Source organism: Nonomuraea sp. CA-143628 (genome assembly GCF_050942315.1).
Classification (GTDB): domain Bacteria; phylum Actinomycetota; class Actinomycetes; order Streptosporangiales; family Streptosporangiaceae; genus Nonomuraea.
On the sequence record NZ_CP192072.1, the window covers coordinates 1,176,896 to 1,407,581 of the forward strand.

At 67.6% G+C, this 230,686-nt stretch carries 171 protein-coding genes, 1 tRNA gene and 1 pseudogene (1 of these 173 only partly in view); 93 read left to right on the top strand and 80 right to left on the bottom strand.

What is annotated here, in order from left to right:
- Positions 1–54 precede the first annotated feature (54 nt).
- The 3 genes from ACQP2T_RS05665 (at position 55) to ACQP2T_RS05675 (ending at position 2,595) form a co-directional block, all read left to right on the top strand.
- Positions 55–504: a hypothetical protein gene (locus tag ACQP2T_RS05665; protein WP_433515128.1), complete on the top strand. Its 450-nt coding sequence runs from the start codon at positions 55–57 to the stop codon at positions 502–504.
- A 306-nt stretch (positions 505–810) separates the two neighbouring features.
- Positions 811–1,314 (top strand): hypothetical protein, encoded by a 504-nt coding sequence (locus ACQP2T_RS05670; protein WP_433515129.1) that lies wholly within the window; start codon positions 811–813, stop codon positions 1,312–1,314.
- A gap of 132 nt (positions 1,315–1,446) precedes the next feature.
- Positions 1,447–2,595 carry a DUF418 domain-containing protein gene (locus ACQP2T_RS05675; RefSeq protein ID WP_433515130.1) on the top strand — a complete coding sequence of 383 codons (1,149 nt, stop codon included), beginning with the start codon at positions 1,447–1,449 and terminating at the stop codon, positions 2,593–2,595.
- Here ACQP2T_RS05675 and ACQP2T_RS05680 read toward each other — a convergent pair.
- Genes ACQP2T_RS05680 through ACQP2T_RS05695 form a run of 4 tightly spaced genes read right to left on the bottom strand, consistent with a single transcriptional unit; the run spans position 2,570 to position 5,907 of the window.
- Complete coding sequence (locus tag ACQP2T_RS05680; RefSeq protein WP_433515131.1) at positions 2,570–3,493, bottom strand: ABC transporter substrate-binding protein; 924 nt, start codon at positions 3,491–3,493, stop codon at positions 2,570–2,572. The two genes, ACQP2T_RS05675 and ACQP2T_RS05680, sit on opposite strands and share 26 nt — an antisense overlap.
- 22 nt (positions 3,494–3,515) lie before the next feature.
- Positions 3,516–4,178 (bottom strand): ABC transporter permease, encoded by a 663-nt coding sequence (locus ACQP2T_RS05685; RefSeq protein ID WP_433515132.1) that lies wholly within the window; start codon positions 4,176–4,178, stop codon positions 3,516–3,518.
- Positions 4,175–4,822 carry an ABC transporter permease gene (locus ACQP2T_RS05690; protein ID WP_433515133.1) on the bottom strand — a complete coding sequence of 216 codons (648 nt, stop codon included), beginning with the start codon at positions 4,820–4,822 and terminating at the stop codon, positions 4,175–4,177. The genes ACQP2T_RS05685 and ACQP2T_RS05690 overlap by 4 nt, the downstream gene beginning before the upstream one ends.
- A complete protein-coding gene (locus ACQP2T_RS05695; RefSeq protein ID WP_433515134.1) occupies positions 4,819–5,907 on the bottom strand; it encodes an ABC transporter ATP-binding protein in 1,089 nt (362 codons plus the stop codon). The genes ACQP2T_RS05690 and ACQP2T_RS05695 overlap by 4 nt, the downstream gene beginning before the upstream one ends.
- 122 nt (positions 5,908–6,029) lie before the next feature.
- Between ACQP2T_RS05695 and ACQP2T_RS05700 the strand changes: the two genes are divergently transcribed.
- From ACQP2T_RS05700 to hutI, 6 genes are all read left to right on the top strand, one after another.
- Complete coding sequence (locus ACQP2T_RS05700) at positions 6,030–7,490, top strand: aromatic amino acid ammonia-lyase (RefSeq protein ID WP_433515135.1); 1,461 nt, start codon at positions 6,030–6,032, stop codon at positions 7,488–7,490.
- A 13-nt stretch (positions 7,491–7,503) separates the two neighbouring features.
- Complete coding sequence (locus ACQP2T_RS05705) at positions 7,504–8,364, top strand: MurR/RpiR family transcriptional regulator (protein ID WP_433515136.1); 861 nt, start codon at positions 7,504–7,506, stop codon at positions 8,362–8,364.
- Positions 8,365–8,432: 68 nt separating this feature from the next.
- Complete coding sequence (hutU, locus tag ACQP2T_RS05710) at positions 8,433–10,106, top strand: urocanate hydratase (protein ID WP_433515137.1); 1,674 nt, start codon at positions 8,433–8,435, stop codon at positions 10,104–10,106.
- A 35-nt stretch (positions 10,107–10,141) separates the two neighbouring features.
- A complete protein-coding gene (locus ACQP2T_RS05715) occupies positions 10,142–11,344 on the top strand; it encodes an allantoate amidohydrolase (protein ID WP_433519716.1) in 1,203 nt (400 codons plus the stop codon).
- Positions 11,341–12,678: a formimidoylglutamate deiminase gene (locus ACQP2T_RS05720; protein WP_433515138.1), complete on the top strand. Its 1,338-nt coding sequence runs from the start codon at positions 11,341–11,343 to the stop codon at positions 12,676–12,678. The genes ACQP2T_RS05715 and ACQP2T_RS05720 overlap by 4 nt, the downstream gene beginning before the upstream one ends.
- 41 nt (positions 12,679–12,719) lie before the next feature.
- Positions 12,720–13,895, top strand: coding sequence for an imidazolonepropionase (gene hutI / locus ACQP2T_RS05725; RefSeq protein ID WP_433515139.1), 1,176 nt, complete (start codon positions 12,720–12,722; stop codon positions 13,893–13,895).
- A gap of 91 nt (positions 13,896–13,986) precedes the next feature.
- Here the strand turns inward: hutI and ACQP2T_RS05730 are convergent, their stop codons facing one another.
- The 4 genes from ACQP2T_RS05730 to ACQP2T_RS05745 all read right to left on the bottom strand — a co-directional run bounded on the left by ACQP2T_RS05730 (position 13,987) and on the right by ACQP2T_RS05745 (position 15,253).
- Positions 13,987–14,211, bottom strand: a complete 225-nt coding sequence (locus ACQP2T_RS05730; RefSeq protein ID WP_433515140.1) for a hypothetical protein — start codon at positions 14,209–14,211, stop codon at positions 13,987–13,989.
- Between the two features lie 58 nt (positions 14,212–14,269).
- Positions 14,270–14,536, bottom strand: coding sequence for a hypothetical protein (locus tag ACQP2T_RS05735; RefSeq protein WP_433515141.1), 267 nt, complete (start codon positions 14,534–14,536; stop codon positions 14,270–14,272).
- A 247-nt stretch (positions 14,537–14,783) separates the two neighbouring features.
- Positions 14,784–15,074: a hypothetical protein gene (locus ACQP2T_RS05740; protein WP_433515142.1), complete on the bottom strand. Its 291-nt coding sequence runs from the start codon at positions 15,072–15,074 to the stop codon at positions 14,784–14,786.
- A complete protein-coding gene (locus ACQP2T_RS05745; RefSeq protein WP_433515143.1) occupies positions 15,071–15,253 on the bottom strand; it encodes a hypothetical protein in 183 nt (60 codons plus the stop codon). Before ACQP2T_RS05745 ends, ACQP2T_RS05740 begins: the two co-directional genes overlap by 4 nt.
- A gap of 180 nt (positions 15,254–15,433) precedes the next feature.
- On the opposite strand from ACQP2T_RS05745, the gene ACQP2T_RS05750 reads away from it, so the two are divergent.
- Positions 15,434–15,673, top strand: a complete 240-nt coding sequence (locus tag ACQP2T_RS05750; RefSeq protein ID WP_219527888.1) for a GntR family transcriptional regulator — start codon at positions 15,434–15,436, stop codon at positions 15,671–15,673.
- Positions 15,674–16,118: 445 nt separating this feature from the next.
- Here the strand turns inward: ACQP2T_RS05750 and ACQP2T_RS05755 are convergent, their stop codons facing one another.
- Together ACQP2T_RS05755 and ACQP2T_RS05760 are read right to left on the bottom strand one after the other, a co-directional pair.
- Positions 16,119–17,717 carry an ORC-CDC6 family AAA ATPase gene (locus tag ACQP2T_RS05755; protein ID WP_433515144.1) on the bottom strand — a complete coding sequence of 533 codons (1,599 nt, stop codon included), beginning with the start codon at positions 17,715–17,717 and terminating at the stop codon, positions 16,119–16,121.
- Positions 17,714–18,469: a hypothetical protein gene (locus ACQP2T_RS05760; protein WP_433515145.1), complete on the bottom strand. Its 756-nt coding sequence runs from the start codon at positions 18,467–18,469 to the stop codon at positions 17,714–17,716. The genes ACQP2T_RS05755 and ACQP2T_RS05760 overlap by 4 nt, the downstream gene beginning before the upstream one ends.
- A 472-nt stretch (positions 18,470–18,941) precedes the next feature.
- Here ACQP2T_RS05760 and ACQP2T_RS05765 point away from each other — a divergent pair, with 472 nt between their 5' ends.
- On the top strand, positions 18,942–19,739 hold the full coding sequence (locus ACQP2T_RS05765; RefSeq protein WP_433515146.1) for a transposase family protein: 798 nt from the start codon (positions 18,942–18,944) through the stop codon (positions 19,737–19,739).
- Positions 19,739–20,044 carry a hypothetical protein gene (locus ACQP2T_RS05770; RefSeq protein ID WP_433515147.1) on the top strand — a complete coding sequence of 102 codons (306 nt, stop codon included), beginning with the start codon at positions 19,739–19,741 and terminating at the stop codon, positions 20,042–20,044. The genes ACQP2T_RS05765 and ACQP2T_RS05770 overlap by 1 nt, the downstream gene beginning before the upstream one ends.
- A gap of 185 nt (positions 20,045–20,229) precedes the next feature.
- Here ACQP2T_RS05770 and ACQP2T_RS05775 read toward each other — a convergent pair whose 3' ends face one another.
- Positions 20,230–23,295, bottom strand: a complete 3,066-nt coding sequence (locus ACQP2T_RS05775; RefSeq protein WP_433515148.1) for a DUF3427 domain-containing protein — start codon at positions 23,293–23,295, stop codon at positions 20,230–20,232.
- Positions 23,296–23,497: 202 nt separating this feature from the next.
- Positions 23,498–24,361: a YDG/SRA domain-containing protein gene (locus tag ACQP2T_RS05780; protein ID WP_433515149.1), complete on the bottom strand. Its 864-nt coding sequence runs from the start codon at positions 24,359–24,361 to the stop codon at positions 23,498–23,500.
- A 416-nt stretch (positions 24,362–24,777) separates the two neighbouring features.
- Between ACQP2T_RS05780 and ACQP2T_RS05785 the strand changes: the two genes are divergently transcribed.
- Positions 24,778–26,373 (top strand): restriction endonuclease, encoded by a 1,596-nt coding sequence (locus ACQP2T_RS05785; protein ID WP_433515150.1) that lies wholly within the window; start codon positions 24,778–24,780, stop codon positions 26,371–26,373.
- Between the two features lie 42 nt (positions 26,374–26,415).
- Here ACQP2T_RS05785 and ACQP2T_RS05790 read toward each other — a convergent pair whose 3' ends face one another.
- Complete coding sequence (locus ACQP2T_RS05790; protein ID WP_433515151.1) at positions 26,416–27,435, bottom strand: LacI family DNA-binding transcriptional regulator; 1,020 nt, start codon at positions 27,433–27,435, stop codon at positions 26,416–26,418.
- 404 nt (positions 27,436–27,839) lie between these two features.
- On the opposite strand from ACQP2T_RS05790, the gene ACQP2T_RS05795 reads away from it, so the two are divergent.
- Together ACQP2T_RS05795 and ACQP2T_RS05800 are read left to right on the top strand one after the other, a co-directional pair.
- Positions 27,840–30,035, top strand: a complete 2,196-nt coding sequence (locus tag ACQP2T_RS05795) for a glycoside hydrolase family 36 protein (RefSeq protein WP_433519717.1) — start codon at positions 27,840–27,842, stop codon at positions 30,033–30,035.
- 83 nt (positions 30,036–30,118) lie between these two features.
- The gene (locus ACQP2T_RS05800) at positions 30,119–34,273 is read left to right on the top strand and encodes a discoidin domain-containing protein (protein WP_433515152.1); all 4,155 of its coding nucleotides are present in this window, start codon (positions 30,119–30,121) and stop codon (positions 34,271–34,273) included.
- Between the two features lie 1,011 nt (positions 34,274–35,284).
- On the opposite strand, the gene ACQP2T_RS05805 is transcribed toward ACQP2T_RS05800, so the two are convergent.
- A complete protein-coding gene (locus ACQP2T_RS05805) occupies positions 35,285–35,911 on the bottom strand; it encodes a TetR/AcrR family transcriptional regulator (protein ID WP_433515153.1) in 627 nt (208 codons plus the stop codon).
- Positions 35,912–36,016: 105 nt separating this feature from the next.
- Here ACQP2T_RS05805 and ACQP2T_RS05810 point away from each other — a divergent pair, with 105 nt between their 5' ends.
- Both ACQP2T_RS05810 and ACQP2T_RS05815 read left to right on the top strand, forming a co-directional pair.
- Positions 36,017–37,501: an MFS transporter gene (locus ACQP2T_RS05810; protein ID WP_433515154.1), complete on the top strand. Its 1,485-nt coding sequence runs from the start codon at positions 36,017–36,019 to the stop codon at positions 37,499–37,501.
- Entirely contained in the window at positions 37,502–37,888 is a 387-nt protein-coding gene (locus ACQP2T_RS05815) for a VOC family protein (RefSeq protein ID WP_433515155.1), read from the top strand.
- A 147-nt stretch (positions 37,889–38,035) separates the two neighbouring features.
- On the opposite strand, the gene ACQP2T_RS05820 is transcribed toward ACQP2T_RS05815, so the two are convergent.
- From ACQP2T_RS05820 to ACQP2T_RS05830, 3 genes are all read right to left on the bottom strand, one after another.
- Positions 38,036–38,929 carry a methyltransferase domain-containing protein gene (locus ACQP2T_RS05820; protein WP_433515156.1) on the bottom strand — a complete coding sequence of 298 codons (894 nt, stop codon included), beginning with the start codon at positions 38,927–38,929 and terminating at the stop codon, positions 38,036–38,038.
- A 132-nt stretch (positions 38,930–39,061) separates the two neighbouring features.
- Positions 39,062–39,439 (bottom strand): VOC family protein, encoded by a 378-nt coding sequence (locus tag ACQP2T_RS05825; protein ID WP_433515157.1) that lies wholly within the window; start codon positions 39,437–39,439, stop codon positions 39,062–39,064.
- Positions 39,440–39,686: 247 nt separating this feature from the next.
- Positions 39,687–43,616, bottom strand: a complete 3,930-nt coding sequence (locus tag ACQP2T_RS05830) for a hypothetical protein (RefSeq protein WP_433515158.1) — start codon at positions 43,614–43,616, stop codon at positions 39,687–39,689.
- A 188-nt stretch (positions 43,617–43,804) separates the two neighbouring features.
- On the opposite strand from ACQP2T_RS05830, the gene ACQP2T_RS05835 reads away from it, so the two are divergent.
- The 6 genes from ACQP2T_RS05835 (at position 43,805) to ACQP2T_RS05860 (ending at position 48,894) form a co-directional block, all read left to right on the top strand.
- On the top strand, positions 43,805–43,972 hold the full coding sequence (locus ACQP2T_RS05835) for a hypothetical protein (RefSeq protein WP_433515159.1): 168 nt from the start codon (positions 43,805–43,807) through the stop codon (positions 43,970–43,972).
- 360 nt (positions 43,973–44,332) lie between these two features.
- The gene (locus ACQP2T_RS05840; RefSeq protein WP_433515160.1) at positions 44,333–45,400 is read left to right on the top strand and encodes a glycerophosphodiester phosphodiesterase family protein; all 1,068 of its coding nucleotides are present in this window, start codon (positions 44,333–44,335) and stop codon (positions 45,398–45,400) included.
- A 476-nt stretch (positions 45,401–45,876) separates the two neighbouring features.
- Complete coding sequence (locus ACQP2T_RS05845) at positions 45,877–46,050, top strand: hypothetical protein (protein WP_433515161.1); 174 nt, start codon at positions 45,877–45,879, stop codon at positions 46,048–46,050.
- Positions 46,051–46,371: 321 nt separating this feature from the next.
- On the top strand, positions 46,372–46,707 hold the full coding sequence (locus ACQP2T_RS05850; protein ID WP_433515162.1) for a VOC family protein: 336 nt from the start codon (positions 46,372–46,374) through the stop codon (positions 46,705–46,707).
- A 53-nt stretch (positions 46,708–46,760) separates the two neighbouring features.
- Entirely contained in the window at positions 46,761–47,372 is a 612-nt protein-coding gene (locus ACQP2T_RS05855) for a glyoxalase (protein WP_433515163.1), read from the top strand.
- A gap of 292 nt (positions 47,373–47,664) precedes the next feature.
- Entirely contained in the window at positions 47,665–48,894 is a 1,230-nt protein-coding gene (locus tag ACQP2T_RS05860) for a hypothetical protein (RefSeq protein ID WP_433515164.1), read from the top strand.
- A 9-nt stretch (positions 48,895–48,903) separates the two neighbouring features.
- Here ACQP2T_RS05860 and ACQP2T_RS05865 read toward each other — a convergent pair whose 3' ends face one another.
- Both ACQP2T_RS05865 and ACQP2T_RS05870 read right to left on the bottom strand, forming a co-directional pair.
- Positions 48,904–49,080 (bottom strand): hypothetical protein, encoded by a 177-nt coding sequence (locus ACQP2T_RS05865; RefSeq protein WP_433515165.1) that lies wholly within the window; start codon positions 49,078–49,080, stop codon positions 48,904–48,906.
- 139 nt (positions 49,081–49,219) lie between these two features.
- Entirely contained in the window at positions 49,220–50,245 is a 1,026-nt protein-coding gene (locus ACQP2T_RS05870; protein WP_433515166.1) for a hypothetical protein, read from the bottom strand.
- 266 nt (positions 50,246–50,511) lie between these two features.
- Here ACQP2T_RS05870 and ACQP2T_RS05875 point away from each other — a divergent pair, with 266 nt between their 5' ends.
- A complete protein-coding gene (locus tag ACQP2T_RS05875; protein WP_433515167.1) occupies positions 50,512–52,263 on the top strand; it encodes a CocE/NonD family hydrolase in 1,752 nt (583 codons plus the stop codon).
- Positions 52,264–52,359: 96 nt separating this feature from the next.
- Here the strand turns inward: ACQP2T_RS05875 and ACQP2T_RS05880 are convergent, their stop codons facing one another.
- Both ACQP2T_RS05880 and ACQP2T_RS05885 read right to left on the bottom strand, forming a co-directional pair.
- Positions 52,360–52,887 (bottom strand): DinB family protein, encoded by a 528-nt coding sequence (locus tag ACQP2T_RS05880; protein WP_433515168.1) that lies wholly within the window; start codon positions 52,885–52,887, stop codon positions 52,360–52,362.
- 28 nt (positions 52,888–52,915) lie between these two features.
- Positions 52,916–53,740, bottom strand: a complete 825-nt coding sequence (locus ACQP2T_RS05885) for a hypothetical protein (protein ID WP_433515169.1) — start codon at positions 53,738–53,740, stop codon at positions 52,916–52,918.
- Between the two features lie 230 nt (positions 53,741–53,970).
- Between ACQP2T_RS05885 and ACQP2T_RS05890 the strand changes: the two genes are divergently transcribed.
- Positions 53,971–55,431, top strand: a complete 1,461-nt coding sequence (locus ACQP2T_RS05890; RefSeq protein ID WP_433515170.1) for a protein kinase domain-containing protein — start codon at positions 53,971–53,973, stop codon at positions 55,429–55,431.
- 37 nt (positions 55,432–55,468) lie between these two features.
- Here the strand turns inward: ACQP2T_RS05890 and ACQP2T_RS05895 are convergent, their stop codons facing one another.
- Positions 55,469–56,173, bottom strand: coding sequence for a TetR family transcriptional regulator (locus ACQP2T_RS05895; RefSeq protein ID WP_433515171.1), 705 nt, complete (start codon positions 56,171–56,173; stop codon positions 55,469–55,471).
- A 175-nt stretch (positions 56,174–56,348) separates the two neighbouring features.
- On the opposite strand from ACQP2T_RS05895, the gene ACQP2T_RS05900 reads away from it, so the two are divergent.
- The 3 genes from ACQP2T_RS05900 (at position 56,349) to ACQP2T_RS05910 (ending at position 58,217) form a co-directional block, all read left to right on the top strand.
- Entirely contained in the window at positions 56,349–56,810 is a 462-nt protein-coding gene (locus ACQP2T_RS05900) for a hypothetical protein (protein ID WP_433515172.1), read from the top strand.
- A 140-nt stretch (positions 56,811–56,950) separates the two neighbouring features.
- Positions 56,951–57,388, top strand: a complete 438-nt coding sequence (locus tag ACQP2T_RS05905; RefSeq protein WP_433515173.1) for a hypothetical protein — start codon at positions 56,951–56,953, stop codon at positions 57,386–57,388.
- On the top strand, positions 57,375–58,217 hold the full coding sequence (locus ACQP2T_RS05910) for a pentapeptide repeat-containing protein (protein ID WP_433515174.1): 843 nt from the start codon (positions 57,375–57,377) through the stop codon (positions 58,215–58,217). Before ACQP2T_RS05905 ends, ACQP2T_RS05910 begins: the two co-directional genes overlap by 14 nt.
- Before the next feature lie 110 nt (positions 58,218–58,327).
- Here ACQP2T_RS05910 and ACQP2T_RS05915 read toward each other — a convergent pair whose 3' ends face one another.
- On the bottom strand, positions 58,328–58,558 hold the full coding sequence (locus tag ACQP2T_RS05915; protein ID WP_433515175.1) for a BTAD domain-containing putative transcriptional regulator: 231 nt from the start codon (positions 58,556–58,558) through the stop codon (positions 58,328–58,330).
- A gap of 316 nt (positions 58,559–58,874) precedes the next feature.
- On the opposite strand from ACQP2T_RS05915, the gene ACQP2T_RS05920 reads away from it, so the two are divergent.
- A complete protein-coding gene (locus tag ACQP2T_RS05920) occupies positions 58,875–61,118 on the top strand; it encodes a peroxidase family protein (RefSeq protein WP_433515176.1) in 2,244 nt (747 codons plus the stop codon).
- A gap of 5 nt (positions 61,119–61,123) precedes the next feature.
- Here ACQP2T_RS05920 and ACQP2T_RS05925 read toward each other — a convergent pair whose 3' ends face one another.
- Together ACQP2T_RS05925 and ACQP2T_RS05930 are read right to left on the bottom strand one after the other, a co-directional pair.
- Entirely contained in the window at positions 61,124–61,996 is an 873-nt protein-coding gene (locus ACQP2T_RS05925; protein WP_433515177.1) for a LuxR C-terminal-related transcriptional regulator, read from the bottom strand.
- Between the two features lie 102 nt (positions 61,997–62,098).
- Positions 62,099–62,509 carry a DUF4345 domain-containing protein gene (locus tag ACQP2T_RS05930; protein WP_433515178.1) on the bottom strand — a complete coding sequence of 137 codons (411 nt, stop codon included), beginning with the start codon at positions 62,507–62,509 and terminating at the stop codon, positions 62,099–62,101.
- 76 nt (positions 62,510–62,585) lie between these two features.
- On the opposite strand from ACQP2T_RS05930, the gene ACQP2T_RS05935 reads away from it, so the two are divergent.
- The gene (locus ACQP2T_RS05935) at positions 62,586–63,215 is read left to right on the top strand and encodes a TetR/AcrR family transcriptional regulator (RefSeq protein ID WP_433515179.1); all 630 of its coding nucleotides are present in this window, start codon (positions 62,586–62,588) and stop codon (positions 63,213–63,215) included.
- A 122-nt stretch (positions 63,216–63,337) separates the two neighbouring features.
- Positions 63,338–64,861 carry an alpha/beta fold hydrolase gene (locus ACQP2T_RS05940; RefSeq protein ID WP_433515180.1) on the top strand — a complete coding sequence of 508 codons (1,524 nt, stop codon included), beginning with the start codon at positions 63,338–63,340 and terminating at the stop codon, positions 64,859–64,861.
- 73 nt (positions 64,862–64,934) lie between these two features.
- Here ACQP2T_RS05940 and ACQP2T_RS05945 read toward each other — a convergent pair whose 3' ends face one another.
- Both ACQP2T_RS05945 and ACQP2T_RS05950 read right to left on the bottom strand, forming a co-directional pair.
- A complete protein-coding gene (locus tag ACQP2T_RS05945; RefSeq protein WP_433515181.1) occupies positions 64,935–65,462 on the bottom strand; it encodes a hypothetical protein in 528 nt (175 codons plus the stop codon).
- A 393-nt stretch (positions 65,463–65,855) separates the two neighbouring features.
- Positions 65,856–66,782, bottom strand: coding sequence for an alpha/beta fold hydrolase (locus tag ACQP2T_RS05950; RefSeq protein WP_433515182.1), 927 nt, complete (start codon positions 66,780–66,782; stop codon positions 65,856–65,858).
- A gap of 71 nt (positions 66,783–66,853) precedes the next feature.
- Here ACQP2T_RS05950 and ACQP2T_RS05955 point away from each other — a divergent pair, with 71 nt between their 5' ends.
- Positions 66,854–67,543: a TetR/AcrR family transcriptional regulator gene (locus ACQP2T_RS05955; RefSeq protein ID WP_433515183.1), complete on the top strand. Its 690-nt coding sequence runs from the start codon at positions 66,854–66,856 to the stop codon at positions 67,541–67,543.
- A gap of 36 nt (positions 67,544–67,579) precedes the next feature.
- Here the strand turns inward: ACQP2T_RS05955 and ACQP2T_RS05960 are convergent, their stop codons facing one another.
- The 3 genes from ACQP2T_RS05960 to ACQP2T_RS05970 all read right to left on the bottom strand — a co-directional run bounded on the left by ACQP2T_RS05960 (position 67,580) and on the right by ACQP2T_RS05970 (position 70,214).
- A complete protein-coding gene (locus ACQP2T_RS05960; RefSeq protein ID WP_433515184.1) occupies positions 67,580–68,965 on the bottom strand; it encodes an FG-GAP-like repeat-containing protein in 1,386 nt (461 codons plus the stop codon).
- 91 nt (positions 68,966–69,056) lie between these two features.
- On the bottom strand, positions 69,057–69,617 hold the full coding sequence (locus tag ACQP2T_RS05965) for a cysteine hydrolase family protein (RefSeq protein ID WP_433515185.1): 561 nt from the start codon (positions 69,615–69,617) through the stop codon (positions 69,057–69,059).
- Between the two features lie 66 nt (positions 69,618–69,683).
- Positions 69,684–70,214, bottom strand: coding sequence for a hypothetical protein (locus ACQP2T_RS05970; protein ID WP_433515186.1), 531 nt, complete (start codon positions 70,212–70,214; stop codon positions 69,684–69,686).
- Positions 70,215–70,410: 196 nt separating this feature from the next.
- Here ACQP2T_RS05970 and ACQP2T_RS05975 point away from each other — a divergent pair, with 196 nt between their 5' ends.
- The gene (locus ACQP2T_RS05975) at positions 70,411–73,998 is read left to right on the top strand and encodes a WD40 repeat domain-containing serine/threonine protein kinase (protein WP_433515187.1); all 3,588 of its coding nucleotides are present in this window, start codon (positions 70,411–70,413) and stop codon (positions 73,996–73,998) included.
- Positions 73,999–74,058: 60 nt separating this feature from the next.
- Here the strand turns inward: ACQP2T_RS05975 and ACQP2T_RS05980 are convergent, their stop codons facing one another.
- Positions 74,059–75,198: an RICIN domain-containing protein gene (locus tag ACQP2T_RS05980; RefSeq protein WP_433515188.1), complete on the bottom strand. Its 1,140-nt coding sequence runs from the start codon at positions 75,196–75,198 to the stop codon at positions 74,059–74,061.
- Positions 75,199–75,451: 253 nt separating this feature from the next.
- Between ACQP2T_RS05980 and ACQP2T_RS05985 the strand changes: the two genes are divergently transcribed.
- Positions 75,452–76,216 carry an NAD(P)-binding domain-containing protein gene (locus ACQP2T_RS05985; protein ID WP_433515189.1) on the top strand — a complete coding sequence of 255 codons (765 nt, stop codon included), beginning with the start codon at positions 75,452–75,454 and terminating at the stop codon, positions 76,214–76,216.
- Positions 76,217–76,628: 412 nt separating this feature from the next.
- Here ACQP2T_RS05985 and ACQP2T_RS05990 read toward each other — a convergent pair whose 3' ends face one another.
- The 3 genes from ACQP2T_RS05990 to ACQP2T_RS06000 form a co-directional block, all read right to left on the bottom strand.
- Positions 76,629–78,113, bottom strand: coding sequence for a protein kinase domain-containing protein (locus tag ACQP2T_RS05990; RefSeq protein WP_433515190.1), 1,485 nt, complete (start codon positions 78,111–78,113; stop codon positions 76,629–76,631).
- A 212-nt stretch (positions 78,114–78,325) separates the two neighbouring features.
- Entirely contained in the window at positions 78,326–79,039 is a 714-nt protein-coding gene (locus ACQP2T_RS05995; protein ID WP_433515191.1) for an RloB family protein, read from the bottom strand.
- A complete protein-coding gene (locus ACQP2T_RS06000; protein WP_433515192.1) occupies positions 79,039–80,292 on the bottom strand; it encodes an AAA family ATPase in 1,254 nt (417 codons plus the stop codon). The genes ACQP2T_RS05995 and ACQP2T_RS06000 overlap by 1 nt, the downstream gene beginning before the upstream one ends.
- A gap of 147 nt (positions 80,293–80,439) precedes the next feature.
- Here ACQP2T_RS06000 and ACQP2T_RS06005 point away from each other — a divergent pair, with 147 nt between their 5' ends.
- Positions 80,440–83,925 carry a protein kinase domain-containing protein gene (locus ACQP2T_RS06005; RefSeq protein ID WP_433515193.1) on the top strand — a complete coding sequence of 1,162 codons (3,486 nt, stop codon included), beginning with the start codon at positions 80,440–80,442 and terminating at the stop codon, positions 83,923–83,925.
- Here ACQP2T_RS06005 and ACQP2T_RS06010 read toward each other — a convergent pair.
- Together ACQP2T_RS06010 and ACQP2T_RS06015 are read right to left on the bottom strand one after the other, a co-directional pair.
- Positions 83,920–84,279: a hypothetical protein gene (locus tag ACQP2T_RS06010; RefSeq protein ID WP_433515194.1), complete on the bottom strand. Its 360-nt coding sequence runs from the start codon at positions 84,277–84,279 to the stop codon at positions 83,920–83,922. The genes ACQP2T_RS06005 and ACQP2T_RS06010 overlap by 6 nt on opposite strands.
- On the bottom strand, positions 84,279–84,710 hold the full coding sequence (locus ACQP2T_RS06015) for a hypothetical protein (protein ID WP_433515195.1): 432 nt from the start codon (positions 84,708–84,710) through the stop codon (positions 84,279–84,281). Before ACQP2T_RS06015 ends, ACQP2T_RS06010 begins: the two co-directional genes overlap by 1 nt.
- 259 nt (positions 84,711–84,969) lie before the next feature.
- Here ACQP2T_RS06015 and ACQP2T_RS06020 point away from each other — a divergent pair, with 259 nt between their 5' ends.
- Positions 84,970–86,211, top strand: a complete 1,242-nt coding sequence (locus ACQP2T_RS06020) for an MFS transporter (RefSeq protein ID WP_433515196.1) — start codon at positions 84,970–84,972, stop codon at positions 86,209–86,211.
- A 2-nt stretch (positions 86,212–86,213) separates the two neighbouring features.
- Here ACQP2T_RS06020 and ACQP2T_RS06025 read toward each other — a convergent pair whose 3' ends face one another.
- Positions 86,214–88,211 (bottom strand): tetratricopeptide repeat protein, encoded by a 1,998-nt coding sequence (locus ACQP2T_RS06025; protein ID WP_433515197.1) that lies wholly within the window; start codon positions 88,209–88,211, stop codon positions 86,214–86,216.
- 173 nt (positions 88,212–88,384) lie between these two features.
- Complete coding sequence (locus ACQP2T_RS06030; protein ID WP_393481381.1) at positions 88,385–88,543, bottom strand: hypothetical protein; 159 nt, start codon at positions 88,541–88,543, stop codon at positions 88,385–88,387.
- 186 nt (positions 88,544–88,729) lie between these two features.
- On the opposite strand from ACQP2T_RS06030, the gene fxsT reads away from it, so the two are divergent.
- Positions 88,730–91,243, top strand: a complete 2,514-nt coding sequence (fxsT, locus tag ACQP2T_RS06035) for an FxSxx-COOH system tetratricopeptide repeat protein (RefSeq protein ID WP_433515198.1) — start codon at positions 88,730–88,732, stop codon at positions 91,241–91,243.
- A gap of 18 nt (positions 91,244–91,261) precedes the next feature.
- Here fxsT and ACQP2T_RS06040 read toward each other — a convergent pair whose 3' ends face one another.
- The 4 genes from ACQP2T_RS06040 to ACQP2T_RS06055 form a co-directional block, all read right to left on the bottom strand.
- A complete protein-coding gene (locus ACQP2T_RS06040; RefSeq protein ID WP_433515199.1) occupies positions 91,262–92,494 on the bottom strand; it encodes an FxsB family cyclophane-forming radical SAM/SPASM peptide maturase in 1,233 nt (410 codons plus the stop codon).
- A gap of 98 nt (positions 92,495–92,592) precedes the next feature.
- Positions 92,593–95,373 (bottom strand): AAA family ATPase, encoded by a 2,781-nt coding sequence (locus ACQP2T_RS06045; protein WP_433515200.1) that lies wholly within the window; start codon positions 95,371–95,373, stop codon positions 92,593–92,595.
- Complete coding sequence (locus ACQP2T_RS06050; protein ID WP_433515201.1) at positions 95,366–96,361, bottom strand: hypothetical protein; 996 nt, start codon at positions 96,359–96,361, stop codon at positions 95,366–95,368. The genes ACQP2T_RS06045 and ACQP2T_RS06050 overlap by 8 nt, the downstream gene beginning before the upstream one ends.
- Positions 96,362–96,364: 3 nt before the next feature.
- Positions 96,365–97,615: a KAP family P-loop NTPase fold protein gene (locus ACQP2T_RS06055; RefSeq protein ID WP_433515202.1), complete on the bottom strand. Its 1,251-nt coding sequence runs from the start codon at positions 97,613–97,615 to the stop codon at positions 96,365–96,367.
- A gap of 165 nt (positions 97,616–97,780) precedes the next feature.
- Here ACQP2T_RS06055 and ACQP2T_RS06060 point away from each other — a divergent pair, with 165 nt between their 5' ends.
- The 4 genes from ACQP2T_RS06060 to nrfD all read left to right on the top strand — a co-directional run bounded on the left by ACQP2T_RS06060 (position 97,781) and on the right by nrfD (position 104,009).
- A complete protein-coding gene (locus tag ACQP2T_RS06060) occupies positions 97,781–98,959 on the top strand; it encodes a cytochrome P450 (protein ID WP_433515203.1) in 1,179 nt (392 codons plus the stop codon).
- 29 nt (positions 98,960–98,988) lie between these two features.
- A complete protein-coding gene (gene fdh / locus ACQP2T_RS06065) occupies positions 98,989–102,195 on the top strand; it encodes a formate dehydrogenase (RefSeq protein WP_433515204.1) in 3,207 nt (1,068 codons plus the stop codon).
- A complete protein-coding gene (locus ACQP2T_RS06070) occupies positions 102,188–103,012 on the top strand; it encodes a 4Fe-4S dicluster domain-containing protein (RefSeq protein ID WP_433515205.1) in 825 nt (274 codons plus the stop codon). The genes fdh and ACQP2T_RS06070 overlap by 8 nt, the downstream gene beginning before the upstream one ends.
- Positions 103,013–103,097: 85 nt before the next feature.
- Positions 103,098–104,009 carry an NrfD/PsrC family molybdoenzyme membrane anchor subunit gene (gene nrfD / locus ACQP2T_RS06075; RefSeq protein WP_433515206.1) on the top strand — a complete coding sequence of 304 codons (912 nt, stop codon included), beginning with the start codon at positions 103,098–103,100 and terminating at the stop codon, positions 104,007–104,009.
- Here the strand turns inward: nrfD and ACQP2T_RS06080 are convergent.
- Positions 103,998–104,369: a MerR family transcriptional regulator gene (locus ACQP2T_RS06080; RefSeq protein ID WP_433515207.1), complete on the bottom strand. Its 372-nt coding sequence runs from the start codon at positions 104,367–104,369 to the stop codon at positions 103,998–104,000. The two genes, nrfD and ACQP2T_RS06080, sit on opposite strands and share 12 nt — an antisense overlap.
- Positions 104,370–104,440: 71 nt before the next feature.
- Here ACQP2T_RS06080 and ACQP2T_RS06085 point away from each other — a divergent pair, with 71 nt between their 5' ends.
- The 3 genes from ACQP2T_RS06085 to ACQP2T_RS06095 all read left to right on the top strand — a co-directional run bounded on the left by ACQP2T_RS06085 (position 104,441) and on the right by ACQP2T_RS06095 (position 106,795).
- The gene (locus ACQP2T_RS06085) at positions 104,441–105,115 is read left to right on the top strand and encodes an SDR family NAD(P)-dependent oxidoreductase (protein ID WP_433515208.1); all 675 of its coding nucleotides are present in this window, start codon (positions 104,441–104,443) and stop codon (positions 105,113–105,115) included.
- A gap of 157 nt (positions 105,116–105,272) precedes the next feature.
- Positions 105,273–106,148, top strand: a complete 876-nt coding sequence (locus ACQP2T_RS06090; RefSeq protein ID WP_433515209.1) for a CPBP family intramembrane glutamic endopeptidase — start codon at positions 105,273–105,275, stop codon at positions 106,146–106,148.
- 2 nt (positions 106,149–106,150) lie between these two features.
- Positions 106,151–106,795, top strand: a complete 645-nt coding sequence (locus ACQP2T_RS06095; protein ID WP_433515210.1) for a response regulator transcription factor — start codon at positions 106,151–106,153, stop codon at positions 106,793–106,795.
- Here ACQP2T_RS06095 and ACQP2T_RS06100 read toward each other — a convergent pair.
- The 4 genes from ACQP2T_RS06100 to selD all read right to left on the bottom strand — a co-directional run bounded on the left by ACQP2T_RS06100 (position 106,733) and on the right by selD (position 110,557).
- Positions 106,733–108,121, bottom strand: a complete 1,389-nt coding sequence (locus tag ACQP2T_RS06100) for a sensor histidine kinase (protein WP_433515211.1) — start codon at positions 108,119–108,121, stop codon at positions 106,733–106,735. The two genes, ACQP2T_RS06095 and ACQP2T_RS06100, sit on opposite strands and share 63 nt — an antisense overlap.
- 104 nt (positions 108,122–108,225) lie before the next feature.
- Positions 108,226–108,942, bottom strand: a complete 717-nt coding sequence (locus ACQP2T_RS06105; RefSeq protein ID WP_433515212.1) for a GntR family transcriptional regulator — start codon at positions 108,940–108,942, stop codon at positions 108,226–108,228.
- Between the two features lie 14 nt (positions 108,943–108,956).
- Complete coding sequence (locus ACQP2T_RS06110; RefSeq protein WP_433515213.1) at positions 108,957–109,499, bottom strand: GntR family transcriptional regulator; 543 nt, start codon at positions 109,497–109,499, stop codon at positions 108,957–108,959.
- Between the two features lie 53 nt (positions 109,500–109,552).
- Complete coding sequence (gene selD / locus ACQP2T_RS06115; protein WP_433515214.1) at positions 109,553–110,557, bottom strand: selenide, water dikinase SelD; 1,005 nt, start codon at positions 110,555–110,557, stop codon at positions 109,553–109,555.
- 72 nt (positions 110,558–110,629) lie between these two features.
- Between selD and ACQP2T_RS06120 the strand changes: the two genes are divergently transcribed.
- The 5 genes from ACQP2T_RS06120 (at position 110,630) to fdhA (ending at position 116,347) form a co-directional block, all read left to right on the top strand.
- Positions 110,630–110,722 (top strand) — tRNA-Sec (locus ACQP2T_RS06120).
- A 15-nt stretch (positions 110,723–110,737) separates the two neighbouring features.
- A complete protein-coding gene (gene selA, locus ACQP2T_RS06125) occupies positions 110,738–112,027 on the top strand; it encodes an L-seryl-tRNA(Sec) selenium transferase (protein ID WP_433515215.1) in 1,290 nt (429 codons plus the stop codon).
- Entirely contained in the window at positions 112,027–114,000 is a 1,974-nt protein-coding gene (locus tag ACQP2T_RS06130) for a SelB domain-containing protein (protein WP_433515216.1), read from the top strand. The genes selA and ACQP2T_RS06130 overlap by 1 nt, the downstream gene beginning before the upstream one ends.
- Positions 114,001–114,220: 220 nt before the next feature.
- Complete coding sequence (locus ACQP2T_RS06135; RefSeq protein WP_433515217.1) at positions 114,221–115,066, top strand: MIP/aquaporin family protein; 846 nt, start codon at positions 114,221–114,223, stop codon at positions 115,064–115,066.
- A gap of 54 nt (positions 115,067–115,120) precedes the next feature.
- The gene (gene fdhA, locus ACQP2T_RS06140) at positions 115,121–116,347 is read left to right on the top strand and encodes a formaldehyde dehydrogenase, glutathione-independent (RefSeq protein WP_433515218.1); all 1,227 of its coding nucleotides are present in this window, start codon (positions 115,121–115,123) and stop codon (positions 116,345–116,347) included.
- Between the two features lie 79 nt (positions 116,348–116,426).
- On the opposite strand, the gene ACQP2T_RS06145 is transcribed toward fdhA, so the two are convergent.
- Positions 116,427–117,803, bottom strand: coding sequence for a serine hydrolase domain-containing protein (locus tag ACQP2T_RS06145; protein ID WP_433515219.1), 1,377 nt, complete (start codon positions 117,801–117,803; stop codon positions 116,427–116,429).
- 165 nt (positions 117,804–117,968) lie between these two features.
- On the opposite strand from ACQP2T_RS06145, the gene ACQP2T_RS06150 reads away from it, so the two are divergent.
- From ACQP2T_RS06150 to ACQP2T_RS06170, 5 genes are all read left to right on the top strand, one after another.
- Positions 117,969–118,853 carry an N-acyl homoserine lactonase family protein gene (locus ACQP2T_RS06150; RefSeq protein ID WP_433515220.1) on the top strand — a complete coding sequence of 295 codons (885 nt, stop codon included), beginning with the start codon at positions 117,969–117,971 and terminating at the stop codon, positions 118,851–118,853.
- 51 nt (positions 118,854–118,904) lie between these two features.
- Positions 118,905–119,369: a MarR family winged helix-turn-helix transcriptional regulator gene (locus ACQP2T_RS06155; protein ID WP_433515221.1), complete on the top strand. Its 465-nt coding sequence runs from the start codon at positions 118,905–118,907 to the stop codon at positions 119,367–119,369.
- A gap of 136 nt (positions 119,370–119,505) precedes the next feature.
- Complete coding sequence (locus ACQP2T_RS06160; protein ID WP_433515222.1) at positions 119,506–120,210, top strand: ThuA domain-containing protein; 705 nt, start codon at positions 119,506–119,508, stop codon at positions 120,208–120,210.
- Positions 120,195–121,286: a Gfo/Idh/MocA family protein gene (locus ACQP2T_RS06165; RefSeq protein ID WP_433515223.1), complete on the top strand. Its 1,092-nt coding sequence runs from the start codon at positions 120,195–120,197 to the stop codon at positions 121,284–121,286. Before ACQP2T_RS06160 ends, ACQP2T_RS06165 begins: the two co-directional genes overlap by 16 nt.
- A gap of 145 nt (positions 121,287–121,431) precedes the next feature.
- Entirely contained in the window at positions 121,432–121,962 is a 531-nt protein-coding gene (locus ACQP2T_RS06170; RefSeq protein WP_433515224.1) for a phospholipase, read from the top strand.
- Positions 121,963–121,991: 29 nt separating this feature from the next.
- On the opposite strand, the gene ACQP2T_RS06175 is transcribed toward ACQP2T_RS06170, so the two are convergent.
- Together ACQP2T_RS06175 and ACQP2T_RS06180 are read right to left on the bottom strand one after the other, a co-directional pair.
- On the bottom strand, positions 121,992–122,546 hold the full coding sequence (locus ACQP2T_RS06175; protein ID WP_433515225.1) for an isochorismatase family protein: 555 nt from the start codon (positions 122,544–122,546) through the stop codon (positions 121,992–121,994).
- 65 nt (positions 122,547–122,611) lie between these two features.
- Positions 122,612–123,715, bottom strand: a complete 1,104-nt coding sequence (locus tag ACQP2T_RS06180; RefSeq protein ID WP_433515226.1) for a glycosyltransferase family 4 protein — start codon at positions 123,713–123,715, stop codon at positions 122,612–122,614.
- A 406-nt stretch (positions 123,716–124,121) separates the two neighbouring features.
- Here ACQP2T_RS06180 and ACQP2T_RS06185 point away from each other — a divergent pair, with 406 nt between their 5' ends.
- From ACQP2T_RS06185 to ACQP2T_RS06200, 4 genes are all read left to right on the top strand, one after another.
- On the top strand, positions 124,122–125,342 hold the full coding sequence (locus ACQP2T_RS06185; protein WP_433515227.1) for a cytochrome P450 family protein: 1,221 nt from the start codon (positions 124,122–124,124) through the stop codon (positions 125,340–125,342).
- Between the two features lie 128 nt (positions 125,343–125,470).
- Entirely contained in the window at positions 125,471–127,969 is a 2,499-nt protein-coding gene (locus ACQP2T_RS06190; RefSeq protein WP_433515228.1) for a polysaccharide lyase family 8 super-sandwich domain-containing protein, read from the top strand.
- 90 nt (positions 127,970–128,059) lie between these two features.
- Positions 128,060–128,623 carry a TetR/AcrR family transcriptional regulator gene (locus ACQP2T_RS06195; RefSeq protein ID WP_433515229.1) on the top strand — a complete coding sequence of 188 codons (564 nt, stop codon included), beginning with the start codon at positions 128,060–128,062 and terminating at the stop codon, positions 128,621–128,623.
- A 30-nt stretch (positions 128,624–128,653) separates the two neighbouring features.
- Positions 128,654–129,010 (top strand): hypothetical protein, encoded by a 357-nt coding sequence (locus ACQP2T_RS06200; protein WP_433515230.1) that lies wholly within the window; start codon positions 128,654–128,656, stop codon positions 129,008–129,010.
- A 12-nt stretch (positions 129,011–129,022) separates the two neighbouring features.
- Here ACQP2T_RS06200 and ACQP2T_RS06205 read toward each other — a convergent pair whose 3' ends face one another.
- Entirely contained in the window at positions 129,023–132,094 is a 3,072-nt protein-coding gene (locus tag ACQP2T_RS06205) for a BTAD domain-containing putative transcriptional regulator (protein ID WP_433515231.1), read from the bottom strand.
- 293 nt (positions 132,095–132,387) lie between these two features.
- On the opposite strand from ACQP2T_RS06205, the gene ACQP2T_RS06210 reads away from it, so the two are divergent.
- Positions 132,388–133,341 carry a winged helix-turn-helix transcriptional regulator gene (locus tag ACQP2T_RS06210; RefSeq protein ID WP_433515232.1) on the top strand — a complete coding sequence of 318 codons (954 nt, stop codon included), beginning with the start codon at positions 132,388–132,390 and terminating at the stop codon, positions 133,339–133,341.
- Here the strand turns inward: ACQP2T_RS06210 and ACQP2T_RS06215 are convergent.
- Positions 133,319–134,884 carry a class I adenylate-forming enzyme family protein gene (locus ACQP2T_RS06215; RefSeq protein ID WP_433515233.1) on the bottom strand — a complete coding sequence of 522 codons (1,566 nt, stop codon included), beginning with the start codon at positions 134,882–134,884 and terminating at the stop codon, positions 133,319–133,321. The genes ACQP2T_RS06210 and ACQP2T_RS06215 overlap by 23 nt on opposite strands.
- 102 nt (positions 134,885–134,986) lie before the next feature.
- On the opposite strand from ACQP2T_RS06215, the gene ACQP2T_RS06220 reads away from it, so the two are divergent.
- Together ACQP2T_RS06220 and ACQP2T_RS06225 are read left to right on the top strand one after the other, a co-directional pair.
- On the top strand, positions 134,987–136,426 hold the full coding sequence (locus tag ACQP2T_RS06220; RefSeq protein ID WP_433515234.1) for a carotenoid oxygenase family protein: 1,440 nt from the start codon (positions 134,987–134,989) through the stop codon (positions 136,424–136,426).
- Positions 136,423–137,379: an LLM class F420-dependent oxidoreductase gene (locus tag ACQP2T_RS06225; protein WP_433515235.1), complete on the top strand. Its 957-nt coding sequence runs from the start codon at positions 136,423–136,425 to the stop codon at positions 137,377–137,379. The genes ACQP2T_RS06220 and ACQP2T_RS06225 overlap by 4 nt, the downstream gene beginning before the upstream one ends.
- On the opposite strand, the gene ACQP2T_RS06230 is transcribed toward ACQP2T_RS06225, so the two are convergent.
- The 3 genes from ACQP2T_RS06230 to ACQP2T_RS06240 all read right to left on the bottom strand — a co-directional run bounded on the left by ACQP2T_RS06230 (position 137,373) and on the right by ACQP2T_RS06240 (position 139,438).
- The gene (locus tag ACQP2T_RS06230) at positions 137,373–137,873 is read right to left on the bottom strand and encodes a hypothetical protein (protein ID WP_433515236.1); all 501 of its coding nucleotides are present in this window, start codon (positions 137,871–137,873) and stop codon (positions 137,373–137,375) included. The two genes, ACQP2T_RS06225 and ACQP2T_RS06230, sit on opposite strands and share 7 nt — an antisense overlap.
- Before the next feature lie 29 nt (positions 137,874–137,902).
- A complete protein-coding gene (locus ACQP2T_RS06235; protein ID WP_433515237.1) occupies positions 137,903–138,571 on the bottom strand; it encodes an expansin EXLX1 family cellulose-binding protein in 669 nt (222 codons plus the stop codon).
- A gap of 90 nt (positions 138,572–138,661) precedes the next feature.
- Positions 138,662–139,438, bottom strand: coding sequence for an SDR family oxidoreductase (locus ACQP2T_RS06240; protein ID WP_433515238.1), 777 nt, complete (start codon positions 139,436–139,438; stop codon positions 138,662–138,664).
- Between the two features lie 136 nt (positions 139,439–139,574).
- On the opposite strand from ACQP2T_RS06240, the gene ACQP2T_RS06245 reads away from it, so the two are divergent.
- Positions 139,575–141,572, top strand: coding sequence for a GxGYxYP domain-containing protein (locus tag ACQP2T_RS06245; protein ID WP_433515239.1), 1,998 nt, complete (start codon positions 139,575–139,577; stop codon positions 141,570–141,572).
- 44 nt (positions 141,573–141,616) lie between these two features.
- On the opposite strand, the gene ACQP2T_RS06250 is transcribed toward ACQP2T_RS06245, so the two are convergent.
- A complete protein-coding gene (locus tag ACQP2T_RS06250; protein WP_433515240.1) occupies positions 141,617–142,153 on the bottom strand; it encodes a hypothetical protein in 537 nt (178 codons plus the stop codon).
- 199 nt (positions 142,154–142,352) lie between these two features.
- Between ACQP2T_RS06250 and ACQP2T_RS06255 the strand changes: the two genes are divergently transcribed.
- Together ACQP2T_RS06255 and ACQP2T_RS06260 are read left to right on the top strand one after the other, a co-directional pair.
- On the top strand, positions 142,353–143,738 hold the full coding sequence (locus tag ACQP2T_RS06255) for a hypothetical protein (protein WP_433515241.1): 1,386 nt from the start codon (positions 142,353–142,355) through the stop codon (positions 143,736–143,738).
- A 128-nt stretch (positions 143,739–143,866) separates the two neighbouring features.
- Positions 143,867–144,301: a cellulose binding domain-containing protein gene (locus tag ACQP2T_RS06260; RefSeq protein WP_433515242.1), complete on the top strand. Its 435-nt coding sequence runs from the start codon at positions 143,867–143,869 to the stop codon at positions 144,299–144,301.
- A gap of 6 nt (positions 144,302–144,307) precedes the next feature.
- On the opposite strand, the gene ACQP2T_RS06265 is transcribed toward ACQP2T_RS06260, so the two are convergent.
- Positions 144,308–147,082, bottom strand: coding sequence for a hypothetical protein (locus ACQP2T_RS06265; protein WP_433515243.1), 2,775 nt, complete (start codon positions 147,080–147,082; stop codon positions 144,308–144,310).
- 191 nt (positions 147,083–147,273) lie between these two features.
- On the opposite strand from ACQP2T_RS06265, the gene ACQP2T_RS06270 reads away from it, so the two are divergent.
- Positions 147,274–148,707 (top strand): WGR domain-containing protein, encoded by a 1,434-nt coding sequence (locus tag ACQP2T_RS06270; RefSeq protein ID WP_433515244.1) that lies wholly within the window; start codon positions 147,274–147,276, stop codon positions 148,705–148,707.
- A gap of 27 nt (positions 148,708–148,734) precedes the next feature.
- Here ACQP2T_RS06270 and ACQP2T_RS06275 read toward each other — a convergent pair whose 3' ends face one another.
- The gene (locus ACQP2T_RS06275) at positions 148,735–150,201 is read right to left on the bottom strand and encodes an MDR family MFS transporter (RefSeq protein WP_433515245.1); all 1,467 of its coding nucleotides are present in this window, start codon (positions 150,199–150,201) and stop codon (positions 148,735–148,737) included.
- Between the two features lie 238 nt (positions 150,202–150,439).
- Between ACQP2T_RS06275 and ACQP2T_RS06280 the strand changes: the two genes are divergently transcribed.
- Both ACQP2T_RS06280 and ACQP2T_RS06285 read left to right on the top strand, forming a co-directional pair.
- Entirely contained in the window at positions 150,440–152,218 is a 1,779-nt protein-coding gene (locus ACQP2T_RS06280) for a serine/threonine-protein kinase (protein WP_433515246.1), read from the top strand.
- Positions 152,215–153,810: a serine/threonine-protein kinase gene (locus ACQP2T_RS06285; protein ID WP_433515247.1), complete on the top strand. Its 1,596-nt coding sequence runs from the start codon at positions 152,215–152,217 to the stop codon at positions 153,808–153,810. Before ACQP2T_RS06280 ends, ACQP2T_RS06285 begins: the two co-directional genes overlap by 4 nt.
- A gap of 5 nt (positions 153,811–153,815) precedes the next feature.
- Here ACQP2T_RS06285 and ACQP2T_RS06290 read toward each other — a convergent pair whose 3' ends face one another.
- Positions 153,816–154,256, bottom strand: coding sequence for a winged helix-turn-helix transcriptional regulator (locus tag ACQP2T_RS06290; protein ID WP_433515248.1), 441 nt, complete (start codon positions 154,254–154,256; stop codon positions 153,816–153,818).
- A gap of 89 nt (positions 154,257–154,345) precedes the next feature.
- On the opposite strand from ACQP2T_RS06290, the gene ACQP2T_RS06295 reads away from it, so the two are divergent.
- Positions 154,346–155,524, top strand: a complete 1,179-nt coding sequence (locus tag ACQP2T_RS06295; protein WP_433515249.1) for an MFS transporter — start codon at positions 154,346–154,348, stop codon at positions 155,522–155,524.
- Here ACQP2T_RS06295 and ACQP2T_RS06300 read toward each other — a convergent pair.
- Complete coding sequence (locus ACQP2T_RS06300) at positions 155,502–156,059, bottom strand: hypothetical protein (protein ID WP_433515250.1); 558 nt, start codon at positions 156,057–156,059, stop codon at positions 155,502–155,504. The genes ACQP2T_RS06295 and ACQP2T_RS06300 overlap by 23 nt on opposite strands.
- 106 nt (positions 156,060–156,165) lie before the next feature.
- On the opposite strand from ACQP2T_RS06300, the gene ACQP2T_RS06305 reads away from it, so the two are divergent.
- From ACQP2T_RS06305 to ACQP2T_RS06330, 6 genes are all read left to right on the top strand, one after another.
- Positions 156,166–156,951 carry a S1C family serine protease gene (locus ACQP2T_RS06305; protein ID WP_433515251.1) on the top strand — a complete coding sequence of 262 codons (786 nt, stop codon included), beginning with the start codon at positions 156,166–156,168 and terminating at the stop codon, positions 156,949–156,951.
- A gap of 10 nt (positions 156,952–156,961) precedes the next feature.
- Positions 156,962–157,951 carry an AAA family ATPase gene (locus tag ACQP2T_RS06310; protein WP_433515252.1) on the top strand — a complete coding sequence of 330 codons (990 nt, stop codon included), beginning with the start codon at positions 156,962–156,964 and terminating at the stop codon, positions 157,949–157,951.
- Between the two features lie 3 nt (positions 157,952–157,954).
- Positions 157,955–158,875 carry a DUF58 domain-containing protein gene (locus ACQP2T_RS06315; RefSeq protein ID WP_433515253.1) on the top strand — a complete coding sequence of 307 codons (921 nt, stop codon included), beginning with the start codon at positions 157,955–157,957 and terminating at the stop codon, positions 158,873–158,875.
- Positions 158,876–158,990: 115 nt separating this feature from the next.
- Positions 158,991–159,941: a VWA domain-containing protein gene (locus ACQP2T_RS06320; protein WP_433515254.1), complete on the top strand. Its 951-nt coding sequence runs from the start codon at positions 158,991–158,993 to the stop codon at positions 159,939–159,941.
- Entirely contained in the window at positions 159,942–160,997 is a 1,056-nt protein-coding gene (locus tag ACQP2T_RS06325) for a VWA domain-containing protein (protein WP_433515255.1), read from the top strand. It begins immediately after the preceding gene.
- 141 nt (positions 160,998–161,138) lie between these two features.
- Positions 161,139–164,066 (top strand): BTAD domain-containing putative transcriptional regulator, encoded by a 2,928-nt coding sequence (locus tag ACQP2T_RS06330; RefSeq protein ID WP_433515256.1) that lies wholly within the window; start codon positions 161,139–161,141, stop codon positions 164,064–164,066.
- Positions 164,067–164,137: 71 nt separating this feature from the next.
- Here the strand turns inward: ACQP2T_RS06330 and ACQP2T_RS06335 are convergent, their stop codons facing one another.
- The 3 genes from ACQP2T_RS06335 to ACQP2T_RS06345 form a co-directional block, all read right to left on the bottom strand.
- Entirely contained in the window at positions 164,138–168,298 is a 4,161-nt protein-coding gene (locus ACQP2T_RS06335; protein WP_433515257.1) for a hypothetical protein, read from the bottom strand.
- Between the two features lie 177 nt (positions 168,299–168,475).
- The gene (locus tag ACQP2T_RS06340; RefSeq protein ID WP_433515258.1) at positions 168,476–169,522 is read right to left on the bottom strand and encodes a hypothetical protein; all 1,047 of its coding nucleotides are present in this window, start codon (positions 169,520–169,522) and stop codon (positions 168,476–168,478) included.
- Between the two features lie 13 nt (positions 169,523–169,535).
- A complete protein-coding gene (locus tag ACQP2T_RS06345) occupies positions 169,536–170,123 on the bottom strand; it encodes an RICIN domain-containing protein (protein WP_433515259.1) in 588 nt (195 codons plus the stop codon).
- A 247-nt stretch (positions 170,124–170,370) separates the two neighbouring features.
- Between ACQP2T_RS06345 and ACQP2T_RS06350 the strand changes: the two genes are divergently transcribed.
- Entirely contained in the window at positions 170,371–171,321 is a 951-nt protein-coding gene (locus ACQP2T_RS06350) for a WD40 repeat domain-containing protein (RefSeq protein WP_433515260.1), read from the top strand.
- Between the two features lie 169 nt (positions 171,322–171,490).
- On the opposite strand, the gene ACQP2T_RS06355 is transcribed toward ACQP2T_RS06350, so the two are convergent.
- Positions 171,491–172,528 (bottom strand): saccharopine dehydrogenase family protein, encoded by a 1,038-nt coding sequence (locus ACQP2T_RS06355; protein ID WP_433515261.1) that lies wholly within the window; start codon positions 172,526–172,528, stop codon positions 171,491–171,493.
- 101 nt (positions 172,529–172,629) lie between these two features.
- Here ACQP2T_RS06355 and ACQP2T_RS06360 point away from each other — a divergent pair, with 101 nt between their 5' ends.
- Both ACQP2T_RS06360 and ACQP2T_RS06365 read left to right on the top strand, forming a co-directional pair.
- The gene (locus tag ACQP2T_RS06360; RefSeq protein ID WP_433515262.1) at positions 172,630–173,577 is read left to right on the top strand and encodes a helix-turn-helix domain-containing protein; all 948 of its coding nucleotides are present in this window, start codon (positions 172,630–172,632) and stop codon (positions 173,575–173,577) included.
- A 113-nt stretch (positions 173,578–173,690) separates the two neighbouring features.
- Entirely contained in the window at positions 173,691–174,311 is a 621-nt protein-coding gene (locus tag ACQP2T_RS06365) for a TMEM175 family protein (protein WP_433515263.1), read from the top strand.
- A gap of 41 nt (positions 174,312–174,352) precedes the next feature.
- Here ACQP2T_RS06365 and ACQP2T_RS06370 read toward each other — a convergent pair whose 3' ends face one another.
- From ACQP2T_RS06370 to ACQP2T_RS06390, 5 genes are all read right to left on the bottom strand, one after another.
- The gene (locus ACQP2T_RS06370) at positions 174,353–176,416 is read right to left on the bottom strand and encodes an ArnT family glycosyltransferase (RefSeq protein WP_433515264.1); all 2,064 of its coding nucleotides are present in this window, start codon (positions 176,414–176,416) and stop codon (positions 174,353–174,355) included.
- A 15-nt stretch (positions 176,417–176,431) separates the two neighbouring features.
- Positions 176,432–177,679 (bottom strand): glycosyltransferase, encoded by a 1,248-nt coding sequence (locus ACQP2T_RS06375; protein ID WP_433515265.1) that lies wholly within the window; start codon positions 177,677–177,679, stop codon positions 176,432–176,434.
- On the bottom strand, positions 177,676–180,882 hold the full coding sequence (locus ACQP2T_RS06380; protein WP_433515266.1) for an efflux RND transporter permease subunit: 3,207 nt from the start codon (positions 180,880–180,882) through the stop codon (positions 177,676–177,678). Before ACQP2T_RS06380 ends, ACQP2T_RS06375 begins: the two co-directional genes overlap by 4 nt.
- Positions 180,883–181,066: 184 nt before the next feature.
- The gene (locus ACQP2T_RS06385; protein ID WP_433519718.1) at positions 181,067–181,738 is read right to left on the bottom strand and encodes a response regulator transcription factor; all 672 of its coding nucleotides are present in this window, start codon (positions 181,736–181,738) and stop codon (positions 181,067–181,069) included.
- 23 nt (positions 181,739–181,761) lie between these two features.
- Positions 181,762–182,955 carry a sensor histidine kinase gene (locus ACQP2T_RS06390; protein WP_433515267.1) on the bottom strand — a complete coding sequence of 398 codons (1,194 nt, stop codon included), beginning with the start codon at positions 182,953–182,955 and terminating at the stop codon, positions 181,762–181,764.
- Between the two features lie 188 nt (positions 182,956–183,143).
- Between ACQP2T_RS06390 and ACQP2T_RS06395 the strand changes: the two genes are divergently transcribed.
- Positions 183,144–183,365, top strand: a complete 222-nt coding sequence (locus ACQP2T_RS06395; RefSeq protein ID WP_433519719.1) for a LacI family DNA-binding transcriptional regulator — start codon at positions 183,144–183,146, stop codon at positions 183,363–183,365.
- Positions 183,366–183,568: 203 nt separating this feature from the next.
- Here ACQP2T_RS06395 and ACQP2T_RS06400 read toward each other — a convergent pair whose 3' ends face one another.
- Positions 183,569–183,751 carry a hypothetical protein gene (locus ACQP2T_RS06400; protein ID WP_433515268.1) on the bottom strand — a complete coding sequence of 61 codons (183 nt, stop codon included), beginning with the start codon at positions 183,749–183,751 and terminating at the stop codon, positions 183,569–183,571.
- A 162-nt stretch (positions 183,752–183,913) separates the two neighbouring features.
- On the opposite strand from ACQP2T_RS06400, the gene ACQP2T_RS06405 reads away from it, so the two are divergent.
- From ACQP2T_RS06405 to ACQP2T_RS06430, 6 genes are all read left to right on the top strand, one after another.
- Positions 183,914–184,081 carry a hypothetical protein gene (locus tag ACQP2T_RS06405; RefSeq protein WP_433515269.1) on the top strand — a complete coding sequence of 56 codons (168 nt, stop codon included), beginning with the start codon at positions 183,914–183,916 and terminating at the stop codon, positions 184,079–184,081.
- Between the two features lie 490 nt (positions 184,082–184,571).
- On the top strand, positions 184,572–185,240 hold the full coding sequence (locus ACQP2T_RS06410) for a Crp/Fnr family transcriptional regulator (RefSeq protein ID WP_433515270.1): 669 nt from the start codon (positions 184,572–184,574) through the stop codon (positions 185,238–185,240).
- Positions 185,241–185,372: 132 nt separating this feature from the next.
- On the top strand, positions 185,373–186,272 hold the full coding sequence (locus ACQP2T_RS06415; protein WP_433515271.1) for a hypothetical protein: 900 nt from the start codon (positions 185,373–185,375) through the stop codon (positions 186,270–186,272).
- Entirely contained in the window at positions 186,256–188,289 is a 2,034-nt protein-coding gene (locus tag ACQP2T_RS06420; protein WP_433515272.1) for a hypothetical protein, read from the top strand. The genes ACQP2T_RS06415 and ACQP2T_RS06420 overlap by 17 nt, the downstream gene beginning before the upstream one ends.
- The gene (locus ACQP2T_RS06425; RefSeq protein ID WP_433515273.1) at positions 188,286–189,410 is read left to right on the top strand and encodes a hypothetical protein; all 1,125 of its coding nucleotides are present in this window, start codon (positions 188,286–188,288) and stop codon (positions 189,408–189,410) included. Before ACQP2T_RS06420 ends, ACQP2T_RS06425 begins: the two co-directional genes overlap by 4 nt.
- Entirely contained in the window at positions 189,403–190,731 is a 1,329-nt protein-coding gene (locus ACQP2T_RS06430; RefSeq protein WP_433515274.1) for a DUF4407 domain-containing protein, read from the top strand. The genes ACQP2T_RS06425 and ACQP2T_RS06430 overlap by 8 nt, the downstream gene beginning before the upstream one ends.
- A 124-nt stretch (positions 190,732–190,855) precedes the next feature.
- Here ACQP2T_RS06430 and ACQP2T_RS06435 read toward each other — a convergent pair whose 3' ends face one another.
- The 8 genes and pseudogenes from ACQP2T_RS06435 to ACQP2T_RS06470 form a co-directional block, all read right to left on the bottom strand.
- On the bottom strand, positions 190,856–191,440 hold the full coding sequence (locus ACQP2T_RS06435) for a hypothetical protein (RefSeq protein ID WP_433520022.1): 585 nt from the start codon (positions 191,438–191,440) through the stop codon (positions 190,856–190,858).
- A 21-nt stretch (positions 191,441–191,461) separates the two neighbouring features.
- Positions 191,462–191,797 (bottom strand): annotated as a pseudogene (locus tag ACQP2T_RS06440) (hypothetical protein); the annotation flags it as partial.
- 1,724 nt (positions 191,798–193,521) lie between these two features.
- Positions 193,522–195,504, bottom strand: a complete 1,983-nt coding sequence (locus ACQP2T_RS06445) for an Hsp70 family protein (RefSeq protein WP_433515275.1) — start codon at positions 195,502–195,504, stop codon at positions 193,522–193,524.
- 2 nt (positions 195,505–195,506) lie between these two features.
- Positions 195,507–196,169, bottom strand: coding sequence for a hypothetical protein (locus ACQP2T_RS06450; RefSeq protein ID WP_433515276.1), 663 nt, complete (start codon positions 196,167–196,169; stop codon positions 195,507–195,509).
- Between the two features lie 97 nt (positions 196,170–196,266).
- Complete coding sequence (locus ACQP2T_RS06455; RefSeq protein ID WP_433515277.1) at positions 196,267–197,922, bottom strand: hypothetical protein; 1,656 nt, start codon at positions 197,920–197,922, stop codon at positions 196,267–196,269.
- 41 nt (positions 197,923–197,963) lie between these two features.
- A complete protein-coding gene (locus tag ACQP2T_RS06460; protein WP_433515278.1) occupies positions 197,964–202,574 on the bottom strand; it encodes a DEAD/DEAH box helicase in 4,611 nt (1,536 codons plus the stop codon).
- 35 nt (positions 202,575–202,609) lie between these two features.
- The gene (locus ACQP2T_RS06465; protein ID WP_433515279.1) at positions 202,610–205,504 is read right to left on the bottom strand and encodes a hypothetical protein; all 2,895 of its coding nucleotides are present in this window, start codon (positions 205,502–205,504) and stop codon (positions 202,610–202,612) included.
- An 881-nt stretch (positions 205,505–206,385) separates the two neighbouring features.
- A complete protein-coding gene (locus ACQP2T_RS06470; RefSeq protein WP_433515280.1) occupies positions 206,386–206,736 on the bottom strand; it encodes a hypothetical protein in 351 nt (116 codons plus the stop codon).
- Positions 206,737–206,903: 167 nt separating this feature from the next.
- On the opposite strand from ACQP2T_RS06470, the gene drmD reads away from it, so the two are divergent.
- The 6 genes from drmD to ACQP2T_RS06500 are packed head-to-tail and all read left to right on the top strand — an operon-like array spanning position 206,904 to position 222,588.
- A complete protein-coding gene (gene drmD / locus ACQP2T_RS06475; protein WP_433515281.1) occupies positions 206,904–210,053 on the top strand; it encodes a DISARM system SNF2-like helicase DrmD in 3,150 nt (1,049 codons plus the stop codon).
- The gene (locus tag ACQP2T_RS06480; RefSeq protein WP_433515282.1) at positions 210,050–214,174 is read left to right on the top strand and encodes an Eco57I restriction-modification methylase domain-containing protein; all 4,125 of its coding nucleotides are present in this window, start codon (positions 210,050–210,052) and stop codon (positions 214,172–214,174) included. Before drmD ends, ACQP2T_RS06480 begins: the two co-directional genes overlap by 4 nt.
- On the top strand, positions 214,171–218,049 hold the full coding sequence (gene drmA, locus ACQP2T_RS06485; protein ID WP_433515283.1) for a DISARM system helicase DrmA: 3,879 nt from the start codon (positions 214,171–214,173) through the stop codon (positions 218,047–218,049). The genes ACQP2T_RS06480 and drmA overlap by 4 nt, the downstream gene beginning before the upstream one ends.
- Entirely contained in the window at positions 218,050–219,981 is a 1,932-nt protein-coding gene (gene drmB, locus ACQP2T_RS06490) for a DrmB family protein (RefSeq protein WP_433515284.1), read from the top strand.
- On the top strand, positions 219,978–220,730 hold the full coding sequence (gene drmC / locus ACQP2T_RS06495; protein WP_433515285.1) for a DISARM system phospholipase D-like protein DrmC: 753 nt from the start codon (positions 219,978–219,980) through the stop codon (positions 220,728–220,730). Before drmB ends, drmC begins: the two co-directional genes overlap by 4 nt.
- 40 nt (positions 220,731–220,770) lie before the next feature.
- Positions 220,771–222,588, top strand: coding sequence for an N-6 DNA methylase (locus ACQP2T_RS06500; RefSeq protein WP_433515286.1), 1,818 nt, complete (start codon positions 220,771–220,773; stop codon positions 222,586–222,588).
- On the opposite strand, the gene ACQP2T_RS06505 is transcribed toward ACQP2T_RS06500, so the two are convergent.
- The gene (locus ACQP2T_RS06505; protein WP_433515287.1) at positions 222,578–224,167 is read right to left on the bottom strand and encodes a serine/threonine-protein kinase; all 1,590 of its coding nucleotides are present in this window, start codon (positions 224,165–224,167) and stop codon (positions 222,578–222,580) included. The genes ACQP2T_RS06500 and ACQP2T_RS06505 overlap by 11 nt on opposite strands.
- Before the next feature lie 103 nt (positions 224,168–224,270).
- Here ACQP2T_RS06505 and ACQP2T_RS06510 point away from each other — a divergent pair, with 103 nt between their 5' ends.
- Genes ACQP2T_RS06510 through ACQP2T_RS06520 form a run of 3 tightly spaced genes read left to right on the top strand, consistent with a single transcriptional unit; the run spans position 224,271 to position 230,203 of the window.
- Positions 224,271–225,818, top strand: coding sequence for a protein kinase domain-containing protein (locus tag ACQP2T_RS06510; protein ID WP_433515288.1), 1,548 nt, complete (start codon positions 224,271–224,273; stop codon positions 225,816–225,818).
- Positions 225,819–225,878: 60 nt separating this feature from the next.
- Complete coding sequence (locus ACQP2T_RS06515) at positions 225,879–227,972, top strand: UvrD-helicase domain-containing protein (RefSeq protein ID WP_433515289.1); 2,094 nt, start codon at positions 225,879–225,881, stop codon at positions 227,970–227,972.
- Positions 227,972–230,203 (top strand): GmrSD restriction endonuclease domain-containing protein, encoded by a 2,232-nt coding sequence (locus ACQP2T_RS06520; RefSeq protein WP_433519720.1) that lies wholly within the window; start codon positions 227,972–227,974, stop codon positions 230,201–230,203. The genes ACQP2T_RS06515 and ACQP2T_RS06520 overlap by 1 nt, the downstream gene beginning before the upstream one ends.
- A gap of 470 nt (positions 230,204–230,673) precedes the next feature.
- Here ACQP2T_RS06520 and ACQP2T_RS06525 read toward each other — a convergent pair whose 3' ends face one another.
- A protein-coding gene (locus tag ACQP2T_RS06525; protein ID WP_433515290.1) for a GntR family transcriptional regulator crosses the window boundary here: on the bottom strand, positions 230,674–230,686 show its final stretch. Its footprint extends 263 nt past the window's final position; the window shows 13 of its 276 coding nt (coding positions 264–276); its start codon lies beyond the right edge, outside the window; it ends in the stop codon at positions 230,674–230,676.

Here is a 230,686-nt window from a genome sequence, read left to right on the forward strand (position 1 = left end):
TCTGCGTGTCTCGCCCGATGGTCTGGTATGGGCGCGCCTGTGGAGACTGCGGGGATGCTCGAGGCGATCTTGCCGCATCAGGCAGAAGAAGCGGATCTGAAAGCACCCGCGGGTAGCGTCTTGGCTTCCGACGTACTTTTCCAGTCAGGGAGTGCCTTCATGCTCGTAAGAAAGCTCGGACACTTAGCCCTGCTCACCGCGGCCTCGGCCGCCATCGCGATCACGGGCCTTTCCGCTCCGGCGAGCGCCACCGCGGAAAGGCTGGCCTGCCCCATCTTCTTCGTCTGTGTCTACTCGGCGGCCTCGACCAATCCCGAACTCATCCCGGAAGGCGACTCGCACACCTTCCCGGCCGGGTTCGTGATGACGGGAATCGTCAACAGCACCACCGGAACCCGTTACTGCGTCACTGGAAGTCCGAGTTTCGGACTTTCACCACAGCGAGAGGTCGTCCATACCCAGCCGGTCACCAGAGTGGCCCCCGGCGGGGTCTGCGCGCAGTAATCGAACGGTCCATTCAGTGGGGCGGCCGCTCGCCGCCCCACGGGAATCCAGCAGCGCACCAGTCCTCCATGGGCTGGCGATCTCGCCCGATCACTTGTCTCGTTACGCTTCGCGAGCCGCCGGTGAAGCGTCACACTGTGTGTGCGGCCATCGCCTCTCTTCGGTCCAGGTCATGTTCTCGAAGGACGACGCGATGGCCGTCTCCATGAGACATCCCGGCTTGATCCTGGGCAGTCCTGCGCCAAGTCTGTACATCCCGGGCCCGTCGATCGGCTGATCCGATGGGCGTCCGACGACACTGCTGGCATGGACGGGCGTGAGGCGAGTTCGGCGGCGGAGCGGGCCGAGTTCGGGGGTGCCGTGTACGGCTCGCTGCTGGCGGCCTCAGTGGTCGCCGGCTCCGCCGCGGAGGGCGGACCGCCGTCCCCGCCGGAGCTCGTGACGCTCCTGGTGTGTACGGGAGTGGTGTTCTGGATCACCCATGTCTACGTCCAGGTCGTGAGCTCCGGCTATCCCGCAAAGCCCCTCACCTGGGCGAACCTGCGCACGGTCGCCAGGCGCGAATGGCCGCTGGCGCAAGCCTCGTTCCCGCCGTCGATCGCCGCGGCCATGGCCTCCGGGCTGGGCATGTCCAACGCGGTCGCGGCTTGGGCGGCGCTGTGTGTCGCGGTGGCGAGCCAGGTCACCTGGGCGGTGACGGCCGCGGTCAAGATCGGCTCTTCCAGAAGAGTCGTGGTCATCTCCGGAATCGCCAACCTAGCCCTCGGCCTGGCCATCGTCGCGCTCAAGACCGTGGTCGCCGGCCATTGATTCCGCCAGGACAGGATCGCTGGGGAACGCCGGCGCGTGACCAAAGACTGTAGGTCGTACATCGATGGATGTATGACCGTTTTCGCCTGGCGGGACGAGCTCGGCGGGGTTTCGCGCGGCGAGCCTTGAAACATGACGAGACGGATAGACGCACTGGACGTGTTACGCGGTGTGGCGATCATGGGCACGCTCGGGACGAACATCTGGATCTTCACCAATCCCGGCGGCCCGGCGGAGCTGATGGGACTCGGCGGCGACATCGGCGTGGCGGAGTCGTTCCTGCGGTTCCTGTCCAACGGGAAGTTTCTCGGCTTGCTGACCCTGCTGTTCGGCATCGGCCTCGAACTGCAGTACCGCAGTGCGGTGCGCAAGGGGCTGACCTGGCCGGGCAGGTACCTCTGGCGTGCGGCCCTGCTGTTCGCCGAGGGCGTGCTGCACTACATCCTGATCTTCGAGTTCGACGTGCTGATGGGCTACGCGATCACCTCCATGATCGTCGCCTACCTGATCGGCAGGAGCGATCGCACGGTGCGGGTCTGGATGATCAGCGCGGGCACTGTGCTCGTCTCTCTGGTGGGCCTTCTGACGATGGGCTTGCTGGCCTCGGGTGACGATGCCTTCACCAGCACCGCCACCACCCTCTACAGCCAGGGTGGCTGGACCGACCAGGTTGCCTCTCGCCTCCAGCGGTTCGCCTTCTACCGTTCGGAACTGGTCTTCATCATCCCCTTGGGCGTGGTGCTGTTCCTGCTCGGCTCACGGCTGCTGCGCGCCGGCGTTTTCGATGAACGCGGCGCGGGCCTGCGCAGGAAGCTGACCGTCATCGGACTCGGGGTCGCCGCGCCGCTGAACCTGCTCACCTCCTTCGCGGGGCCCGCCTGGTTCGCCGTCGACCGCTACATCCTGGCGCCGCTGGTCGCCCTGGGCCTGCTGGGGCTGATCAGCTCGATCGTCCTCGGCATGAGCGGCTCGCCCGGCGTGGTCCGCAGGGCCGTCTCGAACGTCGGACGTACGGCGCTGTCGTGCTACGTCTTCCAGAACCTGGTCGCCAGCGCGCTCTGCTACGGCTGGGGCCTGGGCCTGGCCGCCGAGCTCGATTGGCTGCGCCCCTGGTGGGTGCCCGTGGCGTGGGCTGGGATCTGCCTGTTGTTCGTCATGCTGACCTCGCTGTGGCTGCGCCGGTTCCAGCGCGGGCCGCTTGAGCTTGCCTGGCAGTGGGCCTACCAGGCGCCTTGGGCGAATGCCGTGGGAGGGGTCAGTTCGACAGGCCGTGGGACTTGACCCACTCGGTGGCGACCTCGTCGGGGTCCTTGTGGTCGTTGTCCACGAGCGAATCGAGCTTGCTCAGCTCCTCGGTGGTCAGCGCGGTGTTCAGCTTGGCCAGAGCGGTTTTGACCGTGTCGGTGGCCTTGTCGGTGCGGATCAGCGGGACGATGCGCTGGGCCGGGATGAGGTGTTTCGGGTCGGCCAGGACGACCCAGCCGTTCTTCGCGATGTCCACGTCCGTGCTGAAGAGGTTCCCCAGCTGGACGTCGCCGCTCTTCAAGGCTCCCTTGACCAGCGGCCCGCTGGCGTCGAGGGACTTGAACTCCTTGAACTCCACACCGTAGACCTCCTTGAGCCCGACCACGCCGACCTGGCGGGTCTTGTCCTCCGGAGGGCCGCCGAAGACCAGCTTGCCGTTGTGCTTGGCCAGGTCGGCGAGGGTGCTGAGGCCGTACTTGGTCGCGGTGTCCTTGGTGACGGTGAAGACGTCCGCGTCCTCGGCGGCCGCGGGCGGCAGGACCGTCAGTCCTTTCGGCAGCTTGGCGGTGAGCGCCTGCTGCAGGGCGTCGGAGTCGCTCGCGGTGGCCTTGGGGTCGAAGTGCAGCAGGAGGTTGCCCTGGTATTCGGGCAGCAGGTCGATGTCGCCGTTCTGCAGCGCGGGCACGACGATCTCCCGCGAGCCGAGGTTGGGCTTGACCGTCGTCTTCACGCCCGCGGCTTCGAGGACGTCGGCGTACAGGTAGCCGAGGATCTGGTTCTCGGAGAAGTTGGCTGTACCGATCACGACCGTGGAGTCCCCGGACGCGGCGGCGGGCGGCGGCGTGTTCAAGCTGGTCGTGCCTCCGCCGCAGGCGGCGAGCACGGGGAGTGCGGCGAGCGCGAGCGCGCCCGCGACGAAGTTCCGGCGATTCATGAAGTCTCCATCAGAGCGATGATCAAGTAAGGCGGTGGCGGAAGAGAACGCGGTGGATTCCGGCGAGGATGAGGTCCACGGCCACGGCGAGGACCGCGACGAGGACGGCGCCGCCCAGGACCTGGGTGAGGTCGCGCTGGGCGAGGCCGTCGAAGATGTACCGGCCGAGGCCGCCGAAGCTGACATAGGCCGCGATGGTCGCGGTGGCGATGACCTGTACGGTCGCCAGCCGCAGCCCTGTCATGATCAGCGGGGCGGCGAGGGGGATCTCCACCCGCCACAACGACTGGAGCCCGGTCATCCCCATGCCGCGGGCGGCGTCCTTGGTGTCCGCCTCGACCGCGGCCATGCCCGCGTAGGTGTTGGTCACGATCGCCGGGATGGCCAGCGCGATCAGGGAGATGTACACCGGGGTCATGCTCAGGCCGCTGACCAGGAAGACCAGGGTGACGATGCCCACGGTCGGCAGGGCGCGACCGAAGCCCGCGAGGTTGATGGCGAGGAACGCGCCCCGCCCGGTGTGGCCGATGAACAACCCGATGGGCAGCGCGATCAGCGCGGCGACGAGCGTGGAGAGCAGGGAGTACTCCACGTGCTCGAACAGCCGCTGGGCGATGCCCTCCGGGCCGGCCCACTGGCCGGCGGAGGTCAGCCAGGCGATCAGCTGGGAGAAGAGATCCATCATGCGCGCGCTCCCTTGCGGATCCAGGGGGTGCAGAGCCATTGCACAGCGACGAGCACCGCGTCGGCGGCCAGCGCGAGCAGCAGTGTGAGGACCACTCCGGCGAGTACGGGAGTGGGGAAACTGCGTTGGAAGCCGTCGGTGAACAGCTGGCCGATGCCGCCGTACCCGATGTAGCTGGCCACGCTGACCAGGGAGATGGTCATGACGCTGGCCACCCTGACCCCAGCCATGATCACCGGTAGGGCCAGCGGGAACTCGACTTTCACCAGCGTGCCGAACCCGCCCCTGCCCATGGCGAGGGAGGCTTCCCGGACCTTGGCGGGCACGCTGTCGAGCCCCTCGACGGTGTTACGAAGCAGGACGACCAGGGTGTAGACGGTCAGTCCGGCGATGGCGGTCGTCCTGGTCAGCCCCGTGATCGGCAGCAGCAGGACGAACAGGGCCAGCGACGGCACCGTGAACATGATGTTGGAGATGCCCAGCAGGAGCCCGCGGAGCGGACGGATGCGGTGGGCGACCACGGCGAGCGGCAGCGCGATCAGCAGGCCGAGCAGTACGGCGGGGACCGCCGTGCCCAGGTGGTCCAGCGTGAGCGCCAGCAGGTCGTCGGTGTGCGTGGTGAGCCAGCCCCATTCGATGGTCATGCGAGGCTCCGCTGATGGGCGTGCACGACGTCGTCTCGGGAAGCCCCGACCAGCACGCCCGCCGCGTCCACCCGTACCGCCATCCCGGTGGGAGAGGAGACGGTCTCGTTGAGCGCCGAGAGCAGCGAGTCGGCATCGGTCAGGCCACGCACCGGGGTGAGGGCCGCCTGCCCGATCGACTCCGACCCGTCGAGCGCGTGGACGTCCAGCCAGCCCGCGGGCTTGCCGTCAGGGGAGACCGCGAGCAGCCAGCGTCCCGTCGCCTCCTTGCGCGCCTGCGCGGCCGTGTCGGTGGTCTTCACCGCCGCGATCGGCTCGTACGGCACCTCCTCCAGGGAGATGAGAGACAGCAGCTTCAGCCCGCGTTCCGCGCCGAGGAATCCGGCGACGAAGTCGTCGGCCGGCCGGGCGAGCAGTTCGGCGGGCGGTGCGCACTGGACCATGTGCCCGCCGGTGCGGAAGATCGCGATGCGGTCGCCGAGCCGTACGGCCTCGTCGATGTCGTGGGTGACGAAGACGATGGTCTTGCGTAGTTCGGCCTGCAGCCGGATCAGCTCGTCCTGGAGCAGGGTCCGTACCACCGGGTCGACCGCCCCGAACGGCTCGTCCATGAGCAGGACGGGCGGGTCGGCGGCCAGCGCGCGGGCGACACCCACGCGCTGTTGCTGACCGCCGGACAGCTGATGGGGATAGCGTTTGCCGGACTCGGCGGCCAGGCCGACGACCTCAAGAAGCTCGGCGGCCCTGGCACGGGCCTTGCGCCGGCCCCAGCCGAGCAGCGTCGGCACGGTGGCGATGTTGTCCAGGACCGTACGGTGCGGGAACAGGCCCGCCTGCTGGATGACGTACCCGATGCCACGCCGCAACTGGGCCGCGGGCAGCTCCCGCACGTCGCGCCCGCCCAGGCTGACCGTGCCGGAGGTGGGATCGACCAGCCGGTTGATCATCCGGAGCGTGGTGGTCTTGCCACAGCCGGAGGATCCGACGAGCACCGTGATGCCTCCTTCGAGGAACTCCACGGAGAGGTCGTCCACAGCTGTCGTGCCGTTGGCGAACCTCTTTGTGACTGACTCGAATCGGATCATGGACACCACCCTTGCCGGTCTGCATGTATTCATGCAGACTCATGCACGAATGAAGATGTGTCAATAGTCGGTTTTGCGCAGGTGAAAGGGAGTTGAACGCCGTGGCGTCTCGAATCGTAGGCGTGACCGTCCCACAGATCGAGCTCGACGGACATGGTCTCGACAGCGAGACGGTCGCGCTGCTCGCCGACGGCATGGCCTGCGTGGAGGTGCCTTTGGCCGCCTACGACAAGGTCGAACAGTCGTGGCGCAGGGCGGGCGAACTCGTCGCCACCGGGCGCGTCTACGGGCGCAGCACCGGCGTCGGCGCCAACCGCACCCTGGACGTCGATCCCGCCGACTTCGACCTGCACGGCCTGCGCCTGCTGCGCAGCCACGCGGGCGGGATAGGGGCGCTGCTGCCCGCCAGGCAGGTCCGGGCGATGATGATCGTCCGGCTCAACCAGCTCCTGGTGGGAAACGCCGGGCTCCGTCCCGAGGTGGTCCGCGGGCTCGCCGTGGCGCTCAAGGCCGGAGTGCACCCGCCGGTGAACGAGTACGGCGCGGTCGGCACCGGCGATCTGGCCGCGCTGTCCCAGCTCGGCCTGGCCCTCGCCGGAGAGCACCCCTGGCACGACGGCCCCACCCCACCACCGCCGATCAGCCTCGAAACCGGCGACGCATTGGCCCTGATCAGCAGCAACGCCCTCACCCTGGGACAGGCGGCGCTGGCCCGCCACAGCCTGGACCGCCTGCTCAGGGCCGCCCATGTGGTGGCCGCGCTCTCCCTGCTGGCCGTCGACGGCTCGCTGGAGGCTTTCGCCGAGCCGGTGCACGCCGCCCGCCCGCATCCGGGCAACATCCGTGCCGCCGCCGAGGTCCGCCGGCTCGTCGGCGCGCCGGAACGGCCCGCGCCACCGACCGGCCGCATCCAGGACCCGTACGCCTTCCGCTGCTTTCCCCAGATCCACGGGCCGGCTCTGGAAGCCTCCGACGCGCTGGAGCGGGTACTGGCCATCGAGCTCAACGCGGGCGCGGAGAACCCCCTGATCAGCGCGGATGGCCCGGACGGCGGGCTGGCCTCGTACCATCACGGGGGTTTCTTCTCGGCTCACGTGGCGCTCGCGCTCGACCAGCTGTCTCTCGCACTCCTGCCGACGGCGCGGCTGTCCGCGGCACGGCTGGCGGCCCTGAACGAGCCGGGCATCACGGGGCTGCGTCCGTTCCTCGCCGGTGGGGCGTCGGCCGGTTCCGGGGTGCTCATCCTCGAATACAGCGCGAACGCCGCCCTCGCCGAGCTGCGGAACGCGGCGGCTCCGGCCTCGTCCGGTCATGCCGTACTGTCGCGGAGCGTGGAGGAGGCCACGAGCTTCGCCTCGCAGGCCGCCCGCCAGGCCCTGCGGGCCGTCGAGACGTACCGGCTGGTGCTCGCCTGCGAGCTCGTCGCCGCCGTCCGCGCTCTGCGTCAGCTCGACCGGTCCTTGCCAGTGGGTCGTGCGTACGCGCTGGTGGACGACAATCTTGACCTATCGATGGAGGACCGGCCGCTCACGGCGGACGTCTCGGCGGCGGCCGGTCTCCTCGACACACTGGCCGATCTGTAACCCCTGGAGAGTCATGAACACGGACGATGTCGCGCCGGAAGCCCGCTTGCTGCGGCTGTTCGAGGGGCATCGGCTGACCCCCGCCCAGCGGCGGATCGCGCACTGCCTGGTGCAGCACGCCGGGCAGGCCGCCTTCCTGTCCAGCGTGGAGATCGCCGAGCTCGCGGGGGTGAGCCAGCCGTCGGTGACCCGGTTCGCGATGACCCTCGGGTACGACGGCTACCCCGCGCTGCGCAAGCAGATCCGCGAGCTCGGCCTGCCCGACTCGGCGGGCCGAGGCGAGACGGGCGAAGGCGCGCCGCTGAGCGAGACCCAGCGGGCGGTACGCACCGAGATCGCCAACCTTCAGCATCTGGCCGACTCGCTGTCGGACATGACGGCGATCGTTCGGGCCGCCAGGCTGCTGGCACCCTCACGGCCCCTGCTCGTGCTCGGGCTGCGCGCGGCGGCGGCGCAGGCCGCGGGTTGGGCCTACTTCGCGGCTAAGGTCCACCCCGATGTGCGCCTGCTCAACGAGGGCGGTTCCATGCTCGCGGACCGCATCGATCAGGCGGCCGACGCCGGGGCGAGCGCCCTGCTCTGCTTCGCCCTGCCCCGCCACCCCGCCGAGCTGACGGAGGGCCTGTCGGCGGCCAAGAAGGTGGGGCTGAGCGTGGTGACCATCGCCGACAACGCCTTCGCGCCCTCTGCCGACCTCTCCGATGTGCTGCTGCCCGTGCCGGTCGGCACGGAACTGGTCTTCGACACGGCCTGCGCGCCCATGATGCTCGGCCGGGTCCTGCTGGAGACCATGGTCGAGGAGATCCCGGGCGCGCAGGCACGCCTGGAGGCGTTCGAGCAGTCAGCGGCCTCGCGCGGCTTGTTCACGGACTAGCTATTGACTGAATGTATTTATTCACGATAAGCATGTATGCATAATTTCCAGTCGGGGAGGTCAGGAACATGGACCAGAGCAGCGGTCCGCGCCCGGTTCGGGCGCCGCGTGGCACGACGCTCAACACCCAGGGGTGGCAGCAGGAAGCCGCCCTGCGGATGCTCATGAACAACCTCGACCCCGAGGTCGCCGAGCATCCCGACAAGCTCGTCGTGTACGGCGGCACCGGCAAGGCGGCCCGTGACTGGCGCTCCTACGACGCGATCGTCCGCACGCTCGGCACCCTGAAGGCCGACGAGACGCTGCTCGTGCAGTCGGGCCGCCCGGTGGGCGTGATGGCCACGCACGAATGGGCGCCGCGGGTCCTCATTGCCAACTCCAACCTGGTCGGCGACTGGGCCACGTGGCCGGAGTTCCGGCGGCTGGAGCAGCTCGGGCTGACCATGTACGGGCAGATGACGGCCGGTTCCTGGATCTACATCGGCACCCAGGGGATCCTCCAGGGCACCTACGAGACGTTCTCGGCCGTGGCCGCCAAGAAGTTCGGCGGCACGCTGGCCGGGACGATCACCCTGACCGCCGGGCTGGGCGGCATGGGCGGCGCCCAGCCGCTGGCCGTCACCATGAACGGCGGGGTGGCCATCTGCGTGGACTGCGATCCGCGTTCCGTGGACCGGCGTATCGAGCATCGTTACCTCGACGTCAAGGCTTCGTCGCTGGATGAGGCGCTGCGGCTGGCCTACGAGGCGCGGGACGCGCGCCGGCCGCTGTCCATCGGGGTGGTCGCGAACGCGGCGGAGGCCGTACCGGAGCTGCTTGCGCGCGGTGCGGAGATCGACATCGTCACGGACCAGACGTCGGCGCACGATCCGCTAATGTACCTGCCGGTCGGGGTGGCGTTCGAGGACATGGCCGCCGAGGCGGACAAGGACCCTGCGGGCTTCACTACCAGGGCTCGTGAGTCGATGGCTCGGCACGTGGAGGCGATGGTCGGCTTCCAGGACGCCGGGGCCGAAGTGTTCGACTACGGCAACTCGATCCGGGGCGAGGCGCAGCTGGCTGGCTATGGGCGGGCCTTCGATTTCCCCGGGTTTGTGCCTGCCTACATCCGGCCGCTGTTCAGCGAGGGCAAGGGGCCGTTCCGCTGGGCGGCGCTGTCTGGCGACCCTAAGGACATCGCCAAGACGGACCAGGCGATCCTGGACCTGTTCCCGGAGAACGAGTCGCTGGCCCGCTGGATCCGGTTGGCGGGGGAGCGGGTGCACTTCCAGGGGCTGCCGGCGCGGATCTGCTGGCTCGGGTACGGCGAGCGGGACAAGGCGGGCGAACGGTTCAACGACATGGTGGCTCGTGGTGAGATCTCCGCTCCGCTGGCCATCGGCCGTGACCATCTGGACTGTGGCAGCGTCGCCTCCCCGTACCGGGAGACCGAGGCCATGCTCGACGGCTCGGACGCTATCGCAGACTGGCCGCTGCTTAATGCCATGGTGAATGTGGCCTCTGGTGCGTCGTGGGTGTCTATCCACCACGGTGGGGGTGTCGGCATCGGCCGGTCCATTCACGCCGGGCAGGTCACCGTTGCCGACGGGACTGCGCTGGCCGGGGAGAAGATCCGCCGGGTGCTCACCAACGATCCGGGTATGGGGGTTATTCGGCACGTCGACGCTGGGTACGACCGGGCCAACGAGGTCGCACAAGAGCGTGGCGTGCGGATCCCGATGCGTGAGGGCGACTCGGCGTGATCGATGCTTCGCAGGTTGAGGGCAATTTCCGGGGGATGTGGCGCGAGCTGCTGCCCGTCGGCCGGTATGACGCGACCGGCGGGTATCGCCGCTATGCGTGGAACGCGGCCGACGACGAATGCCGGGCCTGGTTCAGGGAGCAGGCGCTTGGGCGGGGTTTGACGTACGAGGTCGACAGGAACGGCAACCAGTGGGCCTGGTACGGCGACCCCTCGGCGGGGGACGCCATCGTCACTGGCTCCCATTTGGACTCGGTGCCTGACGGGGGAGCGTACGACGGGCCGCTTGGCGTCGTGTCGGCGTTCGCGGCCCTGGACGCGCTCCGGGATCGGGGCGTGCTCGGGGACCAGGACGTTCTTCGGGACCAGGGCGTTCTCCGGGACCGGCGCACCACGGGTGGTCGTCCGCTCGCGATCGTCAACTTCGGTGACGAGGAGGGGGCCAGGTTCGGCGTGGCCTGCGTCGGGTCCCGGCTGATGGCTGGGGTGCTGGACCCGGGACACGCGCGGTCTCTCAGGGACCAGGACGGCGTCCTGCTCGGCGACGCGATGGAGCGTGCGGGGCACGACCCCGCCGGGATCGGCCGCGATGACGAACGACTCGGGCGCATCGCCGCGTACGTCGAACTCCACGTCGAGCAGGGCCGGAACCTCGGCGACGCGCCGGTCGGCGTCGCGTCGGCGATCTGGCCGCACGGCCGCTGGCGCTTCGACTTCCACGGAGAGGCCAACCACGCGGGCACCACCCGCCTGGAGGACCGCCGCGACCCGATGCTGGCCTACGCCGCCACGGTCCTGAACGCCCGCGAGCAGGCCAGGCTGGCTGGTGCGCTCGCCACCTTCGGGAAGATCTCCGTCGAGCCCAACGGCACCAACGCCATCGCCTCCCGGGTGACCGCCTGGCTGGACTCGCGGGCCGCCGACTCCGCCACGCTCGACATGCTGGTGAAAGAGATCATTCACCAGTCGGGGGCGGAGGTTACTCGCGAGTCGTTCACGCCGGTGGTCGAATTCGACGGGCCGCTCCGGGACCGCCTGGCCGCTCGGCTCGGTGGGGTTCCCGTTCTGCCGACCGGGGCGGGGCATGACGCGGGCATTCTCGCCTCGGCCATCCCCACGGCCATGCTCTTCGTACGGAACCCGACCGGTGTTTCGCACTCGCCGGAGGAATTCGCTGAGGAGGCCGATTGCCTCGCTGGCGTGGCCGCCTTGGTCGCCGTCCTGGAGGATCTGCTGTGAATGGGCGATTCTGGGCGAGGTACGCGTGGACCGGCGCGTCGGAGCCCGGCGGGTTGGAGTCTGGTGTCCTGATCGACGTCTCGGGGGGCCGTATCGTCTCCCTTCAGGCGGGCAGCGCTCCTCCCGGCGACGCCGTCGTCCTGGACGGCCTGGTTATTCCGGGGCTGGCCAACGCCCATTCGCACGCCTTCCACCGGGCGCTGCGCGGGGCCACGCAGCTCGGCGGCGGCACCTTCTGGACCTGGCGCGAGACCATGTACCGGGTCGCGGCGCGCCTCACCCCCGACGAGTACCTGGAGCTGGCGCGGGCGGTTTATGCCGAGATGGCCCTCGCGGGGATCACCTGCGTCGGCGAGTTCCACTACCTCCATCACGCTCCCGGGGGCGTCGCCTACGACGACCCGAACGCGATGGGCGAGGCGCTCATCGAGGCCGCCGCCCAGGCCGGCATCCGGATCACCCTGCTTGACACCTGCTACCTCTCGTCGGGATTCGGCGCCCCACCGGACGAGACCCAGCTCAGATTCAGCGACGGTTCAGCGGAGGCGTGGGCCGAGCGGGTCAGCGGCCTGAAGGAGCGCGATCACGCTCGCATCGGCGCGGCCGTTCATTCGGTCCGTGCCGTTCCCGCCGACCAGCTCGAAGTGGTCGGCGCCTGGGCGGCGCAGCGGAACGCCCCGATCCACGCGCACGTGTCCGAGCAGCCCGCCGAGAACGAGGGCTGCCTGGCGGCGTACGGGGTCACGCCTACGCGCCTGCTCGCCGACCACGGGCTGCTCGGGCCGCGTACCACCGCCGTGCACGCCACACACTTGACCTTGGAGGACATCGAGCTGCTCGGTGGCTCCGGCACCACGGTGTGCATGTGTCCCACGACCGAGCGCGATCTCGCGGACGGCATCGGGCCCGCTCGTGAGGTGCAGGCCGCGGGATCGCCGCTGTCGCTCGGCAGCGACAGCCAGGCCGTCATCGACCTGTTCGAGGAGGCTCGGGGGATGGAGCAGAACGAGCGGTTGCGCACGCGTCGCCGCGGACACTGGACGGCGGACGCGCTCCTGCGGGCTGCCACCGCTGACGGCCACGCGTCCTTGGGCTGGCCGGAGGCGGGCACGCTGAAGGCTGGCGCGCTTGCCGACCTCGTCACAATCTCCCTCGACTCGGTCCGAACCGCAGGCCCGCTCCACGGTGCGGAGACCGCCGTCTTCGCGGCCACCGCCGCCGACGTCAGCGACGTGGTCACGGGTGGCCGGGTGATCGTACGGCGCGGCGTCCACCAGCTTGTTCCCGACGTCGCGGGCGCGCTGCGGCAGGCTCTCGCGCGGGTGGCGTCATGACTCGCGCGGTTGGCAGCACGACTAACGAGGTTGGCGGCACGATGGGAAGCCTCCTGATCACCGGGATCTCTACGCTGGTCACCAACGACCCCTTGCTGGGCGAGGGTCCGCTCGGGCTCATCACGGACGCCGCCATCGTCGTCTCCGGCGATTCCGGTGAGAAGATCGCCTGGGTGGGGCCGGCTTCGCGGGCTCCCTCAGTGGATCGGATGTACGACGCCGGCGGCCGGGCCATGCTGCCCGGTTTCGTCGACTCCCACGCCCACCTGGTCTTCGCGGGGGACCGTACGGCCGAGTTCGACGCGCGGATGCGCGGCCTGCCCTACACCGCAGGCGGGATCCGCACGACGGTGGCGGCCACCCGCGCGGCGAGCGACGAGGAGCTGTCGGCCGGGGTGGCCCGCCTGGTGGGTGAGGCGCTGCGGCAGGGCACCACGGTCATCGAGTGCAAGTCAGGCTACGGCCTCACCGTCGAGGACGAGGCCCGCCTGCTGCGCATCGCTGCGGAGCACACCGACGAGGTGACCTACCTCGGCGCGCACGTCGTACCGGCCGAGCACGACCCCGATGCGTATGTGGAGCTGGTGACCGGGGCGATGCTGGACGCCTGCGCTCCTCACGCCCGATGGGTGGACGTCTTCTGCGAACGAGGGGCGTTCGACGGCGACCAGGCGCGGACCGTACTGGAGAGCGGCATCAAGCGCGGCCTCGTGCCCAGGATCCATGCCAACCAGCTCAGCCATGGACCAGGCGTCCAACTCGCCGTCGAACTGGACGCCGCCTCCGCCGACCACTGCACCCACCTCACCGACGCGGATGTGGACGCATTGGCCTCCGGGACCACGGTCGCGACCCTGCTGCCGGGGGCCGAGTTCTCCACCAGAGCCCCGTACCCGGACGCCCGCCGCCTCCTGGACGCTGGCGTGACGGTGGCACTGTCGACCGACTGCAACCCCGGCTCCAGCTTCACCACCAGCATGCCGTTCTGCGTCGCCCTGGCGGTTCGAGAGATGGGCATGACTCCGGACGAGGCGGTTTGGGCGGCGACACTGGGGGGTGCGCGGGCGCTGCGGCGCGACGACGTGGGCCGGATAGCCGTGGGCGCACGCGCTGACCTGATGCTGCTGGACGCGCCCTCCCACGTCCACCTGGCTTATCGACCTGGGGTCCCGCTCATCTCTGCTGTGTGGCAGCGTGGCCGCCAAGTGGTGTCCTGACCGACTTCAGGCAGGAATCGCACGGCCGCGACGACCAAGGACGTCCTCTTCAGGTGGACACGGCAGGCATGCGTCGGCGACATGTCCTTGATCACACGAAATCCATGCTGAAGACGATAAACACGCACAGGAGTACCGCCAGGCCAAGGACAGCGAAAACCGTCAGCATGACGGCGGTGACCACCAATCTGTCCTTCCACGGCTTCGATATCACTGCCCCATGATCCCATAACGAGTCCGCCTTGATGATCATCTCGTGCGCGGCATCCTCCTCGGCCTGCACCCACGAACCCCAGCCGCGAATGGCCGCTGTCACCGGTCGTGTCGGAATCCATGGGCATCCTCACCCTTGAGGCAATGGTCTGATCACGTACTCAATCTCGTTCATCGGCGCCGTCCGCTCCCAGGACAGCAGGTCGCAGGTCGTTCCAGTGATATCCGCAGTTCTCAGGGGGAAGGCCCTCGAACGTGTGCAGAGGATCAATTTCCAGGTCGCACAATCGCTGCTCTTGTGAGAGCGCGTGGTAGGCCAGGGCCTTGTTCATGGCGCTCATCACGTCGGAGGCCTCCACAACCCAGGTGTAGGGCGCCTCTCCGTCGAATCGTTCATCACCGGCGATGGTCACCGTGAAGGTCTTCATCTCTTGTGGCTCCTTCGGTACTTCGGCGTGCAGCACCATGTGGGCGAGAGCCCAGGTGGATCGGACCCGCGCTTTGGCGAAGACGGGTCAGCGGGCACTCTTGACAGGGGAGTGGGACTCGATCTGCGACCCCGCGAGCCGGGCTGCGCCCCTGAGCACGAATTCCGGATTGGTCCTAATCAAGGACTCGCACTGCGTTTCCGCAGACGCGGCGGACGAGCCCAGGGAGGCGTCCGCCGCGCTGCTCTCACCGGGCCTCGCCTTGGAGGATCTGATCGAAGGTACGTTTGGCGACTGCGTTCAACGTCCACGCGGTTTCGCGGACGGTGCTCTTCTCTCGGTCCGTACGACGGACGAAGCCCTGGCCGGCGGCGGCGCACAATTCGTACGTCATTTGGCGGCACTCGCAGGTGTGTGAGACCACGCGGATACGCTGAGTCCGCTGGGCCGGTTCGTACCAGGTCAGCACGACATGGCCCGGCTGCGGCGACGCGACGTGCGGACCATGGAAGTCGGGGATGTCATCCCGCCATGTCACCAAGTCCGCCCCTCGAAGATCTCGACGAGGTTCTTGAGCGCGACGTCGACGCGAACCATGACGAGTTCGCGGATGTGATCGCCGCCTGGAGGCAGCCGGTAGCCGTGCTTCTCCAGTACGGCTTGGATCTCGGCTGTCAGGCAGGACCCGAATCGTAGGTCTGTGATTGGGTTACCCATGGGTCGGACCTCCCGTGTCCGATCAAGGGCCCGTCTTGGCGTTTGGGTCGCGAGGACGGGCCCGACTCCCTTGAAGGTTTGCAGTCCTCAGGCTAAAGCAAACGTCTGCAAACGTCTGCCCCCGATCGCGAACGTGGGCGGGTGATGGGCCACGGATGCGGACATTTACGGTCTATGTTCATGACGATCGACCATGAGGGGCCGGTACCGCTCTATCGCCAGCTCGCCGACCTGCTGCGGACACAGATCGCAGACGGCACACTCCCGCCCAACCGGCCGATCCCGACCGAGCAGAGGTTGATGCACGAGCACGAAGTGGGCCGCGACACCGTCAGAAAGGCCATCGGCATCTTGCGCGAGGAGGGCTTCGTCATCGCGATCCAGGGCCGCGGAACCTTCGTGGCGCCCCGTGAGAACTGACCTGAGCTATCCGCTTCCTTTCTTCCCCGCTGGCTCCTGCGGGTGACCCGTGCCCGGAGCCCACCGGAATAGGAAGCGCGCCGTGCAAGGGCTCGATGAGCAGGACTTCACGGCTGGTCGGGTGATCAAGAAGGCAGCCCAGCGCTTTACCACCAACATGGACGCGTGCTGTTCGCGCTGGTCGCCAATCGGGTGATCGCGCCGCAGAGTAAGTTGTTGGTCGCTGAATGGGCAAGCGATCACACAGATCGAGGCGGAACTGGAGCAGATCAAGACCTAGCGCGACATTTTGGCTAAACTCGACATCCCAACCCCGAAGAAGATCGTCGAAGCTATCCCCACCGCAGACGCCTGACCAAGAACAACACCCCCGCAAGTGTTTCCCCAGCTCAGACTTCAGATCTGTGTGCTTTCCCACTACACATCTGCGGAACGCGGGTATAACTCATCCGGACAAATACTCCATTACCGCAGCGGTGGCGATATTCATCATCTGACGTGACCGAACGGGGCCAACCCACTTGGCCTGCTGAAAATCACTTTCGGAAGCAGCAAGTATCTTTCCGACAGTGTCAAATCCGAGCGTCTTAAGCCGGCCTTTAGCAAACGCTGTCATATCTAGTTTATCGACCGATCGATCCAGCTGTGACTTGATAAACTCCCGCCGCTCCTCGTCCATTTTATCGACGTCAAGCCGAGCGATACTTTCATATAGTTCGTGGTTCGCTCCGAATTCCACCATGCGCTTGATTGAGATCGCCCGTCGGAGCCATGTTGTCGCGGACACTGGATCCGCCTCTGGGCCTGTCCTTGCTCCAATGTTCAGCATGTACCGCGTGCCCGTTAGGCCTCGGGTAGCGACCAGTCCGCTACCAGCTTCATGCAGAATTCCGCTGTAGCACAGGAGACGAAGCGATTCCTTCACCGGCGCGGGTGCATCTCGATGAATCCAGATGAACACACGTTTATCTGCATCTCCAGCTTCGCCTGATTTTTTCCTCAGCATAGGGATGATGTGTTTCTGAAGAAACTGCCGACCCCAGTCGATTACAGATCGATGCCCTATGTAACGGTCACCGAGTGCCGAGTGCTCACTCCAAATAGCCTCTCGATAGTACTCGCGCATGGTCCGCTGTGCATTGTTCGCGCTCAGCGGAGAGGCCGCCGAAACCGTCTTGAGAAGGGTGCGAGGATTGCCGCTAGCGGCGAAAGCTAGGGCATCAAATATCTCGCCATTTCTTGCAATATTAGATTGCAACTCGGGATCTTGGCGCAGCACTATCTCTCGCATCGCCTCGAGATAACCTTTATCCAGAATATCTCGATTGACATTGACGAGCTCCGCATCATGACTCAGCTGAAAGGAGTCTCCAAAGTATGTTACGCCGGGGTATACTGCAGCCTTAACCGATAGATAGGGACTTCGCAAGTCGCGCATTAGGGTAAAGAATTGGCGCTGCTGCTCTGGGATGAAAACATGAGCGGCTTCATCTACTAGAAGTACTACCCGTCGCACGGAAGTTTGAGAGCAAAGATCCTCAATCGCATCCTTGATAACTTCTGGATCGATGCCGGAGTCGACCCCCTCTGGAAGAGAATCGTTTTTCCAGGAATCTTCTAGCTGGCTTCGCAATTTTTGTAGGCGTAGCTCAGTGACTTCGTCGCTATCGTCGCGCGAAAGCGTAGCAAAAATAGTGCTGTTGTGGCGAAGCGCTCCCTTCTTGCGCGCTTCTCGAATTATTCGCTCGCAGATTTTAGCCAGCATCCAATGCTTGAAACGTTCGGAATCTGCCGTCTGCAGCAATCCTGCCTTATTGAAGGTGATATAAACAGCTAGCGTTTTAGACGTGGAAAAGCTTTCATCCAACTCCTTTTGGGCTACTTTAAGGAGAAAGGATTTTCCTACACCTCGTGCACCTTGCAGAACTACTGTCTTCTTACTTTTCAGTGCGTCGATCGTGCGACGGTCAAATTCAGTCTCTACGAAGTAGTCACTGACTTCTTCGGGTGTTAGGTCTTCCGTGCGGAAGTATAGCTCGCTCACGCCGTTACGTTCCCTTCCTCGAGGGGCAATCCCAACAGCTTTCGTACCGAAGGGAAACTTGACAGGTGATCCTCAAGTGACGCCTCGACGATTCGGCGCTGAGGTTCGCCAAAGTCAACATAATAACGTACCATAAAGCAGTGGATTATCGAGCGCAGTACCGCGTTAGCGATGGATAGCCATTCTTCGACAATATCTGCCCGGTAGGATATGTCATTGGGTAGCATTTGCGATGTTGCAACGTTTCCATGAATGTACTCTGAGCATCTCCGATACGCCCCTTTGAGGGATTTGATCATTTGCTTTTGCTCGGAGATTGCCTCTGGACAGAACTCCATCAAAAATGACGTGGAATAGAGTCCCTCTTCTGGTGAAATGATCGAGGACCAACTGATATCTAGGTTTCCGCTAATCCATTGACGTCGCTTAAATTCCAGCGCACTCAGATAGGTAGCTCCTGCTGCTACTTCAAGAAACGATCTCAAGCTGGAAAATGCTTGACGATACAAGCCGCTCATGATCGCATAAAATGCCAGACCGAAATCCTGGTGGGCAGATCGTAGTTGCTGAGATTCCGGGTAATTGTCAAGGACGCGGAGCCATGACGTAAGATCTGCCTCTAGGTGTAGAACCTTGTTGATTTCCGGCTCGGCCTCACCTGTGGCGCGCTTAATATGATCCATGCATGTTTGGTGTAGCCTAAGCATCATATTTTCGATGCCGTGCGCGCTGGCGGCTGTTGAATCTCCCACACAAGTAAAGTTAGCACCGTCTTCGCGACTTGTCCTCTAATCGTGGAGCGTTCGGTGCGATTCGGTCATTTGAGACCAAATATCAACAAGGCGTCAGATGGCTGGGTGGAAGAGGGCGATCGCGGTACTCGTGTCTGAGTACCCAGGGATCGAGAACAGCCCGTGGGCATGGGAGTGAAGGGTCGCCCAGGGTCTCTTCCCATGATCGCAGCCGGGAACGCTGCTCACTGACGAGCAGCCATGCGCCGGTCGAGATGAGGCGGTGGATGTTGCCCATGTGCACGATCGGTATCTCTCCGGCCTCGTACCGGGACGCGGACTTAGAGGGCTGGCTGGTTGATTACTGAGGGCTTTCCAACCTGAAGCCGCAGGTCGAGGGCATGCCGCGCGGATTGGCCTGATCGACAAGTAGAAGAGCCCCTGGTAGAAGGGTTGTCGACCAAGATCAACCTTCACAACTGGAGGCTCTGAGGTGTTGTTGTACCGTGCTGCGCTGCCATTGTCATCTCGGACGCTGTCCTACCTATCCGGCATCCTGCGCCGGCACCGCAAGACGATCGGCACACCCTGGCGCCGCCTCAACCCCGGCCAGCAGGCCCTGCTCGTATTCGTCCACCTGCGCAAAGGCGAAACCCTGACAGAGATCGCGGCCGGCTTCGGTGTCGGCATCGCGACCACCTGGCGCTACATCCGCGAAGCCGTCACCCTGCTCGCCCACCGCTCGCCCCATCTGGACCAGGTGTTACGCGCGGCTAAGCGCGTCGGCTACCCCTACCTGGTGCTGGACGGCACGCTGGTCCCCATCGACCGGGTAGCCGCCGACCGGCCCTACTACTCCGGCAAACACAAGAAGCACGGCATGAACATCCAGGTCCTGTCCACCCCCGACGGCACCCCCTTGTGGACCTCCGGCTCCCTGCCTGGCTTGGTGCACGACCTCAAGGCGGCCCGGATCTGGGGCATCCTCCGCCGCCTGCAAGCCGCCGCCCCGATCACCCTCGCTGACAAGGGCTACGTCGGCGCTGGTGATCACGTGTGCGTGCCCTACAAGGGGCGCAACAAGCCCGCTTCGCAGAAGGCCGCCAACGCGGCCCACGCCAAGCTCCGCGGGCCTGGCGAACGCGCCAATGCCCAGCTGAAAACCTGGCGGATCCTCCGCAAACTCCGCTGCTGCCCACTCCTCGCAGGCCAGCTAGTCAAGGCAATCCTTGTCCTTCAGCTCCGCGAAGCGGGATCAAAGCCGCTCAATGGTCCAGGAGGGGTGGGCTGATGGGCCTCTACAACCTGCTGCTGGTCGAGCTGGAATGCCCTCGATGCCTTGCGCATGCGATGTGCGAGGTGGAATTCAAGCTCGGGCTTCTGGACCTGCAGAGATACCGGCTCGGGGACGCCTTGCGATGGGCTGGTGGATACCGGAACAAACCGCCGCGACGCCCGGACGAGGGCACAGCCGACGGTGAGGGCTACACTGAGTGCCCTCACTGCGGCAAGGACTTCTGGGTTCACGTGTACGTCCGCGAGGATCAGATCTTGGAGGCGAGGCCCGATCCCGATCGCCCTAGCTACATCGCATGACAACAATCACTAGGTCCGCTGTTGACTGGGCCATTAGGATGAAAAGGCCTCACTGATCTGGCGCGAGGCAATTGAGTCGTGGGATGTGCCTGGCGTTCGCCGCCCAGGCGTGGCGCTACGGCGCACTTGACCTGAGCGTTGCGAGTGCACCAGCCACGATCAGCCAACTCGCTTAGCGGAGATCGTCAACCGGCTGTAGCCTTCGCATAGTGGAACACGTCGGGCGGGAGCGGGTGGTCCAGACGCCAGACGAAACGGATTGGTCGTTCGCCTTCGTGGCTGACGTAGCGCATAGGGCCGGCGTAAGTGTACGGCGGCGCGCCCAACCCTTCGTCACGCTTGGACTGGCGAATCAGCAGGTGAACGGTGGACTCGCCGGATAGGTAGCGGCGAGCGGTTGCGGCGGAGGAGCGCAGGGTGCTCTGCGATTCCCACTGGAACAACTCCTGGCTGATCGCCCGATCGTGGTACAGCGTGGTCGGGGAGTAGCGGCCTTCAGCTTTGTCGATAGCGACGAAAAACAGGTCCGCCTTGTGCTCCTGAACATATTTGATGCCCTCGCGCATGTGGGCAGGCTTGTCGACGCCGAAGGCGGCCAAGACTTCATTCTTGCTGTAGCGGGCATGGACGTGCAACGGCACGATCGGGTCCAATTGCGGGGTGACGTGACGAATCCTTGAGTGCAGCACACCGGCTAGTTCTCGAAGCTCCATAGCCCGAGCGCCGGTCAGCTGCGCGAGTCTGGCCTCCATATTGGAGGCAGGCTGAGTACCGCCCCACAACATGACATCCAGCATGGCCAGGAGACGCAGCTCGCGGGGCGATCGCGGGATTCGGCCGTTCAGCACTTCGGCCAGGAAGGCGAGGCGCTCGACGTCGTCGATATGCAGCATCCGGCCGAAGGCACGGCCCAACTGCTCATCAGGGGTATCTGGTTCAAGGCCCGCGGCGTACCGCAGGGAGGCCCATCCCAGCCGCCGCCGGTAGAGGTCCTCCACATCCAGCCCGGTCTCTTCCAGGAACTGCGACAGAGTGACATCGCCGAGATCGCGCAGCTCGCGAGACAGGTCCTTCCAATTGAGGCTGAGCGCTTGCTGTACGTTCTCAAGGACTAGGCGGCGTACGTCGCGGTCCAGGTCAATAACGCAACCGGCGGGCAAGGTAGGAAAGCCCTGCTCGATCTCGCGCGCGACTCCGGTACGACTGGCGCCGGTGAGCGCCCGGTAGCGCCGATCGAAGCGAAACTGCTTGTGCTGGTTGCCAACGAAGTCGAGCACGGTCAGGCACGGCTTGTCATCGGACAGCCGCAGACCACGGCCGAGCTGCTGCAGGAAGACAGTGGCGCTGTCGGTGGGGCGCAGGAAGAGTACGGTGTCGATCTCTGGAACATCGACGCCCTCGTTGAAGAGGTCAACGGTGAACACTGCGTTGATCCTGCGTGCTCTCAGGTCACGCAACGCTTGGGAACGATCGCTCGGCGAGCTCTGCGCCGTGACTGCAACCGAGGGGAGTCCCGCTCGGGTGAAGCGGTCTGCCATGAAGCGGGCGTGGTCGATGCTCACGCAGAACCCGAGGGCTCGCATCCGCCCGACGTCGCCGATCTTGCGATTGAGCGTCTCCAACACAACGGCCACCCGACGGTCGTTGCCTGTGTAGACGCCGGACAACTGGCCTGTGTCGTACCCCTGTCCGCGACGCCAGTCGACCTGGCGCAGATCGGTGCCGTCGTGGATGCCGAAGTACTGGAACGGCGCGAGTAGGCCTCGCTCGAGCGCCTCCCACAACCGCAGCTCGGACGCGATCCGACCGCCGAACCAGTGCTTGATGTCTTGCCCGTCGGCGCGTTCGGGCGTTGCGGTCAGACCAAGCAGCACCTTCGGGTGAACGGTGGACAGCAAGTGCCGGTAGGTCGAAGCCTCGGAGTGGTGGAATTCATCCACAACTAATACGTCAAACGCATCCGTCTCTGGCACCGGGTTGGCGTGCAGAGATTGGATCGAGGCGAACACGTGCCGCCATTGCTCGGGGTGCGCGCCGCCGACGTACAGTTCGCCAAATGTCTCGTCGCGCAGCACCTGGCGGAAGGTGAGCAGGCTCTGCCGCAAGATCTCCTCACGGTGGGCGACGAACAGGAGCGAGTCAGCCTGGCCGGCGTCACGTAGCCGGCGATAGTCCAGGGCAGCGACCACGGTCTTGCCGGTGCCCGTGGCCATGACCACCAGGTTCTGCCATCGGTCGTGGATCTGGCGTTCGGCGGCGAGCTCGTCAAGGATCTCGCGCTGATAAGGGTAAGGACGGACATCGACGTGGGCGAAGTCGATGACGACCTGCCCGCTGCCGGAGCGCTCGGCCGACAAGGCACGGTCGAGCCGCTCGGCATCCTGCGCCGGGTCATACGGCTCGAACGAGGGGTCGTCCCAGTAGTCGTCGAAGGTGGCCGCGAACGTGTCGATCAGATGTGGCTGCTCTGCCTGGGCGAGCCGTACGTTCCATTCCAGGCCATGACTGAGAGCCGTCTTGGACAGGTTCGAGGAGCCCACGTAGGCCGTGGACAAGCCCGACTTCCGGTGGAATAGCCACGCCTTAGCGTGTAGGCGGGTCATCCGGGTGTCGTAGGAGACGCGGACGTCCGCGCCCATGGCGGCCAGCCGGTCTACCGCGAGGCGGTCGGTGGCGCCGATGTAGGTGGTGGTCAGCAGCCTCAGTCGTCCACCGCGCGCCAAGAATTCTTCGATCGCCTCTGCCAGTACGCGTACGCCGTTCCATTTCACGAAGGCGCACAGCAGGTCCACGCGATCTGCGGAGGCCAGTTCGTGCTTGAGCTCATGGCCGATCTCTGGTTGGCCTCTGCCGTTTACCAGCAGCGCGCTGCCTGTAAGAGGAATTACTGGACGCGCCGGGAACCGCACCTGCCCGGCTGCGTCCCGGCTTCTGGCGAAGCCCAGTAGCTCCTCGGCGGCCTCCACGAGTTCTTCAGGTGCGGCGGCCTCAGGCACCAAGTCGCCGATCAGATCGGCGACACGGTTGACGATTTCGACCTGCCGGGCCAGCCTCGCGGCGTCGGTTTCCCCTCGGACGGCGCGCAGCGCCCGGCGCGTCAGCGCGGCCAGATGCCGTGCCAGCGTTTCGTGGGAGTCGGCGATGTCCAATGATCGTCGGTCGATGAGCTCGCGGTCGGGTACTGCGCGTAGCAGGGCGCCTACTTGGCGGGTAATTAGGTGCTCGTAGACGCCCGGTTGGAGATCGCTCACGCCCGCGACTATAGGGCGCGGCATGGTGATGTGAGGGTATAAGCGTCTTGCTGCTTCAGCTCAGTAGCCGAACACCTCGGGCGACGATAGAAAGATCACCAAAGACCGAGGCTAATCCAACTTTGGGGTTACATGGCACGCAACCGAACGCCATTCGCAGACTAGCTCCGATCTTCAGATACTCGGCATCAAGTAGACAGACCTACTCGCGAGCCGTACCAGTTGTCCATCGAGCACGATGGTGCGCCACATACCGCGGATCGATTCGATGTGGGTGCTTCACGGTGAGGTCCCCCGTGGTCTGACCGGTTCGAGCATCGATCACTTTAAGATCATCAGACAGGTAAATAGCTCCACTGTCGAACCGGACGTGATCGTTTGGGCAGAGGCAGAGGACGTTTTCAACAACGTCGGGGCCGCGGTGAGGACTGCCGAGTGCCTGAATATGAGCTCCCTCGCTGTAGAGGCCGCCGGCCACTTCTATGGCGAGTCCACAGATTTGGCACTCGTGGTTGTACCAGGCTTTAACCTGCTGAACGACCTTGCTGCTGCGGACGATTCGCTGAATTACGGTCTCGATCACCGATGCTGGGCCCGGGGCGTTTGCGGCCATATCGATCGCGCCCTGAAGTGGAGGCGGCGTAGCTGTCGTAGGTGCCTCGTCTGGGATCTTGACCAGGGTGAATTGCCAGATCCGGAATCCGTCGATGCCTACCCTCGCTCCGTGGGACTCCACACGAAACAGCCCCTCGTACCGTAGTCCCGAGGCAGGAGCATGGGGCGAGTCAGGGTTGCGGCCCCGGACCACACGGACGGGCAGCCCCTCGAGCTCGCTGCGGACCAATCCGGCGTTACCCGGATCAGATAACTCTTGATCGCGGACCTGCCGGCGTGTGTCTGCGTCGCGACCGCCGTGGCCCGTGTAGACGATGGTGTCGCCGTAGTCCTTGTCGTCCACGTACCCGCCGGAGACCACGATGGAGTCGGCGCCGTCATTTCCTGTTCCCGAGATGCCTGCCTGGAGCGGAGCATGGACGCCCGCATCGTGCAGCGCCCGCCGATTCACGTACGCCGTCCCTACAGGTTGGCCCTGAATGTGCCCAAAGATCCTCGCCATGCCGACATAACTAACATGAGCGTCAAATAGTTCCAAGCGGACAGGTCGTCTCGTGCTGGTAGCAGGATTGCCCCAAAAGCCCGCGGGCTGACATCGTTGGTGGTCCGCTCACCCTCAGTGATGGGACCTAGTCGAAGAAGGTGGCCTGCTCGTTCGCCGAGACGAATGGCGACCTGGATTCGGTCCGGCGGGCGTCTATTTTTCTCTCTATTCCGCACGCTTCGTACGCTTTGTTCTGTTTGTCGGCCAGCCCATGACGGATACCCGCAGTTGATCTAATCTTGGCTAAACGTCACAGGTGGCGCCGGTCCGCCTACAGATTGACTGGGGCCTGCCCATCTGGCACGAACGGAGGGCCGATCGCGGTGGCTGGTGGTCGAAGCGAGTGGGAAAGGCATCAGGCAGCTCAGCGTAGAGAAGCCGAACGACGGGCCCGCGAGGCTGCAAAACGCGCCAGGGAGAAAGAGCAAGAACGCCAGCGGCAGCATCTGGAAAAGCAGCAGGCGGCGACCGAGCAAAAGAGCGCGAAGGTTGCGAAACGCATCGAGGAACTGGATCAAGTACTGCTCGTCTCCCTCCACCTTCGCCCCCTGGCCTTCGACCAGATGAAAGTCGTCGCCCCCGCGATGCAGTTCGACGCCGGGCGCCTGGGCGTTCCCGAGCCGCCTCCGGACTGGGCGGCGTACGCACCACTTCCACCGTCCGGGCTCAGCAAGTTCTTCAGCAGCCAGTCCCGCTATGATCGCCGACTGCAGGAGGCGCGCGGCCGGTTCGATAGTGCGGTGGCTCAGCAGCAAAAACGTGAGAAGCAGCGCCTTCGTGAGTTGAGTGCGGCTCGGACAGCTCACGATCGTCAGACGGCCGCGGTCACCAGCCAAGTCGCGGCGGACAATGCCAAGTTGGATCGCCTGCGCGAGGAGTTCGATGACGGCCAGCCAGAAGCCGTGGAGTGGTTCACCGCCAGGGTTCTGGAGAGATCGACCTACCCGAAGGGCTTCCCTCGTCTCTACCAGGTTGCGTACCGGCCGGAGAATCATGACCTCGTCGTCGAATTCGAGTTGCCGCCGCAGAGCGTCATCCCCGACGTACGCGCCTACAAGTACGTCAAGGTTCGAGACGCCATAGACCCGGTGCCGCGACCGCAGACAGAGGTCAAGCAGCGATATGCCAAGCTCCTCGCATGCGTGGCCCTGCGTACGCTGCACGAGATCTTCGCCGCGACTCCAGGCCGGATCGTTGAGGCGATCGTGTTCAACGGGCGCCTCCACACCACAGATCAGGCAACCGGCAAGAAGGTACGCCCCCACCTGCTGAGCGTGGAGGCCGAGCGTGCCGCGTTCGAGGAGCTCGTCCTTGCCGACGTCAACCCTGTGGCCTGTTTGAAGCGCCTCAACGCTCTCGTTTCCCCCAACCCTTACGACCTGGAGGCTATTGAGCCGTTCATCACCTTCGATCTCAAGCGGTTTCGGTTCTCCGAGGACATGGATGTCGTCGCCGGGCTGGATTCGCGGCGGAATCTCCTCAAGCTGACACCCACCGAGTTCGAGCACTTGATAAAGGAGCTGTTCGTGGCCATGGGCGCCGAAGCCTGGACCACTGTCCCTTCCAAGGACGGTGGTGTGGACGCCGTGGCTACCAGCAAGAACCTCTTCTTCGGCGGCGTCTGCCTCATCCAGGCCAAGCGATGGAAGGGTCTGGTCGGTCTGGATGCCGTCCACGCACTCACCGGTGTCATGGCCGACCACAACGCCACCACCGGTGTCCTGGTGACTCCTTCGTGGTTCGGGCGTGCCAGCGAGCAGTTCGCTCAGCGGAACAGGATCACGCTGATCAACGGCGCTGAGCTCAAACACCTCATCAAGCAGTATCTGAACATTGATGTGATCCCTGGGACATCGCCTCCACGAAATGCTCGGGCATCAGATAACTCTCAGTCTGGCCGCCCCGGCCCCAGCAGCTGACGGAGCAGCGGGCTCGGGACCCGCGTGCACCGATCCGTCGTGTCACCCTCGTGGCGGAGCGGTCGACTCCCGCACCACGAGCTGGGGTACCACGACGCTCGAGGTCGCGGTCATGTCGCCGTCGACGAGCTGTTCGAGAATGGTGAAGGCCCGCTCTCCGAGGTCCTCGAAGTCCTGATCGACGGTGGTGAGCGACGGCTGCCACATGGCGACCAGCGGCTGGTCGTCGAACCCGACGACAGAGATGTCACGGGGTACGTGTATCCCGCGGTCGGCCAGTGCGCGCATGAGGCCGATGGCGATCTCGTCGTTGCCGCACAGGACGGCGGTCACGTCGTCACGGCCGGCGATCCGCTCGCCCCAGCGGAATCCAGAGGTGGCGTCCCACTCGGCGTTCATCACCGCGGGGACGGGAATCTTGGCGTCGGTCAGTGCGGCGCGCCAGCCGTCGGTGCGCCCGGAGTGCTTTCCCGCGGTTGGGCCCGCGATGTGGTGGACGGTCCGGTGCCCGAGCCGGAGCAGGTACTCGGTGGCCTTCCGTGCGGCCGTGCGCTCGTCGATGAGCGCGGCGGGGACGCCGCCGGTCCGGCGCGAGCCACCGCCTGCCACGATCACGGGGAGCCCGTCGGGGAGCATGTGCCGGGCGTTGATCCCGGCGCGATCGAACTCCAGGACGATCGCTCCGGCGGTCGGCTGGGCGAGCGCGAGATCGATGGCGCGCTTGACGTCGTCGTCCTCGCCTGACTCCACGACGGTGATCGTCACCGACATTCCCGCCTTGCGGGCCGCGGTCTCGATGCCCTGGAGGGTGCGGGCGTAACCGTAGTTGGCCGTCGCTCCGGCGAAGACCGAGACAAGGGTGCGCCGACCGGAGCGCATCGAGCGCGCGGCGCCGTTCGGGCGGTAGCCCAGGCGCTCGATCGCCTCGTGGACGCGGCCGGCGAGCTCGGGAGCGACGTACTTGGTCCCGTTGAGGACACGCGAGACGGTCGGCACGGACACCCGGGCGGCACGGGCGACATCGGCCAGAACCGGTGCGCGGTAGCCCTTCTGCGTGGTCATGCACCGAGGATATGCGCTGCACTCGTCGGATCATCGTTTTCCCACCGGCGTACGGCAGCAGATTTCCTGGAGGTAGCGAATCGGCTACGGGCTCTTGTCAAGATGTTGGGTGTATGTAGGATAACGATATCCCAAGCAGCGGCTCAGAGGTGGGTCGATTGGTGCGGGATGTCAGAACGAGTCCTCGCCGGGCCGACCGGGCGGGGATGTGTCCATGCGCCCTGGGATAACGATTTCCCGTCGAGATGATTCGGGAGCGTGCACAGGCCGTCTCGAAAGAGAGAGCTGATGAGGATCAAGCGCACCCGCTCCGTGACGACAGGGATCGCCGCCGTGGCGACCGCGCTCAAGTGGCGCGACGAGTGGACGATCGACCCGGTCACCGGAGCGGTCGCGTGACCGTCATGCTGCCTGGGCTGCCCGAGGAGGACGAGCAGCACCTCGAGTGGGGCAACGACGTCCTCCGGCTCGTGATCGCCCACGGGCCGGACACCGCCCCCCGGCTCGTGGCCCTCTGGCACGCCGCCGAAGGCGGGCCGGACCTGATGGCGTTGCGCCGTTCGGCACTGCCGGTGCTGGAGACGGCGGTCCTGGGCGAGGGCCGGTCCGGGACGTCCGGCAAGCGGCACGTCGACGGCGCGGCCGCCCAGCGGCTGCGCCTCACCGGCCACCGCGAGCGGCGCGACGGCGACCGCACATGCCTGGAGCTCGACCTCGCCGAGGAGGAGGCCGGGCTGCGCGCCTGCGTCACGTACGAGGTACACGACGGCGTGCCGGTGGTGCGGTCGTCGGCGACGGTCACCGCGGTCCGCCCGGTGGTCCTCGACCACGCGACCACCGGCGTACTCTCGGGCCTCGGCCATGGCGCCCGCTGGGAGGAGGAGCTCGTGCTCTGGGCGGCGGCCAACCCCTGGAGCGGCGAGTTCCGCTGGCACCGCGCCACGCTCGCCGAGCGCGGGCTGATCGACGTCGGCATGGTGCGCCACGGCCAGGTCGGATCCAAGAACCGCGTCAGCCTGACCTCCACCGGCGCCTGGTCCACGTCCGAGTACCTCGCCCAGGGCATCGTCGAGGACACCCGCACAGGACGGATGCTCGCCTGGCAGATCGAGACCAACGGCGCCTGGCACGCCGAGCTCGGCGACCGGTACGACGACGTCTACCTGCTCGCCACCGGACCGACGACCCTGGAGCATCAGTGGGCCGGCGCCGTGGGACCCGGAACGCAGGTGCGGACCGTGCCGGTCAGCCTCGCCGTCGTGCCCGGGCACCCGGACGGGCGCGAGACCACCCTCGGCGCGGTCGCCGCCGCATTGACCACGCACCGCCGTCGCGTCCGCCGCCCGCACCCCGACCACGACCGGTTGCCCGTCGTCTACAACGACTTCCTGAACGGCCTGATGTCCGACCCGACGACCGAGCGGGTCCTTCCCCTGGTCGAGGCCGCCGCCGACCTGGGCGCCGAGTACTACGTCATGGACGCCGGCTGGTACGACGACGAGCTCGGCGGGTGGTGGGACTCCGTCGGCGCCTGGGAGCCCTCCATCAACCGGTTCCCTGGCGGAGGGCTCGGGGCCGTGCTCGACCGGATCCGCGACCTGGGGATGAAGCCGGGGCTGTGGCTCGAGCCCGAGGTCGTCGGCGTGCGCAGCCCGGTCGCCCGGAGCCTGCCCGTCGAGGCCTTCTTCCAGCGGCACGGGCACCGGGTCACCGAGTGGGGCCGCCACCAGCTCGACCTGCGCCACCCGGCGGCCCGCGGCCACCTGGACGCGGTCGTCGACCGCCTCGTGGGAGAGTTCGGCCTGGCCTACGTCAAGCTCGACTACAACGTCGACATCGGCCCGGGGACCGACGCCGGGCGCGGCGAGCCGCTGGGCAACGGGTTGCTCGGCCACGACCGCGCCCTGCTCGACTGGGTCGGCGCGGTCATGGACCGGCACCCGGGCCTGGTCGTCGAGGGCTGTGCCGCCGGAGGCTCACGCACCGACGCCGCGACCGGGGCCGTGTTCCCGATCCAGTCGCTGACCGACCAGCAGGACTTCCGGCTCACACCCCCGATCGCGGCCGCCGCGCCCCTGACGATCCCGCCCGAGCAGGCCGGTGTGTGGGCGTCCCTCGACGGGACGATGACGCTTGAGGAGACGGCGTTCTCCCTGGTGACCGCCCTGCTCTCGCGGGTCCATCTGGCCGGGCGGATCGACACCCTGAGCCCTGGGCAGCAGGCCGCCGTCCGCGAGGCGCTGGCCGTCCACCGCGCCGTCCGCCACGCCGCGGCGAGATCCGTGCCCGTATGGCCCCTCGGCCTGCCCGGCTGGCGCGACCCGTGGGTCGCACTCGGCGCACGCGACGGCGGAGACCTGTACCTGGCGATCTGGCGCCGTGCCGACGACGAGGGCCGCGAGACCCGGGGCGGGGAAAGCGTGCACCTGCGGCTACCCGGGATGGTCGCCACCGGGGGAGTGCAGGTCCTCTACCCGACGTGGGGTGGTGAGTCCGCCGCGATCGTCGACGGCGGCACCGTGGTCGAGGTCAAGCTGCCGGCACCGCTGTCCGCCCGGCTCCTGCGCGTCCAGGTCGCCGACCGGCCGGGCCCTTCGTGATGAAGGCGACCAGAGGCCTTCGTTTTTGAGCAGGGGGACAGCGCGGCCGACGGCCGGCGGCGTCCCACGAGAGGAGACCGACGATGATCACCACGAGACTCGACCGGCTACGACGCTGGCGGCGCAGGGCCGCGGCCAGCGTGGTCGTGGTCGCGCTGAGCACCACCCTCGCCGTGCCGGCCGACGCGGCGGCCGCCGAGGTCACCGGGACGGCGTTACCCAAGATCGTCAAGACGACGAGCGACGCCGGGTTCGTCCACCCAGGCGTCGGACTGACCGCCGGCAACCTGGAGAACATGCGGACCCAGGTGCTCGCGGGCACCCAGCCGTGGGCCGGCTACTACGACGCGATGATCCAGACAGGGTTCGCCTCACGGACTTTCAAGGCGCAGAACGCGGGCACGTCGGACGAGCAGCCGCTCAGCGACGCCTACAACGCCGTCTCGATGCGCTCCCGCGCGCTCAACGACGGCGTGGGCGCGCTGACGCAGGCGCTGCGGTACGTCGTGACCGGCGAGGAGGTGTACCGGGCCAACGCACTGCACGTCATCCGCACGTGGAGCAGCCTGGACCCGGCCAAGTACCGCTACTTCGCCGACGCGCACATCCACACCGGCGAGCCGCTGTACAAGATGCTCGTGGCCGCCGAGATCATCCGGTCCACCACCCCGGTCAACGACACCCTCGACGGGTACGACCTGCGCTGGACCGACCGCGACCAGCAGCGGATCAAGGACAACCTGATCCGCCCCGTCCTGAACACGTTCCTGTACTCCCAGAACCGGCTGTGGAACCAGCACCTGTACGGCGTGGTCGGCATGATCGCGGCCGCCATCTTCCTGGATGACGCCGACCTGTACGCCAAGCGCGTCGAGTGGTACACCGTCAACTCGACCTACACCAGCGAGCACACGATCAACGGCGGCGACGTCAACGGGTCCCTCGCCGCGCTCTTCCGCGTCATCTCCGCCGAGGACAAAATCAACCCGTACGGTCGCGATTTCATCCAGCACATGGAGATGGGGCGCGACCAGGCGCACGCGCAGGGCGACGTCGACATCCTGACGACGCTCGCACGGATCGTGAACAACCAGGGCACCCGGCTCGACCCGGTGGCCGGCACCGTGTCCACCGCCGGGAACGCCGTCAGCCCGTACGAGTTCCTCGGCAACCGGACCCTGGCCGGCGGCGACGTCTTCTACGCGTTCATGCTCGGCGAGGACGTGCCCTACGTCGACACCTCCGGCGGATCCGGCAAGCTCTCCCAGGCCTACCGCGGGCGGCTGATCGACTCGGTCAGCGAGCTGTACTACCAGTACACCTATGTCGCCGGCGTCGACGTCAAGGCCAAGGCGCCGCACGTCGCCGAGGTCTTCGCGCACCGCGACGGCCCGCTCTACTACAACGGCACCGGGGTGGCGAACTTCTGGAACCTGCGCGGCTCGGACTTCAACGCCGCCGAGTACTGGGTGGCGTTCCCGCCTGAGCTCGCCGGTTCCAACGGCTCGGTGCCGCCGGTTCAGGACGGTCCCGAGCTCGATGTCGCCCAGTTCGGCCACGCCGTCGGCGACGGCGCGCAGCCGGGCGCCGACGAGGACGGCACCCGGTACGTGCGCCTCGACGCCGCCGCCGACCAGGGGCGGCTCGCGGTGCGCCGGGCCGTGTGGCCTGGCCGCGCCGGCACCGCGCTCATCGGGTTCAAGGTCCGCACCGATGCGGTCGCGACCCTCGAGGTCCGGCCCACGCCGGGCGCCCAGACGCACGCGACCGTCCAGCTCCCCGACACCGGGGGGAAGTGGCGCTACGTCACGCTCGACATCGACCAGGCCAGGCACCCCATCTCCCCGGTGGGCGACAACATCGTGTTCCTGCGCGCCACCGGTGGCAACGGGCACGTCGACGTCGCAGGAGTGCTCGCTCAGGCGAACGGGACGCTGACCCCGGCCGTCTTCGCCGCCGGCGACTCCTTGGCCGCCGTGGCCGTGGTCGGCGAACCGTTAACCCGCATGCTGTCGGCAACGGGCGGCAGCCCGATCACGTTCCGCATGCAGGGCTCGCCGTCGTCGGCCACCCTGTCCAGCGACGGAAAGCTCACCTGGACCCCTTCCGCCGGCGACACCGGAAACCACAAGTTCCTTGTCGTCGCCTCCGTCGGGGAGACCGACACCGCGCTGCCGATCACCGTCACGGTCGCCAAAGACCGGGCGGCGGCCGTCGAGGCGAGCCTCGACGGGCTCAAAGCGCCCGAGACGTACACGACGGCCACGTGGACCGACGTCGCCGCCGCTCGGGACGCCGCCCTGGCCGCGGTCGCCGACGCCGGCTCCGCCGAGTTCGCGACGCTGCTCGAGAACCTGCGCGTCGCCGTCGACGGCCTCGCGCTGCTCAACCCGCGGCTGGAAGACCGAACGCTCGACTTCTCCAGGATCGTCACCTCCCCGCTGTCCACCCCGACCCTCGTCGCCCTGACCGACGGCGACAACCAGACCACCTGGGGCGACCAGCGCGTGCAGAGCATCGTGCTCGACTTCGGCGTCGGCTACCGGCTCCGCGCCGACGGGTTCGGGTTCCTCGCCCGGGACACCTTCCCCAACCGTGCCGAGGGCACCAACGTCTACGGCTCCGTCGACGGTCAGACCTGGACCCTGCTCACGGAGCGCCCGAACGCCGGCAACGACGTCGGCATCGAGCAGGTCCCCGTCCGCGCCGACCTGCGCGACACCGCCTACCGGTATCTCAAACTGCAGGTTGACAAACCCGGCGTGCCGTCCGACCCCGCCTACCCGGGCATATGGACCCTCGCCGACTTCCGCATCGACGGCGAGCGCTCCGAGGTGGGCCTGGATACCGTCCTGGACCTGGCCGATGCCGTCGACCTCACCCCGTACTCCCGCGCATCCGCGATCCTGTTCACCCGTGAGGCCGCCGCTGTGCGGGCCCTGGCGCTGGAACAGGGCGCGGACACCCGTGCGCTGGCCGTCCGCCTCCTCGATGCCTGGGAGCTGCTGGAACCCGCCCCGGTCGGGGCCGCCGAGGTCCAGCAGCCGTGGGTCACCGCCAGCAGCCCGTCCTGGGACGGGCGCAAGGACGCCGCCGCCAACGGCTGGTCGATGTTCGATGGCGACGCCAAGACCTTCACCGACACGACCCAGTCCTCTGGGTGGGTCAGCGTGGTCCCGGATGACGGCGCCACCTTCACGGTGAAGACCGTGCGATTCCTGCCCAGGGACGGGTTCGCTTCCCGGGCGAGCGGCGTCCAGTTCCAGGGCTCCGGCGACGGCGGGCAGACCTGGCAGACCTTCGCCACCGCCGGCACCGTGACCAGCGCCTCCTGGAACGAGATCACTCTCGACCAGCCGGTGACCTACGGGGCGGTGCGCGTCCTGGCGCCGTCGGGCAACACCAACCTCGCGGAGGTCCAGCTCGTACGGACGATCGTGGACACCACGGCCGTGCGGCTCTACCTGGCCGAGACCGACGGACTCGCGGAGGACGACTGGACGCCGGAGAGCTGGGCGACGCTCACCGACGCACGCACGTCCGCCTCCGCACTGGTCGCCGACGGGGCCGAACCGACCCAGCAGGCCGTCGACGCGGCGGCCGGCGGCCTCGCGAACGCCGTCGCCGCCCTGGAGCCCGCGGTCCCCGCCGGGAGCACCACCGAGCCGCCCGGCCAGGGCGTCCTGTCGAGCGACAGTGGCTGGGCCGACGGGCTCGCGGATGGCAACCACACTGTCACGATGAGTCTGTGGTGGGGCCCGAACGCCACCCGGGTCAAGCTCTACGAGAACGGCGAACTCATCGCGACCCGCGACCTGACCGACGACACCCCGAACGCCCAGCACGTCTCCGTTCCGGTCACCGCGCGCCCGAACGGTGACTACGAGTACGTGGCCGTCCTGATCAACCGGAACGGGCAGAGCACGACCAAGCCGCTGACCGTTCGCGTCACCGACGCCGAACCCGGCGTCGGCGTGCTTTCCCATGACAACTGGGACAAGAACGGCTCGTACACCGTCTCCTTCGACCTGTGGTGGGGGACCAACGGCACGGCCTACCGGTTGTACGAAGACGGCGTGCTCATCGACACCCGGACGCTGACCGCGGCGACCCCCGCCGCCCAGCACGTGGCCACCGCACTGACCGGCCGGGCCGCCGGCGAGCACACCTACCGCGCCGAGCTGGAGAACGCGGCCGGCGTCACCCGGACTCGCGAGATCGTCGTGAAGATCCGCTGACCGGAAGGCCGCCCGCCACTTCGCGGGGCCTGTTCGAGCACGTGGAGGGCTGGAGAGCCGATCGGGCTTCCCAGCCCTCCAGGAAAGCCTTGAAACGACTCGGCCAGCGCGGTCCGGTTCTTCGCCAGGCACCTCCGCCGAGCGGTCACCTCATCGGCCTGACGTGTGCGGCCGCGGCGCCCGGTGGCACCTGCGAGCGTCCCAGACGCCACCACCGCCGGCGGACCCGTCGGTCTCTTCTACAGTCGAAGATTGCCGCCTGGCCAGGTGATCTCCAGAAGTGTCCAGTCTGGGAAAAAACTCCTGCCGACGAGTATGACAAGTGCCCAGAACAGAACTCCGATCAGCGGACCAATGTAGTCGTCGTCATCAGTCCTGCCGAGATGAATGACCAAGGGGACAGCGGCAGCAAGGCCGACTCCAGCGACCGAGATGCCGATCCAGCCGAGCTCGTGACCCCGATTCAGTAAGCTCCCCAACTCTCCAAGTATGATCAACCCGGCCAGGACCCAGGCGCTGACAAACACCCACCGTGGCGGTCGCTTAATGCGTCTGAACGATCGGGGCCTGGGTGACTGCTGAGGCGGATATGCACGTTGGGGCCAAACGATGCCTTGCGTTGGCGGCTGTGCGTGATCGTGCACCGGTGGCTCTGCGGAGTAAGGGGGCGCGGCTTGGTGAGGTTGTTGTGTCGCCGGGCCTTTTCGGTCTTTGCGGTGGTAGGCCAATGCATCGTACACAAAGCTGCCTGCGGCAAATATAAGACCCGCAATGGCAATGAAGGTGGCCACCTATCTAGCTTCCAGCATGCCGCACACGCTTGCCACGACTTCACGTACTGATTTCTTCGGTGATCGTGTTTGGCCTCGACTTCAGAGGCTCGTTGGCGTTCATCGAGGTCGCTATTTTGTCCGTAATATCCCGCATCCGCGCTCGCCACGGCGAATGCGCCGTCGGGGGCGGTTGGAGAGGAGAACAGGGGTGGGAGTCCCTGTCCGGCGACCGGTGACCTCACCGGGTGTCGTGCTGGAATTGTTGCAGGTCGGCCAGCTTCAGGGCGGGGTCGCCGAGGGGTGGTGCGGTCGGGTCGGCGCGTAGACCGGCGAGGAAGAGGTTGGCGTGCCGGTGGGCGAGGGCTTTTTGGGTCTCGTTGGGGATCGGTCCGGGCAGTGGCCGGGACAGTCGGGTGAGTAGCAGTCCGATGTCGCCGAAGACCACGTCTGTGCGGAGCCTGCCGGTTTTGTGGGCTTCCTCCAGCAGTTCCTCGACGAGCCGCGCCGAGGTGGTGCTGGCGGCCTTGAGCTGCGGCTCGTTCAGGTCGAGCGCGACCAGCAGCGTCGGGATCACCGCCGAGGTCCGTAGGTCCAGAACGGCGTGGACGTAGGCGGCCAGCGCGTCGAGTGGGTCTGGATGGTCGTGTCGGGCCTGCTGTACGGCTTCGATGGTGCCGGTCAGCGCGTGGAGGGCGACGGCGTGCATGAGTGTGCCGCGATCTGTGAAGCGCCGGTACAGCGTGGCGATCCCCACCTCGGCGCGTCGGGCGATCTCCTCCAGCGACGCGCCCGGGCCCTGCTCGACGAACACGTCCCGCGCCGCCTCCAGCAGTCGCTCGTGGTTGCGGCGTGCATCGGCTCGCATCCGCCCTCTCTCTCCTGGCTCGGCCTCACCCTACCAGTAGACGGAGGATAGTCCTTCGTTTATGGTTACCGGAGGACACCCCTTCGTTTATGAGAGGCGGATGTGATGACCGACGCACCTCCTACGGGTGAAACCCGGCCGGAGCGTCGCTGGTTCGCGCTGGCCGTGATCGCCTCCGCACAGCTGATGACCGCGCTGGACGCCACGATCGTGAACATCGCGCTGCCCTCAGCCCAGCGGGCGCTCCAATTCAGCGACGCGCAACGGCAGTGGGTGGTGACCGCCTACACCGTGTGCTTCGCCGGCCTGCTCTTGTTCGGTGGGCGGGTGGCCGACGCCGTCGGCCGGCGCCGATCGTTCCAGATCGGGCTCGCCGGATTCGGGCTTGCCTCGCTGCTCGCCGGGCTGGCGCCCACACTGCCGGTCCTGATCGCCGGGCGTGCCTTGCAAGGGGCGTTCGCCGCGTTGATCGCGCCGACCGTACTGTCGCTGCTCGCGGTCACCTTCACCGACCAGCGGGAGCGTACCCGGGCGTTCGCCATCTACGGGGCGGTGGCCAGCAGTGGCGCGGCGGCCGGGCTGCTGGCGGGTGGCGTCCTCACCGCCTATCTGGACTGGCGATGGTGCCTGTTCGTCAACGTGGCCATCAGCGGCGCGGTGCTGGCCGTCGGCCGCATGGTGCTGCCCGATCCACCCCGGTTCGGCGCTGCCGGCCTCGACGTCGCCTCGGCCGTGCTGGCCACCGGCGGGCTCGCCGCCGTAGTGCTCGGATGCAGCCAGGCCGCCGCGGGCGGCTGGGCGCAGCCGACCGCGTTCGGTGCGCTGCTGGGCGGACTGGCCATGGTGGCCGCGTTCGTCCTGCGGCAGGCACGGATCCCAAGCCCCCTGCTCCCGCTGCGCATCCTCGCCGACCGCGGCCGCGCCGGCGCGTATCTCGCCGTCGCCACGGCGGTCGTCGGAGCATTCGGCATGTTCCTCATCCTGACCTTCCACCTGCAGGTGGTTCTGCACTACTCGCCTGTCCGCACCGGGCTGGCCCTGCTGCCGATGACACTGGCGAACGCGCTCAGCGGCTACCAGCTGGGCAACCGGCTGATGCCGCGTCTGTCGCCTCGGATCCTGATCGCCGGCGGGCTGCTGGTCGCCGCATCCGGGCTGGCCTTCATCACCCAGCTCACCCCCGACAGCGGGTACGTTGCGACCATCCTGCCCGCCCAGGTACTGATCGGGGCCGGCATGGGCGCGCTGTTCCCATCGGCCTTCCAACTCGCCATCCACGGCGTCACCCAACAAGACGCGGGTGTCGCCTCCGCCGTGATCAACGCCGCCACCCAGGTCGGCAGCTCCATCGGCACAGCCATCCTGAACACACTCGCGGTCACCGCCACCGCCACCTACCTCGCCACACACCCCACCGCCCCGAGCCTGCATCGAGCGGCGCTCGTCCACGGGTACGCGACCGCGACCGCCTGGGCCACCGGGCTGCTCGCGGCCATAGCCGTGCTCGTCTATCTCCTCATTCCCGCACGACGACAACCCACCGAGCACAAGCAGACGACCCACGCGCAGACAACGAAAGAGGGAAGTTAAATGTCCATCCAGCTCAATCACACCATCGTCCCCGCTCGCGACAGGCATGCTTCCGCCGAGTTCCTGGCCGGCATCTTGGGCATATCAGCCAGCCCTGACGTCGCCCGGTTCACCCCGCTTACCTTGAGCAACGGCGTCACCTTGGATTACATGAACCTCGCCGACAACCCCATGCAGCACTACGCGTTCCTGGTCTCGGAGGGCACCTTCGACGCGACGTTCGAACGGATTCGTGCGGCCGGCCTCACTTTTTGGGCCGATCCCCATCGCCGACAGGAGGGTGAGGTCTACCGTTCCCGCACCGGCGGCCGCGGCGTCTATTTTTCCGACCCCGACGGGCACCTTATGGAAATACTCACCCGCGACCTGACCGGCCGGGCGATCTAAAGGGAAGAACTCCCAGGTCAGGGAGGCAGTGGCGGTCCCTTGCGGTCCGTTCCGAGGCCGGAGACAAGGATGACCTTCTGTCCGGGATCATGGGAGTTCTCCTGCTTCCAGCGTTGTGGGCAGATCGGACAACGCCTGGATTCGCACCTAACCGAGTGCCGGCGGGTGCTCTGCTGGACGGCGTCCCCAGGCCGAGATCAGCGGCGCGAGTGTCAGGTCGAGTTCGCCCGCGTGGATGGCGGCCAAGTGCGCGTCGATCTCGGCGTCGTCGGCCAGGCCGGCCGCGAGCAGCTCGCCGCGCACGTGCCGGATGGTCGCCGCCTCCAGCCGGTCGCAGGCCGGCCCACCGACTGGGAAAGAGCCCGCCGCGGCGACATCTACCAAGCCGGCCTCACGCAATGCCCGCGGCAGTGTCCGGCCGTAGCGCAGGTCCGCGCCGCGGCGCGTCAGCAGCTCCCGGACCGCGTCGCGCAGCCGGTTGGCCCGCCGCTGCGCCGGGCCGCTGTCGTCCAGGCATGCCAGTGGCTGCAGAGCGGTATCGGCGTCCTCGACCAGCAGCCAGCCGCCGGGCCGCAGCGCCGCCGCCATCGTGGCCAACGCCCGAGCCCGGTCGGGTACATGGATCAGCACGAGCCGGGCGTGCACCAGATCGAACGTCCCCGGCTCCGGGGGCGGATCAGCGGCGACGTCGTGCCGGCGCACCTCGTACCCGCCGCCTGCCTCCAGCCACGACGGGTCGATGTCCGTGGCCAGCACGTGCCCGGTCGGACCGACGGCCGCCGCGAGCGCCTCCGGGATACTGCGGCCACCGGCCCCCACCTCCCAGCAGCGCGAGCCAACCCTGACCCCCAGCCGATCGAAGTGCCCCCGCGTCACACCGTCGAACAGCTCGGCCAGCCAAACGAATCGCTCACCCGCCTCGGCGCGCGCGTTGTCCAGCAGGTACCCGCGGGCGAGAGCGGGCTCTCCACCAAGCGCGGTAGTCCTGCCTATCGGATCCGGTCGGCCACCGACGTGCGGCGGGCGGGGCGAGGAGGTCATCACTACATGGTCGCATCGCGCCGGAGGACCGGGACCTGATCCAGCCCTCGCTGATCGTCATCCCGCTCGAGGGATGGCTGTGCCAATCGCGCTGATATCGCGGCGAGGGGAGGCCTCTGCACCCTGTCTGGCTCAGCGAGGATCGGCGACGCAGAATTCATTGCCCTCCGGGTCGCACATCACCGTCCAGGTATCGAACTCGTGCACCACTGATGCGCCGTGGGAGACCAGCCGGTCGATCTCGGCACGTCGGTTGATGGCGATGACATCGAGATGGACGCGGTTGCCGGTGCTCTTCTGATCAGTGACCTCGCTGAAGAAAAGGATCGGTCCAGGGCCATCCAGAGCCACGTTCGGGTCGGTGTCGGGAGTTCGTCCGAGGCCGGCGAGTCGCTCGATCTCGGCGTCGTCGTACGGGCGAACCTGGTAGCCGTCGAGCGCCTCCGCCCAGAACCGTGCCAGCGCGGGCGCTCGCTCGCAGCGAAACACGATTTCCCGCAATACCGCCATGCGCGCCACCTCGTTCCTGGAACCCCACCATGCAGAGGACGATATGTCGGATAGGTGATCTTTGGCCATTCGGTAGCGGCGTGGAGCCTGGGGAGACGGTCACGACGGGCGATCGACCACCGGCCGCCGGTGGTTCTGATGCGAAGGCAGTTCCCGACCAGCACATCAGCGTCCGTGAGCTCGCCGAACTGCTCGGCTTGCCCGCCGCCGACGACCTGGCCGAGTCTGAACTCGCGGGGTCATCACGTCAGATCGTCCGGCAGCTGTTCCGATAGGGGAACTCCGGGATATGGGTTTTCCAGTCCGCCGGGGACAGAGCGCCGAACTGGGCACAGAGCGCATCCTTGATCTTGCCGGGTGCGATGAGGTGGGTGCGGAGACGGCTGTGGTCGTCGACGGCCAGGACGGTCGAGCCGTCCAGGGTGAACGCCAGCGAGCGTAGGGAGCTGACCTTCAAGGTGCTCGCATCCGGCTCGAAGCCGGCGAGCGGCGACCCGAGAGGCCGGTCGGTGGCGATGTCCCATAGCTGGATCTGGTTCGCCGTGTCCGCCACGGCCATGAGACCTCCGTCGGGGGAGAAGGCCGCAGGGGCGCCGCCGATGGACACCTGCTTCTCCGGCTGAAGTGTTCCGCTGTTCCGGAGCGTGAGTTTGCCGCTGTCGTAGTGGTAGTCGGCGAGAACTCCGGTAGGGCTCAGCGCTACCGGACGATCCATGCCGGAGTTGGGCGGGACCACCCGCTCGCCGGTGGAGGCGTCGACAACGCCCTGGTCCGAGGCGGAGATGACGGTCCGGCCGTCCCGGCTGAAGAAGACGCGGTAGTCCCAGATGGAGATGCCAAAAGGACCGTACTGGCCTGCGGTGGGCTGTCCGGCGACCGAGGCGCGCGGGGCTCCCGAGGCGATGTCCCACAGGGTCAAGAGGGAGGCGTTCCCGGAGCTGTCCTTGGTGAGCGCGGCCAAGGTCCTGCCATCGGGTGAGAACGTGACAGAGCCGAAGTCGGCGAGGCCGAACCGGGTTCTCAGGACGGTCTTCCTGCGCGCCGTGGCCACGTCCCAGATGTAGGTGTCCCCATCGTCTTCCACGCTGGCCAGCAGGCGGCCGTCCGACGACAGCCGGTACTCGACCGAGCCGGCCTGCCGCACGGCGGGGATCGTTGCCCGGCGCACCATCTTGACGGGATCCCAGATCGTGACGGGCCCCAGGTCCTTGACCGGACCCAGATCGGCGACCACAAGGGTCGAACCGTCGTCGCTGAGCTCCGCGGCGGCGCCGTACGCGCGGTCGCTGAAGGCGACCGGGTCGACAATGGCGGCAAGGGACACCACGACGGTGGTTGAAGAGGCGTTCGCATGACATCGCAGGGTGCGGTCGCCGGGCCCGAACCTGTAGTTGAAGCACTTGGCGTCGGCGTGCGTGAAGATCGGATGGTCAGACGCGTCCTCGACGGGGGCGGGGTCCAGTATGTCTCTGGTGTCCCACAAGGCGCCGTTGAAGGAGACGTACCTGCTGGTGGTGCTGAAGATGATCCGCTCGTCGGCATTGGGGACGGAGGGTTTGCGGATGGTCCGCCACTTGATCCGGGAGGGGGCGAGTCGCGTGAAGGGGACGAGCCCGAGCCGGCTGTCATCCGCGAGCCGGTTGCCCTGGACCAGGGCGAGGAGCTTGTGATCAGGACTGAACGCGACTTTCAAGATCGGTTTTGCTCCTGTGGACAGCCGCACGGTGCGTGCCTTGCGGCCGGTGCGCAGGTCCCAGAAATCCAGCGACGCCTCGTGCGTGGTGATCAGATATCGCTGGTCCGGGGTCACCACGGCCGAAGGCAGATAGTACGGAATGCGCACCAGGCGCTCGCCGGACGAGGTGTCCCACACGCTCGTGGTGGTGGCGCTCTTGGCGAGCAGCAGGTGCTCGCCTACGGTCTCCAGGATCGGCGGCGCCTGAAGGGTGATCGGCCGGAGCCGGCCGGTCGCCGTATCCAGCAGGACGATGGTGCCGTCCTGAACGGGCAGCGCCAATGTCTTTCCGTCGTCACTGAGCCGTAACCGGGCGAAGCCTTCGGTGTTCAGCGGCTGGCCCGGGAAGGTGAACGACCTGATCACCCGGCGCGCGTCGACGTCGGTGATCTTCACGTCGTTGCCTCGGACATAGACGCGGAGAAGGCCGGTGCGGTCGATGTCGGTGCGCCAGGTCTCGTCGACTCCGGCAGGACGGTAGGTGTACAGCTCGGGCTGAGCGTAAAGCGTCAGCAGGGCATGGCGGGTCTCGTAACCGCCGGGGCCCAGGCTCGCGGCGGCGACGGCGAGTTGTTTGGCGGTGATCGGATCAGTACGGCGCATCGCTATGGCTGTCCCCGCCACACGGCTCCCGACGGCGTAGGCAAGCTGCCGGGAGATGGTCAGGGCCCGCTCGGCCAACCTCCGGCCCTGGACGATGGCCGTGCCCGCCGTACCGGTGGCGATGATGAGCAGGACCGCCAGTGCCGCGCTCAGCACCGTGCGGTTTCGGTTGCGCCGCCGGGTCGCGTCCTGCTCGGCCTGGCCGTACTGGATACCGGCCTCCAGGAAGGCCCGTGCCTCCGGCCCGAGACCGGCAGGGTCGGTCTCGATGGCGTTCCGCGCGATCTGCAGGCGTGTGTCCCGATACAAGAACGCGGAGTCGCGCCCCTTCCTGGCCCACTCCTGGGCGTCCTCATCGAGCTGCTGCCGGACCAGCAGTGAGGCGCGGCGGGCCTCGATCCAGGAGCGGAGCGGCCACCAGGTCCTGATCAGCGCTTCGTGGGTGATCTCGACCGTGTTCTGTTCCACGGTCACCAGCCGGGACTCGACGAACTTGTCGAGGACCTCACGGACCGCACCGTGCTCCGGTGGAAGCAGTTCCGTCAGCGGCAGCCGGCGGCGCGTGTCCTCCGTCCCATCGCCGAGTCGGACCAGCCGCAGCAGCAACTGCCGGGCGGTCTCGCGGCCGGGCAGGTCGAGCTGCTTCATCGTCTCGTCCGCGGTCTTGGCCACGGACCCGCTGATCCCGCCGGTCGCGCGATAGCCGGCCAGGGTGAGCTTCCGTCCCTCCCGAAGCTCCCAGGTGACGAGCAGGGAGTGCGAGAGCAGGGGAAGCGCGCCGCCGCCTGCGGCTCCCAGGTCATCAAGGAGCAGCCCCACCAGCCCCGGCTGAAGGGTGAGTTCCGCGAGTTCGGCGGGTCCCTCGATGGCCTCGCGTAGCTGCGCCGTGGTCATCGGGCCGACGATCAGCGGCTGCTGGAGGGCGGGCAGCAGCTCGGGATAGGCCGCGCAGTGGCCGAAGAAGTCGGCGCGCATCCCGAGGACCACCACTGCGGACGCGCAGGCCGCGTGCAGTGCCCGGATGAAGACCTGGCGCTCATCCTCCGCGACAGCGGCGGTGAAGATCTCCTCGAACTGGTCGACGATGACGATCCTGCCGTGATCGCCCGGCCCGAAGAGGTCGAGTAGACACGAGGGGTCGGTGACCAGGCGCTGTCGTACGTCGGCCGGGCGGTCGGCGCCGCAGAACTGTTCGGCGAGAACTCGTACGGGGTCGTCCCCCGGTGTGAACAGCACGGGGGCGCAGGGCGAGAACCCCTCGGCGGCGGGGAGGAGACCGGCCCGCAGCAGTGACGACTTGCCCGCCCCCGAAGGCCCGGCCACCAGCAGCGGATCATCCAGCGCGGACTGCGCTTTCACCCGGCCCTCGAGCGTGGCGGTGAGCTCCTTGCGCCCGAAGAAGTAATGCGCCTGCTTGGGGCCGAACGCGGCCAGCCCCGGGTAGGGGCACTCGCCCGGAGTGGGGCGGGGGCCGGTCGGGTGCCGCGCACCGGTGGTACGGGCCTGCTCCCAGCGGATTTTCCACAGATCGTGCTCGGATCGCCACCACGTGTGCCTCGGGTGGTAAGGGGCTGGGGCGTCCGTGTGCGTCAGGAGCACGCGGACCAGCGCCCAGAGCAGGGGGAACTCTCTGGCGACGCTGCCCCTGGTGAACCACTCGCTGACCGTCTGCGGGGTCAGTTCCGCGGTGATCTGCTGGGCCTCAAGCAGGTTGTTGGCTTGTTCGATGGCCTTCGCTCGCGAGAACCCGGTCGTCCGCTCGCGGGCTTGCCGTTCCAAGAGGACCAATTCCTGCTTCAGCACCGCTCGCGGGGCGGGCAGATGCTCGGTGCCGGTCATGCGCCGGGCCTTGGGCCCCGGGCGTCCGTCCGGTGCCTCCGGCCGGATCGCCGATCGGCGCCTGCGCCACCTGGGCGTTTCCAGCGCCGATCCGGTGTGTCCGGCAACCCTTCATCTGCCACTGCCCACCGGCTGAACTGGTGGGCGGCGGCACACGAAGGGTTGCCGGACAGGGAAAGGACGCGTCGATGAACCTCGCGATGTGGGCACTGGTGCCGATGGCCGGCGTGGCGTGCGCGGCCCTCGCGGCGGTGCTGATGGTCCTCATAGCCACCCGAGGCTGCGCGGCGGCCGATCGGGCACGGGTGTTGCGTGCTCTCGCCGAAGTGGTCCGCGCGGTGTGGGGCAAACGGTGACCAGCCGACCGGGACCACCATCCACGCGACTGCGATCCACCGTCTCACCCGAGCCTCCAGTCGATCCCGGTCACCCGCAGCGGCCGTCGGCCTCCTGAGTCCAGTCTGCAAGTCCGGCATCGATGCCGTCGGTGATGATGCCGAAGGGGTTGGTGTTCTCGCTGTGCACGGGTGAGATGTGCGATCGCCGTCTATCCACAGCGCCGGCGAGCCGCCGGTTGGGACCGCCGGGGTCCCTGGGTGCCGCCACCTGCGCGTTCCACGAAGGTTCATGCCCCCATCACGCCATGGTCGGTACGGGGGTTGGCCAGCGATCTAGCGTCGTGAGGCCCGATAGACCTCATGCTGCGGAGCCCTCTCATGCACCTTCGTCATGTCCTGGTGAGCCTTGCCTTTGTGCCCGCGCTCGCCACGCCAGTAGCTGCCCACGCGTCAACGGCCGACGATCCCGGCGTGCTGCCCCAGAAGACTCACTTCGACCTTCAGGCCCACCGCGGTGGCATCGGTATGACGACCGAGGAGTCGTTGGAGGGGTTCGGTAAGGCTATGCGCCTCGGGGTCAGCACCCTGGAGTTGGACACCCACGTCACCAAGGATGAGAAGGTCGTCGTCAACCACGACCGGCAGATCAGCGCCCAGAAGTGCCGTGACACCGCACCGGTCACGCCCGGCGATCCGCTGTATCCGTACGTCGGAAAGTACATCAAGGACCTGACCCTGGCCCAGATCAAGACCATGGACTGCGGGTATCAGCAGTTGCCCGGTTTCCCCGAGCAGGAGCAGATCAAGGGCTTCCGGATGATCGAGCTCAAGGACGTCTTGAACCTCGTCAAGAGCTACCGCGCCAAGCAGGTCACCCTCAACATCGAGACCAAGGTCGAGGCGGGCGCGCCCGAGCAGACCGCGCCTCGCGAGCTGTTCGTCCGCCGGGTCTTCGAAGAGATCCATGCCTCGGGGATCGAGGACCAGGTCACCATCCAGTCCTTCGACTGGGGCGCATTGCAGGAAATGCACCGGCTTGCGCCGACGTGGCCGCTGGTGGCGCTGACGAACTACGACTTCCTTCAGATCGGCAAGCCCGGCGCCTCCCCGTGGCTCGGTGGCATTGACGTCGACGACTACGAAGGCGATTTCGTGAAGGCGGCCGCCTCCATCCCTGGCGTCACGGCCCTGTCTCCTAACTACGGCTTCCCGCAGAGTGGCAAGGTCGGTGACCCAGGCTTCCGCTTCTACCCCGATCAGGCGATGGTGTCGGAGGCGCACGCTCGGGGCCTGAAGGTCATCCCGTGGACCTGCGACGACCCCGCCACCATAGAGGCCCTCATGGACATGGGCGTTGACGGCATCATCACGAACTACCCGAACCACGTCCGGCAGATCATGGCCGGCCGCGGTATGCGACTGCCGAAGGCTTACGCGCCGCGCTGACTCCCTCTCGGGCTGGCAGGGTCGGCGTAGTGGTGGTCGTCAGCAGGAGTCATCAACGTCGATAACGCCTACCTGTTCGGGACCCACCAGAACCAGTTGGCCATGTTCGGCTCCTTCTGGCCGAGGGAGTCAGTGCGGGTCGGTTTCGGGATCCCGGCGGGCGTCTGTGGCATTTCGCCAGGGAGATTCTGGTTCGGTGCCTGCGGTGTGACGGGCGTGCGTTGGGGGCCGCTATCCGGGCGTTGCGTGACGGAGCGTAGGCGCGGTCAGCTCGTTCCCCCTTCGTGATCAAGATGCGCCATGCTGCTGACCTTGCCAGTGGCGGTGATGAGCAGTTGGGGTGATGAGGCGTGAAGAGGCGGAGCATAGCCGTCCTCCTGACGGTGGCGTTGGCAGCCGTGCCGACACTCAGCACCTCCGCTCCACCAAGCTGCCGGGTGCGGCCACTCCCAGATGCCGAGGCCGAGGACCTTGCCATGCAGAAGTGGCTCCTTGAGGAAATGACGAAAGAGGAAGAGCTGCCGCCCAGCGCGGATCCGTCAGCAGCGGCGTACGGCGGCTACATGTCTGATGTGAAGGCAGGGACTGAGGCACCCTTCGGCGTTGAGATCGTGGAGCCGCCAGGCTGTCCCGAGATCAGCGGTCAATGATCCCCATGCTTGCTTCCTGACCGAGTTCATCACCACCCCAGAACGCCTCCTGGTTGGGTCCCGTTGTCGAGGCGCTGGCCTTTGCGTCGCTATTACCTAGCGTGACGACGCATGTGGTTCCGGCATCTAGGCCTCCCGAGGCGAGATGTCCACTCCTAACCATTGCCCTGGTTTGCCGCATCCTCTCCGCGCTCCCATCCGTAATAGCCACCGCGTGATCCGTGCCATCGATCCGTGGTTGGTTCCGTGGTCGCCACGGATGCGGACCGGCCAGGCCGGGAGAAAAGCTGTGAATACCAACACGCGACTACAGGAGCGACCATGATCAAGACCGTGCTGCACCCCGTGTCCGACCTGGCCAAGGCCAAGGCGGTGTACGCCGCCCTGCTCGGCATCCCGCCGCAGACCGACTCGTCCTACTACGTCGGCTTCGACGCCGAGGGCCAGCACATCGGACTGGTGCCGGGCGGCGGACCGCAGGACATGACCTCGCCGGTGGCCTACTGGCACGTGCCGGACATCGAGGCGAAGCTGGCCGAGGTGGTCGCCGCGGGGGCCACCGTGAAGGAGGCCGCGCACGAGGTCGGTGGCGGCCGCCGGGTGGCCACCGTCATCGACCCCGACGGCAACGTCCTCGGCATCTTGCAGGACCAGTGAGCACCGACCTGCCCCTGCCGCCAATCGGCCCCACCTCGTTCAAAGGACCTGCCATGACCTCGTTCGAATCCGTCACCCTGGAAGTTTCCGACCCCACGGCCGCGGACGCCTTCTATCAAGCCTTCGGTTTGGGGGCCTACGTGAACGTACGCGCCTCCGACGCGCCGACGACCGGCTTCCGTGGCTTCGCGCTGTCCCTCGTGGTGTCCCAGCCGGGCAACGTCGACGCCCTTGTCGGCGCCGCCCTCGATGTCGGCGCCACGATGCTGAAGCCGGCCACGAAGGTGTTCTGGGGCTACGGCGGTGTCGTACGCGCCCCGGACGGGACGATCTGCAAGATCGCGTCCTCGGCGAAGAAGGACACCGGCCCTGCCACTCGGGACATCGATCAGGTCGCGCTCCTGTTGGGCGTGGCGGACGTCAAGGCGAGCAAGCGGTTCTACGTCGATCGCGGCCTGGCGGTGGCCAAGAGCTTCGGCGGCAAGTACGTCGAGTTCGACACCCCGTCGTCGGCCGTCACGCTCGCGCTCTACCCGCGCCGCGCCCTCGCCAAGGACACCGGCGTCTCCCAGGAGGGCGCCGGATCGCACCGGATCGCCATCGGCGGCGACGCCGGGCCCTTCACCGACCCTGACGGGTTCGTCTGGGAGGTCGCGTCCGTCTGAGGCACGCGGTGGGGCCGACCTCTACGGCATCCCGCGGGAAACCGGCGGTGAAACGAGCCTTTCCTCCCTCATCGGTGGGGCCGAAGAAGCAGTTCCACCGCCCGGCTTTCCATCGCGACGCGAGGTGATCGGCTTGCGGAGGCGATCGTGCAGGCGGCGGTCGATGTCGACGCTTTCTACACGCGCGGACACCGGTTCCGTGATCAAAACCAGTTTCTGGAAGGGACTTCACTAAGGAGAAGTAGCTTCATCCAAGCCGATCTGAAAACGTCTCCCTTTATGATGATCAGCTATGTCCGACTCCTCATCCGCTCCCCTGTTCCGCCTCACCGTCGCTGCGCATACCGCCACGTCAGTGTCGCTGCACATCGTCTCGGTGTACGGCGAGCAAGACGTCTCATTCTCCTGGGCGAACGAGAGCTTCGTGATCAAGTTTCTCGGGTTCCTTCTGGACCCGTCCGCGATTGCGGCGATACCAGATGACCCATCCGGCGCCATCGCATCGATCCACACGACTGTGCAGAGAACCGGGAGGTCTCTTTCAGCGAAGCTTCATGTCGAGGTTGCGCAGTCCGCGTGGCTTGGGGGCGTAAGAGCAAGAGCAAGCCGGATCAAAGAGGGAAGCTGGATCAGCGACACCGTCGATATCCTCATGGAAAGTTCCTACTGGGAGCCGATCGCTTCCGGTGCCGCTGCTAAACCGATCGAGGATTCGGGTTACTCGTTTCTCTATCTTCCCCGCGCCGCATGGAGCGACATGGTCGAAACCGATCCGGCACTGTTCGAGGTGCCCGCCTACCCTCCGAGGGAATACACAACGCGTGACGTGATCGTCAAGCCGAAAACAATACCGGTAGATTGGATCGGCCGAGCGGTGCGCATCCTCGGGGGAGCCGGTCAGACCATAGACGGCGGACTCTTCATCGACGGTCGCTTGGTAATGGTGGCACAGGCAGACTCCTCTGGGTTGAAAACCGTCGGCTTCGTCGGGGCCCACGCGATTGCACGTCTCGTTCCAAAGGACGGCCGCCGTAGTAGCAAGTTCACGTACGCGAAGGTCTTCGATCATGTCAAGGCCAGGCCCATCAGTACCAGGCGAGATGGCGAGAAGATCGAATTGGCGTTCCGAATCCCGCCCGGTAATCGCGAGTTACTGATCCGCGACAAAGCCTCGGTGCTTCACTACCTCCACCAAGTTCTTTTCCAGGAGGATGGCTGCCCGATGCTGAAGGGAGTCACGAGTGAGCTGGAGAAGGCGCTTGACGACGACGCAAAACGTCTCGGTATAAAAGAACTGGGGGACGTGATCGCTCGCGTTGCCGACAACTACATCGCGGATTACACCATTACATACGCGCCTGGCAAGAATCTCGACACGCTTTCACCGGCAGAAGTGCGGGCAATCGTCCTGGCCGACTGGCCGATCGCGAAGCTCCTGATAACCGCGACCCACGCGAAGTGGATCACGCATCTCGCGGAGGTGGGACCAAACCCCGTTGGCACGCGAGCGATACGGCAGTGAACTTGCCGTTCAGCTGTAAGCTGCCAAACTCGCAAGAGCGTAGCTACGGATTGGCGGCCAGCCGAACGCCTGATTGCTCATGCCACCCCATTCGATGCCCTGCTCGTCCACGCAGTACTGCGGCCAGGCGGCCCCGCCGAACTTGTCGACCACCAGCCAGCCGGGATCACGTGGTAAAGCGATCACCCCTCGGCCTCGTCTCCATAGTCGAGGGTGCTGAGCTACGCCGTCCTTGCCCGGCTTGGCGTGAAGCAGTGGGGGCACCCGCAGGAGGTGAGGAGTTGGCGTGGGAATTCGCGCTACAGGCCGCTGTCAGGCTGGATAGCTACCGGGTGTCGGTGAGGCGGAGGACGCTCAGCATGTCGGAGTAGCGCGGATCGCTGCCCGAAGGGTAGAAGGACGCCTCGACGCCCACCCAGCCGTGGAAGCCGCCGTCGTCGTCGAGGATCTGCAGCAGCGGCTTGACGTGGGAGTTGCCGGTGTAGCAGAACTCGCCGCGCTCCCTGGCCAGGCACGTGCACCAGTGCCAGAGCGTGTCGCGCCGGTCGTTGTTGGAGACCTTGACCAGGTAGTACTGGATCGAGCTGTCATTGGTGGCCGTGCCGCCGCCGTAGTTGGGGCAGCCGCCGCTCGCCTGGCACGCGCTCGCCGACGACGGCTGGGCGTAGGTCAGGCACCAGGTCGTCGTCGTGCACGTGCGATAGGCCGTGTTGGTGAACACCTGCCCGGTCGAGGTGGTCACGTTCTCCTTCGTCCAGGACGCGAGATCCTGCTTGAGCGTCCCGGGGAAGGCTTGCACGGTGCTCATCGCCCGGCGCGTGGACAGCGCCGCGTTGCTGCCGTAGCCGTAGGCGTGGGTGGCCAAGGTGTTGTACTTGCTTTCCAGCCGGACGAGCGTGCCGTCGCTGTTGGGTCGCAGGTACCACTGTTCGGACCAGGTCTGGGCGATGTTCCACGTGATGTTCAGGACGTCGCCGGCGACGCTGAAGGTCCCGGTGCGCGATTCGGGCGGGGAGTCCATGAACCCGCCCGCCGTCAGCACCTCGCAGTGGCGGGCACGGGTGTGGCCGACCGCGCCGCTGACGGTCGAGCAGCTGTCGAGGTCGGGTGTGGTGCCAGTGCCCTCGCGGGCGGTGGGTGCGGTCTGCCACCACAGGTACGTGCGCGCCGTGACGGTGCCGTCGGTCGCGAACTGGTACGTGCCCAGACGCACCCAGTTGTCCCGTACGTCGGCGCGCATCCGACCCCGGGTGACGACGTAGTTGGCCTTGCCGCCGGGGAGGTCGACGGCAAAGGCGGGGGCCGGGAGCAGCGGTAACAGCAGTAGGACGATGGCAAGGAATCGCATCATAGGCTCCATATTTCGGCCAGGTCCGGAATGCTCTCTGCTGCCAAAGAATAGCCTCTTCTCCACTTCCGGTCATGACCCTTATTGGGCTGTCTCGTAGAGCTCGATGACAAAGTCATGCGGCTTGCCCGCTCCTCTTGGTTCATGCCTCACCTTGAGACGACCAGCTGACATTGAGCCGACGTCGAGCCAACATCGAGATGACCCACTTAGCTTTGCCGCCCATGAAAGCTCATTCCAAGAGCCGGAAAAGGCTGGTAGGTGTCGCCATGGTGGCGTTCAACCTGGCCTTTGTCCTACCGGCGGCATCGGCCTCGGCCACGCCGTCCCTCGTTGTACGAGACGGACAGACCCAGCCCGCCTTCTCCTACGCGGAGGCGGTGCGCGAGACGGTGTACGTCGAGGCGCCGATGGACAGCGATCATGACGGCCGCCGCGACCGCATCGCGGTGGCGGTCATGCGGCCTGCGGAGACCCGGAACGGGATGAGGGTCGCCACGATCATGAAGGCGACGCCTTACACGGGCCGAGTGACACAGGCGGCGGTGCCCGACCCGGGGGTCTTCTCCGACTGGTACGACGAGTACTTCGTGCCACGGGGTTACGCGGTGGTGGAGGTCGAGGTGCAGGGGACGGGCGCATCAGAGGGATGCCCGATGACTGGCGGCCGCGCGGACGTCCTCAGCACGACCGCGGCCATCGACTGGCTCAACGGTCGATCACATGCCACCTATGCGGACGGGCGAGCGGCGGTTGCCGACTGGAGCGCCGGCGCCGTGGGCATGGTCGGCCTCTCTTACGACGGCACCCTCGCGGAAGCGGCCGCCGCCCAGGGGGTGGCGGGTCTCAAGACCATCGTGCCGGAAGGGGCGATCTCCAGCTGGTACGACTACGCGCGAGACCAGGGGATCGCCTATGCCGGCTCGCTGGGCAACCGCTATCCGGAGTACCAAGCGAACCGGGTCATCAGCGAAAGCGCCAAGGCCAAGTGCGGGGACGTCCTGACAGAGCTGGGAGACCGCGCAGCCGATGACAGCGGCGACTACACGCCCTTCTGGGCCGAACGGAACTACCGGCGGCACGTCTCTCGCGTGCGGGCGTCCGTCCTTCTCGTGCAGGGACTGAACGACACGAAGGTTCGTGGTCGCCAGTTCGCCGAATGGTGGCAGGCCCTCAAGGACAACAACGTGCCGCGCAAGCTATGGCTGCACAACGGTGGACACGAAGACCCGCTTGTCACAGGCGCTGGCGCCTGGCAGGAGACCCTGCACCGCTGGATGGACTACTGGCTTTACCGCCTCGACAACGGAATCATGCGGGAGCCGCGAGTCACCGTCCAGCAATCGGACAACTCCTGGCAGACCTCCGCCGATTGGCCTCATCCCAGCTCCCGACCGGTCCGAATGTGGTTCGGTCCGGCCAGTTCATCGGCTGCGGGCACTCTCAAAGCGACGCCCACCACCGGTGTCACCCAGGACTTCACTGACGACGCCGCGCAGGCTGAGACAGACATGATTGCCAACCCATCGGTCAGCGCACCTCACAGGCTTGCCTATCTCACCCCTCCTCTGACCCGGCCCATGCGTCTCTCAGGTACGCCGGAGGTGCGCGTACGGATGACAAGCACCACAACGAGCACCCCGCTCACGGCACTTCTGGTCGACTACGGCCCGGCGGCTCCTGGCGCGGCGGTGTCAAAGCCAGAAACCGCCGACCTGTCCGACGTCACCCCGAAAGGCAAGCCGACCAAACTCCCGGTCATCAGCCGCGGTTCCATTGACATCAAGAACCGCGACTCCTTGATCCATCCAAGCCCTGTCCGCCCTGGCCGGGCCTACACCGTCAGTTGGCGTTTGCAGGCCACAGACCACATTTTCCCAGCGGGCCACCGTATCGGCATCGTGATCGTCGCGAACGACAAGGACTACGTCACTACCGACCCCTCCGCCAAGTCCGTCACCATCGACCTCGGCCCGAGCAACGTGTTGCTCCCCCTGGAGAACTGGCCACCGACTGGCTGACGATCTTCGGCCCAACCGGCGTGCTGATCGCCCTGTCCGCCAAAGGCCGATCCCGGTGGTCGTAGTGAGTCGGAAAGGCAGCAGGTGGCGGCGCGGTCAGAGCCCTACTGCTCCATCGATCTGTTCCCGAAGCAGGTCCGCGTGGCCATTGTGTCGCGCGTACTCCTCCACCATGTGCATCAGCACCCAGCGCAGTGACACGGGTCCTTCTCCGGGTTCATCCCCGGTGAGTTCGAGGTCCGGGGCCGCGTCGACGAAACGATCCGCGAACGCGATCTCCGCCTGCCACGCTTGCCACGCCTCGGTAACCATCTGCGCGTCCGCGTTCGCCACGGTGAATGCACCGTGGGGCGCGAACAGGGGCGGGAGCTCCTGTCCGGCCATCACCCGACGGAACCAGAAGCGCTCGGAGTCGGCCGCGTGCCGCACGAGGCCCAGGAGCGACAACGCCGATCGACCTACCGCCCGCTCCGCGAGCTGCTTCGGCTCCAGACCGGCGCACTTGTGTGCCAGGGTTTCCCGATGCCAGCGCAGGAATGCCACCAACGTCGTACGCTCATCCGCTTGCGATGGCCGTTTGGCGCGGGATTTGCCGTCACTCTGGACGAACGGAGGGCTCGACATCCCATCATCATTCACGACCGCAGAGCGATCAGGGGTGAGCTTCCCGCCATTTCGTGTACTGCTTGGCGGTGATCACTTGGTCGGCGGGTGGCGGGCTGATGTGCAGCTTCATACCCCACCTGGATAGACGGATGTCGGCGACGGCGGAGATGTATTTGTCCGGGGAGGTCTCGCCCTTGATGTTGTTCGGTTCGCGCCATGCGCTCCACGCCCTGCGGACGAGCTGGTCCTTGCCTATCCACAACTTCCAGGAGACTGTCCAGTCCGGGTAGTCTTCAGGCTTGGCGCCATAGCCGATGACCATCTTGGGATACGCCTTACGCAACTCAGCGAAGGTGATCACGCCTTCATAGAGCGTGGTGCGGGTGCCGTCATAAACCGGGCCGGGCTGCGTGCGGGCGGTAGTGGAGAGTACGGCCTTGAGCGTGACGGGGTCGGTGACACGGATGTGCCCTACCTCGATGAGGACGGGCGGCTGCCAACCTATTAAGATCCACTTCTTCTTGGGCGGCCGCAGGGCTGGATTCTTGTCGTACTCGTAGTAGCGCTTGCGCGTTTGTATATAGCGGGTCCCAAGCGATGGATGGGTCAGGTCGGTCGCCATGACCCCGCCCGTGCCGAACTCGACGACCCCGGCAGACCACTTGGTCGGCTTGCGGACGTCGTCTGATGCGATGGCGGTTGAGGCGGAATAGACGGTGATCCGCACGCCACGTCCCTTGACGAACTGCCGTTTCAGCGCGGCGACCGGGTCGAGCGCGACAGCGGTTTGGCCCGCTGTGACGTGCTGGTCGACAGCGGCGTGCGCGCTCCCCGGGGTGCCAGTGGCCAGCACCGCGACGGTCAGTGCCACGGCCGGGGCCACCCTCCATCGGCTCATCGCGGCTCGTCTCCTCCTGCTCCATGCCCGAGCCGTACGGCGTGGGGCGTTCCGGGAGTGATCGTCACAGAAGGAGATCACGCCTCCATCACGACCGCTCGGTGCTGCGAGCAGAATTCCGCTGCCTGGTACGGCGCCAGTAGCCTCCTCCAACACCTAGAACGACCTTCGGTCTGACAAAGCCTGTAATAAGGTCCTGGATCATGCCCGAGCCTCTTCATCCGGATGATCCCCCAGTAATCGGCCCATATCGGCTGAATGGCCGCCTGGGAGTCGGCGGGCAGGGTGTCGTTTACCTGGGCCAGGCCAGGGACGGGCGGTACGTGGCGGTCAAGGTGCTGCATGCTGCGGTCTCCGACCAGGTGCTCGAGCGGTTCGCCAAGGAGGTGGCCGCCGCCCGGCGGGTCGAGCCGTTCTGCGTCGCCCAGGTGCTCGACGCCTCCTTCGAGGGCCGGCGGCCGTACATCGTCACCGAGTTCGTCGAAGGGCTCTCGCTGCAGCAGGCCGGTGTACACCACGGCCCTGCGCTCCACCGCATGGCGGTGTCCACCGCGACGGCGCTCGCCGCCGTCCACCGGGCCGGAATCGTGCACCGCGACTTCAAGCCGGCCAACGTGCTGCTCGCCAAGGACGGGCCCCGCGTCATCGACTTCGGCATCGCGCGCGACACCGAGGCATCCCTCACCGTCACCAGCAGCATCGTCGGCACCCCCTCCTACATGGCGCCGGAACAACTCGGCGGCCACTACACCGGACCCGCCGCCGACGTGTTCGCCTGGGGTTCGGTGATGGTCTACGCCGCCACCGGCCGCCCGCCCTTCGGCGTCGACCACCTGCCCGCCGTCATCTCGCGCATCCTGTACGCCGCCCCCGACCTCGGTGACATGGCCGAACCCCTGCGCTCCATCGTCACCAACTGCCTGGCGAAGGAACCGTCCCGCCGCCCCACTATGCAGGACGTGCTGCTCCAGTTGCTGGGACAGCAGCGCGTACGGCCGACCGCCCCCTCCGAACTGGTCGCGGACACCAGGCCCACAGCCCGTTCCACGCCTCTGCGCACCGGCCTGCTCGTCGGCGGCACCGCCATCGTCGTCACCTCCGTCACCGTCACGGTGACCCTGCTGCTCGGTCTTCCGGGGCAAGGCCCGAACCGAGCCGCGGACGGTGCCACGAGCTCACCGGTCACCGAAGCCTCCGAGTCCCAGGGGAAACAGGCGCGGGATCCCTCGAGGAGCACCCCCAAGAGTTCCCCCAAGAGGACTTCCAAGAAGACTCCTACGAGTTCCCCCACAAGGCCTTCTCCCACGAAGTCTTCTCCCACAGAGCCCGCCACCGAGTCCACGCCGTCCCCGGCCGATTCGGCGCCGGAGGCTTTCGTGTTCGGCAGCTTGGCCGCGCAGGGCAGCAAGAACGGAACCTGCTACGAGAGCGGCGTCCGCGTCCGGTTCCGAGGGAGGATCCTCGACGACGCCGAACCGATAGTGCACCGCTGGGTGATCGACGGCCGTCAGCGCGGCGGCACCACCACCAGCTACAGCCCCACGGGGCCATGGGAGGCCGTTACCCAGGAAGGTATCTCCGAACCCGGCACCCACACAGCCACCTTCTGGGTTCTCAAGCCGGGCGCGCGTCGCTCCAAGACCATACAGATCAAGGTCTGCTGACGGACGCGCCCACTTTTGCCGGAAACGAACGGCAGGTTCATGGGGGACTTGTCGCGTTGCCCAACCCGGCCAGTCCGGTGTCGATGAGCCGGGCCGCGCTGTGCACGTCGGCGATGACGGCGTGGCGGACCTGTTCGGGCGTGCGTTCGCCGTTGAGGCTCCGGCGCAACGCCATGAACTGGACACGCCAGAGCCCGAGCAGAGCGGCGGCCGCGATCTGACACAGCGGATCGTCGCTGCCGTGCCCGGTTCGGGCGGCCAGCGCCTCTGCCGCGACCGTGACGAGTTGCTCGGTCATGTCCCGGTGATACGCGCGCAGTGAAGGCGTGGAAAGGATCAGCGCGTTGAAGTCCTGAATCCTTGCGCTGGCCTGAGCCAGGTCTGCTTGCGCGCCCAGCCAGGACACCAGAGCGTCCAGTTCGCCGGCCAGGATGTCCAGCGCCGCGTCGGTGGGGGTTCGGTCGGCTCGTGCCAACCCGGTGCGCAGCGCGGCCATCGTCGCTTCGGGGAGGTCGAGGATCAACGCCTCCTTGCTGGGGAAGTAGTTGAAGACGGTCTTCTCGGACACCCCGCACGCCGCGGCGATCTCGGTGACGCGCACCGCGTCGAATCCGCGCTCCAGGAACATCGCGGTGGCGGTGTCGGTCAACTGCTGGCGCATGAGCCGCTTCTTACGCTCCCGCAGCCCCTCCACCACGCCGGACCTGTCGGGAGCCTGCCAGTCCACGGTGGGTGAGCTCATGCGCGAACTTTAGTTACTGCGACTGCAATCTTCCAGTCGCCGAAAGTAGTGTTGGCCGCGCTCTTGCGGCTATAAATTCAGTCGCTGTAATCTTTCGGCGCCAGTAGATATTGCGGCCAAGGCATTGGGAGTGGTCTCGTGAGTGAACCTCTCGTCCTGACGACAGCCTCCTCGCATGAGCGGTGACGTGGTGCAGTACATCGGCCTGTTCCTGCTCGGCGTTCTCGCGGGTGAGGAGCTGATCGTCCGCTACGGCATCCATCCCGTACTGTCCGGTCTGGACGACCGTGCGCACCTGCTTGCGCGGCAAGCCCTCATCCGCCGCCTGCGGGTGGTGGTGCCGATTGTGATGCTCCCGGCGGCAGCGTTCGCCCTGGTCGGGCTGGTCACCGTCACCGGTCCCGGTCTGACCCTGCGGTGGGCGACACTGATCGCGATGGTGGTGTTCATGCTGTTGTCGTTCCTGGGTACGGTGCCGATCAACATCAAGGTCAACGACTGGCGGGCGGATGCTCCACCGGCTGACTGGAAGGCCGTGGTCCGCCGCTGGGCGCGGATCGACGTGCTTCGATCGACCGCGGCGACCGCCGCGTTCCTGTTCGCGGTGCTCGCCGTCGCGTACGGTACGGCGAGCTGACCCGCCGGGGTGCCGATCGCAGGCCATGCCTGGCCGTATCCGTGAAACGCCGCCCGCGGGCACCCCCGACCGCCCCCAGCAACGCCTGTTTATGGGCGCTTAGGTAGGCGAATGCGGAGTCGTAGGTCTACGGTCGGTGCATGGGCGGCTGGGTGTTTGCGCTGTGGGGGCTCGGCGGCGGGCTGGCCATTGAAGTGCTGGACTTCATCAAGGGCGTGCGGCGGGTGCACACCTGGCCGTGGCGTTACCCCTACGGCCCTGGTGGCGGCCCCTATCTGGTGTCGGTCCTGGGCCGGGCGGCGGCCAGCGCGCTGATAGCCGGCGCTGCGGGCGCCTCCGTCAACGGCATGACCCCGTTGATCGCCGTGGCCCTGGGCGCGGCCGCGCCGCTCATTCTGGAAAAGCTGAGCCAGCAGATCCCCGTGCAGGCGGACCTGCCCGCCACCATCTCTATGACGGAGACCCCACCCGCCGCCGACACTCCGACACTCCCTCAAGACCCGCCCGCTCGCTCAGAACGTTCATCCGGGCAGGCTGAGGTAACCGGCCTGGGAGGAGAGCGTGATGTTGCGCGCTGACTCTCTGGCAGGCCGCATCGTCACGGCCTTTGCCCGCACCTCCCCCGCCTTCCGTCCGTCCGGGGACAACCGGGCCGGAAGATGGTGGCGGGCCTGGACACGGACCTCTCCTGCCTTGGCGCACTCGCCCCTCGGCGCCGTACGTCGGTCCCTCGATCTGGTCGGCGCGCACTTGGCCGACGCGGACTTGATGCGAGCGAACCTGGCCGGCGCGGACTTGGCTCGCGCGGACTTGGCCGGCGCGCACTTGGCCGACGCGAACCTGATGCGAGCGGACCTGGCTGGCGCGAACCTGCGTGTTGCGTACCTGACTGGCGCGGACCTGGCTGGCGCGAACCTGATCGGCGCGGACCTGACCGGCGCGTATCTGAGGGATGCGCACCTGGAACACGCGCACCTGGCCCACGCGAACCTGGCCGGAGCGAAACTGCCCAACGCGGACTTGACCGGCGCGGACCTGAGGGACGCGAACCTGACCGGCGCGGACTTGGTGCGCGCGAACTTGACCGGCACAGATCTGAGGGGAGCGCACCTGACCGGTACGGATCTGAGGGACGCGAACCTGACTGGCGCGTACCTGATGCGCGCGGACATGACCCGCACGGACCTGATGCGAGCCAACCTGAGGAGCGCGTACCTGGCCGGCGCGGACCTGACTGGCGCGAACCTGGACGACGCGCGGCTGGGCAACGCGGTGTGGGATGAGAGGACCAGGTGGCCCACGGCCGTATGGCAGGAGCGCATGCGAACGGCTTCCGACAGGCTGCCGGGCGGCCGATGGCGGGTTCGGACCCAGGGGGTCTCGGAGGACGCTTCGTTGCTCGTTTGACCGGCCGGAATGGGACCCAAACCCGGTGTCCCGCACGTCGCGGGGCCGTTGTCCGCGCTCGCCTTTCCATCGCGACGCGAGCAGCCCGGTGCGTGCCGAGGGCTCGCTCCTCAGGCCGCGGGATCGAGGGCGGGATCGGTCGTGAGGATCCGCTGGTGGAGTTCCCGGATGGTCGTCCCCGGCTCCAGTCCCTGTTCGGAGATCAGCGTCGCGCGCAACCCGGTGTACACCGACAGGACCTCGGCCTGCCGTCCCGACCGGTACAGGGCGAGCAGGAGCAGCGCGTGCAGCGGTTCGTGCAGCGGGTGGGTGGCGGTGAGTTCGCGTAGTTCGGGGATCACCGTCGCCTGATGTCCGAGTTCGACGTCGGCCCTCAGCCTGCGGCAATTCCACGGGCCAGAAGCGGGCGGTGTCGAATTCGTCTCCGGGAATGTAATCACCCTTGGGGGTTAATCACCCCCAAGGGTTACTCGTCAATGGATCTCCATTGACGAGTCCCGGGCGGAAGAACAACATTGCCGCAGCCTTCCCGTCATTCCACTCAATGTTTCAACGCGCCGAAAAGGAAGACGGTTCACCTCGCGAAGAAACCATTCGCGAAAAAGACTGCGTGGAGACCAGATGCATCATCATGCCCATTCTGTCACTCGACGAGCGTTGTTATCCGTCGCCTGCGCCACGCTGCTCGTCCTCAGCGGAGTCGTCAACGCCACGGAAGCCGACGCGGCCGTCCCCTTCGAGGTCCAGAAGCTCGACGGCACCGGCAACAACGTCACGAATCCCGCATGGGGAAAGGCGGGCACCGCCTATTCACGGGTGGGTCCGACCCGCTACGCCGACGGGGTGAGCACCCCTCGTACGGGGCCCAATACCCGTTACATCAGCAACCGCGTCTTCAACGACGTCAACCAGAACATCTTCTCCGAGCGGCGAATCACCCAGTGGGCCTTCACCTGGGGCCAGTTCGTCGATCACACGATCGGCCTGCGCGACGCCGCCGGCCCGACCGCGACCGTGGCGAACATCCCGTTCAACAGCGGCGATCCGCTTGAGACCTTCACCAACACCCTCGGCAACATCCCGTTCAGCCGATCCGCGGCCACCTCGGGCACGGGCACCAGTACCGGCAACTCGCGCCAGCAGACCAACACGGTGAGCTCCTACCTCGACGCGTGGGCCGTCTACGGGGGCACCGACCAGCGGCTCGAATGGCTGCGCGAGGGTCCGGTGGACGGCAACCTGGCCAACAACAGCGCCCGGCTGCTGATGCCCGGCGCGTACCTGCCCCGGCGTACCAGCCGGGGGAACGCGGCCACCGCGCCCGCCATGGACGCGGATGGCCGGCTGCTGGCCGCCCCGAACAACGCGATGGTGGCGGGGGACGTCCGGGCCAACGAGAACATCGCGCTGACCGCGACCCAGACGCTGTTCGCCCGCGAGCACAACCGGATCGTGTCGCTGCTGCCCGCCTCCCTGTCGGAGGAGGACAAGTTCCAGATCGCCCGGCGGGTGGTGATCGCCGAGCAGCAGTACGTGACCTACAACGAGTTCCTGCCGGCCGTGGGCGTCACCCTGCCCGCCTACACCGGCTACAAGTCCGGCGTGAACGCCAATCTCAGCAACGAGTTCGCCACCGTCGGCTATCGCGCGCACAGCCAGATCCACGGCGAGGTCGAGTTGGAGACCGACGCCGACCGCTACACGGCCGCCCAGCTACAGGCCTTCGAGAATCAGGGCATCGAGGTCGCGATCGACGATGGAGAGGCGGAGATCACGATCCCGCTGAACGTGGCGTTCTTCAACCCCGATCTGGTGCCCTCCCTCCAGCTCGGCCCGCTGCTCCAGGCCATCGGCTTGGAATCCGAGTACCGCAACGACGAGCAGATCGACAACCAGCTCCGCAGCGTGCTGTTCCAGGTCCCCGTCACCGGCAACCCGGGATGCCTGGACGGGCCGACCCTGCCCCAGTGCTTCCGCGGCGTCGTCGACCTCGGCGCGATCGACACCGAGCGGGCCCGTGACCACGGTTTGCCCAGCTACAACGAGCTCCGGCAGGCGTACGGGCTCGCGCCACGCACCAGCTTCACCGCGATCACCGGTGAGGCCACCGACGCCTTCCCCGCCGACCCCGTGCTGACACCCGGCAACGAGATCAACGACCCGGACAGTCTCACCCACACTCAGCTCTTCAACATCGACGGAGCGCCGCTCACGGTCGGCGACGAAGTCGCCGGGACGCGATCGGTCCGCCGGACCACAACGGCGGCGCGACTGCGCGCGATCTACGGGAACGTGAACAACGTGGACGCGTTCGTCGGCATGGTCGCCGAGCGGCACGTGCCCGGCACCGAGTTCGGCGAGCTCCAGCTCGCCATCTGGACGAAGCAGTTCCAGGCGCTGCGTGACGGCGACCGGTTCTTCTACGGCAACATCGCCGGCCTGGACACCATCAAGCAGCAGTACGGGATCGACTTCCGGCGGACGCTGGCGCAGATCATCGCCGCCAACACCGACATCCCGGCCGCGGAGCTGAACGACAACGTCTTCCTCGTCTCCGACGCCAAGCTGCCCCCCACGACCTGCAAGATCGACTACACGGTGACCGAGAGCGTGCCGGGGCTCTTCCAGACCGCCCTGAACATCACCAACCTGGGCACGGCCCCGACACAGGGCTGGACCCTCCGCTGGCGATTCCCGAACGGGCAGAGGGTCGCCCTACTCTGGAACGGCGTCGTCTCTCAGTCGGGCGTGAACACGACGGTGACCAACGCGAGCCGGAACGCCGCCATCCCGCCGGGCGGCACGCTCACCGGGGTCGGGTTCATCGCCAGCTGGGATGGCGCCACCAACGCGGAGCCGCCTGACTTCACGCTCAACAATGCTCGCTGCGCCCGCGGCTAGACATCTCATTCCTGAACACCCAAGCTCACCCCGAGCTGGTACGCGATGACGAGCGTCTCAGGTCTGTTCCGCGCACCTAGCTTCCTGAACAACCGGGCTTGGGTGTTCTCGACCGTCTTGCTGGTGATGCCGAGCGTGCGGGCGGTCTGCCGGATGGTGTGCCCGCTGGCGATGGAGCGAAGGATGTCCCGCTCTCTCGACGTGAGCTCCGGGACGCGCGGGAGGTACTCCGCCTGCCCGGAGAGGTACGGGGAGGTCATGACGAAGCAGTAGCCCCGAGCCACCAGCCTCAGGACCGTTTCCAGCTCCCGGCGGACATCGGTCGCGCAGATGAGGGCACGGGCGCCGTGACGGAGCGCGTCCGTGACCGCGTCCAGGTCCGGCACCGTGGACCGGACGATGACGACCGGAGCGCACAGACGCGCCGGCAACCTCCAATCCTGTGGAAGAGGATCCACAAGCAGGACGGTCAACGGGCCCCGGTGCCGGTGAATCCCGGGGTCGCCGATCACGTCGTTCGTCCGGGTGAAGACGAAGGCCGTTCCACGCTCCAGGAGCGCGATCCACAACTCGGGGCAGACGCCCTCCGGCCGGGCGTGCACGACCACCAGCTCTGAGCATCCGGGTTCCGGACGGCGGCGGTGCGCGTCCTCGGCATTCTTGGGCACGTCGAACAGGCCGAGGGAGATCCCGCGAGACACCGCATGAATCTGCGAGCTCACGCCAAGTTTCCGGTAGATGTGCCGTTTGTGGCTCTCGACGCATCGCGGGCCGATCCTGAGCAGCCCGGCGATCTCCGAGACACGGTGCCCACTGCCGATCAGCGAGAGGACGGAGATTTCGGTGCTGGTGAGCGCATCGATGGGAGCAGCTTTCACACGGACCTCCCGACGGAAGTTCCGTATATAGATTGAATTAATGTGACATGCATCGTCAATAAAGTGGGCGAGGCTGTTTGATTGGTGTGCGTGCGGTCGCGGTCAGCTGGTGAGCACGGACGCCCCACTGCCGCGCAGGGCCCGCTCCTCCGCGTCGGCCAGCCAGAAGAAGACCGGCGGCAGGCCGAGCTCGATCACCGCCAGCGCGATCTGGAACCACTGCGGCCAGCCGTACACGGCGAGCGAGAGCAGCCGGCCCACGCCGCCCAGCAGGAAAACGCCGGCCAGCCACCGCACCACCCGAGCCGGGATCGGACGCTGCCGCGCCGCCCAGAGCCAGGCCAGCCCGTAGCCGGCGAAGCTGGCCCCCATGAACCGGCCCCAGCTGTCGACCGTCGCGCCGGCGGAACCGGCGCCGGGGATCGCCGTGTTGCCGAGTGCCACGTGGAACAGGCCGATCGCGACGCAGGACCAGCCCATCAACTGCGTGAGTATGCGGAGAACCTTGGCCATGATCCCTCCAAGCTAAGTTGACATGCGTCTACTAGATTGAGCGCGTTAGTAGACCCATGTCAACTAAGCTTCCTGTGTGCCGACCCGCCAGCGACTCACGCCCGCCGACCGCCGCGCCCAACTCCTCGCCGTCGGCGCCCGGCTCTTCGCCGCACACCCGTACGCCGACGTGCTGATGGAGGAGGTCGCCGAAGAGGCCGGTGTCTCCCGGGCCCTGCTCTACCGTCACTTCCCCAGCAAGCACGCCCTCTTCGCGGCCATCTACCAGCAGGCGGCGGATCAATTGCTGGCCGAGACGCGACTCGACCCCGCCGACTCCCTGGTGGAGCAGCTCATCCAGGGCATGGACGTCCATCTCGACTACTTCGTGGCGAACCGTCACGCCGTCCTCGCCGCGAACCGGGTCCTCGCGGGCGACCCGGTGATCCAGACGATCATGGCGAACGAGCTGGACGCGCTCCGTGCGCGGTTGCTGGCCGTACTCCCGCTCGCGGACGAGAGCGCCCGCGAGGCCGTGTCCGGCGTCCTGAAGAGCTGGCTGGTTTTCGTCCAGGTCCTCTGCGTCGACTGGCTCACCCATGAGACCTGTACTCGCACCCAGCTGCGCGATGTCTGCGTCGGCGCGGTTCTCGGCGCCCTGCGGCCGCTGCTCGCCGAGGACCCCGCCCCCGACTGGCCGCGACAAGGGCCCGCTGCGGGCGCCTAGGGGGCCGACTTTGTACCAATTTACGGGTGCAAGTCACATCAAAGTCCCGCGCGGGCCATGATCGAGACTGGCCGCACGCTCGTAAAACGGGGGGCGTGCAGGCTGTCCACGATTGGAGCAACGTGCGAAGAAAGACGACTCTGCTCGCTACGGCGCTTTTAGCACTGGCGGCGCTGCTGCCTGTTCCCGCGGCCGGCGCGACGACCGTAGGACAGAGCAGCATCACCTGGGCGCCCTGTGAGGAGGAACCCAGCGCCGAGTGCGGCAAGCTGACCGTCCCCATCGACTGGTCCAAGCCGAACGGCGAGACCATCGACCTGGCCATCGCCCGGCGCAAGGCCACCGACCCGGCGGCTCGGGTCGGCTCCCTGGTGATCAATCCCGGCGGACCGGGCGGGTCGGGTGTCGAGGCCGTGTACGGCGCTCCCGACTCCTACACCGAGGAGCTGCGGAAGCGCTTCGACATCGTCGGCTTCGACCCCCGGGGCGTGGGCCGCAGTCACCCGGTGATCTGCTCGGCCTCGGTGTACAACCAGATGCCGCACACCGTCATGTCGAGCCAGGCCGACTACAACGCCTGGGACGCCTTCACCAAGAAGCTGCACCAGGACTGCCGGGCACGCACCGGCCCCCTGTACGACCACGTCGACTCGCGCAACGTCGCGCGCGACATGGACGCCCTGCGCGCCGCCCTCGGTGAGGAGAAGCTGACCTACTACGGCATCTCGTACGGGACGCTGATCGGTCAGATGTACGCCGAGATGTACCCGAACCGGATCCGGGCCCTCGCGCTCGACAGCAACATGGACCACAGCCTCGGCGTCGCGGGCTTCCTCAGCACCGAGGCGATCGCCATCGAGGACGCCTTCGACCAGTTCGTGGGCTGGTGCGAGGCCGACACCAGCTGCATCCTGCACGGGCGTGACGTCCGAAAGATGTGGAGTGATCTGCGGGCCAAGGCCCGGCGCGGCGAGCTGTACTACCCGAGCGCCCCGGACCGACCGATGACCGAGCTGCAGGTCATCTACAACGCGGCGCTCGGCACCGAGGGCCCCGACTGGCGCCTGCTGAGCGAGGTCATCAACTGGCTGAGCGGCGGCCCCGAGCCGTCATGGGTGCCGCCGCTGCCCGGCCGGGGGCCCGTGGAGGGCGACACCGCCGAGCTGCCCACGCGGATCCTCTGCCAGGACTACAACCTCCGGGTGCGGAACTACCCCGAGTACGCCTTCTACATGGGCCTTTCCAAGCGGTTGGCACCCGACGTGGGGTATCACCCGTACCCGATCGACGACCTGCCCATCTGCCTCAACTCCACGCCGACCAACCCGCCGCACCGGCTGAAGTACACGGGCGACGCGCCGATCCTGCTGGGGAACTCGCTGCATGATCCGGCCACGCCGTACATGTGGTCCGCCAACGCGGCGCGGCAACTCGGCCCGAAGGCCGTCCTGCTCACGTATGAGGGCTGGGGTCACCGCATCTACGGCAAGGACAAGTGCCAGACGGACATCATCGACCAGTACCTGATCGCTCTGACCGTGCCTCCGCCCGGCACCCGCTGCGCCGTGGGCACGCCTGAGGAGAGCCTGCGCATGCGGCAGCAGTTGCCGCAGAAGACGTGGCCAACGGACAAACAGCACTGGTAGGTGAACATAGAGCCGCCGGACCACGGCACACGCCGCGGTCCGGCGGCCTTCTCATGCGGGGGGTGGGACCTCGTCACCTTCCCTGGCGGGCGGCCTTGCCGCCGGCGCCGAAGAACAAGACGGTCGCGGCCAGGCCCAGCACGACGACGAGCACGTCGGCGACCAGCGTGAGGGTGGGCAGGGTGATGAACAGGCCCACCAGCTTGAACAGGACAGAGACGATGACGATGATGGTGGCGAAGATCCGGACGGCGCCACCGCCGCGCAGCGCCAGCCAGGCGAGCAGTATGAGCACGAGCGACCAGAAGATCGTGCTGTAGGCGAGCCCGGAGTAGATCATCTGGAGCGACTCGAACCGGTCGCTGTGGATGTCGACCTCGTCGAGGCTTACGGGGGCAGAGCCTCCGTCCGAATTCGCGGCGATCTGTTCTTTGATCGCCTCCGCGCCGGAGACGATGAGTCCGATGGCGCTGATCACGTTGAGCGCCGCGGCGCCGATGGCCGCGTACACCGCTCGGGTTAAGTTCGCCGGTCTCTCGGTGGCCTTGGCGGCGCGCCGGCCTTCGAAGTCGGCGGGTGCTTGGCGTTCGTACATGGCCATGCGGACCTCTTTCAGGAACGTTGAGTGTCTTGACGATGCGGTGATTGCCGACCTGCGTCAGGCACTCCGCGATCGTTAACGCCGCGCGTATCTCGAACGGCCCTGAGAGGTATAGCAGATTCGCCCGACATTCGAGGGCGGCGGCGAATTCTGGAACCGCCGAGCGATAGCAATCCGCTCCGTTCGATCGGCGGCGGAAAGCGGCTCCTTAGCTGGCTGCCCCGCCGCTCACCTGCGAAGGAAGGTGGGCGGAAGAAAAGCGGAAGAGCGATGCTTTAATGTCCTGCGACGTCAGCCGGGCTCACATCGCCGACCGCGGTAATCACGTACTGCAAAACAGAACGTGAGGCCCAAGGCCGAATCTCCGCTGAATTGAGCTCGCGGAAGAATGGGTCAATTCGCGGGTTCGCGATGGCTGCCTGAGGCCAGGCGGCGAACCTCTGTGGCGACCTCGTCCCAGACGGGCTCGGGGAGTTCGTGGCCGACGCCCGGCAGGGGGACGAACCGCGCGCCGGGGATGCGGGCCGCGATGCGACGTCCGGCGTTCGGCTTGATGAGTGGGTCGGCGGTGCCGTGCAGGACGAGCGTCGGGGCAGCGATGGAGCTGATCGGTGGGCCGTGCCATTGCGCGCCGATCTGGCGGCTCTGGGATTGCCGGTCATGGACGCCGGCGTCGGCGAGTTGTTCGAGCAGCTCGCGGGTGGCCTGTTCGTCGAAGGGATAGGCGGGTGAGGCGAGGATGCGGGCCACCGCGACGCCCGCCTCGATGTCGCCCTCCGGTGTCTCGGGGAACTTCAGGCGGGCGAACCTGGCGAGCGTCCCGGGCCGGATGTAGCGTAGGGTCCCCAGGCCCGCGGCGTCCCCGGGGACCGCGGAGACCGTTGTCAAAGTCCTGACGCGGCCCGGATGCCGTATCGCGACGCGCTGTGCGACGGCGCCGCCGAGCGACTGTCCGAACAGATGCGCCGACTCCCACCCGAGAGCGTCCAGGACGGCGGCGGCGTCGTCGGTCATCTCCTCGGCGGTGTACGCCTTGCCGCGCTTGCGGAACAGTGCGGTGATGGGGCTGCCCGTGGCTGCCGACTCCAGGTGCGTGGACTCTCCCGCGTCGCGCTGGTCGTAGCGGGCCACCGTGAAGCCGTGCGCCGCCAGCGCCCGGCACAGGCCGTCGGGCCACCGGCGGCGAGCGACGCCGAGCCCCGTGACCAGCAGGAGCGGGTCTCCTTCGTGGCCGTCAGTCAGCCGGTCGTAGGCCAGCCGGATCTGCCCGTTCTCGGCCCAGCGGACCGGGGTCCACAGGTCGGTTGGTGCTGCGCTCATCGTCCCTCCAAAAAACTGCAATCAGTGATCGCAGTATTAGCATAGGCGAAGGATCGCGAGAGAGGACACATATGGCCGACGAAACGACAGTGGTGTGGGAGCGTCCCGAACGCGGCGCACGCGGTCCCGCGCCCGAGCGCAGCCGCGCTCAGATCACCACGGTCGCGGTCGAACTGGCCGACGCGGGTGGGCTGGCCGCTCTGTCGGTCCGGGCGGTCGCCAAACAGCTGGGGACCGGCTCCGCGTCCCTGTACCGTTACGTCTCGAGCCGCGACGACCTTCTTGATCTGATGGCCGACGCCGTCACCGCCGAGGTCGACCTCGGCGCGCCGCTCAGTGGCGATCCAGTCGACGACATGGTCGCGCTCGCTGCCCAGGTCAAGGCCCTGCACCTGCGCCACCCTTGGCTGAACGACATCCCGCCCGAGCCGCTGCGGCTGGGCCCGAACGGGCTCGGCTACCTGGACCGGGCGTTCCAAGCCCTTGCTCCCGCGCCGGTGACCGACCGGGCCAAGCTGGAAGCCATCGCCGTCATGAACGCGCTGGCGACCCTGTTCGCACGGACCGAACTGCGGGCCCGGCGCGCGCCGACAGGAAGGCAGGCCGCCCAGGCCGCCTACCTCGCCAGGGCCGCCGCAGAGGGTACGCACAAATGGGTGATGGCGGCTATCGCCGACGGCACCACCAGCGTCCCCTTCCACGATCCCGAGGCCCTGTTCGCACGGATCGCACGACAGGTCCTCACCAGCCTCATCGGCTGACCACCATGTGACTCATCGGGCGAAAGCGACGGCCATTCAGTTCAATGCGCGGCCGAACCCGGGGTGCCTCCCAGGGGTGGCGGCTTGTTCTGGGTTGATCAGCGTCGGCTTCGCCGTACTCACGCCCTCGGGTGAGCCTGCCAGTACGGCCACCACCGGCTCGGTCAGGACACCGAGCGCGAGGTCGGCCTGCCCGTCCCTGTTGAAGTCGGACAATCGAAGTGTGGCGCCGAACGACTGAACGTCCTGCGTAATGCCCACGTCACCCGGCTTGAGCAGCTGGGCTCCGGCGTCCGGCAGACGGTCCTTTCCCCCGTACAGCAGGAAGACCGCGCGTGATGCGCCGACCGCCACATCCGCGTACCCGTCGCGGTTGACGTCGCCGACCGCGAGACTCCCGCCGAACCCATCGCCGTCCTCGGGATCCTTGGGTACGCCGGGAGAGCTCTGGGAAACCAGCACGCCCTTGGCCTCCGGACCGGTGGCCGAGCCGCGGTAGATGAAGATCTGGCCGCCGGGATCGTCCGCGTCGGCATAGCTGTTGCCCGCGATCACATCGCCGAAGCCGTCTCCATTGACATCGCCGACGGAGAGGGATCCCACTCCCCATGCGTCGAAGGTGGGACCGGCCACGTCCGTCAGCCCGCCGGAGGAGCCTCGGTAGACAGCCCCCGTACCCTCATCAGCCGGATCGTCGTCAGAGTAGGCGACCACGAGATCGTCGACCCCGTCGCCGGTGACGTCGCCCGAGGCCAGCGCATTGATGGCACTGGACTTCTTGAGCAGCCGAGGCCGCGGTGGACTCTGCCGTATTCGGCTGCCTCCATAGACCACCCAAACCGACTCAACCGTCGCCACCCCCAAATCCTGGTAGCCGTCACCGTTGAAGTCGCCCGCCGTCAGCAGCTGCCCGAACGCCGGGTCTCCCTGCTTGAGCTGAACCGTCGACCGGCCGGACAGTCCCTCCTCACCACCGAAGACGATCGTCACAGCGGCGGGCCGGTCGTCGCGTTGGTTGTTCGCGCCAACGGCGAGATCGGCGTATCCGTCGCGATCGAAATCGCCGCCGGCGAGCACCGCGCCGAAACTGTCACCCTTGGTCGAGACGCCCGGCAGACCCCCTCGCCCAGGTTGGAAAAAGCCACGCGTGCTGAGTCCGTCGGCTCCGCCGTACGAGACGACGACATATCCGGAAACCGTGGGGTCTTCTTCGTCCGACCACAACCCAGGAGCACCGATGGCGAGGTCGGCATAGCCGTCACCGTTGTAATCGCGGGCCTTCACCGTGTCGCAGCCCACTCGACATTTTCCGTGTGTGGTGGGCGCCTTCAGCGCCGGCGAATGGGCCGCGGAGGGACTCTTCGCTGGTTCAGGCGCTGGAGGCTCGGCGGAACACGCGGCCAGGCTCACCGCGACACCCATGGCGACCAACCCACGAACGATCGTCAGCATGACCGGCAGGATAAGCCGATCCGTAACGAGCCGCCGAGGGCCCGTCCCTGCTGACGGCTGGTCACAGGCGGGCGGTCCACTCGTGGCTCGTGAGGACGTCAGCACCCCTGGCAGGGAAGACGCGGTTGATCAGGAAGTCGTGCACGTCCGGTTCCCCGTCGGCGCAGGCGTCGCTGAGCACGGTCAGGCGGTAGTCGCGGTCGGCGGCGTCGTAGAGCGTGGCGGCGACCATCGCCCCGGTCGCGACACCGGTCAGCACGATCGAGTCGATGCCCTGGGCGCGCAGGAGCAGGTCGAGGTCGGTCGCCGCGAACGCGCTGGCGCGGCGCTTGAGGACGACCGCCTCGCCCGGCAACGGCTCGATGCGCGGGTGCACGAGCGTTTCGGGGAATTCTTCGTGGAACAGCGTCCCCGACCCGTGCAGGGCGCTGATCAGCGGGTTGCTCGCTGCCACATCAAGGCCCGAGGCCCGGAGCCCGAAACGTATGAAGACCACGGGGATTCCGGAGGCTCTGGCCGCGGAAAGAGCCCTTTCCACGGCGGGAAGCACGTTCGCGGCGAAGGGGTAGTTGTCCACGATGCCCGCCTGCAGGTCGCCGACGATGAGCGCGGTGGTGGTCATACGGTTTCCTTGTCTGTACGGCGCGCCCGTGACGCTGCGAGGGCCTGGGCCACTGTGATCGCGGTGCTAGTTGGTACAGTCCTGGTTCTTGAGTTCCAGGCTAACGCTGTAGATCTTGCTGTGGTCGAGCAGGAACCGGTAGAAGGCCTTCCGGTTGCCGGGAATGTTGGTGACGAGGTGGTCCTTGCTACCGCTCGCGGTCGTCTCCAGCTTCGGGTACGCCTTCCGCAGTTGCGTCCTGGTGGAGCCGATTCCGATGCCCTGGGGGGTCTTCACGCCCTTTGGCGCGCTGATCACCGCCACGCCGAGCTTCTTGGAGATGTAGATGCCCACGGCGTCGCGGCCCGTGGGGTGCTTCTTCAGGTCCCAGCCCGAGCAGTCGCTGTACCCCGTCTTCCGGACGATCTTCCCGGTGGCCTTGGCCTGCCTGGTGCTCATCCCCAGTTTCACGCCCCCGTAGCCGAACGGCCCCAGTGCGTCGCTCCGGTGAGCGGCGGCCGTGCCGGGGGTGGCCGCCTGTGCGGGGGCCGTGCTGAGGGCGGCGAGTGAGAGGGCCCCGGCGGCGATGGCGGTGCCGAGCTTGACCATGGTGTTCATGTCTTCCTCCCCATTGGATTGGTATGAGGGGAAGGTAGGCCGGGCGCGTTGAGGGTCTGTTGAGGATCTGTTCATCCGGCTCATGGTGCGACGGTCACCACCGGCTCGGTTGGGATGGCAGGCGCGAGGACGGCAACCCCAGGGATGGGGACGGCATCTAAACGACGTAGTCGATCAAAGATGACGGGGTGGTGAGATGGCGTCGGCTCTGTTACCTGGTGACCCGCTTCGGCTGGGGGATTTCTGGCTGGCGGGGCGGCTCGGGGCCGGCGGGCAGGGGGTGGTGTACGAGGCGTACGACTCCCAGGGCGACCGGGTGGCGATCAAGGTGTTGCACGGAAACGCCGCCGGTGACCGGGGTCTGCGGGCCCGGTTCGGCAAGGAGGCCGCTGCCGCTCAGCGGGTGGCCTCGTTCTGTACCGCCCGGGTGCTGGCGGTTGATCTGGACGCGCCCAAGCCCTACCTGGTCAGCGAGTACGTCGAGGGGCCCAGCCTGCGCCAGGCGGTCGACGGTGGGCGGCGGTTCAGCGGCGACGAGCTGCACCGTCTGGCGACCGCGGTGGCCACGGCGCTGACCGCCATTCACGACGCCGGGGTCATTCACCGCGATCTCAAACCCGACAACGTGCTGCTGGGGCCCGACGGCCCGCGCGTCATCGACTTCGGCGTGGCGCGGACCCCGGAGATGTCGCTGACCGCGACCGGCCAGGTCACCGGCACCCCCACGTACATGGCTCCGGAGGTGTTCACCGGGCAGCGCGCCGACACTCCCGCCGACGTGTTCGCCTGGGGCGCCATCATGGTCTATGCGGCGACCGGTGACGATCCTTTCCGGGCGGAGAGTCTGGGCGCGGTCATGCACCGCGTCCTGTCGGCCGAGCCGGATCTGACGGTGCTGCCACGGTCGGTGCGGCCGCTGGTCTCGGCGGCCCTGGCCAAGGACCCCCTCGCCAGGCCGGTCGCGCGCGAGCTGCTGCTCGGCCTGGTCAGCGGCGGCCTGGTCAGCGGCGGCCTGGGCAGCGGTGGCCTGGTCAGTGGCGGCCAGGGCAGTCAGGCCGACCTGCTCATCGTCGGCAGTGCCGAGGCAGGGCTGCTCGACCGTGGGGCCCCGGCCGATCCCACTCTCGGCACCCTGGCCGACGACGCCTACGAATTCCTCGACCCCGCCGAGCGTGATCTGGTCCCCGATCTGTTCCTGCGCCTGGTGAACGTCACCGACACCGGCGAGGTGACCGTACGGGCGGCGTCGCGGGAGGAGTTGTCGGAGGCCAGGACGTCGCAGGAGCGGGCCGCGCTGGAGCGGATCCTGGAGGTCTTCGCGTACCTGGTGACCACGCGGGGCGATGACATCACCCTGGCCAGGCCGGCGCTGGTGCGGGCCTGGCCGCGGCTGCGGACCTGGGTCGGCGACGAGCGCGACGGACTGCCCACGCACGACATGATCCACACCGGCGCGCGCCACTGGAACGCGCATGGACGTCGTGACGGCGACGTCTTCCAGGGCAGCCGCCTGGAGACGGCACTGCGCTGGGCCGCCACCGGCCGCCGCCACCTCACCCTGAGCAAGCTCGAACGCGACTTCCTCGACGCCTGCAACGCCGCCACCCGCCACCGGGTCCGGCGCCGCCGCCTCTTCACGGCCGTCCTGGCCGTCCTGCTCGTCCTCGCGCTGGCGGGCGGCGGCCTCGCCCTGCGGCAGAGCCGCCTGGTCTCGGAGCAGAGCAGGATCGTCGCGGCGCAGCGGGACGAGGCGGTCGCGGGCAAGGTCGCGGCGCAGGCCGACACCATGCGCGCGACCGACCCGGTTCGGGCGATGCTGCTCAGCGTCGCCGCCTGGCGGCTGGCCCCCGTCCCCGCGACGCGGGCGACCCTGGAGAACGCGTGGGCACAGCGTGAGCGCGCGGCGTTCACCGACCCAGACACCGGCGCCGAGACCGTACGGCAGATGACCACGGACGGGCGTACGTTCGTCAGCGTGTCCCCGCGGGGCGTGCGGATCTACGACGTGCGTACGGGGAAGAGGGTCGGCGGCTGGAACGACCTGAAGATGGGTACGGACAGGTTCCTCGGAGCCGACCTCAGCCCCAGCGGCCGGCTGCTGGCCGTGGCCGCGGGCCATGCCGTCACCATCTGGGACACGAGCACCGGCAGGCAGACGGGAGCCAGGCGCAAGATCGAGGTGCCGGGATTCTTCGGCGGCGTCCAGTTCCTGACCGGCGACCGGTACGTGAACGTCTTGGGATCCCAAGGCGGCGACCTGTGGGACACACGGACCGGCGCGACCGTCTCCACCAGGGCCGGCATGCTGCGGCCGGCCGTCACCCCGGCCAACGACCTGGTCGTGAACACCGACCTCGAAGGGCGTTTCCAACTGCTCAGACTGCCGAGCGGGAAGCCGGTGGCGAGGTGGCACGACGGCGAGACCTGTGTCAAAGACGGGCAGGTGGCGGCCATCAGCCCCGACGGTCACATGGTCGCGTGCGGCACCGGCTCGGGCATCGAGTTCGTGGACCTGCGCACCGGGCGTACGCTCTCCCAACGGACGTCCACGGGCGGCGGCCGGATCTGGTTCAGCCCCGATGGCCGCTACCTCGTGAGCGACGGCAACGACCGCTTCGAGCTCATCCGCGTCTCCGACGGGACCACCCTGCTCGACTACCGGGCCGCCCCGCAGAACGTGGCCTTCGACGGTACGACCCTGCGGTACCTCGCCGACGAGACCGTCGTGAGCCTCGACATCTCCGATCTGCTCCACCCCGTGCGGCTGCCCGGCCACGCCCCGGAGACCGCGGTGTTCAGCCCCGACGGCCGGTTCCTGGCCACGCAGCCGACGGCCGAGTCGCGGCAACTGGTGCTCTGGGACATGGTGAGGCGCCGCCCACTGGGCTCCCCGCTGAAGGTCACCATCGGAGACAGCCTGATGGCCCTCGCCTTCAGCGCCGACGGGCGGCTGCTGGCGTCCATCGGCGGCCTGGGACAACAGCTGGAGATGCGGGACACCTCCCAGCCGTCGCATGTGTCCACGGCCCGGTTGCCGGACCCCTGGACGGCATCCACGGTGGCGGTGAACGGGAACGGGACGCTCGTCGCGGTCGGCGCCAGCGACACCAACGACGACCTTGAGGGCACGGGGCACAGTCGCGTGTTCGTCTGGGACGTGCCGCACCACACGTGGATGCGGTCCATCGAGACCGGGAACCTGTGGGAGGTCGTGTTCCGGCCGGGTAGCCCGATGATGGTGCCGGTGACCAGCATGGGAAACCATTTGATCGATCTCTCCACCGGCTGGCCGGTGGGCCCCGGCTTCGGCCCGGGGGGCCTCGACGGCGGAGCGCGGACGATGGCCTTCAGCCCTGACGGAGCGATCCTCGCCACCGGCGACGAGACGGGCAGGCTCGCGTTCTGGGACGTGGCCACGGGCGGCAAGCGCGGCCCGACGTTCCGGGCGAACCCCAACGACGGCGTCGGGATCACCCAGATCGTCTTCTCCCCGAAGGGGGACGTGGCGGCGTCCATCGGCGTGGGAGAGATCCAGCTGTGGGACGTCGCCACGCCGCGCAAGCTCGGGCCATCGATGGTGGTGGAGGGGGAGTCCGTGTTAGCCGCGTTCGGAGCAGATGGGGCGGTACTGCACACCCTTGATGACACAGGCGTGCTGCGCGACGTTTCCGTCGGCCCCGAGGCGACGGCCGCCACGATCTGCGCCCGCGCCGGGCGGGGGCTGACGCGGGCCGACTGGCAGCGGTATCTGCCCGGAGTGCCGTACCGGGAGGTCTGCCCGTGATCGTTGGGCCGGCCCGTTCCCGATCGAGCGGGGACGGGCCGGTGGTACGTCTGGCCGAGGTCAGCTCAGGAAGCTGCCGTACGGACCGTTCAAGATGCCATTTTTCTGACTCTGGTTGAAATGCGTGTTCGGGTAGTCGTAGAACGACGCGGACATCGGTGTCCCGTCGGTGGACGACGAGTCGGGCAGGCCGAAGGCATGGCCCAGTTCGTGGACCATACCGCCGTACCAGCGGTTCATCGGGCCGTTCACGCCCGCGGCGCCATCGGCGTCGTGCTGGTTCAGGATCACCCAGCCACCGCCACCACCACCGCCCGCGCCGTTGCCCTCCGCGCTGATCTCACCCACGTTGATCCAGCGCGGGTCTGGCGATCTCAGGTTCAGCTTCCTGAGGAGTTCTTGCTGCATGTTGAAGACGGTCCACCAGTACGGATCGCTCCCGTTGGGGGTGGTCTCGTACCAGTTCTTCACGTGGTCGCCGTTGACGACCTCCACCACGGGGTTGTTGAGGGTGAAGGTCTTGCCCAGCTCCTGCTTGTAGTAGCGCTGCGCCTCCCGCATGACATTGGCGATGCCGTCCGGCCACCGCTGGTCGTAGGCCACGTCGGAGGGCTTCAGCCAGTACACCCGGATCGTCTTTTCCGGGGGTGTGGTGGGGTTGCCGCCACCGCTGGTGTAGTTCGGCAGCCGCCAGGTCCGCGAGGACACCGCGTCGCAGGGCAGTTGTACGAGGCCGGTGTTGGCGGCCGACGAGCCGCCTGCGGGGACGACGCACTTGCTGGAGTGCACGGCCTGGAGCCTGAAGGTCTTGTCGGTGCCGCTGACCGTCACCAGGCGGAACTTCTGGTTGTTGGCGCCTGAGCAGTTCCACTGGATGACCGTGGCGTTGTCGGCGGTGGACGCGCCGTAGACGTCCACGCATCTGCCGCTGGTCGAGGTGCCGACGGTGTACTGGTCGGTGGTGCCACTCACCGGGGTGAAGGTGAAGTTCTGGTTGCCGCCACCGTTACAGGACGCCTGCGTGAGCTGGACGCCGTTGGTGGTGGAGCTGTTGGGGAGGGTCAGGCAGTTGGCGCCGTTCTGGTTGACGGCTGTCGAGGTGAACGTCGTGGCGGCGTTGGCCGGCGAGGTGCCGCCCATCGTGATCACAAAGACCAGGGCGGTGGTCAGCGAGGTAAGGGCGGCGGCTAATCGTTTCATCGATGCGCGTCCTCCGAGTCCTGGGAGCGAGGGCAGACTTGTGGCTTACGATGACGCGCGAAAAGGTTTTCGGCAAGATCTTGTGAACGTTACAGAGAGAGCGGCGAGGACAGCAGGTCATGGGGGTGGCGGCATTGCGTACGATCGATGCGGCTCGCGAAATGCTTTTCGGAAAATACTGCGAGATCGCGCTGGTTGAGGGCGGTAGGACGCATCAGTACGGGCACCGCTGATAGGACGACAAGGAGACATAGTGCAACGCATCGGGATCATCGGTGTCGGCGAGATCGGCCGGGCCATGGTGGACGGCCTGTGCGACGGCATCGAAGAGCCGCCGGAGATCTACCTCTCGCCGCGAGGCGCCCGTACAGCCGCGGAGCTGTCCGAGCGCTACGAGAGCGTACAGGTGTGCGCTGACAACCAGGAGGTGGTGGGCCGTTCCGAGATAGTGATCATCGCCGTACGCCGACCAGACCGGCACGAAGCCCTCGCCGGCTTGAGGGTGGACGACGGCAAGATCGTGGTCAACGTGATGGCCGGCGTCGGCAACGACGACCTGCGCCGGACGCTGGCCACCGACGCCCCGCTGGTACGGGCCATTCCGCTGCCCGCCGTACGCGAACGCCGCTCCGTCACGGTGACATACCCATCGCACCCGGTGGTGGATGGTCTTTTCGAGCATCTGGGCGGCGCGCTCCCGGTCGCGGACGAGGCGGCCTTCAATGTCTTCTCCGCACTGACGGGGACGCTCACCACCCACTACTCCTACCTCGCCACACTCGGGTCGTGGGCCATCAGCCGCGGCATCGCCGCCGACGACGCCGACCGTTACGTTCGCGGCCTCTTCCAGGGGGTCGGTCGTTCCCTCAGCGATGAGACCCGCTCCCTGCACCAGCTCGCGGCCGACCACGAGACCCCGGGCGGAAGCAACGAACGCATCCGCACCAGGTGGTTCGACACGGCCAACTCCGAGGCGCTGACCAGCGCACTTGACGGGCTCCTCGCCGACCTCACATAGCCGCGTCGGCAGATCGCGTGGGCCACATCGGAGATCGTCGCCGCTGGCAGGCTGGTGCTGCATGCGGGTCCACGGTGTAACGGTCGGAAGCAGTTCCGCTCGGTCTGCTCAACGGCTGGAAGAGGTGCGTGCGGCGCAACACGGCCGCACGCACCAGACCGGTCTCGATCCGCCTTAGAGCATGAGCCCGTACTCGATGGCCGTGGCGGCGGAGGCTGCGGCCTGTACGGCTGCGACGGTGACCAGCGCTACGACGATCGTGATCACGAATCTGATGGCAGTACGCATGCGGGTTCCCTTCAGCTGTCGGTTGGCGCATTTCCCTTTCTTCGACCTCTTCGACGCGGGGCGGAGTCGGGATGAACAGGCGGGCCAGAACACGGCGGATCTCGGCGGACAGCCGAAAGCCGGATCAGCGGTGCTTGTTGACGGCCGCCACGATGAGCCTGGCCAGCCGGTCGGCGGTGGCGTACCCGGACTGAGAGATCTCGCAGTCGAGGGTTATCCAGAGGTTCGAGACGCTCAAGGAGATGTGGGTGCGGTGGAGTATGAGACCGCCGATGCGGGTGTATGTGTGGACCGTATACGCCTCGTCGCCTACGTTCGGCCCCTTGCGGAGCTTGGCCCCGGGGGTGCGCTTCGGCTCCTCCTTCATGGACTTGACCGCGTTCTGGTGAGCGGTCCGGGCCATCGCGACACTCTTCGCATGAAACACCACGGCGCTAACCCTCTTGCCGTCCGGTCTGGTCCAGTCGCAGACCTCGGAGGACGAGAACCCGCGCTTTATCGAGCCGCCGATCAGTGAGCGTACCTGGGCATTGGTCAGCAGGTCACATGTGTCGAAGTCGCGGGTGAACAGGGCCTGAACCGTCGGCTTGGCGGACGCCTTGGAGGTGGCGGGGGGAGTGGCCGTATGGCCGGACGGGGTGCCGAGGTTCGGCATGACCTGTACCAGGATCACCACTCCCGCTGCGATGCTCAGCGCCACCGCGAGTGCGGCGCCTATGACGATGGGTGTCCGGCGGCGGCGTGCGGGCGGGGAACTCGGCACCGTTCGCTCGCGGTGCTGGGCCGGATCGGTCGTGGGCGTGCCTTGCGCGATGGCGTTCAGCCAGCCGGCCACCTGGTCCGGGGGACAGCGGCGTACCGGATCCTTTTCCAGGATCGCGGCGAGTACGGGGGTGAGCGGGCCGGCCAGGCGGGCCGGGGCGGGCTCCTGCATGAGGACGGCGGCCATCACGGCGGCCTGGTTGGCGCGGGCGAACGGCGGGCCGCCCTCCACGGCCGTGAAGAGCGTGGCGCCGAGCGCCCACAGGTCGGCGAGGGGGCCGTCGGCCTCGCCGCGCAGGCGCTCGGGGGCGATGTAGCCGGGTGAGCCGGTGAGCAGGCCGGTCTGCGTGAGTGCGGCGTCGCCGGCGACGGTCGCGATGCCGAAGTCGGTCAGCAGCACCCGTCCGTCGTCGGTGAGCATGACGTTGGCCGGCTTGACGTCCCGGTGCAGGATGCCCGACGCGTGCGCGGCGCCGAGGGCGTCGAGCATGCGCAGGCCGATCCCGGCGACCTGGCGCGGCGGCAGCGGGCCGTTGGTGCGTACGGCCTGGTCGAGGGAGCGTCCGCGGACCAGTTCCATGACGATCCACGGCCGTCCGCCGTCGAGAACGACGTCGTGCACGGTGACGATGGACGGGTGCGAACGCAGCCGCGCGGCGGCCCGCGCCTCGCGCAGCGTGCGTTCCAGCAGCTCGGCCCGCGACGCGTCGTCGAGGTCCGGTGGCAGCCGGACCTCTTTGATGGCCACCTCCTGCCGCAGCAGTTCGTCCATCGCTCGCCACACGGTGCCCATGCCGCCCTGGCCGAGCTGCGACAGCAGCCGATAGCGGCCCGCGAGCAGGTTCACCGCGCTGCCACCCAGGGCTCGGGGCGGTCCATCTGTTGCCTCCTGGTGAAATCAGGGTCTATGCGAAAGGTCCTGATTTTAGGGGCGAATCGGTTGGAGCGCCTGATCTTCTCCCTCGGTTCCCGCATCTTGATTCGTCGGCGGGCCACCGTGCCACCAGCCGCCGGGCGCGCGTTGCCCGAAGTGAGCAGCCGTACCAAGAGCGAAGATCGTCAGGGGGCGATCCCGAGGACCTCAAGGATGCGGTAGACGTCGGTAGAGGGATCGCGTAGGAGGATGTCGCAGTTGGGAGCGTGGCCAGGTGCGCCGGGCTCTGGCGCGGGAGCGCAGCGCCCGCTCGGGCAGTCGGCCACGAGGTGCTGGGCCAGTTTGACCGCCGTTGCCTGGCGGCCTTCCTTGATCAGCTCCTCGAAGTGGTGAGGCTCGACCAGCTTTTCGAAGTCTGCGAATTGCTTGGTCCCCCGAAGCTTCGCCGGGATCGTCGTACGGTCTCCGCCGAGTCGGCCAGGCGTGCCCGACGCGAAGTGGAGCCAGAGCCAGAGTTCGAAGTGTGGGTGGGAGAAAGCGACGTTGATCCCGTTATGGCGGGCAAGGCGAAACGCCTCGTAGATGTCCTCGTTCTCATCACGGTCGAAGATCGCCCAGAACACCGTGTTCTTGATCCCCTTCGTGGACTTCTTGAGCCTGATCGCCTCTCGTACCGCTGGAACGGGCTTGTAGCCGTTGAACTGTTGCCCCTCGGTGACCTTGCGCGGGGTGAGCTGGATCTGGAAGTTGTGCTCCGCTCCAAAACGGTGGTTGAGATGGTGGAAGTAGCTCCGCTCGGTCTGGCCCTCGCAGACTACGAAGAGGACATTGTTCTTTCTGCGGCTGCCCAGACCTGGACGCGGAAGCGTGGTTCCACCGGGTGCCCCGCGTTTGGCCATCAGGTAGGTACCTCCGGTGTCGGCTCCGTGAGTGGGCCGGCGAGCGTCTCTGCGATCTCGCCGACGGTCAGCCTCGGTACGCCGCCGTATGTACCGGCCAGGTAGTTGCGATCGAGGGCCTCGGATTTGCGGGGGCGGGCGTCGGTCAGCGGATAGATCTCGGAAGCGCCGTCTCGGTTCTTGACGGTGATGCGTACCTGGTCCCGCTCCAGCGGCTGGAAGAGGTGCGTGCGGCCCAGCAGGGTCGCGTCGTGGACCGTGCATACCAATTGCGCGTTGTTGGGGTTGGCCGCCGGATCCTGGAAGAGCCGGAGGACTTCGGCGGCGAAGAGGGGATGCAGGCTGGTGTCGAGTTCGTCGATGAGGAGGGCCGCCCCGTGGTCCAGGGTGGTGAGGAGGGGGCCGAGGAAGGCGAACCAGGATCGGGTGCCCATCGATTCCTGGCGTTCGTAGCTCAGCGCGACAGGGCTGTGGGGCCCTTGGTGCACGAGTCGGAGCTCGCCGGTCAGGCTGTCGATCTCGGTTCCCACGACCCCCAGGTCCGCGACCTTGAGAAGCGCGATGATGCGATCCCGCTGCCGTGGGTCGTCGAGCATCTTGCGCGTGAAGCTCTGTCGATCTTCAAAGTCGCGGCCTGGGCTGATCCACCAGAGGTTGTGCCGGAACCAGTCGTGGATCGGCTTGAGATGGGGCTGATTGAAGGCCGCGGCGACGGTCAGGAACAGCGCGTCGGGCCGGGTCTGGGAGACAAGGCTCTCCTTCGGCCCCTTCAGCCCTTCGCCGGGAAAGGTGAAGGGATCGTCGGTGTCGGCGTCGCGTTCGAACCAGACCTGCCGGCGGGCCCGTCCGCCGGGGTATGTATGCAGCCATTCGGTCTCGACTCGTTGGTCGGAGACCTCGAAGCCATAGATGTACCGGTCGCCGCCGAGGACGATGTCGACCTCGAAGAGGGAAGCGTCCGTACGGGCCGCCGGGTCGAGTTCGTACGGCTCGCGCGGGATGCCGTCAAGGGTGGACCAGCCGTGGACGGAGTTGAGGACCGCCTGCCGCATCCAGCGGATGGCATGCAGGACGTTCGACTTACCGGACGCGTTCGAGCCGTAGATCGCGGTCGTCGGTAGATAGGCCAAGTCGGGGTCTTCAGCCAGACCGGCAGGGCGGCTTGCCCCCTGGTTGAACTTGCTCGCCGCCAGCCAGACCTCGAACTCGTCACGGAAGGATCTATGGTTGGCCCCTCTGAATCTCAGCAGCACCGCACACCCTACTAATCCATACCCTGGATCGATTCTAGAGGGATCCATGAAGATTATCTACGCAACGCGGCTGCTCGCGCTGTTCGAATGTCTGAGAGAGGCGCCAAGCAGCACAACTCACAGGTGACCATTTGCGTCTAATTCGCCGTGGAATCGCTCAGCGGGGGAGATCCGCAGCACATCGGGGGCTACTGGCTGGCCGGGCGGCTCGGCTCCGGGGGGCAGGGTGTCGTCTACGAGGCCTACGACGCGGACGGGCGCCGCGTGGCGCTCAAGATGCTGCACGCGGCCGGCCACGACGGCAGCCGGGATCGGTTCGCCAAAGAGGCCACCGTCGCGGGCCGGGTGGCGTCGTTCTGTACGGCCAGGGTGCTGACCGCGGATCTGGACGGGCCCAGGCCGTACATCGTCTCCGAGTACGTGCCGGGGCCGAGCCTGCGGCAGGCCGTGCGCGAGGGGCGCAGGTTCACCGGTGACGACCTGCACCGGCTGGCCACGGCGGTCGCGACGGCGCTGACGGCGATCCACGAGGCGGGGGTCATCCACCGCGATCTGAAGCCCGACAACGTGCTGCTCGGTCCCGACGGGCCGCGGGTGATCGACTTCGGCATCGCGCGGACGCTGGACATGTCGCTCACCAAGACCGGAGAGGTGTCGGGCACGCCCAGTTATATGGCGCCCGAGGTGTTCACCGGGCAGCGGGCGGGGGCTCGGGCGGACGTGTTCGCCTGGGGGGCGATCATGGTGTACGCCGCCACCGGGCAGGAACCGTTCGATGCCGACAACCTCGGCGGCGTGATGCATCGGGTGTTGTCGTACCAGCCCGATCTGAGCGCGTTGCCGCCTCGGGTGGCCGCGTTGGTCTCGGCCGCGATGAGCAAGGATCCCGCTGCCAGGCCGACCTCCCACGAGCTGTTGCTCGCGCTGGTCAGCGGCAACGGTTCCGATACCTCAGAGCTGCTGGCGGAGGGGAGCCGGGCCGCCCAGGGGGTGCGGGGCGAGGATGGGGCTGATCCGGCGCTGGGCGCCATCGCGGAGGACGCCTATGGCGCGCTCGGGCCTGAGGAGCGTGAGCTGGCCGCCGAGGTGTTCCTGCGGCTGGTCGCCGTGGACGAGGACGGCCGTGAGAGTGGAAGGACGGTCTCCCAGGACGAGCTGTTCGGTGGGCGTCCCGAGCACGAGGCCGCCGCCATCCGGCGCATCCTGCGGACCTTCTCGTACGTCGTCGCCGCCGACGACGAGTCGGTCGCCCTGTCGCGTCCCGGGCTGCTGCGGGCCTGGCCCAGGCTGCGCATGTGGGTGGACGCCGACCGTGAAGGGCTCGTCGTCCTGAGCCAGATCACCAGCGCGGCGCGGCACTGGACCGGCAACGGCAGGCGCGACGCCGACCTGCTCCAGGGCAGCCGCCTGGAGCAGGCGCTGAGCTGGGCGGCCACCGGGCGCCGCCACGTGACGCTGACTCCTCGCGAGCGCGACTTCCTCCAGGCGGGCACCGCGCTGACCAGGAAGCGCGCCAGACGCAGGACCCTGACCACCACCGGGTTGGCCGGACTGCTGGTGGTCTCGCTCGTGGCGAGCGGGCTGGCGTTGTGGCAGCGTCAGCAGGCGTCCGACCAGCGTGACGTGGTCACGGCCAAGCAGGTGGCGGCCGAGGCGGACCGGCTGCGTACCACCGACCCGGTCCTGGCGATGCTGCTCAGCGTGGCGGCCTGGCGCGTCTCCCCGCAGGTCGAGGCCCACTCCGCGCTGATGGCCTCGGCCCAGCAGCAGGAGACCGCGGTCTTCCACGACCCGCAGGTCACGGGGCTGGCCACGCGGACGCTCAGCGGTGATGGCCGCACGCTGGTCAGCGTCAGCGAGGGCGGGGGTGTGAATGTGTACGACGTCCGCACGCACGAGCGGACGGGTGGTTGGAAGGGGTTGGGGCTGAAGGGCCAAGAGCTCAACGACCCCGTGCTGAGCAGGACCGGGCGGCTGCTGGCGGTGTACACCCATGACGAGCTCGGTGTCTGGAGCCTCGCCGACGGCAAGCGGCTGTTCAAGGAGAGCTTCCCACCGGGCGACATGACGATCCAGATCGACATCGGTGAGGACGAGGCCACCCTCGCCGTCAGTTTCAACAACGACCTCGACCACCTGGTGGACCTGCGTACCGGCAGGAAGTTCGGCAAGGAGGCCGTCTCGCACGGCTGGGGTCCGGTGATCGACCCGACAGGCAGGCACCTGCTGCTCACCGGCGACAGCTTCGCCGAGCGCGCTCTGCCCGGCTGGACCCCCGAGCACCGCTACCCCGGCTGCCGTCGGCCGCACTCGGTCGCCGCGTTCTCACCCGACGGCCTCACCCTGGCCTGCGCGGGCAGCGACGTGGTGCTCCTGGACGCCGCCACCGGGCGCCGCCGCGACAAGCGCGACTGGACCTGCGACGTCTGCGAGGGCTTCTCCCCGCGGCTGCGCTTCAGCCCTGACGGCCGCTACCTCGCCGCGTACAGGGGCCGGAAGCTCCGGGTATGGAAGGTCGCCGACCACGACGTCGAGCTGCTGACGTACCAGGCCGAGGGCAACCTGACCGGCGTCGGTTTCGACGGCTCCACGCTGCGTTACCTGATGGACGACTCGGTGATCAGCGTGGACCTGTCCCCGCGCGCCACCTCGGTCAAGGCGGGGGGCAACGCCGTCCTCAGCCCCGGCAGCCAGTGGGCTGCGGTGCGCGCCGTCGACAGCAAGTACGTCCGGCTCTGGAACGTGCACGAGCGCAAGGAGGTCGCCCGCTTCACCGTCGAACCGGATATGTCGGCTCTGTTGGCGTTCGATCAGCCGGCCAAACGGCTGCTCATCGCCTCGGAAGCCGGGCGGATCGAGCTGGTCGACGTCGGTACCCGCAAACGGATCTGGTCGATCCGCTCCCGGCACGAAGTCGACGGCTTCCCGGCGTCACAGGCCGCCTTCAGCCCGGACGGCAGGACGATCGCGCTCGTCCTCGGCCCGTACGGGCAGACCCCGAAGTCCTGGCTGACCGTGCTCGACGCGGCCACCGGCCGGGTGCTGCACGACAGCTTCACCACCACCAGCGTCGGCGGCCCGTTCCTGCCCGACGGCAAGAGGCTCGCCACCGGCTCCGGCAGGTTCATCGACCTCGCCACCGGCAAACCGGTCGGTGAGGGTTACGACATGGCCTATGGCGGTGAGGCCGGTGTCGCCTTGAGCAGCCGTGGCCTCATGGCCGTCGCCTACGACGAGACGGGACGCATCTCGCTCTGGGACCCGTCCGGGCCGACGGCGTTACGTCCCATGCTGCCGAAAGCGGCGGGCCCCGTGGACGCCCTGACGTTCTCACCGCGCGGGGACGTGCTCGCGACGGCGATCAACGGCGGCCTCGTTCAGCTCTGGGACCCCGTCAACAGGCGGCGGCTCGGGGGCTCCTTCGATGCCCGGACGATCCAGGATGTCAACTCGCTGACCTTCAGCGCCGATGGCCGCACGCTGTACTTCTCGGCCGGCGGCGACATCCTGGAGATTCCCGTGGGGACCGAGCGGGTGGCCGCCCTGGTGTGCGGGCGCGCGGGCCGCCGGCTCACCCAGGCGGAGTGGAGCCAGTACCTGGGTGACGTCGCGTACCGGGAAACCTGCCTATAGCGGGATGAACAGCGCCTCGAACGGTGGTTCGCCGACGCCGGTGGTGATGTGTCCCAGCCCTGTCGTGTCGGCGGCGAGCACCAGGTCGCCCGCGCCGAAGCGGCGTCGGCTGCCGTCCGTGACCGTCACCTCGATCGTGCCGCGCAGCATCATCACCCACTGCTCGCGCGGCGCCGGATGGGCGGCGCTGTCGAAAGCGGCGCTGCGGACGAACTGCACGCCGCCCTTCGACGGCAGCCCGCCGACCGCCATGGCCGGTACCCCTTCGGCGACCTGCCGCTGGGCGAGCGCGATCTCGCCGTCCTCGAACGCCGATCCGCCGTCCTCGGTGCGGGCGATCCTGGTGAAGCGCATCAGCTCGCTCCGATGAACTGGTGGTCGGTACGCAGCCGGCCCTCGCCGTCCACAGCCAGGATGTCCAGGCCGCCGCCGACGGCCTCGCCCGTCCGGGTCGACACCATCGACCACCGGATGGCGAGCACGTTGGGCATGAGGGAGTACGCCTCCTCGGCGGCCTCGAAGACGTGCTCGCCCGGTTCGACGAACATCTCGTAGGCACGGCTCACCCTGGCGTCCAAGGCGTCGTGACCCCGGACCTCCAGGGGCGGCACCGGAAAGGCGAGCGCTGTGGCGGCGTCGCGGATCTCCTGGGGCGGGTCGACCAGTACCTGGATCCCGTCGGGCGCCCACAGCTCGCGGATGAGGGCGCTCCGCGTCGCCGGGTCGGGCTCGTTCCACTGGGCGATATAACGGTCGGCCCACTGCTTCACATCAAGTTGGTTCATGTGAGTAGTGTCCGGCGCGGCCTGCGACTTTGCGATTCCCTGCAGGGAATCGTGCCGCTGTCACGTAGTCGCAAGCCCTGATGGGCCTATCGGAGCCGGGCTATACTCCGACGGGTCTCAAAGCTCCAAGAGTCGGTACAGCGCTTTCCATCCATGCATAAGAGGCAGGCTGTTCGCCGTGGCCATCCCCACTATTGACCCTAAGGTCGGGCTCCAGGAACCACCGGCCAGGGCGGGGGAGTTGACTAGGACAGAAAGCTTGTCGGCCGACAACTCGGGCCCACCGAAGACGACTAGATTTGCCCTTGTATGGGCTGGTTCGACCATTTCCACGGTAGGCACACGGACACTCGGTGTCGCCTATCCGCTCCTCGCTCTCGCGCAGACCAAATCGCCCGCCGCCGCCGGTTGGGCGGGGTTCGCCTGGACCATCCCCATCCTGGTCTTCTATATCCCCGGTGGGCTTCTGGTCGACAGGATGTCCAGCCGTTCGATCATGCTCTGGGCGGAGTTCGGCCGCTGGCTGACCGTGGCGAGTGTGGCGTTCGCGATGCTCTTCGGTGGCCCCTCGCTCTTTCACCTTCTCACGGCGGCCCTGCTTGAGGGCACGTTCTGGGTCATGTGCAACCTGGCGGAGACGGCGTTGCTCCCGTCGCTGGTCAAGCCGGTCATGATGCGGCGTGCGCTGGCCAAAAGCGAGGGGGCCAGCCATCTCGCCTCGCTCGCCGGTCGGCCGCTCGGCGGATATCTGTTTGGAGTGGGAGCGTTTATCCCTTTTGTGGTTAACGCCGTGCTGTTCGCCATTTCCTTGGTGCTGTTCTGGAAGGGGAGTCCGGGCGGCGGGCGGCGGCCCGCCCGCCATTCGTTGCAGCTCAGCGATCTGTCCGTGGGCTTTCACGTGCTCATGAAGCAGGAGTTTCTACGGGGCGCGATCATGCTGGTCACCATCACCAACCTGATGGTCAACACGCTCATCATGATCTTCGTCGCGGGGTCCGACGGTGCGCCGTCGCTGACGATCGGGCTCGTGCTGGCGGCCGGTGGAGTGGGCGGAGCGCTGGGCGCAACTCTGACCTTCTTCCAGCGGCCGCTGCGTTTCACCCTGCTGATCCACACGGGGATCTGGCTGCTGGCCATGCTCCTCGCGATGCTGGGGTCGGTGCTCCGGTCGCAGCCGCTCTTCTTCGCCATGGCCTTCTTCACCACCGGGATCGGCGGTGCGATGAGCAATGTGGCGATCAGGGACGTGGAGGTCGCCAGAATCGACCCGGGGACACTGGCCCGTGTGGTCGGGGTCTCGCGACTGTCGTCCTATGGCGCGCTTTCCCTCGCCGCGCCGCTTGGTGCCTTTCTGGTCACCTGGCACGGCGTGACGGGCGGCACGATGCTGCTTTTCGGCGCGATGCTGGTGCTGGCACTGTCGGTTCTGATCGTGCCGCGACTGCGCAAATGGCTGACTCCGCCGCTACCGGACTTCGTCGGCGAGCCCCACATGGTGTGACGTCACCGGGCGCCGACCAGCCGGTGAGCGTCCTGCTTCATGTGCTCGGGCAGCGCGGGCCGCTGCGCGGAGATCGCCGCCTTGGCCAGGTCCACCGCTGAGGTGGTCTTGCCCGCCAGTTCCTCCACCCGAGCCGCATAAAGCAGCAGCGGACCGTCGTCCACGGCCTCCGCCAGCGCCTCCATCATCTCCTGCTGGGCCTCCTCCAGACTGTCGGTCTCGGCGAGCGCCAGCGCGTGCGCGATCTTGGCGAACGGCCACCGCAGCGGCCGGGCCCGGTCCAGGTCGCGCAGCGCGGCGCGGGCCCGGCCCATGCCGGCCAGCATCTGGCCCCGGCCGAGCAGGGCGTCGGCGTTGTTGCCCTCACGGTCGAGCACGTCGTTGAGCACGCCCACCGCCGCGTCCGGATGCCCGCCGTGCCACAGCGCCCACGCCAGCTCGGTCTGGATCGTGAGATCGGCGGGCGCGCGTACCATCGCCGCCCTCAGGTGGCGTACGGCCTCGTTGGGGGATCCTTGAGTGAGCCGCAGCCGTCCGATGGCCGTGAGCATGGGGCCGACAGAGGCCACCTCGCCGGCCGTCTCGAAGCTCTGGGCGGCCGCGCTGTAGCGGGAGACCGCGTCACTCAGCTCGCCCCGCTTGAGCGCGATGTTGCCCAGAAGCGACTCGATCTGCGCTCGCACCCGGAGGTCGTCCTGGTCGGAACGGGCCAGGCCCTCCTTGCCGTGCTGCTCCGCCAGCACGAGATCGCCCTCGCGCAGGGCGCTCTCGGCGGCGCGGAGATGGTCCTCGGTCGGCAGCCGGTCCGGAAAGGCGCGGGGCTGGTAGTCCTCCTGCGCGGGAGCCTGTAAGAGGCGGTCGTACGCCAGCTCGTACGAGCTCTCGCCCATGTGCTGATCGGCCCGGAGCAGGTGCCGGGTCACCAGCAGGGCGACGGTGGCCCTGCTGATCCCGGCCAGCCGGATCGCGCTCTGACGGACGGGCTGCCGGCTCCCCGACCGGTCGGCGAACGCCAGCCGTAACCACGTCCGCAGCCGGTGCTCGTCACCGTTGAGCCGCTCGGCCGCGATCTCCGCGATCACCCGGTGGTAGTGCTCGGAGAGCGTCTTGTCGGCGTACAGGCTCGCCTCGCCGGCGGTGATCTTCGTGGCCTCGGCGGGCAGCGCGTTCCACAGCGCCTCGCACACCACCTGGAGGTGGACCGGGTCCACGCCCTCCGCCTGCTGCGCGGGGTTCGCGCGCCCCCTGATCTGGATGAGGTCTCGGACGATCTGCTCGGCCACCCCAGGGGCGAACACGTGCCCGGTGCCCTCGATCGGCCTGGTCACCGCCTCCAGCGCGCCCGCCTGGTCCAGCGCCTCCAGCGGGAAGCGTTCCCGGTCGGAGCCGGCCAGCTCCCGCTCGTACGGCAGCAGGTCCCGCAACCGGTCCGCGCGGATCGACAGCAGCAGCCGGAGGCCGGGATCCGCGTGGAGCGCCTCGCCGAGCTGCCCGAAGAACCAGTCCCGGTAGGGATGGCGGCGGCGGCCGGTGGCGAAGAGCTCCTCGACCTGGTCGATGGCCACCATGGTGAGGGTCGGATCGCCGTAGGTGTCGCGTTTGACCGGCCGGGCCCGCAGGAACGCGGGGATCGTCATGCTCGCCAGCCGGGTGGGCGTGGCCATGGGGGACCACGACATCAGCAGGGCGAGGACGTACGGATCATGGGCGGGGAGTGCGGCCTGCGGAAAGCACGACCCGTAGGACACCCGGCCGAGAGGGAGGACGTCGGTCCGGTTCGGGCTGAGGAGCGGGATCACGCCTGCCTGGATGAGGGAGGTCTTCCCGCTACCCGAAGCGCCATACAGAACGGTCAGCCGTTTACTCTGCCAAAGCTGGCAAATAACGCGAGACTCCGCGTCGCGTCCGAAGAATCCATGCCGATCTTCGCCGCGAAAGACGCGTAACCCCCTGTATGGTCCCGGCGCCGCCTGCCGTGCGTCCATACCGGAAGTGCCCATGTCGTTCCTATCCGCAGCCGCGTTTCACCGCACATTTCCTCCGTGACGGTCAAGGTGGGCGAATTCTTCGCATGCGCGCGCGGGCGCGCGCCCATCCTGCTGGATGAGGCACTCATCGGGCGCGCCTTGCACGCCCGATTTCCGCCTTGCTGCTGAGAAATGCGGAGTATGTCTTAAATTGAGTTGGAGAAGCCCGCTCCCGGCTCCTTCTTGTCGCTCTGGCAGGATGCCACCGCTGCTCGCAGGGCGGCGCTCTCCATTTCCGGCACGTGCCGCAGGGAAGCGGTGGTGTCGTCGATCAGGAGGCGAGATCTGTACTGCCCATCACGCATGTGCACTCCCCGTCCATTTCGGGCCATCCGAATGTCAAATGATGTACAGGCGCTTATGAGCGTGAGTGTGTCAGCCCGGCCGAGGCCGGTCTGGCTTCTTCTTATTTCGATTCTGTGATAAACGGATGGACTAATCAAGCTCTAGGATGAGACATATGATTACCGGCGTCTGGGGCGGAGGTTGACGTGACGGAAAATTCACACTCCATGGTGCCGCAGGGGCCGAAGGTCTGGGAAAGGGTCCCCAAACGTAATCCGAACTTCACCGGCCGCGCGGACCTGCTGACCGTGCTCAGGAAGAGCATCAACACCGTCACCGCCGTCGTGGCGCAGCCCCAGGCCCTCCAGGGGCTCGGCGGCGTCGGCAAGACACAGCTGGCCATCGAGTACGCCTGGCAGTACCGCGCCCATTACGACCTGGTCTGGTGGATCTCCGCGGACCAGCCGGTGCTGGTCCCGTCGTCGCTGGCCGCGATGGGCCAGGTGCTCGGACTCCCGCCCGCGACCGGTGCCGAGCAGGCCACCCAGGCGGTGCTGCGTACGCTGCAGAGCGGCGTCCCGTACCGAAGCTGGCTGGTGATCTTCGACAACGCCGAAGAGCCCGACTACATCAAGGACTTCATCCCCAGAGGGCCCGGCCACGTCCTGATCACCTCGCGTAACTCGCGCTGGAGCGACCATGAGCCCACCATTCAGGTGGACGTCTTCAGGCGCGAGGAGAGCGTGGAGTTCCTCCGCAAGCGCCTCGGCGGGGCGGTGAGCGAGGCCGGGGCGGCCCTGCTGGCCGAGAAGCTCGGCGACCTCCCGCTGGCGCTGGAGCAGGCCGCCGCCCTGCTGGCCCGCACCCTGATGCCGGTGGACGAGTACGTCTCGCTGCTGGAGGAGCAGACGGGCCGGCTGCTCAGCCTGGAGAAGGCGCCGACCTACCCGCAGTCCATGACCGCCGCGTGGCAGCTGTCGGTCTCGCAGCTCGAGGACCGGGTCCCCGAGGCGGTCGAGCTCCTGCGCTGCTGCGCCTTCTTCGGCCCCGAGCCCATCCCGCGCGACGTGTTCCGGCGCGGCAACCGGCTGGTCGGTCCGCGGCTGGCGCCCATCCTGTCCGACGCCATCCTGCTGACCAACGCGCTGAGCAATTTGGAACGTTACGCGCTGGTCAAGGTCGAGCCCGCCGCCCGCACCCTTCAGGTCCACCGGCTCAACCAGGCACTGCTGCGCGACGAGACGCCGGAGAAGGACCGCGGCGAGCTCCGCCACGAGGTGCACCTGCTCCTGGCGGGCAGCGCGCCGAGCGACCCGGACGACGAGACCAAATGGCCCAGTTTCGAGGAGCTGGCCGCTCACCTGGAGCCGTCGGGGCTGATCAACTGCGTCGAGCCGAACGTCCGCAAGTTCGCGATCGACCTGGTGCGTTATCTCTACGTACGCGGGAGCTACAAACAGGCGGAGGCACTGCTCGGCGAATACATCGAGAAATGGACAGAGCAGAGCGGCGCGCGGCACCAGGACGTGCTGGTGGCCCAGATCCACCTGGGCAACATCAAGCTGGCGCTGACCCTCTATCCCGAGGCGTACGAGATCGACTCGAGGGCCTTGGAGGTGATGCGGGAGGTCCTGGGCCACGAGCAGCCGGAAACGCTGTGGGCGATGAACGGCTACGCCACCTCGCTCCGTGGCCGTGGCGACTTCCTGAGGGCGCGCGACGTCGACGCGGAGGTCCGTGAGGGGTACGAGCGACTGTACGGCGAGAACGAGCTCCGGACGCTGCGCGCCCGTAACAACCTGGCCCTCGACTACGCCCTGACCAGCGAATACGGCGAGGCGCAGCAGATTCTCCAGGACGCCTACCTCTATATGAGCGGCGCGGAGGGCAGCGGCCGGCGCCTCCTGCTGCAGACCTGGACCAACCTGGCTCGCGCGGTGCGGCTGAACGGCCGGTTCCACGTGGGGACCGACATGGCCGAGGAGTCCTTCAGATACGGCGTGGCGCAGCTGGGCGAAGACCACCCCGCCACCCTGCTCGGGGCCAAGGAGCTCGCCATCAGTCAGCGCCGGACCGGCCGGCTGGGCGAGGCCCTGGAGCTCATGCGGGACACCTACACCCGGCTGCGGCGACTGTACGGAGACGTGCACGCCGACACGATGGCCGCCGCCCTCGGCCTGTCCAACGCCCTGCGCGCCTTCGGTGAGCTCGACGAGGCCCAGGCGATGGTGGATCGCGCGCTGGAGTTCTACCCCCAGGTGTTCGGAGAGGACCACCCGTTCACCCAGGCGAGCAGGATCAATCTGGCGCTGCTGGCCCGCCTGAGCGGCGACGCCGCCAAGGCGCGGGAGATCGATCAGAACGCCCTGAAGGTTCTCACCGAGCGGCTCGGCCGCGATCACGACTACACGGTGACCTGCGGCATCAACCTGCAGAACGACCTGGCCGCGCTCGGCGAGTTCGACCAGGCCCGGCGGCTCGGCGAGGAGAACTACCAGCGGATCCAGACGCACTTCACCCCCGACCACTACCTCAGCCTCGTCTGCGCCGCCAATCTGAGCCTGGACCTGCGGGCGACGGGCGCGGAGGACGAAGCCGCGCGGCTGCACGAGGAGACGATGAGGCGCTTCGACCTGATCGTGGGACGTGACCATCCCGACACGCTCGCGGCGCTCGCCGGTGAGCGGCTCAACTGCGACTTCGACCCGCCACCCATCTGATCCGGCCGGGCTCCGGGCTCAGCTCGCTCCGCGGAGCCGCGCCATGTCGCGGGCGCACCGCGCGGCGATGTAGGTGATCAGCCGGTACAGGTCAGGACAGTAGACGGAGGGAGTCGCGAAGCCGGTGTCCTGGCTGTAGCGGTGCGCGTAGAGCCCGCCCCCGCAGGTGGAGACGATCTCGCAGCTGCGGCAGGCAGGAGACAGCGCCAGCTCGCCGATCTGCCGCGCGACGATCGACGGGTGCAGCAGCGCCCGGTCGAGCGGGTCTCTGAGCACGTGCAGCGGGGTTTGGGGGGCGCCGGGGTAGGCGCTCTTCAGGATGTCCGACTGCTGGATGCGACCGTCGGTCTCGATCACCACCATGCGCACCGGGGACAGCCCCACCGTCTCCGCCCGCGAAGGGCTGCCGAGCAGCAGGCGCAGGATCTCCTGGAACATCCGGATCTCGGTCTGCAGCACCGGGCTCTCGTACCAGCGGTCGAAGATCTGGATCAGCCAGTCGGCGTACGGCGTCGCCGCCGAGCCCGCCTCGCGGAAGGGCGGCGGGGCCGGCCAGTTGCCGTGGGGCAGCAGGAAGTCGATCGCCGGCGGGTCGAACTCCAGCAGCGCCTCATAGGTGCGCACCGGGTCGTTCCGCACGTCCACCGTGCACAGCAGCCCGCCGAACAGGCGGTGGTACGGCCCTTCGGTCAGCCGGCGCAGTGACGCGCTGACCAGGGCGTGGCTGCCCCGGCCGTCGGCGAACCGGCGGTGCCGGTCGTGGCCCTCCTCGTCGCCGTCGACGCTCACTCCGACGCGGATCTCCAGCGAGTCGAACAGACGTAGGAACGATTCGTCGAGCCGTACGCCGTTGGTCTGGATGTTGACGTTGACCCGGGTGCCGGTGCCGACGGCGCCACGGATGCCGCGTACCAGGCGGGAGATGAGCTCGGGGCCGGCCAGCAGCGGCTCGCCGCCGTGCAGGATGATGTCCACCTCGGGCAGGTTGTGGCGGCGGGCATGCTCGGCGATGCGCTCGATCGTGCGGTCGGCGACGGCGTCGGACATCCTGCGGGGCTGATCGCGCCAGCTCTGGTCCGCCATCTCGTACACGTAGCAGTGGCGACAGGAAAGATCACAGCGGCTGTGAATCTTCAGGATGAACTGCTGGAAGGCGAACGGCTTCCATCCGTCGGCCAGCAGCGCGTCGACGTCGAGGAATTCCGGGAACCCCTGGGTGAGCAGCGGTTCCGAATCAGGGCTTCCTAACAACGGCTACCTCTTAAGTGTCGTGTGCCCCAGCACACTCACCGCTCGGGTTTCGCGAAACGCTGCACCCGGTCCCTATTTCTCATGGCTTCGAGGGATAGTCAAGATTTACCCAGATTTGAGCGCATTTCCTCTTGGTGGTGGAGCAGTTTTTCGAAGAACAGATACAGCTCGTCGATTTCCGCGACGAGGGGGAGCCAGTCGTAGGTGCCGAGCCCGTCCTGTTCCAGAGGGGAAAGCAGGCGGGCGGTGGCGCGGAGCTCGTTGGACGGGATCTCGATCGGCACGATCTCGGCCATGCCGTCGCGGTAGGCGCGGGCCAGCGGGTGTCTCGACCCGCGTACCCCGAGGGCCGCCAGGGCCGCTTCGGCGGGATGTTTGGAGATCGCGCCGTCGGCCAGCTCAAGCGAGCCGGGATTGGCGATCGCCACCAGCACCCGCAGCTCGGGCGGCAGGTCCCGGAGCACGCGCGGAGGGCGATCCGACTCGGCGCGCCGCTGCCCGCGCGCCAGGAGCAGCAGCACCTCGGGGATCCGTTCGCGGAGCCCGCGCTGCACCTCCGCCACGCAGTCGGCGGGCGAGCGCTCGGAGACGGCCAGCCGCCGCCCTGTGGCCTGCCGTACGAGCGCCAGCGGCTCCACCAGCATGGCCTCCGTCAGCACCTGGTATCCGCTGTCGGGGTCCTCGCTGAGCGCGTAGGCGTAGCGGCCGACGGGGTCTGTGGAGCGCGGGTCGGCGGATCCACGCAGCTCACGGGCGAGCTGGTCGAGATCGCGCCGGGTTTCGAGCGGCGCGTTCGCCCGGCGTACGTCAGAGGCGGCGAACTTCCGCGACAGGAACCAGGCCACGGTCGCCGCGACGGCGGTGCCCGCGAACAGGGTCACCGTGAGCTGGATCGGCACGAGCGACACGGTGGAGAACGCCACGCCTATCGTCACGACTGCCGCGGTGGCGGCGGCGGCCAGCATCCTGAACCGCGAGGAGCGCTCGCGGACCACCTCCGCCCGGGCCTGGCGGAACTCCGCCCAGTCCGCGGCGGTCCGCGCGGCCCTGGCCTCGGCGATGCGTCCCACCAGCTCCGCACGCTTGGGCGGCCACTCTTTCGGCGCCTGACGGTCGAGCCGTTCGCTTTCGGCGGTGAGGGTCTGGTGCTCCAGCCGGTCGCTCACGGCGGTGAGGTTGCGGTTGAGGATCATCATCTCGGCGCGGCGCTCGGAGTTCAGCTCTTCCAGGTGTTCCACGATCGCGCGCATGGCGTCGTCGAGGGCGCCCGGCTCCTCGTCCTTGAGCGGCATGGCGGCGATGCGCTCGACCAGCTCGTCCAGCTGGCCCGGGAAGCCGGGGGAGCCGTCGGCCACCAGCACGACGTGCACCGCGCCGCGCAGACCGGCCAGCACCGGAGGGCTGACGTAGCCCGTGGCGAGCAACGCGGTGAAGACCGGACGACCGCCGGCCCGCACGTGTCTGGTCTGGGCGACCGTCTGGACGGCGTTGGCGACCTCGTCGTCGAAGAAGACGGCCTCGGACAGCTTGACCAGGGCACGCGGCTCACGCCGGTCAGGCAGGTGGAAGGCGATGCCACCATCACCGGTCTCCGTTCGCTCGATGGTGAGGCCGGCGGCGAGCAGGCGGCTCTCGACGAGCATGGCCAGCTCGGCGAGGCCGGGGGAGTGACTGTGGCGGGCGGACGCGCTTGTGACCAGCTCGGCGTCGATGACCGACAGCGGCCCCGCGACCTCGAAGCTCGCCCAGCTGAGCTGCAGCAGCAGGCGGAGGTTGCCGCCGCTGTGGCGCAGGAGTTCGAGCAACGCGCTCTCGGTGAAGGGCCAGATGGCCGCGTCGTCGTACCCCGGGCGGGCGGCGCCGATGTACGCGCCGAGCACCAGCCGGGCCTCATCAGGGGTGAGCGGCAGCATGTGGCAGGCACCGGTGCCGATGCGCTGGCGCAGATCGGGCGGTACGCGCTCCCATGCCGCGTCGTTGGACACCAGGAGCAGCAGCCCGGCCGCCTGCGGGATCACCTCGACCAGGCTCTGCAGCAACCCGATGTTCGCGGTCAACGAACTGCGGCCCTCCGGCAGGAACTTCTCGCACTGGTCGAGCACCAGCACGAACGGCCGACCGCCCCTGGTCACCAGCCTGGTCAGCAGTTGCAGGCCGTACCGGCAGGTCAGGGGGTCGTCGATCTGGCCGCTGACGCCGAGCGCGCGCGAGGCGTCGGGGCTGATCGGACGGCCGCACAGCCAGTCGTAGGCCACGCCGGAGAACTCGGGGCGCAGCAGGAACGACAGCGCCCGCTGGAACTCCGGCCCGCTGCCCGCCACGGCGGCGATCTCCTTGGCCTGCTCCTCCAGCACCTCGCCGGCCTCGACCTGATGCGTGCCGAACAGGTCGTACACCCGGCCGGGATCGTCCCCGACCGCGGACAGGACCGCGCCCCTGCTGGCCGGGCCGTCGGCGTGTCCGGCCCGATCGCCCGCGAGCGCACCCAGGTAGCGCAGGCTCAGGTCCGTGAGCAGGTCCTGCGGCAGCTGGGAGACCAGGCGGCGGTACTCGGCGACGAAGTCGTCCTCCTGGAAGCGCAGGTAGAGCTGGACCGCCCGAGGATCGGCGTCGTTGACGAAGGCCATCATGTGACGGGCCGCGTGCGTCTTGCCCACTCCGTGGGCGCCGTACAGGCAGGCGAGACCTCCGTCGTGGGTCCGGTCGTCGCCGAACCCGCGCAGGTAGTCGGTGGCCCAGCGCTGGGCCTCGCGCACCCCGGGCAGGATCGCGGTGGGGGTGCGCCGGGCCCAGTCGCGCAGGAACTCGGCGAGGGAGGTCTCCTCGGCGCTGGAGATGCCGCGGGCCGGAAAGGGATTGCGCGCGGGGTATTCAAGCATGGAAGCCTCTCAGCCTGTTCCATCTGTCGCGCTGCCATATCTTGAGCCGCACCCAGCGCTCATGAATGCGCAGGTCTTCGGCCGCCGGCCATGGCTCGTCGCTTTCGTACTCGCTGAGCCGCAGGTCGAGGAGCACTTCGAGGTGCTGGATGGCCTGCCCGATCGTGTACGGGCGCTTGCTGAAGACGTTCTTCACGCCCTGCTCGTCGAAGGGCGCGGGCGGGTTGCCCTTCCACCGGAATTCGGCCAGTGCCGCGATCTGCTCCGGGGTCAGCGTGTCGAGGTCGAAGACGTGCCCGCGCTCCGCGAACGCCTGCCTGTCAGCCTCGGTGATCTGGACGGTGTTCGCGTGCTGGTAGCTGTCGATGACGAAGACCACGACGGTGCTGGTGTTCTCGAACACCTTCTGGGCCTGGGTGATGAGCTCCTTGGCGGGCACGCCCTCGTACCGGATGCCGAAGCCGGCGTTGCGGCCGGCGAACGTCGTCGCGGTGAATTCCGCGATCTCCTGCAGGTCGTACTCGTTCATGGGGTTGGCCGCGCCCCTTTCGCTCAGCGTGCTGAAATGGGCGCGCAGCGCGGGCGGGATGTCGATGCCGCTGGCGTTCATCTTGTTGCGCAACGAGAGCAGGGTCGAGCACAGCACCGCGTAGGCGTCGTGCGTCATGTCACCGCGCTCCGCGCGATGCGTCACGAAGGTGAAGCCGGGCGGCAGGAGCGATGCGGCGGCCTGCTGGTACAGGTACATCGCATGATTGGCCAGCGACGTCCGCCCGCTGTTGCCCACCCCCGTGATCAGGAAGAAGGCCGGTCCCCCCTTGCTGATCGCCTCTTTCACGGCCGTCTCGATGACCGCGAGCCGGATGAAGCCGGCCAGTTCGAGGACGAGTTCGCGGTCGGCGGGCAGCGCGAGGGGGTCCAGCGGGCGGGCGGCGTAGGGGTTTCCGGCGGGCAGTCCGTACAGGTCGTAGCGCAGGTCGTCGGACATGTCTCAGCCGCCGATCATCGTCAGGTAGACCGGCAGGTCGTCCGCCGCGGCCTCGAAAGCGGAGTCGGCGAAGATGGGCGCCAGGAAGTCGTGCCTGCCGCGAAAGGTCAGAGTCAGCTTCTGCAGCGTCTCCGCCCGCGCCTTGAACCGCGTCTGGAAGCCCTGGAGCACGTCGGCCGCCAGCTTGTCCTGGTGGACGAGCTCCAGCGCCACCAGCAACCCCGGCTGCCGGAGCACGCTCGCGAACAGCTCCGGGCTCTGCACCCGCAGCACCACCAGGCGGACCACCAGGTCGGTACGCAGAGCGGCCAGGCCGGGGGTGCCCTCGATGATGGCCTCCGTCACCCGCAGCAGGTTGAGCACGCGTTTGATCTTCCGGGGATTGGGCGTGAGAATCCGCTCCAGCGTGCCGACGTGCTTCCTGGCCAGCTCTCCAGGACGGGATTCGCGGATGAACCGGCCCACCTCCGCGGGGCCCAGCGGGTAGAGGTGCAGCGGGAGCTGGATCATCTTGTCCAGGTAGTCGTCGCCGATGGCCGCCTGGTCGGGGAAGCCGAACGGCTGGTATTTCACCAGGACCCCACGATCGACCACGTCCTTGGCCAGGGCGATCACCACGAAGACGTGCTTCAGGTCGAGGAAGAGCTTGATCGACTCCAGCAGGTCGATGATCTGGTCGGGCTCGCACCGGTCGAGGTCGTCGACGAAGAAGACGATCTTCTTGCCCTGCTCGGCCAGGCGGTCCACCTCCTGCTGCAGCAGCCCGCGCAGGCGGCCGGTCTGGCTGTCGACCTGGCCGCGCATCGCGGCGTACTGCTGGGCCAGCTTGTCGATCTTCTCCACGCTCATGGAGCTCAGGGTGAGCCTTTTCAGCATCTCGTCGGCGGCCAGCTTCGCCATGATCGTGCCCAGCCGGCGGACCGTGCCGGCGAATCGGTGCTCGGGGTCCTGGTCGAGCTCGGCGTGGAGCGCGTTCAGCAGGGGAAGCAGCATCTCCGGCTCGCGGCGGTGCACCCAGGGGTTGAAACGCACCCGGACGATCTCCTCGCCATGCCGATCGAGTAAGCGCCTGTCGACCATTTGGAGCAGGGTCGATTTCCCACTTCCCCACGCGCCGTAAATGCCGATCGTGAAAGGCGTCTCGGTGTCGGGATTGGTGATGATCGAAACGAGGGGATCGACGTAGCGGCGAAACTGGAGTAGATCTCCACGCCAATTGGCCGGGGCATCCGAGAGCATCGCGATATCGGGCATAGTCCCTCCAAGGATGAGGATGCATCCTTGGCGCTGCCTGATACTTCAGGTTATCGAACTGTGACGTGCGTTCTTGTCCCTTGTATCCCTTTGGTCGGTCTTTTGGGCAAACGGTGGCGGCGGGGTCAAATGGCGATTGTGAGGTCTTCTCGGAATGGAGGACAGATGGACACACCGGCCGCGGACATCCTGGCGAACGTCGACTTGTTCGCCGACGACCAGCGCGAACACCTGCTCGACGCGCTGGCCATCGCACGCAGGGAATGCCCGGTCGTGCACACGCGCACCGACGGCGGCTACTACATGGTCACCCGCTACGAGGACGTCCGCACGGTGTGCATGCGACCGGCGATCTTCAGTTCGGCGCAGCCGGGCGTGCGTGGCGTGCCGGTCCGGCTCATCCCGCTGGACGTCGACCCGCCGGACCACCGTCAATACCGCAAGTTCCTCGAGGCGTACTTCTCCCGCTCGTTCCTGCTCCGGTACGCGGAGCAGATGCGGGAGATCGCCCGGGACGCCATAGCGGGGTTCATCGACAAGGGCCGCGTGGAGATGGTCCGTGACTACTCCGTGCCCTTCAGCGCCGGGTCGCTGGCCCGGGTCGTCTTCGCCACCGACAACATGGAGCTGATGCGCCGGGGGGTGGCGGCGGTCAAGCGGTGCGCCATCGAGAGCACGCCCGAGACGTTCGAGGCGGTCGCCCTGCTCGCGATGGAGGCCATAGCCGAGGCCGGCGAGCGGCCGGCCGAGCAGGAGAACGTCCTCAGCGCCCTGGCCAGGGCGAGCGTCGACGGGCGGCCCCTGACGAGAGAGGAGCAGGTGGCGATCGTCACCACGCTGCTGCTCGGCGGCCTGGACACCACGCGCGGCGTGATCGTCAACATCGCCTACCATCTGGCCACCCGCACGGACATCGAGCCGATCCTGCGCAGCCCGGACTGGTGGCGAGGTCCGATGGACGAGTTCCTGCGCTTCGAGACGACCGTGGCGTTCATGGCCCGTACGGTGACTCAGGACACCGAGCTCGCCGGCACCCCGTTGAAGGCGGGAGACCGGGTCGTCCTGCAGTTCTACTCGGCCAACCGCGACGCCGAGCGCTTCGACCGGCCCGACGAGCTGGTCTTCGACCGGCGGATCAACCCGCACCTGGCGTTCGGCGCCGGGGTGCACCGCTGCATCGGCCAGAACTTCGCCCGGATCCAGCTCGTGATCGCCTTCGAGGAGTTGCTCAAGCAGGCGACGAACTTCCGCCTCGAAGCGGGCGCCGACATCCCACGCCAGGCCGGCGAGCCCTTCGGCAGCCCCTCCGAGCTGTACCTGACCTTCGACCGCCGGAGTGGTTAGCGCGGGCCGATTGGGGCAGGGCCTGCATTGTGTCCGGTAAGGGGTGGTTCTCCCGGTGGCCGGTGATCCGGCAGCTCAAGGGAGCGGACGGTCGGAGCGACGCCGTGCGCTCCGCCCGTACGGACGCGCTTGCCCCGCGCACCGAGGAGGCCGACACGGTCGCGCGGTCGATCTGCCCCTACTGCGCGGTCGGCTGCGGCCAGCTCGTCTACGTCAAGGACGGCCGGGTCACGCAGATCGAGGGTGACCCGGACTCGCCCATCTCGCGCGGGCGGCTGTGCCCCAAGGGTTCGGCGAGCAAGCAGCTCGTCACCCATCCCGGCCGACAGACCCAGGTGCTGTACCGGAGACCGCACGGCACCGAATGGGAGCGGCTCGACCTCGGCACCGCGATGGAGATGATCGCCGACCGGGTGATACGGACCCGGCGGGAGACCTGGCAGCAGACCTATGAGGGCAAGGTCGTGCGCCGCACCATGGGCATCGCCGGACTGGGCGGGGCGACGCTCGACGACGAAGAGAACTACCTGATGAAGAAGCTGTACACCGCCCTCGGCGCCATCCAGGTGGAGAACCAGGCCCGTATTTGACACTCCTCCACCGTCCCCGGTCTGGGGACCAGCTTCGGACGCGGCGGCGCGACCACCTTCCAGCAGGACCTGGCGGGTGCGGACTGCATCGTCATTCAGGGCTCCAACATGGCCGAATGCCACCCGGTGGGCTTCCAGTGGGTGGTCGAGGCCAAGGCGCGGGGCGCGAGGGTGTTCCACGTGGATCCGCGCTTCACCCGGACCAGCGCGCTGGCCGACCGGCACCTGCCGATCCGCGCGGGCAGCGACATCGTGCTGCTCGGGGCGCTGATCAACCATGTGCTGGCCAACGAGCTGGACTTCCGTGAGTACGTGCTGGCCTACACCAACGCCGCCGTGATCGTGTCCGAGGACTTCCGGGACACCGAGGACCTTGACGGGCTGTTCTCCGGGTTCGACGCGGAGACGGGTACGTACGATCCGCGGAGCTGGGCGTACGAGGGGCCGGGCGAAGGGCCGGGCGAGGAGACGCCGGGCGCGCAGGCGCCGGGCGCGGACTTGGAGGGTGGTAGGCAGCACGCCGAGGCCGCGGGGGCGGACACCTATGGCTCCGGGGGCGCCGAGGCGCATCCCACCCCGGCGACGGATCCGACGCTGACCCACCCGCGCTGCGTCTACCAGATCCTTCGGCGGCACTTCGCCCGCTACACCCCGGAGCTGGTCGAGCAGCTGTGCGGCATCTCGCGGGCGCACTTCGCCGAGCTCGCCGACGCGATCACCGCCAACTCCGGCCGGGAACGCACCACCGCCTGGGTGTACTCCGTCGGCTGGACCCAGCACACCGTCGGCGCGCAGTACATCCGCACCGCCTCCATCCTCCAACTGCTGCTCGGCAACATGGGCCGGCCCGGCGGCGGCATCCTGGCGCTGCGCGGGCACGCGAGCATCCAGGGCTCCACCGACATCCCGACGCTGTTCAGCCTGCTGCCCGGCTATCTGACCATGCCCCACGCCCACCGGCACGAGGGCCTGGACGACTACCTCGCCCGGGAGGGCGGCGACGTCGGCTTCTGGGGCCACCGGCGCGCCTACCTGGTCAGCCTGCTCAAGGCGTGGTGGGGGAACGCGGCCACCGAGCGGAACGACTTCTGCTTCGACCACCTGCCCCGCCTGACCGGCGACCACAGCCACTACACCACCGTCATGGGCCAGATCGACGGCACGGTGAAGGGCTACTTCGTGATGGGCGAGAATCCGGCGGTCGGCTCCTCCGGCGGCCGGGCGCAGCGCCTCGCCCTGGCCAACCTCGACTGGCTGGTGGTACGCGACCTGACGCTGGTGGAGACGGCCACGTTCTGGAAGGACGGCCCGGAGCTGGAGACCGGGGAGATGCGTACCGAGGACATCGCCACCGAGGTGTTCTTCCTGCCCGCCGCGAGCCACGTGGAGAAGGAAGGCACGTTCACCAACACCCAGCGACTGCTGCAGTGGCGGGAGAAGGCCCTCGACCCGCCGGGCGACTGCCGCAGCGACCTGTGGTTCTACTACCACCTGGGCAAACTGGTCAGGAAGCGGCTGACCGACGACGAGATCGACCGGCCGCTGCGCGAGCTGACCTGGGACTACCCCGAGCTGGGAGAGCACCGGGAGCCCTCGGCGTCGGCCGTGCTCCGCGAGATCAACGGGGTCGGCCCGGACGGGCGGGCGCTGTCGTCCTACACCCAGCTCAAGCCGGACGGATCCACCAGTTGCGGCTGCTGGATCTACTGCGGCGTGTACGCCGACGAGGTCAACCAGGCCGCCCGGCGCAGGCCGGGGCAGGAGCAGTCGCCCGTGGCGCCCGAATGGGGCTGGGCCTGGCCGGCCAACAGACGCATCCTCTACAACCGGGCCTCCGCCGACCCCGAGGGCCGCCCGTGGAGCGAGCGCAAGGCGTACGTCTGGTGGGACGCGGAGCAAGGGAAGTGGACCGGGCAGGACGTGCCCGACTTCGAGCTGCACAAGCCGCCGGACTATGTGCCGCCCGAAAGCGCCCGGGCCGAGGACGCGCTCGCCGGGATCGACCCGTTCATCATGCAGTCCGACGGAAAGGGCTGGCTGTACGTGCCCGCCGGCCTGGCCGACGGTCCGCTGCCCGCGCACTACGAGCCGCATGAGTCGCCGGTCGGCAACCCGTTGTACGCCCAGCAGGCCAACCCCGCCCGCAAGATCTACCCGCGACCGGAGAGCCCCTACAACCCGCCGGAGTCGCCGCGCTACCCGCACGTGCTGACCACGTACCGGCTCACCGAGCACCACACGGCGGGCGGCATGAGCCGGCCGCTGGCCTACCTCGCCGAGCTGCAGCCGGAGCTGTTCTGCGAGGTGTCGCCGCAGCTGGCCGCCGAGGTGGGGCTGGTCAACGGCGGCTGGGCCACGATCGTGACCAGTCGCACCGTGATCGAGGCTCGGGTGCTGGTCACCGGCCGGGTCCGGCCACTGCGGATCCAGGGCAGGGTGATCCACCAGATCGGCCTGCCGTACCACTGGGGGTGGGGCGGCGGCGGCCTGGTGACCGGCGACGTCGCCAACGACCTGCTTCCGCTGGCGCTCGACCCGAATGTCTACATTCAGGAAGGCAAGGCCGCGACCTGCGACGTACGGCCTGGTAGACGGCCGAGGGGGCAGGCGATGCTCGACCTGCTGGAGGTGTACCGCGATGGCTGAGCGGATGGGCTTCTTCACCGACACGAGCGTCTGCATCGGCTGCAAGGCGTGCCAGGTGGCGTGCAAGGAGTGGAACCAGCTGCCCGACGACGGCTTCGTGTTCGAGGCGAACTCCTACGACAACACCGGGGCGCTCGGCGCGAACACGTGGCGGCACGTGGCCTTCATCGAACAGTCCCGCCCGGTGCCTCTGCCTTTGGACGACTCCGCTGACGACGGTGTGGAGCGGTGGCTGATGTCATCGGACGTGTGCAAACACTGCACACACGCCGCCTGCCTGGACGTCTGCCCGACCGGCGCGCTGTTCCGTACCGAGTTCGGCACGGTGGTGATCCAGGAGGACATCTGCAACGGCTGCGGCTACTGCGTATCCGCCTGCCCGTACGGCGTGATCGAGCGGCGCGAGGACGACGGACGGGCATGGAAGTGCACGATGTGCTACGACCGGCAGCGCGGCGGCCTCGAACCGGCGTGCGCCAAGGCGTGCCCGACCGACTCGATCCAGTTCGGCCCGCTGGATGAGCTCCGGGAGCGGGCCGAGGAGCGGGTGGAACGGCTGCACGCCGACGGGCAGGCCGAGGCCCGCCTGTACGGCGAGAGCCCGGACGACGGGGTGGGCGGCGCGGGGGCGTTCTTCCTGCTGCTGGACGAGCCCGAGGTGTACGGGCTGCCGCCGGATCCCGTGGTGACCACTCGCGACCTGCCGTCCATGTGGCGCTGGGCGGGGGCGGCGGCGCTGTCCGTGGCCGGGGCGGTGGTGGCGGCATTTGTCGGGTCAGACGCCTTCACTGGTCCGCGAAAGGGGGCGCGGCGGTGACGGGGGAGCGGCCGACCATGCCGAAGGGGGAGCGGCCGACCATGCCGAAGGGGGCGCGGTCGACGATGCCGAAGGAGGTGGGGCCGTGACGCGGGAGCGGTCGATGGTGCCGGAAGCGGATTTCCGGTCCTACTACGGACGGTCAGTGATCAAGGCCCCCGTCTGGCACGAACCACATATGCCGGTATATCTCTACGCGGGGGGCCTGTCGGGGGCATCGTCGGCGATGGCGGTCATGGCCGGGTTCACCGGGAACGACCGGCTGGAGCGCACCGCCCGGCTCGCGGCGGCGATCGGCGCCGCCGCCGGCACCGGTTTCCTCATCGCCGAACTGGGCAGGCCCGAACGCTTCCTCAATATGTTCCGCGTGTTCAAGCCCACATCGCCGATGAGCATGGGCTCCTGGCTCCTGGCCGCACAGGGCGGGCTGTCGGCGGTCGCCGCCTCGACCGAGCTGACCAGGATCCTGCCCGCCGTGGGAGACGCGGCGGCCCTCGCCACGGTTCTGACCGGCCCGCTGACCGCCACCTACACCGCCGTCGTGGTCGCCGACACCGCCGTACCGGCCTGGCACGAGGCCTACCGCGAGCTGCCGTTCCTGTTCGCCGGGAGCGCGCTGGCCAGCGCCGGGGCGGTGGGCATGCTGGCGACCCCACGGGCACAGGCGGGGCCGGCCCGCGTCGTCGCGATGGTGGGGGCCGCCGTGGAGAGCGTCGCCGGCGCGGTGATGGAACGGCGGCTCGGCCTGGTGGGCGAGCCGTACCGGCTGGGGAAGGCGGGGCGCCTGATGCTCTCGGCCCGTGTACTGACGGTCGGTGGCGGGCTGCTCGCGTCGGTCGCCGGACGCAGCCGTACCCTCACCGCCCTGTCCGGTCTCGCCCTTACGGCGGGCGCCTTGTGCACCCGGTTCGGCGTCCTGGAGGCGGGCAGGGCCTCGGCCGCCGACCCGAAGTACACGATCGTCCCCCAGCGGCAGCGCCAGACGTCAGCCTCTTGAAGCCTCTTGGAGCGCCGCGTCGAGAATCGTGTCCAATACCTCCTGCGAACTCTGGAGCTGAGCGATCATCTCGGCGATATGGGCGCGCTCGCGCCGCAAGTCCTCGATGAAGGTCGGGCAGCCGGAAGACACCATCAGCTCGCCCTCATCGTGCACGCAGTGCAGGACCCGGGCGATCACCGTGGTGGAAAGCCCGGCGGCGAGCAGAGCGCGAATGTGGCGGACCGTCGGGATGTCCGCCTCGGTGTACTCGCGGTAGCCGTTGCCCAGCCGGACCGGCTTGAGGAGACCCTGCTCCTCGTAGTAGCGCAACAGCCGCTTGTTCACGCCGGTCTCGTGAGCCAGATCACCGATCCGCATCTTGACCTTCACATAGATGAGAAGCCTTAGCGTCCCAAGTATTGCCGATCAAGAAGAGCGAGGAGAAGTCGATGTCAGGCGCAGTGATCATCGGTGCGGGTCCGGGGATCGGACAGGCGGTGGCTCGCCGGTTCGCCAGGGAGGGCCTGCCGATCACGCTGATCGCCCGCAGCGAGCAGACGCTACGCGCTGCGGCCGAGGTAGTCGCTCCCAGTGGTGTCCCGATTGTCACGTCGGCAGCCGACAGCACCGACCAGGCCGGATTGAACGCCGCACTCGACCAGGCTGTCAGCGAGCATGGCGTGCCGGACGCCGTCGTGTACAACGCGGCGATCATCCAGGCGGACGCGCCGGGCGAGTTGTCCGTACGCGGCCACATGGAGGCATGGGCGGTGAACGTGGTCGGCGCGCTCAACGCCGCGGCACACGTCGCGCCCGCCATGGCGGCACGCGGCAGCGGAACGTTCCTCATCACGGGCGGCATGCCCGAGCCCAAGCCGCAGTATGTGAGCCTCTCCCTGGGCAAGGCAGGAGTCCGAGCCCTGGTCACGCTGCTCGATGAGGAGTACGGACCTTCCGGAGTACACGTGGCGAGCGTCACCGTGGCCGGCCCGGTCGCCCCCGGCACCGACTTCGACCCGGACGACATCGCCGAGCGCTACTGGCAGCTGCACACGCAGCCGCGGGACCGGTGGCAGCGGGAAGTACTGCACGCGGGCCCAACGCCGCTGGGAGATTCTCTCTAGAACGGTGTGTAGGGCGGCCGCCACGTCCACTACGGCCGTGACGTCGCCCGCGCGGGGAACCCGTCCCCAGGGTTATCCCTCAAGGAAAATACGGATCTTGAACGGTTGGCGGAGCGTGCCGGAGTATCGGGGCGCCCCTACCAACCGGAGTTCCCCCATGCGCAAATTCCTCGGCCATCCGCTGACTCAGGCATTCGGCCTGCTCTTCGTGGTGCTGGCCGTCTTCTTCGTCCTGCAAGCCGTCCTGGCCTCGGTCTTACAGATCGGCCCTGAGAACTTCACCCCGTTCTTGGGGCTGCTGCTGGGCCTGACGGGAGTGGTGGCAGCGCTCGTCACCATTCCGCTGGCCCGGCGCATGGAGGGCGAGTCGCTCGCGGGCCTCGGCCTTCCGGCCAAGAGCGCGGTCCGCCACCTGTTGAGCGGTCTCGCGGTCGGCGGGGGCGTTCAGGTGCTGGTGTTCGGGATCATGGCCTTGGCGGGCTGGTACACCGTCTCGGCGGTCAAGGTGGACGTCGGGTCGCTCGTCACCATGACGTTGCTCGCCCTGTGCGTCGGCTTCTGGGAGGAGTGGGCCTTCCGCGGCGTGCTGCTGCGGCTGCCGGAGAAGGCCATCGGCTCCTGGTGGGCGCTTGTGTTCAGCGCCGTGATCTTCGGGCTCATCCACGCGCCCAACGCCAACTCCACGCCCCTGGCGCTGGTCGGCATCGCCGTGGTGGGCGGGCTCGTGATGGGTGGCGGCTTTCTGCTGACCCGCTCGCTGTGGTTGCCCATCGGCATCCACACCGGCTGGGACCTGTTCCAGAGCTCGGTACTCGGGGCGGGATCGACCGGTGCCGGCGCCATCAGCGAAACCCCTTTGCTGCGCGGGCATGTCAGCGGCCCGGAGCTGTGGACGGGCACCCCCGGCGTTCCGGAGGCCGGGCTCCTCCTCATCCTGGTCGCCATAGTCGTGGGAGTCGTCCTCCTCGTCCTGGCCGCGCGGGCGGGCCACATCCGGGCGCCGCGCAGGAAGACGGCTCTGGCTACCGTGTGACCATGCGGGTGATGATCGCCGACGACTCCGCGTTGTTCCGCGAGGGCCTGGCCGTCCTTCTGGAACGCGCGGGGTTCACCGTCACCGGCCTGGCCGGCGATGGGCAGACACTGGCGCGACTGGTTCTAGCCGATCCGCCCGAGGTAGCGATCTTGGACATCCGCATGCCGCCCACCTATACGGTCGAGGGCCTGGAGCTGGCCATCCGGCTGCGCCGGGAGCATCCGTCCGTCGCGGTGCTGCTCCTGTCCAACCACGTGGAGACCCACCACGCCGGAGAGCTCTTCGGTGGTAACCCGCACCGGACGGGCTACCTGCTGAAAGATCGGGTCGGAGCACCGGCCGAACTGGCCGACGCGCTGCACCGCGTGGCGGCCGGACAGACCGTACTCGACCCCGTCGTGGTCTCGCAGCTGGTGTCCCGGCCCCGTGAGCCCGGCCCGCTCGACCGGCTCAGCCCACGCGAGCGGGAAGTGCTCACCCTCGTCGCGGAGGGCAGATCGAACCAGGGCATCGCTGACCTGCTCGGACTCACGCAGAAGACGGTCGAAGGCTACGTCCGTAGCACTTTCGGCAAGCTCGGCCTAACGGACACGGCCGCCGATAACCGACGGGTCCTGGCCGTCCTCCGATATCTGCGCAGGTAACACGGCTCGTACGGTGGTTCCCACCCCAGGCGGGCTGTGCAGTGAGAGAGTCCCCCCGCACGCCTCCACCCTGTCGGCCAGGCCGCGCAAACCTCCTCCCGGCACGGCACCCCCGCATCCGGCATCGGTCACCTCCACGGTCACCAGGCCCTTCTCCAGCACAGCGGTGATCCCCACGGATGCCGCCCGGGCGTGCCTGCTCGCGTTGGCCAGCGCCTCCGCGGCCACGAAGTATGCGGTGCGCTCGACCTGCGGCGGCAGCCGTACGGGCAGCTCGGTTCGCACCCGGACCGGCAGGGCGGCCCGCTCAGCCAGCGAGCCGAGCGCGGGACCCAGCCCAGCCTCGGCCAGCACGGCGGGGAACGCGCCGCGCGCCAGCTCCCGTAGCTCCTCCAAGGCCCGGCCCAGCTCGGCGACAGCCTGATCGAGGCGAGCCGGTTCGTCGCGTGCCAGTCCCAGCAACAGCCGCACGTTGACCAGCCGCTGCTGGGCGCCGTCATGAAGGTCTCGCTCAATTTGGCGCCTGGCCTCATCGCCGGCGTCGACGAGTTCGGCCATTCGGCGCGCCGCTTCCCTGCGTCCGAGCACGACACGGTAGGCCAGCGGCCAGACAATGAAACCCAGCACGACCAGGCTGTCCACCAACTCGCCGGTGAAGTAGACCGCGAACCCGCCGGCCCGCGCCAGATTTTCCGCCTCAAGCGCCATCAGCAGCAGCATGACCAACAGCCCGGAGAACATGACGGCCGCGTCGCGTTCCTGCCGCGGCAGCCGGGCCCAGCGCAGGAACATCGCCGCCGACAGCCCGACCACGTACGCACCGACGATCACCACACCGAAAAGGGCCAGCGCCGTCCGTCCTGCTTCCCGGCCGAACGCCTGAGCCAGACAGAGACACCCCCCGCCGGGCGGCTCTCTGTACGCCATCGACATCGCGGCGGACAGGAGTGGCACCGCGTAGCCGAGCGCCACGACCCCTCGACGGACCGGTGTGTCCGCGCGGCCGTGCGGGAGCACGACCATCACGTGTCCGAGCAGCCCGTGCTGGAGGGCCGCCGCCACCGCGCCCAGCACGACAGCCACGGGCACGCCCGTGTAGCTGACCCCGGTGGCCAGCCACATCACCCCGCTCCAGGCCAGCAACGATCCCACCGGACTGTCCGGCCACCGTAGCCTCGCCCACAGGCCACCCGTTACTGCGGCGCCTCCTGCCGCATAGCCCATGAGCAGCAGCGGGACCTTCGTCACCACGAAGTCCGCACCGATGATGGCCACTGTTCCCAAGGCGGCGAGCACGACCGCGAGCGGGGTGATCAGCCTGTGCACCCGACCATTGTGAAGCCTGGCCATTCCAGGGCATACCGGTGGACGCGCCGGATCCCGTGGTGAGCATCCGCTTCGCGTACCACGTCCTCCACGGAACGGGTCCGTCAGTCTGCGGTCTGGTGGTACGCCAACTCGTAGAGGTGGCCGCCCTTGATCAGCACCGACACTTCGATCGGCCGCTCACCGTCGCTGTAAACAACCCGGAACTGCCGAAACACCGGCACATCAGGTGGGAGATCCAGTCCCTGCACCTCCGCTTCAGTGGGCTGTCGAACGGAGAGGCGATCTATGAAGTGGCGCTGCGGAAACCCGAGGTCGGCCAGCGCCTGTGGCGCGCCACCGCGGATTCTTCCCCGGCTGGCCAGCGGGCTTCCCGCTGCGATGCTTACCGGGTAGTAAGACCATGACAGTTCCACGGGGGCGCCGTCGTGCAGAAGGAGCCGATGGCGCATGACGACCAGATCTTCGCTGCTGGTAGCAAATGCCGCAGCCACATCGCTGGGCGGCGCTACCTGTCCGACCTTCAGCAGCTCATAGCTATATCCACGGGGATCTGGAGACATATACGTGCTCGCGTTGACGACGAGAGGCTGCCTGTCGCGGACGAACACGCCCTTTCCCGCGTGGCCGCGTACGAATCCTTCGTCCTTCAGTGCCTGAAGAGCACGCTGGATTGTTGCGTTCGCCGCAGCGAAACGCGCCACCAGATGCGGTGTGGAAGGGAGTTGCTCGCCTGCCTTCAAGTCGCCGGACATGATCTCCGCCCGCAGTTCTGCTGCGATCTGCTGATGGCGCGGACGAGAATCCAGCCGCCTACCCACGATTGCAGGTCCCCTCACTTGATGATCACCTGATAGCGCAACTCGCGACCGTAGGCCACCATCGTCATCACGCTGACCTCAATCGGCGTTCCGTCGCCGGTTCGGACGATGCGGGTCAGGACCAGAACCCAGTCCTCTGGTCGAAGTTGGAGAGCGTCTTGCTCCGTCTCGGTCGTGGGGCGAGCTCGGACGGCTTCTTCCGCGCTGTGCGGGTGGTAGCCGAGGCGGGCGAGCAGAGTGGGAGCCCCGCCAGAGATCTTCCGCATCTCGGCAAGCTGGGTGCCACGGGCGATCGTCGCCGGGTAGTAGGAATCGGCGAGCTCTGTTGGCCGGCCGTCCGCGAGCACGAGACGGCGGCGGACGAAGGCGGTTTGATCCGCCGCCAGTCCGAAGGCCCGCACGACTTCCTCCGGCGGATGGACCTCTTCCACTGCCTGAAGGTGATGCGTCCCAACCTTGCCGTGCCGGGAGGCTTCCTCCGCCCATGCATCAGGCTCTCCGGGGCGCCGCGGCCGCACGTAGGGCGCGGAAACGCTGACCCAGCTCGCGTCTTCCATGCGCTCCTCCTTCGGTTGGTTACGAGCTGCTGATCGGCTTCGGGCAAGTACTGTCAGCGGAGTCGCAGATGAGGGCCGGCCAGGGGGACCAGTTCGCCGATGATCGGCGCGCCGGGGATCTCGCCGGCCACCAGCAGGCCGCCGGAGGTCTGGGCGTCGGCGAGCAGTAGCAGGTCGTCCTCGCTGTAGGCGCCGGGATCGAGCCAAGGGCTCACCCAGTCGAGGTTGCGGCGGGTGCCGCCGCTGACGTAGTCGTTGCGGACTGCCTCCCTGGCCCCTTCCAGGTACGGTACGGCCGCCACGTCCACGACGGCCGTGACGCCGCTCGCTCGGGCCAGTTTGTAGAGGTGGCCGAGCAAGCCGAACCCGGTCACGTCTGTGGCGCACTCCGCTCCGGCGGCCAGCGCGGTCCGGGAGGCGTCGCGGTTCAGGGCGGTCATCGCCGCGACCGCCTGCGGGAACACCTCGCCGGTGGCCTTGTGCCGGGTGTTGAGCACGCCGATGCCGAGCGGCTTGGTGAGAGAGATCGGCAGTCCGGGCCGGCCGCCGTCGATGCGCAGCAGCCGGGCGGGGTCTGCCAGGCCGGTGACGGCCATGCCGTACTTCGGCTCCGGGTCGTCGACGCTGTGGCCGCCCGCGACGTGGCAGGCCGCCGCCTTGGCCACGTCGAGGCCGCCGCGTAGGACCTCCTTGGCCAGCTCCATGGGCAGCTTCTCCCTCGGCCAGCCGAGCAGGTTGACCGCCACCAGCGGCTCCCCGCCCACGGCGTAGACGTCTGACAGGGCGTTGGCCGCCGCGATGCGGCCCCAGTCGTAGGGGTCGTCCACCACAGGGGTGAAGAAGTCGGCGGTGGCCACGATCGCCCGGCCGCCGTCGATACGGACCACGGCGGCGTCGTCCCCGTCGTCCAGCCCGATGATCAGCTCCCCCGTGGCTCCGGGGCCATGTGTGTGGAGGTCCGCCACCACGGCCTCCAGCTCGCCTGGCGGGATCTTGCAGGCGCAGCCGCCTCCGTGCGCGTACTGCGTCAGCCGTACCGTCTCGGTGGTGCGTGTCATGGCGCCCTCGGGTGGCTCGCGACGGGTGTGGCGTTTGAGGTCATACCCGCTGTGACGGGTAGGTTCTGCGTTGGAGGCGTCTGGGCGCCTGGTGGCCCCCGCGGTCTTCAAAACCGACGAGGCCGAGGTCCTCGGCCTGGCGGGTTCGATTCCCGTCCGCCTCCGTTCTATTTTCGAAGGGTGGATCCACGCAGGCACGTACCCCGTACTGATGCCGTACTCGCCGATCCGCGGCTGGTCGCGGCGGGTGGGCGGCTGGGCCGGTCGGTCGTCAAGGACGCGGTGGCGCGCGCGCAGCAGCGGGCGCGGAGCGGTGAGATCGGTCCCGAGGAGGTCGCTGACGCGGCGGTGGCGGCGCTTCCGCCGCGGGCCGCGAGTCTGCGTGCGGTGATCAACGCGACCGGCGTGCTGGTCCACACCAACCTGGGCCGGGCACCCCTGTCGTCCGCCGCGATCGAGGCGATGGCCGCCGCGGCCGGTTCCGCCGACGTGGAGTTCGACCTGAAGACCGGCGCCCGGGCCCGGCGCGGGCGGGGGGCGCTGGACGCGCTCGCCCGTGCCGTGCCGGCCGCCGAGGACGTGCACGTCGTCAACAACAACGCCGCCGCGCTCGTCCTGGTGGCGACCGTACTCGCCGCCGGCCGGGAGATCGTGATCAGCCGGGGCGAGCTCGTGGAGATCGGCGACGGGTTCCGCATCCCCGACCTGCTCGTCTCCACCGGGGCACGGCTGCGCGAGGTCGGTACGACCAACCGCACCTCCTACCGCGACTACGCGGCCGCCGTGGGGCCGGAGACCGGATGCGTGCTCAAGGTGCACCCGTCGAACTTCCGGATCGAGGGCTTCACCGGCTCCGTCGAGGTACGCGAGCTGACCGGGCTCGGCGTGCCCGTCGTCGCCGACATCGGCTCGGGGCTGCTGGCGCGCGAGCCACTGTTGCCCGAGGAGCCGGACGCGGCGACCGTACTGGCGGCCGGGGCGGACCTGGTGACGGCCAGCGGTGACAAGCTGCTCGGCGGACCCCAGGCGGGTCTCCTCCTCGGCCGCCGTGACCTGGTCGAGCGCTGCAGGCGGCACCCGCTCGCCCGCGCTCTGCGGGTCGACAAACTGACGCTGGCCGCGCTGGAGGCCACGCTCCGCGGTCCTGTCGTGCCCGTCCGGCTGGCGCTGCACGCCGACCCGGCGGCGCTCGGCGACCGTGCCGCGGCCCTCGCCGGGCGGCTCGCCGAGGCGGGGGCCGACGCGCGGGCGGTGCCGAGCCAGGCCGCCGTCGGGGGCGGCGGTGCGCCCGGGGTGACGCTGCCGAGCGCCGCCGTCAGCCTGCCCGAACGGCTCGCCGCACCGCTGCGCGCCGGTGATCCGCCGGTGGTCGGCCGGATCGAGGGTGGGCGGCTGCTGCTGGACCTGCGCACCGTTCCCGCCGACCGCGATGGCGACGTGGCCCGCGCGATCCTCGGGGCGAGCGGCTGATGTACGTCGTGGCCACGGCGGGTCACGTCGATCACGGTAAGTCCACGCTGGTGCGGGCTCTCACCGGGATGGAGCCCGATCGGCTGGAAGAGGAGCGGCGGCGGGGGCTGACGATCGAGCTGGGGTACGCGTGGACCACGCTGCCTTCTGGGCGGTGCCTCGCCTTTGTGGACGTACCGGGGCATGAGCGGTTTCTCAGCACAATGCTGGCGGGGGTCGGTCCGGTGCCGGCGGTGCTGTTCATGGTGGCGGCGGACGAGGGCTGGATGCCGCAGTCCGAGGAGCACGTGGTGGCGCTGGAAGCGCTCGGCGTACGGCACTGCCTGCTCGCGGTGACCCGAGCCGACCTCGCCGACCCCGCCCCGGCCCTCGAACAGGCACGCACTCGCCTGACCTCGGCCGGGTTGGGTGGGGCGCGTCCGGATGTGGCCCGGTTGGGGTGTGGTGCGGTTGAGGCGGTGGTGGTGAGTGGGCGGACCGGGCAGGGGCTCGATGAGCTGCGGGAGGCGCTGGATCGACTGGTCGCCGCGTTGCCGGCGCCCGATCCGGAGGCGCCGGTTCGGCTGTGGATCGACCGGGCGTTCAGCGTGACGGGCAGCGGGACGGTCCTGACCGGGACCCTGCCCGAGGGCGCCATTTCGGTGGGTGACGAGCTGGCGCTGGACGGCGAGTCTGTACGGGTGCGGGCGCTGGAGTCCCTGAAGGAGCCGCTGTCCTCGGTGACCGGCGTCGCCAGGGTGGCGGTCAACCTGCGCGGTCACGGCCTGCCGGAGCGCGGCCATGGCCTGCCCGAGCGGGGCCGGGCGCTGGTCACACCCGGCAGGTGGACGTACACGGACCTGGTCGACGTCCGGATCACCCCCGTCGGGACCCTCCGGGACACCGGCTCCTGTCCCGGTCTCGAAGCGGCTGACGTTCCGGGAGGAAGCGGCTTTCCGGGCGGAGGCGATGTTCCGGGCGCAGGTGCCGGGCTGGAGGGAGGCCCCGGTCTAGGAGGAGGCGGCGTTCTGGTAAGCGGTCGGGGAAGGGAGGAGGAGTGGCGGCTGCCTCGGCGACTGACCGCGCACATCGGGTCGGCGGCGGTGACGTGCGAGGTGCGGACGCTTGGCGGGCGCGTCGTACGGCTGCGCCTGGCCCGCCCGCTCCCGCTCCACCTCGGAGACGTGCTGCTGCTGCGCGACCCCGGCCGTGACCGGGCCGAGGTGCGGGTGTTGGCGGGGGCGAGCGTGCTCGACGTGCGCCCGCCCGCGCTCGGCCGCCGGGGCGCGGCGCGGGCGCACGCCGCCCGGCTGGAGTCGGCCGCCCCGGACGCCGCCTCGGCCCTGCGCATCCATCGGTTGCTGCGCGCGGCCGACCTGACCGCCATGATCGGCACATCCAGTGACCTGGGCGAGGGATCGGTCTGCGGGGACTGGTACGCCGATCCCCAGTGCTGGGCCGAGCTGGGTGAGCGGCTGGCTGACACGGCGCGGCGGTACATCATCGAGCACCCCTTGGAGCCCGGCATGCCGATCGAGGCGGCCCGCCACGTGCTCGGGTTGCCCGACCGGCAGTTGGTCGCCGCGCTGGTGCGGGCGCCGTTCACGCTGGCCGAGGGGCGGATCGTGACCCGGCCTGCCGGGCTGCCCGAGCCGGTGGCGCGGGCGGTTGAGCGGCTGAGGGGGGAGTTGGCGGCACACCCCTTCCAGGCGCCGGAGGCTGGGCGGTTGGCTGAGCTGGGGCTGGGGTCGCGGGAGGTGGCGGCGGCCGTACGGGCTGGGCGTCTGTTGCGCGTGGCCGAGGGGATCGTGCTACTGCCTGGCGCGGACGTACGAGCGGCGGAGCTGCTGCGTCACCTGTCGCAGCCCTTCACGGTCAGTCAGGCCAGGCGGGCCCTCGACACCAGCCGGCGGGTCGCGGTGCCGCTGCTCGAACACCTCGACCGGAGCGGGCTGACGCAGCGAGTGGACGAGGTTCATCGCCGCTGTTTCTGATCACCCCGAGAGCCACCCCCGCAACCCCCGACAAGCCCGACAAAAGCACTGCAAACACCGTGGCAATCACTCGGACAACCACCCCCCCCGCAACCGCCCTGACCTGGGTTTCTCCCGGAGGGCGGGTATATATTCGAGTTTGGGGATAAACCATCGTCATCGGGGGGTTGCGATGGTTGGAGACCTGCCGCGACGTCTTGTCGCGGAAGCCATCGGAACGATGTTGCTGGTTCTCTTCGGCGCCGGATCCGTGGTGGCCGCGCTGGTCATGCAGAACGGCCGGCTGGACTACGCCGCCCTGGGCATCATCTCGTTCTCGTTCGCCGTGGTGGTCGCGCTGGTCATCTACGCCTTCGGCAGTACGTCCGGCGCGCACATCAACCCGGCGGTCACCATCGCCCTGGCCGCGGGACGCAGGTTCCCATGGGCCGAGGTGCCGTTCTACATCGTTGCCCAGCTCGTCGGCGCGTTCGCCGGCGGGCTGTTGATCGTGGGCGGGTTCGGTCGGCGGGCGGTGGACAACGGCGTCGGCCTCACCGCGCTCGGCCAGGGCGTGAACTATGGGCAGGGCATCCTGCTGGAGGCACTGGGGACGTTCCTGCTGCTGCTCACGATCATGGCGCTGGCGGTCGATCGGCGGGCGCCGAGCGGCTGGGCCGGGTGGATGATCGGATTGGCCGTGGCGTGCGAGATCTTCGTGCTCGGCCCGCTGACGGGTGGTTCCGTCAACCCGGCCCGTACGTTCGGGCCGTATCTGACGACCACGGTGTTCGGCGGTAGCGCGCCATGGTGGCAGTACGGCGTCTACATCGCCGGCCCGATCATCGGCGCGGTGCTGGCCGTCGTGGTGTACGACCTGGTGGCCCGCCCGATGCGCGAGTTGCCCGTGACGGCCGAGCAGGGCACCGCCGGAGAGATCATCGGTGCGCGGGGGGAGGATCTGCCCGAGGCCGCTCATGGCGCCGGGGGTGACATCCCGACGGCCCGGCGCCCGCACGACGACCGGATCCGTGACCGAGTGGGGCACATCGGCCGCCGCCGCTGGCGCCCCGGCCATGGGGGGTGATTCGTGACCAAGTGAGCGAACGAACATCCGCCACCTATCGGGCAAGGGGGAGTCATGCCCGGCAATAGGGGAGTTTCATACGAGGGGCCAGGCAACGTCCAGGTACGCGAGACCGACTATCCCGAATTCGAGCTCAAGGACGGCCCAGGGGTAAACCCGGCCAACGTAGGGCGCAAACTACCGCACGCCGCCATCCTCAAAGCGGTGGCGACGAACATCTGCGGCAGCGACCAGCACATGGTCCGCGGCCGCACCACGGCCCCGCCGGGCCTCATCCTCGGCCACGAGATCACCGGTGAGGTGATCGAAGTCGGTCCCGACGTGGAGTTCACCAAGGTCGGCGACCTCGTGTCCGTACCATTCAACATCGCCTGCGGCCGCTGCCGCAACTGCAAGGAGGGCAAGACAGGCGTCTGCGAGAACGTCAACCCCGACCGGCCCGGCTCGGCGTACGGCTACGTCGACATGGGCGGCTGGGTAGGCGGGCAGGCCGACTACGTCCTGGTGCCGTACGCCGACTGGAACCTGCTCAAGTTCCCCGACAAGGAACGGGCCATGGAGAAGATCCTCGACCTGGCCATGCTCGCGGACATCTTCCCGACCGGATTCCACGGCTGCGTGAGCGCTGGGGTGGGGCCCGGATCGACCGTGTACATCGCCGGTGCCGGCCCGGTCGGCCTGGCCGCGGCGACCTCGGCGTTCCTGCTCGGAGCCGCCGTGGTCATCGTCGCCGACCTGAACAAGGAGCGGCTGGACCAGGCCCACACCTTCGGCTGCGAGACGATCAACGTGGCCTTGGGCGAGCCGAAGGACCAGATCGAGCACATCCTGGGCGAGCCGGTCGTGGACTGCGCCGTCGACGCCGTCGGCTTCGAGGCCCGCGGCCACGGCGGGGAGTCGGACATGGAGCGTCCCGCCACTGTGCTCAACACGCTGATGGACGTCACCCGGGCGGGTGGCGCGCTCGGCATTCCCGGCCTGTACGTCACCGGTGATCCCGGTGCGCAGGACGAGGCGGCCAAGCACGGTTCGCTGTCCATCCGGATCGGCCTCGGCTGGGCGAAGTCGCACTCCTTCGTCACCGGCCAGTGCCCGGTCATGAGGTACAACCGCCAGCTCATGATGGCGATCCTCAACGACCGGGTGCAGATCGCGAAGAACGTCAACGCGACGGCCATCTCGCTGGACGACGCGCCGCGGGGCTACCACGAGTTCGACGAGGGGGCCGCGCGCAAGTACGTGCTCGACCCGCACGGCATGGTCGCCAAGACGGCGTCCTGACGACCCGGTCTCCACTGCGAGCGGCGCGCCGCGCGCCGCTCGCAGCACCTCCAGGGACGGCCCCTGCTCGTCCGGTCGATCACGATGAGGTCGTGGCCCGGCCGAACAGCCGGCCGGCGAGGTCGACGCCCACGACCGTGCCGCTGTCGTCGCGGCTGAAGTAGCCGCGCTGCCCCTTCAGCCCGCCCTCGGTGATGATGTACTCGTCACCGTCTCCGGGCAGGAACCCGAAGGCGGCCGGCGCGTAGTCCGGGGGCATGTCGGCATCCGATGCCTGGCGGATCTCCGGCTTGATCCCGACCTCAAGGGTGAGCTGAAGCCCGTCCGTGGCGATGTCGAGGTTCATGGCGTCGATCTCGTACCGGCCGACGACCTGCCGCGCCCGAGCCCCGTCGTACGGGATCGGCTCGGGGTCCCGGTCGACCACGCCGAGGTGGTTCTCCAGCGCCCAGCGGACGACGGCCTGGTTGAAGGGGTAGCCGTCAGGGCCGCCGTTGGCCAGGGAGACGACGGCGAAGTCGTGTTCGGGCACGATGATCAGCTCGGCGAACTGCCCGTTGCCCGATCCGCCGTGCCCGAAGGTACGGACTCCGTCCACCTCACGCAGGAACCAGCAGATGCCGAAGGCGTCGCCGAGCGTGCTGGCCCGCAGCTCGACCGTCGGCTCCTGCATGCGGCGCAGCGCCTCGGCGGGCAGCACACCATCACCGGTGCCGAGGTGGAACCGGGCCCAGCGCAGCAGGTCGCTCACCGACGACACGCTGCCGCCGCCGGGGTAGTTGGCCTGCGAGCCGGCCCGCCACGACGTCCACGGCCGCGCGGCGCGCATCGTGCCGTCCTCGCCGCGGTTGTAGCCGACGGCGAACCGCCGGATCATGACGTCGTCGTGATCGAAGAAGGTGTTCGACAGCCCCACCGGCTCCAGGACCAGCGCGGCCACGGCCTTCTCGAAAGGCAGGCCGGTGACCTTCTCGATGACCCGCCCGGCCAGGTTGTAGCCGGCCTGGCTGTAGGAGGCCCGAGCTCCGGGCGGCGCGATCAACGTCAGCTCCTCCAGCTTCGCCACGAACGCGGCCAGGGAACCGGCGCCCTCATCGGTGTCGATCAGGTTCCAGTCGAGCCCGGCGGTGTGGTTGAGCAGGTTCAGCACGGTGATCCGCGCGGCGGCGGCCTCGTCGGCGAGCTTGAGCTCGGGTACGTAACGTCGTACCGGTGCGTCCAACTCCACCTTGCCTTCGGCGACCAGCCGCATCAGGGCGGTCGCGGTGAAGGACTTGGTCACCGAGGCCAGGGGGAACAGCGTCTTGTCGTCGACCGGCAGCGGGTTCTCAAGGCTCGTCACCCCGTGAGAGGCGACGAACTCCTGGCCGCCGGCCAGCACCCCCACGGCGACACCGGGAATGCCGAACTCCTTGGCCGTCGCCGCGACGAACTCGGACAGCTTCTCCTGCGACATTGTGTGTCTCCTCTTCTCCCGACCGTTCCCGGCGAGATCTCGTACGTTCTGGCGTGCAGATAGGACGATGGCCGCCGTCGCTGATACGGGCCTGACAGCGCCGTGATACGCGCCCGCAGTCCTGAGATAGTTGACACGACATATATGTCGTGTAATGTAATTTCCATGAGACACGAGATGATCAAGCAGGTATCCGTGGTCAGCACCGGAACGGTGTCGATCCACCCGGAGCACGTGGCCGCCACCCGCAAGCCGATGTACTGGTGGCTGTTCACCTCACGCCGGTGGACGCCTCCGCTGCCGATCAACGTCTATGTGATCGAGCATGAGCGTGGGCTGGTGCTGTTCGACGCGGGCCAGGATCGGGCCTCGGTGACCGACGCCGGCTACTTCCCCGGCGGCATCACGGGAGTGATGTACGACCGGCTGGCCCGGTTCGACATCGGCCCCGGCGACACCCTCACCGCCCAGCTGGCCGCCGCCGGCCACGACATCGCGGACGTGCACACGGTGGTGCTCTCCCACCTGCACCAGGACCACATCGGAGGGCTGCGGGAGCTGACCGGCGCCGAGATCGTGGTCAGCGGTACGGAATGGCGGACGCTCGATGGAGCCCTGCCCGAGCTGCGAGGGCTCCTGCGCTCCCACATCGACATCCCCGGGCTGCGCTGGCGGCACATCGAGTTCGGCGACATCCAGGATCCCGGGCTCGCGCCCTTCACGACCGGCCACGACCTGTTCGGCGACGGCAGCCTCGTGCTGCTGCCCACCCCCGGTCACACTCCCGGATCGCTGTCGCTGCTGGTCCGTGGCGCCGGGCACGCGCCGCTGCTCATGGTCGGCGACCTGACATACGACGCCCATCTGCTGCACGAGGGCCATGTGCCGGGGGTAGGAGAAAGGCGGCAACTGGACGACACCACCAAGGCGATCAACACGCTGCGGGAGAAGAACCCGGGCCTGGTGATCCTGCCGGCCCACGATCCGGGAGCGGCCGCCCGGCTGGAGTCCGTGACGGCAGCCCTGGCCAAGACCGGCGGACGCCCATGATCGCCAAGCTCGTGGCGGCAGCTCTCGCCAAGACACGACAAGCTGGCTCACATGCGACCCGCTGAAGAACTCCGCTACCTGATCCTGGCCGCGCAGCGCGAAGGCAACCGGCTGCTCGGCCAGGCGCTCAAGCCGCTCGGAGTCACGCCCTCCCAGGCCGAGGTGCTCCGCATCCTCGCCGATCGCCGGCCCCTCACGCTCAACGGGCTCGGCGAACTGCTGGTCTGCGAGAGCGGTAACAGCCCCAGCCGCCTGGTCGACCGGCTTACCACGATGGGCCTCATCGACCGTCAGGTGTCAGCGCACGACCGCCGCCACATCGAGCTGTCCCTCACCGAAGAGGGCAGGCGCCTCGCCCGGCAGATCACCACGATCGAGGATGATCTGTACCGATCCATCGACGCCGCCGCCGAGGGGCGCGACCTCGATCAGATCACCGCCTTCCTCCGAGCGTTCGTCGCCGATCTGCCGGCCGGCCGGGCCCTGGCTCGCCGGATCGCCGGATCGCCATCGTGAACTCACCGGATCGCCGTCGTGGAGATCGCCGAATCACCAGCTCACCGGGCAAATCGAGCGGCATCTAACCTTTTGCCCGCTTTGGTGGGCAATGCGATGATCGGAGGCGTCGACTGCCGAGCGGATGGGTGGAAGCATGTCGAGTGATCATCGTCGGAAGGCGCTGGTGGTACGGGGCGGCTGGGAAGGGCACGCCCCGGTCGCGGCCACCGAGCTTTTCATCCCCTACCTGGAGAAGCAGGGGTTCGAGGTGAGCCGGTCGGACTCCCCGGCGCCGTACGCGGACTCCGCGTTCATGGCCGGGATCGATCTCATCGTGCAGTGCTACACGATGGGCACGATCGAACAGGCCGAGCTCAATGGCCTGCGGACCGCCATCGAGTCGGGCACGGGGATGGCGGGCTGGCACGGTGGCATCGCCGACTCCTACCGCAACTCCTCCGATTATCTGCACCTGATCGGCGGGCAGTTCGCCTGCCATCCGGGCAAGGAGCCGGCGGAGCGGCAGGGCACGGCGGCGGACAACTTCGTCCCGTACACCGTGAACATGCTGCCCGAAGCGGCCGATCACCCCATCACGGAGGGCATCGCGGACTTCGGCCTCGTGACCGAGCAGTACTGGGTGCTGACGGACGACTACATCGACGTGCTCGCCACGACGACGCAGCAGGTCCGTCCGTGGGACCCCTGGCATCGGGAGGTCACCTCGCCGGCCATCTGGACCCGGCGGTGGGGGAGCGGGCGGATCTTCGTCGCGACCCCGGGGCACAGCCTCGACGTCCTGGAGGACGAGAACGTACGCACCATCATTGAGAGGGGCATGCTGTGGGCCAGCCGGTGAACGTGGGCGTCGTCGGATGCGGCGCCATCTCGGCGCAGTATTTCCGGACCATCGACCGGCTGCCGGAGCTGCGGCTCGTCGCGGTGGCCGATCTGGACCTTGACCGGGCGCGGGAGGCGGTGCGGCCTTATGCGGGCGTCGACGTGCTGAGCGTGGCGGAGCTGCTGGCCGACTCGCGCATCGACATCGTGCTCAACCTCACCATTCCGGCCGCCCATGCCGAGATCGCGCTCCAGGCCATAGCGGCGGGCAAGGACGTCTATTGCGAGAAGCCCCTTGCCGCGACCGCCGAGCAGGCCGCCGGGATGCTGCGGGCGGCCGGCGCCGCTCAGGTGCGCGTGGGGTGCGCGCCGGACACCGTGCTGGGCACGGGTACGCAGACGGCGCGCAAGGCGATCGACGACGGCCTGATCGGCAGGCCCATCGCGGCGACCGCGACGATGATGACGCCCGGTCACGAACGCTGGCACCCGAACCCCGACTTCTACTACGTCCCCGGCGGCGGCCCGCTTCTGGACATGGGGCCCTACTACGTGACCAGCCTGGTGACGCTGCTCGGCCCGGTGGAGTCGGTCGTCGGCGCGGCCAGCCGTACGCGGGCCAAGCGCACGATCGGCTCCGGACCCCGCCAGGGCGAGGAGATCCCGGTGACGGTGGACACGCACGTCACCGGAGTGCTCGTCCACACCTCGGGAGCGCTGTCCACGCTGGTGATGAGCTTCGACGGGGCGGCGACCAAGTCGCCCAACATCGAGGTGCACGGCGAGGCGGGCTCGCTCGTCGTGCCCGACCCGAACTACTTCGACGGATCCGTCCTGATCTCAGGGGTCGGTGAGGGCGAATGGCGGACGCTTCCCGTGGCGGCCGGCTACGTCGAGGGCGGGCGCGGGGTGGGCCTGGCCGACTTCGCCGCGACCCCGGCGGGCGAGGAGCCTCGTACGAGTGGCTCGCTGGCCTTCCACGTGCTCGACGTCATGGAGTCGCTACTGGCCTCGGCGCACTCCGGCGCGGCGGTGACCATCACGAGCACCTGCGAACGCCCTTCGCCGGTGAATCTGACTCAGCCCACCGACTAGAGGTAAATGTCCGTTTTGCTCGAACTTCTTGACGGAAATTAAGCAAGATCTGCTTCTGCATTGCCCGGGATTTCGCTTCATCGTTAGGACGTCAGGTGAAGCTTGCCATGACCATTCACCCCCCGGGCAAGAGAAGCAGGTCCTCATGGTCAGACGGTCCCTCGCCACGCTAGCCGCCCTCGTCACCTCCCTGATCGCCGTCCTCGCGTTCGCCCTACCGGCCCACGCGGTGACTCTGGAGCAGAAACTCGCCGCGCTCTCCGGATTCAGTCAGCCCACCGCCGCCAGCGCCGCCTCCTGGCGGGCCGCCTGGCAGAACCAGGCGGCGTGGGCCGACTACGCCTTCGACTGGTCCACCGACCTGTGCTCCAGCAGCCCCGACCAGCCCCTCGGTTTCGATTTCCGGATGCCGTGCCGGCGACACGATTTCGGCTACCGAAACTACAAGGCCGTAAGCCAATTCCCGGCCAACAAGGACCGTATCGACAGCGCCTTCTATTTCGATATGAAGCAGGTGTGCGCCGGATACTCGGGAGTCTCCAAGGCCACCTGTGACGGCCTTGCCTGGACGTATTACCAGGCGGTCCGGCAGCTGGGTAGCCTCGTCGTCACCGACGACCAGATCCAGCAGGTCAAGCGGGACGCCGAACGGAACGCCCAGAACGCCGACGCTTAAAACCGGTGGAGACGGAGGATGCCGTCGGCTCAGCCGCCGAACGTCACATCCTTCGTCTCCACCACCGCGGCGGTGCGGCCGGGTGCCGTGTGGTAGCGCCAATAGAGGTTGGTGTGCACGATGACCTTGTCCGGCGGCGGGGCGCCCCACGGGCTCTGGTCCTCCGTCGTGTGCGCGTCACCGACGAGCGTCACGTCGTAGCCACGGACGAAGCCCCCGTGGATCGTGGACCGGATGCATTCGTCCGTCTGCGCCCCGGTCACGACCAGGCGCCCGATTCCGGCCCCGGCCAGCACCTCTTCCAGGTCGGTGTCCTCGAAGGAGTCGGCGAACGTCTTGTGCACCAGCGGCTCCGCCTCCCGGCGGACCAGCTCCGGGACGTACTGCCAGGCGTCGCTCCCCTTCGCCACCTGCTCGCTGGAGTGCTGGACCCAGACGATCGGCACGCCCTCTTCGCGAGCCCGGTCGACGAGCGTGCCGATGTTGGCGACGACCACGTCACGCTGGTGCGTGCCGGCCACGATGCCGATCTGGACGTCGATCACCAGCAACGCGGTGTTGGGTCGATCTGACAGTGTGGTCACGACGATCTCCTCTGTCGGCCGGACATGCCACGCAGGCCACACTAGGCCGCGCCACCGACAAACCTTCAGCGTGGCGACGCTTCCCGGATGGTCAGGAGCCAGGTCTCGAACTCCGAGACCGCGTCGTCCATCGTCCGCTGAACCACCTCTTTGACCCCGGTCCTGGCCAGCCTGTGCCGTAGCGCGGCGTCGTCGAGCAGCCGGACGATGCCCTCGGCCAGCGCCTCCGGATCTCGCGGCGGGCAGAGCAGCGCCGTGCGGTCGTGCTCCGCGTAGCTCTCCATGCCGTGGTTCCGCGTCGTGACCAGCGCGGCCCCACAGGCCATGGCCTCGGCGCCGGGAAAGCCGAATCCCTCGTACTCCGATGGGACGGCGAACACGGCCGACCGGTTGTACAGGCCGCGCAGCCTGGCGTCGCTCGGCCCCGGATGGTGCTCGATCCAGAAGGGCAGCCGGTCGGCGTCGTACGCGCCGAAGCACCACGCCCGCACCACCCCGGGGCGCGCCTCCCGCGCCAGCTCCAACGCGGTGATCGCGTCGCCGGTCCGTTTCGACCATTCGCGGCGCGCCGGAAACCCGACCAGGACCCGTTCCGCCGAGTCGATCGGGGTCCGCAGGAAGAAGGTCGAGCTGTCGACGGCGCATTCCACCAGAGCGCACGGCGCGCCGGAAACGCTCTCGACGATGGACCGCAGCCGCCGCGCGCCCACGGCGATGGGCCAGCCGGTACGCATGGCCGCTTCCATCGCCTCCCGCGCCGCTCCGTCGGGCCGCAAATAGCTTTCGTAGTCCTGCAAGAACAATGCCTTAAGGCCCAGATACGCGGGAAGGGTGGCCACAAGCGGTACGACCTGCCAGGTCGTCGCCAGTACGACGTCGAAGGGATCATGACGCCCGGAAAGCGTATGGAGAAAGTCGGCCGGGTCGGATACCAAAACGCTGCGGGTCCGCGGCCCGGCGGAGAACCATGGGTGCGGATGGGCGTCCGCCGGCATTATCGGCGCGACCGCCCTGGTCGGCGGCCCGAGAGGGTGGCGTACGGGCCGCCGCGGGTGGACGAGCAGAATGTCATGGCCCCTTTCCCCCAGGCGGGAGGCATAGGAGTAGACCGTCTTGAGCGCACCGATAGGCGCGGATGAGGCCCTGGCCATGATGAATGCCACGCGCACGGTCATCGCCTCCCACTAAGCGATTCCATAGCCGAGTTTCTTGCGCGGGCGGGTATTCGGGAACCCCCTGCCGCGAGAGCGCCTTCTTCACTAGATACGAAGCCTGACGGGAAATCAATGACGCCAGTTGGCCTTTTCTGGTGAAATATTCAATGGATCGAGTGGAGACGAGATGCTTGCTCACCGGCGGCTATGAGCCGCTGCGGGGCGTCTTGTCGAGCACCGCCTGCGAACCCGCCCCGAGGGAGTGCTACCGTTCGTAGTCGCCCACATGCGGAGTGCATGGATGGGGCGAACGGAAGGTAACCTTCACGTTACTGCTTGCTGGCTTCGGTTGTTTGGAGATCGCCCGGCATATGTGATGGGATCACTGCGCACTTAACGATCTCCTCACCCAAGGGGTCAAATGGCAACGAACCTCCCCTCCTTCCCTGTCGTGGACGAGAACCCGCTCGACACCTGCATCCGGTTCCGGGAGATCGCTCCCGTGGTGGAGGTGGAATTCCCAGGAGGCGTGCCCGCCTACCTGGCCCTGACCCACAAGGCCGTACGGGAGATCCTCGCCGGGGACAACAAGACCTTCCTGCGAGACCCCAAGCACTGGCCCGCCCTGCACGACGGATCGATCCCCGAGGACTGGCCGCTGCGCGCCATCATCCAGGGCGGGCACCTGTCCACCATGGACGGCGGCGACCACCGGCGGCTGCGCGGGCTGATCATGAGCGCCTTCACGCCGGCCCGGGTGCAGGCCATGGAGGGCCGAATCCAGCAGATGGTCGATGAGTTACTCGATGAGGTGGCGGCCGCCGGCGACGGTGTGGACCTGGTCCCCGCCTTCACCGAGGCGCTGCCGATGTGGGTGATCTGCGAGCTGTTCGGCGTGGCGCCCGAGGACCGGCTGCGACTGCGGAACTGGACCTCCACGCTGCTGGCGCACACCACTCCGCCGGAGGTGGCGTTCGCGACCCAGAACGACCTTTGGGCGTTCCTGCAGGCCCTGGTGGAGCGCAAGCGGCGCGAACCGGGTGACGACCTCACCACCGGACTGGTCCAGACCCACGACGAGGATGACAGGCTCACCACCGACGAACTGGTCGGCGTGCTGTGGATCATGCTCGTCGCCGGCCACGAGACCACCGTGCACCTGCTCGGGTACGCCATCGTGGCGCTGGCCCAGAACCCCGACCAGCTCGCCTTGGCCAAGGCCGAGGGCCGGTGGGCCGACGTGGTCGAGGAGACCGTGCGCTACCGCCACTCGGTGATGATGACCAGCTTCCGCTTCACGGCGGAGGACGTGACCATCGCCGGGGTGCCCATCCCCAAGGGCAACGCGGTGGGCGTGGTCTTCCAGGCCACCGGCATCGACCCGTCGGAGCACGGCCCGAGCGCGAACCAGTTCGACATCACCCGTGAGTCGACCGGGAACCTCGGCTTCGGCCACGGCCCGCGCTACTGCATCGGGGCGGGACTGGCCCGGCTGGAGAGCCGGGTGGCGCTGGAGACGCTGTACCGGAGGTTCCCGGACCTCAGCCTCGCGATCGACGTCGACGACATCCCCTACTCCCCGTCGTTCTTCACGATCGGCCCGCTGTTCCTGCCTGCCAACCTCGGTGTGGCCCAGCCCTGACGTACCGGTGTCCGGCCCGGCAGCCCACGGTTGCCGGACCGGACATTACGGGCCTGGGCCGACAAACGTAGATCATGTAGGGTGAGCCCGGCGTATCCTCCGACGGCCTGGAGCCCGCTGTGCCGCACATGTCTCGTCGCCAGGTTCTCTCCCTGCTTCCCGCCGCCGGCCTGCTCGCCGCCGTACCCTCCCCCTCGTACGCCGCCGCAGGAGTCGATCACGCGCGGCTGCTCGCCAACACCGTGGCGATGTTCGCGGGGACCCCGGAGGTCAATGCCCGGCCCGAGGTGGCCGCCAAGCTCGCGGCGATCCTCAACACCGCCAGGCAGCGGCTTACGGCCATGGACAAGGCGGCCGACGGCGAGTTGTTCGCCGGTCTGAGCCTCGGCACCGACGACGCCAACCTGCGGCTGGCCTTCCAGTACCTGTACGAGATCGCGCTGGCGACCCGCACGCCCGGCGGCGGGCTCAACGAGGACGCCGCCGCCCAGCGGCGGGTCATCGACGGTCTGCGGTGGTTGCACGAGCGCTACTACGGCGACCAGTCGAAGGGCTACTACGGCAACTGGTTCAACTGGGAGATCGGGATCTCCATCCAGGTGAGCAGGACGCTGGCCCTGCTGGCCGACCGGGTGCGGGCGGAGCGGCCCGAGCTGACGGCGACCTACATCGCCTCGATGGACGCCTACCTGCGCAACGGCAAGGACGGCGACGTCGACCTCGACTCCCGCTTCCACACCGGGGCGAACCTGGCCGACATCACCGCCAACCGCATTCTGCAGGGCGCGCTCACCGGCGACGACGCCCGTGTCGGCAAGGCCATCACCGACCTGGCCACCGTCTTCGCCACGGTCGACCCCTACAACCTCCAGCACGGGGTCACCGACGGCTACTACCGCGACGGCTCCTTCATCCAGCACGACTCGGTCGCCTACACCGGCTCCTACGGGCGCAGCCTGCTGACCCGGGTCGTACAGACCCTCAAGACGCTCGAAGGCGCGGGGAGCGCCGGCGTCCCCGACCTGCCCGGCGTGGTGTACCGCTGGGTCAACGACGGCTTCGCCCCGCTGATCTTCGAGGGGTGGCTGATGGAGATCGTCAAGGGGCGGGCGGTCTCGCGCACCGGCACCGGCTACGCCGACGTCGGGGTGATCGTGGAGGCCATCGCCGACCTGGCCGACCACGTCACCGCGGCCGACGCGCTCGCGCTGAAGAAGTACGTCAAGTTCCTGCCGGCCGCCGACACGGCCGCCTTCGCCTCCCCGGTCAGCATCGCCCGTTACGCGGCCATCCGCGCCGACGCCGCCATCCCGGCCGCCGACCTGAACGCGCCCGAGCGCTGCGTGGCGTTCAACGCCATGGACAGGACCGTCCACCGGCGCCCCGGCTACGCCTTCGCCCTGGCCCGCAGCTCTGACCGGATCAGCAAATACGAGTACATGAGCGGCGAGAACCTCATGCCGTGGTTCCAGGGCGACGGCGCGCACTACCTCTACCTCGCGGGCGAGGACCAGCGCGAGGCGTTCGGCGTCGACTACTACACGGCCGTCTCGCCGTACCGGCTGGCCGGGGTCACCGCGCCGGTGGAGGACCGGCGGACGGTGCCCGAGTTGTACGGCCGGCTCTGGTACGAGAACCCGGGCCACCCGCTGAACTTCACCTCCTCCTCGGAGTCCCAGAACACCTACGTGTACTTCCCGCGCGCCGAGAACGCCTTCTCCGGCGGCGCGACGCTCGGCGCGTACGGCGTGGCCGGCATGGTCCAGTCCGACGACGCCGCGTACACCGCCGAACAGGCGGGCATCCTGCCCGACGACTTCGTCGCCTACCAGAACGCCCGCGCGACCAAGTCCTGGTTCCTGCTCGACGACGAGATCGTGGTGCTGGCCGCGAACATCTCCGGCCAGGGCGGCCGCGCGGCGGTGACCACCGTGGACAGCCGCATCGCCGCCCCCGGCGACGCGGTCGCGTTCACCGGCCAGGGCTGGACCGGCACGCCCTGGCAGGCGGGCGACACCACGCCGCCGCGCTGGCTCCGCTACGCCAACGGCACCCGTCGTACGGCGATCGGCTACGCCTTCCTCACCCGGCAGCCCGTCGCGGCCGGGCTGGAGACGGTGACCCGCAGCCGCCGGGTCGTGCGCACGAGCAACCCCGACACCAACATCACCAAGAACGTCTTCACCGCCTCGGTCACCCACCCCGCGACCGGCGGCGTCACCGCCCTCGCCTACGCCCTGGTCCCGAACGCGACCGAGGCCCGCCTGCACGGCTACGCCAACGGCCCGCTGACCGTCCTGGCCAACGACCGGCACGTACAGGCGATCAAGCACAAGACCCTCGGCCTCGTCGCCGCCAACGTCTTCACCGACGAGCCACGGCACGCCGAGCGCCTGCTCATCGACGGCCCCGCCTCGGTCATCGTCCGGTCCGGCAAGCGCACGGTCGTCGCCCTGTCCGACCCGACGATGAAACGAGACCGCGTCACGGTCGTCCTGGCCGGCGCGCCTCTCAGACTGGACACGGCCGACGAAGGGGTGACGGTACGCCGGGTACCGGGCGGCACCCTGATCCAGGCGTCGACCCGCCACGCCCACGGCCGCTCCTTCACCGCCACCCTGCGCTGAGCCTGTTCCCTTCAGTGCTGCTGACCTGCATGAACTAGTTAAGGAACGATTGTTCTTGACCAATCATTCCTTAAACCGTATGTTTGTGGCATGGGACGACCGAGAGGCTTCGACGAAGCCGAGGTGATCGCCGCGGCGGCGGCGCTGTTCGCGAAGCGGGCCTACGACGGAGTCTCCGTCGACGACCTGGTCACCCACCTCGGCGTGCATCGCAACAGCCTGTACAAGACCTTCGGCAGCAAGCGGGGCCTCTACCTGGCGGCCCTGCGATGGCACGTGAAGCACCAGGTCCACCCGCTGATCGCCGAGGTCGGCGCGGCGCGCGACATCGACGAGGCGGTGCGCGGCACGCTGGCCGCGCACAACGACGACGTGGGCGCACTGGACCTGCTGCTGATGGCGGCGACCGAGCGCGCCCCTGTCGACCAGGAAGTCCGCACCGAGGTCAGCGCCGCTCTGCACGCCCTCGACCAGGCCGTGAGCACCGTGCTGACCGGCACCTCACCCGACCACGCCGACCGGCCCGCACCGGCGCTGGCCGAGGCGCTGACCTCGGCGTTGATCGGGCTGCGGCTGCGCGCCAGAGCCACCGCCGCCGCCACGGAATCCGACCTGGCGGGAGCCGCTCTGGCGCGACGTCTCGGCCCCGCGTGACCCGACATCTACCGAAACAAGGAGTACGACATGGCACACCTGCACGCCGACGGCGACACGCTCGTTGTGGAGATCGAAGGACTGGACAAGCTCTGGTCGCTGAAGAGCCGCCTGACGATCCCGCTGGCCAACATCCGTGGCGCCACCGCCGACCCCGGCATGATCAAGACCCCCAAGGGCATCCGCACACCCGGCACGCACGTCCCCGGAGTGATCACCGCGGGCACCTTCCTCCTCGACGGCGAACGCGTCTTCTGGGACGTTCGCGACCCGGCCAAAGCGGTCGTCATCGAACTGGCCGACGAACGCTACGCCCGTCTGGTCATCCAGGTCGACGACCCGCGCAGCACCGTCGACCTGGTGGAGAGCCTCATCACCCGCGCATGACCCCCGCCCCACTCACTTGAGCAACGGCTCCAGCCGGTCGGCGCAGGGCGTGTGGCCGATCGTGCGGCACAGCCGGAGAGCCTGCTCGGCCGCCCGCTCGGCCTCGGCGCGGTCGCCCTGGCCGCTGTAGAGAATGGCGAGTTCGGTCAGGGCCGCGAGCTCGGGCAGGCGGTAGGAGTTGAGGTGCGCGGTGTCGCGAGCGAGCAGGGCGACCCGGATGGCGCCCGCCAAGTCGCCGCGGGCGGCGAGGAGACGAGCGCGGGCGACCGCGGCGTAGCTCTGGTGCCACCGCAGATTCGCGGCGCCGCTGAACTCGTCGGCCAGGTCGAGGTGGTCGCCCGCCTCGTCGAGCAGGCCGAGGGGGATCTCGGTGTCGGCCAGCGCGATCAGGGCCGCCGCCTCGATGAGCCTGTCTCCCTGGTCGCGGGAGAGGCCGAGGGCGCGGCCCGCCGCCGTGCGGCCGGCCGACCACCGCCCGGTCTCCCAGTACAACCGGCTGAGCCAGGTCTGTATGTAGGCCGCGCTGCCCGCGCCCAAGGTGCCGGACAAGGTCGCCGCCTCCGTCAGGGCGGATTCGGCTTCGTCGTAGCGGCCCTGGTCGACCAAGGTGGAGCCGAGATCGCGCAGGTCATTCGCCTCCGCGTAGGCCAGTCCGTGCCTGCGGCTCAGGCTGAGCGCCTCTTGTCGGCAGCGCTCCGCGCTCTTCAGCTGACCCAGGTGGTGATACTGCATGCCGAGCCTGTTGAGGGTGCGGTTGCGTCCGACGACCGAGCCGAGCTCCGTGAAGAGGTCAGCCGCACGGCGGTTGTAGACGATCGCCTGCTCGAGGTGGCCCGTCCATTCCAGGGCCCAACTCAGGCTCGCCCAGGACTCGGCCATACCTTCCCGCCAGCCGCACGCGGTGGCGATATTGGCGGCCCGTTCGAGATGGTGGACGGCCTCCTCGCTGCGAACCGCACGGAACAAGCTCTTGCCCATCGCGTAATGCAACATGGCTTGCATGGCAGGCATATCAGTCTGCTCGGCGGCGGCGAGCAGGGTCGGTGCGATCTCCAGCCATTCGCCGTGGCGGCCGGTGCTGTTGCAGATGATCGACACCTGCTCCGCCAGCCGCCAGGTCCCGGGATCGGGATCGCGGCGGGCCGCCTGCGCCAGCGCGGCCACCAGGTTGGAGATCTCTTCGGCGCTGGGCGGGACCGGCGAACCGGCCACCGGTGAGGCGTGCCCCGGCAGCCGGATCTCGTCAGGGGCGCACCAGGCGGCGATGGCGTCACCAAGGCGGAGATAGTGGTCGAACAACCGGCTCCAGGCGGCGTCGCGATCCGGGTCGCCGCCGACCTCCACGCCGGCGTAGAGCCGTACCAGGTCATGGAGCCTGAACCGGTCGGCGCGATGGTGCTCGACGAGGTGGGCCGCGGCCAGGACCTTGACCGCCGTACGCGCCTCGGCGAGCGGGACGCCGGCGGCCGACGCCACCGCCTCGACGGTGAAGTCCGGCCCCGGTACGAGTCCCAGCACGCGGAAGACCCGCTGGTCGGCCGCCGACAGCGCGCGGTAGGACACGGAGAAGGCGAGGGTGACGGGGTTGTGGTCGGTTCCGTCGACGGTGAGACCGGTCAGCGGGTCTCCGGCGGTCAGCTCGTTCACCACGGCCGCGGTCCCGCTCCATGGGGTGGCGGCGTTGGCCGCGGCGATGCGCAGCGCGAGCGGCAGGCCGCCGCAGAGCCGGACGAGGTCGGCGCGGGCCACCGCTTCCGACTGGCTGTCAGCGGGGCCCAGCATGCCGCTGACCAGGGCTAGGGCGTCTCGTTCCGGAAGAGCGCCGAGTGAGCGCTGCTCGGCTCCCGCCTGCGCCACCAGCTCGCCCAGGTGCTGACGGCTGGTCACCAGCGCCGCTCCCGACGGCGGCAGCAGCGGGTCGATCTGCTCCGCCGAGCGGGCGTTGTCCAGGACCAGCAGGACCGTACGCTCGGCGAGCAGCGAACGGTAGAGGCCGAGCTGCGCGTCGAAGCCGCCAGGGGCCTGCGCGGGATCGACGCCGAGCGAGAGCAGCAGCCGGGCCAGGGCCGCGGCCGTGGTCAGGGGTTCGTGCTCGGCGTCGTAGCCGCGCAGGTCGACATAGAGCTGGCCGGAGGGGAAACGGCTCTTCGCGCGGTGGGCCCAGTGCAGGGCCAGCGCGGTCTTGCCCGTACCGGCCGTTCCCGTGAGCACGCACACCGCGCCGCTGGTGTCCAACGCGTCGTCCAGCCACGCCAGCTCGCGCTCGCGCCCGGCGAAGCCACGGATGTCGCGGGGCAGCTCGGCGGGCCGCGCGGGACGTACGGCCTGGATCGTCTGCCCTGCTTCGTCCTGTCCTGCCTGGTCGGTCAGGAGCTGCTGGTGCAGCTCCCGCAGCGTCTGACCCGGCTCGATGCCCAGCTCGTCGACCAGCCGGTTCCGGGTGTCCCTGAAGACCGCCAGCGCCTCGGATCGGCGTTCGCACCGGTGCAGCGCCAGCATGAGCTGCCCCTGCAGGCGTTCGCGCAGGGGGTGCTCGGCCGCCGCCGTACGGAGTTCGGCCACGATCTCGCTGTGGCGGCCCAGCACCAGCTCGGCCTCGAACAGCTCCTCCAGCGCGCCGACCCGGCGATCTTCCAGCCCGGGGCGTTCCTGCTCGATCAGCAGCTCGCCGGCGCCGCCGAGCGCGGACCCGCGCCACAGCGCCACCGCCGCACGCAACCGCCGCGCCGCGGCCTCGGGGCGCCCGCCGGCCAGATCCTCCCAGGCGGCAGCCCTGAGCTGCTCGAACACCTCTAGGTCGACCTCACCGCCGCCGATGTGGATGCGGTAACCGGTGCCGACGCGGCTGATCAGCCCTCTGCCCAGCAGCGCCCGCAACTCGTGGACATAGACCTGTAATCGGCCGACGGCGGTGCGCGGGGCGTGTTCGCCCCACACCAGGAACATCAGCCGGTCGTCCGACACCGTGCGGTTCGCGTTCAACAACAGCGCGGCCAGCACGGTGCGCTGCTTCGGCGAGCCCAACTCGATCGGACCGCCGGGCCCGTCTACCGAGACGGGCCCCAGTATCCGATAGTGCTGCACTTGTGCCCCCTGTGCGCCCCATGTTACGCCGTGCGATCTCCACAGTCCGTCAGCTTCGGAATCAGAACGGAAGAAAAGCGGAAGAGCTGCCTCGTATGGTCCTCCGACATGCGTCAAGAGCAGCGACCGCTACCTCGACAACGTGCACTGCGGTTGAGCGTCTCGGCGCAGGTCCTGGACCGTCCGGCGGGGGCGCCGGTCAGGGAGTGCCGCGCCGAGACGCTCGGATGGCCTTTTCAGCGAGAGCGGCGGTCACCGAAGTGGCAGGTCGGTGTGGAACGGGGGCAGAGCGGGTGACGGAAGCGGAGCGGCCCAGCGCGATCGGGCAGGCGCTGCTGGCGATCAGCGATCAGTGGAACCTGCTGATCCTTCAGCGGGCCTTCCTCCTGCGCATCCGGCGCTTCGCCGACTGGCGGGACGAACTGGGGATGTCCGAGTCGGTGCTGGCGAGCCGGCTCAAGGAGCTGGTCGCGGGGGAGCTGCTACGACCGGCCCCTTACCGGGAGCAAGGTCGTACCCGCACCGAATACCGGCTGACCGAGCGCGCGATAGAGCTGTGGCCGATGCTGGTGGAGATCTGGTCATGGGAGCGCAGGTGGGTGCCGGACCGCCAGGGGCTGTCGGAGCTGGTGCACGACGTCTGCGGCAACCGTACCGACGTGGAGCTGGGCTGCGCGGGCTGCGGCCAGGCGCCGGTCGCCGCCCATGACACCGAGATCGTGCGGGGCATGGCCACCTTCGCCCAGGTGGCGGTGCCGCGCCATCATCGCAGGACCCTGCGCGGCAAGGCGGCCGCCGACCCGCTGTCGTACTTCCCCGAGACCTTCGACCTGCTGGGCGACCGCTGGAGCACGGTGATCCTCGTGGCCGCCTTCCTCGGCACCCGGCGCTTCGCCGACTTCCGGGCGGAGCTCGACGTGGCCCCGTCGGTGCTGTCCAACCGGCTGCGTCAGTTCAGGCAGCTGGGCGTGCTCGCGGTGGAAGAGCCCGGGTATCAGCTGACCGACAAGGGCCTGGACTTCTTCGGCATCTTCGCCTATGTCGTCGACTGGGCGCAGCGGTGGTACACCGGCCCGCCGGACACCGACCTGCGCGTCATTCATCGCGCGTGCGGTCAGCCGTTCCGCCCGTGCTCGCGGTGCCGGTCGTGCGGGCAGGAGCTCAGCCGTACGGAGGTGCACTTCGCCGTCCCTGAGGGACGGTTTCCGTCGCCCAGGACGCGGATCACAGTTTCAGCTCCCGCTTGAGGATCTTGCCGACGGGGTTGCGCGGCAGCGCCTCGACGATCTCCACCCGCTCGGGGAGCTTGTAGGAGGCGATGCCCTGGTCCCTGAGGAAGCCGACGACCGACGCGAGGTCGATCTCGCCCTTGGGCACCACGACCGCGCAGACCTTCTCGCCGAGCACCTCGTCGGGGTAGCCGGCGACCGCCGCCTCGGCGACCGAAGGGTGTCCGGCGAGCAGGGCTTCCAGCTCGGCGGGGGCGATGTTCATGCCTCCCCGGATGATGATGTCCTTCGCTCGGTCGACATAGCGCAGGTATTGCCCCCGGTCGCCGGCGATCTCGAAGAGGTCTCCCGTCTTGAGGTAGCCGTCCTCGTCGAACGGGTCCACCGAGGCCGTGCCCGGCAGGTAGCCCGCGAAGACCGTGGGCCCGCTCAGGTACAGCTCGCCGGGGACTCCCGGTTCGGTGATCTCCTTCCCGTCCGGCGCGACCAGCTTGGTACGCACGCGATCGAGCAGCTGCGGCGCCCCCGGTGCTCCCGGACGCGGGAAGAAACGGGCGCGGACCTCCGGGTCGGGCATGTGGGCAGGGTCCGACAGCAGGGCGACGCCCTCGTTCGAGCCGAAGAAGTTGATGATCGCGATGCCGTGCTCGTCCTGCCAGCCGCGCACCATCGGCGGCGGCAACGGGGCGGCGCCCGAGCCGATCCGGGTGAGCGAGGAGATGTCGGCCTTGGCGAGGATCGCCTTTTCGCGCAGCAGCAGGGTGAGCAGCGCGGGCGGAGCCAGGGTGTAGGTGACCCGCTCGGCCGCGATCTGGGCCAGGAAAGTGGGCAGGTCGAAGGGGTGGTGCTGGACGAGCACGGCCCCGACCCGCAGCCACGGCAGGAAGACGCCGCCGATGCCGGCCATGTTCACCATCGGGAACGGGTTGAGGATCACGTCCTCGCCGGTGAGCGCGGGCGCGGCCGTACAGATCGCCTCGACCGCGAGCCAGTCGTAGTGGCACCTCGGCACGCCCTTGGGAGTGGCCTCGGTGCCAGAAGTCCAGCAGATCGTCACCCGCTCGGCGGGGTCGGCCGCACGCCGCGGCACCTCGTCGCCGGTCACGCCCTCCAGGTCGTCCGGCCACGACAGCGTGGGCGTGCCCTCGGGTGCTCTGGACTCCCGGCCGGTGATCAGCAGCCCGGCACCGGACATCGGCAGCAGCTGAGCCAGCTCGTACGCGCGGTACTGCACCGGGAACGGCGTGACCGTCGCGCCGAGCCGGACCGTCGCGAGGAAGCTCACCGCCAGCTCGACGCTGTTGGGCAGTTGCACGGCCACCACGTCGCCGGGACCGACCCCTTGCGCGCGCAGTACGCCGGCCACCCGGTCCACCTCCGCGCCGAGCTGTCCCCAGGTCAGCCGTTTCACCGGACCTTCAAGCATCTTGTTGAGCGGGTCCACGATCGCTGTGTCATCGGGCTGGGCCGTCACCCGCGTCCTGAGGAGCTGGTCGATCGTGTCACCGGTCCACCAGCCCTTGGCGGTGTAGCGGGCGATCCGGTCGGCGGAATGCGTCATCGCGACTCCCGTGAGGTGATGACCGCAACGCTAGAAAGCAGAAATGAGACCGTCAACGCCCGGATATTGACGCCTGAATTCGCTTTTCATAGCTTCCAGGGCATGGCCGACATTGTCGTGATGACGGATGAATCGGGCGAGCCAAACCCGTACCTGCTGGGCGTCTACGCCCCGGTCCAGGACGAGGTCACCGCGGACGAGCTCACGGTGATCGGGCGGATCCCCGCGGACCTCAACGGCGTCTACCTCCGCAACGGCCCCAACGCCCGTTTTCCGGTGACGGGCCGATACCACTGGTTCGACGGCGACGGCATGGTGCACGCCGTGCACTTCGAGAACGGCCGGGCCCGCTACCGCAACCGCTGGATACGTACCAGGGCCTTCGAGGCGGAGTCGGCCGCCGGCCGCTCGCTCTGGACCGGCGTGATGGAGAACCCGAAGGACAACCCGTTCGGCAACGCGCGCGGCCTGCCCTTCAAGGACACGGCCAACACCGATGTGATCTTCCACCGGGGCAGGGTGCTGGCCTCGTGGTATCTGTGCGGCGCGCCGTACAGTCTGGATCCGCTCTCGCTGGAGACCCTCGGCGTCGACACCTTCCTCGACACGCTCAACGGTGACTTCATGGCGCATCCCAAGGTGGACGAGCACACCGGAGAGCTGTTCTGGTTCGACTACGGGCCGCGCCCGCCGTACCTGCGCTATGGCGTGGTCGGACCCGGCGGCAGCGTCGAGCACTGCGTCGAACTCGACCTGCCAGGGGCGCGGCTGCCGCACGACATGGCGATCACGCGCAACCACGCGATCCTCATGGACCTGCCGCTCTACCAGGACCTCGACGCCGCCCGGCAGGGCCGCTACAAGCTGACCTTCGACCGGGAGCTGCCCGCGCGTTTCGGCGTGCTCCCGCGACGCGGTCAGGCGGACGAGATCCGCTGGTTCGAGGCGAAGCCGTGCTACATCTACCACGTCGTCAACGCCTGGGAAGAAGTCGATGAGATCATCCTGGACGTCTGCCGGGTCTCACGCCCGGCGCCGTCCAGCACCGGCTCACCGCTGGCGCGGATGATCTCCTATCTGAAGCTCGACGCGCGGATGTACCGCTACCGCTTCGACCTGCGAACCGGCCGTACCTCGGAGGAGTACGTGGACGCCGACCACAACACCGAGTTCCCCTCGATCGACACGCGCTCCACCGGCCACCCCACGCGGTACGCCTACAACGTCACCGTGGCCGACGCCGAGACCAACCTCTTCGACGGCCTGGTCCGCTACGACAATCTCACCGGCGCGAAGGAGACCTACTCCTACGGCCCCGGCCGGTACGGCAGCGAGGCGCCCTTCGCCCCCCGCGACGGCTCGACCGGCGAGGACGACGGCTACCTGGTCAGCTTCGTCACCGACGAGCGGGAGGGCCGCTCCGAGGTGCAGATCCTGCACGCCGCCCGGATCTCCGAGGGCCCGATCGCCCGCGTGCTGCTGCCGCGGCGGGTCCCGCTCGGCTTCCACGCCACCTGGGTACGGGCAGAGCAGCTGGCGTGAATCCTTCGCTGACGGTCTCCCTCGGGTTGTGGCAGGATCGCCCCGCGGCAGAGGCCCTGCTGACGGCCCGCGCCGCTGACGAGCTCGGCTATCCGTCGCTCTGGATCGGCGAGATGGCCACGTATGACGCCTTCGCCCTGGCCACCGCTGTCGGGCTGGCCACCACGCGGATCGGTCTCACCATCGGCCCGCTGGCGGTGTCCGTACGCGATCCGATGATGATCGCCATGGGGGCGGCCTCGGTCGCCGCGCTGACCGGGCGGCAGGTGGACGTCGCCGTGGGCACCTCCAGTCCGCTCGTCGTGGAGGGCTGGCACGGGCGTTCGCGCGCCCGCTCCGCGACCGCGCTGCGGGAATCCGTCGCGGCCCTCCGGCCGCTGCTGGCCGGCGAGCGCTCCGACTTCACCGGAACGTGCGTGTCGAGCAGCGGCTATCGCCTCCGGCTGCCCGCCCCGCGCTCGCGGCTGTCGGTCGCGGCCTTCGGGCCGTCGGCCGTCCGGACCGCCGCCCTGGCCGACCGCATGGTGCTCAACCTGATCACGCCTGGCTCGGCCGGACGGCTGGTCGCCCAGCTGCGCGCCGTCAATCCGGCCACGTCCGTGGTCGCCTGGGTCACCGCCGCCGTGGACCCCGACCGCGAGGCCGTCGATCGCATCCGGCGGGCTGTGGTCGGGTACTTACCCGCTCCCGGGTACGGCGAGATGTTCGCCGAGGCGGGCTTCGCCGACGTCGTCGCCTTCGCCCGTACCCGGCCGCACCCTCGGGAGCTGTTCGCCGCGGTGCCTGACGAGCTGGTCGCCTCGGTTTCGCTGCTCGGCGACGTGGACGCGGTCGGTGCGCGGTTGGCGGCCTACGCGGCGGCCGGGGTGGAGGAGATCGCCCTGGTGCCGGTGAGCACGGACCGCGACCCCGGAGGCGCGGCCACGCTCAAGGCTCTGATGACCGCCTATTGAGGGCAAGGAGGTTGGCCGTCCGGCCGAGCCGTCGAGAGGCTCAGGCCCCATGCGGTGTACAGCCCGAACGGCACCGGGGCTATGCAGCCGGCCTTTTCGAAGTCGCCCCGATAACGCCATGCCTCGCCGCCATGTTTGCTCCAGAAGTGGATCCTGTCGGTCATGGCGATCGCATAGTAATCGTCCTCGGCTTCGCTCTGCCCGTATACGGCGCCGAAATATACGCTCCCACTCAGCGCTGCCCGCGCACCCGCGTTCTGAGTGACGTCGACGAGACTCTGGCGGGTCTCCCCGTCGAGCTGCAGTGACCATGCGGTCCCGGGAGCTACCCGTTCCCCGTCTTCCTCGTCCTCTTCGGCGACCTGCTGGGAGGTTGTGGGTGCCGAGGGGACGGCCCTGCCGGCCGGCGCTGACAGGACGAGCACGACAGCGGAAATCGCGACCGCGACCGCGACAACCACTAATCCCGCGACTGCCATGGCCGAGGTCCGCATGACCATTCACTGTATGCGAGAAAGAATTGTCAGTACATTTTTGTGGTGCTGCGCTGGACGGCGGTGGGGGACAGGCGGACGCCGTTGGCCGTGACCCGGTGGCCGCGGGTGTCGGTGACCCGCACGGAGAAGGGGCCCTGGCCCGCGCCGGACTCGGCGATCCAGTAGTTGAAGTCGGCGCGGGCCAGCTTGCGCCAGGTGCCGCCGGTGGACTTCACCTCGACCGAGGTGAGCGGGTTGCCGTGGTCGATGACCAGCAGCGCCAGCCACCACTGCGACGAGCCCTCCTTGACGCGGAAGGAGAGCGGCTGGCCGACTTTCGGGTTGGCGACCGGGCGGTAGGTGACGCCCACCAGGCCCTTGGCGGGGTCCGCGACGCGGGCGAAGGCCGTACGGCTCAGGTCGATGTGCCCCGCCTGACACTCCGGGCACTGGTCGACGACCTTGACCCGGACGGTCCCCTTCGGCCCGGCGACGTCCAGGTAGCCGCCGCAGGCAGCGGCGGCGGCGTACTCGCCGGGGGAGAGCGCGACATAGAGGTCCCCGGCGGGACGTGACGGATACGAGCAGTTGCCGCCCCCCGACTGGAGCTCATACAAGGTCGCCTGCCCCTTGGTCGCCTGCGCTGATTGCGCGAGGGCGGGGGCGGGGGCGGAAAGAAGCAAGGTCGCGGTGAGAACGGCGGGTAAGCGTCGCATCCGTTTGGTTCCTCTCATAAGGGACGGATGTGACAGTAGCGAAAAGAGTGAATCTCAGTACGATAAAGCGCCATATATCGTCGGAGGCTGTCACGTGAACAGCTGGCCGCCGTTGACGTCGATGGTCGCGCCCGTGACGGCCTTGGCGTGGTCGGAGGCGAGGTAGATGACGGCGCGGGCCACGTCCTCCTCCGTGGCGATGCGGCGCAGCGCCATCGCCGAGACGTCCCGTGCGAGGATCTCCTCGAACGTGACGCCTTCCGCCGCCGCCCGGGTGCGCATCCAGTCGTCGAGCAGCTCGCTGGCGATCCAGCCGGGCGCGACGCAGTTCACCCGTACGCCATGCGGCCCGAGCTCGTCGGCCAGGCAGTGTGACAGCAGGTGCGCGGCGGCCTTGCCCGCGGCGTAGTCGCTGCGCCCCGCGTAGCCCGTACGGGACGACATAGAGGTGATGTTCACGATCGAGCCGGAGCCCTGGGCCACCATGTGCGGCGCGATGAACCGGCAGGCCAGCAGCGTCCCGTAACCGCCGGTCTCGACGGCCCCACGCCAGGTCTCCAGGCCGTCGACGGACATGTCGAGCACGTTCCTGCGGTGCGAGCCGGGGAAGGCGGCGTTGACCAGCACGTCCACTCGGCCGAACCGCTCGATCACCGTATCGGCCAGCCGCCGTACGTCGTCGATCCGGGTCACGTCGGCGGGTACGGCCAGCGCGCCCGGCACCTCGTCGGCTGTCTTCGCCACGGTCGCGGCGGTACGGGCGGCCACCACCACCCTGGCGCCCTCTTCGCTCAACAGCCTCGCCAGCGTCCGCCCTAGCCCGGGACCCGCCCCAGTGACGACCGCGACCTTGCCCTCCAGTAGCACGGGTTGACTCTACCAAGCGTTTGCTCGCTACCCGCCGTATTTACACCATGGACAACATTTCGTCAGCCGGTTAAGTTCGCTGCGAGATGACAACGATGTCAGTCCCGGTCCCTCCAGCAAGGAGCAGCGATCGCTGATGGTGTCACGACGTACTTTCCTGTGGGCGAATGGCGTGGTCCTCGCGGCCGGCGGCCTCGGAATCACACTCCCCAGCCCGGCCGCCGCCGCAACTCGAATCCCCCTTCTGCCGAACTTCGGCCGTCCCACCCGACTCGATTTCGCCGACGTCAGCACGCTTCATGGAAACGACCAGTTGCTGCTGACCACCCTCCAGGGAATCGTCAACCGGCGGCAGCCCCGCCTCTACTTCAACTACGACAGCGCCAATTACGACCAGCGCTGGCTGTCCAGCACCGGCGCCGCCGTCACACGCCATGACCGGCCCCTCGACCTCGTCGCCCGCTACAAGAGCGAGGTACGCGGAGCGATCGTGCACGACCCCGCGGTGCCCGACTCCGTGAATGTCGCCACCACGCTGGCCGGGCTGGAGAACGCCGTCGCCGCCACCGCCGAGCAGGCGAGCCAGTACGGCCTCAGGATCATCACCGACCTGCGCGGCCGTTTCAAAGCCGACGACATTCTGGGGACGTACCGATGGCAGCTCGACCACCTCTTCCCCCGCTGCACGCACGCGCTGCTCACCGGACTCCCGCCGACCAGGACGGTACGCGTGGACGGCGTTCAGTGGCGCGAGATAGCCCGCGAGAGCGAGCGCGTCCGTGACTCCTCCAACAGGGCGGTCCGCACCTTCGACCTGAGCCAGGAGCTCTCCGGCCAGGACGGCGTGTATCTGCGTTTCCAGGATTCCCTCGGAGATGACGGCTGGGGCGCCTCGGTCGGCTCGGTGAAGGTGACGGCCGACGGCAAGGAGATCGTGTCCTTCGTCCCGGGCACAGAGGCCGAGACCCCGTACCTGTTCGACGGCCTCAATTCTTCCATCGGCGGGGACGCCAACCGTTTCTCCGACGGCGGCGGCTACTTCATCTACCGATTGACCGCACCGGCCGGGACCCAGCAACTCCTGGTCGAGGTAGACCTGTGGAACCAATACCTGGTCACCGCCGCCACCACCGCACCCACGCGGGTGGAGCCCTTTCCGTATTTCCGCGACTACGCGGCGGCGATGCGCGCGATGGTGTTCTGGCTGCCGCCCTCGGGAGAGACGGGCAAGTTACTCGACGAGATTCTCAGCAAGGTGAAGCCCACCACTCCTTATGCGGGCTGGTTCTCCAATGACGTGGCGGGTGAATGGGGCGGCGTGGACCGCGCCTCACAGCACGCCGTCGAAGTGGTGCCCGCCGACTACTACATGAACGCCACCGTGCACGCGGGCGTCGCCGCGAAGGTCTCCGATCGCGTACGCCCGAGACCGGCGGCCACGTTACGCGACCGCGTCTATCTCACCCTCACCTTCGGCGAGGGCGACAACATCCAGTACTGCCAGCGCAGAATGCGCGAACTCTGGGACGACCCGAAACGCGGCGCCGTGCCGGTGAACTGGACCGTCAGCCCCCTGCTGGCCGACATCGGCCCCGCGCTCCTGGTGTACTACCAGCGCACGGCCACCGCCAACGACCTGCTGATCTCGGGCCCCTCCGGCGCCGGCTACACCTACCCGGGATCCTGGCCCGCCAAGGACCTGGACGCCTACACCGAACTCAGCGGCCGCTTCCTGCGCGACACCGGCATGGACCTGGTCTACGCCTACAATTATCGCAACCCGGAGAACACCGGCTGGGTGGCGTTCGACGAGCGCATCGCCGGCTCGTACCGAAAGAACACTCCGGTGCGCGGCATCATCCAATCCTGGGAAAGCGGCGACCTGCGGACCCGACCGGCCGGCATCCCGCTGATCGGCAATTACTCCCCTCAGGGAAAGGCCCAGGAATATCGCGACACGCTGCTGAAGCACATCGAGGGCTGGGACGGGAAATCACCGCTGTTCATCGCCGGCGCGATCAACGCCTGGAACTGGACACCGGCCGACGTCGCCGAACTCGGCACCCTGCTCACCGACCCTTTTGAGATCGTCCGCGGCGACACCTTCTTCAAACTGCTGAACGACGACCACTGATCCAGCTGGGTCGGCGACCCCGTCGGCCCAGCCCCGATCTCTGATCAGCCGTTGCCCCTTTTACGCATACGTTGGGTGCCGCAGTTGCCGAAGCTCGTCGAACCGCCGAAGGCCTGGACGCTGGAAGCCGAAGACGCCTCGTTGGCGCGTAGGTTGGTGACAAGCCCGTTGAAGGCGACACAGACGTCCTTGGCCTGCGCTTTCACCGGACCCGCGTAGTACTTGTAGGCACCCTTGTCCTCGAACTTGTTGGCGCCGCTTCCGACGAAGAGGGTCGCCCTGGTCAGGGTGGGTTGCCCCACGAAACTCGACTTGATGGTGACGACGCAGTTCTCCCCGGTATGCGCGTTGTAGAGCAGGTGGACATAACCCCGGACGATGCGCCTCTCATCGGTCACCGTCCGGGTGCCGCCTGCTACCTTCCCGAAGCCGCTGCCGCACACCTGCTCAGGGGTGTACCCGCTCCCGCTCCCCGCGGTGGAGGCGGAGGCTGGTAACGCGCTGAGGGCGGTCGCGAGCAAGGCCGCTGCGGCGAATCGTGCCGTGAGCCTGCTCATCCGCTCGTTGTCGCTGAAGCTCATGCTTAGTACCTCCTTGGGTACGGTCGGTCGAATCTTTGGCAAAGGGCCCGGTATTTCCGAGGTTGGCGGGCGCGGCGGTTGTCCGGAACCGGTTGGGCGTGAAATCGCTGGTGAAGTCCGGACAATGAGTTGTCCGCGGACAATCGTTCTGTTCAACTGATCACCAGAGAGAGAAGGGAGCGGGAAGGAGGCGACCGCGATGAGCGGCCGGGTGGGCAGGCCCCAGGGCAGGCCGAGAGGGAGCACGGAGCAGGCGAACGCGCTGGCGGAGTTCCTGCTGACGCTGACCAGCGGGTTGACCGTCCGCGAGCTCGCCGAGCACTACCACGTGGGCAAGACGCTCTGGGGCGAGTACCGCTCCGGCCAGAAGATCATCCCGCTGGAACTGCTGCGCCGGCTGGTGCAGGACCGCACGCCGGACGAACGCACCCGCCAGGTACGCATGGAGACGGCCGCACGGCTGCACCAGGCGGCCCTTGAGGGACCACTCCAGACACCCGCTCCAGCGGCCTCACCGTCGATCACCGGGCCGTCGGCGGCGCCAGAGCCCGCAAAGGCATCGGCCGGGAGCCGGCGCCCACGCCCCCTGACGCGCAACATGCTCAACAGCGGTGGAGCCGGAATCGTGCTTCTCGCGGTGCTCATGCTGCTGCTCGGATTAGGCCCGGCGAGCAGCATGGACACCGCCGCGAGCGCGCCCGGCACCCCCGAGGTCGGCGATGCCCCGACGGCTGCGCCGCTCACGGGCACCAGCGTGTTCGCCATCGGTCCGGATGGCCGTGGCATCTTCCAATGGGACGGCGAAGACGCGACCCGGTGGACCAGGATCGGCGCCGCCGCGAAGCAGCTCTGGTCCGGCCCTGCGGGCCTGTTCGCGACCGGGATGGACAACCTGCTCTACGCGTACGGAGGGCGTCCCGGCTTCTGGTTCCCCATCGGCGAACCTGGCGGCGACCTCGCCATCAGCGGCACACATGTCTACCGGCTGGCCGCAGACCGTCAGGCCGTACACATCTGGGACGGGCACGGCACATCATGGACCCAGATAGGCGGCCCGGCGGCGCGGTTGTACGGCGGTGAGCCGGGCCTGTTCGCGACCGACCCGAACGACGGCCGGATCTTCACCTACCGGGGCCGCCCCGGCCAATGGGATTTCGTCGGGACGGCGGGCGCCTCGTTCGCACTCACCAACCGGAACCTGTACGGCCTCACCCCGGAACGGACCGCGGTCAACCGCTGGCTCGCGGGAGCGCGACCGCCCTGGGCCTACGCGGCGGGCCCGGCCGACGACCTGTACGGAGGCGCCGCCGGCCTCTTCTCCACCGACCCGTCACGCGAGCGGCTGCGCGTCCTCATGGAGCCGGGGATCGACACCAAGAACCAGAACTGGCAGGACATCGGCCCAGCGGGCGCGGAGGTGCGGGTCGGCCGGCGAGAGGTGTACGTCCTGAGCAAGGATCGCTCGCAGATCCTCCGCTGGTCCCGCGACACCGGCACCTGGCGCCGCATCGGCGGACCCGCCCGAACCATGACGGTGTGGGCAGCCGGGGATGACGCGGGCGCGGGGAGAGCCGGCAATTCGTAACGGTGTGGCGGATCGATCGGCACCCTGTTGACACCTCGTAACACGCGGCTGATGATCGCCATCAGGGCGCCCGCAGGCGCTGTGCGCGTCGGGTCGGGTCGGAGCTCTTCGCTGGAGAGAGGCATACCATGCGCATCGCGAGCCGATTATCAGCCGCCATCATGGCCGGCCTGCTGCTCATCGCCACCCTCGGTGGCCCCGCTAGGGCGACTCCTGCCACCATGTCCAGGCTGCTCATGGGTCCATGTCTGGTGAACTACTCGGTCACCACCTGGCCCGGCGGTTTCAGCGCAGACGTCGCCATTACCAACCACATCATCCCGCCACCCAACGGGACGCTCACCTTTATTCTTCCGAGTAGCCAGCAAATCACCCAGACGTGGGACGCGACCGCGACCCAATCGGGTCAGCAGGCTACGCTCGTTCTTCCTCCCTGGCACCCGAACATCGGGATGGGAGAGACATACAAGCTCGGCTTCAACGCGACCGAGGGCGGGGTGTACACCAACGCGTTCGCCTTCAGGCTCGCCGGCCAGCTCTGTGACGTGATTTACCAGCCCTGATGGTTCCTAACCGCGACCGACCTCCAGCGCGGGGCACCACGGCGACTGTTCGCGGGCGCCGACCCGGCCGCAGAACCCCACCTGCGCCGGTTGACCGAGCCCATCCACGTGCTGGACGGAGATGAGCTTGTCCAGCGGAACCTGACGATCGACATCGCCGCCGAAGTCGATCATGCCGCTCTCCCCGTCGAGCGCCTTGTCGCCGTGCACGCCGCTGATGGCGTGCCAGACCGCCGCCGAGGTCAGGGGCATGCCAGGAGCCTCCTCCCGCAGCTGCTTGACGGCGTTGACGTAGAGCCTGACGGCGTCGAAGGCGAGCGACGCGTGACCGTCCAGCGAGGAGCTCGCCACCTGGCCGCATTCGTCGGGGAAGAGCGTCTCCAGCTCCGCGTAGAGCTCGTTGGTGCCCTCGCAACTCGCCGTGCCCAGCGTGAAGTCGAGGAAGTCGTACGTGATTCCGGGAAAGATCTTGCGTCGGTCCACGTCGGCGGCCATGCGGGCCACGTCGTCGTCGCCGAGAATGGCGGGCGGATCGGACTTGCACACCTCGTTGATGCCACCGAGCATCGTTTCGAAGTCCTCGGGACGTCCGGCGAAGAAGATCAGGCCGGAGTAGCGGCACGCTTTCCTGCCGACCTCGCTCGGCCCGGCGGCGTTACCGTCGGTCTCCATGCCTGAAGGGGAGTACGCGACCGGTTCCGTGGCGAATCCGCGGGCCTTGAAGCTCTTCACGACATCGTCTTTGAGATTGGTGCTGTAGATGTCCGTGGCATCGGCGGAATAGACCACGCGCACCTTGCGCGCCAGGTTGCCAAGGTGGGCGGCGTACGCGGCGGCGATCTCGGCCTCTCGCCTGTTCTGCGGCGCGACCTGGAAGTACATCGGCGACTGGGTGACAAGCCCGTCCGCGGAGGCGGTCGTGGCCACCATGGGCAGCCCGGCCTTGGTCAGGGCGCGGATCGTCCGGTTGGTGGCCTCCCTGCTCTGGTCGAGCCCGGTCACGCCGAGGACCGTGGGATCCTTCTCCTTGAGCCGCGCCAGGATGTCGACGGCCTGGAGGCCGTACGTCATGCCCGATCCCGCCCTCGCCGGGTAGATACGGACGATGGGCTCCGCGGGGCCGGACTTGTGGAGCTGACGCGACTGCGCGCTGGCCGCGCCCTGCAGAGCCTCGCGCACGAAGGCCAGCGCCTGCGGAGATCTGCCCGTGCTGAGCAGCGCCGACAAGTGGACGAGTGTGATCAGGGGACGCTCCGGATCCTGACTGTGCAGCTCGTCGGCCTTACGGTTCAGCTGGTTGATGGTCTGGATGGTGTTTTGCAGCTTCGCGTCGGCCGACGGGATGGCGAATCCGTACGGCGCGACGCCGACGCATTCACCCGTGGGCATCGTCTGAAGCGTGCTGGAGTCGGCCACGGACGAGCCCAGCCCGCAGTGGGCACTCCGGTAGTCCTGGCCTGCGGACCACTGCTGGAAGCCGGCACCGCTCAACCCCGACATCGCGGTGATGACGAGCAGCACGCTGGTCGAGCGACGCGCCCAGCGTGGCGGCTCGGGAATCCGCAGCCGCGCGTCCTGGCTGACCTCCGTGCGCCGGACGACGTTGTATTCCGGGTCGTCCGGCGACATGACGTCCGGCACGGTCACCGGCAGATACCAGGGAGCCCGCGTCCTGAGCCGGGCCCGGCGCAGGAAGGTGTCCCGCCAGCCGTCGTAGAGGCCGTCACTGAGTCCCCAGAAGCGGTCGTCGCCCCAGTCGGAGCGGAGCCGGGAGCCCGGTTCCGGCACTTCCGCGCGGCACGCGATGACGAGCAGGGGATCGAACGCGCCCGTATCAATGCGGACATCGATGATCGTCTCCAGGAGCGTGTCGCCGCCGTTCTCCTCGCTCGTCCCATCGAGCAACGCCACACAGTACGACATGCGCCGCGCCGCTCTGGGACGCCAGAAGCGGCGACGATAGGCGACGCGAAGGTCCTCCAGAAAGGCGTTGACCATGAGCTTGCGGAGCTGCTCGACATTCGCGACATCTTTATGCGGACCGGTCAGTCGTTCGGCGAAACCGGCGAACGTGCCGGGATCCTTCGGCGCGAGATAGGACTGGCGGAGCAGCCACTGGTACTCCCCGCCGAGCCCCAGGCGCATCCGGAACCAGGCGAGCGGAAACACGTGCACGCAGAGCACCCACAACCACCAGGGCACGCGGCCGCCCACCGCGAGTTCCGCCTGTGGCGAGCGGAGGAATCCGAACACCCACCTGCGGCGGACTTCTCGCTCACTGAGCCTGCGCAGGAGCGTCGGCGGATGATCCTCCACGCCATCCGGGTGATCCTCGACGCCGTCCTGCCGCAAGAGCCAGTTCACCAGGCCGAACCTGCGGAAACGCACCTTGCCGTCGCGGCCGTTGACGTTGCTCCCGAGCCCCTGCGCCAGCGTCACCAGCGCGTCGCGGGTGGCCTCGACGGAGGCGCGCTCCGAGGCCAGCGCCTGGTCGCTGAAGGTGCGCAGGCCGTACGGCACTCGGCGGGGATCGGTTTCACGGAGGAAGTGGGCGATGCCCTGGGTGAGCGCTGTGTGGTTTCGTCCGCCGACCAGGTAGATCACCGGCAGGCCCTCCCTGCCCTGCATCACGCCTCTGTGCCGCTCAGGTAGGGGACATTCCCCGCGTCTCGGCCGGCGGACGACCTTGGCGATCAGCCGCAGCAGGGACCCGGCGCCGGGGAAGACCGGGATGTCGGCAGGCGCGGGAACCGTGATGTCGGCAGGTGCGGGAGAGGCCATGACGAATCCAGACGAATCCAGGGGAGGGGAGAGGGGGCGCGACGGCTCCGGCGTTCAGCATCTCACCCGGCGATGTCTCGCTGAGGCCTTTTCCGCAGTCCCAGGCACGAGCTGAAAGGGAGTTTCTGTCGCAGCGGTGCTCTAGTCTCCCGACAATTGATCAAGCCGGAAAAATCGGGAGAAGCGCGGAAATGACCTACCTCGAGCTGTCTGAGGACGGCGCCGGATCGCACAAGTTCTACGAGGTGACGGTGGCGGGCACGCTGGTCACGGTCACCTACGGGCGCATCGGCGAGGCCGGACAGACGAAGGCCACCTCCTTCCCCAGCGTGGCGAAGGCGCAGGCCGCGGCGGCGAAGAAGATCGGCGAGAAGACCCGCAAGGGCTACGCGCCCGCCGTGCGCGGAGTACGCCAGCGCCGGGCCGTCACCCGCAGGGTCATCGCCAGCACCCGTTCGACCGCCCGGCAGGCGCCGGTCCTGTGGCGCTTCGACAGCGGCGCGGCGGCGTTCGGCATCTTCGTGGACGACGAACGCTGCTGGGTCGGCAACCAGAATGGCGACGTCTACACCGTCACTCACACCGGCACGGTGACCGGCCGCTTCCGGCTGCCCGACGGCGTCAAGTGCATCGTGGCCGACGACTTCTGGATCTACGCCGGATGCGACGACGGCCGCGTGTACGACCTGAGCGGCAAGGTGCCGAGGTCCGCCTACGAGATCGCCGCCGACGTGGACATCTACTGGCTGGACATCCACGACGGCGTGCTCGGCGTCTCCGACCGGGCGGGCCGGATCACCACGATCGACTACGAGGACGAGTTCCAGTGGGCGCGGACCGGCACCGGTGAGTCCGCCTGGATGGTCAGATGCGACGAGGACGCCGTCTACCACGGCCACTCGCGCGGCGTCGCCCGCTACGACATCTCCGACGGCACCCTCGTGTGGGAGAACAAAGTGGCCGACAGCGTGCTGTTCGGCTGGCAGGAGGAGCACTCCGTCTACGCGGGCACGGGCCGCAGCACCGTCCGCCGCCTGGCCAAGGGCGACGGCCGGGTGGAGGCGACCTACCAGTGCGACGCCGCCGTCTACTCCTGCGCGACCTCGCCGGGCGGCCGCCACGTCTTCGCGGGCGACAGCCACTCCTCGGTCTACTGCTTCGACGCTTCCGGTGAGCGGCTGTGGAAGCTCGCCACCGGCTGCGGGTCGGCGTTCTCCATGCAGTACTTGGACGACCGCCTCTACATCGTCACGACCGACGGCTCCCTGGTCTGCATCGACGCCAGTGAGGAGGCCATCGCCGCGGCCCGCGCGGGCAACGTGCCGCAGCCGGTGGACGTCAAGGCGGCGGCGTCGCTGCGGATGGTCGAGCCGTCCACCGTACTGGAGACCGTGTTGGAGACGGTCGTGGAGTCCGGTGGCGCGGGCGAGGGCGTGGTGGTGGAGTGCGTCAGGGAGGGCGAGCGGTTGCGGGTCCGCGTGGTCAGCCCCGGTTACGAGTCGTGGAACGTGCAGTTCCCCAAGGACGTCCGGGAGGCAGGCGCCCGTTATCTGGTCGACGGCGTACGCTCGGCCGGGCAGGGCGGCTTCTACCGAGCGTACGGGGAGATCAGGCGCCTGCTCTGACCCCCGTCCTTGAGCTCGCCACCGCCGTCACGCCGCGTGCATCGGCTGGTCCCCGTGCTCGCCGGTGCTGTCCGCGCGGGCCGGGAGAAGCAGAGCGGTGATGATCACGGCCACGGACAGCACCGCGCCGATGATGAAGGCCAGCCGCATGCCGTCGAGGGTGGCGAGCACCTGCGTGACTCCCTCAGACCTCAGGGTTTCGGCTCGCGCGCTCATCACGGTGACTACGAGCGCGGTGCCGATGGCCGCGGAGACCTGCTGCAACGTGCTCAGGATCGAGCTGGCGTGGGAGTAGAGCGACGGGGGAACCGCGCCGAGCCCGATGGTGAACACCGGGGTGAAGGTCGCGGCCAGACCCACCATCAGCAGCGCGTGCAGTCCGAGGAGCTGCCAGAACGGCATGGTCATCGTGATCTGGGTGAAGCCGGCGAGCGCGAGCGTGATGCCGATCGCGCCGGGGACGATCAGCACCCGGCCGCCGAACTTGTCGAACAGGCGGCCGACGATCGGACCGAGCAGCCCCATCGCGAGACCGCCCGGCATCACGAGGAGTCCGGTCTGCAGGGGAGTGAGCAAGCGGATGTTCTGCAGGTACAGCGGCAGCAGGATCATCGAGCCGAGCATCGCCATGAAGGCCACCGACATCATGATCAGCGCGACCGTGTAGGTGCGGTGGCGCAGGGTACGCAGGTCCAGCAGCGGCGTGCCGCGCTTCTGCAACGACAGCTGGCGCACGACGAAGACGGCGATGGCGAGCAGACCGGCCGCCACGATCGCGGCGGCGACGCCGACGTCACCACCTTCGAACCGGCTGAGCCCGTAGACCAGACCGCCGAAGCCGGCCGCCGCGGTCACGACGCTCAACCAGTCGATGGTGCTGGACTTGGTCTCCCCGACGTTCTTGAGCCGCTCCAGGCCGCCCCAAGTGATCAGGGCGGCGATGGGGAGCACCACGGCGAACAGCAGCCGCCAGGACCCGAACTGGAGGATCACTCCCGAGACCGCCGGACCCATCGCCGGCGCGACCGAGATGGCCAGGGTGACGTTGCCCATCACCCGGCCCCGCTCCTCCTCGGGCACGACCTGCATCAGCGTGGTCATCAGCAGCGGCATCATCACCGCCGTCCCGGACGCCTGGATGATGCGGGCGCCGAGCAGCACTTCGAACGACGGCGCGGCGGCGGCCAACGCCGTGCCGAGCAGGAACAAGCCCATCGCGGTGGAGTATGCGCTGCGCGTGGAAACCCGCTGCAGGAACCATCCGGTGATGGGGATCACCGCGGCCATGGTCAGCATGAAGGCGGTCGAGAGCCATTGCGCGGTCTGCTCGGTGATGTGCAGCGCTTCGATCAACCGAGGGATCGCATTGATCATGATCGTTTCGTTGAGGATCACCACGAATGTGGCGAGCACCAGCAGCCGGATCACGGCCGGGGTGCGACCCGAAACGGCGGCCGCGGGTTTGGCGGGTGAGTCGAGCTCTGGGCTGAACACGGTACCTCTATCTGGGTTGTCGGACATGATGTGGTCATCGGGCTCACACGATGTTGTGGTCACGCAAAGACTGACCGGCACCACCGACAAAACTCATCGCCCCCGCCCCAGCATTCCGGTGAGTGAGGCGAAATGTCACCCGGTTTTCACTGGCGGCCGATGACGATCTCCAGGTCGTCCGCCGGAATGACGGCGCCACTCTGGCCGGTAGGTTGACCGACCATTAGCCTGTGCGGTGATGAGCGTTGAAGGGCTGCTCGCAGGCGACCCGAAGCACGTCGGACGCTACGCGTTGACGGGACGGCTCGGCGCCGGCGGCCAAGGCATCGTCTATCTGGCCAACGCGCCGGACGGCGCCCAGGTGGCGTTGAAGGTGATCAACGCCGAGGTGGGTTCCGATGCCCGCCGCCTGTTCGAGCGCGAGTTCGCCATTCTGCGGCGGGTCTCCAGCTTCTGTACGGCGCAGGTCCTCGACGCCGATGTGACGGCCGACCCGCCGTACATCGTCAGCGAGTACGTTGCCGGCCAATCCCTCCACGCCTTCGTCGCCGAACACGGGCCTCTCACAGGACCCGAGCTCGACCGTCTCGCGGTGGCGACGGCCACGGCCCTCATCGCCATTCACCGGGCCGGCATCGTCCATCGCGACTTCAAGCCGCAGAACGTCCTCCTGGGGCGCGACGGCCCACGCGTCATCGACTTCGGCATCGCCCGCGTACTTCAAGACGGCGCCGCCCTAGCCAGCGCCCAAGTGGGCACTCCCCGCTACATGGCCCCCGAGCAGATCCGAGGTGAGGAGTTCGGCCCCGCCGCCGACATCTTCGCCTGGGGCGCCACCATGGTGTACGCCGCCACCGGCCGCTCCCCGTTCGAGGCCGGCTCGCTGCCCGCCGTCCTGTATCGCGTGCTCAACGAGCCGCCCGACCTCGGCTCCCTGCCAGGCCATCTCCGCTCCCTGGTAGGACGCTGCCTCTCCAAGGATCCCGCTGACCGTCCCACGGCAGCCGAGCTCCCGCTGTCCATCATGGATCTCGGCGTCGGCCCCCCAACCGAGCCGCGTCCTGCTGCCGTACGAAAACCAACGAGACGGGCGCGGCGCACGATATTAGCGTCGAGCGCGATCGCCACGGCCCTCATCCTGGCGGGCGGCGCGCTCTGGTGGGCGAGAACGAACGAGACAACAACGACGGTCACAGAGCCCGCGACGACCAACGAGCCTCCGGGATACTCCCAAGCCGCGGCAGGGGCGGCACGGACGGCCTTCGAGGCCTGGTACAGCCTCGACTACACCGACTACGACGCCGGCGAGCGCCGTACGCTGGCACTGCTCTCCGGGACAGCGGCGCAGGACTACCAGCATCTGGTCGCCAATTCCAAGAACGCGGTGGTGGCCGCGAAGGCGAAGCAGACCGCGCGGGCGACCGCCGTGGGCATCGTGTGGGCCTCGCCGCAGCGGGTGTCGGTCATCGTCACCGGACTCAGCGCCATAACCCGCAACGGAACCCCGACGAAGTCGGAGGACCCCCTGCTGTTCGCCGAGATGGTCCCCTCAGGCGCGGGCTGGAAGATGGACTACGCGCGAACCACACCGTCCGGCTCCCCGGCTCCGGCCGACGCCGCGTGGCCCACAGCGCAGGTACGGCAGATGGTCACCGACGCCGCCCACTGCCAGACCGAGGCGTTCATCAACGGGCCGCGCCTGGAAGAGCGGCCGGACTTCTTCGATCGTTGCACCACGGGACGGGCCGAGCAGTGGTGGCGAGAGCTGGCCGCGGTCCCGGATGCTCAGGTTCCCGCCTGGTGGAGCTGGCAGTACCGGGAGATCGGTACGGCCTTCGAACGCTTCGACGGGCCCGACGTAGCCACCTTGATCCACCTCGGCGACTCGGCCAAGGCGCCTGACCACGAGGTGGTGGCGTACCGGCTGTACCTGCGCCGGGTCGACGGGCGTTGGAAGCTGGAGGACGTCACTTCGCCGAAGGACAATCGATCCATGTTCGAGCGGCGTACCAAATGAGCCCGACCGCCCCGATCCGTCCCGGCGACCCGGAACGGATCGGCCGCTACCGGGTGCTCGGCCGACTCGGCGCGGGCGGCCAGGGCGTCGTCTTCCTCGCCACGGGGGCCGACGGACGGCAGGTCGCCGTGAAAGCACTGCCCCGGATCTCTGACGAGGCCGCCCGGCATCGCATGGCGGCCGAGCTGGAGCTGCTGCGCAGGGTCTCCGGTTTCTGTACGGCGCAGGTGCTCGACGCCGATCTGACCGCCGACCTGCCACACATCGTCACCGAGTACGTCCCCGGTCCCTCTCTGGCCGAGCTCGTCCGCCGCGAGGGCCCCCTGCGCGGCGGGGCACTGGAACGGCTGGCCGTCGCCACCGCCACCGCGTTGACCGCGATCCATCGCGCGGGCGTCGCCCACCTGGACTTGTCCCCCCGCAACGTGATCATCGGCCCGGACGGCCCCCGCGTCGTCGACTTCGGCCTCGCCCGCGCCGTCGGCGGCCCCACCACGAACCCCCTCATCACCGGCACGCCCGCCTTCATCGCACCCGAGCAGTTGGCGGGACACCCACCGGCTCCCGGAGCCGACGTCTTCTCCTGGGCCGCGACGCTCGCCTACGCCGCGACAGGCCGTCCTCCGTTCGGTGACGACGCGGTGCCGACCGTCGTCTACCGCGTACTCCATCAGGAACCCGACCTGTGCCCGGACACCGACCTGGACGGTTTCCTGCGCGCGATCCTCCAGACCTGCCTGGCCAAGGACCCAGCCCTCCGCCCATCCGCCCAGGACCTCCTGTATCACCTTGTCGACCGCACCCCACTGAAGCCTGCCGAGGTACCGGCACCGACACCGGCACGCGGCTTGCGGTGGGGATGGATCGCCGCGGTGGCGGCGGTCGTCGTACTGATCGCGGGTGGACTCGGCGTGATGATGTGGAAAGGGTCGCCCGGCCAGCCCGGCGACGGAGGAAGGCCGGCGAGCGCGGGTGTCCTCGCGCCGCCACCGCTCTACGCCTTGGAGGCCGGAGCAACGGCTCGGACCGCCTACGCGATCGTCAACAGCTTCGACTACAAGACGCTCGACAAGGACCTCCGGGCAGTGGATGAGGCGACCACCGGACGTGCGGGCGTGGAGTACACCGGCCGCCTCCAGGACCAGGCGCGACAGATCCGCGACGAGAAGATCGTGCAGCGGGCGGTGTCATCCGAGAGCGGCATCGTCGCCGCACGACCTGACCGGGTCGTCGTACTGGTCTGGGGCCAGATCAACACGACCAAGGGTTCCACCTCCGACTACCACCTCGGCGGCGTGGTCATGGAGATGCGCAGCGTCGGAACGGTGTGGAAACTGGACCACGTCTGGCCGCCGAGTCCGCAGCCGGATTCGGCCGAGATGACGACGGGGGAGTGGCCGTCCGGCCGGACGACGACGCTGCTGTCGGCCGCGTCGGGCAACGGTACACGCGCCATCGCCCTGGAAGCGCTCACCGCGACGGGCGCACGGGTGTTCCGCCTCGGCACGGACGGGACCGTGACCAGGCTCAACCTGGTCCCCGACGGCAGCTCTTTCCGGGTCGAGAGCAGCCGGGAGCTTGGCGCGTCCTGAGCCGTTCAGCGCTTACGAACGTAAGTGGTGTCGCTGCCGAGGAGGATGCCGTCGGCGCTGGTCGGCGCGATTTCCGGCACCGGGGCCCCGTGCTGGTCGACAAGGGTGGAGTGGGTCTCGCCGGGGGCGAAGGCGTGGCGTTCTCCCCACTGCCGCAGGGTGAGGATGACCGGAAAGAGGTCACGGCCGACCTCAGTGAGCACGTATTCCTGGCGGCGCCCCGATGGCGCGGTGCGCTGGGCCAGGAGCCCGTGAGCGATGAGCTTGCGGAGGCGGTCAGTGAGGATATTGCGGGCGATGCCCGTCCGCCGCTGGAACTCGGTGAACGATCGGGCCCCGTCCATCGCGTCGCGGATGACGAGCAGGCTCCACTTGTCGCCGACGAGGTCGAGCGTGCGGGCGACGGGGCACTCGGGGTCGGTCCAGTCGGGGTTCGCGGCGCTCATGTGACACCTCCCGATCGGTTGCAGATTGAAACCATTATGTCGTACGGTCGAATTGGTTGCAATCTGCTACTGATTGAGTTTGGAGTGCGATGGACATGTGGCGGCGGGTGCTGCTCGCGGTGGTGTGCGGTGTCGCGGTGGCGAGCATCTATGCCGCGCAGCCGGTTCTGGAGCCGATGGGACACGATCTCGGTCTGTCGGCCGAACTCACCGGGTGGATCGTCGCGATCGGCCAACTCGGCTATCTGGCCGGGCTGGTCCTGCTGGTGCCACTTGGCGATGTGGTCGACAGACGCCGACTCATCGCCGCGCACCTGGCGCTCACCGCACTGGGCATGATCCTGACGGCCTCGGCGTCAGCCTCATGGGTGGCGTTCGCGGGGCTCGCGGTGGCTGGGGTGTTCGCGGTCGTGGTGCAGACCACGGTGGCCTACGTCGCGTCGGTCTCGCCGCCCGCCGAACGCGGACGGAACATCGGCGTCGTGACCTCGGGCGTTGTGGTCGGCATCCTGGGCGCGCGGGTCGTCACCGGCACGCTCGCCGAGGTGTGGGGCTGGCGGAGCGTCTATGCCGTGCTCGCGGTGCTGTCACTTGGGCTGGCGGCCGTCGTCCTCGTCGTACTGCCGTCAGAGGAGCGCCCCAACCGGCCTACGGGGTACGGGCGGGCTGTCGTCTCACTCGGCCGACTGTTCGGGCAGCGCGTCTTCCTGACGCGGGGGCTCATCGCGTTCTTCCTGTTCGCCTCGTTCGGAACCCTGTGGAGCGGACTGTCCCTGCCGCTGACGAACACGCCATGGCAGCTGAGCGAGAGCCAGATCGGACTGTTCGGCGTCGCCGGACTCGCCGGCGCACTCGGCGCGGCACGCGCGGGACGGTGGGCGGATGCGGGACGGGCGGCCCCGGTCACCGGTCTCGCGCTCACCCTGCTCATCCTGTCGTGGGCAGCCATCGCGCGGCTGCCGTGGTCACTGTGGCTCCTCATCGTCGGAATCGTGGCTCTCGACTTCGCGGTCCAGGCCGTACATGTGAGCAACCAGCACCTGCTCGCCGCCGCGCATCCGGAGCGCACCAGCAGCGTCATCGGCGGCTACATGGTCTTCTACTCGCTCGGCTCCGCCCTCGGCGCGGCCGCGACCACCGCCATCTTCACCGCGTACGGCTGGGCGGGCTCCAGTCTCCTCGGTGCCGGATTCGCGGCCTGTGCGTTGGCCGTCTGGGCGACCGACAGACGGCGAGTAGCCGGTGCTACGACATCAGCCACGTGGTGAGGGCGACGGCGGCCTCGCGTAGGTCGTCGTCGCGGCGCTTCTCACTCAGCTGGTCGACGGTCAGCCGGAACTGCGGGGCCGTGACCACGAACACCTGGTTGTACAGGGACCGACTGCCAAGGGCGATCTCGGTGCCACCGGACTGCGCTTCGACGCCGAGCGTGGTCAGCTCGGGGACCTCGACCTGAGGGAAGTCCTTGTACTTGGGCGGCGCCGACGGAAGGGCGACCGTCACCGAGGCCGTGGGAATCTTCTTTCCCCAGGAGCAGGTCAGCGCGCCGCTGGCGTCGTACCGCTTGCTGAACTTCTTCCCTTTGATCAACGCGCCCATGGCCGCGACCATCCGGGGATCGTCACAGCTCTTCGGCAGCGCGAACGGCCGCGGAAGTGCGGTCGTCGCGGTCAAGGTGGGCGGCGCGCTTGATGTGGCTGGTGTGGAGGTCCCTGAGGAGGCGGCAGGGCTGCCACCACCGCAGCCTGTGAGCAGGCCGCCGAGGACCGTCACCCCTAATAAGACCTTGGAAATCATGGACATGCGCCAAGTATCCAAGATCGCCGGGTGTCCAACCAGGGACCGTTTCTCAGGGAGTTCTAAGGCGGGCTTTATAGCTCTTTCGACTTATTTTTATGAATATGGGGTGATGGAGCGCGGGCCGCAGGAGGCTGATGCGGCCGAGGTTCGGGGAGCCGTGGCCGGTGGCGCCTGGCGGTTCGCCGTCGCGGGCGGCGCGCTTCTCGTCGTGGCGCTGCTGGCGTACTGGCTGGGAAGCAGTGGTGGGAACGGCGAAAAAGCCGCGCCCAAGCCGAGCCCGACGCCCAGTGCGACGCTCACGGCAGCCGAGGTCTTCAAGAGGGTCGGGCCGTCGGTGGCGGTCATCCAGACCGGGAAGTCGCTCGGAACCGGGGTGATCGCGGCCGAGGACGGGACGATTCTGACGGCGTACCACGTCGTCAAAGGCAGTAATAACGACAAAGGCGTCACCGTGACGTTTGCCGACGGCACCAAGACGAAGGCCACTATCGCGTCGTCGAACCCCAAGCGCGACGTCGCGACCCTCAAGCCCGCGAAACTGCCGGAGATCGTCGTCCCGGCGACGCTCGGCGGTGCCGTGGCCGTGGGCGCGCCCGTCACGGCGATCGGCAATCCGCTGGGCCTGACCTACAGCGTCTCCACCGGCGTCGTGTCGGGCCTGAACCGGAGCGCCGAAAAGGGCGACCTGAGTGGGCTCATCCAGTTCGACGCCTCCGTCAACCCGGGCAGCTCCGGCGGCCCCCTCCTGAACGCTCGCGGCCTGGTGATCGGGATCGTCGTCTCGATGGCCGACCCGGGAGGCGACGAGGCGTTCGCCGGGATCGCGTTCGCGGTGCCGATCGGCGTGGCCCTGGGCAGCGAAGGCGACGGCCCGCCGGGCGGGCCGCAGATCTAGAAGGAAGACAATGACCTCGACCACGTCCCCCGAGTCGGCCCATCCGCTCGAACAGGTGCTGTTCGAGGTCAAACGCACGATCGTCGGGCAGGACGTCCTGCTGGAGCGCATGGCCGTCGCGCTGATCGCCGACGGGCACCTGCTCGTCGAGGGCGTGCCGGGCCTGGCCAAGACGCTCGCGGTACGGTCGCTGGCCGCCGCTATCGCCGGGAGTTTCCAGCGCGTCCAGTTCACCCCCGACCTGGTGCCCGCCGACCTCGTGGGCACGCGGGTCTACCACCAGCACTCCGGCGAGTTCCGTACCGAACTCGGCCCGGTGTTCGCGAACCTGTTGCTGGCCGACGAGATCAACCGCGCCCCCGCCAAGGTGCAGAGCGCCCTGCTGGAGGTGATGCAGGAGCATCAGGTGACGATCGGCCGTGAGACGTTCCAGGTGCCGGAGCCGTTCCTGGTCATGGCCACGGAGAACCCGATCGAGTCGGAGGGCACCTACCCGCTGCCCGAAGCGCAGGTCGACCGATTCATGATGAAGGTGGTCGTCGACTATCCGACGCAGGCCGAAGAGCAGGCGATCGTCGCACGGGCGCTGCGCCCGCCGGAGCCGCCACAGCCGATGGTGACGGCCGAGGACCTGGTGGCGATGCGGGTTCGCGCTCGGGAGGTGTACGTCGATCCGGCGATCGTCGACTACGCGGTACGGCTGGTCGCCGTGACACGCTCCCCCGCGACGGCCGGGCTGGGCGAACTGGAACGGTACGTCACCTACGGGGCGAGCCCGCGCGCGTCCATCGCGCTCGTCACGGGCGCTCGGGCGCTGGCGTTCCTGCGCGGTCGCGAGTACGTCCTGCCGCACGACCTGTCCGAGCTCGCGCTCGACGTGCTGCGTCACCGCCTTGTGCTCTCGTACGAGGCCCTCGCGGATGAGGTCGACGCGGACACAGTCATCACCAGGGTGCTCGGGGCCGTCCGGGCGCCCGACGTCGTCCTGCAGAAGCGCTGAGCCATGGCCACCGCCCCCGAGAAGCTCCTGCTCCGCCTGGAGTGGAAGGTCGTCCGCCGACTGGACGGCCGGCTCCAGGGCGACCACCGCACCGCACATCGTGGCTCCGGGATCGACTTCACCGGGTTGCGTGCCTACAGCGACGGCGATGACGCCCGGCACATCGACTGGAACGTGACCGCCCGGCTGGACGAGCCGCACCTGCGGGTGTTCACCGAGGACCGGGAGCTGACGGTGTGGCTGGTGCTCGACCGGTCGGCGTCTATGGCGGCCGGTCGGCCGGGGCGCGGCAAGCACGACGTGCTGGCTGAGCTCGCGCTGGTCCTCGCTCGGCTGTTCGGGCGGGGTGGTAATCGGGTCGGCGCGCTGCTGTACGACACCGGGATGCTGCGCGTCGTGCCGCCCGGTACGTCCCGGCGGCACGCGCTGCGGATCGGGGCCGAGCTGGAACGCACCGCCGAACGTACCTCTAAACGCACGTCTAAACGCACCTCCAAGGCCCGCCCCGGCGTCACCACTGACCTGGCGGAGATGCTCGACGCCGCCGGACGGCTCGCGCGCCGCCGCGCCCTCATCGTCGTCCTGTCGGACTTCATCGGCGACGGCGACTGGGAACGCTCGCTCCAACGCCTGGCCCGGCGGCACGAGGTGGTCGCGCTGCGCATCGTGGACACGGCCGACGACGTGCTGCCCGAAGCCGGGCTGATCGTGGTCGAGGACGCCGAGACCGGCGAGCAACTCGTCGTCGACTCCGCCGACCCGCTGCTGCGGGTCCGCTTCCGCGCCGCCGTCGACGCCCGCGACGCCCAGCTCACGGCGGGCATGCGCCGGGCCGGGGTACCCGTGCACCGCATCGACACCGACCGCGATCTGGCCGAGGCACTCGTCGAGGTCGTCGCCCGAACCCGGGACCGGTCGCGATGACCGAGCTCAACAGTCACCCACACCCGGGACCGGCCGTCATGACCGAGCTCAACAGACATCCGCACCCGGGACCGGCCGTCATGACTGAGCTCAGCAAAGGCGAAGGAGCGGGCGCATGACCCTGTCCTCCCCGCTGCTGCTGGCCGTCGGACTGCTCGTCACGGCGGCCCTCGCCTGGGCGGCCGTCCTCTCGGCGCGCCGGAGGACGGCCGCACTCGCCGCGGCAGGCGTCGCCGTGCCGGGCGCCCGCCGTACGCATCTCGGCATCGGCCTGACGATCGCCGGCATCGCCGTACTCGCGATCGCCACCGCCGGACCGGCGGCCATGGTGCCGGTCCCACGGACTGCGGGCACCCTAATCCTCGCCATAGATGTCTCCAACAGCATGGGCGCCGACGATGTCGCGCCCACCCGCCTGGCGGCAGCGCAGCGGGCGGCCCGCGCGTTCGTGGCGGCGCAGCCCGACAGCGTCGACATCGGAGTGGTCGCGTTCGAGAGTGGCGCGCTCACCACCGCACGTCCCGCCGCCGACCACTCCATCGCGCTCAAGGCCATCGACCGGCTGAAGATCACCGGCGGTACCTCGCTGGCGACGGCCATCACAGCCTCACTTACGGCGATCACCGGCAAGCAGGTGGCCATCGGCCGCGACGGCACCGCGCCAGACATCGGCTACTGGCCGTCGGCGACGATCGTGATGTTCTCGGACGGCCAGAACCAGGGCGCGGACGTCGAACAGGCCGCCGCAGTGGCCCAGAAGGCAGGCGTACACATCCAGACGGTCGGCGTCGGCACCACCGCCGGGGCGACGGTGCAGGTCGACGGCTACCACCTGCAGACCTCGCTCGAAGAGGACACCCTTACCTTGATCGCGCAGACCACCGGCGGCGCCTACCGCCCCGCCTCCGACGCCGCGCGCCTCGACGGCATCGCCGACACGATCGACCTGCGGCTCACCGTCTCCGACGAGCCGCTGCCCCTCGCCGGCGGGCTGATCGGGCTCGCCCTTGCCCTGCTCGCCGCAGGAGCGGCGCTCACCGTGCTCCGGTCTGGACGGGTGATCTGAATGTCGTTCTCATGGCCGTGGGCGCTGCTGTCAGTCCTGGTCATCCCGTTGATCTTCGCCATCCGAGAGTGGGCGCGACGCCGCCGCCGACGGTCCGTCGTGCGCGTCACCTCGATCGCGCTCGTACGGACCGCCCTGCCCGGCCGTACGCGCTGGACACGGAAGATCCCCGCGGCACTGTTCATCGCCGGGCTCGCGCTGCTCGCGGTCGGAGCCGCGCGACCGCAGGCGTCGGTGCCGGTGCCGATGAAGTCGGCGACGATCCTGCTCGCGTTCGACACCTCCGGCTCCATGTGTTCCACGGACGTCGACCCCAACCGCATCACGGCCGCGAAGAAGGCCGCCGTGGACTTCATCGAGTCGCAGCGGGGCGGGCCGCGCATCGGCCTGGTCACCTTCGCGGGCACGGCGGGCCTGCTCGTCCCTCCCACCGACGACACCGACTCGCTGATCAAGGCGCTGGACAACCTCACCGTGTCCAAAGGCACCGCGATCGGCCAGGCCATACTCACCTCGATCGACGCGATCGCGGAGGTCGACCCGTCGGTTGCCGCCACCGGCGCGAAACCCGTGGACGTCGGGGCAGGCTACGCCGGTGCCGCGATCGTCGTGCTCACCGACGGCGCCAACACCCAGGGCGTCGAGCCGCAGATCGCCGCGCAGGAAGCGGCCGCACGCCGCGTCCGCGTCTTCACCATCGGCTTCGGCACCACGAACCCGACCCCGATGGTCTGCGACAACACCCAGTTCGACGGCGGCTTCGGCGGCTGGGGCGGCGGTTTCGGCGGGCGCGGCGGATTCGACAGGGGCCGGAACCCCCGCACCATCGACGAGCCCGCACTCAAGCAGATAGCCAAGACCACCGGCGGCTCCTATCACCGCGCCGAGAACGCCGACCAGCTCCAAAACGCCCTCGCCGCCCTCCCCGGCAGCTTCACCGTCATCCACCAGCGAGTCGACACAGCCGCCGCCTTCGCCGCCGGCGGCGGCATCCTCATCGCCGGGGCCCTGTCCCTCTCCCTCTGGTGGAACCGCTCCCGGACCCCGACCCGCTGACGGTGTCACCGAGCCTGAACATCACCGAGCCCGCGGTCGTCAGAAGATTGGCTGGCAGCAGGAAGGGCCCTCCGGTGAACATCAACCAGAGGCCGTGTTCGGGGAGGAAGGCCATTGTTGAAGTTCCAGGTGCTCGGTCCCATGAGGGTGCTGAGAGGCGACACAGAGATACCCATCAAGGCCCCGAAACAACGTACGGTGCTCGCGCTTCTCCTCAGCAGGGCCAATCAGTTCGTCTCCATCGACCGGCTGATTCAGGAGGTCTGGGACGAGGAACCGCCCGCGTCGGCGAAACAGACCCTTCAATCACTCGTCTCACGGCTCAAACGCTCATTGGAAGCAGGCGCGCCTGGCGCGGTGGTCAGCTACACGAACGGATACGAGCTCGTCTTATCCAACGGCGCCGACTTCGACATGCGGACATTCGACGACGCCGTGACACGGATCCGGGCGCGGGCCGCCGCCGGCTACGGCCAGGACGTCGCCGCGTGGGTCGACCAGGCGCTCGGGCTTTGGCGGGGCTCCGCCTTCGACGACGTTCCGGCGACACCGGTCATCTCGGCGGAGGCCACGAGGCTGGAAGAGGCACGGCTGCAGCTCTGGGAGATGTGGGCCGACATCCGGCTGGCCCGCGACGCCCACGAGGAGGTCATCGTCGGGCACCAAGCGCTGCTCGCCGAGCATCCGGTACGCGAGCGGCTGTGGGGTCAGCTCATGCTCGCCCTGTATCACAGCGGTCGCCGGACCGAGGCGCTCAAGGCGTACATCGAGGTGCGTGAGCTGCTCGTCAGAGAGATCGGCGTCGAGCCCGGAGGAGAACTGCGACGACTCCACGCGCAGATCCTCGACAGCACGGTTCCTCCCGCTGAAACCCCCACGAAGACCGACGTGCGCGCCAACCCGGCCAACCGCGCCGCGGTTCTCCTTCCCCGCCAGTTACCGCCTGACCTGGCGCGTTTCATCGGAAGGCAGGAGGAGCTGGCTGGGGCGCGTGAGCTGTTCCGCCAGGGCAGGGCGCGCAACAGGGGCACCGTGATCGCGATCTCTGGCATGGCCGGGATCGGGAAGACCATGTTCGCGCTCCATCTGGCTCATCAGATGCAGGACAGGTTCCCCGACGGGCAGCTCTTCGTGGATCTGCACTCCTCCGAGGCCCAGCCACTCGACCCGGCCGAGGTGCTGCAGCGTTTTCTGCGGTGGGTCGGAACCTCCGGCCAGGACGTGCCCACTGAGCCAGGGGATCGGATCGCGATGTACCGCAGCGTGCTGGCGAACCGCCGCATGCTGGTGGTGCTCGACAACGCCGCGAGCGAGGCACAGGTGGAACCGCTGCTGCCCGGCGGGCACCAGTGCTCGGTGCTGGTGACCAGTCGCAGGAGGCTGCCCGGGCTCGCCGGAGCGCATCACTTCGAGCTCGACCTGTTCACCGAGGAGCAGGCCGGCGAGCTCCTAGCGGACGTCATCGGGCCGGACCGGACGAGCGGCGGGTCAGAAGAGGTACGGCGGCTGGCCGCGCTGTGCGGACGCCATCCCCTCTCGTTACGGATTTCCGCCACCCGGCTGGCGGCCAAGCCGCACTGGACGATCGACCTGCTGGTGAAGCGACTGGCCGACGAGCGGAACAGACTGGCCGAGCTGGAGTATCGCTCCACCACGGTGCGGGCCGGTTTCAACCTGAGTTATCAGGGGCTTCCTCCCCGGGCGCAGCGGTTGTTCCAGTTACTGGGGCTGCTGCGGGTGCGCACGTTCGCCGCCTGGCTGGCCGCTCCGCTTCTCGACACCTCCCTGCGCGAGGCCGAGGAGCACGTCGAGCTGCTCGTCGAAAACCAGCTTCTGCAAGTGGCGGGCCGTGACCGGGCCGGGCAGTTTCGCTACCGCTTTCACGATCTGATCCATCTCTACAGCCGAGAATTGGGACAAGCCCATCTGACGGCGTACGAGCGGATGGCGGCGATGACACGGCTGCTGGGTGCCTGGCTGACGTTGGCCGATCGTGCCCATGACACCAGCTACGGGGCGAATTTCCTGCTCAATCACGGCGACTTCCCCAGATGGCCGCTGGACCCGTCCCACTGTGACAGCCTGCTGGCCGATCCATGGACGTGGTGGGACACCGAACGTGAGTCATTGGTCGGCTTCATTTTCCAGGCGGCCGACGAGGGCGCGCACGAGGCATGCTGGGACCTGGCGGTCACCTCTACGACCCTTTTCGGTACGTACGGATACCTTGACGACTGGCAGGTCACCCACGACGCGGCGCTCGCCGCCACCCGGCGGCATGCGAACCGGCGGGGCGAGGCCATCGTCCTGAGCCACATGGGTGCGCTTCGGATATACCAGCGCCGCTACCAGGAGGCCCTCGGCTTCCTGTCCCAGGCAGCGGCGAATCTGGCCGAGCTGGGTGACATGCGGGCGCTGGCGCTCTGTGATGTGGGCATGGGGATCGCCAAGCGGGGGCAGGGTGACCTGCGCGGTACACTGCGGCATTTCCGCGAGGCGTACGAGCTGCTGAGTGAGCGGGCGGATCCGTTGGCCGAAGCGCACGTTCTTCTCCAGATGGGGCAGACCCACCTCGCGTTGCTCGATGTGGCGGACGCGGAGGGCGCCCTTGACCAGGCCCGTCTCCTCGCGCGCAGTGTCGACAGCGGGCCGGTCGAGGGCTACATCCACTACTGGCTGGGGATGACCTACCTGAGCAAGCAGGATTACGCCGCGGCGAGTGGTGCGTTCTCCCGGTCGGTCCGCCTGCTTTCGACGACCGGAGACACACGAGCCGAGGTGTCCGCGCTGGAGGGCCTGGCTCGTAGTCACCTTGAGGCCGGAGAGCGCGAGAAGGCCGGTCACCTCCTTCTTCAGGCCGGCGCGATGGCGCATGAGGTGCCCGACCGCGCCCGTGCGGTACGTGCGCTGACCGAGATCGCCACGCTGATGGCGGAGCTGGGTGATCACGGCCACGCCCTCGACATGGTGAACCGGGCGATCGGTCTGTGCGCGAGCGTCGGGGACGCCGAGACGAAGGCGGGACTGCTCGATCGGCTCGCCGAGGTCCGGCACGCAGGTGGGCTGTAGCCGCCGGGCCGACCTCGTCCGGGCCTCCGCCGCAGGGCAAGTGCGGCGGCGGCCCGGACGAGGAGCGCGGGTTACTCACACAGATGGACGCTGCCCGGATCGAAGCCGGCCGCTTCCGGCATGGACAGGTTCCAGGGGTTGCCGGCCTGTCCGGATCCGGTGCAGGCACCGTAGGAGCTGTCCCACGCGCCGCCGTTCCTCGGCGCCCGGGTGAACATCCCGAAGTCCCCCTTGACGGCCGGTGCGGCGCTGCCGGTCGGCTGCCCGGTCAGGTCGATCGCCTGGCCGTTGTGGTAGAGGTACTGGTCGGGCATGTAGCTGGAGCGCAGCACCGGGTTGCCGCCGTTCTGCCGGACCTGCCCGTCGGCACAGACCTTGAAGTCCAGTTGCTGCCAGATCGGCGGCGCGTTGTTGAAGATGGAACCGAGCGCCTCCGTCGCCCCCGAGGTGGCGAAGAACATGTTGTACACCTCGATCGCCACCTGCTGCACCTCGGCCGGCATGCGCTGGTCGGTGGACACGCGCGCCAGCCACGCAGCGGTTTCGTCGCCCACCTTCGACACGCCCAGCATGGGCCGGTAACCGATCAGGCCGCCGGAGACGGACTTGGCCGCCACGCATGTGCTGTTGTCGACGAGCGCGACCGGCTTGCCGGTGGCCAGGTAGGCGCGGCCGGGCAGGATGCCATCCGCGTTCGCCGTCGCGGTCCGGACCCTGCCGTCATGCTCGTTGAGGTCGGCGGTGCTGTAGGTGAGGTCGGGCGGGACGATGCCATAGTCGTCGTAGAAGGCCTGGAACATGTTCATCACGAACGCGGGAAGCACGGTGTCCCCGGTCCGGTCGTCGTAGTCGACGTACTGGCTGCCGTCCACGATGGTGCCGTCGTCCGCCTTGACGAAGGAGACGGTCACCTTCGCCCTGATCTTGTAACTGGTGTCGCGCGAGTCGAACCAGGAGGGCTTGGTCGAGCTGGTGGGCCGGTCGGTGTAGGGATTGGCGAAGTGGATCCAGTTGTCGATCCCCTTGCCGGGCGGATGGTCGACCGGATCGGTTCCGGCCTCGACGACCTGCTGGTGCCAGGCCTGCATGGCTGTTTTGATCTTCGGCATCACGCATGTGCGGCCCGGCCCCGAGTCGCACGTCGGGAACGCGGTCACGTCGCCGGAGGTCTTCAGCCCCCAGTTGTACAGGGCGTTGCGGCTGACCAACGGCGAGTTGATCCAGCTGAAGGTGGAGCTCGCGTCGATGTCCTGGTTCTCGTCGAACAGCGCGACCGCGTCCACGGTGTGCTCGGCGAAGGTGCCCTTGATGGGCCGGACCGCGACGGCGTCGAAGACGATGCTCTCGTCCCCTTCCGCCCCGTCGAGCGCCGTGCTCAACGTCACCTTGGGAACGCCGTCGAACATGAACGCCCCGAGCGACCTCCACTGGTTGGTATTGACCTGCTGGGAGATCGTCCGTTTCCGCACGCCGTTGGCGGTCTCGATCTCGTACGTCGCCTCCTTGGTGTAGCCGTAGTGATCCGGCAGGTGGACGAGGACCTGGGCCGGCTGGCTGAGCGACTTGCCCAGCGTCCAGGTGCCCTTGATCCGCATCGTGCTCCGGCCCGGGTCACGGGTGTGGCCGAAGTAGTAGTGCCCGGCGTAGCCGCCGCCGATCTGGTGCAGGTCGATCTTCGAGGGATAGTGCCCCTGCCCGTCGTCGGCGAAGGTGAAGGCGAAACTCCCGTTATTGGTGCCGGTGGTCCCGCAGCGAGGTGTAGGTGTCCCGCCGGGGATGCTGTCGATGACGAGGGAGCCGGCGGGCAGACCTGTCGCGCTGCACGCGGGCGGATAGGCAGTTCCGTTGTCCTGGTAGGCGTAGCCGGGATCGAAGCGGAGTATCTCGTTGCCGCAACTGTAGGAACAGTCGCTCTTCCAGGTCGCGGGCTGGTGGAACCAGCAGCGCAGGTCGCTCTGGCTGCACGGTCCGTCGGGCTCGTTGAGATTGTTGGGGAACTTCTCGCCCGGATAACAGGCGTTGGAGCTGTTGCAGAACAGCTCACGCGGCGGTTTGACGTTGCGCCTGTTCTGCGGGGCAGTGGTGTCGGTACCGTTCCACCAAGCGGGACGGAAACCCGACACGTAGGTGTTGGGCGACTCCAACGCCTCGATGGGGTGCCCGGCCCAGCCCAGCACCTTCTCCGGGTACGGCCAGTACTGGGGGGTCTTGGCGTCGGTGTATCCGCTTTCCAGGAACGGCGCCCGGTCCGCCGGATAGCGCGGGTTGATCGGGTTGTTCGCCCATCCGACGCCCCAGAAGCCGTCACCCTGGTCGGTGTAGAAGCCGCTGTTGTAGGCCCAGAGCGCGAAGAACCAGTTCTCCATCTTCGACGGATCCCCGTTGTTGATCTTCATGCCGGCACTGGCGGTCTGGTTCCACTTCTGCTCGAGGATCTGTACGCCGGCCGCGATGTTCGTGGCGAAGTCCAGCGCGATCGCCCGCTGCTGGTCGTACGGCTTCGTCGACTGCCCCTTGCCGGGCAGCCGCATCCCGTCGGTCACCTGGGTGACGCCGTAGCCGCAGTCCGCCTTGTCCCAGTGCACATCCCAGTCGTCATCGGGGCTGGAGTTGTAGATCGCCAGACCGTAGTAGTTGCCGATGAGGGGATTTCCGGTCTCGCCGGGGACGACCAGGCGCGTGGCCTGCCACATGTTGGACTCCTGGGCGGTCACACCGAGCATGACCTGCGCTGGGATATAGCCGCCCCCCACCAGACCAGGTCGCGGGAACAGCCCTTGCGGGGTGTACGCGGGCATCCCGAGATTGTTCCAGTTCTGCGGCCGGGTGAAGTTCGCGAGCGCGCCTCGGACGGCCTGGTCCACCGCCCATTCGACCTGCCGCGGCTTCGGCTGCAGTGCCTGGTTGCGGGGATCGTTACGGGGAACCGAGCACGTCCGTTCGCCCTCGACCGGATCACTTGAGGAGCCGCTCTCCGCGGTGACCTTCGAGGACGGCTTCGCAGGCTTCAAGGCTGGACTTGCTTCGCGGCCCGCGGCGGGTTCGGGGGAAGTCGGGTGGGCGGTGTCGATCGTGAAGTCAACGGTCTTGCCCGTGGCCGTCACTCGCATGGCCACGTTGACCGGTCTCGGAGCCGCAGGCGAGGAGACCGCCGCGCGCGGGTCGGTGCTACCGGCCCAGTCGACGGAGGTGAGGGCGGCGCGCCCCTGGGTGGAGACCTGCGCCCCCGCTGAGGCGTCGAGCCTTGCGACGGAGGAGGAAAGTGGCGCGGTGGTGGCGACGTCACCGGTCAGGAACACCCGCCCCTCGGAGCCGGTGGAGATGCCGACCGACCCCCATTTCCCCGTGGCCAGGTCCGTGATCTCGGCAGGCTTCACGGCCCGAGGCTGGGAAGGGACAACGGTACGCCGGACCACCGCGGCGTCCTTGTCGTGGTCCATGAACACCACACCGCCGCCGGCGTCCACATGAAGCCGTAACGGGACGTCCCGGGTACGGAGCAAGGGAACGCGCTTCCCCTTGTCCGTCACCATGACCAGCCGCCTGCCGTCGGCGGCCACCACCCCGCCCTGGACCGGGACTGGAGAGGTCACCTGCCCCGCCAACTCCAGCGGAGCGCCCACCAGGCCCTTGCCGGCGTCGACCCGCATCAGCCGGGTCCTGCCCCGAGTCTTCGTCTGGTCCTGCACGCCTTCCTGGATGAGTACGGCAGACTCCCCGGTTCCGCATCCGGGGTTGAAGTAGGCCAGGGACGTCTGCACCGGCAGCTTCCGTACGCTGCCGCTGACCAGGTCGACCACGGCCGTGAAGCCGCCCTTCGCCGAGAGCTCTTCTTTGTTGGTGAAGGTCCGTGGGGCGTAGACGACGACGATCCGCCGCCCTCCACCCGTCAGACAGGCGTTGCCGATCCACTGATCCGCCTCGAAGCCCGGCTCGGACAGTGTGGCGACGGTGCGCCAGGCATACCCGTCCTTCTCCTCGGCGACCAGGACGTGCAGGCCATCGCCGTCCCCGGAGGTCGCCCAGATCAGATCGCCCGACCGCTGCCACCCGTTGCCCAGCAGGCCATCTCGCTGACGGGCATCCACCACGGCCGGGCCGCCGCCGGGATGGCGGGGCGCGGCGATGTCAGCCTCGGGACCGGGTGGTTCGGCGGCGGAAGCGGGGGCCGCCAGAAGTGAGCAGATGAGACTTGCGATGAAAAGTAAGACCCAGCGCCGATGCGCTCTCATTCGTGACCCCTCTTTGCTTGCGGGGAAGTGGCACTTTCACGCACGCGGGCCTGCCGGCTCGCCGTCGGTTTGACCGGCGAGCCGGCAGGCTGCCATGGAGTACGCCCGATATGTCGCGGCTCGGGTGGCCGGTGGGCTTCTCAGAGGGAGAAGGCGGCTGTCATGCCACTGAGCCGATCAGTGGGCAGCGATGATGGACTTGGCGTTCGAGACCCACGTGTTGAAGATCGACAGGGCGGTGGTGAGCTCGGACCGGTGCGCATCGAGCAGTTGCTTCTGGTAGGCGGTCTCCACGGCCTTGTAGTGGCCGACCAGATTGATCGCCTGCTCGCAGGCCGCGTCCGCCGCGGCGACACTCTTCTCCTCGGTGCCGGCCACGGTCGTGGCAGTGCGCTCACCCCACCGGGAGTCGTTCTGGGCATCGAAGGGAGTGTCGTACTGGAAGCCGCGTCCGGCCATGCAGGCGCTCCAAGAGGCGAACACGGCCTGCATGCGGCTGTCGCGCATCGCCGACGACATCGCCTCTCCCGCGAGCATCCGCGGATCCACCGGCAGGACCGTCGCGCTGCCCTTCAGCTGCGTGTCTCCCACGGCCGCGCAACCGCCCGCGGGCACGGCCGTACCGGCGGCCGTTTGGTCTTCACCACCGAGGTACGCGCGCAACGCGTCCGAGCTCGGGCTCACCGCCTGACTGGCGTTCGTATCGCTAGACCTGTCGATAAAGGTGGAGGGATATCCAGATTGGGCAACGTCCGCCGGCGGCAGGTAGCCGAGCGGGTCCATGTCCTTGTCCTCGGTCAAGGCGCCGAGCGTGGTGGGCGTCCAATCGGTGAACCCCAGCGAGTGCATGCAGTCGGTCGCCTTCAACTCGCCGGCCTTGTCGAGCAGCGCGATGTCGCTGAGCGAGGTCATCACCGGGTCCAGGGGCATCGCCATCGGTGTCCGGCTGGTCACCACAGGGATGGCGCCGAGTGTCGGCTCAGGGAGCGGGTCGGCCGTCGGCGGCCCGTCGGACGGATCGGGCGTCGTGGGGGTGTCCAGCGTCGGCCCGCCGGAGCTCGCGACCGGAGCCGGCGTGTGACCGGCGGCCGGCCCGCCCCCGTCGGCGACTGCCATGGTGGCGCCGCCGCCGACGACGAGAACCGCCGCGCTGAGCGCCGCGACGACCGCGGCCTGCTTCCTCCGCCTGGCTGAAACGACATTCTCGCGGTTGATCGAGTGCATGATGGACGACCCCCTAATGCCAGGTGCAGACGTAGTTGCCGCTGATGAGAATGTAGGTGAGGTTGCACGGCCCGCGATCTTGGTTGTACAGGTAGACGTTGTAGAGGTTCATTTTGGCGGGGTTTACGGCAAGAATGCTTTGGCGGGCGTTCCCGCTGCATCCGGCCCTGTTGATCAGGGCCCATCCGTATCGGCTGTCAAGGTGTCGCTCCTTCCACTCCTGCGTGGTGTAGGCGACGTTTCCCTTCGCGGTAGGCCATTGCGTCAACCCGTTGCCGCAGCTGTTATAAGCGGTCAGCAGTAACCAGCTGTGATAGTTGTACTCGACGTAATACCGGTCGCTGAGTCTCATGTCGTACCAGTACTGCGTGGAGGTACCGTTCCGTGGCCATTGGCCGACCAGGCCTCCTTTCGCTAAAGAGGAGTAGTACACCTCCAAGTAGTTCCCGGTCTGCGCGTTCTTCCAAGAGATCTTTCCGTTCGCGTGCGCCGCGAGCGCGGGGACCGCGCTGAAGGCCAGCGTCGCCCCGGCCGAGACCATTGCCGCCTTACGTATCCATCGCGCGGCCTTTGAGATGGCTGATGGTTCGCCTGGTTTCATATTTCCTCCCGTTTCCTGGTCGCGCCTTCGTGGGAATTCACCCGCTGATCCACTCGGTGGAACGCTATGGCGCTTCTCAGCGCGACGCTTGCGCCGGGATTGCATGCGGCAAGCACCATGATGAACGGCAGGTAGTCGCGGCTGCCTGGTGAAAACGCCCGCAGAGGTGGATCTTGGACGCTAGATTCGCGACATGCATGCGCAATCAGCGATGTTGAGCAGTGAGGTGCCCTCTTCGTCAAGGATCATGGATTTCACGTTGCTCGAGACCGCGGCTGGTCCGCTCGTGGTCTGCGCCGACTCCAGATACGGAGGAGTGTGGACCTGGGATCCCCTGCGAGATGTGTGGCAGGAGCGGCCGCTGACCTTCGCCTGCACGGGGGATCCGCAGGCCGCCCAATATCCCGATGCCGAGAACGACATTCATTCGGTGGCCGCGGTCGTGTCCGGTGGCCGCGTGGTCCTGGCGGCGGGAGGCGACGAACAGGGGTTCGCCTTCTGGGACTTGGAGAGCGGCGAACTGATCCGGGGAGCACATTTCGACGACCCCTACCTTGCGGCCATCACCGAGGTGCGGGGGGAGGGACCGCCGCTGTTCGTGACCGCCACGCAGTACGCGGAGGAGATCCTGCTGTGGGGACCGTCCGCGGAGGAGCCTGTGGAGCTGCCCAACGAGATCGGCCGCATCGCCTGCCTCACGGCGTCCTACGGCCTCGGCTTCTCGCTGGCGGCGGCGGGCGGGATGGACGAGGGGCTGATGGTGTGGGATCTGCCGGCGGGCGGGGAAGTGGGGTCGTTCGACACCGACGAGAAACGCGTACTGGCCGTCTCGCTGGCGAGGCTCGCGGGTGACCCGATCCTGGTGGCGGGGGTCGAGGACGAGATCCATGTGTGGGGTCTGGCCGCCGAGCATGGGGATGATCCCATCCACGACCCGCTGATCGGCCATGAGGACGCCGTCGTCGCCCTGGACACGGCCGTGATCGGCGATCGTGTCCTGGCGGTGAGCGGGGGCGACGACGAGACGGTGCGCCTGTGGGACCTGGCGACCGGCACGCAGCTCGGCGATCCGCTGACCGGCCATGAGGGAAGCGTCGAAACGGTCCAGACCGCCATCCTCAATGGGCGGCACGTCGCCCTGAGCGCGGGTCGGGACAGCAGAATCAATATCTGGGACCTGCAAGCCATAACGAGGTAGAGGGCCCACCTGGATCTGCCGTCAGGCTCGTTCGGCGGCCTGGCGGGTCCGGCATCCGGCGGACCCGGTTGTCCGCCCGCTGCCCTGTCCTTCTCCTTCTGGTGGAACCGCCCCCGAACCCAGACCCGCTGACGGCACCTGCCCGATCACGATCCGGATCCCGGCACGGTCAGCCGCGTGTGTCGACCGGAACGTCCAGCGAGAGGTACGCCGACAGAGCGCGGAGAAAGTCCGGGGCGTCGAACACCGCGCCCGCGGAGACGACGCCGGTGGCCTTGGTCCGGCCGGTGAGGATGCGGTCGACGGCCTCCACCGCGAGCGGCGCGGTGATGGCGTATATGTCCTGACCGGAGGCGACCACACGGCGCTCCATACCGCCGGAGCGAACGAGGACGTCGACGACGAAGGTCTGCGCGGAGCGGCCGCGCTCGTCGACGGCGACCGGTGCCGAGGCGTCAGGAGCGAACAGGTCCGCGGCCGCCTTGGCGGTCATATAGGTACGCACCTCCGGGACGGCCAGGTGGCTGGGAATGGTGACGACGTCGGCCATGGTGAACTCTCCGATGACGTTCTGGGGACCGAGCGGAGCCGGGAAGGTCCACTCCAGGGTCGGCAGAGCGTCATCGTGGTACTCCAGCTGTCCGCCGGTGTAGCGGACACGTCGGCCACCTCGTCGCTGCCCCGAGACCGCGCCCGCGGCAAGTGTTCCGGCGGTGGGGTGCCAACTGCTCAGGCCGTAGGCCACGTGTACCTCGTCCGCCGCCGTCCAGTCGCCCATCGCGGTGGTGACCAACAGGTCGCCGAGGCCGCCGTAGAAGGCCATTGCCGGGACCACCACGGCGCCCGCCTCGCGGGCACGCTCCGCGAAGCGCGCGAACGTGTCGACGTTCGCCTCGATCTCGGCCGCCACATCGACGTACGGGATGCCGGCCCGCAGCGCCGCCTCGACCAGCGGACCGCCGGTCGTGGCGAAGGGCCCGGCGCAGTTGATCACGGCGTCGGCGCCGTGCAGCGCGCGGTCGAGCGAGGCCGGATCGTCGACCGACGCCTGCCGCGCCTCAAGACCCGATTGAGCCATCGCCTGCAGCTTGTCCTGGTCACGGCCGAGAAGCAGGGGTACGTATCCGCGCTCGCGCAACTCTGCGACCACGAACCGCCCGGTGTGTCCGTAGGCACCGAACACCGCCACATTCCGACCCGATCCCATGTCTGCTCCCTCATGCTCGAAGTGATCCACGGGGAAAATCCTGTCCGGATTGCCCCATCGGCACCAGCGTCCGAAACGACACGACCCGTACAATTCCCGACATGAGCCCCTTCCCGCGTTCCGTCGCGGTCGCCGCTACCGACGGGATGCTGCACTTCGAGCTGGCCCTGGCCTACGAGGTCTTCGGCTCCGCCCCTGACGCCGTACCGGGTCCCTGGTACGACGTCCGGATCTGCGGCACGCACGCCGTCCGGGTCGGCCGGTTCTCGGTGGAGCCGGACGGCGGGCTCGACCGGCTGGCGCACGCCGACACCGTGATCGTCCCCGCCTTGGCGGACGTCGACGAGGACCCGCCGGCCGACCTGGTCGAGGCGGTGCGCGCGGCCCATGAGGCGGGCGCGCGGGTGGTCTCCCTGTGTACGGGCGTGTTCGTGCTGGCCGCCGCCGGCCTGTTGGACGGGCTGCGCGCGACCACGCACTGGGCCCATACCGACGTACTGGCCGCGCGCTTTCCCCTGGTGGAGGTCGACCCGGACGTGCTGTACGTCGACAACGGCAGCGTGCTCACGTCCGCGGGCAAGGCCGCGGCGATGGACCTGTGCCTGCATCTGGTCCGCCGCGACCACGGCTCGGTGATCGCCAACGTGGTCGCCCGCCGCCTGGTCGTGCCGCCCCACCGGGCCGGTGGCCAGGCCCAGTTCGTCACCACACCCGTGCCCGACCAGGACGGCCATCCCCTGGCCGAACTGCTCACCTGGGTGATGCGGCGGCTGGACCAGCCCCTCACCGTGGAGGACCTGGCCCGCCAGGCGAACATGAGCTCGCGCCACCTGGCCCGCCACTTCCGCTCAGTAACCGGGACCACCCCGCTGCAATGGCTGCTGACGCAGCGGATCCGTCGCGCGCAGGAGCTGCTGGAGATCACGGACGACAGCGTCGACGTCATCGCCTCGGCGGCGGGCATGGGCACGGCGACGACACTGCGCCGCCACTTCCACCGAGCGATCGGCGTACCGCCGGATGCCTACCGCCGCACGTTCCGGGCGTGAGGCTGGTCGAGGTCATTGATGTCCATGAGAAGCAGTTGCCGGCTCCACGGGGTCTCGGCCAGGAGCCCGGACCTCATCAGCGTGAACCCGGTCCTCTCGCTACTATGCCCGGCGTGAGCGATGACCCTTCTGCGATGAGCACCGGGCGCCTGGAGGCGTTCAGCGACGGCGTGTTCGCCATCGCGATCACCTTGCTGGTGCTCGAGATCCGGCTGCCCGAAGGCTGGGAAGAGGACCTCGGGGGCGCGCTGCTAGGACTGTGGCCGTCCTACCTGGCCTATGTGATCACGTTCCTGCTGGTGGGGTTGATCTGGATGAACCACCATCGGATGTTCCACTTCATCCGCAGGACTGACGGCACACTGCTGACCCTCAATGTGCTCCTCCTGATGGATGTCGCCTTTCTGCCGTTTCCCACGCATGTGCTGGCCGAGGCGTTGCGCGCCGAACACGGCACCCAGATGGCCGCCGTCTTCTATGGAATCGCGCTGGTGATCGGCGGCATTTTCTACAACGCCGTGTGGTGGTACGCCTCGTTAGGACACCGCCATCTCGGCGGGCACATCACCCCAGCGGAGGCTCGCTCGTTGCGATTTCGCTGGGGCATGGGGCCGGTGCTCTATCTCGCCGCTACCGTCATCGGCGCGTTCAGCGCGATAGGCGCGCTCGTGTTCTACGTGGTGCTGCTCATCATCTATATGTTCGACATGCGCCCCAGGCGAAAGGCCGTGTAATACCACGTTCCGCGCCCTTACTGTGCGGGCGGCGCCGTGCGTCAGTGCTTCGCGGCGCAGTCGTAGAGGGTGGTGCCGCCTCCCGTCATTGGACTGCTCGGTGTGGAGGCGGTGGGATTTTCCCCGTACGCGGCGGCGGGGACTTCTCCGCAGTTCTCTTTCAGCCATTGCGAGCGGTGCGTGCTCGCCCCGCCCATCATGGCGCCGAAGCCGCCCCGACCGGAGCCCAGGACGAAGCGTAGCTGCCCCGAACTCGTCCAGTCCTTCAGCTGCTGGACGGTCGGGGCGTCGTCGATGCCGATGAAGCCGCCCATGCCGATGACCGTGGCGTCGCTGTTCAGGATGAAAGTGGAGGCGAACATGGCGCCGCCCTCGGTGGCGAGTTTGATCCGGGCGGAGCCGGAGTTCTTGACGGCATAGTCCAGGATCTTGCGCTGGTCGGGGGTTAGCTCGGCGCCGCTGCCGGGGAATCCGGATGGCATGCCACCGTTCCCGCCGGGAAATCCACCAGGAAATCCTTCGGGGAGCTGCATCCCTTGCGGGAGCTCCATGCCTTCCGGGAGCTTCGTGCCTGGCGGGAGTTGCATTCCTTCTGGGAGTTCGAAGCCGCCCTGGGCCGGGCCCCCTCCGCCTGCCCCTTGGCCGAACGGCATGGTCGGCGGCCCCGCGGTGGGGTTGGCGCCGCCCATCATCGACGTGGAGCCGGGGACACTGACCGCCCAGGCCGCAGGCCCCGAAAGCACCGCCAGGACCGCGACGCCGACGGCGGCGGGCAGAAGCTGTGGCCGCCCGGCGGGCAACAGTCGTCGCCGACCCGCCAGCAGGAGCAGGACGATCCCCGCCACCCCGGCCGCGCCCACCAGCCACGCCACCCAGCCGTTCCAGGACGGCACCCGCCCGATCACGACATAGGCCCAGGCCGTGGTCACCGCCACGGTCCCTGCTCCCAGCGGGAGTGCCCAGCGAGCCCCCGCCCGGTGGGCACGGGCCAGCGTCGTGGCGAACCCGGCGGTGACGGCGGCGACCGCCGGGGCCAGCTGAGTCGTGTAGTACGGGTGAAAGATCCCCTTCTGAGTGGCGAACACCAGACCGCAGACCACCAGCCAGGTACCCCACAGCACCCACCCGGCCGCGGCGAGCGGCTCACCGGGCATCGTGACTCCGCGCCAGCGCAGGACAGCGACGGCCAGGGCCAGCACCAACGCCAGCCCGCACAACGGCAGCAGCCAGCTGATCTGCCCACCGACCTGCTCGTTGAAGAGCCGTCCCAGCCCGGCCGCTCCACCGAAGGAGATGCTGAACCCGCCCTCGCCGCCGAAGATCCGCCCGAGGCCGTTGTAGCCGACGACCAGGTCCCAGGCGCCGCCGTCAGTGCTGCCGCCGATGTACGGCCGATTCCCCGGCCAGAACGCGACCATGGCGACCCACCACAGAGAGGACACCACAAGGACGACGCCACCGATCAGCAGCTTGCCGAGCCGCCCGAGCCAGGGGCCGCGCGCGCCGACCAGCCAGGCCGCCCCAAAAGCGGGGATCACCATCCAGGCGGCCAGCATCTTGGTCATGAAGCCGAGACCGATCAGGAACCCGGCGGCGCACAACCACCTCAGGCCGGAGGTTGCCCGCAAGGCGCGGGTCAAAAAGTATGCCGCCGCCACCAGCGTCAGCACGAGCAGAGTGTCAGGGTTGTTGTCGCGGTTGATCGCCACCGTGATCGGGGTCAGCGTCAGAACCAGCGCGGCCAGCAGCCCCGCCGCCTCGCCCGCCCACAGGCGTACGGTCCGGTGCAGGAGGAACACCGTGGCGATGCCCTCCAATACCTGAGGCAGGATCATCGCCCAGCCGTGCAGGCCGAAGATCTTGGTACTGAGCACCTGCGGCCACAGCGCCGCCGGCGGCTTGTCGACGGTGATCACGCCCGCTGGGTCGTACGCGCCGAACAGGAAGTTCGTCCAGCTCTGCCCCATCGACTTCACGGCGGCGGAGTAGTAGCTGTTGCCCCAACCGAGGGAACCCAGCGCCCAGCCGTACAGACCGGCGGCCAGGAGCAGGATCACCGCGAGCGCGGCCGGAGCCGCCCATCGGGGGGTGGATGGCGGAGTCATCTCGTACGTCACTCTCTAGAGGGGGGTGGTGCGGCGGAAGACGGCCAGCCGCAGCACCACGAAGCGGACGACGGTGACCAGCACGGACGAGGCGGTGAGCACCAGCGTCTCGGCCGCGGCCGACGCCTCGGGCTGGACCTCGCGGAACAGCAGCACGGCGGCGGAGGTGACGACGTACCCGAGCAGGAACAAGGCACCGGCCCCCAGGTGCGCCCGGCCGGCCCCCGTACCGGACCAGCGGAAGGTGAGACGGCGGTTGGCCTCGGTGTTGAGGAGGGTGAGGACGAGCAGCGACACCAGGTTCGCGAGCACGGGCGGCCACCACGCGCGCAGCAGCCAGTACAGCAGGGCCTGACCGGCCGTCGAGAGCACACCGATGGCCACGAAGCAGCCGACCTCCCAGGTGATCCGGGAGCGCGCCCTGCTGGGGGCCAACACGGCGTCAGGGTGCTCGGCGGCGGGGGCGGGGCGGCTCGGCAACGGGGCCCGCGCGGCGCCCGACGCCTTCATCCGGGCCACCCGCCACAGCCCGCGCAGGTCGTCCGTGGCGGTGTTGACGACGTCGACCCGCGTGTCCACGTCCTCGACCCAGTCGACCGGGACCTCGTGGATGCGCAGCCCGTTGTGTTCGGCGAGCAGCAGCAGCTCGGTGTCGAAGAACCAGGCGTCGTCCCGCGTTCTTTCGAGGAGCGGGCCGAGCACGTCCGTACGGGCGGCCTTGAAGCCGCACTGCGCGTCGCTGAACCGGGCTCCGTGCGTGAGCCGGATGATCGCGTTGTAGCAGCGGGAGATCAGCTCGCGGCGCGGTCCGCGCACGGTACGCGCGCCGGGAGCCAGCCGGCTGCCGATGGCGAGATCGGAGTGGCCGCTGGCGAGCGGGGCGAGCAGCGGCATCAGCGCGTCCAGGCGCGTGGACAGGTCGACGTCCATGTAGACGACGATGTCGGCTTCGCTCGCACCCCACGCCGTACGCAGCGCGAGCCCGCGCCCTTTCCTGTCGAGGTGGACCACCTGCGTTCCGGGCAGTTCGGCGGCCAGTTCCCGGGCCACCTCCAGCGTTCGGTCAACGCTCGCGTTGTCCGCCACGGTGATCCGCCAGGGGAACGGCATCCACGCACTGAGGTGCTCGTGGAGGGTACGCAGGCATCCCGGGAGCGCCCGCTCCTCGTTGTAGACGGGGATGACGATCTCGACCGTGGGATTCGGCAGCATCGAGGGCTGGAAGTCGCGGAGGGCGCCCCGGCCGCGGGCAGTGTTGGTCATCGTTGTCCCCGGATGGCGGGCTCCACCGGGGTCTCGGCGATGGGCGGTACGGCGGATCGCGTCGCGCGCTTGGCCCGGATCCTCTCCTTCCGGCTCTCGACCATGGTGTACAGGGTCGGCACCAGGACGAGCGTCAGCAGCGTCGAGCTGATCAGACCGCCGATCACCACGATCGCGAGCGGCTTGGAGATGAACCCGCCACCGCCGGTGATGCCCAGAGCCATCGGCAGCAGGGCGAAGATCGTGGCCAGCGCCGTCATCAGGATGGGACGGAGCCTGTTGCGCCCGCCTTCCACGACGGCCTCATGCAGCGGCATCCCCTGACCTCGGTACTGGTTGATCAGGTCGAGCAGCACGATGGCGTTGGTGACCACGATGCCGACCAGCATCAGCAGGCCGATCATCGCCGCCAGCCCGAGCGAGGTGCCGGTGGTGAGCAGCAGGCCGATCGCGCCCGTGGCGGCGAACGGGATCGACACCAGGAGCAGCAGCGGCTGGATGAGGCTGCGGAAGGTGGCGACCATGACGAAGAACACCAGCGCGATGGCCGCCACCAGGGCCAGGCCGAGGCTGCCGAAGGCTTCGTCCTGGTCGGCGCTGGCACCGCCGACGGAGTAGGTGGCGCCGGCGGGCAGTGTCAGCTTGGCGAGCCGGCTGTCCAGGTCCGCGCTGATGGCGCCGAGGTTGGCGCCGGTGATCTTGCCGGAGACGGTGACGGTACGCTCCCCGTCGATTCGGCTGACCGAGACAGGTCCGTTGACCTGCTTGACCTCGGCCACATCGGCGAGGTCCCCCTTCCCCGGCAGGTCGAGCTTGCGCAGCTCGCCGAGCGAGACGGGCGCGTCGCCGGTGTCCACGACGACGTCGGCGGTGGTGCCGTCGAAGGTGAGCTGGGTGACCGTGCTGCCGCGGAACGCCTGGGACACCAGCTGGCCGACGGCAGCCTCGGACAGGCCGCGCTCGGCGGCTTCCTTGCGATCGACGGTGACCTCGACGCGCGGCGCGGTCTCGGCCAGGCCGCTGGTCACCTCGGTGACGCCGGGGATGGCCGCCATCGCCTGCTGGACGACTCGCGCCGCGTCGCTCAACGTGTCCTGCTCACCGGCGTGGACCTGTACCTCAAGTCCGTCGCCGCCGAATCCGCCGGTCTCGCCGATGCTGATCTCTCCGGCGTCGGACAGCTTGCCCAGCTGATCGCGCAGGGTGTTCTCCACGGCCGCGGTGTCGCTGCCCTCGCGCAGGGTGAGGGAGTAGCTGGCGCGGGCCGTACCGCCACCACCGCCACCCATGGGACCGGCGAACCCGACACCGCTCGCGCCACCCACGGTGACCTGGTACGACTTGACCGCGTCGAGGCCCGTCAGGACCTTCTCGACCTCCTTGGCCTTCGTGTCGGCCGCGGCCAGGGACGTGCCGACGGGCAGGTTCTGGGTGATGTTGACGGTGTTCTGTCCCGCGTTGTCGATGAAGCTGGTCTCCAGCCTGGGGACCAGGGCGAGGGTGCCGATGAGGATCGCCAGAGCGCCGGCGACCGTCGTGAGCCGGTGCCGGGTGGCGAAACGGATCACCGGCACGTAGGCGCGCTGGAGCAGGCTGCGGCGCTCCTTCTCCTCCGCCTTGTGCCGATCACCGCCGTCCTTGGGCGGCTTCAGGAACCAGTAGCTCAGCACCGGTACGACGGTCAGCGACACCAGCAGCGACGCGAGCAGCGCCACCGTGACGGTGATGGAGAACGGGCCGAACAGTTCGCCGACGAATCCGCCGACGAAGGCGATGGGCAGGAACACCGCGACGGTGGTGAGGGTGGAGGCGGTCACCGCGCCCGCGACCTCGCGTACGCCGTTCTCGATCGCCTGCCGTTTCTGCTCGCCGTAGGAGAGATGGCGTTTGATGTTCTCCAGGACCACGATCGAGTCGTCGACGACGCGGCCGATCGCGATGGTGAGGGCGCCGAGGGTGAGCATGTTGAGCGAGTAGTCCCAGGCCCACAGGGCGATCAGGGCGATCAGCACCGACAGGGGGATGGAGACGGCGGTGACCAGCGTGGAGCGCAGTGAGAACAGGAAGACCAGGATGATCAGTACGGCCATGGCCAGGCCCAGCAGGCCCTCGGTGGTCAGGCTCTCGATGGACTTCTCCACCTCCGGCGCCTGGTCGTAGACGATGGTGAGGGCGGCGTCCGTGCCGAGGGCGGTGGCGAGGGTGGGCAGCTTGGCGCGTACGTCCTCGGAGATCGACACCGCGTTGCCGCCGGGCTTCATGGTGATGGAGACGCCCAGGCTGGGCTTGCCGTCTGTTCGGGTGAGCGTGGTCGATTCGGCCAGGCCCAGCTTTACAGTGGCCACGTCGCCCAGGCGTACGGGCTTGGGCTTCTCGGCTTTCGTGGTGGTTGGGGTGGCTTGTGGGGAGCCCAGGCGCTGGTTTTGGTTTTGGGGCTGAGCCTGGGGCTGGGATGCCTGCGCGGCGGGGGCGAGGTAGAGGTCCTTGAGGTCCTTGATCGACTCGAACCTGCCGCCGACCTGGACGCTCAGCGTCGTGTCCGCGTGAGTGAGGGATCCGGCGGGAATCGGCTGGCCCGCGCCCTGGATGGCGGTGGAGATGGCGCTGGTGTCCAGCCCCTTCTTCTTCAGCTCATCGGTGTCGGGGGTGATGGTGATGACCTGATCCCGGGTGCCCGTGACGGAGGCCTCCTTGACCCCCTCGATGCCGGTGAGCGTCGGGACCACGTGGGTCTTCAACTGCTCGGCGAGCCGCTGCTGGGACTTGTCGGAAGCGGCGGCGAGCTGGATGACCGGCAGGTCGTCGGTACTACCCACGACCACCTTCGGCTCAACCCCGTCCGGCAGCCGGTCGGCCAGCCCGCTGACCACCTGCTGGATCTTGCTCTGCGCGTCGTCGATGTCGGTGCCGAAGTCGAAGGCCACCTGGACCGTCGAGCTGGACTCCCGCGAGGTCGAGTTCACCCCGGTGACGCCGGTGACCCCGCGTACCCCCTCCTCCAGCGGCACCGTGACCCGGTCCTCGACGATCTGCGGAGCGGCGCCGGCGTATGTCGCCATGACCGATACCTGGGGGAACGACAGGGAGGGCAGGAGTTGTTGCTGCAGCGCCGGGGTGACGTAAACGCCGAACGCGAGCACCACGACCGTGATGAGCGCGATGAGCCCCCGTTGGGCAAGGCTCAATCTAGCCAGAAACGACATCTTTCCACTTCTCTTCGCATGGGTGCGCGGGAACGGCTTGGGACCACTTCAAGCCTCGGTGCGTCGCTCTGGGCGGACGTCCGCCTGGAGGAGGGTTCTGAACTGCGGCGATCGCAGTAGACGCGGGCGCGGACTACTGCGTCCGCGGTTCCGGGGGATCAGCTTTTCTGCGGTTCTTGGGCGATCAGCGGACTTGGGGACGGACCAGACCGGTCTCGTACGCGATGATCACCAGCTGGGCGCGGTCGTGCGCCTTCAGCTTGGTCATGGCCCGGTTGACGTGCGTCTTGGCGGTCACCCGGCTGATCCCCAGCAGATCGGCGATCTCGTCGTTGGTACGCCCGTGAGCCACGAGCACCATCACCTCACGTTCGCGCTCGGTGAGCACAGCCAGGTCTTCCGGCACATGCTGGGCCGAGACACCGCGCCCGTCCAGGAAGCGGGTGATCAGCCGCCGGGTCGCCAACGGCGACAGCAGCGCGTCACCCCTGGCCACCACCCTGATGGCCTCCTGCAGCTCACCGGCCTCCACACTCTTGCCGAGAAACCCGCTGGCACCCGCCTGCAGCGCGGCGAAGACGTACTCGTCGATCTCGAACGTGGTCAGGACCAGCACCCGTATTCCGGCCGTGGCCGCATCGCCGGTGATCTCCCTCGTCGCGGCCAGACCATCCATTCCGGGCATGCGGATGTCCATCAGCACCACGTCGGCCATGGTCTCCCGCGCCAGCCGTACGGCGTCATGACCGTTGGCAGCCTCGCCGACCACCGTCAGGTCTGGGGCCGAGTCGATCAGCACCCGAAACCCGGCACGGACCAGCGCCTGGTCGTCGGCCAGCAGCACTTTGACGGTCATGACCTGTTCTTCCTTGAGAGGGGTCATCGCCGGCTCTTTCTCGAGACGGGAAGCACGGCGTGCACCCGAAACCCACCACCATCCACGGGCCCGGCGACGAAGGCCCCATCGACCGACAGGGCCCGCTCCCGCATACCGATCAGCCCGTGACCGGTCCCGGAGGCTCCACCCGCATAACTCCGACCGTCATCGGCCACGTCGACGATCACCTCATCGGCGGCGTAGTCGATCCGCACGGTCGCGGTCGCCCGCGGCGCGTGCTTGCTCACATTGGTCAGCGCCTCCTGAACGATCCGGAACGCGGCGAGATCCACCGGAGCGGGCAACGGCCGCGGATCACCGTAGATGAGCCAGCCCAGCTCCAGCCCGGCAGCGGTGAAGGAATCGACCAGCTCAGGCAGCCGATCCAGCCCCGGCGCGGGCTCGGTCAGCAGCTCATCACGGCTCCCCGGCCGGCGCAGCAGCCCCACTGTCGTCCGCAACTCATCCAGCGCCTCTCGGCCGGCTTCACGCACATGGCCCAGCGCCGTACGGGCCTGCTCGGGTTCGGACGCCAGCAAATGCGCGGCGACCTGCGCCTGTACGTTGATCAGCGCGATGTGGTGGGCGAGAACGTCGTGCAACTCCCGCGCGATGTGCAGCCGTTCCTCCATCACCCGGCGTTCGGCCTCCTCCTCACGCGTCTCCTCGGCCCGGCGCGCCCGCTCCTCGATGGCGGCCACATAGGCCCTGCGGCTACGCAGCGAGTCCCCCACGGCGGTGGCCATGCCGATCGACGCGATCGGCGCCAGCATCTCGGGCGTCAGCAACGCGCTGCCGCCGAACACCACCCTGGCCGCGGTGATCACGAGCGCAGCCAGCCCTCCGTAGGCCCAGGCGTGCCGGCGCGGGACTCGCGAGGCCACCGTGTACACCGCGATCGCCGACCCCAGGTTCAGTGCGCTCCGCCCGCCGTCGATCACGGCGGAGGCGATGGACCCGATGACCGTGACGACGAGAACGGCGCGGGGCCACCGCCGCCGGAAGACCAGAGCACCGCAGAAGACCGAGGCCAGCGCGATGTCGTACGCGGTGAGGGACCGCAGTTCGCTGTACCACTCCGCCCCCGGCGGCGGGGGGCCGCCCGGCGACAGCAGGGTCATCGCATACACGCACACGGCCAGGATCGTGTCGGCCACGTAGGGTCGGGAAAGGAGCTCCCGTCGCAGCCAGGTCACCGTACGCACCTCTAAACATTAGGTCTGACCTGGGGGAATTCCCTCATCCCTTGGTACCCATCCGCGCTACTGCGACCGTAGTACGGCCGGATCAGAGGGTTCGACGAAGGCATGCGAGCGGCCCCCAACACTGCGATGAAGGCCGTGATACCGACCCTCGGCATGGCATTGCGCTGATGGCCGTGAGCATGCACGACGTGGCTCGTGCCGCCGGTGTCTCCCAGCGCACGGTCTCCAATGTGGTCAACAACTATGAGTATGTCCGCCCGCAGACGCGCCAGCGCGTGCTCGACGCCATGGCGGAGCTCGGATACGTCCCCAACGCGGCCGCCCGAACCCTTCGATCCGCCCGTACGGGGCTGGGACGATGGTCTTTCCGAGCTCCACGTCGTCGGCGAGCAGCAGGTTGAGACGGGGAGGGTCCACGACTCTGGCGACCGGCTCCAACTGGTAGTCCTCGATGGCCACGCCGGAGCGGAAGGAAGCCTGCAGGTTCTTCACGTCCGCGCTCATGACGGCCGACCATCGGATGGCGTCGAGAAAGGCGGCAAGCCGCTCCGGTGAGTCGAACCCGTCTATGCCGACGTTGGGCAGGGAGTCGCTCAGGAGCACCTTAAGGCCCGGCTACACCTCCCAGATGATCGTGAGCGAGTTCGCCGTAGCGGCCGTTTTCGACGCTCTGCAGGATCACCACCGTGTTGCGGAGCGAGGGGACGACGTCGCCGATCACCCACCTCCTGCCGCGCACCGATACAAGGCTGCCGATCCCCGGCGTCTTCGCTGTCACGCTCGTCATGTCCCACTCCTCGCCGATTGCTTCAGCGACAGTCTCGCGGAAGACGTGGACCGGACTCTAGGACATCAGACCGATTCAGTCCAGTAACGCCAAATCACTTGTGCGCTCGCTTCACAGTGTGTTCTCCTTTTCTCGCCACAACACGTCGAAGAAGGAACTGCGATGACTCATCTCCACGTCCCACGACACGTCTTCTCGGTGCTCGCCGAGGCCGATCGAACCGCATCAGCGCGCAGCGAGCAGGATCTTCCCAAGGCGGAGACGCAGAAGCCGACCCGCGTCACCCTGCCCGACTTCGCAGGGCAGAACGCCGCCGTCGCCAAGCAGTGACTGGCCGACCCGGGGTGGGACGAGCGTAGGGACATCAAGCTCGACTCCCAGGATCCTCATGGCTCGCTTGTGCTACTCGTGGCGGAGGACTGGATTGTGACCGAACAGCCTCATCGTGCCGGCGCCGAGGCCGTACACCGCGTTGGACTCCAATGCCGACGGCATGCCTACTTGAAGCTGCAACCGCATAAGCACAGATGTCTCTCAGAAAGCCAACAAGCTCACCGTAAAGCACATAAGTCGCATATATGCGCATACGGTCCGCTGATTCACGCCAATCACAGGAACATTGTTCCACTCTCCCAGCGTTTTCGGCCTATTTTTCGGGAGAAGTCGGACAAAATACCACATACGTACACTCTGGGGGCTATTTAAATCTCGCTCCCAGATATTTCTGGGTGTAGCTTCTAACGGCTTCGCATCGATGACCCAAGGCGCATTATCTGTGATAAACGATCATTTCCCAGTCAGGTGGCCTATTGGCACCCTCATGGACAGGCTCAGCCCGGAGGAGCGAACGGAACTTCTGACTCTCGCGCCGTCGTCCCTGCGGCAGGCCGGCGAACCACTCATATATCAAGGAGATCGAGAGAGGTCCGAGGTCTATCTACTGAGGTCCATCCCAGATCAGCGGCTCACGGCGTGCGTGAAGGTGACGGCGTACCTCGAATCGGGCGGGGCGGCCATGCTGGGCATCCGTGTCAGCGGCGATGTGGTCGGCGAACTTGCAGCTCTGCGCAGACAGCCGAGATCGGCCATGGTGACCACGTGCAGTCCGATGTTGGTGCACGTCATCCGTGCGCAGGCGTTCACCGACTTCCTCGATCGCCACCCGGCGGCATGGAATGCACTGGCCAGGATGATTGCCGACCGGCTCGACTGGGCCAACCGTAGAAGAACCGACTTCGCTCAGTTCAGCGTGCCGGTAAGGGTCGCGAACGTGCTCGTGGAACTCTCTGGCCGACACGGAGTCGACAGGGTAGACGGAAAACGGGATCTGGGAGTCGTTCTTACCCATGAGGAGATCGCCAATCTCGTCGGCGCGAGGAAAGACGCCGTCTTCAAGGCCATCCGACGTTTCAAGGACCTTGAATTGATCGACCCCAGTCATCGCCGGAAGATGATCATCGACCCGATCGGTCTGGCCAACTTCCGGTAAAACGTACTGGTACGTCTTGAGACGACGTGATCTTCGTCAGACTCTATCCCCGTCGATCTCCCCGACCACTCTGGTCGATCTTTCTCGCAACCACAAGGTGACGTGATGCTTGATTCTGATTTCAGCCGCCGCTTGGTCGTGGCGGTCGATGCGGAGGGATACGGTCGCGGTGACGACCTACGGCACGACTCGATCCAGTCGGGTCTGGCCCAGGTCATGGACCGCGGCGCACGAGAGGCTGGCCTGCGCCGCGAGACCTGGGCTCGCCAGGAAGCCGGCGACGGTGAGGTCATTGTCCTGCCCGAAGGGGAGCCAGAGCTCCGGGTCATCGACGACCTGGTCCGCCGCGTTCGCAAGGCGCTCCACGACCACAACCGCGAGCGCCGCGACGATGCACGCCTGAGGATACGCATCTCGATCGGTCACGGGGTCGTGAAACGTGGCGCGATGGGCTTCGTCGGCCAGGTCGTGGTGACCACCTGCCGGCTGCTCGACGCAAAGGCCGCCCGTACCGCCCTGAAGGTGAACCCGCGCGCCGACCTGGTGCTGATCCTCACCGATCGGCTCTATGAGGACGTCATTCGACAGCTCCACACCTCCTACCAACCAGAGTCCTTCACCCGGCTTGAAGTGCCGACCAAGGAACGCACCGAGATCGCCTGGATGTGGATGCCCCCAGAAGACCTGGATCAGAAAGGAACTCTCGACATGGACAATCTGCCCGAGGTCGCCGACACCCTGTGGGCTCTGATCGCTGGTGGCGCCCTCGAACGTCTCGGCGCCTACGGCACCGAGACCGGGCTCGGTGGCGCTCGGAAACTGCTCACGAAGATCAAGAAGTTTCGCTCCGAGCAGGGCCAACCGGCCGACCCGGAGTCGCGCGACGACCTGCTGGAGTCCCTGGAGAAGCTGGTGCGGGTCGACGCCACCGCGAAGCAATTCGCGCAGCAGTTCAACGCCGAGCAGATGACCGTCAACCTGATCACCGCCCCCATTTCCGGTGAGGAGATCAACTTTGGCATCCGAAACTGACTCGCCGGCCGAGGGGGTCCTGATCGGCGAGGAAGCCACGCCGGTCGATCTAACTGATCAGGCCGAGGCGACGGACGAAATCTTCGCCCAGGTCTCCCAGGTCCAGACCGTCATCAACCACATCCACGGCAACGTCGGTGGAGCCTCTTTCGGTATCTCAGGTTCCCGCCCCAACTCTCGCCGCACGTCCGGCCCCGTCTCCCAGCACGAGATGGAGGAGGCCCGCACTTGCTACGTGCGCCACGCCAGCTACAAGGCCGCCGCCGAACAGCTGGAGAGCGGCAACATGGTGGCCTTGATCGGCAACGTCGGCACGGGCCGCCGGACGGCGGCGCTCAACCTGCTTCATGACTTCGTCGGCGCGCGGCGCGACAGGGTGGTGGAACTCAGCCCGTCCTACACGCTGGAGAAGCTGGCCGCCCGCGAAATTCGGCCAGCTCACGGCTATTTGCTGTGCGACTGGCCCAAGGACGACGTTGACGGGAGCATCGCCGACTTTCACGTGCGGGAGATCAGGCGCCACGTGCGCGATGCCGGAGCATATCTGGTGATCACAGGGACGGCTACCTCGCTGCCCGAAGGAGACCAAATACCTTGGCTACCGCCGCCTGCCTGCGACGTTCTGCGGGCTCACGAGGTGGCGCCCGAGATCGCTGACGAGGCGGCCGCCCAGATCACCACCGACCATGCCATGACCGACGTGGTGACGCTAGCGCGTGATCTGGCCTCAGGGGTTCCGCTGAACAAGGCGCTCGGCAGGCTGGACTCCGCCGGGCGGCGCGACGTGGTCGCCTGGTTCGATGGCCCGCGTACTCGAGGCGAGCTCTTGGAGATGGCAGCCATGGCATTCGCCGCCGGCCTCCCGGAAAGCGACTTCGAATTGCTGCTCGCTCAACTGGAGTCCCTCGCCGGTATCAGCGTGGAAAAAGCAGATGCCATCTCGGCGGATGATCCAATGCCGAGCCGCCGTCTGCTCCGGGTGGCAGAGGGCTCGCTCTTCAATCTGTCGCCGCAACGCAGGCTGGAGTTCAAGGTCGAGGGCCACCGAACACATGTGATGCGGGAGCTGTACCAGAGGCACGGTATGCGGTTGTGGGATCCGGTCACCGAATGGCTACATGAGTGCGCAAATCTACGCGATCCGAGCGTACAGGCGGAGATTGCTAGGGGCGTAGCGGTTCTGGCCTCCGTCGCGGACTACTCATACGTCGAAAGCACCTTTCTCACCCCATGGGCCCGCGGAACGGGCGTCATGCGCAGGCAGGCCACCGCCGCGATGGCCATCTCCTGGTTGTGCATGGACGAGACGACCCGTCCGGAGGTTCTGCGTACGGTCAGCTTGTGGACGAGGGCGTCCGCCGTCAGACCCAAATTCACCGCCACCCTTGCTTGGTCCGGTGAGCTGGGCATCCGGTTCCCGCTGGAGGCGACCCGGATGCTTTGGCTGCAGATCAGAAACAGTGAGAAGCCTGTCCGGCATGCGGAGATTGCGCTGGCCCGTCTGTTCGCAGCGCTGACCGAGGCCACCGGCAACGCCCTCCCGATGCTCGACCGGCTGGCTCATCAGATCAGCAACGACAGGCGGATCGGCCGTACGGTCGACCCGCAGATTCGGGCGATCTTGGGCGTCCTGTCGGCTCGCCCGGACGGTGTCAGGACCCCCACAGTCACTGCCCACCTGCGCAGTTGCCCTGAATCAGCTGCACCCCTCGCCAAACTTTGGTCCGCGGTTCTGGTCAAGCGCCCTCACCGCCAGGATGCACTGGCTGCCCTGTACGACGCCGTCTGCGCCTTCGACGAGCGCGACGACGATGACCGCGACCGTGTCCGTGCCCTGTTCGCAGCGCTCGTGGAGGCACTCCCTGCGAAGGAACGGCCGCTACTGGCCCATGACCTGCGGCGTTACGCCATCTCCCGAAACGCAGACGAGAACCGGCTGGAGCTTCTCCTGTCGCTGCTCCGGATCTTCTTGAACCCGGCTGTACTGTCCCTCGACACCCCTGGAAAGCGTCCATGAGCTACCCCGTGATCAGCCAGATTCCCCTTGATCCTGTCGCCAAGCAAGGGTTCCTGAGCAAACCCCGGCGCCCGATCTCCAGCCTGCCCCGCCAGCTCCCACACCAGCGGCTCGTCTTCGAGTACGACGGCACGTTCGTGCTGGGTGACCGGCGACTGCGCGGCGACGAACCGCACGTACTGCACGGCGACAGTGTCAGCGTCGTGGACGTGGCCAAGGACCACCCGGTGACGATCCACGTGTCGATCAACTCCTCCGGCGCCCACGACTTCACAGTCGCTGCACATTTCCGCTGCACGGTCGATGAACCGATCGAGGTGGTGCGCGCCGGTCTGACTGACGTCGCTGAGCATCTGGTCACCTACATCCGGGCCTACCAAAAGCTCTTCGAACTCGGCCGAAGCTACGGGTTGCACGAGGTCCACGAGTTGTGGACGATCGTGCACGCCCAGGTGAAGGCTTACACGACCGTAGTGCCGTGTGTGCTGTCCGGCATGTCGGCCGAGTTCGCCGGCCTCGACGTATACGCCCCCGACGAGATCGCCCACGGGCGGCGACGCTACGAAACTGGCCTGCACAACATCCAGGGCGAATACGGCCTCCGCGACGCTAAACGCAAGCTCGACCGTGACTTCGAACTCGATGAGCAGGATTACCTGCACGCCAAGGATCGCAGCGCCAACGACTTCACCCGGCAAGAGGCGACCCTCGACCGGGATCAGCAGATCACCGAAGCCACGAAGGTCAGGGACTTCCTGAACAGCGGTCCTGGTGCCGCCGACGGCCTGTACTTCACCGCTCGCGGTCTCGACGACCAGCAGGCCGCCGACCGTTACGCCGCTCTGGGTGACCGGGAATACAGCGCTACCCAGCGCGGGATCCAGCAGGAGCATGAGTTGCGAGTCGTTCAGGCCCGCGCCAGGGCCGATGTCGTCCAGGCAGCGATTGCCCGGGGTCTGTTCGACGAGACAAGAGGCAAGGAGTTGCTTGCCAGCTTCGATGACGTCGAACCTGAAGCGGACGTGAAGGAGCTCGAAGGACCCGCTTACGAGGCCCGTGCCGAGGTTACGGCGGGCGAGACCGACGACGATTTCTTCATGGAGGAGGACGTCCGTGGTTGACATCCTCCACGGACCCAAGGCGGCCGAGCAGCACGGACGGCACCCCCGGCGCCGGGGACGGCTTACTCCTGGTGCGTTCCTGCGCCGGTTCACCGGAGTCGACGAGAAGATCCTCGCAAGTGTCCCGCAGGAACGTTCCCGCTACACCAGCCTCGGCGGAGTCGTGGTCAGCACCGCGCTCATCGCGGGAACCTCCATGCTGGGTGCCCTAACACTGCTGTCGCACGGATCCCTGCAGTACCTAGTGCCAGTGGCGGTGTTGTGGGGCCTGATCATTGCTAACGTCGACCGATTCCTGATCACTAGTCTCCACGGCGACGCTGACGGCTGGTCCCGCTGGGGCAACGTGCTCATACGCCTCGCCCTCGCCGTTGTCATCGGGGTCTTCATCGCCGAACCGCTGACCCTGAAGATATTCCAGGAACGGCTCGACCGGCAGATCATGGTGGAGCGCGACCAGGCGATCAGCCTGACGGAGAGTCGATTTAAGCAGTGCAACCCCCTTAGGGGGCAAGCGCCTTCGAGTGTCGACTGCACCGGTTATCTCCTCGACGGCGGCGACCAAGCGCTCACCGTCGAAGGCAACATGACAGAGAGGCAGCGTACTCTCAAGGCCGCGGAAGTTCGGCTGGCGGCGGACGTAACAGAGCATGCGACTCTGGTGAGACGCCGAGACCAGGAATGTTATGGCAAGGACACGGAGCAGACCACGGGCATACCTGGCGACGGTCCTGAGTGCAGGATGCGGAAGAACGCGCTCAACACTTTCCTCACTAACCATGACATCTCTCAGCAACAGGCGGACGTGGCGCACCTGAGGGAGCAGCTCAGCTCGCTCGCGGTCGATCGCGCAGGTGCCGAAAAGGAACGCGTAACGACTCTCAGCAAGAAGATCGCTGAGCATGCCGAGGAGAAGAAGCGAGCCTACAGCGACATCGGTCTGCTGGACCGATGGGAGGCATTGGGCACGGTCGCCGGCCGGAGCGGCATGGTCAACTTCGCCCACTGGTTGTTGCGCATCATCTTCGTCCTGCTCGACTGCATGCCAATCATCTCGAAGATGCTGAACGGCAAGACCGAGTACGACCGCCTTCTCACGCAGGAGTTGCGCGCGGGTTCGGCCTGCCACGAGGCCGAACTGAACTTCACCACCCGGCAGACGACCGGCGATTACGAGATCAGGCTACGCGAGGAGGAGCGTCGACTGAAAGCCGAGCGCGGCAGGATCGACCGAGATCAGCGCGTCGACGAGGCATCTAGGGACGACGAGATCGACCGTCTCGCCCGCACCCTTATTACCTCGATGCCAACGCAACGATAACGACCCTGTCCCATACGGTAAGTAACGAGCACATGCTGGAGCGCAGATCGTCCTTGATCGCTCCGGGGGGCGCCCCCAACGAAAGCCACCTGATCTTCCGCACCCGTCGGTACGAATGCCGGCTCTACATCTCTCCAAGCAGTTGGACGTCGTCGAGTTCAACGCCGAGATGGCGTTCGAGTTGTCGGACAGCCTCCTCTGAGGTGTCGAACTCGTCCCCCAAAGCGGCTACGCTCCCGTCAGGGTTGATGACCTCAAATCGAACGCGGCCCGCCGCCGTTGGCCGCAGCGCGAACCGAAGCTCTTTCGTAACTGCGCGACGCTGGCGGATCCTTGGCTTGGGTCCGTGGAGGATTGTTGTGACGCGCCTGAGCAGCTCCACGAGGTGAGAGGAGAGCTCTGGTTGAGAGGCCAAGCGGAGGATAGTCGCGAGGTCATCGACTACGTCGACTTCGCCTCGCTCGGCGCCCTTCAGTATTCGGATCAACTCGTATACCAGAGCTCGCTCTTCGGCGAGCCGCTCATTCCAGTAATTGATGAGCGCATCCTTGGACGCCTCGCTCAGAGGTGAGTCTGTGATGCGACGGACGGTCTCAGTGATGGGTGAAGGCGGCTCCGGTAGGTCAGCGTTGGCATCAAAGACGCCGGGTCTCACGTGCCCTGCCAGCGCTAGAAGCCCTTCTAGCCGTACGCCAAGGATGTTGCTCAACCTCGCCAGATGTTCTACCGAGGGTCGGCTGCCGCGCCCCCACCTCAAGATCGTGGAAGGACTGATCTCAAGAGCTTCCGCCAGAGATGCGTCGGTTGGATAGCCCATGGCTCGTGCCATTTGAGTCAGCCATGAGGAGAAGGAAGTCTCTTCGCTAGTGCTGCTGGACCCCACCGATCGACTCCCCTCTCTATCGTCGTGCGCAACTGCACCATAGTCATCGCACATCTTGATACGCAATTGATCAACGTGCGGATCATTCCGCAGGTGCCCGCCAGGTGGACACCGATCCACGCGGGAACTCTTAGAGGCCGTGGCGACAGCCAGCCGAAGAGGCCTTGACGAAAACTTTCGCATACTCCCGTCCACGTGCAGATATGTGCCCGTGGAACCAGATGTCCAGGTGATCACCTAGAGGATTATTCGGCGCAATCCGATCTCCAGGTTCAGTTGCGCATACGGAAGTTGACGCGCGTCTGAGGGGTATGAGGAGGTGTAAGCTAGCCCGAGATCTACCGAATGACCAAGACATGAACATTGGTCATAAGGCGAAGTATGCCCCACAACGGGGGACGGCCCGGCGGGTCGCCCGAGAGCTGCAACTCTCGGACCCGGCCAGGCCGATGTCCCCTCTCCACACCCGCAAGCTGCGGGGCCCGTCTCGAAACGACTCGGAGAAAGGATCTGAGGTGAACTATATCTGCGGTCCGTAGCGACTCGTCCAGCGGATCGGTGACATCTAAGCGTCGATATGCACTTGTTGTGGGCCGTCAACGCCCAGGGTGGTCGACGCGTCGCCGATGCAGCTCCCGATCACATCATCCGTCGCGAGAGGGCGACTTCCAGAGCGAGCTTCTGATGGACGCTGTCTCTCGGCACCTGTCTGGCTGACCGCTGGCACCAGCGGCAGCCAGACCCATCTCCAGGCTCCCGGCTCTTGCCTGGGGTCTTGGCGCGGATGCCTCCTCAACAGGATGATTATGGTCCGGAACCAGCACGACTGGCCGCCCGATCTTGAGGCCGTATCGGCCTGCCTCATCTGCGGGCTCCTCTACGGCGAGTGGAGCGAGAACAACTCCTGTGATACCGAGTGATCCATGGGCAACGAGACCTGCGTCGATGGGTTCTCCAGCGCGCCGGTAAAGACGATCCCGGCCTCTTGGGACTGCCCCTTCGAGGACTCGTTAAGCCCTCCACAAAATAAGAAGTCCGGCAACCGAGCTCGGCCCACCCAGGGTGTTCCCTGGGTGGGGAGCGCAGGTGTCAATGGGTCGAGTACGTGCGGGTCTGGCCCATTTTCCGTGCTCAACGGCCGTGTGGGAGACACTGTTGCACAGAAGGTCGGGTTGGCTCTCGCCCGAACATGATCCGTTTGATCATCCTAAAGGTGCGTGGAATCTGGCCGTGGGGGTGATCATGTCCCTTCGATCCTAACCACAGAGCTGGGGAGATGGCTTGAGCGGCACGATGGTGCTGGAGGGGAAGTGGCCGGCTCTTGGCCGACATGCGCGGGCGGCCGAGTGGCTGCAGATCTGGGCGGATCTGGGAAGGTCGCCGCGGACGATCGATGCCTACGCACGCGGGTTGGCCGAGTACCTGTAGGTATGCGAACGCGAGGGCGTCGATCCGGTGACGGCCAGTCGGGCGCATACCGGCATGTTCGTGTGGGTGTTGACCGAGCGTCCCAACCGTCGGGGCGCGAACGTCGTCGCGCTCGATTCGGGCTCCGGTTTGTGCCTGCACTCAGGGGTGTGGTCCGTCGAGTGCTGGTTTCCTTGGCCCCGATTGCTGCGGAGCACGGCAAGGCCGCTGAGCGGGTCTATGACCACGCCCTTCTTTCACGGCACGTCCTGAGTGATCGTGTGTAAAGGTTCCTTGACGAGCTCTAGGCCGACATCAATCCCCCGCGCGGGAGTTTCTGCTTGACCGCATGCCCGGTAAGGGAAGCGAATTAGGCGCGGTGTCAAGCGCCGCCGCGCATGGTCGCCAAGGCCCGAGCATCGGAAGTAAGTACTCAGTCTTGCGGCATGAAAATCTGTGGCCCTAGTGCTGTCCGCGGCAGGGAAGTCCTACGTACTTAATCAGAAGTTGGGCCGATATCGGACCGGCGACCGTGGTGAGAACAGCCAATGCCCACCGGCGGGCGTAGCGCCGAGAAAGCGCCCATCGTCTAATAGAAACGGAAACTCGTTTTGGAGCTCCTTATAGCTGTCGTTGGTTACGATGATGCTGCCGGTCTCGTCAGCGAACATCGTCACCAGTCGGTCAGCCTTTCCATGGGTTCCGGCGGGGGTCGGCAGGATGATTTCCTGCCGAATGGCGTTGTCGAGCATCATTTGTTCCGCTAAAGTCAACTTATGCCGCAGGGTCGCATCGACAAAGACCGTAACTTTTGCGCCGGGGAATTTCTTCTGAAGTGCCTGAATGCCGTTGAGGAGTAGGCTGAGGCTAGGAATGTCGCCTTTTCTGGCATCTCGCCCGTACCAGGCTAGATTTGAGCCGTCTACAACGAAGGACTTCGCTGTGGTGGACGTCATTTGTGTCAGGGAGGTTCCTGAGGGAGTGAGTCGGTCCAACGCGCTCATTTGACGCTGGATCTCGTCGATCGGTAAGGTATCGCCGCTTGTGAAATCCCGGATTTCCTGATCTAGAAGAACTTCGCCGGTCTTGTCGAGGGTAGCTTTGACATGTAGCAGGCCGTCCACCGTGTAGGTGTAGCGGAGATTGAAGATGGCCTCTTCCCGGCGGAGAGGCCTTGGATACTTGAGCTCGAGCTTGGTCAGCTGGAAATTCTCAGGGTCGTCGAGTGACTTGGCAGGATCCGCCTCCCATACGGGAACAGTGAGTTGGGATCGCCCGTCGTCGATTGGGGTGTACTTTTTCTCTTCAATGGCGGGAAGTGGTGTGTGCTGATCGATTATCGCGCTGAAGACCTTTCTGCCACTTCGTTGGTCAGTGGTGCTGGTGCCAAGGGCGAACATCGACGACACACGCAGGTAGCTGTCGACCTTTCCATCGAGGATGGCCGCGGCGATCGCCGCTCCCCGAGCGACGGCTGTCATGGGATGACAAATGACGTCTGGCACGACCTCATCGTCTATGAGCCTCTCAACGGCGTCTCGTACGCAGGGGAGCTGGCTGGTTCCCCCAATCATAAGGACTCCGTCGATCTCGTCGGGGTGCATGCCGACTTCGTTGAGACATTGCCGGGCTGGTTGGAGCGCCTGTTCCACGAGATCAGCGATCTCCCGCTCGAACTCGTCACGGCCCACCTGCACTAACTTGCCCTTGCCAGGGATACGGGCGACCGCCGTCGGCTCCTTCGACAAACGGATCTTGGTTCGTTCGACAATGAGGTCGAGTTCCCGGCTCTCCAGCTCTGACAGGACTGGATGGCTTGGGAGCTTACGGAGGAGCAGTTTACGGAGTCGCTTATCCAATTCGATGCCACCCAGTTGGGTGATGCCTTTGGACGCAAGTTCCTCGAAATGCCCATCGATGTGTTCGAGGAGCGTCACGTCGATGGTCCCGCCGCCCCAGTCGAAGACCATGATGCGGCCCTCTTGCTGCATGTCGTGCATGTAGGAGAGTGCTGCGGCGGTGGGTTCGTTCAGCAGCGCCTTGACTTGGATGCCTGCCGCTCGCGCCGCCGCACGCGTACGGTAGCGCGCAGCCCCGCGGGCGTTGGCGGGAACAGTGATCACCGCGCTGTCGAAGGGCCGCAGGAGGTTGTCTTCGGCGCGTTCGCGCATGGCGCGGAAGACCCCGGCTGCGGCCACGCTCGCCGGGACGGAGGCGTCGCGCAGCCGGATGCTCTCGTCGTTGCGGAGCATGCGCTTGCATGCCTCGAAGACTCGGTTGGAACGGAGCTTCGCCTCCCAGCCGAAGAGCGCGCCGAGCCGGGTCGAGCTCTCACCAACGATGGTGGGGAAGACGCCCTGGAATTCCTCATAGAGCCAATCGGAGTCGATGTTGTCCGCGTCGAGGGGGAGAACCTCGACCTCGTCCCCGTTCCACTGCGCAACCACGGAGTTCGTCGTGCCGAAGTCGATGCCCGTTGCCATCTTCAGTGCCCTCCAACGGGGGAGTCGTCATGGATCGCGCTTGCCGGGTCGTCAGTGTGGCGCAGTTGCCCACTTCGTACGGTCTTGCGGGTGGCCATATCGACATACGCGGGTCGTACGACAGCCAGGTAGGGGCCATCGGTCGGCAGATTCACCGCGGTGAAGCACTCTGGGCTCTCCGCCGGAGTGGTGACGCGCTTGAGCCTGGTCACCGTGAACCATTCGCCGACGAGCAGTCGGATACTGTCCAAGTCGGTGGCCTCACGCAGATGGGAGTCGAGTTCGGCCAAGTGGGCCAGGTGGAGCCGACGGGCGCGGAAGGCGTCCAGGACGCCTTGCCGCAGCGCCTCCACGAGCTCTTGCTGTGTGAGGGTGTCAGCCGCAGGCTGGGGTGAGCCGGAAAGTAGCTCAGTGACCTGCCGAACGAAGTCCTGCAGGATCGTGGCCGGGTCCAGATGGTGGTGCTCGCTGACCAATCCGGCAAGCCGTGCCGCCATCTCCTGGTGAACGTCGCGCTCGATCTCCGCCCGGACCTCGCGTTCGACCTCCTGGCGTATCTCGGCTCTCAGCGCCTGCCGGACGTGCTTCTTGACGGTCTTCTCCAAGTCCGAGGAGAGCCGGTCAAATCGGGCGTCGAGGGTGGCTTTCAGATCACCGTCCGTCATCTGGGGCGCAGAACGTCGCCCTGGGGACGCTGGGTTTGACCTCCCCGAACTGGATGGCTGGCTGTTGCGACCGCGGCCCTTGCCCTGGGGTCCTCTCTCACTGCTCGGCATTGATGATCTTTTCTGTTGGAGGAGATACATGGAACTCGGCGAGTAGCTCTTCTGCGGCGCACTCGCGCAGCGTCCGGAAGTCCGCACTGGTACTCGCTGGCGTGCGCCGGGGGAGCGGTTCCAAGGGCGGCAGGAGAGCGGCGGAGCGACTGTCGGTCGGCGGAAGGAAAATGTCCTCGCTCAGCGGTATCACGAAGAACGGAGTCTCGCTGGTCGCCCGCCTCAGCCGACGCTCGGCTCGGTTAATGGCGGCTTCCTGCTCGGTGATTCCTCGGACTTGCCGAAGTAACCAACGGTATCGCTCCTTCCAGTCAGGGTCGCCGTGTGCGAGCCCGAGCGCGAGGTAGGGATTCTGCCAGTCTTCACGATCATTGACGAGCGTCTCGCGCCGCTTCCGGACGAGGGCCAGGTTCTTGGCGGCAATCTCATCGCTCGCCACGTCCTTGTTGGAGAGCAGCTTGATGGCCAGCTCCAGCTCGTTGTTCTGCTGGGCCAGGTATGCGCCCATATTGTGGACCTCGGCGAAGGTCTCTTTGTCAAGCAGCCATCTGCCGTTCTCATCGACCGCAGCGGCCGCCTCCAAAAGCTTCTGAGCCTGAACGCTGGCCTTCTTGAAATTGCCCGCGAGAATATGCAGATAGCAGACGCAGAGCCCGCGCCAGGTGTGGAACTCACTCAGCTTGGCCTCGATTGCCTCGGCTGGCGTCCACAGAGCGGCGAGGGCGCCCCACAGGGCGTGATCGTCGATCAACTCCTGCGGCCATCGTCCTAATTGGGCGCCGTGTTGCATCTGATCGAGCCGCGTCTGCTGCTCCAAAGGCAATTGGCCGCGGAGCCGTACGTCGACCTCTCCTCGCCACAGCCTGGTGAGCATGCCATAAATGTCGTCGCCGCCGAGATGCTCCCCGTCCAAAAAGGTGTGCCGGCGTTCCATTTCGCTCCACTGGAGCCGCCCTGCGTCTGCGCGCGTGATGGTTTCCGGCGCCAGCCGGGCTCGTACGTAGACGCCCTCACCGGGGTCGGGCCTCAGCCGCCACGGGTGCTCGTCCGCGCCGATTAGCCCGAGATCGATGAGGTCGTCCACGATGGTCAGGGGAACTCGCGGGACGGTCTGATCGATCTCATCGGCCGTGACTCGGGTGGGGTGTCCCAGCGCCGCGAGATAGCAACGCCATCTAGGACCGCCGTCCAGGAACTCGTTGGACAGTGGCCTTATGGCGCCCATGCTCGGCAGGTCCATGGCCAGCAGCTGGGCGTGCCGTTCCCCTCGGGGGCTGAGCCAGGGCATCCCCGCTTGCACGAGGTTGTTCAAGGCCTCAACGAGCCGGGGGGGCGTCATGACACTCAGGAGACCTCGCACCGCATGGGGAAGATCGGGTCCCGGCGCGGAAAGAATCGCCTCTTCGACGGTCACGCGATACTGCTCCGGGGCGCCCGGTGAACACTCGAGCAGGTCGCGCAAACCTCGCTTCAGGCTCTCGATGGTGTCCCGGCCGTGCAATCCCAGGGTTGCCCAGGCCATAGCGGACTGGTCGGCGATCCTCCCGTCGGGAGACCTGGCCGCCTTGCGTCGCGCGCGGTTCTGGCGCCACGCGGCCACTGCCTCCGCGCGCGTGACGTCATCAGGTAATGAGCTGTTCATATGCGCCAATGTGAAAGGTTTGTCCAGTGCACGTTATCGATCTACTCCGCTCGGAGGCGGCCGTCGCCGCTCAGGATGCGCAGCACGTCCAGTGCGGCTCCACGGGACAGAAGCTCGTGGTTGCGCTCATTGCGCCGGTTACGAAGACAGCCATAACAAGATGTCTCCTCACCGCACTCACAGGTTGACATACGTTGCAGCGCGGTCTCCGCCACGGTGTCTAGCCGTTGGGCAATCCGTAGCACCGATCCGGCGCCGCCTGGCACGTTGTCGTAAACGACCAGGCTCGTGTGGCCGTCCGCTCCTGCGTGAATCGTGCCGTCGATGTCGTCCCGGCTGATCTCCAGGCCATGGGTCGCGCCCTCGAGCAGGGCGTACAGGGTGGACAACCAACCCTCTCGCGGCCGGCTCAGCCCCTCGAAGCGGATCTCCAGAATGTCAGTCTCGTACGTGTGCGCGAGTGTGCGCCATTGCAGGGGGCCAGTGCACTCGCCTTGCCGCAGCGGGCTGGTGTGGCTTTTCGGCAGCCGGCCCAGGTGCGCGCTCGCCCAGCCGCACCATTCGCAGATCACGTAGCCCGATCCGATCGGGCCTTCGGACAGTGCGATCATTTCCCCCCTCGCTCCTGAGCGGCACTGGACGACCACGCCGTTCGCGGTGCGCCAGCGGAAGAGAGCGGGATCGTCGGCGAGTTTGACGACGAGCGTGGCGCCGTTCCAGGACGTCCTCGGCGGCGAGGTGGACGGCTTGCTCGTCCTTGGTTCGGCCACGAAGCCGAATTCGGGGATGCAGTACTGCCGTGCCGGCGAGTCGGAGGGCGTCTTACATGCCGGGCAGATCGGATCTGGGTCGTCTTCGACGTGGCGGAAATGCTGGCAGTTCCGGCAGACGTAGTAGCGCTTGCTGATGAGTTCGCGCCCCGGCAGGCGGTAGACGCCGGCCGAACGCCACAGCACTCCGCCCGCAACGACCTCCGAGCCCGGGGCGTACTCGTAGATGGCGCTGGACAGATCGCGAGCGAGTTCCAGCTTCGAGCCCACGGGGTTGTCACAGTGAATTGTGCGCAGTTCGACTGTGTCGACGGGGAAGCCGTACTTCGGGAGTACATTCCGGTTCGCCAGGAATCCGATGAGATTGCGAGTCGTGAGGGTGTTGATCGTGCGCTGATAGCGGTCTGCCAGGCCGTACCGCTTGGAGGCGATTGCCTCCTGGATCTTCTGCTCGAAGATGGTGATGTCCTGGTCCAGCTCCTGGCGCACCTTCTCCAGATGTTCACACAGATCGATCACCCAGCTTCCAGACTCCACCCCGATCTCGGAGTGCACCTCGGAAGGCGGGACCTGGCGCAGCGTCTCAGCGATCCCGGCGGGTACGGGGCTAAGGAAGTCGAGCACTCGGTTGCAGGGCGCGTCCGAACCGCCGTTCGGGCGGAAGAACTCGCCGGCAGTCCGCCATATTGCGCCGCTCGTGGACTTCGCGTACCGGAAGAACGCCCCCAGAGCCACGGAGTGGGCGTGCCGACGGTCGATGCGCTCATTGCCGAGCGGCACGTACGGCGCGCGTACCTGGCCTGCGATCATCGCTTCAGGCTGTTGATAGCGCGACAAATCGTGAGAACGCCGCTGGGCATAGGACAGGACCAGTGCCGCGGAGTCGGCGCGTCGGCCCGCGCGCCCGGCACGCTGGATGTAGTTGGCCGTCGTGGGCGGCATGTTGCGCAGCATCACCGTCTGCAATTCGCCGACGTCCACGCCCAGTTCGAATGTCGTCGAGCACGACAGCACATTCACTTCGCCGCGCAGGAAGCGCTGCTGGATGTTGGCCGCCTCCTCGCCCGTCCACTGGGCGGTGTGTTCCCGTGCGGTGAGCGGGATGGGCATCATCGACTGATAGAGGACCGTGTAGTGCTCATCAGGATCGGCTTTGGCCTCGACCAGGTGGCCTTCGCAGCCCATCATCGGGCATACGCCACGTACCCTAACGCTGGTGAAACGGCGGCAGAGCTCGCACCGGTAGGACATATCGGCTGCAGAGACGCGGATCCGGCTGTGGTCCACCTGATGGACCACACCGACCCGACGAGGGTTGTCGCTGGGCAGCCAGCCGTTCTTCTGGTTCGTCAGGAACTTCCAGCAGCCCTCGAGCACGGCCTTCGGATCGGCGTTGGAACCCAGGACCGCGAGCAGGCGCGTCAAATAGTCGAGCCGTCGGTTGCGTCCCCGGGTGGGCAGCCAGCTCAGCACCTTGAGCTTGGCCTCCGCCCCGTCCTTGCGTACGTAGATCGGTCCCGTCCGCGGCTTGAACGCCTCGTCTCTGGCGTCCACGTCGGTCGGCATGGTGAGCACGCCCTGGTTGCGTACCGAACGGATGAGCTCTTCCAGCAGGTCCCAGCATTCGGCCTCGGACAGGCCGAGCGAGAGGAGCGGCGCCGGTAGCCTCCACCCAGGGTCGCGGTCCAGCCCGACTCGGATGAGACCGAGGCCTTCCAGGGACTTGCGCTCGTCGAGAGCGAGCAGCTCGCGCATCACCCAGAGCGACACCTCGCGCTGCCGGGTCGGCGCATCGTCCTTCGCAGGGAAGACACCAGCCTGCTCTGCCACCTGACTCACATGGAAGATAAGGGTTTTGAGATTGACGTCCTGGTGTTCCTCGGTCGCCCGGTCCAGACCCTGGAGGATGAGGCGCCGATGCTGCACCTCGCTGTAGCTGACCTCAAGGTAGGGGGAGAAGAAGGCCGCCGCCTGCCGGCTGTCGTTGAAGGTGAGGAGCTTGCGGCCCTCCCCCGGGTGGTCGGCGATCTCAGCGTTCGGCGCTGGCGGGATCTGCTGGTAGAGCGCGGTCGCCAGGACGGCCGTCGCGGCGTCGTTGCCGCTCTCGAACTGCCGGATCATCTCGGCGCCCCGCCCGCCGCAGACGAGACAGCCGCTGGGAGAGGCGGCCTTGGTCTTGAGCTTGCGTACCGGCCGCAGGGCAGTCTCCGCGCAGCCGTTCTTGCCGCAGGAGAGCTGCGGCTGGGCGTGCAGCGCGCCGCAGCGGGGGCAGAGATGGGCCACCTGGCTCTCGGTGGTGGAGGCCTCCTCCAGCGTGACCTCGTCCTCGTCTGTTATCTCCGGAGCGTCATCGAGCAGCAGCCACGTCCGAACGCCGTCGTTGCCCACACGCGGAGTGAAGATCTGGCCGCCGGTTGAGAGCGCTATCGCGCCGATCAGGTGGACCGCGCCGCAGCGCTTGCACCCGGCCATCTCGAACATGGCGCCGGCGCACTCCGGGCAGGATTCGTGCCGATTCAGGGATACGTGTGGCCCGCTGGACGTGAGACACGTGTAGGCGCCCTCGGTTGCCCGGGCGAACAGGTGGTAGCGCGCTGATAGGACGGGGGCACCGGCCGCGTCGTGGATCCGGCTGCCTACCTCGACCAGGGCGGCGAGCCCGCCGGCTGGGTCATCCTGGCCGCCGAAGATGACCTGGGCCAGGTCGTCGAAGGACCGGGGCCCGGCGACCAGAGTGCCGCGGAACCGCGCCATCGCGTGCTCGTGCGCGAGACCTGCGGCGGCGTTGGCGTACTGCTCGCCCGCACGCCAGAAAAGATCGTCCGCTGGATCGTTGCTCCGAGCAAGCTCCTTGTAGTCCTGCGCCGACAGCGGTCCCCAGAACGGCCCCGACGGCATGCTGATGCGGGTGGCGCTGATGAGATCCCTGCGACTCGCGTCATTCTCAGCCCATTCGAAGGGCACATTGAACAGCTTGGTCGCGAAGTCCATCACTGCCTGCGGCTCGTCACCGACCGTGGCGCTGGTGGCGATGCACTGCAGCCGCTGCTGCGGTGCCACCCGGTCGTGCAAGCGGCGCAGCAGCATGCCGAGTTCCTCGGCTTTGGCGCCGTCGTAGACATGGGCTTCGTCCAGGGCAATGAATCTCCAGCGCCCACCGTGCTCACCCTCGAACAACTCCATGTCTGCTGGCCGAAGGAGCAGGTACTCCAGCATCGCGTAGTTGGTGAGGAGGAGGTGCGGCGGTGTGGCACGCATCTCCTCCCGGCTCAGCAGTTCGTTGGGCAGCCGCCTGTGACCATGGTTGAGCTCCTCGAACTGCGCGAGTCCTTCGTGTCTGCGCTCCTTAGTATCGCCGGTGTACCGGCCGAAGGTGATGAACGGCGTCTGGGCCAGCAGCAGGCGCAAACGCTTGAGCTGGTCGTTGGCGAGGGCGTTCATCGGGTAGAGGAGAAGTGCCCGGACCCCGGGGGTGAGCTTCCCCTTCTCGTGTTCGGTGACCAGCGCGTTCAGGATGGGCAGGAGGAAGGATTCCGTCTTGCCGGAACCGGTGCCCGTGGCCACCACCAGGTTCCTGCCGCTCGTGGCCTTGCGGATTGCCTGTTCCTGGTGGAGATAGAGAGGCCGGTCCAGCGGTAGCGCCGGCCCGCCGAGCTTCTCGAACGCGGGCGAGAGCACGTTCTCGTCAAGGAGCTGTCGGAGGGTGGCCCCGGGCTGGTACGGCGGCGTCGCCTCCAGCAACGGTCCCTTCGTCAGCATCGGACTGCCCGTGATCTCGGCCGCCAGCGCCTGCGCGATCTTCGTATCGCGTACGGGGAGGATCGAGCGTAGGTAACGCCGGTACGTGTTCGTGATGAGGGCGCTTGTCTTCAGCGGATCCACGGTCAGCTCCGATGTACAGGGGAGATCAGGAAGATTCAGTCGGCGGGCCGGGCAGCCACGATGAGTTCCGCGCGGACCAGGTCGATGGTCGTCAGGACCGGCGCGATCTTGGCCAGCATCCGCCAGAGGAAGCGGAAGCGTTCCTCCAGGACTCGACAGTCCGCGTGCCCATGCGCGGCCATGCGGGCGATGAGCGCGAGCGCGATCGACATAGCGGGCAGCGACACCCACCCGTGCAGCCGCTTCGGATGGCAGCGGGCGGCCACGTACTTGCCCACAGCCCGGAACTCGTTGTTACGCAGCACTAACCCCTCTCGCACGACCCGCTCGGCCTGATCGGCGAGTTTGCGGCCGTCGCGACAGTTGCGTTGGTCGAACAGCAGGCGCGCGGCCGTCACGCGGGTGTCCTCATCGAGCAGGGCCGAGGGGACGACTTGCGCGGCGCTCCAGAGGCTCTCGAGCATCTCCGGATCCTGACGGGCCATCAGCTCCGCGCCCATGTCGAAGAGGCCGGCTGAGGCATAGGGGTCGTCCTCTCCCCTGAGGATCGCGAGCGCTGACTCGCCGCACTCCGCACGCACCTCGGCCAGCAGGTCGAAGTCCTCTGCGGCGTCGGCAAGCAGGGGCCCCGTCAGCAGGGCGGCCGCCACGGGAGCCTTGCGCCACAGCGCGATGTCGGACGCCACGCAGTGATCCACCTTCGAGGCTGCCAAGCCGGTCGTGATCAGGGCGACCACCGCGCGATCAGGGGGCAGGCAGGCATCCGGGACGGAACGGATCGCCTCGGGATGGTTCCGTAGCAGGGCCGCGGAGTCCTCGATCCAGCGGCCCGCCGTGGAATGGTCGATGCGGTTGGCCAGGTCGACGATTGTCCACAGCCGGTCCAGGCGGCTCACCTTCGCCGGGAACGCGTCCGTCCCCGCCAGGTAGCTGGACAACTGCAGGTCCTCTGCATCGCCTCCCTCATAGTGCCCGGGAGCCTCGCAGACCAGCATCTCCCGGGGGTGGGGCCATCGCGGCCACTCGGACGAGACCCAGGGATCTTCGACGGCCAGCCGTACGTGCATGCGTCCGGCGTTCACCAGGTCATCGGGGAGCGGTATAGAGCCGTCCTTCTCCACAGGGATGATCTCCGGCTCTCGCCAAGGGGCGGTGCACAGGTAGAGGCCCGCGGTCAGGTTCTCCACCCACACGCACTCGTCGAGGAGCAGTGACTTACCGGCCGCAGTCATGCCGGCGGCGAGCCGGGCAGGCCGCACGCTGCCGACGAGCACGGGCACGCTGGCGAGTGGGAGTACCAGATCAATGCTCCGGTACTCCTGCACAGTGTCCTGAGCGCGGCGCAAGTTGTAGCGGCCCCGTCCGGACGGCGCGATCTCCTGGATGACCCGCCGCCCTGCCTGCACCTGGAGCGGCGGGAGCGCGTCGATGCCCGGCACCTCGATCAGGAGCGCATCGGCGTCGCCGAAGCCCTCCGTGTGCAGCCGCACAGGGCCAGCGTTCCACTGGGGGCTGCTGCTCGCCTCCTCCACGAGGACCCGCATGGAGGGCGGGGCGACGATGAGCGGTTCCGTCTCGCCCGAGGTCGTACAAGTGACGACCCGTTCCCGCTCCACGGGGGAGTAGGAGATGGCAGGGCGGTCAATGGTCATGCCAGCCTCGCAGGTCAGCGAGGCCTCTCCTGGGACCAGGCCGTCTCCGTTGAACAGCCGCACCGGTGGGGTGCAGCGCAAGGCTAACCCCTCGCCGATGGAGACGGTCCGGCGGGCGTTGCGGCCAATCGGGCCGCGTACCGTGACTTCGAAGGCTCCAAGGAGCGGCCGCGGCAGGCCCGCCCACAGCTCCTCGGAGATTTCCGTGGGCTCTTCGACCGTGAACCGGCGGGTGAGGAATTTCTCGTCGCCCGTGGCCGACCGGACGTCGATTAGCCAGGTCGTCGGCGTTTCCGCAGGTAGCCACACGACGGGAGGCTCGCAGTAGACCGGCGAGCCGTACGGCGTGGTGACACCGGGAACCGGATCGCCGGTGATCACTCGCGGCTTGCTGTGCCCACGGATCGGCCTACTTCTGACGCCGTCGCCGCTAAGCGCGACCCACGTCGCGCCCTCCAGCGCTACCTGGGCCAGCCGCCACCCGTCCCAGCCCACGGGCAGAGGGCTCTCTGCGACGATGCGGGGCGGAGCGTCGGCGACCACTTCCCTGTCACGGGGGTGAAGGAACCAGACGGCGTCCGGAGGGACACCGAGGTGAGACTGGAGCTGACGGCCGCTTTCAGTGAAGATCAGCAACGGGTCGCCGGAATCGACGATGCCGATCTCCGTCTCGTGTTCCGTCCCCTGGAGGGAGATCTGCGCGACACGGGCGGGCCTGGTCAGGGGGAAGGACGTGGTCGGCGCTCCCTCCGCCGCGCCGACCCACAAGGGTCGGCTCTTGACGAGGTTCGGTACACCGTCGACTGTAACGTTCCAGCGCGCGGTGCCATCAGGAGCCTCCCCAACGGGAGGTAGCACGATCTGAACGCCCTGCCCGAACGGGTCCAGCGCCAGCCGGGGCCGCTCGACTTGCGTGAGCCGGGGGGGCGTGGCCGTGCCGCGCCCGAGGTCCAGTCGGCCCTGCTCGATCAGCTCCTGGGCTCGCTCGATGAAGCGTACGGGCAGGCCGAGACCGCCGAGGTCGGATTCGGGTGACCTCATGCGGTCCAGCAGATCAAGGCAACGGTCGATCACATCCACGGCGAAGTCGGTGCCGTTCCTGATGAACCTGCGCGCGGGCACGTCCAGGGAGTGCAGGCGCGTCTCCCGCGCGGTCGCCCACGCGAGCAGCGCGTCGGCGTCTGTCGCGGGATCTTGCGCGCGCCGGCGCAGGAGCAGAGCGAAGAAGTCGTCCAGGCAGAAGGTCGGTATGCCCGCATGCATGAGAATCGGTCCCACATACTTCTGCTCCCGCTCGGGAAACAGGGGGAGGCGGAACCTTTTCAAAGCGTCGAGATACGCGACACCCCACGCAGTCGAGTCCTGTGGAATGGTGAACGAACGGTAACCCAGCGTCGTCCTCAGATAAGGCCAGAAAGTGCCTTGTCGATAGTGATGAACCGCCACCCCAGTGAGGGTCACGGCGACGCAGGCCGGCCATCGGTCGAAAAGGGAGAGATGCTTCCCTTTCGTCACCTTCAGCTGATACAGGGCGCCGAGCGCCTTGCCGGTGGAATCGAGGGAGTCCTGGTCGACCTCGACCTCCGTGAGCAGGGAGACGGTCGGGAGCAGGGGGCGCCATTCGGATTCGCGTCGGTCGAGAAGCTCGGCCGACTCCATAGCCGATATTTCTGACACGTGGCTTTGGGGAGACATGGAAGCGCACCGCCTGTCATTCAGCAGCCGAGCGGCGCGAGTAGCCCGCGATGCCGACGTACCGCATTCTCCAACGTTTCGCCTTGACGGCTCGGTTGGAAGGGCATGGGTCAGAATTAAAGCAGTTGTTGATGATATTCACAAGCAATCCTCTGCTTTGAGAATGAATGGGAAGAGCGATCCATGGCATGGCATCGCCTCAGGACTCTTCGCGATCCAGCCGGAAGCCGCCGCCGCAGCGCACAGCAGTCGCCTTCCCGGTCGTCGTAGGAGCGGCCCCGCTTGCGGGGGCGCGTGTGCCATGTGGAGCGAACTTGCTTGGAGGCGCGAGCCGTGTCATGCCGTACTTCGAGTGCGTGCTAGCGCACGTCTCGGCCAAAGACTCGTCGGCATTGGGTGCCCAGGCCGGGCTCCGCTCCATGGCGTCGGTGGCCGCGTTGAGGATCGTCTCGGCCGCATTCACGTCACCACGGAGCAGGGCGTCCGACGCGCGTCGTTTCGCCTCCTGCGCATCGAGGAAGAGTTGTAGGCAGCGACGCTCTTGGTGGTGCCGTCGCCGTTATAGAGCACAGTGCCCTGTACAGGCCGATCTCGTTGGCCAAGAGCTGTTCCTGCTTCCCGGACGAGTTGACGGTCGTGGCGATGAAGTTGGTCTCGCTCGTGTGCGTGAGGGCCAGCAGACCTGGGCTCTTGGTGAGGCGGATGCGGAGCACCTGATCGCCTATGTCCGTGTAGCTCTTGTCGGCGTGCGCAGTGGCCGGAACCAACATGGTGGCGAAGGCCGGAACCAGGACGGCCAGCGAACGGAGAATCATCGATGGTCTCCCCGGGGTGAAGGTAGCTACTAGAGAATCACATGTGAACTCAGCGCACAATATATTTCCTGATCTGGACAGTAAGCGAGTGTCGGCCGTAAGATTCCGCACACGTACTAACCTCTGTTCTGCCAGACTGATAGTCCCCCTGGGACGAGGAGCTGACGGTGACGAGCACTGCCGTAGAGCGGCCGGAGATAGGCCGGCTTGTGTCGGTTCGAGGCCAGCGTTGGGTGGTCGGCGAGGTGGAGCCCGGGCCGGGCAGCACGCTGGTGACGCTGCAAAGCGTCGAGGACGGGCGCTACGGCGACACGCTCACCGTCGTCTGGGAGGTCGAGCCCGGCGGCAAGGTGCTGCCCAGCGGGGCGCTTCCTGAGGTGACGTCCGTGGGCTTCGACTCGCCTGGGCGACTGGCCGCCTTCCTCGACGCCATCCGCTGGTCGGCCGTAACGAGCGCTGATGTCAAGACACTGCAAGCGCCGTTCCGCTCGGGCGTCGCTATTGAGGACTACCAGCTCGAGCCGGTGGCCCGCGCCGTCGACGCCCCCAGGGTCAACCTGCTGCTCGCCGACGACGTCGGCCTGGGCAAGACCATCGAGGCCGGGCTCGTTGCCGAGGAACTGCTGCTGCGCCATCGCGGGCGGCGCATCATGATCGTCTGCCCGGCCGGCCTGACCATCAAATGGCAGGAGGAGATGGCCGAGAAGTTCGGCCTCGACTTCACGGTCATCGATACCGATCGGTGCGCCAAGGTCCGCCGCTCGTATGGCAGCGCCGCTAACCCCTTCGAGATTTACCCGCTCAGCATTGTCAGCCTGCCCTGGCTGCGCGGGCAGAAGGCGCAGCGGCTGCTGGCCGAGTTGCTGCCGGCCGACGGCCCGTCCTATCCGCGCACCTTCGACCTGCTGATCCTGGACGAGGCGCATCACGTGGCCCCCGCCGCCCCCAAGCAGGCTTACGCGGTCGACTCACAGCAGACCAAGCTGATCCGAGGGCTGGCACCGCACTTCACGCACCGCCTCTTCCTCTCAGCGACCCCGCACAACGGCTACGAGGCGTCCTTTACGGCGCTGCTGGAGCTCCTCGATGACCAGAGATTCGCTCGGGGGGTCAAGCCGAAGCGGAGCGCCCTGGACGAGAGCGTCGTCCGGCGGCTGAAGAGCCAGATCCGCGAGAACGGCAGGGAGAAGTTCCCGAAGCGGGTCGCTAAGGAGATCCCCGTCCTGTATCCCGAGGACGAGCGCGAGGCCCACGAATTGCTTAAGGAGTTCGCCAAGCTCCGCAGAGCGCGGTTGCGGCAACGGCGCGGGCGCAGGGCGGCGGACCTGGTCACCCTCCTCCTGAAGAAGCGGCTGTTCTCAAGCCCTGACGCGTTCGCGCGTACCATCGACGTCTACCTGGAGTCCGTCCAGAGCCGGGTTGAGACGCTGGCCGACAGCGACGACATGCCGGAGTGGATGGAAGACTACGACGAGGACGTCGCTGGCCTCGGCGATGAGGAACTTGCCGAGGCTGAGGATGACGCGGTGACCCGCGCGTATCCTCTGCAGGGCGGGGCCACGCCCGAGGAGGTCGAGCTGCTGCGCCGCATGCGCACGTGGGCCGGCCAGTACGCGACCCTGCCGGACGCGAAGGCCGCTGAGCTGATTACCTACCTGAAGGCGGTCTGCATGCCGGATGGCAGCAACTGGTCTTCAGAACGTGTCGTGGTCTTCACCGAGTACAAGGACACTCTGGACTGGCTGCAGTTGCTGCTGGCCCAGGAAGGTTTGAGCGGCGACGCCGTGCAGACCATGCACGGGCAGAAGCCGGCAGGGGAGCGTGAGCAGATCCGGCGCGCCTTCCAGAAGGCTCCAGAGGAGCATCCGGTACGCGTCCTGCTCGCGACGGACGCCGCGGGCGAGGGTATCGACCTGCAGAACTACTGTCACCGCCTGGTGAACTACGACATCCCGTTCAACCCCAACAAGCTCGAACAACGGATCGGCCGCATCGACCGGTACGGTCAGAGCCAGACCCCCGAGATCCGCCACTTCGTCGGCGTGGTCAAGGGTGGCGCGACCGACACCTATGAAGCCGACCTCGAGTTCCTGTCCCGCGTGGCACGCAAGGTCGCCCAGCAGACCCAGGACCTCGGCCCGGTGAACGCGGTCATCTCCGAGCGTCTGCAGCGCCGGTTGCTCGGCGAGAACGTCTCCATCGACCACGTCGAGGAGGACGCGCCACCGGACGAGGTTCCTATCGAGCACGACCTGCCCGAGCAGGTGCGCAAGCTGCGCGCCAATCTCGACCGCACCATCGACGAGCTGCGCATCACGCCGGCCAACGTCAAGCGGGTTGTGGACACGGCTCTCCAGTTGACCCGCCAGCAGCCGCTGCGGCCGCACGTGGACGAACGGCATCTCGCGGAGGGCTTCTGGGAGGTCCCGATCCTCACTGGATCCTGGGAACGAGGCAGCGTTGGCCTGCTGGAGAAGCTCTCCGACGAGGACCTGGCCAAGGGCGTCGTGCCCCGGCGCAGGCCCATCACCTTCGACTCCGCCACCACCCGTGATCCCGATGGCCGAGTCCGTGACGACGTGGTGCTCGCCCACCTCAACCATCCTCTGGTGGCCATGTCAACCGGCCTGTTGCGGGCCGCGGTCTCCAACCCGGAGATCGATCTGAACCGCGTGACAGCGGTCGTGAGCGATCACCCCTCCCTCGAAGGGGTCTTCATCGGCGCCTACTCGCGCTTCGTCGTGGCCGGCGGCGACGGCATCCTGCTGCACGAGGAGATCCTCTACAGCGGCGGTTGGCTGCGCGAGCGCCACCCCTGGTTCGCCCGCGCCGCCTCGCTGACCCAGACGCGGGAGATCCTCGACCACGCGCTCGCCGAAGGTGTCCCCGCCCCGGCTCACCTGCGCTCCCGGCTGGCCGAAGCCTGGCCTCGCGCTCGTGAGGGCCTGCTTGACGCCGTCTACTCGCGTTCAGCTGACCGGGAGAAGTCCCTTGCCGGTGTCCTCGCCCGGCGCCAGGAGTCCGAGCAGAATACGATTATCTCCAACCTGAGCGAGTTCGAGGCGACGCTGCGCGGCAAGCTCGCCGAGGACGAGGACGACGCGCTGATCAGCTTGAGCGAGATCACCAAGGACGCCCGCGAGTTGGCCCAGTACCGCCGGGACCGGCAGTCGTGGCAGGACCGCCTAACGCAGCTCGCCGTCGAACGCGACCGCGAGCTGGAAGTGATCGCCGCCCGCTACGCCGACCCCCGTCCCCACACCTTCCCCGTCGCGTTGATCTTTGTCGTTCCCGAGCGTGAGGCAGCCACCCGATGAAGTTCAGCAAGCCCCGTGACCCCAATCGGGAGCACCTCGACTGGCTCGGCCTGGTCGACGTCTCCGGCCCTTTCCTGAGCCTGCCGGTGCTGCGGAAGACCTGGCCCTCGCTGGACGCGCTCACCAAGCAGGACCGCGAACGGCTGCGTTCCCGACACAGCACCTGGCAGAGCTCCGGCGACCGGGCCGCCTGGATCGACTACGTCCTGCACGACCTGCTCGGCTGGGGTGACGCGCTGCGGACCGAGGACCTTGGCAAGTACGAGGTGGCTGTGCCCGAGCACGACATCACCCTCGTGCCGGACTTCACAATGAACGGACGGTTGCTCGGGCTGATCTGCGAGGGCGACCCGGTCAAGCGGATCCCCGGCTCGGAATGGGCGGCCACCCCCGCTGACCGCGTGGCGCATCTGTGCCGGGCGCACGACGTGCCGCTCGGTCTGGCCACGGACGGGCGGCGCTGGGCGCTGGTCTGGGCGCCTCGGCAGAGCGTGACCACCACTGCGGTCTTCGACGCCATGGCCTGGAACGAGGCGGCCGAGCTGGTCGTGGTCCGCGCCTTCGTCTCGCTGCTCGGTCGTGAGCGCTTCCTCGGCGTCACCGAAGACGAGACGCTGCCCGCGCTGCTCGCTGCCAGCAAGGACAACCAGGAAGTCATCACCGAGCGGCTCGGCTCCCAGGTTCGTCAGGCGGTCGAACTCCTCGTCGCCGCCATCGGCCGGGCCGACGCCGCCGATCGCGACCGTGGTGGTCCGGGTCTGGGGAGGGACGTCACACCGCACGATGTCTACCGGGGTGCGGTCACCGTCATGATGCGGGTGGTCTTCCTGCTCTTCGCCGAGGAACGCGGCCTGCTTCCCGCCGACAACGACCTCTACCTGCGGGCGTACTCGGCCGGAAGGCTGTGTGAGGAGCTGGAGCAGCGGGCCAACGCCGGCTCGGAGACCGAGCTGGAGCACACCTACGCCGCCTGGCACCGGCTGCTCGCCCTCTGCAACGCCGTCTATCGAGGCGTTGACCATCCGAAGCTGACCATGCACGCGCACGACGGCTCGCTGTTCGACCCCGACCTGTATGCCTGGCTGCCGCTGTCGGTCGACGACCGCACCGTCTTGCACATGCTCCGCGCCGTGCAGTACGTCTGGATCAGCGCGGGCAAGCAGCGCACCAACCGCAGCATGAACGTGCCCGACTTCGAGAGCCGGGACAAGTCGAAGAAGGGTGAGCGGCGCAAGCTCAGCTTCCGTACCCTCGACGTCGAGCAGATCGGCTACGTCTACGAGGGCCTGCTCTCGTACGAGGGATTGCGCACCACTGACGTGGTAGTCGGCCTCGTCGGCGCAGAGGGCCTGGAGGAAGAGGTACGACTGCGCAACCTCGCTCGGCTCTCGTCTAGTGACCTGGCTGAGAAGTACAAGGAATCGGGCATCGGCAGCGTGTCGGCCGTGGAGAAGGCGCTTGCGCCGATGGGCCCAGTTGAGACTGAGGAGGCCAGGAGCAAGCTGCTCGCGGTCACCAAGGGGGATGCCGAGCTGACCGAGCGGCTGCTGCCGTTCTACGGGGTCATCCGAGCCGACCTGCGCGGCCAGCCCACGGTCATCCTGCCCGGCGCCCTGTACGTCACCGAATCCTCGCTCCGCAAGAACACCGGCACCCATTACACGCCGCGTGACCTCGCCCAGCAGGTCGCCGAGGGCGCGCTTGAGCCGCTGGTCTACCGTGTCGGACCGCTCCAGACCGCCGACCGCAGCCAGTGGGTGCCGAAGACGGCTGAAGAGATCCTCGACCTCAAGGTCGCCGACATCGCGATGGGTTCGGCCGCCTTTCTGGTCGCCGCCGCCCGCTATCTGGGGGATCGTCTGGTGGAGGCGTGGTCGCGCGCCGGTGACGAGCGCGCTGCTGTCTACGTTTCCGGCACGGCGGACCGCGCGCTCGAGGCTGATGAGGATCCCGTCGTGATCGAGGCCCGGCGGCAGGTCATCGAGCACTGCCTGTACGGGGTGGACGTCAACCCGATGGCCGTGGAGATGGCCAAGCTGTCGTTGTGGCTGGTCTCCATGGACCCGCGGCGGCCGTTCACATTCCTCGACGACCGGCTTGTTGCCGGCGACTCACTGCTCGGGATCACCTCGGTGGAGCAGTTGGAGTACATGCATCTCGATCCTCGTCGCGGGCGCAAGCTCTACAAGGACGTCGCGGTCGACTTCACCAAGGACGTGCGGTCGCTGCTGGGAGACGTGGCCGAGCGGCGGCGGGCGCTGACCAGCATTGAGGTCGATGAGGACGATCCGCTTGGGGCGCTGGCCAGGAAGCGGAGCATTCTCGGGCAGATCGAGCTGGACACCGCGCAGGTACGGTCATTCGCGGACCTGCTGGTGGGGGCTTCGCTGGCACACGCGGTCGAGCAAGGGCGGCTGACGGCGGACCATCCGGTGCCGGGGCATGGCGATCGGGCCCGGGGGTTCGACGCGGCGTCGCTGAAGGCGTCGGCGCTGGCGAGTGCCAGCGTGCGGCACGACCCAGAGAGCATGCTGAAGGAGCGGGTTCAGCGAAAGGAATGGCTGGAGACCGATCGGGTCACGGGATATTTCGACAGACATCCAATTCACTGGCCGCTGACCTTTCCAGAGGTGTTCGATGGAAAGCGTCTGAACGGGCCTGGATTTGATGCGATAATTGGCAACCCGCCTTTTCTAGGTGGGTCCAAGATTAGCGGTTCGAGTGGGCCAGCTTATCGTGAGCACCTAGTCACGGCGATCGCCCGGGGGGCGAAGGGTAACGGGGACCTGGTGGCCTATTTCTTGCTGAGGGCGCATGCTCTGCTCAACGGGGCTGGGCAAACTGGGCTTATCGCCACCAATACTCTCGCCCAGGGCGATACCCGCGAGGTGGGATTGGACCGGCTCATTGCGGCTGGGGTGACGATCCGGCAGTCGGTAAAGAGCAAGCCCTGGCCCTCGTCGAGTGCGGTGCTGGAGTATTGCGTGGTGTGGAGCAGTTGTGCCGCACTAGGGGAGGCGGCGACGCGTATGGCGGACGAGGTGGAGGTCTCGGGTATAACACCGTCGCTCGACCCAGAGTCCCGGGTTGTAGGAAACCCGCATCGCCTGGTCGCCAGTTCGGGCATCGCAATCTTCGGTACTTATGTGCTGGGAATGGGCTTCACTATGGAGCCTGAAAAGGTTAGCGCTCTCATCCGGCAGGATGAGCGCAATAGGGGGATCCTATTTCCGTATCTGAACGGACAGGATCTGAATTCGCGGCCTGACTGCTCCGCTAGCCGTTGGATCATCAACTTCAAGGACTGGCCCGAATCTGAGGCGAAGAAATATCCGCACTGTTATGAGCAGGTGGTCAAGCTCGTCAAGCCGGAGCGTGCTCAGAACGCCAATAAACAGGTTCGTGAGCGATGGTGGCAATATAAGCGGCCGACGGTGGACCTGTACCGTGCTATCGCTAGTCTCGAGCGGGTCATTGTGATCACGCTCGTGAGCAAGGTCGTGATGCCGGTGATGGTACCGACCGGGCAGGTCTTCGCGCATAAACTCGGTGTCTTCGCGACCGATGACACGGCCATGCTCGCCATGCTGTCGAGCGCCCCGCATTACTGGTGGACTCGCGCACGCTCGTCCACGATGAAGGCGGACATCAATTATTCGCCCTCCGACGTGTTCGAGACCCTGCCCCTCCCCGAGCTCACCCAGGAGATGCGCGACCTCGGCGCCCGCCTCGATACCTACCGCCGCGACCTAATGCTCTCCCGCCAAGCCGGACTCACCACCACCTACAACATGGTCAACAACCCGGCCAACACCGACGACGACATCGCCGAACTCCGCCGTATCCACGTCGCCATCGACGAAGCGGTCTGCCGTGCCTACGGTTGGACTGATCTGCTGGACAAGCTCGCTCACGGCCACCACCCGGTAGCTCGCGAGACCCGCTTCACCGTAGGCCCGGCAGTCCAGAGGGAGCTCGTGGATCGCCTGCTGGAGCTTAACCGCGCCCGCTACGCCGAAGAGGTCAAGGCAGGCCTGCACGACAAGCCGGGAAAGAAGGCCCCCCGCCCGAAAGCCGCAAACAAGCCGGCGAAGGCTGAACCCGAAGGACGCCTGTTTTGATTGACGACCAGGGCGACCTCTTCCCCGACCTGGGGAACAGGCAGCAAACACTCGACCTCGCCCCCGCGCTGGCCGTGCCGGAGCAGGCCCCCGGCGTGCCCCTTGACGCCCCGCAGCAGTTCGCGGAGGCTGACTCCTTCCAGGTTCGCGAGGAGTTCGAGAAGCTGGTCCGGCTCGACCTGCTCGGCCCATGGGGCGGTGACCTGGAGGCGTTCTCGCATCGGGCGGCGGGTCCCCGGGAGCGGTACCTGCTGGGCATGCTCGGCTCGAAGCACACGCCGAAGTCGGCGCGGGAAGAGGCGGGCGAGGTACCCGACACCGAGACCGGGGTGAGCGGCGACGCCCGCGACGCCGAGCTCAGCGACAAGCTGACCCCGCAGAACCTGGGCCGCATCTGGGCCTCCTCCATGGGTCTGTCCTTTGCGGTCCCAACCGGCGTGGACGCCGTCTCGGTTACCACCTCGTGGGGCCGGTACACCAAGACGGAGATCGAGCTCGAAGGCGGCAAGAAGGTCAGCACCTGGGCGCGCGAACCGATCATCGCGGACAAGGAGATCCGCCTCGACGGGGAGTCGACTTACCACGTGCCGCTGACTGGCGGCGAGCAGGGGGTCTACCTGGCGGTGGCCGTGCGGTCGCAGCTCAACGACCGGCGGATCGTGGAGCTCACGCTGGTCAACGCGCAGCCGGAGCCGGAGAGCAATCCCGACGCAGCCTGGCTGTTCCAGGCGGAGCTGCGGGTCCGTGCACTCGACGGACACGCGGCGATCTTCCTGCCGATCGACGATCCCCTTGACGGCGACAGCCAGTGGGGCAGCGAGGACTTCGAGGAGAAGCACCTGCGGCTGCTCTATCGCAACCACCGCCGTTATGCCTCCGGGCGCAACATAGCGGTGCACGCGAAGGTGCGTGACGACGAGCGTGTCGCGAACGAGCTGGTCACCACTTGGATCCCATACCACGACGTGCCCGCCACGATCGCCGCAAGCGACGGACTCGGCGGCGTCGAGCTCTCTATGGACAAGCTGGCCACGGCAGACCTCGACCGGCTGAAGCAGGGTCTGTCCCCACTGGCGGACGGCTACCTGGCCTGGCTCGACACCCAGGAGCACCGCGACGACGTGCCCGAAGCCCTGCGCAAGACTGCGGAGAAGGCGGTCTTCGAGGCCAGGCTGATCGCCCAGCGCGTTCAGAAGGGCGTCGAGCTGTTGACCGATCCAAGCCATCCCGGCCATGAGCATGCACTCCGTGCTTTCCGCTTCGCCAACTCGGCCATGGCCGATCAGCGCCGCCACAGCACTGCCGCCAAACTCCGGCAGGAGAAAGGCTGGGGGTATGAGCAGGCGCTGGCCGAGGTCGAGAGCCGCGGTCCGGGCGAGGCGTCCTGGCGTCCGTTCCAGCTCGCCTTCGTCCTGCTCAACCTGCCGGCCCTGGCCGATCCAGGACACGCGGAGCGGGCGGCGGACCGTACGGGACTGGTGGACCTGCTGTTCTTCCCCACCGGCGGTGGCAAGACCGAGGCGTACCTGGGGCTGACCGCGTTCACACTCGCCATCAGAAGACTGCAGGGGAAGATCGGTTCGGGTGCGGACACCCGGGACGGGTCGGCAGGTGTGGCCGTGCTCATGCGCTATACCCTGCGGCTCCTGACCGCACAGCAGTTCCAGCGCGCCGCAGCGCTGATCTGCGCGGCCGAGGTGCTGCGCAGGAAGGAATCGGCGGCCTGGGGAGCCGAGCCGTTCCGGATCGGCCTGTGGGTGGGCGCGGGTGTCTCCCCCAACTGGTTCGGCGAGGCGATCGACCAGATCGACGAGGCCAGACAGGCAGGCGACGGTAAACGTACCAACGTCCTGCAGACCCTGACCTGCCCGTGGTGCGGCGAGGAGCTGGCCGGTCATAAGGACCTTCACCCAGACACCGACCGCCGCCGCGTCCTGCTCTACTGCCGTCGCGGAGAGGGCGACGACCCTTGCCCATTCTCCAAGCGGGGCGAGGACGCGATGCTGCGCGAGCTGTTCGCCGGCCGCGAGGGCGACGACCTGAAGGCGGCCCTGGCTGTCCACCGCGAGGGCCTCCCGATCCTCACCATCGACGAGGAGATCTACCGTTACGCGCCCAGCCTCGTCATCGCGACCGTCGACAAGCTCGCACAGTTGCCCTGGAAGGGCTATGCCGGGTTGCTGTTCGGCCGGGTCTCCCGGAGGTGCCCGCGGCACGGTTACCGCCACGACGACCTGGACCTGAAGACCGACTGTGGCGACAGGCACTTCAAGAAGAACGATCTCGCGGCCGTCCCACAAAGCGAGCCCGTGACCCGGCTGCGGCCCCCGGACCTGATCATCCAGGACGAGCTGCACCTTATCTCTGGAGCGCTTGGGACTACGGTGGGCTTGTTCGAGACCGCCATCGCGGGGCTGTGCACCTGGCGACTGCCGGACGGCCAGGAGACCGGCCCCAAGATCGTCGCTTCGACGGCCACCACCAAGCGGGCCAAGGCTCAGGTGCTCGGCGTGTTCGGCAAGGACCTGGCGATCTTCCCGCCGCAGGTCATCGACATCGGCGACACCTTCTTCTCCCGGCAGGTCCCGCTCTCTCGCAAGCACCCCGGCCGCCGCTACCTCGGTCTCTGCGCGCACGGGGTACGGCTCAAGTCTGCCGAGATCCGCCTGGCGGAGATCCTGCTGATCGCGGGGCAGACCCTCTTCGACAAGTACGGGGCTCCCGCCGACCCCTATATGACGCTGGTCGGCTACTTCAACGCCACCAGGGAACTCGCCGGGATGCGGCGTTACGTCGACGACGACGTCACCACGCGCGTACGCCGGCATGGCAGGCTCAAGGGACTGTCGAACCGGATCGCGAGCAAGACGGGGATGCTCGCCGTACAGGAGCTCACGTCGCGCATCTCGTCCGGAGACATCAGTGAGGTGCTGCGCCGCCTGGAGCACCGCTTCAACCCTGACCTCGACACCTCGCGTCGCCGCCTCGAGATCCCCGCGGAATGGTCGGACGTGCTCAAGGAAAAGGACCGCGACAAGCGCCGCAAGCCCCACCCGCTGGCCAGGAAATGGGCGGATCGCAACGATGACGGCAGCCTGCCCGTAGACGTCGCGCTGGCGACCTCCATGCTGCAGGTCGGCGTGGACGTCTCCCGTTTCGGCCTGATGATGGTCATCGGGCAGCCCAAGAACACCGCCGAGTACATCCAGGCCTCCTCGCGGGTCGGACGTGACTCGGACAGGCCGGGTCTGGTGCTCACGTTGTACAACTGGTCCAGGCCCCGCGACCTGGCCCATTTCGAGGACTTCGAGCACTACCACGCCACCTTCTACCGCCAGGTCGAGGCGCTATCGGTGACGCCGTTCACGCGGCGGGCGCTCGACCGTGGCGCCACTGCCGCCTTCGTCGCCGCAGTGCGCCAAGCCGCCGAGGGATACTCGCGTGACCTCGACGCGCACGACGTCCCGCTGGATGGTGAGATCGTCCAGGCCATCACCAGCAGGTTCCTGGCTCGGGCGGAAGCCGTGGGGGAGGGCAGGGCCCGGGAGTATCTGCTGGAACGGCTGAAGGTCATCATCGACCTGTGGACGCTGAAGAAGACCGGCTCCACCCGCCTCGGCTACAGAGAGGGAACCTACAAGAAGCAGCCGCTCGTCGGACTGCTCGAATTGGCCGGTGACGGCAAGTGGGGCGACCTCACCGTCGGCCAGTCGATGCGGGAGACGGAAAACGAGATCAATCTGATCCTCCCCGGAGGCGGGCAGATCTTCGCACCACTCTATGGGGCTCCGGCCTGGTCGTTCACCATGTCAGACACGGAACAGGATCCGACGGACATACCTGAGGGTGACGAGCTGGGAGAGGTGACCAAGTAGATGGCCGGCGACAAATACCGGGTACGCGCTGGAGCGGTGCGCCCCAGCCACCTGATGTTCACCAGCGGTGTCGGCTCCCTCGTCGACCTGCCCAACTTCTCCGTTCTGATCTCGGGGCTGGACGATTGGCGCTACGAGGGCGCGTACGGCTGGCAAGCTCTCGCCGAGCCTCGATTGCTCGCGGCGATTCAGTCCTTTCCTCACCGCAAAGGCGATCCGGAGTGTCTGGATTTCCGCTCGGTTAAGGAACTTCGCCCCGCCCCCTGGACCGCCGGTATCGAACGCGAGCCGTCCGGCCCGGCCTCCAAGGTCGGCGTGCCCACCGTCCCGTTCCCTGGATGGATGCGCTGCACCGCGTGCGAACTCCTCGCACCCATCGACTCCAAGGTTTTCGGCTTCGAGAACGACAAGCCGCGCAAGCCGCATGAGGCCCGCTTTTTCCATGACAACTGCGGCCGCAAGCGGAAGGGACGCAAACCGCTCGCCGTGGCGGCACGTTTCGTGCTTGCCTGCACCGGCGGCCACCTGGACGACTTCCCTTACGTGGAGTTCGTCCATCACGGGCAGCCATGCGCCAAGGTCAGCCACCCGACACTTCAGATGACCGACCGTGGCGGGAATCTCGGCGCCAATGTCGAGGTCAGGTGCACGAACTGCGATGAGAAGCGCAACATCCGCGCTGTCCTGGGGCGCCGCGGGCAGGATCAGCTGCCGCGCTGCCGAGGCAGGCACCCACACCTATCCCGCTTCGACGAAGGCGGCTGCAACCGGCAGTTGCACGTGCTGGTGGTCGGCGCGTCCAACCAGTGGTTTCCGCAAACGCTGGCTGCGCTGGCCGTGCCCCAGACCGGTGCGAAGGCCATCGACACCATGGTCGAGAGGCACTGGGAGGCCATCAAGCCGCTGATCCTGCCGATGTATCCCTGGGCTAGGGAGAACCTGCCCGCCATGCGTGACCACTTCGCTAAGTGGTCGGACCAGGATGTCTGGGAGGCCACCGAACGCCGCCGCGCGATCGAGGCGGGTGGCACGGAGAAGAAGCCTCCGGCCTATCCGGACCTGCGCTCGCCGGAATGGGAGGTGTTCTCCGCCGAGGAACTGCCCGAGCCGAACGACGACTTCACCGTGCGACGGCTCGACGAGGTTCCCGGCAGGCTCAAGGAGGTCTACGCCGACGTGCTCCAGGTCGAGAGGCTGCGTGAGGTCCGCGCGCTGATCGGCTTCACCCGGCTGGACGCCCCTGACCCCGAAGATCCCGAGTTGGTCACCCGCGCACCCCTGAATAGATCCAAACCGCTCTGGGTCCCGGCCAGCCAGGTACGCGGCGAAGGGATCTTCCTGCGCCTGCCAGAGGATCTGCTGCGTGGCTGGGAGGAACGGGTCATCGAGTCCGAGGCCATGACGCAGCACCTGGAGGCGTACACCCGATTCCGCAGTTATCGGTATTCCGATCGCATCAAAGGAAACTTCGACGCCGCACGCGGCTGGCCAGGACCGCGTTTCTACGCGCTCCACACCCTTTCCCACCTGCTCATCCGCACGATTGCGCTGCAGTGCGGCTACAGCTCGGCGAGCTTGTCGGAGCGCATCTACGCGGGCACCGCGGACGATCCTCGCAGCGGCATCCTCATCTACACCGCCGTCCCGGACTCGGAGGGCACGCTCGGTGGCCTCGTCTCCCTCGCCGAGCCCGACAGGCTGGTCGAGCTCACGTTCGGCGCTCTGCGCGACGCACGGCACTGCTCATCCGACCCGCTGTGCGCGGAGCGGACCCCGCAGGCGCCGGCGGACTTCTTGCACGGAGCGGCCTGCCACGTCTGCCTGTTCGTCTCGGAGACGACCTGCGAGCGAGGCAACCGCTACCTGGACCGCCGTTTCGTCGTCCCGCTCGCTGATGAACCTGAGCTGGCTCTCTTCGCCGGATTGCTATGAGGGAGAGAGCGAAGGCGGAGAGCACGATCGCTCGGGCGGCGAGCCGCCTGAGCGCGAGTGACCTGCGCCTGCTCGCCGCCCGAATAGAGGAGAACTGGCATCGCGAAGCCATCCTCGCCGCCGTGCCGCGCACGGGTTTCGCCGAAGTGGCCGCGGAGGTGTTGGACTCCGGTCAGACAGGCGGCGAGCTGGCCGCCTACCTTCGTGGCCTCGCCGCAGGCTTGGAAGCACAAGCCGACCGCGTGCGGGTGGAAGCTGTGTGGACAGGCCCGCGTACGCTACCCGTGCCCGTTCGGGCAACCGGCAATGTGCTGACCGAGGTGGTGTCCGAGGCCAGGTACGAACTGGCCATGATGACGTACTCCGCCAAGCCGTACGAGCTGGTGCTGGCCGCACTCGCGGAGGCGGTCGGTCGCGGGGTGACGGTGACCGTCGTCGTCGAGACATTAGCCGGGGCGGGCTCAGCCATGAGCGGCGGCGAGCCGGCCGCAGCCTTCGCCTCGGTGGCCGGCATAGAGCTGTGGCACTGGCCGCTGAGCAAGCGCGATGAGGCGGGAGCCAAGATGCATGCCAAGCTCGCCGTGGCCGATCGGCGGACACTGCTGGTCTCCAGCGCGAACCTGACGCAGTCAGGAGTCGCCAAGAACATTGAGGCCGGGCTGCTCGTACGAGGTGGCACCGCTCCGCTCCGCGCCGCCGAACACATTGCTGAGCTACGCGCGAAGGGAATCCTCGAGCGATTACGGTAAGCCACTACCTGGAGTTTCGGATCGTAGAAAGAGGTATGTCATGCGGGACGATGCCACGGTGACAGCGGGTGACATCGCCCGATTGGCAGGTGTGGGCCGTGCGGCCGTCAGCAATTGGCGCCGCAGGTTCCAGGACTTCCCCGAACCTGTTGGCGGGACGTCGTCGAACCCGCTCTTCTCGCTCAACGAGGTTGAGTCCTGGCTCCGCACCCAGGGCAAGCTCGATGAGCTTCCTTTTGATGAGCGGGTTTGGCAGCAGATTCGTAACTCCACTGATGACCTCCAACTGCTGTCCGTCGTGAGTTCCGTGGCCTGCTCACTCGTTGGAGGGGACGCCGATCCACCTGCAGAACTGGCCGATGCCGCGAGTCGGCTTGCGGCAGAGCTCGGGACGCGCGAAACGGTCGAATTTCTCTATCGCCGCTATATCGAGACCAACTCTCGGCGAGTCCAGGTGCCATCAGCAGAAGTGGCTGCCACGATGGCGGCGCTGCTGGAATCGTCGGGCACGGTGTTCGACCCGCATTGCGGCTTCGGCGGACTCCTCATGGCTGCCGTCGACGCGGCCCGGCGCCAGGCAGGGCGCGTGTTCGGCCAGGAACGGGACGCGGCCATGGCGAGACTAGCCGCCGCCCGCCTCGCTGCCCAAGGCATCGAGGCGGAGATCCGGACCGGAGACTCTCTAACCGCCGATGCCTTCCCGGGCATGGAAGCGGACGCCGCCGTCTGCATCCCTCCCTACAGCGAACGGGGCTGGGGCTACGAAGAGCTCACCAATGACCCACGCTGGCAGTACGGTCTTCCGCCACGCGGAGAGTCAGAGCTGGCCTGGGTACAGCACTGCCTAGCACGGGTCAGACCCGGAGGCCAGGTGGTCGTCCTGATGCCGCCCGCCGCAGCCACACGCCGCTCCGGCAGGCGAATCCGTTCGCAGCTTCTCCGCACCGGTACCCTGCAAGGAGTGATCGGGCTTCCCGCAGGCTCCGCGCCACAGTCGACGCAGTCGCCTCAGTTGTGGCTGCTGCGTCGCCCCGGCGACAACGACGCCGTCCCCTCCCAGGTCCTGATGGCCGATTGTGAGCTAGAGAACGTGCTTCCCGTGTGGCGGTCCTTTCTCAAGGAAGCCAAGGGGGCCATATCGATCATCGACCTACTCGACGACGAGGTCGATCTCACGCCATCCCGGTACTTGGCTAAAGCGGTAATACCGCCGACAGGCAACGTGGACGAGTCACGGGCAGAGCTGGCCGCTCTCTCCCTCAAGCTGGCCGACACAGTACCGAACGTGCTCCAGGAGCCCCGCGCCCTCACCATGACCACACTCGGCGAACTCGTCCGCGCCGGGGCGGTCCAACTCGAGCAGACGCCGATGCGCATGGACACCGAGTCCGGCGACGTGCCATTGCTCACCGCGAAGGACGTCACGTTGGGCCGCGGCCCAACCGGCAAAGGCACAGCCGAGGTCGGCACGATCACCGCTCGGCCAGGTGACGTGGTCATCCCCGCGATCACTCGCGTGGTTCATGCCCGGGTGCTCACTGAGGAGGTCACCCTCGGTCCGCACTTGTTCATGATCCGCGTTGATCCGGAGCTCTTCGATCCGCACTTCCTCGCCGGCTTTCTCAGGTTGTCCGCCGAACGTACCGCGAGCGCACATTCCGGCACCTTGCGGATAGACGTCCGACGGGCACAGATACCTCGACTGCCGCTTAAGGAGCAGCGCCGATACGGTATGGCCTTCCAACAACTGGAGGGATACGAGCGGGCGATCGACGAGACCGCCAGAATCGGCAAGCAACTGGCCGCACAGATCCTGGAAGGGCTCACTGTAGGCTCGCTTCAGCCGGTCACTGAGTGACGGCGAGCATGAGCTGGGCGGTGGTTGGCCGAGCACGGGGATCGGTGTTGAAACACGCCGCCATTGGCCCCTGGAGCGTCCGCGGCAGCCCCGTGATGTCAGGACGACGAGTACAGATCTGGTGGGCGACGGTGGCGAACGTCGGTCCGTCGAAGGCCAGTCGCCCAGTCGCTGCAAAATACATTGTGGACGCCCAGCTGAACACGTCCGAAGGCGGGCCGACGTCCTGACCGGAGACCTGCTCGGGGGACATGTAGGCAGGCGTGCCCTTGATCTCTCCGGAGGTGATGGTGACCCGATCGAGAATGCGGGCGATCCCGAAATCGATCACCCGCGGACCGTCGGGAGCCAGCAGGACGTTGCTGGGCTTGAAATCCCGATGCACGATGCTGGTGCTGTGAATGCCCCGTAACGCCGCAGCCGTGCCGATAGCGAGCCGGATCAGCGCATGCGCGTCCAGGGGCCGACCATGGGCGACGAAGTCCTGCAGGGTAGGGCCGGGGACGTACTCACTGACGATGTACGCGCGGTCGTCCGCGATCCCGAAGTCCAGGATGGGCGCGGTCGCGAACGGGGGAACCCGCTGAGCGGCGGCAATCTCCCGGCGTAACGCCTCACGCTCGGCGGGAGCGAAATCGAGCGAGGAATGGAGCACCTTGACCGCGACCTGCCTGCCGGCAGGACTTAAGCCGAGATGAACGGTTGCCTGGCCTCCTCTGCCGAGCCGTCTGACGAGCCGGTACGGGCCGATGACATCGTGGGGGTGGTCCGACGGGGGCGTAAGCTCTGGACGCCTGCTGAACACGGCCTGCCGCAGCATGAAGGCGTGGAAGGTGCCGCCCCACCACGGCCCCAAAGACCAGGCCCACAACACCAGCTGGGACTGCCAGGCCGTGTCCGGCATCGTGGCCATCGGGTCGCGCACGATGATGAAGGCCGCCAGGCACACGAGATAGACCGCTGCGGCGACGCCCTGCCTCCAGCTCCCCAAGCGCACCGCCGCCGCGCCGATGGCCAGGGAGGTGGCGAGGCCAAGCGAAAGGAGCGGTATGACCGCCCAGAGATAGCTGAACGGAACCGCCAGTCCGGCGGGTCCTGCCAGGATCTGCTGGGTCGGCTTGTCGGGAATCGGCAAGGCCTCGGCCGATGGTGGGATTGCCCAGGGATCCCATGATATTTGGGACTTTCGAGCAGAATGCGTGCCATGCGTCGTCGTCAAGGGCAGGGGTTTCGCTGGGAAGACCCTGGAACGGAGCAGGAATCCTTGTAGCGTTCCACCGAACCACGGGCCGACGCACCATGCTGCCCAGGCGAGTTCGTTGCGCCAGTCACCGGAGGGCCAGTCACGCAGCCCCTCCGTCGCAATGAGTCCCAGAGCCAGGCTCAGGTAACCGGCGGCAGTAACGGCGACCAGTCGGCTCCTGAGCCGGAAGGCGGCGAAGCCGATGCTCAAGGGCGCGAGGACCCCGATCGACAACAACGGTACGATCACCCACGCGTAGCTCAGCGTATCGATCAGCGCAGGCCTGACATGAGTGGGTTCAAGAGGAACGTGATCGTGATCGTTCTGCCGGGCCATAGCCCGAATCTTAGGTAAAGCTGAGGTATGCGCGGCACCTGTAAACGCCGCCTAGATCCGGTAATTTCTTCTGGGAAGCAGAGCTCGAAGGAGAGGCGGCCGGATGACCAGACAAACGATCGGCGGCCGATACGAACTCGACCCTTTGTCGCGTCGTGGAGGCGGCATGGGGGAGGTCTGGTTCGGTTTCGACAAGCGCTTGGATAGGCCGATCGCGATTAAGTTCATTCGGGTGGACCGCCTGCCTGACGGGAAACCGGACAACGAGCTCGCCCAACGATTCGTCAGGGAATCCCGCATTACCGCCCGGTTGGAGCACCCTGGCGTCCCTGCGGTGTACGACTGTGGCACCCACCAAGACAACCTGTACCTGGTCATGCAGCAAATACCCGGCGTTTCCGTTCAAACGCTGATCGACGAGACGGAGATCCCCATCTCCTGGGCCGCGGCCATCGCCGCCCAGGTGTGCTCGGTGCTCGCGGCTGCTCATGTCAACTCGCTGATTCACCGGGACCTCAAGCCCAGCAACCTCATGCTGACGCCTGAAGGCGCCGTCAAGGTGCTTGACTTCGGCGTCGCCGCAGCCATCTCACCCACCGCTACGCGGCTGACGCGGACCGGGATGACCGTGGGCACGCCGGAATACATGGCGCCCGAACAGGCTATGGCCGGCACCACCAGCCCGCAGGCTGACCTGTACTCCCTCGGCGTCGTGCTGGATGAGATGATCTCCGGCGTTAATCAGTTCGGTGGTCCCACTCCGCTGGCGTCCCTGCGCAACCACATCGATCGAGTGCCGCGGCCGCTCCGGCGCCTCAGGCGAGATGTGCCGGAGAAGCTGGAGAAACTCGTCCTGTGGATGCTGGAGAAGTCGCCCGACCGTCGGCCCGCATCCGCTGCGGACGTTTACGAGCGGTTGCTCGAATTCTGCGGCGATTTGCCACCTCTTGTCGGCTATGTAAATGCCGCTTCACCGCAACCAGTCCAGATGTATGCGGGAGTGGTGGGCCGAGTAGGCGCGCCTGCGGAACGGGGCGCTGGCGGGACGGCTCCCATGCCGACACCTTCAGCACGTCCTCGCCCTGTCGATGTCTCCTTCCGGCCGAGCGACATCTCGTACGCGAGGAAGGACGCCGAACTGCTCAAGGCGGAGTCTCGTTTCACGCAAGCAGCGGAGGTGCTCGGCAAAGTTGTGCGGCCTGCCGCTGAGACGCTCGGTGCCATGGAACCCGAGGTGCTCACGCTCCGGATCGAGCTGGCGGATGTGCTCTTCCTCGGAGGGGACTACCGGCGTGCTGCCCCGGAGTTCGCGCAGCTCGCCGACGACATCGCGCAGCGAGATGGGCCCGCCAACGATCTGGCCCTTCGCTTCCGCATGATGGAGGCCAACGCCCTGGCCATGCTCGGCGACACGAATCTTGCCCTGCTGAAGCTCAGGCGACTGCTGGCGGATGAGCAACGTTTCGGAGTGGACGAGGATCGCATCCTTGAACTTCGGCGCCAAATCGGCTTGCTCGAGCTGGGCGCGGGTGATGTGGTCCACGCGAGGGAGACCTTCCGCCCCCTCCTACAAGACCTAGTGCGGCGGTACGGTACCAACCATCCCAGCGCACGAGCGGTCCGCGAGATCCTCGAAGGACTGGACACCTGACCTGACCGAGCCCGTTAGGGGGTGACCGGTCGTCAACTACCTGGGAGATGAGCGCTGGAGATGGCGAGGCTCGGCATTTACCGGGACTTCCTGCGGGACTACGCGCGCTTGGAGCGTTCCGTGCAGGACCGGGTGGACGAGGTGTTCCAGGAGTTCGAGCAGGCCACGCACGCCGGGCTGCACCTGGAACGCATACAGGGGGCCGCGGATCCGCGTTTTCGCACCATCCGAATCAACCAGTACTGGCGTGGAGTGGTGCTGGTCCCGGAATCGGGTGATCTCTACCTGCTGCTGAAGGTGCTGGGGCATGACGCGGCCTATCGGTGGGCCGAGCGCCGCCATGCCTCCGTGAACGCCGCGACCGGCCGGATCGAGATCTGGGACATCGCCGCGGTCGAGGAGACTCAGACCCAACTCGACGGGATGGCGAGGTTGGCTCCTGGCCGGCTCTTCGATCACCTTGGTGACGCCGTCCTGACCAGATTCGGCGTAGAGGGCAAAGTTCTCGCCTTCGCCCGCGCGCTGACCGACGTCATCCAGCTCGAAGCAGCGCAGGGATTCCTGCCGGAGACGCAGTACGACGCGCTGGTCGGACTGGCTGCGGGCCTTACACCGGAGGCGGTCTGGGAGGAGATCAGCGGCAGCGTTTCGGCAGAGCGGTACGACACCGAGGACCTCGTCGCTGCGATCGAGCGCACGCCGGAACGGGTCGTACTCGTACATGGCCCGGATGAGCTGATGGAGGTCTTCCGACACCCGTTCGCCACCTGGAAGATCTACCTACATCCCTCACAGGAACGCGTGGTCCAGGCCGCCTATAGCGGAAGCGCTCGCGTGACCGGCGGTCCCGGCACGGGCAAGACCGTCGTCGCCCTGCACCGCGCCCACCACCTCGCTTCGCTCGGCGCTGGCCAGGCCCTGGTGACGACCTTCACCTCCACCCTGTCCGCCTCGCTGGAAGCCGGTCTGCGCCTGCTGACCGACTCCGAGAAGGTCCGCGACGCCATCGAAGTACGGCACGTGGACCATCTCTCTCATCGAATCTTCTCCGAGGAACACGGCCGTCCCGCCATCCTGGCGGACCGTGAGGAGAAGGAAATCTGGCGGCGTATCGCCCGCAAGCTCGACGTGCCGTTCAGCGTGGCGTTCCTCGCTGAGGAGTGGCGGCACGTCGTTCTCGCCCAGCAGGTGTTCAGCGCCGCCGACTACCTGGTCGCGAAGCGGGCGGGACGCGGAAGGCGCCTAGGCGCCAGGCAGAAGGCCCAGGTGTGGCAGGCGCTGTGGGAATTCCAGGAGGAGCTCAAGCGGCGCCGGGTGTGGACGTACGAGACCGTCTGCGTGGAGGCAACCCGCCTGCTGAGCGCACGCGCGGTGAAGCCGTATCGGCATGTCATCGTGGATGAGGCGCAGGACCTGCATCCGGTGCAGTGGCGCTTGCTCCGCGCCTCTGTCGCCGAAGGACCTGACGACATCTTCATCGCGGGCGACAGCCACCAGCGCATTTACGACAACCGAGTGTCGCTGCGGGACGTCGGTATCAATGTGACTGGACGGTCTACCCGCCTGAACGTCAACTACCGCACGACTGCCGAGATCCTCGCCTGGAGCCTCGCCATGATCCGCGGAGAGACCGTGGACGACATGAACGGCGGGCTCGATACCGTCGAGGGGTACCGATCCCTGGTGCACGGCATGCCACCAGAACTGCGCGGCTTCGGGTCACAGCGCAACGAACTGGACGCCCTGGCCGCTAAGGTCGCCGAATGGCTGGAGGCGGGCGTGGAGCCGGACGCAATCGGCATCGCGGCGCGCTCCGGTATGCTGGCCGACTCCGCCGTTGCCGTGCTTGAGCGCTCGGGCATTCCCGTCAAGTCCCTTGCCAAAGCCCGTGAGGAAGACGGCGTTGTCAGAGCCGGAACCATGCATCGCATGAAAGGGCTCGAGTTCCGCTGCGTGGCCGTAATCGGAGCCGGCGAACACCAGTTGCCACCCGCCAGCGCGATCACACCGGCCGCCGAAGACGAGCTGACACACGCTCATGACGTGCAGCGTGAGCGCTGCCTGTTGTTCGTCGCCTGTACCAGGGCGAGAGAACGCCTCTACGTGTCGTGGCACGGCGCGCCGAGCCCCTTTCTCATCTCACAGGACGGATGATGGCCACTCTCTCAGTACTGCTCCACCAGATCGACAACAGCACGGTGCTCCTGCCGGAGTTCCAGCGCGGCTACGTATGGAATCGCGATCAGGTACGAGGCTTGATGCGCTCCCTGTACAAGGGATTCCCGGTGGGCGGCTTGCTCATCTGGGAGACGGAGCCAGGCCCGGCCTCTGTCCGCGGCGCAGCGCCGGATGGCGGCGTGCGGCGGTTGCTGCTCGACGGTCAGCAACGCATCACCTCGCTGTACGGCGTCATGCGGGGGCGTGCCCCGGCCTTCTTCGAAGGCGACGTCTCCGCGTTCACCGGCCTGCGGTTCAACGTCGAGGAGGAGGCGTTCGAGTTCTACGGCCCGGCCAAGATGAAGGATGACGTGCGATGGGTGGACGTCACCCGCCTGTTCACGGAGGGCCTGGAGCCGTTCATCAAGGACTTCGCGCAGTTGCCGGACAAGTTCGCGATCTACCTCGAACGCCTCAACCGCCTGAAGAACATCGAACAGCGTGAGTTCCACGAAGAGAAGATCACCGGCCCGGACAAGGACGTCGATGTCGTCGTGGACATCTTCAACCGGGTCAACTCCGGTGGCACGGCACTGTCTAAGGGCGACCTCGCGCTGGCCAAGATCTGCGCGCAGTGGGCACCTGCCCGTCAGGTCATGCGCGATCACCTCAATAACTGGTCCGAGGCGGGCTTCACGTTCTCACTCGACTGGCTGTTGCGGAACACCACCGCCGTGGCGACGGGACGCGCGGTGTTCACCGCGCTCAACGAGGTGTCGGCGGAGGAGTTCGAGACAGCGCTGGACAAGGCGGTCGGTTATGTGGGCAGCGTGCTGGACGCCGTCTCCGGACGGTTGGGACTCGACCACGATCGAGTGCTCATGGGACGCTACGCGATCCCCGTGATCTCCCGCTTGCTCCATCTGGCCTCGGGCGGCAATTTCACCGACAGTTCCCACCGCGATCGAGTGCTCTACTGGTACATCCACTCCGCGCTCTGGGGCCGCTTCGCAGGTTCCACGGAAACGGCGCTCGCCCATGACTACGAGGTGGCCGAGCGGGCCGGCATCGACGGGTTGATCACCGCCCTGGAGCGCTGGCGCGGCGGCAACCTGGAGATTCAGCCGCACGACTTCGAGGGATCTACGCAGGGCTCGCGGTTCTATCCGCTGCTCTACATGCTGACCCGGGTCAAGGGAGCGCGCGATCTCGGTAGTGGGCTCGAGTTGAAGGCCGAGATGCTGGGCAAGCTCACTTCGCTGCAGGTACACCACATCTTCCCGAAGGCGTTGCTATATCGGGCGGGCTACGACCGCAGCCAAGTGAACGCCATCGCGAACTTCTGCTTCCTCACCCAGGACACCAATCTCAAGATCAACAAGAGGCCTCCTGAGGACTACTTCGCTGAGGCGCAAGCGAAACATCCCGGTGTTCTTGCTTCACAGTGGATTCCGGAAGACCCCGACCTCTGGCGGCCTGAGCGCTACCTGGACTTCCTGGCAGCGCGTCGAGAGCTTCTGGCCGAGGCAGCACAGTCTCTGCTGACGGAACTCAGAGACGGTGCCCTGGGAGCCGGTCAACTGGGACCCGTCGGCGTTAGCGAGACGCAGGACGACGTCCGCGTGGCTCAGATCAAGGGCATGGTGGAAGCGATGCGTCAGCTCGGCTACGTCGAGCCGGCTCTCGACAGTGAGATCGCGGATCCCGTCGACGGACGTGTCCTGGCTGTGGCAGAGGCATTCTGGCCTGAGGGGCTTCAGACCGGCCAGGGCAAACCGGTCGTCTTGGAGCTCGACCCGGAGTCCTCGGACATAGCCCGTCTGGAAGAGCTCGGCTTCATGGTCTTCACTTCTGTGGACGCGCTACTCGGCTATGCCGAGCGGCTCAACCGGACACGGGCAGGGGAGAACGACGTTGATCAGCCCGCAGAGGACGCGCCTTCGGAGTTCGATCAGGCCATGCGCTCCATCTACGACAGGGCCAGGAACGAGGCCAACTATCACGCGAGTTACTTCTTGAGCATGCTGGCGGAGCACGGCAGTCTTGCCACGGCTCGGAAGCTGCTCAACACGCCGGCGGTCTCCGACGGCTTCGCGGCCCTTTGGGAGCGCGGCAGGCTGGACCTCACCGTCGAGGCGCTGGTCGTACAGCCTCAGTTCGCGAACCTTTTCAGCCCCGCCGAGGTTGAGATCGCGAGCCGCCGCCTTGGCCAGTTCGGGCATTCGTGATGCCCAAGCCGTGTCCCACGCCCTCAGGTGACAGGTTAAGTCAGCTGACTGCGGGTTCGCGGTCATACGTGCGCGTGTAGGTACCCGATGTTCGAGCTCTGCACGGCCGCCGGCCTGTGGTTCGTACGGCATTACCCGTTCGTGGAGCCTGCGGACATCCTTGAAAGTGCGTGGATGTCCGCTTGCGCTGCGCAGGCGCTGTGGATCCAGATCCTTAGCGGTCAGGCACGGTGACTACGGGGCAGCCGCCTATCATCGAGCGTCGCTCTCGGCTGCGCTCCGACAGCGTCACTGGGATGTCCCGCTGGCTCCGACCCCGAAGACCGCGCTCCCTGTTGGCCGTGGGAGGAACGGAGGAGTACCTCGCTGGCGTCGTTGGCCATCACGACGTTGACTGAGGGCATGAGGTTGTTCGGTGCGGGTGCCTGTGGGCTGTCGTGAAAGTCGATCGCCGACGCACGCCTCGGCGCCTACTCCGCGGAA

Bases quoted from the DNA above. Each gene is read 5' to 3' on its own strand.
- ACQP2T_RS06360 (WP_433515262.1), top strand. From the start codon at position 172,630: ATGAGCCCCTTCCCGCGTTCCGTCGCGGTCGCCGCTACCGACGGGATG.
- ACQP2T_RS06130 (WP_433515216.1), top strand. From the start codon at position 112,027: ATGTACGTCGTGGCCACGGCGGGTCACGTCGATCACGGTAAGTCCACG.
- ACQP2T_RS06095 (WP_433515210.1), top strand. From the start codon at position 106,151: ATGCGGGTGATGATCGCCGACGACTCCGCGTTGTTCCGCGAGGGCCTG.
- ACQP2T_RS06090 (WP_433515209.1), top strand. From the start codon at position 105,273: ATGCGCAAATTCCTCGGCCATCCGCTGACTCAGGCATTCGGCCTGCTC.
- ACQP2T_RS06015 (WP_433515195.1), bottom strand. From the start codon at position 84,710: ATGAACCAACTTGATGTGAAGCAGTGGGCCGACCGTTATATCGCCCAG.
- ACQP2T_RS06480 (WP_433515282.1), top strand. From the start codon at position 210,050: ATGAAGTTCAGCAAGCCCCGTGACCCCAATCGGGAGCACCTCGACTGG.
- drmB (WP_433515284.1), top strand. From the start codon at position 218,050: ATGGCCGGCGACAAATACCGGGTACGCGCTGGAGCGGTGCGCCCCAGC.
- ACQP2T_RS05835 (WP_433515159.1), top strand. From the start codon at position 43,805: ATGAACCTCGCGATGTGGGCACTGGTGCCGATGGCCGGCGTGGCGTGC.
- hutI (WP_433515139.1), top strand. From the start codon at position 12,720: ATGGGAAGCCTCCTGATCACCGGGATCTCTACGCTGGTCACCAACGAC.
- ACQP2T_RS06265 (WP_433515243.1), bottom strand. From the start codon at position 147,082: ATGGCCTCTCCCGCACCTGCCGACATCACGGTTCCCGCGCCTGCCGAC.
- ACQP2T_RS05910 (WP_433515174.1), top strand. From the start codon at position 57,375: ATGTTGCGCGCTGACTCTCTGGCAGGCCGCATCGTCACGGCCTTTGCC.
- ACQP2T_RS05685 (WP_433515132.1), bottom strand. From the start codon at position 4,178: ATGATGGATCTCTTCTCCCAGCTGATCGCCTGGCTGACCTCCGCCGGC.
- ACQP2T_RS06280 (WP_433515246.1), top strand. From the start codon at position 150,440: ATGAGCGTTGAAGGGCTGCTCGCAGGCGACCCGAAGCACGTCGGACGC.
- ACQP2T_RS06515 (WP_433515289.1), top strand. From the start codon at position 225,879: ATGGCGAGGCTCGGCATTTACCGGGACTTCCTGCGGGACTACGCGCGC.
- ACQP2T_RS06060 (WP_433515203.1), top strand. From the start codon at position 97,781: ATGGACACACCGGCCGCGGACATCCTGGCGAACGTCGACTTGTTCGCC.
- fdhA (WP_433515218.1), top strand. From the start codon at position 115,121: ATGCCCGGCAATAGGGGAGTTTCATACGAGGGGCCAGGCAACGTCCAG.
- ACQP2T_RS05890 (WP_433515170.1), top strand. From the start codon at position 53,971: ATGCCCGAGCCTCTTCATCCGGATGATCCCCCAGTAATCGGCCCATAT.
- ACQP2T_RS05850 (WP_433515162.1), top strand. From the start codon at position 46,372: ATGATCAAGACCGTGCTGCACCCCGTGTCCGACCTGGCCAAGGCCAAG.
- ACQP2T_RS06500 (WP_433515286.1), top strand. From the start codon at position 220,771: ATGCGGGACGATGCCACGGTGACAGCGGGTGACATCGCCCGATTGGCA.
- hutU (WP_433515137.1), top strand. From the start codon at position 8,433: ATGGACCAGAGCAGCGGTCCGCGCCCGGTTCGGGCGCCGCGTGGCACG.
- ACQP2T_RS06295 (WP_433515249.1), top strand. From the start codon at position 154,346: ATGGACATGTGGCGGCGGGTGCTGCTCGCGGTGGTGTGCGGTGTCGCG.
- ACQP2T_RS06405 (WP_433515269.1), top strand. From the start codon at position 183,914: ATGACTCATCTCCACGTCCCACGACACGTCTTCTCGGTGCTCGCCGAG.
- ACQP2T_RS06510 (WP_433515288.1), top strand. From the start codon at position 224,271: ATGACCAGACAAACGATCGGCGGCCGATACGAACTCGACCCTTTGTCG.
- ACQP2T_RS05955 (WP_433515183.1), top strand. From the start codon at position 66,854: ATGGCCGACGAAACGACAGTGGTGTGGGAGCGTCCCGAACGCGGCGCA.
- ACQP2T_RS06220 (WP_433515234.1), top strand. From the start codon at position 134,987: ATGGCCGACATTGTCGTGATGACGGATGAATCGGGCGAGCCAAACCCG.
- ACQP2T_RS06315 (WP_433515253.1), top strand. From the start codon at position 157,955: ATGGCCACCGCCCCCGAGAAGCTCCTGCTCCGCCTGGAGTGGAAGGTC.
- ACQP2T_RS06270 (WP_433515244.1), top strand. From the start codon at position 147,274: ATGACCTACCTCGAGCTGTCTGAGGACGGCGCCGGATCGCACAAGTTC.
- ACQP2T_RS06520 (WP_433519720.1), top strand. From the start codon at position 227,972: ATGGCCACTCTCTCAGTACTGCTCCACCAGATCGACAACAGCACGGTG.
- ACQP2T_RS06145 (WP_433515219.1), bottom strand. From the start codon at position 117,803: ATGTCGCAGGAGAAGCTGTCCGAGTTCGTCGCGGCGACGGCCAAGGAG.
- ACQP2T_RS06025 (WP_433515197.1), bottom strand. From the start codon at position 88,211: ATGGGCACTTCCGGTATGGACGCACGGCAGGCGGCGCCGGGACCATAC.
- ACQP2T_RS06335 (WP_433515257.1), bottom strand. From the start codon at position 168,298: ATGAGAGCGCATCGGCGCTGGGTCTTACTTTTCATCGCAAGTCTCATC.
- ACQP2T_RS06215 (WP_433515233.1), bottom strand. From the start codon at position 134,884: ATGACGCATTCCGCCGACCGGATCGCCCGCTACACCGCCAAGGGCTGG.
- ACQP2T_RS06370 (WP_433515264.1), bottom strand. From the start codon at position 176,416: ATGACTCCGCCATCCACCCCCCGATGGGCGGCTCCGGCCGCGCTCGCG.
- ACQP2T_RS05680 (WP_433515131.1), bottom strand. From the start codon at position 3,493: ATGAATCGCCGGAACTTCGTCGCGGGCGCGCTCGCGCTCGCCGCACTC.
- ACQP2T_RS06155 (WP_433515221.1), top strand. From the start codon at position 118,905: ATGCGACCCGCTGAAGAACTCCGCTACCTGATCCTGGCCGCGCAGCGC.
- ACQP2T_RS05975 (WP_433515187.1), top strand. From the start codon at position 70,411: ATGGCGTCGGCTCTGTTACCTGGTGACCCGCTTCGGCTGGGGGATTTC.
- ACQP2T_RS06170 (WP_433515224.1), top strand. From the start codon at position 121,432: ATGGTCAGACGGTCCCTCGCCACGCTAGCCGCCCTCGTCACCTCCCTG.
- ACQP2T_RS05970 (WP_433515186.1), bottom strand. From the start codon at position 70,214: ATGAACACCATGGTCAAGCTCGGCACCGCCATCGCCGCCGGGGCCCTC.
- ACQP2T_RS05815 (WP_433515155.1), top strand. From the start codon at position 37,502: ATGTCCATCCAGCTCAATCACACCATCGTCCCCGCTCGCGACAGGCAT.
- ACQP2T_RS06150 (WP_433515220.1), top strand. From the start codon at position 117,969: ATGAGACACGAGATGATCAAGCAGGTATCCGTGGTCAGCACCGGAACG.
- ACQP2T_RS06375 (WP_433515265.1), bottom strand. From the start codon at position 177,679: ATGACCAACACTGCCCGCGGCCGGGGCGCCCTCCGCGACTTCCAGCCC.
- ACQP2T_RS05900 (WP_433515172.1), top strand. From the start codon at position 56,349: ATGAGCGGTGACGTGGTGCAGTACATCGGCCTGTTCCTGCTCGGCGTT.
- ACQP2T_RS06350 (WP_433515260.1), top strand. From the start codon at position 170,371: ATGGATTTCACGTTGCTCGAGACCGCGGCTGGTCCGCTCGTGGTCTGC.
- ACQP2T_RS06385 (WP_433519718.1), bottom strand. From the start codon at position 181,738: ATGACCGTCAAAGTGCTGCTGGCCGACGACCAGGCGCTGGTCCGTGCC.
- ACQP2T_RS06445 (WP_433515275.1), bottom strand. From the start codon at position 195,504: ATGGCAACGGGCATCGACTTCGGCACGACGAACTCCGTGGTTGCGCAG.
- ACQP2T_RS05875 (WP_433515167.1), top strand. From the start codon at position 50,512: ATGGTGGCGTTCAACCTGGCCTTTGTCCTACCGGCGGCATCGGCCTCG.
- ACQP2T_RS06135 (WP_433515217.1), top strand. From the start codon at position 114,221: ATGTTGCTGGTTCTCTTCGGCGCCGGATCCGTGGTGGCCGCGCTGGTC.
- ACQP2T_RS06425 (WP_433515273.1), top strand. From the start codon at position 188,286: ATGAGCTACCCCGTGATCAGCCAGATTCCCCTTGATCCTGTCGCCAAG.
- ACQP2T_RS05745 (WP_433515143.1), bottom strand. From the start codon at position 15,253: ATGGGTAACCCAATCACAGACCTACGATTCGGGTCCTGCCTGACAGCC.
- ACQP2T_RS05905 (WP_433515173.1), top strand. From the start codon at position 56,951: ATGGGCGGCTGGGTGTTTGCGCTGTGGGGGCTCGGCGGCGGGCTGGCC.
- ACQP2T_RS05950 (WP_433515182.1), bottom strand. From the start codon at position 66,782: ATGAGCGCAGCACCAACCGACCTGTGGACCCCGGTCCGCTGGGCCGAG.
- ACQP2T_RS05945 (WP_433515181.1), bottom strand. From the start codon at position 65,462: ATGGCCATGTACGAACGCCAAGCACCCGCCGACTTCGAAGGCCGGCGC.
- ACQP2T_RS05715 (WP_433519716.1), top strand. From the start codon at position 10,142: ATGTGGCGCGAGCTGCTGCCCGTCGGCCGGTATGACGCGACCGGCGGG.
- ACQP2T_RS05870 (WP_433515166.1), bottom strand. From the start codon at position 50,245: ATGATGCGATTCCTTGCCATCGTCCTACTGCTGTTACCGCTGCTCCCG.
- ACQP2T_RS06260 (WP_433515242.1), top strand. From the start codon at position 143,867: ATGCGCATCGCGAGCCGATTATCAGCCGCCATCATGGCCGGCCTGCTG.
- ACQP2T_RS06235 (WP_433515237.1), bottom strand. From the start codon at position 138,571: ATGCGACGCTTACCCGCCGTTCTCACCGCGACCTTGCTTCTTTCCGCC.
- ACQP2T_RS06110 (WP_433515213.1), bottom strand. From the start codon at position 109,499: ATGGAAGACGCGAGCTGGGTCAGCGTTTCCGCGCCCTACGTGCGGCCG.
- ACQP2T_RS05895 (WP_433515171.1), bottom strand. From the start codon at position 56,173: ATGAGCTCACCCACCGTGGACTGGCAGGCTCCCGACAGGTCCGGCGTG.
- ACQP2T_RS06190 (WP_433515228.1), top strand. From the start codon at position 125,471: ATGTCTCGTCGCCAGGTTCTCTCCCTGCTTCCCGCCGCCGGCCTGCTC.
- ACQP2T_RS05855 (WP_433515163.1), top strand. From the start codon at position 46,761: ATGACCTCGTTCGAATCCGTCACCCTGGAAGTTTCCGACCCCACGGCC.
- ACQP2T_RS05830 (WP_433515158.1), bottom strand. From the start codon at position 43,616: ATGACCGGCACCGAGCATCTGCCCGCCCCGCGAGCGGTGCTGAAGCAG.
- ACQP2T_RS05705 (WP_433515136.1), top strand. From the start codon at position 7,504: ATGAACACGGACGATGTCGCGCCGGAAGCCCGCTTGCTGCGGCTGTTC.
- ACQP2T_RS06320 (WP_433515254.1), top strand. From the start codon at position 158,991: ATGACCCTGTCCTCCCCGCTGCTGCTGGCCGTCGGACTGCTCGTCACG.
- ACQP2T_RS05980 (WP_433515188.1), bottom strand. From the start codon at position 75,198: ATGAAACGATTAGCCGCCGCCCTTACCTCGCTGACCACCGCCCTGGTC.
- ACQP2T_RS05790 (WP_433515151.1), bottom strand. From the start codon at position 27,435: ATGACCACGCAGAAGGGCTACCGCGCACCGGTTCTGGCCGATGTCGCC.
- ACQP2T_RS05930 (WP_433515178.1), bottom strand. From the start codon at position 62,509: ATGGCCAAGGTTCTCCGCATACTCACGCAGTTGATGGGCTGGTCCTGC.
- ACQP2T_RS06195 (WP_433515229.1), top strand. From the start codon at position 128,060: ATGGGACGACCGAGAGGCTTCGACGAAGCCGAGGTGATCGCCGCGGCG.
- ACQP2T_RS06325 (WP_433515255.1), top strand. From the start codon at position 159,942: ATGTCGTTCTCATGGCCGTGGGCGCTGCTGTCAGTCCTGGTCATCCCG.
- selD (WP_433515214.1), bottom strand. From the start codon at position 110,557: ATGACACGCACCACCGAGACGGTACGGCTGACGCAGTACGCGCACGGA.
- ACQP2T_RS06285 (WP_433515247.1), top strand. From the start codon at position 152,215: ATGAGCCCGACCGCCCCGATCCGTCCCGGCGACCCGGAACGGATCGGC.
- ACQP2T_RS05960 (WP_433515184.1), bottom strand. From the start codon at position 68,965: ATGGGTGTCGCGGTGAGCCTGGCCGCGTGTTCCGCCGAGCCTCCAGCG.
- ACQP2T_RS06305 (WP_433515251.1), top strand. From the start codon at position 156,166: ATGGAGCGCGGGCCGCAGGAGGCTGATGCGGCCGAGGTTCGGGGAGCC.
- ACQP2T_RS06450 (WP_433515276.1), bottom strand. From the start codon at position 196,169: ATGACGGACGGTGATCTGAAAGCCACCCTCGACGCCCGATTTGACCGG.
- ACQP2T_RS06245 (WP_433515239.1), top strand. From the start codon at position 139,575: ATGGTGTCACGACGTACTTTCCTGTGGGCGAATGGCGTGGTCCTCGCG.
- ACQP2T_RS06055 (WP_433515202.1), bottom strand. From the start codon at position 97,615: ATGCCCGATATCGCGATGCTCTCGGATGCCCCGGCCAATTGGCGTGGA.
- ACQP2T_RS06010 (WP_433515194.1), bottom strand. From the start codon at position 84,279: ATGCGCTTCACCAGGATCGCCCGCACCGAGGACGGCGGATCGGCGTTC.
- ACQP2T_RS05750 (WP_219527888.1), top strand. From the start codon at position 15,434: ATGACGATCGACCATGAGGGGCCGGTACCGCTCTATCGCCAGCTCGCC.
- ACQP2T_RS05800 (WP_433515152.1), top strand. From the start codon at position 30,119: ATGATCACCACGAGACTCGACCGGCTACGACGCTGGCGGCGCAGGGCC.
- ACQP2T_RS06400 (WP_433515268.1), bottom strand. From the start codon at position 183,751: ATGACGAGCGTGACAGCGAAGACGCCGGGGATCGGCAGCCTTGTATCG.
- ACQP2T_RS06050 (WP_433515201.1), bottom strand. From the start codon at position 96,361: ATGTCCGACGACCTGCGCTACGACCTGTACGGACTGCCCGCCGGAAAC.
- ACQP2T_RS06030 (WP_393481381.1), bottom strand. From the start codon at position 88,543: ATGCGTGATGGGCAGTACAGATCTCGCCTCCTGATCGACGACACCACC.
- ACQP2T_RS05770 (WP_433515147.1), top strand. From the start codon at position 19,739: ATGGGCCTCTACAACCTGCTGCTGGTCGAGCTGGAATGCCCTCGATGC.
- ACQP2T_RS06340 (WP_433515258.1), bottom strand. From the start codon at position 169,522: ATGCACTCGATCAACCGCGAGAATGTCGTTTCAGCCAGGCGGAGGAAG.
- ACQP2T_RS05810 (WP_433515154.1), top strand. From the start codon at position 36,017: ATGACCGACGCACCTCCTACGGGTGAAACCCGGCCGGAGCGTCGCTGG.
- ACQP2T_RS06200 (WP_433515230.1), top strand. From the start codon at position 128,654: ATGGCACACCTGCACGCCGACGGCGACACGCTCGTTGTGGAGATCGAA.
- ACQP2T_RS05665 (WP_433515128.1), top strand. From the start codon at position 55: ATGCTCGAGGCGATCTTGCCGCATCAGGCAGAAGAAGCGGATCTGAAA.
- ACQP2T_RS05860 (WP_433515164.1), top strand. From the start codon at position 47,665: ATGTCCGACTCCTCATCCGCTCCCCTGTTCCGCCTCACCGTCGCTGCG.
- ACQP2T_RS06230 (WP_433515236.1), bottom strand. From the start codon at position 137,873: ATGCGGACCTCGGCCATGGCAGTCGCGGGATTAGTGGTTGTCGCGGTC.
- ACQP2T_RS06395 (WP_433519719.1), top strand. From the start codon at position 183,144: ATGCACGACGTGGCTCGTGCCGCCGGTGTCTCCCAGCGCACGGTCTCC.
- ACQP2T_RS06085 (WP_433515208.1), top strand. From the start codon at position 104,441: ATGTCAGGCGCAGTGATCATCGGTGCGGGTCCGGGGATCGGACAGGCG.
- ACQP2T_RS06185 (WP_433515227.1), top strand. From the start codon at position 124,122: ATGGCAACGAACCTCCCCTCCTTCCCTGTCGTGGACGAGAACCCGCTC.
- ACQP2T_RS05670 (WP_433515129.1), top strand. From the start codon at position 811: ATGGACGGGCGTGAGGCGAGTTCGGCGGCGGAGCGGGCCGAGTTCGGG.
- ACQP2T_RS05820 (WP_433515156.1), bottom strand. From the start codon at position 38,929: ATGACCTCCTCGCCCCGCCCGCCGCACGTCGGTGGCCGACCGGATCCG.
- ACQP2T_RS05805 (WP_433515153.1), bottom strand. From the start codon at position 35,911: ATGCGAGCCGATGCACGCCGCAACCACGAGCGACTGCTGGAGGCGGCG.
- ACQP2T_RS06255 (WP_433515241.1), top strand. From the start codon at position 142,353: ATGAGCGGCCGGGTGGGCAGGCCCCAGGGCAGGCCGAGAGGGAGCACG.
- ACQP2T_RS06045 (WP_433515200.1), bottom strand. From the start codon at position 95,373: ATGCTTGAATACCCCGCGCGCAATCCCTTTCCGGCCCGCGGCATCTCC.
- ACQP2T_RS06330 (WP_433515256.1), top strand. From the start codon at position 161,139: ATGAGGGTGCTGAGAGGCGACACAGAGATACCCATCAAGGCCCCGAAA.
- ACQP2T_RS05845 (WP_433515161.1), top strand. From the start codon at position 45,877: ATGCAGAAGTGGCTCCTTGAGGAAATGACGAAAGAGGAAGAGCTGCCG.
- ACQP2T_RS06070 (WP_433515205.1), top strand. From the start codon at position 102,188: ATGGCTGAGCGGATGGGCTTCTTCACCGACACGAGCGTCTGCATCGGC.
- ACQP2T_RS06505 (WP_433515287.1), bottom strand. From the start codon at position 224,167: ATGGCCCGGCAGAACGATCACGATCACGTTCCTCTTGAACCCACTCAT.
- ACQP2T_RS05795 (WP_433519717.1), top strand. From the start codon at position 27,840: ATGCTGCCTGGGCTGCCCGAGGAGGACGAGCAGCACCTCGAGTGGGGC.
- ACQP2T_RS06345 (WP_433515259.1), bottom strand. From the start codon at position 170,123: ATGAAACCAGGCGAACCATCAGCCATCTCAAAGGCCGCGCGATGGATA.
- ACQP2T_RS06160 (WP_433515222.1), top strand. From the start codon at position 119,506: ATGTCGAGTGATCATCGTCGGAAGGCGCTGGTGGTACGGGGCGGCTGG.
- ACQP2T_RS06290 (WP_433515248.1), bottom strand. From the start codon at position 154,256: ATGAGCGCCGCGAACCCCGACTGGACCGACCCCGAGTGCCCCGTCGCC.
- ACQP2T_RS05880 (WP_433515168.1), bottom strand. From the start codon at position 52,887: ATGTCGAGCCCTCCGTTCGTCCAGAGTGACGGCAAATCCCGCGCCAAA.
- ACQP2T_RS06250 (WP_433515240.1), bottom strand. From the start codon at position 142,153: ATGAGCTTCAGCGACAACGAGCGGATGAGCAGGCTCACGGCACGATTC.
- ACQP2T_RS06080 (WP_433515207.1), bottom strand. From the start codon at position 104,369: ATGCGGATCGGTGATCTGGCTCACGAGACCGGCGTGAACAAGCGGCTG.
- ACQP2T_RS05840 (WP_433515160.1), top strand. From the start codon at position 44,333: ATGCACCTTCGTCATGTCCTGGTGAGCCTTGCCTTTGTGCCCGCGCTC.
- ACQP2T_RS05825 (WP_433515157.1), bottom strand. From the start codon at position 39,439: ATGGCGGTATTGCGGGAAATCGTGTTTCGCTGCGAGCGAGCGCCCGCG.
- ACQP2T_RS05995 (WP_433515191.1), bottom strand. From the start codon at position 79,039: ATGGCCAAACGCGGGGCACCCGGTGGAACCACGCTTCCGCGTCCAGGT.
- ACQP2T_RS06300 (WP_433515250.1), bottom strand. From the start codon at position 156,059: ATGTCCATGATTTCCAAGGTCTTATTAGGGGTGACGGTCCTCGGCGGC.
- ACQP2T_RS05675 (WP_433515130.1), top strand. From the start codon at position 1,447: ATGACGAGACGGATAGACGCACTGGACGTGTTACGCGGTGTGGCGATC.
- ACQP2T_RS05735 (WP_433515141.1), bottom strand. From the start codon at position 14,536: ATGAAGACCTTCACGGTGACCATCGCCGGTGATGAACGATTCGACGGA.
- drmC (WP_433515285.1), top strand. From the start codon at position 219,978: ATGAGGGAGAGAGCGAAGGCGGAGAGCACGATCGCTCGGGCGGCGAGC.
- ACQP2T_RS06455 (WP_433515277.1), bottom strand. From the start codon at position 197,922: ATGAACAGCTCATTACCTGATGACGTCACGCGCGCGGAGGCAGTGGCC.
- ACQP2T_RS06410 (WP_433515270.1), top strand. From the start codon at position 184,572: ATGGACAGGCTCAGCCCGGAGGAGCGAACGGAACTTCTGACTCTCGCG.
- ACQP2T_RS05690 (WP_433515133.1), bottom strand. From the start codon at position 4,822: ATGACCATCGAATGGGGCTGGCTCACCACGCACACCGACGACCTGCTG.
- ACQP2T_RS05695 (WP_433515134.1), bottom strand. From the start codon at position 5,907: ATGATCCGATTCGAGTCAGTCACAAAGAGGTTCGCCAACGGCACGACA.
- ACQP2T_RS05965 (WP_433515185.1), bottom strand. From the start codon at position 69,617: ATGACCACCACCGCGCTCATCGTCGGCGACCTGCAGGCGGGCATCGTG.
- ACQP2T_RS06470 (WP_433515280.1), bottom strand. From the start codon at position 206,736: ATGATTCTCCGTTCGCTGGCCGTCCTGGTTCCGGCCTTCGCCACCATG.
- ACQP2T_RS06380 (WP_433515266.1), bottom strand. From the start codon at position 180,882: ATGTCGTTTCTGGCTAGATTGAGCCTTGCCCAACGGGGGCTCATCGCG.
- ACQP2T_RS06310 (WP_433515252.1), top strand. From the start codon at position 156,962: ATGACCTCGACCACGTCCCCCGAGTCGGCCCATCCGCTCGAACAGGTG.
- ACQP2T_RS06355 (WP_433515261.1), bottom strand. From the start codon at position 172,528: ATGGGATCGGGTCGGAATGTGGCGGTGTTCGGTGCCTACGGACACACC.